The organism is Shewanella scandinavica (genome assembly GCF_031932065.1).
GTDB classification, from domain to species: domain Bacteria; phylum Pseudomonadota; class Gammaproteobacteria; order Enterobacterales; family Shewanellaceae; genus Shewanella; species Shewanella baltica.
Genome location: NZ_JAUOES010000004.1, coordinates 1 through 230,686 on the forward strand (window position 1 = coordinate 1; position 230,686 = coordinate 230,686).

At 46.9% G+C, this 230,686-nt stretch carries 197 protein-coding genes, 4 tRNA genes, 2 pseudogenes and 1 riboswitch (1 of these 204 cut by a window edge); of the genes and pseudogenes, 134 read left to right on the forward strand and 69 right to left on the reverse strand.

What is annotated here, in order from left to right:
- Window positions 1-196: 196 nt before the first annotated feature.
- Together Q4Q50_RS03940 and Q4Q50_RS03945 are read right to left on the reverse strand one after the other, a co-directional pair.
- Window positions 197-622, reverse strand: a complete 426-nt coding sequence (locus Q4Q50_RS03940; protein ID WP_311898497.1) for a GNAT family N-acetyltransferase — start codon at window positions 620-622, stop codon at window positions 197-199.
- Window positions 623-754: 132 nt separating this feature from the next.
- Window positions 755-1,633 (reverse strand): restriction endonuclease, encoded by an 879-nt coding sequence (locus Q4Q50_RS03945; protein ID WP_311898498.1) that lies wholly within the window; start codon window positions 1,631-1,633, stop codon window positions 755-757.
- Between the two features lie 720 nt (window positions 1,634-2,353).
- On the opposite strand from Q4Q50_RS03945, the gene uvrD reads away from it, so the two are divergent.
- Together uvrD and ubiA are read left to right on the forward strand one after the other, a co-directional pair.
- Window positions 2,354-4,522 (forward strand): DNA helicase II, encoded by a 2,169-nt coding sequence (gene uvrD, locus Q4Q50_RS03950; RefSeq protein WP_106648281.1) that lies wholly within the window; start codon window positions 2,354-2,356, stop codon window positions 4,520-4,522.
- A 138-nt stretch (window positions 4,523-4,660) separates the two neighbouring features.
- Window positions 4,661-5,521, forward strand: coding sequence for a 4-hydroxybenzoate octaprenyltransferase (gene ubiA, locus Q4Q50_RS03955; protein WP_012197690.1), 861 nt, complete (start codon window positions 4,661-4,663; stop codon window positions 5,519-5,521).
- Here the strand turns inward: ubiA and torT are convergent.
- On the reverse strand, window positions 5,518-6,600 hold the full coding sequence (gene torT / locus Q4Q50_RS03960) for a TMAO reductase system periplasmic protein TorT (RefSeq protein ID WP_311898501.1): 1,083 nt from the start codon (window positions 6,598-6,600) through the stop codon (window positions 5,518-5,520). The two genes, ubiA and torT, sit on opposite strands and share 4 nt — an antisense overlap.
- 332 nt (window positions 6,601-6,932) lie before the next feature.
- Here torT and Q4Q50_RS03965 point away from each other — a divergent pair, with 332 nt between their 5' ends.
- From Q4Q50_RS03965 to Q4Q50_RS03980, 4 genes are all read left to right on the forward strand, one after another.
- Window positions 6,933-7,328: a VOC family protein gene (locus Q4Q50_RS03965; protein ID WP_219234784.1), complete on the forward strand. Its 396-nt coding sequence runs from the start codon at window positions 6,933-6,935 to the stop codon at window positions 7,326-7,328.
- A gap of 34 nt (window positions 7,329-7,362) precedes the next feature.
- Window positions 7,363-8,412 carry an NAD(P)H-dependent flavin oxidoreductase gene (locus Q4Q50_RS03970; protein WP_311898503.1) on the forward strand — a complete coding sequence of 350 codons (1,050 nt, stop codon included), beginning with the start codon at window positions 7,363-7,365 and terminating at the stop codon, window positions 8,410-8,412.
- 132 nt (window positions 8,413-8,544) lie between these two features.
- A complete protein-coding gene (locus Q4Q50_RS03975) occupies window positions 8,545-9,723 on the forward strand; it encodes a hypothetical protein (protein WP_311898505.1) in 1,179 nt (392 codons plus the stop codon).
- 151 nt (window positions 9,724-9,874) lie between these two features.
- Window positions 9,875-10,963 (forward strand): AI-2E family transporter, encoded by a 1,089-nt coding sequence (locus Q4Q50_RS03980; protein WP_311898506.1) that lies wholly within the window; start codon window positions 9,875-9,877, stop codon window positions 10,961-10,963.
- On the opposite strand, the gene Q4Q50_RS03985 is transcribed toward Q4Q50_RS03980, so the two are convergent.
- The 5 genes from Q4Q50_RS03985 to Q4Q50_RS04005 all read right to left on the reverse strand — a co-directional run bounded on the left by Q4Q50_RS03985 (window position 10,960) and on the right by Q4Q50_RS04005 (window position 15,258).
- On the reverse strand, window positions 10,960-11,256 hold the full coding sequence (locus Q4Q50_RS03985) for a helix-hairpin-helix domain-containing protein (RefSeq protein WP_311898507.1): 297 nt from the start codon (window positions 11,254-11,256) through the stop codon (window positions 10,960-10,962). The genes Q4Q50_RS03980 and Q4Q50_RS03985 overlap by 4 nt on opposite strands.
- Window positions 11,257-11,379: 123 nt before the next feature.
- Complete coding sequence (locus tag Q4Q50_RS03990) at window positions 11,380-11,958, reverse strand: nucleoside triphosphate pyrophosphohydrolase family protein (protein ID WP_311898508.1); 579 nt, start codon at window positions 11,956-11,958, stop codon at window positions 11,380-11,382.
- 194 nt (window positions 11,959-12,152) lie between these two features.
- Window positions 12,153-12,737 carry a TlpA family protein disulfide reductase gene (locus tag Q4Q50_RS03995; protein ID WP_012090334.1) on the reverse strand — a complete coding sequence of 195 codons (585 nt, stop codon included), beginning with the start codon at window positions 12,735-12,737 and terminating at the stop codon, window positions 12,153-12,155.
- Window positions 12,738-12,772: 35 nt separating this feature from the next.
- Window positions 12,773-13,186, reverse strand: coding sequence for a cytochrome c-type biogenesis protein (locus Q4Q50_RS04000; protein ID WP_311898510.1), 414 nt, complete (start codon window positions 13,184-13,186; stop codon window positions 12,773-12,775).
- Window positions 13,186-15,258 carry a heme lyase CcmF/NrfE family subunit gene (locus Q4Q50_RS04005; protein ID WP_268649840.1) on the reverse strand — a complete coding sequence of 691 codons (2,073 nt, stop codon included), beginning with the start codon at window positions 15,256-15,258 and terminating at the stop codon, window positions 13,186-13,188. Before Q4Q50_RS04005 ends, Q4Q50_RS04000 begins: the two co-directional genes overlap by 1 nt.
- A 510-nt stretch (window positions 15,259-15,768) precedes the next feature.
- Here Q4Q50_RS04005 and sirA point away from each other — a divergent pair.
- From sirA to Q4Q50_RS04065, 12 genes are all read left to right on the forward strand, one after another.
- Window positions 15,769-17,898 carry a dissimilatory sulfite reductase SirA gene (sirA, locus tag Q4Q50_RS04010; protein ID WP_012090331.1) on the forward strand — a complete coding sequence of 710 codons (2,130 nt, stop codon included), beginning with the start codon at window positions 15,769-15,771 and terminating at the stop codon, window positions 17,896-17,898.
- A gap of 58 nt (window positions 17,899-17,956) precedes the next feature.
- Entirely contained in the window at window positions 17,957-18,400 is a 444-nt protein-coding gene (locus Q4Q50_RS04015) for a rhodanese-like domain-containing protein (protein WP_012090330.1), read from the forward strand.
- A 93-nt stretch (window positions 18,401-18,493) separates the two neighbouring features.
- A complete protein-coding gene (locus Q4Q50_RS04020; RefSeq protein WP_012090329.1) occupies window positions 18,494-19,273 on the forward strand; it encodes an FKBP-type peptidyl-prolyl cis-trans isomerase in 780 nt (259 codons plus the stop codon).
- A 77-nt stretch (window positions 19,274-19,350) separates the two neighbouring features.
- A complete protein-coding gene (locus Q4Q50_RS04025; RefSeq protein WP_311898511.1) occupies window positions 19,351-20,025 on the forward strand; it encodes a tetratricopeptide repeat protein in 675 nt (224 codons plus the stop codon).
- A gap of 86 nt (window positions 20,026-20,111) precedes the next feature.
- The gene (locus Q4Q50_RS04030; protein WP_311898512.1) at window positions 20,112-20,819 is read left to right on the forward strand and encodes a 4Fe-4S dicluster domain-containing protein; all 708 of its coding nucleotides are present in this window, start codon (window positions 20,112-20,114) and stop codon (window positions 20,817-20,819) included.
- A gap of 2 nt (window positions 20,820-20,821) precedes the next feature.
- Window positions 20,822-21,769 (forward strand): NrfD/PsrC family molybdoenzyme membrane anchor subunit, encoded by a 948-nt coding sequence (gene nrfD, locus Q4Q50_RS04035; RefSeq protein ID WP_063883673.1) that lies wholly within the window; start codon window positions 20,822-20,824, stop codon window positions 21,767-21,769.
- Window positions 21,770-21,885: 116 nt separating this feature from the next.
- Window positions 21,886-22,377 (forward strand): nitrous oxide reductase accessory protein NosL, encoded by a 492-nt coding sequence (locus Q4Q50_RS04040; RefSeq protein ID WP_063883672.1) that lies wholly within the window; start codon window positions 21,886-21,888, stop codon window positions 22,375-22,377.
- Between the two features lie 10 nt (window positions 22,378-22,387).
- Window positions 22,388-23,674: a nitrous oxide reductase family maturation protein NosD gene (gene nosD, locus Q4Q50_RS04045; RefSeq protein WP_063883671.1), complete on the forward strand. Its 1,287-nt coding sequence runs from the start codon at window positions 22,388-22,390 to the stop codon at window positions 23,672-23,674.
- Complete coding sequence (locus tag Q4Q50_RS04050; protein WP_311898514.1) at window positions 23,671-24,708, forward strand: ABC transporter ATP-binding protein; 1,038 nt, start codon at window positions 23,671-23,673, stop codon at window positions 24,706-24,708. Before nosD ends, Q4Q50_RS04050 begins: the two co-directional genes overlap by 4 nt.
- Complete coding sequence (locus tag Q4Q50_RS04055) at window positions 24,705-25,580, forward strand: ABC transporter permease subunit (protein WP_261271767.1); 876 nt, start codon at window positions 24,705-24,707, stop codon at window positions 25,578-25,580. The genes Q4Q50_RS04050 and Q4Q50_RS04055 overlap by 4 nt, the downstream gene beginning before the upstream one ends.
- Before the next feature lie 219 nt (window positions 25,581-25,799).
- A complete protein-coding gene (locus tag Q4Q50_RS04060; RefSeq protein ID WP_115333792.1) occupies window positions 25,800-27,083 on the forward strand; it encodes a winged helix-turn-helix domain-containing protein in 1,284 nt (427 codons plus the stop codon).
- Window positions 27,084-27,307: 224 nt separating this feature from the next.
- On the forward strand, window positions 27,308-29,422 hold the full coding sequence (locus Q4Q50_RS04065; RefSeq protein ID WP_311898515.1) for a M13 family metallopeptidase: 2,115 nt from the start codon (window positions 27,308-27,310) through the stop codon (window positions 29,420-29,422).
- Between the two features lie 51 nt (window positions 29,423-29,473).
- Here Q4Q50_RS04065 and Q4Q50_RS04070 read toward each other — a convergent pair whose 3' ends face one another.
- The gene (locus Q4Q50_RS04070; RefSeq protein ID WP_311898516.1) at window positions 29,474-31,867 is read right to left on the reverse strand and encodes a fatty acid cis/trans isomerase; all 2,394 of its coding nucleotides are present in this window, start codon (window positions 31,865-31,867) and stop codon (window positions 29,474-29,476) included.
- Between the two features lie 274 nt (window positions 31,868-32,141).
- Between Q4Q50_RS04070 and Q4Q50_RS04075 the strand changes: the two genes are divergently transcribed.
- Complete coding sequence (locus Q4Q50_RS04075; protein WP_261271770.1) at window positions 32,142-32,771, forward strand: flavin reductase family protein; 630 nt, start codon at window positions 32,142-32,144, stop codon at window positions 32,769-32,771.
- Between the two features lie 222 nt (window positions 32,772-32,993).
- Window positions 32,994-33,875 (forward strand): LysR family transcriptional regulator, encoded by an 882-nt coding sequence (locus Q4Q50_RS04080; protein ID WP_286991364.1) that lies wholly within the window; start codon window positions 32,994-32,996, stop codon window positions 33,873-33,875.
- Window positions 33,876-33,894: 19 nt separating this feature from the next.
- On the opposite strand, the gene Q4Q50_RS04085 is transcribed toward Q4Q50_RS04080, so the two are convergent.
- The 3 genes from Q4Q50_RS04085 to ubiD form a co-directional block, all read right to left on the reverse strand.
- Window positions 33,895-35,586 carry an amidohydrolase gene (locus tag Q4Q50_RS04085; RefSeq protein ID WP_311898518.1) on the reverse strand — a complete coding sequence of 564 codons (1,692 nt, stop codon included), beginning with the start codon at window positions 35,584-35,586 and terminating at the stop codon, window positions 33,895-33,897.
- A gap of 696 nt (window positions 35,587-36,282) precedes the next feature.
- Window positions 36,283-36,993 (reverse strand): NAD(P)H-flavin reductase, encoded by a 711-nt coding sequence (fre, locus tag Q4Q50_RS04090; protein ID WP_311898519.1) that lies wholly within the window; start codon window positions 36,991-36,993, stop codon window positions 36,283-36,285.
- A 114-nt stretch (window positions 36,994-37,107) separates the two neighbouring features.
- The gene (gene ubiD / locus Q4Q50_RS04095) at window positions 37,108-38,589 is read right to left on the reverse strand and encodes a 4-hydroxy-3-polyprenylbenzoate decarboxylase (protein ID WP_107949400.1); all 1,482 of its coding nucleotides are present in this window, start codon (window positions 38,587-38,589) and stop codon (window positions 37,108-37,110) included.
- Between the two features lie 159 nt (window positions 38,590-38,748).
- Here ubiD and Q4Q50_RS04100 point away from each other — a divergent pair, with 159 nt between their 5' ends.
- Both Q4Q50_RS04100 and Q4Q50_RS04105 read left to right on the forward strand, forming a co-directional pair.
- The gene (locus tag Q4Q50_RS04100; RefSeq protein ID WP_311898520.1) at window positions 38,749-39,570 is read left to right on the forward strand and encodes a hypothetical protein; all 822 of its coding nucleotides are present in this window, start codon (window positions 38,749-38,751) and stop codon (window positions 39,568-39,570) included.
- A 119-nt stretch (window positions 39,571-39,689) separates the two neighbouring features.
- Window positions 39,690-40,925, forward strand: a complete 1,236-nt coding sequence (locus Q4Q50_RS04105; protein ID WP_311898521.1) for an MFS transporter — start codon at window positions 39,690-39,692, stop codon at window positions 40,923-40,925.
- 88 nt (window positions 40,926-41,013) lie between these two features.
- Here the strand turns inward: Q4Q50_RS04105 and Q4Q50_RS04110 are convergent, their stop codons facing one another.
- From Q4Q50_RS04110 to arfB, 4 genes are all read right to left on the reverse strand, one after another.
- A complete protein-coding gene (locus Q4Q50_RS04110; protein WP_311898522.1) occupies window positions 41,014-41,691 on the reverse strand; it encodes an SDR family NAD(P)-dependent oxidoreductase in 678 nt (225 codons plus the stop codon).
- An 81-nt stretch (window positions 41,692-41,772) separates the two neighbouring features.
- On the reverse strand, window positions 41,773-42,222 hold the full coding sequence (accB, locus tag Q4Q50_RS04115) for an acetyl-CoA carboxylase biotin carboxyl carrier protein (RefSeq protein ID WP_259482840.1): 450 nt from the start codon (window positions 42,220-42,222) through the stop codon (window positions 41,773-41,775).
- Between the two features lie 35 nt (window positions 42,223-42,257).
- Window positions 42,258-42,698 carry a type II 3-dehydroquinate dehydratase gene (aroQ, locus tag Q4Q50_RS04120; RefSeq protein WP_028759381.1) on the reverse strand — a complete coding sequence of 147 codons (441 nt, stop codon included), beginning with the start codon at window positions 42,696-42,698 and terminating at the stop codon, window positions 42,258-42,260.
- 208 nt (window positions 42,699-42,906) lie between these two features.
- Window positions 42,907-43,338, reverse strand: a complete 432-nt coding sequence (arfB, locus tag Q4Q50_RS04125) for an alternative ribosome rescue aminoacyl-tRNA hydrolase ArfB (RefSeq protein ID WP_311898526.1) — start codon at window positions 43,336-43,338, stop codon at window positions 42,907-42,909.
- A gap of 136 nt (window positions 43,339-43,474) precedes the next feature.
- On the opposite strand from arfB, the gene Q4Q50_RS04130 reads away from it, so the two are divergent.
- The 7 genes from Q4Q50_RS04130 (at window position 43,475) to Q4Q50_RS04160 (ending at window position 51,569) form a co-directional block, all read left to right on the forward strand.
- Window positions 43,475-43,840, forward strand: coding sequence for a SpoIIAA family protein (locus Q4Q50_RS04130; RefSeq protein WP_011845671.1), 366 nt, complete (start codon window positions 43,475-43,477; stop codon window positions 43,838-43,840).
- Window positions 43,841-43,876: 36 nt separating this feature from the next.
- Entirely contained in the window at window positions 43,877-44,086 is a 210-nt protein-coding gene (locus Q4Q50_RS04135; RefSeq protein WP_006079957.1) for a DUF3012 domain-containing protein, read from the forward strand.
- A gap of 223 nt (window positions 44,087-44,309) precedes the next feature.
- On the forward strand, window positions 44,310-44,753 hold the full coding sequence (locus Q4Q50_RS04140) for a hypothetical protein (RefSeq protein WP_198555653.1): 444 nt from the start codon (window positions 44,310-44,312) through the stop codon (window positions 44,751-44,753).
- 369 nt (window positions 44,754-45,122) lie between these two features.
- Window positions 45,123-46,610, forward strand: a complete 1,488-nt coding sequence (locus Q4Q50_RS04145; RefSeq protein WP_311898527.1) for a TolC family protein — start codon at window positions 45,123-45,125, stop codon at window positions 46,608-46,610.
- Between the two features lie 10 nt (window positions 46,611-46,620).
- Window positions 46,621-47,892 (forward strand): efflux RND transporter periplasmic adaptor subunit, encoded by a 1,272-nt coding sequence (locus Q4Q50_RS04150; protein ID WP_311898528.1) that lies wholly within the window; start codon window positions 46,621-46,623, stop codon window positions 47,890-47,892.
- Between the two features lie 30 nt (window positions 47,893-47,922).
- On the forward strand, window positions 47,923-51,126 hold the full coding sequence (locus tag Q4Q50_RS04155) for an efflux RND transporter permease subunit (RefSeq protein WP_311898530.1): 3,204 nt from the start codon (window positions 47,923-47,925) through the stop codon (window positions 51,124-51,126).
- Window positions 51,127-51,245: 119 nt separating this feature from the next.
- Window positions 51,246-51,569 carry an antibiotic biosynthesis monooxygenase family protein gene (locus tag Q4Q50_RS04160; RefSeq protein WP_220591221.1) on the forward strand — a complete coding sequence of 108 codons (324 nt, stop codon included), beginning with the start codon at window positions 51,246-51,248 and terminating at the stop codon, window positions 51,567-51,569.
- A 93-nt stretch (window positions 51,570-51,662) separates the two neighbouring features.
- Here Q4Q50_RS04160 and mscL read toward each other — a convergent pair whose 3' ends face one another.
- A complete protein-coding gene (mscL, locus tag Q4Q50_RS04165) occupies window positions 51,663-52,073 on the reverse strand; it encodes a large-conductance mechanosensitive channel protein MscL (protein WP_220591220.1) in 411 nt (136 codons plus the stop codon).
- 204 nt (window positions 52,074-52,277) lie between these two features.
- Window positions 52,278-53,219 carry a LysR family transcriptional regulator gene (locus Q4Q50_RS04170; RefSeq protein ID WP_006079964.1) on the reverse strand — a complete coding sequence of 314 codons (942 nt, stop codon included), beginning with the start codon at window positions 53,217-53,219 and terminating at the stop codon, window positions 52,278-52,280.
- A gap of 97 nt (window positions 53,220-53,316) precedes the next feature.
- Between Q4Q50_RS04170 and Q4Q50_RS04175 the strand changes: the two genes are divergently transcribed.
- The 5 genes from Q4Q50_RS04175 (at window position 53,317) to Q4Q50_RS04195 (ending at window position 57,927) form a co-directional block, all read left to right on the forward strand.
- A complete protein-coding gene (locus Q4Q50_RS04175) occupies window positions 53,317-54,375 on the forward strand; it encodes an HlyD family secretion protein (RefSeq protein ID WP_300480306.1) in 1,059 nt (352 codons plus the stop codon).
- Between the two features lies 1 nt (window position 54,376).
- Window positions 54,377-56,005: a DHA2 family efflux MFS transporter permease subunit gene (locus tag Q4Q50_RS04180; protein ID WP_311898534.1), complete on the forward strand. Its 1,629-nt coding sequence runs from the start codon at window positions 54,377-54,379 to the stop codon at window positions 56,003-56,005.
- Window positions 56,006-56,168: 163 nt separating this feature from the next.
- Window positions 56,169-56,624: a GNAT family N-acetyltransferase gene (locus Q4Q50_RS04185; protein WP_311898678.1), complete on the forward strand. Its 456-nt coding sequence runs from the start codon at window positions 56,169-56,171 to the stop codon at window positions 56,622-56,624.
- Between the two features lie 60 nt (window positions 56,625-56,684).
- A complete protein-coding gene (locus Q4Q50_RS04190) occupies window positions 56,685-57,011 on the forward strand; it encodes a putative quinol monooxygenase (RefSeq protein WP_311898536.1) in 327 nt (108 codons plus the stop codon).
- A gap of 28 nt (window positions 57,012-57,039) precedes the next feature.
- Window positions 57,040-57,927, forward strand: a complete 888-nt coding sequence (locus Q4Q50_RS04195) for a radical SAM protein (RefSeq protein WP_261271781.1) — start codon at window positions 57,040-57,042, stop codon at window positions 57,925-57,927.
- A gap of 75 nt (window positions 57,928-58,002) precedes the next feature.
- Here Q4Q50_RS04195 and Q4Q50_RS04200 read toward each other — a convergent pair whose 3' ends face one another.
- Complete coding sequence (locus Q4Q50_RS04200; RefSeq protein WP_261271782.1) at window positions 58,003-58,869, reverse strand: LysR family transcriptional regulator; 867 nt, start codon at window positions 58,867-58,869, stop codon at window positions 58,003-58,005.
- Window positions 58,870-58,968: 99 nt separating this feature from the next.
- On the opposite strand from Q4Q50_RS04200, the gene Q4Q50_RS04205 reads away from it, so the two are divergent.
- The 10 genes and pseudogenes from Q4Q50_RS04205 to Q4Q50_RS04250 all read left to right on the forward strand — a co-directional run bounded on the left by Q4Q50_RS04205 (window position 58,969) and on the right by Q4Q50_RS04250 (window position 69,153).
- Window positions 58,969-59,580: a LysE family translocator gene (locus Q4Q50_RS04205; RefSeq protein WP_261271783.1), complete on the forward strand. Its 612-nt coding sequence runs from the start codon at window positions 58,969-58,971 to the stop codon at window positions 59,578-59,580.
- A gap of 484 nt (window positions 59,581-60,064) precedes the next feature.
- Window positions 60,065-60,409, forward strand: coding sequence for a metalloregulator ArsR/SmtB family transcription factor (locus Q4Q50_RS04210; RefSeq protein ID WP_012090298.1), 345 nt, complete (start codon window positions 60,065-60,067; stop codon window positions 60,407-60,409).
- Between the two features lie 55 nt (window positions 60,410-60,464).
- A pseudogene (locus Q4Q50_RS04215) lies at window positions 60,465-61,273 on the forward strand (arsenic resistance protein).
- Window positions 61,274-61,320: 47 nt separating this feature from the next.
- The gene (locus Q4Q50_RS04220; protein ID WP_311898539.1) at window positions 61,321-62,316 is read left to right on the forward strand and encodes a permease; all 996 of its coding nucleotides are present in this window, start codon (window positions 61,321-61,323) and stop codon (window positions 62,314-62,316) included.
- Window positions 62,317-62,325: 9 nt separating this feature from the next.
- Entirely contained in the window at window positions 62,326-62,562 is a 237-nt protein-coding gene (locus tag Q4Q50_RS04225) for a thioredoxin family protein (protein ID WP_311898540.1), read from the forward strand.
- A gap of 189 nt (window positions 62,563-62,751) precedes the next feature.
- The gene (locus Q4Q50_RS04230; protein WP_107403531.1) at window positions 62,752-63,765 is read left to right on the forward strand and encodes an ArsJ-associated glyceraldehyde-3-phosphate dehydrogenase; all 1,014 of its coding nucleotides are present in this window, start codon (window positions 62,752-62,754) and stop codon (window positions 63,763-63,765) included.
- Between the two features lie 10 nt (window positions 63,766-63,775).
- Window positions 63,776-65,044 carry an organoarsenical effux MFS transporter ArsJ gene (gene arsJ, locus Q4Q50_RS04235; protein ID WP_311898542.1) on the forward strand — a complete coding sequence of 423 codons (1,269 nt, stop codon included), beginning with the start codon at window positions 63,776-63,778 and terminating at the stop codon, window positions 65,042-65,044.
- 6 nt (window positions 65,045-65,050) lie between these two features.
- A complete protein-coding gene (locus tag Q4Q50_RS04240) occupies window positions 65,051-65,926 on the forward strand; it encodes a DUF2927 domain-containing protein (protein ID WP_311898543.1) in 876 nt (291 codons plus the stop codon).
- Between the two features lie 117 nt (window positions 65,927-66,043).
- Window positions 66,044-67,486: an MBL fold metallo-hydrolase RNA specificity domain-containing protein gene (locus Q4Q50_RS04245; protein ID WP_311898544.1), complete on the forward strand. Its 1,443-nt coding sequence runs from the start codon at window positions 66,044-66,046 to the stop codon at window positions 67,484-67,486.
- 290 nt (window positions 67,487-67,776) lie between these two features.
- A complete protein-coding gene (locus Q4Q50_RS04250; protein WP_006079981.1) occupies window positions 67,777-69,153 on the forward strand; it encodes an alanine/glycine:cation symporter family protein in 1,377 nt (458 codons plus the stop codon).
- An 86-nt stretch (window positions 69,154-69,239) separates the two neighbouring features.
- Here the strand turns inward: Q4Q50_RS04250 and Q4Q50_RS04255 are convergent, their stop codons facing one another.
- Window positions 69,240-70,595, reverse strand: a complete 1,356-nt coding sequence (locus Q4Q50_RS04255; protein ID WP_106648241.1) for a flavohemoglobin expression-modulating QEGLA motif protein — start codon at window positions 70,593-70,595, stop codon at window positions 69,240-69,242.
- 278 nt (window positions 70,596-70,873) lie between these two features.
- On the opposite strand from Q4Q50_RS04255, the gene Q4Q50_RS04260 reads away from it, so the two are divergent.
- A complete protein-coding gene (locus tag Q4Q50_RS04260) occupies window positions 70,874-71,836 on the forward strand; it encodes a PDC sensor domain-containing protein (RefSeq protein WP_006084247.1) in 963 nt (320 codons plus the stop codon).
- A 182-nt stretch (window positions 71,837-72,018) separates the two neighbouring features.
- On the opposite strand, the gene Q4Q50_RS04265 is transcribed toward Q4Q50_RS04260, so the two are convergent.
- Window positions 72,019-72,195 (reverse strand): PA3496 family putative envelope integrity protein, encoded by a 177-nt coding sequence (locus Q4Q50_RS04265; protein WP_311898546.1) that lies wholly within the window; start codon window positions 72,193-72,195, stop codon window positions 72,019-72,021.
- A 324-nt stretch (window positions 72,196-72,519) separates the two neighbouring features.
- Between Q4Q50_RS04265 and Q4Q50_RS04270 the strand changes: the two genes are divergently transcribed.
- The 4 genes from Q4Q50_RS04270 (at window position 72,520) to rimK (ending at window position 77,914) form a co-directional block, all read left to right on the forward strand.
- Window positions 72,520-74,673, forward strand: coding sequence for a CHASE domain-containing sensor histidine kinase (locus Q4Q50_RS04270; protein ID WP_311898548.1), 2,154 nt, complete (start codon window positions 72,520-72,522; stop codon window positions 74,671-74,673).
- Complete coding sequence (locus Q4Q50_RS04275; RefSeq protein ID WP_006079986.1) at window positions 74,670-75,104, forward strand: response regulator; 435 nt, start codon at window positions 74,670-74,672, stop codon at window positions 75,102-75,104. Before Q4Q50_RS04270 ends, Q4Q50_RS04275 begins: the two co-directional genes overlap by 4 nt.
- Before the next feature lie 9 nt (window positions 75,105-75,113).
- The gene (locus Q4Q50_RS04280; protein WP_261271790.1) at window positions 75,114-76,847 is read left to right on the forward strand and encodes a putative bifunctional diguanylate cyclase/phosphodiesterase; all 1,734 of its coding nucleotides are present in this window, start codon (window positions 75,114-75,116) and stop codon (window positions 76,845-76,847) included.
- A gap of 161 nt (window positions 76,848-77,008) precedes the next feature.
- Complete coding sequence (gene rimK / locus Q4Q50_RS04285) at window positions 77,009-77,914, forward strand: 30S ribosomal protein S6--L-glutamate ligase (RefSeq protein ID WP_006079988.1); 906 nt, start codon at window positions 77,009-77,011, stop codon at window positions 77,912-77,914.
- Window positions 77,915-78,000: 86 nt separating this feature from the next.
- On the opposite strand, the gene Q4Q50_RS04290 is transcribed toward rimK, so the two are convergent.
- The 4 genes from Q4Q50_RS04290 to Q4Q50_RS04305 form a co-directional block, all read right to left on the reverse strand.
- Window positions 78,001-78,693 (reverse strand): TorF family putative porin, encoded by a 693-nt coding sequence (locus Q4Q50_RS04290; protein WP_261271791.1) that lies wholly within the window; start codon window positions 78,691-78,693, stop codon window positions 78,001-78,003.
- Between the two features lie 291 nt (window positions 78,694-78,984).
- Window positions 78,985-79,257, reverse strand: a complete 273-nt coding sequence (locus Q4Q50_RS04295; RefSeq protein WP_006079990.1) for an HU family DNA-binding protein — start codon at window positions 79,255-79,257, stop codon at window positions 78,985-78,987.
- 159 nt (window positions 79,258-79,416) lie between these two features.
- Window positions 79,417-80,214: a response regulator gene (locus Q4Q50_RS04300; protein WP_259504366.1), complete on the reverse strand. Its 798-nt coding sequence runs from the start codon at window positions 80,212-80,214 to the stop codon at window positions 79,417-79,419.
- Between the two features lie 83 nt (window positions 80,215-80,297).
- Entirely contained in the window at window positions 80,298-80,678 is a 381-nt protein-coding gene (locus Q4Q50_RS04305; protein WP_115333816.1) for a hypothetical protein, read from the reverse strand.
- 130 nt (window positions 80,679-80,808) lie between these two features.
- Here Q4Q50_RS04305 and Q4Q50_RS04310 point away from each other — a divergent pair, with 130 nt between their 5' ends.
- Window positions 80,809-81,318 (forward strand): DUF4240 domain-containing protein, encoded by a 510-nt coding sequence (locus tag Q4Q50_RS04310; RefSeq protein ID WP_311898550.1) that lies wholly within the window; start codon window positions 80,809-80,811, stop codon window positions 81,316-81,318.
- Between the two features lie 12 nt (window positions 81,319-81,330).
- Here Q4Q50_RS04310 and Q4Q50_RS04315 read toward each other — a convergent pair whose 3' ends face one another.
- Together Q4Q50_RS04315 and Q4Q50_RS04320 are read right to left on the reverse strand one after the other, a co-directional pair.
- Complete coding sequence (locus tag Q4Q50_RS04315) at window positions 81,331-81,645, reverse strand: hypothetical protein (protein WP_311898551.1); 315 nt, start codon at window positions 81,643-81,645, stop codon at window positions 81,331-81,333.
- 135 nt (window positions 81,646-81,780) lie between these two features.
- On the reverse strand, window positions 81,781-82,089 hold the full coding sequence (locus Q4Q50_RS04320) for a hypothetical protein (RefSeq protein ID WP_012090285.1): 309 nt from the start codon (window positions 82,087-82,089) through the stop codon (window positions 81,781-81,783).
- A gap of 277 nt (window positions 82,090-82,366) precedes the next feature.
- Here Q4Q50_RS04320 and Q4Q50_RS04325 point away from each other — a divergent pair, with 277 nt between their 5' ends.
- Entirely contained in the window at window positions 82,367-82,891 is a 525-nt protein-coding gene (locus Q4Q50_RS04325) for a DUF3016 domain-containing protein (RefSeq protein WP_259511051.1), read from the forward strand.
- Between the two features lie 31 nt (window positions 82,892-82,922).
- On the opposite strand, the gene Q4Q50_RS04330 is transcribed toward Q4Q50_RS04325, so the two are convergent.
- Together Q4Q50_RS04330 and Q4Q50_RS04335 are read right to left on the reverse strand one after the other, a co-directional pair.
- Entirely contained in the window at window positions 82,923-84,680 is a 1,758-nt protein-coding gene (locus Q4Q50_RS04330; RefSeq protein ID WP_311898553.1) for a GGDEF domain-containing protein, read from the reverse strand.
- 160 nt (window positions 84,681-84,840) lie between these two features.
- Window positions 84,841-85,149 (reverse strand): hypothetical protein, encoded by a 309-nt coding sequence (locus Q4Q50_RS04335; RefSeq protein WP_006079998.1) that lies wholly within the window; start codon window positions 85,147-85,149, stop codon window positions 84,841-84,843.
- Between the two features lie 48 nt (window positions 85,150-85,197).
- On the opposite strand from Q4Q50_RS04335, the gene Q4Q50_RS04340 reads away from it, so the two are divergent.
- Window positions 85,198-86,100, forward strand: a complete 903-nt coding sequence (locus Q4Q50_RS04340; RefSeq protein ID WP_311898554.1) for a TraB/GumN family protein — start codon at window positions 85,198-85,200, stop codon at window positions 86,098-86,100.
- Between the two features lie 34 nt (window positions 86,101-86,134).
- Here Q4Q50_RS04340 and Q4Q50_RS04345 read toward each other — a convergent pair whose 3' ends face one another.
- On the reverse strand, window positions 86,135-86,908 hold the full coding sequence (locus Q4Q50_RS04345; RefSeq protein ID WP_311898555.1) for a methyltransferase domain-containing protein: 774 nt from the start codon (window positions 86,906-86,908) through the stop codon (window positions 86,135-86,137).
- Window positions 86,909-87,323: 415 nt separating this feature from the next.
- On the opposite strand from Q4Q50_RS04345, the gene Q4Q50_RS04350 reads away from it, so the two are divergent.
- On the forward strand, window positions 87,324-88,154 hold the full coding sequence (locus tag Q4Q50_RS04350) for a MaoC/PaaZ C-terminal domain-containing protein (protein WP_311898679.1): 831 nt from the start codon (window positions 87,324-87,326) through the stop codon (window positions 88,152-88,154).
- 80 nt (window positions 88,155-88,234) lie between these two features.
- Here the strand turns inward: Q4Q50_RS04350 and Q4Q50_RS04355 are convergent, their stop codons facing one another.
- Window positions 88,235-89,125 (reverse strand): aldo/keto reductase, encoded by an 891-nt coding sequence (locus tag Q4Q50_RS04355; RefSeq protein ID WP_311898556.1) that lies wholly within the window; start codon window positions 89,123-89,125, stop codon window positions 88,235-88,237.
- A 204-nt stretch (window positions 89,126-89,329) separates the two neighbouring features.
- Between Q4Q50_RS04355 and Q4Q50_RS04360 the strand changes: the two genes are divergently transcribed.
- A complete protein-coding gene (locus Q4Q50_RS04360; RefSeq protein ID WP_311898558.1) occupies window positions 89,330-91,087 on the forward strand; it encodes a formate--tetrahydrofolate ligase in 1,758 nt (585 codons plus the stop codon).
- A 168-nt stretch (window positions 91,088-91,255) separates the two neighbouring features.
- On the opposite strand, the gene Q4Q50_RS04365 is transcribed toward Q4Q50_RS04360, so the two are convergent.
- On the reverse strand, window positions 91,256-92,905 hold the full coding sequence (locus Q4Q50_RS04365) for a mechanosensitive ion channel domain-containing protein (protein ID WP_311898559.1): 1,650 nt from the start codon (window positions 92,903-92,905) through the stop codon (window positions 91,256-91,258).
- Window positions 92,906-93,151: 246 nt separating this feature from the next.
- Here Q4Q50_RS04365 and Q4Q50_RS04370 point away from each other — a divergent pair, with 246 nt between their 5' ends.
- Complete coding sequence (locus Q4Q50_RS04370) at window positions 93,152-93,481, forward strand: hypothetical protein (RefSeq protein ID WP_006084232.1); 330 nt, start codon at window positions 93,152-93,154, stop codon at window positions 93,479-93,481.
- Window positions 93,482-93,601: 120 nt separating this feature from the next.
- On the opposite strand, the gene Q4Q50_RS04375 is transcribed toward Q4Q50_RS04370, so the two are convergent.
- Window positions 93,602-93,727: a hypothetical protein gene (locus Q4Q50_RS04375; RefSeq protein ID WP_086010635.1), complete on the reverse strand. Its 126-nt coding sequence runs from the start codon at window positions 93,725-93,727 to the stop codon at window positions 93,602-93,604.
- Window positions 93,728-94,017: 290 nt separating this feature from the next.
- On the opposite strand from Q4Q50_RS04375, the gene Q4Q50_RS04380 reads away from it, so the two are divergent.
- From Q4Q50_RS04380 to rraB, 6 genes are all read left to right on the forward strand, one after another.
- Window positions 94,018-94,308 (forward strand): ABC-type zinc uptake system zinc chaperone, encoded by a 291-nt coding sequence (locus Q4Q50_RS04380; protein WP_106648225.1) that lies wholly within the window; start codon window positions 94,018-94,020, stop codon window positions 94,306-94,308.
- Window positions 94,309-94,390: 82 nt separating this feature from the next.
- Window positions 94,391-95,575 carry a membrane protein gene (locus tag Q4Q50_RS04385; protein WP_006084229.1) on the forward strand — a complete coding sequence of 395 codons (1,185 nt, stop codon included), beginning with the start codon at window positions 94,391-94,393 and terminating at the stop codon, window positions 95,573-95,575.
- Complete coding sequence (locus Q4Q50_RS04390) at window positions 95,559-96,467, forward strand: metal ABC transporter solute-binding protein, Zn/Mn family (RefSeq protein WP_006080012.1); 909 nt, start codon at window positions 95,559-95,561, stop codon at window positions 96,465-96,467. The genes Q4Q50_RS04385 and Q4Q50_RS04390 overlap by 17 nt, the downstream gene beginning before the upstream one ends.
- Before the next feature lie 4 nt (window positions 96,468-96,471).
- Window positions 96,472-97,272 carry a metal ABC transporter permease gene (locus tag Q4Q50_RS04395; RefSeq protein WP_311898560.1) on the forward strand — a complete coding sequence of 267 codons (801 nt, stop codon included), beginning with the start codon at window positions 96,472-96,474 and terminating at the stop codon, window positions 97,270-97,272.
- Window positions 97,273-97,433: 161 nt separating this feature from the next.
- Entirely contained in the window at window positions 97,434-98,177 is a 744-nt protein-coding gene (locus Q4Q50_RS04400) for a 1-acylglycerol-3-phosphate O-acyltransferase (protein WP_012090274.1), read from the forward strand.
- Window positions 98,178-98,217: 40 nt separating this feature from the next.
- A complete protein-coding gene (gene rraB, locus Q4Q50_RS04405) occupies window positions 98,218-98,628 on the forward strand; it encodes a ribonuclease E inhibitor RraB (protein WP_107403569.1) in 411 nt (136 codons plus the stop codon).
- 80 nt (window positions 98,629-98,708) lie between these two features.
- Here rraB and Q4Q50_RS04410 read toward each other — a convergent pair whose 3' ends face one another.
- Entirely contained in the window at window positions 98,709-99,695 is a 987-nt protein-coding gene (locus Q4Q50_RS04410; protein ID WP_311898561.1) for a sensor domain-containing diguanylate cyclase, read from the reverse strand.
- Between the two features lie 18 nt (window positions 99,696-99,713).
- Window positions 99,714-100,709: a response regulator gene (locus Q4Q50_RS04415; RefSeq protein WP_006080020.1), complete on the reverse strand. Its 996-nt coding sequence runs from the start codon at window positions 100,707-100,709 to the stop codon at window positions 99,714-99,716.
- Window positions 100,710-101,250: 541 nt separating this feature from the next.
- Between Q4Q50_RS04415 and Q4Q50_RS04420 the strand changes: the two genes are divergently transcribed.
- Window positions 101,251-102,057 (forward strand): crotonase/enoyl-CoA hydratase family protein, encoded by an 807-nt coding sequence (locus Q4Q50_RS04420; RefSeq protein WP_311898563.1) that lies wholly within the window; start codon window positions 101,251-101,253, stop codon window positions 102,055-102,057.
- A 35-nt stretch (window positions 102,058-102,092) separates the two neighbouring features.
- Here the strand turns inward: Q4Q50_RS04420 and Q4Q50_RS04425 are convergent, their stop codons facing one another.
- Both Q4Q50_RS04425 and rapA read right to left on the reverse strand, forming a co-directional pair.
- A complete protein-coding gene (locus Q4Q50_RS04425; protein ID WP_311898565.1) occupies window positions 102,093-102,989 on the reverse strand; it encodes a DUF3530 family protein in 897 nt (298 codons plus the stop codon).
- Window positions 102,990-103,246: 257 nt separating this feature from the next.
- Window positions 103,247-106,153 carry an RNA polymerase-associated protein RapA gene (gene rapA, locus Q4Q50_RS04430; protein WP_311898566.1) on the reverse strand — a complete coding sequence of 969 codons (2,907 nt, stop codon included), beginning with the start codon at window positions 106,151-106,153 and terminating at the stop codon, window positions 103,247-103,249.
- Window positions 106,154-106,558: 405 nt separating this feature from the next.
- On the opposite strand from rapA, the gene Q4Q50_RS04435 reads away from it, so the two are divergent.
- From Q4Q50_RS04435 to Q4Q50_RS04445, 3 genes are all read left to right on the forward strand, one after another.
- Window positions 106,559-107,953 (forward strand): PhoH family protein, encoded by a 1,395-nt coding sequence (locus Q4Q50_RS04435; protein ID WP_259582640.1) that lies wholly within the window; start codon window positions 106,559-106,561, stop codon window positions 107,951-107,953.
- Between the two features lie 215 nt (window positions 107,954-108,168).
- Window positions 108,169-111,885: a response regulator gene (locus tag Q4Q50_RS04440; RefSeq protein WP_311898568.1), complete on the forward strand. Its 3,717-nt coding sequence runs from the start codon at window positions 108,169-108,171 to the stop codon at window positions 111,883-111,885.
- Between the two features lie 129 nt (window positions 111,886-112,014).
- A complete protein-coding gene (locus tag Q4Q50_RS04445) occupies window positions 112,015-114,423 on the forward strand; it encodes a zinc-dependent metalloprotease (protein WP_311898570.1) in 2,409 nt (802 codons plus the stop codon).
- Between the two features lie 20 nt (window positions 114,424-114,443).
- On the opposite strand, the gene Q4Q50_RS04450 is transcribed toward Q4Q50_RS04445, so the two are convergent.
- Window positions 114,444-116,252 carry a protein kinase domain-containing protein gene (locus Q4Q50_RS04450; protein WP_011845712.1) on the reverse strand — a complete coding sequence of 603 codons (1,809 nt, stop codon included), beginning with the start codon at window positions 116,250-116,252 and terminating at the stop codon, window positions 114,444-114,446.
- Window positions 116,253-116,500: 248 nt separating this feature from the next.
- Between Q4Q50_RS04450 and Q4Q50_RS04455 the strand changes: the two genes are divergently transcribed.
- Complete coding sequence (locus tag Q4Q50_RS04455) at window positions 116,501-116,842, forward strand: hypothetical protein (RefSeq protein ID WP_006080029.1); 342 nt, start codon at window positions 116,501-116,503, stop codon at window positions 116,840-116,842.
- A 102-nt stretch (window positions 116,843-116,944) separates the two neighbouring features.
- Window positions 116,945-117,601, forward strand: coding sequence for a thiopurine S-methyltransferase (locus Q4Q50_RS04460; RefSeq protein WP_006080030.1), 657 nt, complete (start codon window positions 116,945-116,947; stop codon window positions 117,599-117,601).
- A gap of 270 nt (window positions 117,602-117,871) precedes the next feature.
- Here the strand turns inward: Q4Q50_RS04460 and Q4Q50_RS04465 are convergent, their stop codons facing one another.
- On the reverse strand, window positions 117,872-118,063 hold the full coding sequence (locus Q4Q50_RS04465; protein WP_006080031.1) for a bacterioferritin-associated ferredoxin: 192 nt from the start codon (window positions 118,061-118,063) through the stop codon (window positions 117,872-117,874).
- A 261-nt stretch (window positions 118,064-118,324) separates the two neighbouring features.
- Between Q4Q50_RS04465 and Q4Q50_RS04470 the strand changes: the two genes are divergently transcribed.
- Entirely contained in the window at window positions 118,325-119,899 is a 1,575-nt protein-coding gene (locus Q4Q50_RS04470) for a methyl-accepting chemotaxis protein (RefSeq protein ID WP_311898572.1), read from the forward strand.
- Window positions 119,900-120,004: 105 nt separating this feature from the next.
- Here the strand turns inward: Q4Q50_RS04470 and Q4Q50_RS04475 are convergent, their stop codons facing one another.
- The gene (locus Q4Q50_RS04475) at window positions 120,005-120,940 is read right to left on the reverse strand and encodes a D-2-hydroxyacid dehydrogenase (protein ID WP_311898573.1); all 936 of its coding nucleotides are present in this window, start codon (window positions 120,938-120,940) and stop codon (window positions 120,005-120,007) included.
- A 94-nt stretch (window positions 120,941-121,034) separates the two neighbouring features.
- On the opposite strand from Q4Q50_RS04475, the gene Q4Q50_RS04480 reads away from it, so the two are divergent.
- Window positions 121,035-121,367, forward strand: coding sequence for a DUF3392 domain-containing protein (locus Q4Q50_RS04480; protein WP_311898574.1), 333 nt, complete (start codon window positions 121,035-121,037; stop codon window positions 121,365-121,367).
- A gap of 20 nt (window positions 121,368-121,387) precedes the next feature.
- On the opposite strand, the gene Q4Q50_RS04485 is transcribed toward Q4Q50_RS04480, so the two are convergent.
- From Q4Q50_RS04485 to rsgA, 5 genes are all read right to left on the reverse strand, one after another.
- The gene (locus tag Q4Q50_RS04485; protein ID WP_311898575.1) at window positions 121,388-122,110 is read right to left on the reverse strand and encodes a glycerophosphodiester phosphodiesterase; all 723 of its coding nucleotides are present in this window, start codon (window positions 122,108-122,110) and stop codon (window positions 121,388-121,390) included.
- Window positions 122,111-122,124: 14 nt separating this feature from the next.
- Window positions 122,125-125,328 (reverse strand): mechanosensitive ion channel domain-containing protein, encoded by a 3,204-nt coding sequence (locus tag Q4Q50_RS04490; protein ID WP_311898681.1) that lies wholly within the window; start codon window positions 125,326-125,328, stop codon window positions 122,125-122,127.
- A 68-nt stretch (window positions 125,329-125,396) separates the two neighbouring features.
- A complete protein-coding gene (locus Q4Q50_RS04495; RefSeq protein ID WP_311898577.1) occupies window positions 125,397-126,278 on the reverse strand; it encodes a DMT family transporter in 882 nt (293 codons plus the stop codon).
- Window positions 126,279-126,284: 6 nt separating this feature from the next.
- Complete coding sequence (gene asd / locus Q4Q50_RS04500; protein ID WP_011845719.1) at window positions 126,285-127,163, reverse strand: archaetidylserine decarboxylase; 879 nt, start codon at window positions 127,161-127,163, stop codon at window positions 126,285-126,287.
- Between the two features lie 62 nt (window positions 127,164-127,225).
- The gene (gene rsgA, locus Q4Q50_RS04505; RefSeq protein WP_006080042.1) at window positions 127,226-128,290 is read right to left on the reverse strand and encodes a small ribosomal subunit biogenesis GTPase RsgA; all 1,065 of its coding nucleotides are present in this window, start codon (window positions 128,288-128,290) and stop codon (window positions 127,226-127,228) included.
- A 112-nt stretch (window positions 128,291-128,402) separates the two neighbouring features.
- On the opposite strand from rsgA, the gene orn reads away from it, so the two are divergent.
- The 28 genes from orn to Q4Q50_RS04645 all read left to right on the forward strand — a co-directional run bounded on the left by orn (window position 128,403) and on the right by Q4Q50_RS04645 (window position 156,065).
- A complete protein-coding gene (gene orn, locus Q4Q50_RS04510) occupies window positions 128,403-128,948 on the forward strand; it encodes an oligoribonuclease (RefSeq protein WP_006080044.1) in 546 nt (181 codons plus the stop codon).
- A gap of 281 nt (window positions 128,949-129,229) precedes the next feature.
- Window positions 129,230-129,305 (forward strand) — tRNA-Gly (locus Q4Q50_RS04515).
- 121 nt (window positions 129,306-129,426) lie between these two features.
- Window positions 129,427-129,502, forward strand: a tRNA-Gly gene (locus Q4Q50_RS04520).
- A gap of 114 nt (window positions 129,503-129,616) precedes the next feature.
- Window positions 129,617-129,692, forward strand: a tRNA-Gly gene (locus tag Q4Q50_RS04525).
- Between the two features lie 121 nt (window positions 129,693-129,813).
- A tRNA-Gly gene (locus Q4Q50_RS04530) sits at window positions 129,814-129,889 on the forward strand.
- A gap of 412 nt (window positions 129,890-130,301) precedes the next feature.
- Window positions 130,302-130,757: a hypothetical protein gene (locus Q4Q50_RS04535; protein WP_311898579.1), complete on the forward strand. Its 456-nt coding sequence runs from the start codon at window positions 130,302-130,304 to the stop codon at window positions 130,755-130,757.
- Between the two features lie 270 nt (window positions 130,758-131,027).
- A complete protein-coding gene (locus tag Q4Q50_RS04540; protein ID WP_311898580.1) occupies window positions 131,028-132,512 on the forward strand; it encodes an NAD(P)H-hydrate dehydratase in 1,485 nt (494 codons plus the stop codon).
- A gap of 102 nt (window positions 132,513-132,614) precedes the next feature.
- Window positions 132,615-133,073 (forward strand): tRNA (adenosine(37)-N6)-threonylcarbamoyltransferase complex ATPase subunit type 1 TsaE, encoded by a 459-nt coding sequence (gene tsaE / locus Q4Q50_RS04545; RefSeq protein WP_106651688.1) that lies wholly within the window; start codon window positions 132,615-132,617, stop codon window positions 133,071-133,073.
- A gap of 8 nt (window positions 133,074-133,081) precedes the next feature.
- On the forward strand, window positions 133,082-134,503 hold the full coding sequence (locus tag Q4Q50_RS04550) for an N-acetylmuramoyl-L-alanine amidase (RefSeq protein ID WP_311898582.1): 1,422 nt from the start codon (window positions 133,082-133,084) through the stop codon (window positions 134,501-134,503).
- Window positions 134,504-134,516: 13 nt separating this feature from the next.
- A complete protein-coding gene (gene mutL / locus Q4Q50_RS04555; protein WP_371824968.1) occupies window positions 134,517-136,403 on the forward strand; it encodes a DNA mismatch repair endonuclease MutL in 1,887 nt (628 codons plus the stop codon).
- The gene (gene miaA, locus Q4Q50_RS04560; protein ID WP_311898586.1) at window positions 136,396-137,322 is read left to right on the forward strand and encodes a tRNA (adenosine(37)-N6)-dimethylallyltransferase MiaA; all 927 of its coding nucleotides are present in this window, start codon (window positions 136,396-136,398) and stop codon (window positions 137,320-137,322) included. The genes mutL and miaA overlap by 8 nt, the downstream gene beginning before the upstream one ends.
- A gap of 92 nt (window positions 137,323-137,414) precedes the next feature.
- On the forward strand, window positions 137,415-137,687 hold the full coding sequence (gene hfq / locus Q4Q50_RS04565; protein WP_006084207.1) for an RNA chaperone Hfq: 273 nt from the start codon (window positions 137,415-137,417) through the stop codon (window positions 137,685-137,687).
- 23 nt (window positions 137,688-137,710) lie between these two features.
- The gene (hflX, locus tag Q4Q50_RS04570) at window positions 137,711-139,018 is read left to right on the forward strand and encodes a ribosome rescue GTPase HflX (RefSeq protein ID WP_106651684.1); all 1,308 of its coding nucleotides are present in this window, start codon (window positions 137,711-137,713) and stop codon (window positions 139,016-139,018) included.
- A 36-nt stretch (window positions 139,019-139,054) separates the two neighbouring features.
- The gene (gene hflK / locus Q4Q50_RS04575; RefSeq protein WP_106651683.1) at window positions 139,055-140,194 is read left to right on the forward strand and encodes an FtsH protease activity modulator HflK; all 1,140 of its coding nucleotides are present in this window, start codon (window positions 139,055-139,057) and stop codon (window positions 140,192-140,194) included.
- Between the two features lie 3 nt (window positions 140,195-140,197).
- Entirely contained in the window at window positions 140,198-141,091 is an 894-nt protein-coding gene (gene hflC / locus Q4Q50_RS04580) for a protease modulator HflC (RefSeq protein ID WP_311890132.1), read from the forward strand.
- 370 nt (window positions 141,092-141,461) lie between these two features.
- Window positions 141,462-142,052: a ubiquinol-cytochrome c reductase iron-sulfur subunit gene (gene petA / locus Q4Q50_RS04585; RefSeq protein ID WP_106651681.1), complete on the forward strand. Its 591-nt coding sequence runs from the start codon at window positions 141,462-141,464 to the stop codon at window positions 142,050-142,052.
- Window positions 142,052-143,266 carry a cytochrome b gene (locus Q4Q50_RS04590; protein ID WP_006080061.1) on the forward strand — a complete coding sequence of 405 codons (1,215 nt, stop codon included), beginning with the start codon at window positions 142,052-142,054 and terminating at the stop codon, window positions 143,264-143,266. Before petA ends, Q4Q50_RS04590 begins: the two co-directional genes overlap by 1 nt.
- Window positions 143,266-143,964: a cytochrome c1 gene (locus Q4Q50_RS04595; protein WP_063881808.1), complete on the forward strand. Its 699-nt coding sequence runs from the start codon at window positions 143,266-143,268 to the stop codon at window positions 143,962-143,964. Before Q4Q50_RS04590 ends, Q4Q50_RS04595 begins: the two co-directional genes overlap by 1 nt.
- A 96-nt stretch (window positions 143,965-144,060) precedes the next feature.
- Entirely contained in the window at window positions 144,061-144,690 is a 630-nt protein-coding gene (sspA, locus tag Q4Q50_RS04600; protein ID WP_006080065.1) for a stringent starvation protein SspA, read from the forward strand.
- A complete protein-coding gene (locus Q4Q50_RS04605; protein ID WP_006080066.1) occupies window positions 144,690-145,127 on the forward strand; it encodes a ClpXP protease specificity-enhancing factor in 438 nt (145 codons plus the stop codon). The genes sspA and Q4Q50_RS04605 overlap by 1 nt, the downstream gene beginning before the upstream one ends.
- Window positions 145,128-145,319: 192 nt before the next feature.
- Entirely contained in the window at window positions 145,320-145,904 is a 585-nt protein-coding gene (locus Q4Q50_RS04610) for an anthranilate synthase component II (RefSeq protein WP_012090253.1), read from the forward strand.
- Between the two features lie 207 nt (window positions 145,905-146,111).
- A complete protein-coding gene (locus tag Q4Q50_RS04615; protein WP_311898590.1) occupies window positions 146,112-148,592 on the forward strand; it encodes a S9 family peptidase in 2,481 nt (826 codons plus the stop codon).
- Between the two features lie 204 nt (window positions 148,593-148,796).
- Window positions 148,797-149,942 (forward strand): HDOD domain-containing protein, encoded by a 1,146-nt coding sequence (locus Q4Q50_RS04620; protein ID WP_006080071.1) that lies wholly within the window; start codon window positions 148,797-148,799, stop codon window positions 149,940-149,942.
- Between the two features lie 55 nt (window positions 149,943-149,997).
- Entirely contained in the window at window positions 149,998-150,909 is a 912-nt protein-coding gene (locus Q4Q50_RS04625) for an alpha/beta hydrolase (RefSeq protein WP_311898592.1), read from the forward strand.
- 308 nt (window positions 150,910-151,217) lie between these two features.
- Window positions 151,218-152,435 (forward strand): aspartate aminotransferase family protein, encoded by a 1,218-nt coding sequence (locus Q4Q50_RS04630; protein ID WP_006080073.1) that lies wholly within the window; start codon window positions 151,218-151,220, stop codon window positions 152,433-152,435.
- 127 nt (window positions 152,436-152,562) lie between these two features.
- Complete coding sequence (astA, locus tag Q4Q50_RS04635; RefSeq protein WP_115333845.1) at window positions 152,563-153,582, forward strand: arginine N-succinyltransferase; 1,020 nt, start codon at window positions 152,563-152,565, stop codon at window positions 153,580-153,582.
- Between the two features lie 9 nt (window positions 153,583-153,591).
- Window positions 153,592-155,052: a succinylglutamate-semialdehyde dehydrogenase gene (gene astD, locus Q4Q50_RS04640; protein ID WP_063881798.1), complete on the forward strand. Its 1,461-nt coding sequence runs from the start codon at window positions 153,592-153,594 to the stop codon at window positions 155,050-155,052.
- Window positions 155,053-155,261: 209 nt separating this feature from the next.
- Entirely contained in the window at window positions 155,262-156,065 is an 804-nt protein-coding gene (locus Q4Q50_RS04645; protein WP_006084198.1) for a DUF1338 domain-containing protein, read from the forward strand.
- Window positions 156,066-156,164: 99 nt separating this feature from the next.
- On the opposite strand, the gene Q4Q50_RS04650 is transcribed toward Q4Q50_RS04645, so the two are convergent.
- From Q4Q50_RS04650 to crp, 4 genes are all read right to left on the reverse strand, one after another.
- Window positions 156,165-157,493 (reverse strand): ATP-binding protein, encoded by a 1,329-nt coding sequence (locus tag Q4Q50_RS04650; RefSeq protein WP_012090248.1) that lies wholly within the window; start codon window positions 157,491-157,493, stop codon window positions 156,165-156,167.
- Window positions 157,490-158,164 carry a response regulator transcription factor gene (locus Q4Q50_RS04655; protein ID WP_006080080.1) on the reverse strand — a complete coding sequence of 225 codons (675 nt, stop codon included), beginning with the start codon at window positions 158,162-158,164 and terminating at the stop codon, window positions 157,490-157,492. Before Q4Q50_RS04655 ends, Q4Q50_RS04650 begins: the two co-directional genes overlap by 4 nt.
- Window positions 158,145-158,492, reverse strand: a complete 348-nt coding sequence (locus tag Q4Q50_RS04660; RefSeq protein ID WP_006080081.1) for a PepSY domain-containing protein — start codon at window positions 158,490-158,492, stop codon at window positions 158,145-158,147. Before Q4Q50_RS04660 ends, Q4Q50_RS04655 begins: the two co-directional genes overlap by 20 nt.
- A gap of 82 nt (window positions 158,493-158,574) precedes the next feature.
- Window positions 158,575-159,210 carry a cAMP-activated global transcriptional regulator CRP gene (crp, locus tag Q4Q50_RS04665; RefSeq protein ID WP_006080082.1) on the reverse strand — a complete coding sequence of 212 codons (636 nt, stop codon included), beginning with the start codon at window positions 159,208-159,210 and terminating at the stop codon, window positions 158,575-158,577.
- Between the two features lie 430 nt (window positions 159,211-159,640).
- Between crp and Q4Q50_RS04670 the strand changes: the two genes are divergently transcribed.
- The gene (locus Q4Q50_RS04670; RefSeq protein ID WP_011845736.1) at window positions 159,641-160,420 is read left to right on the forward strand and encodes a tetratricopeptide repeat protein; all 780 of its coding nucleotides are present in this window, start codon (window positions 159,641-159,643) and stop codon (window positions 160,418-160,420) included.
- A 125-nt stretch (window positions 160,421-160,545) separates the two neighbouring features.
- Here the strand turns inward: Q4Q50_RS04670 and thpR are convergent, their stop codons facing one another.
- On the reverse strand, window positions 160,546-161,091 hold the full coding sequence (gene thpR, locus Q4Q50_RS04675; RefSeq protein ID WP_311898595.1) for an RNA 2',3'-cyclic phosphodiesterase: 546 nt from the start codon (window positions 161,089-161,091) through the stop codon (window positions 160,546-160,548).
- Between the two features lie 199 nt (window positions 161,092-161,290).
- On the opposite strand from thpR, the gene Q4Q50_RS04680 reads away from it, so the two are divergent.
- The 7 genes from Q4Q50_RS04680 (at window position 161,291) to Q4Q50_RS04710 (ending at window position 170,770) form a co-directional block, all read left to right on the forward strand.
- Window positions 161,291-163,510, forward strand: coding sequence for a putative bifunctional diguanylate cyclase/phosphodiesterase (locus tag Q4Q50_RS04680; protein WP_311898597.1), 2,220 nt, complete (start codon window positions 161,291-161,293; stop codon window positions 163,508-163,510).
- Between the two features lie 82 nt (window positions 163,511-163,592).
- Window positions 163,593-166,142 (forward strand): ATP-dependent helicase HrpB, encoded by a 2,550-nt coding sequence (gene hrpB, locus Q4Q50_RS04685; RefSeq protein ID WP_311898599.1) that lies wholly within the window; start codon window positions 163,593-163,595, stop codon window positions 166,140-166,142.
- Window positions 166,143-166,230: 88 nt separating this feature from the next.
- Window positions 166,231-168,555, forward strand: coding sequence for a penicillin-binding protein 1B (gene mrcB, locus Q4Q50_RS04690; protein WP_311898600.1), 2,325 nt, complete (start codon window positions 166,231-166,233; stop codon window positions 168,553-168,555).
- A 148-nt stretch (window positions 168,556-168,703) separates the two neighbouring features.
- On the forward strand, window positions 168,704-168,982 hold the full coding sequence (locus tag Q4Q50_RS04695; protein ID WP_006084190.1) for a peptidylprolyl isomerase: 279 nt from the start codon (window positions 168,704-168,706) through the stop codon (window positions 168,980-168,982).
- 90 nt (window positions 168,983-169,072) lie between these two features.
- Window positions 169,073-169,468 carry a DUF2391 family protein gene (locus Q4Q50_RS04700; RefSeq protein WP_006080091.1) on the forward strand — a complete coding sequence of 132 codons (396 nt, stop codon included), beginning with the start codon at window positions 169,073-169,075 and terminating at the stop codon, window positions 169,466-169,468.
- 158 nt (window positions 169,469-169,626) lie between these two features.
- Window positions 169,627-169,857, forward strand: a complete 231-nt coding sequence (locus tag Q4Q50_RS04705; RefSeq protein ID WP_107403628.1) for a hypothetical protein — start codon at window positions 169,627-169,629, stop codon at window positions 169,855-169,857.
- Between the two features lie 211 nt (window positions 169,858-170,068).
- Entirely contained in the window at window positions 170,069-170,770 is a 702-nt protein-coding gene (locus tag Q4Q50_RS04710; RefSeq protein ID WP_006084189.1) for a DUF3581 domain-containing protein, read from the forward strand.
- Window positions 170,771-170,846: 76 nt separating this feature from the next.
- Here Q4Q50_RS04710 and Q4Q50_RS04715 read toward each other — a convergent pair whose 3' ends face one another.
- The 4 genes from Q4Q50_RS04715 to dsrO form a co-directional block, all read right to left on the reverse strand.
- The gene (locus tag Q4Q50_RS04715; protein ID WP_311898601.1) at window positions 170,847-172,151 is read right to left on the reverse strand and encodes a methyl-accepting chemotaxis protein; all 1,305 of its coding nucleotides are present in this window, start codon (window positions 172,149-172,151) and stop codon (window positions 170,847-170,849) included.
- 335 nt (window positions 172,152-172,486) lie between these two features.
- Window positions 172,487-175,594 (reverse strand): tetrathionate reductase subunit A, encoded by a 3,108-nt coding sequence (locus tag Q4Q50_RS04720; protein WP_311898602.1) that lies wholly within the window; start codon window positions 175,592-175,594, stop codon window positions 172,487-172,489.
- A 35-nt stretch (window positions 175,595-175,629) separates the two neighbouring features.
- Complete coding sequence (nrfD, locus tag Q4Q50_RS04725; RefSeq protein ID WP_311898603.1) at window positions 175,630-176,712, reverse strand: NrfD/PsrC family molybdoenzyme membrane anchor subunit; 1,083 nt, start codon at window positions 176,710-176,712, stop codon at window positions 175,630-175,632.
- Complete coding sequence (gene dsrO, locus Q4Q50_RS04730) at window positions 176,702-177,613, reverse strand: sulfate reduction electron transfer complex DsrMKJOP subunit DsrO (RefSeq protein WP_371830295.1); 912 nt, start codon at window positions 177,611-177,613, stop codon at window positions 176,702-176,704. The genes nrfD (Q4Q50_RS04725) and dsrO overlap by 11 nt, the downstream gene beginning before the upstream one ends.
- 394 nt (window positions 177,614-178,007) lie before the next feature.
- Between dsrO and Q4Q50_RS04735 the strand changes: the two genes are divergently transcribed.
- From Q4Q50_RS04735 to Q4Q50_RS04765, 7 genes are all read left to right on the forward strand, one after another.
- Window positions 178,008-179,945 (forward strand): sensor histidine kinase, encoded by a 1,938-nt coding sequence (locus tag Q4Q50_RS04735; RefSeq protein WP_311898604.1) that lies wholly within the window; start codon window positions 178,008-178,010, stop codon window positions 179,943-179,945.
- Complete coding sequence (locus Q4Q50_RS04740; protein WP_311898606.1) at window positions 179,945-180,565, forward strand: response regulator transcription factor; 621 nt, start codon at window positions 179,945-179,947, stop codon at window positions 180,563-180,565. Before Q4Q50_RS04735 ends, Q4Q50_RS04740 begins: the two co-directional genes overlap by 1 nt.
- Window positions 180,566-180,923: 358 nt before the next feature.
- Window positions 180,924-184,598 carry an ATP-binding protein gene (locus tag Q4Q50_RS04745; protein WP_311898607.1) on the forward strand — a complete coding sequence of 1,225 codons (3,675 nt, stop codon included), beginning with the start codon at window positions 180,924-180,926 and terminating at the stop codon, window positions 184,596-184,598.
- Window positions 184,598-185,251: a condensin complex protein MksE gene (locus tag Q4Q50_RS04750; protein ID WP_311898608.1), complete on the forward strand. Its 654-nt coding sequence runs from the start codon at window positions 184,598-184,600 to the stop codon at window positions 185,249-185,251. The genes Q4Q50_RS04745 and Q4Q50_RS04750 overlap by 1 nt, the downstream gene beginning before the upstream one ends.
- A gap of 48 nt (window positions 185,252-185,299) precedes the next feature.
- Window positions 185,300-186,520 (forward strand): phosphoenolpyruvate carboxylase, encoded by a 1,221-nt coding sequence (locus Q4Q50_RS04755; RefSeq protein ID WP_268649798.1) that lies wholly within the window; start codon window positions 185,300-185,302, stop codon window positions 186,518-186,520.
- On the forward strand, window positions 186,508-187,380 hold the full coding sequence (locus Q4Q50_RS04760) for a DUF7281 domain-containing protein (RefSeq protein WP_311898609.1): 873 nt from the start codon (window positions 186,508-186,510) through the stop codon (window positions 187,378-187,380). Before Q4Q50_RS04755 ends, Q4Q50_RS04760 begins: the two co-directional genes overlap by 13 nt.
- A gap of 402 nt (window positions 187,381-187,782) precedes the next feature.
- A complete protein-coding gene (locus Q4Q50_RS04765; RefSeq protein WP_012588595.1) occupies window positions 187,783-189,027 on the forward strand; it encodes a dicarboxylate/amino acid:cation symporter in 1,245 nt (414 codons plus the stop codon).
- A gap of 97 nt (window positions 189,028-189,124) precedes the next feature.
- On the opposite strand, the gene Q4Q50_RS04770 is transcribed toward Q4Q50_RS04765, so the two are convergent.
- Window positions 189,125-189,619: a TIGR00645 family protein gene (locus Q4Q50_RS04770; protein ID WP_311898610.1), complete on the reverse strand. Its 495-nt coding sequence runs from the start codon at window positions 189,617-189,619 to the stop codon at window positions 189,125-189,127.
- A 397-nt stretch (window positions 189,620-190,016) separates the two neighbouring features.
- On the opposite strand from Q4Q50_RS04770, the gene Q4Q50_RS04775 reads away from it, so the two are divergent.
- The gene (locus tag Q4Q50_RS04775; RefSeq protein ID WP_311898611.1) at window positions 190,017-190,586 is read left to right on the forward strand and encodes a DUF7010 family protein; all 570 of its coding nucleotides are present in this window, start codon (window positions 190,017-190,019) and stop codon (window positions 190,584-190,586) included.
- Between the two features lie 574 nt (window positions 190,587-191,160).
- On the opposite strand, the gene Q4Q50_RS04780 is transcribed toward Q4Q50_RS04775, so the two are convergent.
- From Q4Q50_RS04780 to Q4Q50_RS04795, 4 genes are all read right to left on the reverse strand, one after another.
- Window positions 191,161-192,996, reverse strand: coding sequence for an ATP-dependent nuclease (locus Q4Q50_RS04780; protein ID WP_311898613.1), 1,836 nt, complete (start codon window positions 192,994-192,996; stop codon window positions 191,161-191,163).
- Window positions 192,993-194,645, reverse strand: coding sequence for an ATP-binding protein (locus Q4Q50_RS04785; protein WP_311898614.1), 1,653 nt, complete (start codon window positions 194,643-194,645; stop codon window positions 192,993-192,995). The genes Q4Q50_RS04780 and Q4Q50_RS04785 overlap by 4 nt, the downstream gene beginning before the upstream one ends.
- Window positions 194,646-194,866: 221 nt before the next feature.
- A complete protein-coding gene (locus Q4Q50_RS04790) occupies window positions 194,867-195,844 on the reverse strand; it encodes a nuclease-related domain-containing protein (RefSeq protein ID WP_311898616.1) in 978 nt (325 codons plus the stop codon).
- Between the two features lie 654 nt (window positions 195,845-196,498).
- The gene (locus tag Q4Q50_RS04795) at window positions 196,499-197,491 is read right to left on the reverse strand and encodes a class 1 fructose-bisphosphatase (protein ID WP_283627790.1); all 993 of its coding nucleotides are present in this window, start codon (window positions 197,489-197,491) and stop codon (window positions 196,499-196,501) included.
- A gap of 266 nt (window positions 197,492-197,757) precedes the next feature.
- On the opposite strand from Q4Q50_RS04795, the gene Q4Q50_RS04800 reads away from it, so the two are divergent.
- Window positions 197,758-200,073 carry a S9 family peptidase gene (locus Q4Q50_RS04800; RefSeq protein ID WP_311898618.1) on the forward strand — a complete coding sequence of 772 codons (2,316 nt, stop codon included), beginning with the start codon at window positions 197,758-197,760 and terminating at the stop codon, window positions 200,071-200,073.
- A gap of 335 nt (window positions 200,074-200,408) precedes the next feature.
- On the opposite strand, the gene arcA is transcribed toward Q4Q50_RS04800, so the two are convergent.
- Window positions 200,409-201,125 carry a two-component system response regulator ArcA gene (gene arcA / locus Q4Q50_RS04805; RefSeq protein ID WP_006080127.1) on the reverse strand — a complete coding sequence of 239 codons (717 nt, stop codon included), beginning with the start codon at window positions 201,123-201,125 and terminating at the stop codon, window positions 200,409-200,411.
- 587 nt (window positions 201,126-201,712) lie between these two features.
- Between arcA and Q4Q50_RS04810 the strand changes: the two genes are divergently transcribed.
- The 3 genes from Q4Q50_RS04810 (at window position 201,713) to Q4Q50_RS04820 (ending at window position 205,052) form a co-directional block, all read left to right on the forward strand.
- The gene (locus Q4Q50_RS04810; protein ID WP_006080129.1) at window positions 201,713-202,147 is read left to right on the forward strand and encodes a DUF3293 domain-containing protein; all 435 of its coding nucleotides are present in this window, start codon (window positions 201,713-201,715) and stop codon (window positions 202,145-202,147) included.
- 101 nt (window positions 202,148-202,248) lie between these two features.
- A riboswitch (Lysine riboswitch) is annotated at window positions 202,249-202,423 on the forward strand.
- Window positions 202,424-202,573: 150 nt separating this feature from the next.
- Entirely contained in the window at window positions 202,574-203,929 is a 1,356-nt protein-coding gene (gene lysC, locus Q4Q50_RS04815) for a lysine-sensitive aspartokinase 3 (RefSeq protein ID WP_311898619.1), read from the forward strand.
- A 1-nt stretch (window position 203,930) separates the two neighbouring features.
- A complete protein-coding gene (locus Q4Q50_RS04820; RefSeq protein ID WP_311898621.1) occupies window positions 203,931-205,052 on the forward strand; it encodes a succinylglutamate desuccinylase/aspartoacylase family protein in 1,122 nt (373 codons plus the stop codon).
- 131 nt (window positions 205,053-205,183) lie between these two features.
- Here Q4Q50_RS04820 and Q4Q50_RS04825 read toward each other — a convergent pair whose 3' ends face one another.
- Window positions 205,184-206,149: a zinc transporter ZntB gene (locus Q4Q50_RS04825; protein ID WP_012588585.1), complete on the reverse strand. Its 966-nt coding sequence runs from the start codon at window positions 206,147-206,149 to the stop codon at window positions 205,184-205,186.
- Between the two features lie 254 nt (window positions 206,150-206,403).
- Between Q4Q50_RS04825 and Q4Q50_RS22420 the strand changes: the two are divergent.
- Both Q4Q50_RS22420 and Q4Q50_RS04830 read left to right on the forward strand, forming a co-directional pair.
- A pseudogene (locus Q4Q50_RS22420) lies at window positions 206,404-206,529 on the forward strand (YacL family protein); the annotation flags it as partial.
- Window positions 206,530-206,616: 87 nt separating this feature from the next.
- Window positions 206,617-206,991, forward strand: coding sequence for a YacL family protein (locus Q4Q50_RS04830; RefSeq protein ID WP_107404904.1), 375 nt, complete (start codon window positions 206,617-206,619; stop codon window positions 206,989-206,991).
- Between the two features lie 89 nt (window positions 206,992-207,080).
- Here the strand turns inward: Q4Q50_RS04830 and Q4Q50_RS04835 are convergent, their stop codons facing one another.
- Window positions 207,081-207,710 (reverse strand): response regulator, encoded by a 630-nt coding sequence (locus Q4Q50_RS04835; RefSeq protein ID WP_006084162.1) that lies wholly within the window; start codon window positions 207,708-207,710, stop codon window positions 207,081-207,083.
- Window positions 207,703-209,538 carry a nitrate/nitrite two-component system sensor histidine kinase NarQ gene (gene narQ / locus Q4Q50_RS04840; RefSeq protein ID WP_311898623.1) on the reverse strand — a complete coding sequence of 612 codons (1,836 nt, stop codon included), beginning with the start codon at window positions 209,536-209,538 and terminating at the stop codon, window positions 207,703-207,705. Before narQ ends, Q4Q50_RS04835 begins: the two co-directional genes overlap by 8 nt.
- Window positions 209,539-209,763: 225 nt before the next feature.
- Here narQ and nrfA point away from each other — a divergent pair, with 225 nt between their 5' ends.
- Window positions 209,764-211,167 carry an ammonia-forming nitrite reductase cytochrome c552 subunit gene (gene nrfA / locus Q4Q50_RS04845; RefSeq protein WP_012090224.1) on the forward strand — a complete coding sequence of 468 codons (1,404 nt, stop codon included), beginning with the start codon at window positions 209,764-209,766 and terminating at the stop codon, window positions 211,165-211,167.
- 148 nt (window positions 211,168-211,315) lie between these two features.
- On the opposite strand, the gene Q4Q50_RS04850 is transcribed toward nrfA, so the two are convergent.
- On the reverse strand, window positions 211,316-211,858 hold the full coding sequence (locus Q4Q50_RS04850; RefSeq protein ID WP_311898626.1) for a hydrolase: 543 nt from the start codon (window positions 211,856-211,858) through the stop codon (window positions 211,316-211,318).
- Window positions 211,859-212,202: 344 nt separating this feature from the next.
- Between Q4Q50_RS04850 and Q4Q50_RS04855 the strand changes: the two genes are divergently transcribed.
- The 5 genes from Q4Q50_RS04855 (at window position 212,203) to aroG (ending at window position 217,110) form a co-directional block, all read left to right on the forward strand.
- A complete protein-coding gene (locus tag Q4Q50_RS04855) occupies window positions 212,203-212,541 on the forward strand; it encodes a P-II family nitrogen regulator (protein WP_006080143.1) in 339 nt (112 codons plus the stop codon).
- Window positions 212,542-212,551: 10 nt separating this feature from the next.
- Window positions 212,552-213,802 carry an ammonium transporter AmtB gene (locus Q4Q50_RS04860; RefSeq protein WP_259574983.1) on the forward strand — a complete coding sequence of 417 codons (1,251 nt, stop codon included), beginning with the start codon at window positions 212,552-212,554 and terminating at the stop codon, window positions 213,800-213,802.
- Between the two features lie 219 nt (window positions 213,803-214,021).
- Window positions 214,022-214,360, forward strand: a complete 339-nt coding sequence (locus tag Q4Q50_RS04865; RefSeq protein ID WP_311898629.1) for a hypothetical protein — start codon at window positions 214,022-214,024, stop codon at window positions 214,358-214,360.
- Window positions 214,361-214,487: 127 nt separating this feature from the next.
- A complete protein-coding gene (locus tag Q4Q50_RS04870) occupies window positions 214,488-215,681 on the forward strand; it encodes a tetratricopeptide repeat protein (protein ID WP_311898631.1) in 1,194 nt (397 codons plus the stop codon).
- 373 nt (window positions 215,682-216,054) lie between these two features.
- On the forward strand, window positions 216,055-217,110 hold the full coding sequence (gene aroG, locus Q4Q50_RS04875; protein ID WP_259528976.1) for a 3-deoxy-7-phosphoheptulonate synthase AroG: 1,056 nt from the start codon (window positions 216,055-216,057) through the stop codon (window positions 217,108-217,110).
- 103 nt (window positions 217,111-217,213) lie between these two features.
- Here the strand turns inward: aroG and Q4Q50_RS04880 are convergent, their stop codons facing one another.
- Window positions 217,214-217,390 carry a hypothetical protein gene (locus Q4Q50_RS04880; RefSeq protein WP_105250227.1) on the reverse strand — a complete coding sequence of 59 codons (177 nt, stop codon included), beginning with the start codon at window positions 217,388-217,390 and terminating at the stop codon, window positions 217,214-217,216.
- Between the two features lie 483 nt (window positions 217,391-217,873).
- Here Q4Q50_RS04880 and Q4Q50_RS04885 point away from each other — a divergent pair, with 483 nt between their 5' ends.
- Window positions 217,874-219,673 carry an ABCB family ABC transporter ATP-binding protein/permease gene (locus tag Q4Q50_RS04885; protein WP_311898632.1) on the forward strand — a complete coding sequence of 600 codons (1,800 nt, stop codon included), beginning with the start codon at window positions 217,874-217,876 and terminating at the stop codon, window positions 219,671-219,673.
- Window positions 219,674-219,750: 77 nt separating this feature from the next.
- Complete coding sequence (locus Q4Q50_RS04890; RefSeq protein WP_106651643.1) at window positions 219,751-220,011, forward strand: hypothetical protein; 261 nt, start codon at window positions 219,751-219,753, stop codon at window positions 220,009-220,011.
- Between the two features lie 152 nt (window positions 220,012-220,163).
- Here the strand turns inward: Q4Q50_RS04890 and Q4Q50_RS04895 are convergent, their stop codons facing one another.
- The 3 genes from Q4Q50_RS04895 to Q4Q50_RS04905 form a co-directional block, all read right to left on the reverse strand.
- Entirely contained in the window at window positions 220,164-220,373 is a 210-nt protein-coding gene (locus Q4Q50_RS04895; RefSeq protein ID WP_006084154.1) for a hypothetical protein, read from the reverse strand.
- A 151-nt stretch (window positions 220,374-220,524) separates the two neighbouring features.
- Window positions 220,525-222,015: an FMN-binding glutamate synthase family protein gene (locus tag Q4Q50_RS04900; RefSeq protein WP_311898634.1), complete on the reverse strand. Its 1,491-nt coding sequence runs from the start codon at window positions 222,013-222,015 to the stop codon at window positions 220,525-220,527.
- Window positions 222,016-222,026: 11 nt separating this feature from the next.
- Complete coding sequence (locus Q4Q50_RS04905) at window positions 222,027-222,644, reverse strand: histidine phosphatase family protein (RefSeq protein WP_311898636.1); 618 nt, start codon at window positions 222,642-222,644, stop codon at window positions 222,027-222,029.
- A 225-nt stretch (window positions 222,645-222,869) separates the two neighbouring features.
- On the opposite strand from Q4Q50_RS04905, the gene Q4Q50_RS04910 reads away from it, so the two are divergent.
- From Q4Q50_RS04910 to Q4Q50_RS04920, 3 genes are all read left to right on the forward strand, one after another.
- Entirely contained in the window at window positions 222,870-223,496 is a 627-nt protein-coding gene (locus tag Q4Q50_RS04910; protein ID WP_311898637.1) for a DUF5610 domain-containing protein, read from the forward strand.
- Window positions 223,497-223,609: 113 nt separating this feature from the next.
- Window positions 223,610-224,359, forward strand: coding sequence for a ferredoxin--NADP reductase (locus tag Q4Q50_RS04915; protein WP_311898639.1), 750 nt, complete (start codon window positions 223,610-223,612; stop codon window positions 224,357-224,359).
- 81 nt (window positions 224,360-224,440) lie between these two features.
- On the forward strand, window positions 224,441-225,037 hold the full coding sequence (locus Q4Q50_RS04920) for a glutathione S-transferase N-terminal domain-containing protein (RefSeq protein ID WP_106651638.1): 597 nt from the start codon (window positions 224,441-224,443) through the stop codon (window positions 225,035-225,037).
- 14 nt (window positions 225,038-225,051) lie between these two features.
- Here Q4Q50_RS04920 and Q4Q50_RS04925 read toward each other — a convergent pair whose 3' ends face one another.
- Window positions 225,052-225,462: a hypothetical protein gene (locus tag Q4Q50_RS04925; protein ID WP_311898641.1), complete on the reverse strand. Its 411-nt coding sequence runs from the start codon at window positions 225,460-225,462 to the stop codon at window positions 225,052-225,054.
- A 219-nt stretch (window positions 225,463-225,681) separates the two neighbouring features.
- Between Q4Q50_RS04925 and Q4Q50_RS04930 the strand changes: the two genes are divergently transcribed.
- The 4 genes from Q4Q50_RS04930 to ggt all read left to right on the forward strand — a co-directional run.
- The gene (locus Q4Q50_RS04930; protein WP_107949207.1) at window positions 225,682-226,689 is read left to right on the forward strand and encodes a Fe(3+) ABC transporter substrate-binding protein; all 1,008 of its coding nucleotides are present in this window, start codon (window positions 225,682-225,684) and stop codon (window positions 226,687-226,689) included.
- Between the two features lie 84 nt (window positions 226,690-226,773).
- Entirely contained in the window at window positions 226,774-228,405 is a 1,632-nt protein-coding gene (locus Q4Q50_RS04935; protein ID WP_311898644.1) for an ABC transporter permease, read from the forward strand.
- Complete coding sequence (locus Q4Q50_RS04940) at window positions 228,405-229,454, forward strand: ABC transporter ATP-binding protein (RefSeq protein ID WP_311898645.1); 1,050 nt, start codon at window positions 228,405-228,407, stop codon at window positions 229,452-229,454. The genes Q4Q50_RS04935 and Q4Q50_RS04940 overlap by 1 nt, the downstream gene beginning before the upstream one ends.
- A 177-nt stretch (window positions 229,455-229,631) precedes the next feature.
- Window positions 229,632-230,686: the 5' portion of a gamma-glutamyltransferase gene (gene ggt / locus Q4Q50_RS04945; protein WP_311898646.1), read on the forward strand. Its footprint extends 658 nt past the window's final position; only the first 1,055 of its 1,713 coding nucleotides appear in the window; its start codon is at window positions 229,632-229,634; its stop codon lies beyond the right edge, outside the window.

Sequence of the window (230,686 nt, forward strand, 5' to 3'; positions counted from 1 at the left end):
CTTGATAAACTGGTTTCCGAAAAAGTAACCAAGAAAAACAGGGTGAGTATTCTAACCGCGATCCGCCGCTACCTAAAGTTATTCTCATCGATAAGGGGTTTGGGGCAGAGCTCCGCTGCTGATCTATCTGTTGAAGGTAGCAGTGATTAAGCATAGTCATTCCAGTGTCACACTCTATTAATACTACAGCGACTTGTTAGTGCTCTGTACACATAAAATATTCAAATTGGTCTTCGTCAAAAATTTTAAAGTCGAGCCTTTTGTATAAATTAAGCGCCCGATTTTCTTTTAAAACTGTTAGTTCAAGATACTTGGGTTTTGAAGTTTCTAAAACTTGCTTTAACACTAGACTACCTAAACCTTTTCCTTGGTTATTAGGGTGAATTTGAAGCTGCATAATTTCTACCTTATCTTCAAATTCGCGGAACTGTAATGTACCAACAACGCTCTTGTCGTAAATAATTAAGTGCGAGTATTCGTAGGCGTTTTTTAATCTAAACTGGTGTTCCTCTTCAGAAAGGAATTGCCCAGACTTTTCAAGGTGCTCAACCATTGTCATTTTTCTCAGGTCAAACAAATAGTCCCAATCTTGGGCTGTTGCTTTGATAAATTTAAATTGCATGTGAACCTTATTTAGCACTAACGCCCGCATAAGCTGCGGAACATGTTGGACGTTTTTTGCGTCTTGTTCTTTGCAAAAAATTGGACAATTTGAAATGTCAGGTTTAATGCGCTTGTTAAGTATTTTACTTTACTAAATAAGATCGCGTAGCCGTACAAATGGTTTGCCTGTTTCAGCTGCACGACGGACTTTCTTTGATAGAACGCTCTTAAATCCGATTTTTCTCATTAACATTTCACTCAAATCTAGGCCATCCATGCAAACTAGACTGTTTCCCCGACCAAACGCATGTAATCCTTCTTCAGTAAAACCACTATTACTCACGAATAAGCCTCTTGACCAAGCTGCTTTATCTTGAACTTTAGCGTTAAAGGAACGTAAATCAGCAGCGTTTACCGGCAAATTGGTCCATTTTGCCTCAAGAAGATATGTTTCCCCATCAAACTCAAAGCTCCCGTCAATTTGCTCGCCGAGCAAACGGAAAGATGCTCTACCAGACATCCCGCTTACATCAAAAAGATTTTTAAGGAAAGATTCAAACGCGTAACCTCTAGGATGAGGATCCATTGCTGCCAGTTGCATCAGAGCTTCCAGTAATTCTTTGGCTGTACTTTCATCAATTGCTTCATCATACGGAACGAATGATGATTTACTATTATTCACTGGGGCTTTCCCGCCAAGGCGAACCAAGAGTTCATTAAACTCTGATACTAACTCTGGTTTTTTCTCGTCGATGCTCGCTCGTTTCCGTTTAGTCTCTCGATACTCCCACAACGAAGCTAGCACTCTCAAAACTTCTTCTGTTTCAGATTTTTTTAAATAACTGCGCAGCCTCTTCCCTTTACTTGTACCTGTATCGCAGAACCTATCATCGTCGATGTTTATTCCTAGCTCATCATTAAAAAACTCAGAGTACGTTTGATTAGAGAAATCTAAAACATACCCGCCTCCCATTTCAAAGATGTAATCTAGCAAATCGAAATCTAGCCTTTTAAGTGAATATGTAGTCATAAATAATCCTTATTTTTTCTTAGTATATAAGCATCGATTTCGATACCTGCCTAACGTCTTAGTATTTATGCGCTGCGCTGTTTGCAGTGGATAAATCGCTTGTTGGACTTGTCCGCTGCCACATCCATGTAAATGGGTAAGAATGATGCCGATAAATCTGAACGCTCAATATAAAACAATAACTTAATTCACTTTTGTTCAGTGTTCAAGTAACGAAAAGTCACTTAGCAACAAAAAGGCTTACAAGGTAGGGTTCCAAGAAATTAACTAGCTACCATCTTTAAATTTACAGAGTGTATGCTCGTAAGAAAGGGTTCAGATTACTATCGGGGTTGGTAAGATTAAGCACTGTCATGTAAGTGACCGTTGACGGCATGGATGCCGTCGTCGAGCCCTCAGGGATGAGTTAATGGCGTGTCACTGGAATGACAGTGCTTAATCGTTGAAACAGAATGATGAACACCCTCTCTATGAGTCATTAATACAGCCTTGTATTTGTTCAATTCCTACCCTAAAAACAAAGTTCTGTTACCGAAAAGCTGGATTCCCGCCCACAAGTATTGCGTGAATGACAGTGCTTAATCAATGTCGTCATTACAACACAAGCGCAAAGCAAGATGCGGCAACTTGTCATTCGTCTTGTGGCTCTTGTCTTGAGGATCAAGCGCGCAGTCGAGTTTTCTTCTGTTATAATGCCTCCTCGATTTTTTGGAGGCGAGAATGGACGTATCTTCTTTACTAGACGGCCTGAATGATAAGCAGCGCGAGGCTGTCGCGGCACCGCAATCTAGCATGTTAGTGTTGGCGGGCGCGGGCAGTGGTAAAACTCGGGTGTTGACCCACCGCATTGCGTGGCTGATGCAGGTTGAACAGCAGAGTCCTTACTCGATTCTCGCGGTGACATTTACCAATAAAGCTGCGGCTGAGATGCGCGAGCGAGTTGAAAAAGTCGCTGGCACTAATATGGGCCGCATGTGGATTGGCACTTTCCACGGCTTGGCGCATCGCTTGTTGCGCACTCACTTCCAAGATGCGGGTTTACCGCAAAGCTTCCAAATCCTCGATTCTGACGATCAAGTGCGTTTGATCAAACGTATTCTTAAAAGCTTGAATTTGGATGAGAAACAATATCCTCCACGCCAAGCTCAGGGTTATATCAATGGTAAAAAAGACCAAGGATTACGCCCTAAACATATCGATGCGGGCGGTTTTCCGCTTGAGCAAAATCTGTTAAAAATCTATCAGGTTTACCAAGAGTCTTGTGATCGCGCTGGTTTAGTCGATTTTGCCGAAATTCTATTACGCGCCCATGAGTTATGGCTCAATAAGCCGCACTTGTTGGCCCATTATCAGGACAGATTTAAGCATATTTTGGTGGACGAGTTTCAAGATACCAACGCGATCCAATATGCGTGGATCCGTGTGCTCGCCGGTCAAACTGCCAATGTGATGATAGTCGGTGATGACGACCAATCGATTTACGGCTGGCGCGGCGCTCAGGTTGAAAACTTACATAGATTCTTAAAAGATTTCCCGAGTGCGACTACGATTCGTCTCGAGCAAAACTATCGCTCTAAGGGCAATATTCTTAAAGCTTCCAACGCCTTAATCGCTAATAACCCAGAACGTATGGGCAAAGAGTTGTGGACGGATGAAGCCGATGGCGATCCAATTTCGCTCTATTGCGCCTTTAATGAAATGGACGAGGCGCGCTTTATTGTCGGTCGAATTAATGATTGGCACGAAAAGGGTGGCAATCTCAGCGATTGTGCGATTTTATATCGTTCTAACGCTCAGTCGCGGGTATTGGAAGAAGCCTTATTACACAAAGGCTTAGCTTATCGAATCTACGGCGGTTTACGCTTCTTCGAACGCCAAGAAATTAAAGATGCCATGGGTTACCTGCGGCTGATAAATAACAAAGACGACGATGCGGCTTTTGAGCGTGTGGTTAACACACCGCCCCGTGGCATTGGCGATCGCACTTTGGATATTTTGCGCTCAACTGCGCGTCAGCATGAATTAACCTTGTGGCAGGCAAGTGTGCGTTTGCTCGACGAGAAAGTGCTCGCGGGCCGCGCAGCAAATTCTGTGCGTGGTTTCATGGACTTAATCATGACCATGCGTGAAGACACTCAAGATATGGTGCTGTATCGCATGGCCGATACTGTGATCCAAGCTTCGGGTCTTAAGGCCATGTATGAAGCCGAAAAGGGTGAAAAAGCCCACGCTAGAATCGAAAACTTAGAAGAATTAGTCACAGCGGCGCGTACTTTTGAGCTGCCAGAAGAGCTGGAGGACATGGGCGAACTTAATGGTTTTCTCTCCCACGCGGCGCTCGAAGCAGGCGAAGGCCAAGCCGATGCCTTTACCGATGCGGTGCAGCTAATGACGCTGCATTCTGCCAAAGGGCTAGAGTTCACTATGGTGTTCATGGCGGGTGTCGAAGAAGGGATCTTCCCGAGTAAAATGGCACTCGAAGAGGGCGATAGACTCGATGAAGAACGCCGCCTCTGCTATGTGGGCATGACCCGCGCGATGGAAAAACTCTACATTACCTATGCGGAATCGCGCCGTATTTATGGCCGAGAAGATTATGCCCGGCCATCGCGTTTTATCAAAGAGATCCCACCGCAATATGTGGATGAAATCCGCCTCAAGGCGCAGGTTTCAACCCCAATGGCGAATAATCGTTTTAGCACCCAAAAGTCAGCTGCCACAAACGATACCGGTTTTAACGTCGGCCAACGAGTCAATCACCCTAAATTTGGTGAAGGCAAGGTGACCAACTTTGAGGGCAGCGGTGCCCAAGGGCGCGTGCAAGTCAGCTTTACTGACTTTGGCAGCAAGTGGTTAGTCGTGGCTTACGCTCGTTTAGAAGCGCTGTGATTACTGCCATCATCGCGATAAATGTCAGCTTTTTGTGACACGCTTTTAGGGGATGAATTCGCATCGGGAGAAGCATGGGTATATGATGCTAAGCCTGAAAACGAGTGGAAACTTGAGGGTATTGGGAGTACCTAGTTAATGAATTTAAAGCAAAAGTGGGATGTGTATTCCCGTCTTACTCGAATCGACCGCCCCATAGGTACGCTATTATTGCTGTGGCCATGTTTGATGGCGCTAATGTTAGCTGCGGGTGGCATGCCGGATCTTAAGGTCTTGGTTATCTTCATTATTGGCGTAGTGATCATGCGTGCCTGTGGCTGCATTATTAACGACTATGCCGATCGCGATCTCGATTCTTTTGTTGAACGCACTCGATCACGCCCGCTAGCCAGTGGCGAAATCAGCACCAAAGAAGCGCTGATACTGTTCGTCATTTTAGGTTTATCCGCTTTTGGTTTAGTCTTATTACTCAATGGATTAGTCGTTAAACTATCCGTTGTTGGCATTATCCTCACGATTATTTACCCCTTCACTAAACGTATCACCAACATGCCGCAGATGTTTTTAGGCATAGTGTGGAGTTGGTCTATCCCTATGGCTTACGCCGCACAAACGGGTGAAGTGCCGATGGAGGCTTGGTGGTTATTTGCCGCCAATTGGTGTTGGACTGTCGCCTACGACACTATGTATGCCATGGTCGATAGGGACGATGATCTAAAAGTGGGTATTAAATCTACTGCGATTTTGTTTGGTAAATATGATCGCCAAATCATAGGGTTATTTCAGCTTGCCGCCTTGGCTTGTTTTATCGCCGCCGGTTGGAGCGCTGACCGTGGTTTGCTGTATGGTTTAGGCATACTGACTTTTGTCGGTTTTAGTACTTACCAGCAAATGCTGATTTTTGATCGTGAACGAGCCCCTTGTTTTAAAGCCTTCCTCAATAATAACTGGGCAGGTTTAGCCTTATTTGTTGGGCTGGGTGCGGACTATTTGATTTAACGAGTACCGTTTACGCTGGGCAGATCTTGATGGATCATCCATTGATTTTCCGGCGCTAATATTTGTTCTAAATCGATTTGGTGGATGTTGTCTTGGGAGATGACCTTGATAACAGGGCTCACTCTGCGGGGATAAGGCGCACCTTCGAGTGCGCGCACCGCCAGATCGATAGCAATGCGAGCCTGCAATACCGGTGAGTCACTGACTGTCGCGAGTAGCTGCTTTTTCTGCACTAATTCTATAGTTTGCGCATTAGAGTAAAATGCGATGACTTTGCCGGTTTGATTCCGGCGTCCATCTAAAAAGCGCGCCGCGAACGTGGCCGCCACCGCATTGGCAATTACATAATCTACGCTTTGTTTTGCAAGTACTTTTCGCACCAAATCCGCTTGAACAAATAACTCCGTCGTACCGTAACCGCCTTCAATTGTGTCGAACTCTTGTTTAGCTGCCGCCCGTCTAAATCCTTGTTCCGCCGCCATCACCCAAGATGCACCCTTAGGCCCAGGAAACCACGCCACCTTAAGCTTAGGTGACTCCTGATTGATAGCTTCTCGCTGCTGCGCCGCAATATATTCTGTCGCCGCAACGGACATATCTTCAAAGCTGACTAAGGAGCGACTCGTGAGTTTGTCGGTCGCGATACCATTGACTAAATCGATAACCGGAATGCCCGCAGCGCTGAGTTGTTCAATATCCGCAATCAGTCCGTCAGCGGTATTGGCGGCAATAATATAAGCTTGAGCCTTGAGTGCATAACAATCATGAAGTTGCTGTTTTTGCTGCTCAATCTTGTCATATCCACCAGCATCATAAATGCCGAGCGTTACGCCTTGGCGCTCGGCTTCTTGTGATAATCCAAAGGCAACGCCCCACCAATATTGATCTTTACCATGGGGAAGTAAGGCGCAGATCCGCCATGCTTGATTGGCCTTAGCGAGTGGCGTGTAGAGGGTCTTTTGACCGTCGGCAATCACATCGGCGGGATACCAAGCTGCCTGCACTGCAAAGGCGAAACTATAGAGGATTAAGGTGAGGCAAATCCTGAGGGAGTAAGCGAAGAATGCAGTAAAGTGCATAGGATCATCATGTTAAGTTAACAATAGATTAAGCATAGATGAATGATCCATAGTTGCTAAGTCGATGCTAAATAAAGCTGATTTATTCTTAATAACCAGTGCCATGAAGTGTTATGGCACTTTTATGATGGGCTGCAGAGTGGTTGAAATTGTAGGGCCCTCTTACATTAGCAGGCTTTACGCTTTGACTTGTTCACTGAATGCTTAAGTTTACATTTCACGCTTAAGGCTTAATTGCCACAGCTGGTTTTTGCCATAGTGCTTAGTCTATAGTCATTGGCTTATAGTGGTTTTTTATGATCAATTTCATGCTTAGGTAACAAGGAATCGTTATGTTTATTCCGTCAGGATTTGCACGGGTTAGCCCGTATATGATGATCGCTGATGCCGATAGTTTAGTGGTTTTTTTACAGCAAGCCTTTGATGCTAAAGCGCTACATATTTCCCGTCGGGCTGATGGCAAAATAGCTAATGCACAGATGCAAATCGGCGACTGTTTATTTATGTTGAGTGAGGCGAGTGAAGCTTTTCCGCCTATGCCCGCATCTTATTATTTATATGTGGAAAATGCCGATAAAATGGTGGCTCAGGCACTCGCCGCTGCGGGTGAATTAGTGATGGAAGTGGCGAATATGCCCTATGGCGATCGCCAAGGTGGAGTGCGTGATCCCGTGGGTAATTTGTGGTGGATCTCCCAGCGTTTAGCCGCAGGGCCATATCAGGATTGATCGTCAAGTGATAACCAGTCAAAGGAGGTGATGTATGCCGTGCCAGTTAACCCGATTATTTGGAATCGAATTGCCAATTATTCAAGCGCCGATGGCGGGTGTTCAGGGCAGTGCCTTAGCGATAGCTGTGTCGCAAGCGGGTGCGTTGGGATCTTTGCCCTGCGCCATGTTATCCCTCGAAGCCTTAGATGCCGCGTTGACACAGATCCGCGCCCAGACGACTAAGCCCATCAATGTAAACTTCTTTTGTCATCACGAGCCCGAACCGCAAGCGGCGAAACAAGCTGCATGGCTCAAGCAACTCGCGCCTTATTTTGCTGAGCTAAGTATCCATCCTGATACCCAAACTGCGGGAGCACAACGCGCGCCCTACACGAGTGCTCAGGCTGAAGTGTTAGCTAAATTTAAACCTGAGGTGGTGAGTTTTCACTTTGGTTTACCGAATGAAGATTTGCTGCTGGAGATAAAGTCTTGGGGTTCTAAGATCATCTCGACGGCGACCACAGTGGAAGAAGCGCTCTGGTTAGAAGCGCGCGGCGTAGATGCCATTATTGCGCAGGGTTTAGCAGCGGGCGGCCATAGGGGACATTTTTTATCCGATGATTTAACCGAGCAGCTCGGCACTTTTAGTTTATTGCCGCAAATCATCGCCGCCGTGGATATTCCTGTTATTGCAGCGGGTGGCATAGTCGATGCCAAAACCGTGCGTGCCGCTATGGCGATGGGCGCTTCGGCGGTGCAAGTGGGGACGGCCTATTTACTTTGTCCTGAATGCACCACCAGTGATATTCACCGTGCCGCCCTGCAGAGTGAGGCGGCGCAACATACGGCTCTGACTAACTTATTTTCCGGTCGCCCCGCCCGTGGCATAGTGAACCGTTTTATGGCCGAGATGGGGCCGATAAATGAGGCTGTGCCAGATTTCCCCTTGGCATCCTCGGCAGTTGCAGGCTTAAGAGCTGCGGCGGAGCGACAAGGATTTGGTGATTTTAGCCCACTTTGGTGTGGCCAAAATGTAACAGGCTGTCAGGCTATTCCCGCCGCAGAGCTGACGAGGCAATTGGCGTTAGGTTTGATGGTCTAATGATCAGTTTGAGCGTTTTTAAGCCAGCATTGTATTCATGGTTTTATCCATCATGTTATTGATAAGCCAAGCTACTTTTTTGGGTTTTTACTATCGCATAGGCTTGGCTAGATCAACTGACAAGGATGTTAAATGCTAAAAATTCGACTAAGACGCCCAGCTAAATATCGAATTTATTTTCTCATTTTGATGATTATTGTGTATTGGCTTGGGTTTAATTTACTGCCAGAACAGTTAACGCAAACAAGTGAGCAGTTGTCTTTGGCTGTCGTCAGTGCACTATATTTTGTGTTGTTACCTCTGCTTTATTGGTATTGGATTATCAAAATTGGTGCGCAAAAAAGCTGGAAAATATTAGTCATTCTCAGTTTGAGCAGCCTCATGGCTCGCCTCAGCTACCCTCCTCAAATTGCAGAGTATTTCGAGTTTATCGCTTGGCTGCGTTTCCCTATTATCGCGGTATTACTGCTCATCGAATTGTACTTGATGGTGAGTATTATTAAGGGATTGTGGCAGGCGAGGAAGGCTTCAGGCGATCCAAGATTAGCGATCATTGCTCAATATGCTGCCACTGTGGAGCAAGAGCTGGGTAATGGGGCAAATGAACTTAGAACGCTTAATATTGAGGGCGCATCAAACACTGATATGCCAAAGAATCAAATGCCTGACGATAAGAAGCTGACCTTAGGTTTAATACTCGCTACTGAACCCGCGAGTTGGTATTACGCTATCCCTTATTTTTCCCGTCGCCACCCAGCATCGATCACACCGCTTAAGCTACTGAGTGCCCAACCTTGGCATGCTTTAGTCATCATAATGTGTTTAATCGCGGCCTCCACACTGAGTTACATACTACTCGATGATGTGAGTCATATTGCTGCCGTATTCGTTTCTGGTTTGATCTTATATTCAGTGGTATTAATCGCAGCCAATTACCGAATCAGTCGTTATTACTCCCTGTATCAAAGGGAAGGTAAGCTCATTATCAATAATGGTATCTGGGGTTTTATGGCGATTGATTTAACCCAGATAAGTGAACTGAAATTTGGGGCATTTGTGACTCATGTACAGCCACAGCAAATGGGGGGGAAATCGGTAGGTGATTCAACTGCAATCAATGCAACAGAAATATTGACGATAGGCCGCGGTGATACCGCGAATGTGCAGCTGATTTTTAAGCGGCCCCAAACTTATTATGGCGGCATGGGACAATTGCCTGAGCCGTTAACTGTGATCAATTTAGTAGTGGATGAACCCCAAGTGTTAGCTGATGCATTGGGCATACTCCAAAATTACAAAAAAGTTTCTTAGAATAGATTTATAACCATGAAATCACATGCTAATTAGATGATTTATCGACCAATCTGAGTTAGTCTGCTTAGCGTTTATAAGAGTGTATTTGCGCGCTCAATGTCGTATAGCCTATTGTTTAATTATCTAAGTTTTTGGGAGCTGTACCACTATGACGCCGATTTTCAGTAATGCCGCTATTGGTCGTAGTTTGTTGGTTTTGCTCTTGTGTGCTGGCGTATTCTTTTTTATCGATTTTTTAGTGCCCGCCTTAGCTGCATTGATTGTGTGTTTTTCGAGTTGGCCTCTTTATCAAAAACTATTGGCAAAATGCGGTGGTCGTTCGGCGTTGGCGGCAACCATTGCCCTATGTTGTATTGTGCTCGGGCTGATTATCCCGCTGGTGTTTGTATTTTCCTATGCGTTACAAGAAATTAGAACTTGGGTTGATTGGTTGGTGTTTACTAACCAACATGGTTCGCCCGTGCCCTTGTGGATCAAAGATTTACCTTGGATGGGTGAATGGTTAACCCTGCAATGGCAGCAATTTATCGGTGAACCCCACGAGCTAGGCAAAATTATCAGTGCCATCAGTGGTCAGAACCTGAGTGGCATTTCCCGTTGGGTGCTGCAATTGGGCTGGAACACACTAGGCCTGCTACTGACCTTACTTTTTATGTTGATCACGTTGTTTTTCCTCTATAAAGATGGCGAGCAAGTGGCCAAACAGTTAGATATTGTCGGCGAGCGAGTATTGCCCGCCCGCTGGCATAGCTTCTCCCGTGTGGTGCCAGCTACGGTCAGTTCGACGGTGATCGGCATGACGCTTATCGCGATTGGTGAGGGCATAGTGCTGGGGATTGCCTATTGGATTGCGGGTGTGCCATCGGCCGTGGCTTTTGGGGTGTTAACCGCCTTTATGGCCTTGATTCCCGGCGGCGCGCCAACCATGTTTACCTTGATTTCACTCTATCTTGTTGGCACTGGCGATATGACGGCGGGCGTCGGCTTGTTCCTTTGGGGCAGCATAGAGCTGTTTATTGTCGATAAAACCTTAAGGCCTAATCTTGTCGGTGGGCCGATTAAATTGCCTTTCTTACCGACTTTTTTCGGGTTGATCGGCGGCGTGAAAACCATGGGATTTGTCGGTTTGTTTGTCGGCCCCGTGTTGATGGCGCTGTTAGTTGCTATCTGGCGTGAGTGGTTAAGGGAAGAACCTGAAATAATACAAAGTGATAAACAGGCGGGAGCTAAAAGTTAAGGTTTAGTCTGCCCTAAGGCATTTTTGCGCTCATCGGTGTAAAACCACCAAGGTTTAGCATCTTCGCCCGCCATAAAACGGGTGATGGAGATAAACACATCGATCATGCATGGGTCGTGTCGCTGGCCCGTTTTGTTACACAGGGTTTGATACAGCTCGTAGGGGTTTCTATCTAACAGCTGCTCAGGCTTATCTATGCCAAGCAAACGTAAATCCGCCGCACAGGCTTTGCCAATATTGGGTAAATCAGTTAATTGCTTAACCTCGGCACGCACGACTTTCGCAGGATTCATACGGATTGCCTCGTTAAAACACACGCTGAAAAGTCATTACTGCTGGATAATCGCTCTGGCGAGATAATTACCTTGGCGAAATAAGAGCCTGTAAATAACAGGCTCTAAACAAAGCTATCAAATCTAGGCTTTAACCAGTGTAGTCAGATCTGCAGGGCGGTAGTAAACCGATTTTAGTACCTTACCTTGGCGAACCACTTTACCTGCCATTTCCACATCTTTAGCGCATTTGGCTATGATGAAATCACCTTGCTGACTACCGACAATTTCAACACCTTGTTTGGCATAGAAGGCAATGGTCTCGGCCAGTTCTTGCTCGTTACGGCACACTTTACTCATATTGCTCGAGTGGACTTCATCCCAGCAGCTAATAAAGTCGATTTCACGGTTTTGAGCCACGCAAAGCAACAAGTCAATCAGGTAACTGATTTCGAGTCTATCCGTCATTGCTTGCGCGCCTAAGTGCACTAGACGGCCCATTAATACGTATACAGAATCGACTATGGCATCGGCCTGTTCGATACGGCTATCGGCTTCGGCAAGTTCAGTTAACTCTTCAATAATCAACGAAGTATGTAAGGTGTCGGCCTTATCATCCAATGAGCTGGCATCGTTGACGGCTAGGTCGAAGGTGCTACGAAACTCACTAATATCACGGTACAAGTGGTCATAAATAGGTTGAGTTAAGCGGGTGAGTTTCATCTGGATAGCCTTGGGATCAATAAACAATAAGTAGTTGGCGGCAATTTTAAAGAAATGCGCCGTAGAATACAAAGTTCAGGTATTTGCTCTTAAGTGTAAAAAATACCCGCTGCAAATTCGGGTGCAGCGGGTTTCGGCAAATGTAGGGTGGGCTACCGAACGGAGATGTAAACTGGCTTTTTAGTACAAAATGATTACTGGCCGTATTTTGTGATTAATTTATCAAGATAAGGGATGACGTCTTTATCGCCCCAATCGAGATATCCGCGTACGAAACCAACAAGATTACCTTTAGCATCAAAAAAATACGTCGCAGGAACGACGTTTGCAGGAATGATCTGTTCTATGTTTTGTGTTGGATCGAACCAAGTTTGGTAGTCGCTAAAATTATGTTGAGTGAGGAAAGGTCGCACATCCTTAGGTTCCTCATCGATGGAGATTGGGACTATGGCGATATTTTTCCCTTGATATTCTTGTTTAAGATGTTGAAGCTCTGGGATTTCACGCAGGCAGGGGGCGCACCAAGTTGCCCAAAGATTAACGAGAACCAGTTTACCTTGATGTTGTTTTAGGGTTTGAGTTTTTCCCGCTTCATCAATGAAAGGCACATCCGGTACGCCGCGTGCGTGCTGCATTTCAACGAAGCCTGTCATTACCCTAGGTTTAGGAATCGCTTCGCCAGTGTCGTAAAGCTTATTCTGTAATGAATGGGCTTGGACTGAGTTGTTTAACAGGACAAAACTGCATAGCAGAATGAGTCGCATAGAGCATAGTTTCATGGTGAATCCTTAATTTGAGATAGGGAACTCAGTGCTCAGCGCTTAATGAGTCCAAGGCAAATACCTACACCGAGTAATAGCAAGAGTAGCGGGCCAAACCAAAGTGCGACCGTAGAGCCTTTCAGTTCGGGTTGATAACGAATTTTTTCACCATAGCGCTGTACCATAAAAAAAATGATTTCATCTTGGCTATCTCCTTGTTCTAACATGGAAAAAATTTGAGCTTTAAGCTCATGTGCGATAGGGGCTTGTGATTCAAACAAGCTTAGATTTGTTGCCATAGGACAGCGAAGCAGTTTACTGATATCCATAGCTTGTTGTTGATGAGCAGTGTTAGAGACAGGTTGCTCTTGCGCCATAGCGAGGAATGCAGTCCCGCCTAGAAACAGCGTGGTAAAAAGCAACCAGATAAAAGCACTGAGGTAAGGTGAGCGAAATAATGGATTCATTAGGCAAGCATTTCCCTTTGCAATGAATGGGATGAGTTAGGTAAGGCTGCTGGTTTCGGGTAATAACTCAGGCTGCGAGTAGGCCAAGCGGCGACAGTTCCACCTAACATCATTAGCAGTGCCCCAAGCCAGATCCAACTGGCAAGGGGTTTATAGCTGATGCGGATCAGGTATTCGTTATCACTAAGTTGCAATCCCATCGAGACATAAATATCCCGCCATAGGCCGTGATCAATACCAGCATGGGACATTTCCATGGCATTGCTTTTGAAGGTTTGTCGTTGTGGGGTGATATAACCTAGTACCAGCTCATCTTGGGCTGCATCACGGATACTGATATTGGCTTGAATCGCAGTAAAACTCTTGGTCTCGATATTCTCGGTACTTTCATAAACTAAGACATAACCCGCTAACGGCTTACCTTGGCCTGGGCCCATTCTTAGCAGGGCTTCTTGTTCAAAGAAAGAGACGGCCGTCGCACCTATTATAGTTACAGCCACGCCTAAATGAGCAAGCAGCATGGCCATGAGGCGTCGTTTAGGGAGAGGCTTAGCTGTATTTATATTTTCTTTAACAGGCTGTTTATTTTGGTGATTTTTATTTTTTAATCCTAATGCTGCTATCAATGTTAATAATAAGCAAACGAGTAACCAAAGCGCTGCTGCAGTGCCAAGTAATAGAAATAAATTGTTGCCAGTTGCTGCTTGTAAGCTTATCCACAGAGCTGCAGTTAAGATCAGTGCACCGGGTATGATCAAAGGCTTAACTTGAGCTTTGGATGCTTTTTGCCAACCAGCTAAAGGGGCGACGCCCATCAAGAGTACGAGTAAGAATGTCAGAGGCACAAAGATCGCATTAAAATAAGGGGCACCGACAGAGAGTGTACCTAAACCAAGTAATTCATAGAGCAAGGGATAGAAGGTACCGAGTAGAACGGAAAATGCCGCTACGACTAATATTACAATACCGAGTAGCAACAGCGTTTCTTTACTGAAAATGCTATGCCGAACTGAGTGTCTGAAGTTATTGGCTTTAAGTGCAAAGGTGAGCAGAGCTGCGCTAACAAAAAGTATTAATAAACAGAGGATTGACATACCACGGGTAGGATCAGCGGCAAAGGCATGCACCGATTGCACTATGCCGGAACGTACCAAAAAGCTGCCCAGCAAACTGAGTGAGAAAGCTAATAGGCACAGCAGCAATGTTGTGATTTGAAAGCCATTAGTGCGTTTCGTCAGAACAATGGAATGGACTAATGCTGTAGCGACAAGCCAAGGGATAAATGAGGCGTTTTCTACAGGGTCCCAAAACCACCATCCGCCCCAGCCCAGTTCGTTATAGGCCCACCAAGAACCAAAGGCATTGCCACCTGTAAGGAAAATCCACGCCAGTAACACCCAAGGGCGAAGGTAATCGAGGTGGCGAGCAGGTAATTTGCCCCCAATGAGTGATGCCAGTGCTGCGGCAAAGCAAACCGTTAGCCCGACATAACCTAAAAACAGCATTGGTGGATGCAGTATTAAGCCAATGTCCTGCAATATGGGGTTAAGGTCGCGTCCTTCGACTGGAATGTTTGGGAGTAAGCGGGCAAAGGGATTGGAGGTAAAGAGTAAAAACAAATTAAAGCCGAGGATCACTAAGGCCAAAATAGCGAGAACTCTGCCAAAGTAAGCCCTATCAGCCTGTAAACTGGCACTATCGAGATTAACCTTATTCGTTGCTTGACGCCAATTGATCACCGCACCCCACAGGGCAATGGCGAACACCCAAAATAACATTGAGCCTTCGTGGCTGCCCCACACCGCCGCGATTTTATAACCGAGGGCGAGCTGACTATTAGAATGATTGGCAACATAGGCGACTGAAAAGTTATCGGTAATAAAGCTAAAAATTAAGCTAAATAATGCTGCCAGTAAGGTAAAAAAGAGAGCGTAGAATAATTTATTGCCAAAGCTGATTAGGTAAAAGTTATTCCGGTAGCTACCGATTAAATGATGACTAGCCGACAATAATGCCAACACAGTACTCATGATCAGCAATATGTGCCCTAGCTCTGGAATCATATTTGTCATAGATATTTCCTGCATAGCATTGGTTGTCGAATCGCATTAATTCTGGAATTAATAATGGGTTAACTTTTTTAGCGGTTAATCGCTACTAACTTATTTATTTTTATTGTTGCCTGGCTAAATTGGATATTGAGTCTTTAACCATTTAACGATTGACTCGCAGGGTAGCTGAGTTTTTGTGGAAGGAATGTGATCTGTCTCGGCATTAAAATGGTCATTTATGACTTTGTTTATTTTTGAAAAATCAAAGCCATTTTTAGATTTTTTTAGAGTTCAAAAAACATCTTTTAGATCTAATTAACTACTGTTTTTCATTGTTTAAGGTGTTGATTTGTTATGGTTTAATTATTTTGGCTCCTCTTGATTTCTGAATTAAAATTTAATGTGCTCTAGCGCAGATTTTTTGTTTTTCCACTCCGTCATCATGCAGCCACTGGTCAATTGTTTATGTCGTTCAGTGAACAGTTAGGTTCAGTGGAGAATATAAAACTAATGATAAATTAGGAGTGAATGATGAAGCGATGGAAAATCAAAACAGCCTTAGGCGTGCTGTTTTGTTTAGGTTCTGCCGTAAGCGCTACCACAATCGCCTCCGATGCTAAATCGGATGGTAAAGTGGTCCCTGGAGTGGGTAATAAACAGCAATCCCACTATACTCAAGATATTTTGGCTAATCCCAATTTAAATGACAATTTAATGGAAAAATCCCGTGGTGTTAAAACACTGCAGGATTATATTGTTCAAGAGCAAGAATTATTTGATTTTTTATTTGAAAATCACCCCGTTTTTAAATATGACGCGGAAGGTCGATTAAAGGGCACTTATAAAGTCAGTGACCGCGGTGAAGAATATTTACACGGTGGTGACAGTGTTGCTTACAGTAAACACAGTAAAGAAGTGAACTCAACTGATGGCACCGCTGTACGTTATAGTGCCTATAACGATGGTCAACGTCCAAAAGCACTGCAATATCGTTTAGGGGCAAAATCGATTTTAGATTTCCCTAACAAGTTTGTTGGCCCCGAAAAATGCGGTGAGTGTCATGGTCCGCAATACGAAAAATGGAGACGTTCACGTCACTCTAAGACGATTCGCTTCCCTGGCGAACATCCAGAAGTCGATAACGACCTGAAAAAAACCATGTATACCACCAAAGATACCTCGATTCTGCCATCGGGTATTACGCCAGACGCTATCTATGCAACTGTGGGGACGCCACGTACCAAATATGGTTTTATCGACGCCTATCTGGTGCGCGGTACTTACCACGTGAAAGACGGTCTGCTGAAAGATGGCACTGGTACTATGGTCGCCGGTGGTAACCAATTCTCCCGCGGTTGGGCTGAGTGGTTAACCCCTGAAATGGCTGCAAAAATTAACAAAGCTATCCCAAGTTTCCCTGTCAAAATGGAAGATTTTGGTACCAGCGGTTCACACCAATGGGGCATGAGCTCATACGGTGCTAAGTACGAGAAGGAATTCCTATTCCAACCAGCTAGCTCCTATTGCGAAATGTGCCACAGCTTTAAGTTTGACTTCCAAACTAAAGATGAATTCTTCGCTGCCTTAGGTAACCCAAAAGAGCTGCAAAAACACACGATTTCTAAAGGGATTACCTGTGAAGAGTGTCATGGCGCAGGCGGCCACTTAGACGGCGGTATTGGTGGCGGTATGCCATCTAACTGTGAACGTTGTCACCAACGCTTCAATTTTGTTGAAGAGCTAGCTGAAACGCCACAGGGTAAAGAGAAACTGGAATATGCCTTCAACGTGAAGATGAAATCTTCTTGCCCATCTTGCGGTACTGAAGGTTCGCAAATGTTTGCCTCTGCACACTATGACAAAGGCATGCGTTGTTCAACCTGTCACGATCCACACGAAGTGACTGATGGTGATTGGAAATCTGGTACTACCAAGCCAAAAATCATCAAAGAGTGTACTGACTGTCATACGGCTCAAGCCGAGATCGCCAAGAACACCAACACCCACAGCAACCAAACTTGCCAAAGCTGTCACATGCCAAACATGGGAAGCTGTGAAAACTTCACTGCGATCCAATTCCCAGATATGGCGGGCTTCGACAACGTGCGTAAGTCACACATGTGGAAGATTGATGTCGACCCACTGCGTAAGACCCTCAACCCACCTGAAGGTAAGTCGCGCGATGCGACGACTAAGGGCTGGACTGTGGCGAAAGATGAAAACGGCTACAACTACCTCGACTTGATGTGGACCTGCGCCCGTACTTCAGCTTCAGACCACGATGTGACCGAAAACAAAGGTTGTCATAGCCAGTTCCAATCTGAACTTGAAGTGGGTCTGCACTTTGAAGACCAGATGGAAATCTATGGCGAAGTTCAAAAGTGGCAAAAACCAGTTAAAGAAACTTTTGCCCTAGTAGAACAAGCCCTTGCCCGTATCGACAAGCTGTTAGAAGTCACCAAGCTGTCGGTTGAAGACAAGACGCAAGTGTTGATGTTGACCGACAAAGCCCAAGATGTTGTTCGCCTGATTAAGGCTGACGGTTCATGGGGTGCGCACGGCCCAAGTTACTCACTGAAACGTCTTGATGCTGCCTTAACCTATGTGACTCAAGCCCAAGCCATTATCGATGGTAAAGGTCTGAGCGCACAGAAAATGTAGTTCGACTCGAGTCTAACTTGTCCCCGACACACCCGTGCCGGGGAATATACGAGGCCAAATGATGAATAACGTGATCCGACAAAGCCTTATCGGCGGCTTAATGGCTCTGAGCTTAGGGGGCATTAGCCTACCCGCCATCGCAGGGGGAGGTTCTGATATCTCTGAAGCGCCCTATAACGAAATTCAGTTAAATCCTATTTCCATGCGGGAAGCTGAAACCTTAGTCGGCAAGCAAGAGGTTTATTTTTTCGACGTAAACACGCTGGAAATCTGGGCGGAAGGTTTTGTCCCCGGAGCGGTTTTTTTCAATGTTCAAAATTGGAGAGAGTTACTTCCAAAGAATAAAGATGCGGTGATGGTGTTCTATTGCGCTAATCGCCTTTGTACCGCTAGCAACATGGCCGCTCGGGAGACCATGAAGCTAGGTTACACCGGAGTTCGCCATATGGCCGATGGTATTTTCGGTTGGCGTATGTCCGGAAGAGCAACAGAAAAACCATAGTAATCAAATAAATATTTTAATCGGTTATGGGTAATGCCCATACGTTTTCGGCTAACGCACTAAGCCCAAGGGCTAAATAGAAGAGAATATAAAATGAAAACATCTATGCCAACGTCTTTTATCCCAAAAACCATCACAGTGGCGACCTGCGCCGCACTGTTTGTATCTATGGCGAGCTTTGCCGCCCCAAGCCTTAAAACCGATGCAGAAAAAGCGTCTTACAGTATCGGTGCATCCGTTGGTAACTACATTTCTGGCCAGGTTTATAACCAAGTAGAACTGGGCGCAGAAGTGAATGTGGACTTAGTTGTTCAAGGTTTTGTGGACGCGCTGAAAAAACAACAGCAATTAACCGATGAAGAAGTACTGACATACCTCAATCAACGCGCCGAAGAATTAAATCAAGTGAGAAAAGCCAACGCTGAAAAATTAGCTGCTGAAAATATCAAAGCGGGTGAAGCCTTTCTTGCTGAAAACAAAAAGAAGTCTGGCGTCAAAGTGACTGATTCTGGTCTGCAATATGAAGTGCTGGTTACGGGCGAAGGCAAAAAGCCTAATCCAGAAGATGTGGTGACCGTTGAATACGTCGGCAAGCTTATCGATGGTACTGAATTTGAAAACACCGTTGGCCGCAAAGACCCTACGCGTTTTGCCTTAATGACGGTAATCCCTGGTTGGGAAGAGGGCTTAAAACTGATGCCAATGGGCTCTAAATACCGCTTTGTTATCCCAGCAAACTTAGCCTATGGCAATGAATTTGTGGGTGAAATTCCACCGCAATCTACCTTGATCTTTGAAATTGAACTAAAAAATATCGAAAAGCCAAGTGAGAAAAAAGAAGCCCGCATGATGGGCATGATGCCTGCTCACTAAGAGCAAACATCGGGGACTGAGCGTTCGGTTTTGTTCGCTCAGTCATAAGCTTGGAGCGGCAAGCAAAGAGGTTAGGTATGGCAAGTTTAGGGTTCACCATCGCACTCCTATTAAGCGGATTTATTGCTTGGATTTTTTGGCAACACGCACGCTTAAACCAACTGCAAACCGTGGCGAGCTTGCCTCTAGCCTCCCATGGGTTGCCAGTGCTGTGCAGTGGTGTATTGCTTGTCATGACGCTCGCCATCTACAGCCAAACGGGGCGTTATCAGGATTGGGATAAGGGCATAGTCAATGAGCATATTGACTACTTAGTCGCTGCCGACATCACCAAAGCCCAGCGTCTCGTGGATGAACAACCACAAAACCCGTTGGCATTACAGGCGCTTGCCCAGGCTTACAGCGCGGGTGGTTTATATAGCGATGCGGTGCAGACCTTAGACAAGTTGCTTGCGCTAGTGGGTGAGGACGCCGAGGTGCTCGGCGCTAAGGCCAATGCCCTGTATTACCGCGATGCGCGCCAAATGACGCCGCAAACCCAAGCGCTGATTGCACAGATCTTGGCGTTTGCGCCCTTTGAGCCACAAACCCGCATGTTACAGGCCACCGATGCGTATCTGCATGGGCGTTACCAAGAGGCGATAGACCATTGGCAGGCACTACTGTCACAGCCAACGGCAGAGATTAATCGTGAGGCCATTTTAAATGCCATTGGCAAGGCCCAAAGCAAATTGAATGAAAGTGGATATTAATCAAGTCGCTAGCCATTTTCAGGCATGTAGGAACGATAACGATATAAATAAAAACGTCGGTATAAAACCGATAGATGGAGGATGTTGTGAGTGAAAATATAGAGAGACGGAGGTTCCTTAAAAGCGCTGGCATGTGCTCTTTGATGTTAACGCCTTTAGCCGGGTGTTCGGTCAAAGAAGATGCTGACAGCGCCCATAAGCCCCATTACGTCATGGTCTTTGACCAAAATAAATGTGTCGGTTGTGGTGATTGTAAAACCGCCTGTAACCAAGCAAACAACTTACCCGCGGGTGTTTCTCGGGTGATCCTTGAGCAGCAAAGTGGTCGTGTTGAAGGTCAAGCCTGCCCTCACTGTGGCAAGATGAGTTGCGACTGTGAGCGTAAGTTTGTGCGGGTTTCCTGCCAGCAGTGTAAAAACGCCCCCTGTGTCACTGTTTGCCCAACGGGCGCCGCGCACCGCGACGCCAAAACCGGCATTGTGACTATGGATGCAAGTAAATGCGCGGGCTGCAAATATTGTATTGGCGCATGTCCTTACAATGCACGTTACATCAACAAAGAGACGGATGTGGCGGATAACTGTGACTTCTGTTTGCATAGCAAGCTGTCTAAGGGCGAGCTACCCGCCTGCGTACAGAGCTGTAAGTACGACGCGCTGATCTTTGGTGATGCCAATGATCCTCAGTCCTATGTGAGTAAGTTATTGGCGGTAAAAGACTCAGTGCGGATTAAGCCGCAGTTTGGTACTGAGCCGAGCTTACGTTACATACCAATCGTCAAACTGGGAGTGTAAATATGGATACCAGTATGGAATTTACCCTCGGCTTATCCCAAGGCGTTGCTTGGCCTTGGCCGATTGCAGTGTATTTATTTTTCGCGGGGATTTCGGGCGGGGCGTTAACCATTGCGCTGGCGCTGCGTTTTTACCTAGGCCAGGTTGAAAACACCGCCTTCTTAAAAGCCGCGACCTTGCTGTCCTTTGTCACCATTAGCTTAGGGATGTTATGTCTGGTACTCGACTTGACTAACCCCTTATTCTTTTGGCGAATTTTGGTGTTCTATAACTTAAATTCTGTGATGTCGATTGGTGTTATTGCGCTGTCGGTGTATATCCCGTTAGTGGCAGTGGTAGCGCTTTTAGCCCTCGAAAAAGAGCTGATGGTCATCCCACAATTGAAGTTTTTAGCGCCAATTATTGCCAAGTTAAAAGGCTTTAGACGCCCAATGGAAGCGCTCGTTTTAATACTGGCGTTATCAGTATGTGCTTACACAGGCTTCTTGATTTCTGCGCTGATCCGCTTCCCACTGATCAACACCTCGGTACTCCCAGCACTGTTTATTGCCTCGGGTTTATCCGCGGGTGGCGCCTCGGCCAAAATGCTGGCGGTGTGGTTATTTAAAGAACCCCTGCACAGCGGCGAAATGAAGATCCTACACGGCGCCGAGTGGCCGATTATGTTCGCCGAAGCCATGTTTATTTTCATGATCGCGACAGCACTATTAACGGGTAATGCCGGTGGTCAATTTGCTTTTGCCGCTTTCCATGAAGGTGTGTGGGCGAGCGTATTCTGGATTGGTGTTGTGGGTATCGGCTTTGGTGCGCCACTGCTACTGAACTTTGCGACGGGTAAACATTTTAGCCATTCGGCCAAAGCGTTTTATATGTCGGGAATGTCTGCGGTGGTGGGCATGATGTGTCTACGACTCTTCATCCTGTTAGCGGGTCAAAACTACGCGATTTAACTATGTACTAAGGCCTCGGCCTTTGATGAACCATTTTTTATCAACCCTCGTCGCAAGAGGTCTGTCCCTGCAAGGTGCCTTGGCGAGGCGTTGATATTTTTCAAAGGATTAACAGCATGAAAAAGTTCTTTGGGTTGTTACTACTCGCTCCTTTGTTATTAGGCTGCAATAAGAGTGAAGCGACCGATCACCAACATAAAGCCGAGATGATCCACGAGCACGATCGTTGCCATCTGTGCGGTATGGTGATCACTAAATATCCTGGACCAAAGGGGCAAGTACATCTTAAGGCCGAGAAGATGGTACCTAAGTTTTGCTCTAGCCGCGATATGTTTAACTTTGCCTTACAGCCTGAAAATAAAAGACAAATTGCTTACATGATGGTGCATGACGCCGCGATAACCGATTGGGAACAGCCTGATGATGGCGCCTTTATCGATGCCGCCAGCGCATTTTATGTTTACGGCACCAGTAAAAAGGCCGTGATGGGGCCAGCAGTCGCACCTTTTAGCACTAAAGCCGCCGCCGAAGCCTTTGCAAAGGAATACGGTGGACGCGTATTAACCTTTAACGATATCACCCTCGAATTGCTCGCTGGCGATAAGTAGGCGATTGCTCATGCTGCGTTTATTGCTTATCTGTTGGCTCTGCACCTTATCCTTTATCGGGGTAGCGCAGGAGCTAAGGGTTAAAGATACCGTCTCTTTAACCCAAGCATTAGCGCAGGCGCAGGATGGTGACACGCTCGTACTTGATACCGCCGTGTTTGAAGGCAATTTTAATGTTACCCGTTCCATTCATATCAAGGGCGAAGCGGGCGCGGCCCTCGATGCCCTGCGCCAAGGTAGCGCCCTCACCATTACTGCACCCAAGGTGATTGTTGAAGGGCTTAATATCCGCCATTGGGGACGGGATCTTTATTACCATGATGCGGGGATCCTGCTATTACCGGGGGCAGACGAGGTGCTTATCAAGGGCAATCGTCTTGTCGGGGATGGCTTTGGGATTTATGGCGAGCAACTTGCTGCGCCGCGCATCATTGAAAACAATATCAGCGGCAATGGCGCCATTTATGTGTTGGATCGGGGTGACGGTGTCTTTCTCAAGCATGTGAGTGCGCCCCAAGTGCAAGATAACCATTTTATTTTTGTCCGCGATGGCGTGTATCTCGAGTCGGTGACGGACAGCCAAATTCACCATAATCAATTCGCTAAGTTGCAATACGCCATCCATTACATGTACACCCGAGGCGATGAAGCCGCGCACAATCAAGCTATCAACGTCGATGGCGGTTATGCCCTGATGAGCTCAAAGCAAATCTACCTGCACCATAATCACGTTAGCCAAGCGCGGGACTTTGGTATTCTGCTCAATATCACCAACGAGTCCCATATTCAGGCCAATACCGCCACAGACGTTAAGCATCCCCAAGGTTCGGTGGAGCTGGGTAACGAAGGCAAAGGCATTTTTATTTACGCTGCTCAAAATAACCGTATTCAAGATAACGAGTTTAGTCATAGCGATACTGGGATCAGTATGGCCATGGGCGGAGAGGAAAACCGTCTTTGGCATAATCGAATCATTGCGAATCAAAACCAAGTGAAATATGTCGGCGACACACAGTTAGAGTGGAGTTATCAAGGACAAGGCAATTATTGGTCAGAATACCAAGGCTGGGATCTGGATCTAGATGGGATAGGTGATTTGGCCCATAGGCCCAATGACAGCTTAGACAAACTATTTTGGCTTTATCCTGAGGCAAAACTGTTAATGGAAAGTCCAGTTGTTTTACTGCTGCGTTGGGTTGAACGCCAATTTCAGCCCCGAATGACGACGGGAATTAGCGATAGTTTTCCCTTAATGCAATCGGTCTCGCCCGCACTTATTGATGGAGGTACGCAATGAATCAGACTTTCACATTCTCGACGAATAAGCCTGTGGCCAGTGCTGATATTGCCGTTAAAGCGATAAATGTCAGTAAATTTTATAACAACTTTAAGGCATTGGAAGATGTGAATTTTGAGGTTCTAAAGGGCCAAGTTGTTGCTCTCCTTGGTCATAATGGAGCAGGTAAGTCTACGTTACTTAAGCTTATTTTAGGATTGCTAACTCCTACACGTGGCCAGATCCAAGTTCAAGGGCACAATGTGGGATCTATGAATGTCAGGTTGAGCTTATCTTTAGGTTATTTACCTGAAAATGTGAGCTTTTATGACAACATGACCGCTCTCGAATTACTCGGCTATTTCGCTAAACTTAAAGGCGTCGCTCTTGCAAAAGTACATGAATTACTTGCCGAATTTGGTTTAGAAGCCGCTAAAGATAAACGTCTGAGTACATTTTCCAAGGGAATGCGGCAGCGCCTTGGGCTCGCTCAGGCAATATTGGCTGATCCTCAGATATTGTTACTTGATGAGCCGACTGTCGGTCTAGATCCCTTAGCATCGGCTTTTCTGTATCAAAAAATAGCCCAACTTAAGGCGAAAGGCTGCGCAATTATCATCAGTACCCATGAGTTAGGATTAGTTCAAGACCAAATGGATCGGGCTTTGATTTTAGGCCGAGGACGAATGTTAGCTTCGGGAACTTTAACCGCCCTTAGATCAGCAACTCGGTTGCCAAACCAGTTTTTTTTGCATTCCTTGTCTCACACTCAAAGGCTAGAGGTGCTCGCAGATCCTATTTTAGCCAGCTGTGTTGAGATGAGTTCGCCGCAGGGATTAAAACTGACTGTACCGCAGGGGCAAAAGTCAGGCGTTTTACATCATCTATTGCAAAAAGTGCCGGCAGGGGATTTTTCTGTTGAGCCTCCGAGTTTGCAGTCTGTGTTTCATCACTATATGGAAACCGTTTGTCATTCTCTGTCCCAGGTTGTATCTGCAGATACCACTCAAGTAACAGATATGGCTCAAGGCGTTAAGTGGGAGGCCGCCGTATGAGTCAATCAGAGGTTTTGCAGTGTGGTCATTTAAGTGCTCTAAATATAGTGAGTACCATAGCTGCCAAGGAGTTTAAGGACAATTTGCGCAATCGATGGCTATGGATGATGGCGGGTGTATTGTTGCTGCTCTCCCTTAGTGTGAGTTTTATGGGGAGCGTAATATCGGGCAGCTTAGTAGTATTTGAGCCTGCGCAGATCCTTTCTGGTCTTGTGACTTTATCGGTATTTATGCTGCCATTAGGCGCGATTTTGTTGAGCTATGACAGCTTTGTCGGTGAGAAAGAATCTGGCACCTTATTGTTATTACTGACCTATCCATTGGAGCGTTGGCATCTTGTCTGCGGCAAGTTTTTGGGCCATGCGTGCGTAATGACTATCGCCTGTATCTTAGGTTTTGGTGTGACAGGATTATTACTGCTACTCGTTGGCGATGCTCAGGCTCAACTCGCGATAATTATCGGATTTACCCATTTGATAATAAGCAGTATTTTGTTGTCATTAGTGTTTGTTCTATTGGGCTATTGGGTTAGCCTGTGTGTGCGAGAAAAAGCCAAGGCACTGGGAACATTACTTATTTTATGGTTTGTGCTTGTGCTGGTTTATGACCTTATTTTGCTCAGTGTTTTGGTTGGAATGAGTGAAATGCTTAATCGCAATCTATTTAATCTACTCATTTTACTGAATCCTACCGACTTGTTCCGTGCCTTAAATTTGCTTGCCGCACCTTCGGATACACTAGCCGCTAAAAGTAGCCTTTCCTTAATCGCGCAAACGGGATTGGGATTACCCATGATGTATGGTTTGTTAGGCGGCTGGATTATTGTTCTATTATTGGGGTGCTCTTGGGTCTTCAAACGTCAAGAAATTTAGTTTAGCAAACCCTGTATTAGTCTAATTTTGTGCTTATTAAACAATAACTAAACTGAGCATGCAGTCACAGTATTTTATGTTGTTAAAAAGTAAAATAAACCATCTTAGATAGGTGGCTGCAAGTCACAGTGCTTTTGGGAAAACATGGTCCCAATCTGCTTGCCCGCCGTTAGCGCAATCATACCTTATCTGCTTTTGCTGAGTTTTCGGGCGTTTAACATGCATAAAATCACTTCATATTTATTTTTAGATGAACAGGCTAAAAAACTAGTTGATCAAGTGCATGGCACATCCATAGACCTGACTTTTTCTGAAGCGGCTATATTGGTACGCTTGTTATCTTCCCCCAACGCCATATTGACGAAAGAAGCCTTGTTGCAGGTGGGTTGGCCAGATCGCGTCGTGGCACCGACTTCACTAACACAGTGCATCAGCACCCTAAGAAAAAAACTCGAGCCTTATACTGAAGTACAGCTCAAAACCGTGGCGCGCCGCGGTTATCAATTGCATATCGCTGAGCAATCCCATGTAAAGATGCTGGCTATAAACGATGCAGATGCAATCCGTGATGCTTTAGTTGGGGTATCGGCTTGGACCAAATTTGCAGGTATTGCTTTCTTGGGCCTGATCTTGGCGATCTTCTGGTATATGAGTGATCACCATGCAGTGGTTAAACAAGTGGCTAAGTGGCATGCAGATAAATACATCAGCCTCAATATCGGTGGGACTCTGGGAACGGCGCAAACTTTCTATATTGGCGATGAGGAGCATTTACATCCCTCTTGGTGGCAAAAACATTTGGCGCCAGAGGGAAATCATATCAGCAGTATTAAGCACTTCAGTGCTTTTGCAGCCACGGATGGTAAAAACTATTCCATGGCAATTTGTCCAGAGCTAGATGCAGAGGCTTGTAATGGTCGCGGTATGATTAATATCACCGCAATAGATGCGAAACCTGCAGGCTTAAATATGACGGAATTTATTCCGCTGAGTCAAAAGATGGAGCAGCGGATTCGTTATAACCGCATTGTTCTCCCAGCGGATGACAAGGGTAAGGGGGAGTTAGTTGAGCATAATTACCATGCGGATATCTATTTTCCTGTCGCGGGTGAACTCTTAGTTCGGAACGATCTCAGCATGTCTCTGGTGTATGAAGGGGAGAATCGGGGAAATTTCTATTCAACCTCTTGTATAACAGATCAAGATTGCTTAACGACACCGATTAAGTACACGATCCGCGGTGAGTTTGAACAGTACCAAACTGAGATTAATGATCTTAAAGTCGATGTTTTCTACGTTAAAGTGTTACAAAAAGAGCTGACAAAACCGGATGAAGTGAGCAATTCTGCCATGCAGTTTTATCGTGAAATTCGTAAGCATGATATCCGCGATGAAGAGTTATTCTATTATCGTGTTTATCAAAATGAGCATACGGCGGTATGGATTATTCCTCAAATGGGACAAGTGCTTGCATGGACTCAGTACAATCAGCTCAAGTTATAGTAACCTTAAACCACACTTGATTAAGCCGACATAAAGTCGGCTTTTTTGTGTCTGCAATGAGGGAATTTTTGATGGCATTAAGTGATTGGTTGAGACGCTGCGGCTCAAAATGTTTGCATTAACTTTTTATCATAAAAAGTGGCTTTGTTTTACTTCTTCATTCAGTGCCAGTTACACTGCCAAACTTAGGATAAATACAATAATAAAAGAAAGAGGAGTCATTCATGTCGGACCGTCTAATTCCCGTGCTGTTACTGTCTACTTCAGTACTGACGGGGCTCACTGCTTGCAGTGATAACACCACAGAAAACACCGTTAAAACCAGCGAAAGTGCATCTAAAAGCCAAGACGTTGCCGCTCAAATGCCGGTAGGTATTAATGTCGCGGCTATGTCGCCAACCGTAAAACCTGGGGATGATTTTTATACCTACGCCAATGGCGAGTGGATGAAAACGACTATGATCCCAGCCGATCGCTCCAGCACTGGCGCTTTCCTCGTTGCCTTTGAAGCGACCGAAAAGCATAAAACCAGTTTGATTGCTGAACTGGTAAAAGCGCAGCATACGGCGGGTAGCGACGAAGCGCGTATCGCCGATTTTTACAAGGCTTACACAGATACTGCCGCCATTGATGCCGCAGGAATGAAACCTGCCGAGGCGGATATCGCCCGTTATGAGGCCATTGCGAGCAAGCAAGATTTATCCGCAGCATTAGGTGAAAACCTGCGCGCCGATGTTGATCCACTTAACGCGACCGATTTCCATACCGAAAACCTGTTTGGGATCTTCGTCACCCAAGGTTTAGCCACGCCGGGCGAAGTTTTGCCTTACTTTTTGCAGGGCGGTTTAGGCTTACCTGAGCGCGAATATTACCTGTCTGCCGATCCTAAAATGGCCGACATTCGCATTGCTTACCGTGCTTACATTGAAACCTTGCTCAAAGATGCGGGCGTGAGCGATGCCGCTGCCCGTGCCGATCGTATTTTTGCCCTTGAGAGCAAGATCGCTGCCGCCCACGCTAGCCGTGAAGATAGCGAAGATTTCGCTAAGTCTTCGGGCGTGTGGAGCCGTGCTGACTTTGATGCCAAAGCACCGGGAATCGATTGGACTGCTTTCCTAGCGGCGGCGCAATTGGGCAATCAGCCTAAATTTGCGGCTTACCATGCGACGGCGATTACGGGACTTTCTGCGCTGGTGGCCTCTGAGCCTTTAGAAGCTTGGAAAGATTGGCTCGTGTTCCACCAGATCAACAGTCATGCCGATGTGTTGCCATCGGCTATCGACAACGCTTCGTTTGCCTTTAATGGCACTAAGCTTTCTGGTACGCCAGAACAGCGCGGCCGCGATAAACGTGCTTTAGCGGCACTCGATCAATACCTAGGTGATGCCGTAGGTCATGCTTATGCCGAGCAATATTTCCCTGCTTCGGCCAAGGCTGAAGTCAGCACTATGGTCGATAACATAGTGGCTGCTTTTGGTCAGCGAGTGGAAAAACTCGATTGGATGGACCCTTCCACTAAGAAAGAAGCCCTAGCAAAAGTGGCGACTATGGCAGTGGGCGTGGGTTATCCCGACAAATGGCGCAACTACGATAGCTATACTGTAACGGCGACCAATGCCTACGCGAATGCCATCAATGGTGAAAAAGTAGAGTACAGCCATCAGCTAGCCAAGATTGGCAAACCAATGGATAAAGGCGAGTGGTGGATGACACCGCAAGTGGTGAATGCGGTGAACTTGCCCGTGCAAAATGCGCTTAACTTCCCTGCGGGTATTTTACAGCCACCATTCTTCGATGCTAAGGCCGATGCCGCTTACAACTATGGTGCGATTGGCGCTGTGATTGGCCATGAAATCAGCCATAGCTTTGATAACAATGGTGCGGCATTTGACTCGACTGGCGCTATGCGTAACTGGTGGACGCCGGCTGACTTTGCGCAGTTTGCTAAGCAAGGCGATGCGTTAGCAGGGCAGTTTGATACCTATGCACCTTTCCCTGATTTGCACGTCAATGGCAAGCTGACCTTAGGTGAAAACATTGCCGATGTGGCGGGTTTAGCCGCGGCACTTGATGCGTACCATGCCTCGCTTAAGGGTAAAGAAGCCCCAGTGATTGAAGGCTTTACGGGCGATCAACGCTTCTTTATCGGCTTTGCGCAAACCTGGGCTACTAAGATGCGTGATGAAGCGCTGCGGGCTCGCGTCGCTACCGATGGCCATGCACCCGGCATGTACCGCGCGCTGACAGTGCGTAACTTAGATGCTTGGTATAGCGCATTCGATGTTAAGCCTGGCGACAAGCTGTATTTAGCCCCTGAAGATCGCGTTAAGATCTGGTAAGTTTACTGGGTGGATTTGAAAGCAAGGGGAACGCTAGCGTTCCCCTTTTTATTAACGATTTTGCAGGCGGTTGTAATCCAGCCAACCGCTTTCTATCGGGTGATTGTCGAAAAATATCTGATTGAGTTTGTCACTAAAGGCCCAAAATGTGGGATCGCTACGGCGTACAGCCGCAACATCGAGCAGTGCCTCATAGTCTTTCTCGGTTTGCATTTGCTCTACCGCCGCCACGATTTTAGGCAAGTCCTGTTCTTTCACCAGCCAAAAGGCTTCTGGGTAACTGCCTAATAAACCATGTACTAAGGTGACATCATCCTTTGCGGGCTCGCGGTTGCTGGCCTCATTAAACAGGCTCGAAATATTACGATGAGCACTATTGCGAACTAAGGTAAAGACCTCAGCTTTACCCGCTTTTTCGGGCTCGACCATGATCATGGTTAGTTCAGGTAACAGGGTCGCTTGGGTGCCTTTTAATCGACCTAATGCCTGCAACAGTGCCTTGCTGTTGGCTTGCAAGCGACTGTTTTCTATTTGATATCTATTCGGCTGTACCTTAGCGACCTTCTGCCCGAGTTTTTGATACAGCTCGCCCTTGAGGTCATCGCTATAGTAGAGCACGCCCGTGGGCTGATTAAAGGTGTTGATATCCCCCGCGATAAACGCCGTGAGCTGAGTACCAGCCCCTTGATACCAATCACTAAATTGTTTGCGCCTTTCCTCCTGCGGTAACAAAGTTAGGAAATTTGATTCCCCTTCCATACGTAAAAAATCCATGTATAAGCGAGTTAAAAGCTGGTGGCCGTAGTTACCATACACATCGAAACCTGCGACTAGCAAATAGTGAATACGCTCCAGTAAGGCATAATCGATAATCCAAGCGGTTTTGGGCGGCTCGCCAACTAAACCTTTGACTACAGTGGCATTATCAAAGTGGCGAAACACTGTCAGGCTAGCATTATCATTGTTGTCGTCGCCATCCCAGAGCCCGTCTATGGTGAGGTGTTGGCCGTTTTTGAATTTCTCGTTCAAGAACTGATTACGCGCCCGCATGTACTTGCCTTGCTTGGCGGCATATTTCACCCAAGTTACGGCGAGTGTAGTGCTTTCTTCCTCCGCAGGCATACGTAGGTTTTCAATCTGGGACTGATAGAAGGTCCTAAAATCCGTGTCGTCCATATAATCTGGGGTAACAAAGTACACCCAGAATCTGTCGTTAATCACATTGAGCGCCACCTGACCACGGCACACTGGGCCTTTAATAAAGCCCATAATGGTGTCTTGGGCGCGGGTCAGCATAAAGCGATAGCGCGCACCGGCAGGAATTTGAATAAAGGCTTCGAAGGGATTGGCCGCAATGCTCGGCTGGTAGCTCGGCAGCTGAGTCACTGAGTAATCTGCATCGATAAACCATTGCTGCCAGTCGTGCAGCAAGCCGGTATTCAAGGCGTAGGGGATATGAGTTTTATCGACTATGGTCGCCCGATAAGGTCGAAAACGGTAATAGACACGTTCCACCTTAGGATCGTCGAAGGGACGACGGGAGGCGATAATATCCAGTGCTTGCCCCGGCGGCGTCCTCGAACGCACTAACTCGAAAAACAGAGGCTGGGCGTTCGGCTGATTTAAAGATTCAAAATATAAGTGGAAGGCAAACAAATGCTCGTAGATGTAGCGTGCGCTTAATTGGCTTTTTAAGCTGTCGCCGTTTAAGAATTGCTCCCAATGAGTGATTTCCGTTATAAATTCAGGGGCTAGCGATGGCGCGAACGGCAATGGCGCACCTTGTTCGAGCCAATGCATCAACACTTGATGTTCATTCGCATTCAACGCTGGTAAGCCATAGGGCATACCGGCAAACGGTTGGCTTTGCTCGTATTTGTCCATTTCCTCTAGGCTAGCGCATTGCTGAACTCTGTCGAGACTGAAATCAAAACGCTTATCTAAAATCTTGTCTTCGGGCAGGGGATGCATTTGCTTAAGCGTGAGCATTCTGGCCAATACTGAGGCTTGGGTATTGGCTTCTGGGGTTTGATTGCGCTCGTTCAACATGGGATAAAACCCACGTTGACGCCAAGTTTCTGGGGTAAAGGCATCGACAAATAAGCGATTAGGTGTGGCGGCAACTAAGCGTGTGCCTTGGTAAACTTTTTCCTTACTCGCCCCGCGTTCTATGCCTTCGCTTGAGGTCATTTTGAGCTGGCAGGGAGCATCGTAGCAGGCATGGCACACCACACAGCGGCTATTAAGGATTGGCTCAACTTCTTTGTGCACAAATTCGGCCTGTTGAACAAATTGGTCGTTAAGCAGTGCATTCTCTACGCGTTTTTGCGGTGAGCTAGTGCCAAACAGAGCATTGAAATCGATTTGCGCCACACTGGCACAACCTGTTGCTAACAGCACTGTGGCCAATAACAGCCTCTTCCATACTCTTTTTATCGCGTCCATTCACCACTCCTTTATTTGCCACCCAGCAGAGTTAGCCATTTAGCCCACTGATCTGCATCACTTTAACAGAAGAGTATATTGGATTTGAAATTTGCAGCCTGATTTTATCCTAGGACGTGCCTAACTTATGCCGCCGAGTTTTGCTGTCGGCCACAGAACTTAGGTAAGATAGCGACCATAAAAGTGCCTGTGCTAGCAGTGTTAATCGCTCAAGTCATGGTTGTGGTAATACCCATTTGGCAATCACAATGTGGCAATAACAAAAGGATCAAGTATGACCGCTGATAACCGCTATTTTTACGAACCGAGCAAAGGCCATGGCCTTGCACACGATCCTTTAAATGCAATTGTGGGGCCTCGACCGATCGGCTGGATTTCATCACGCAATGCCGAGGGGCAACGCAATCTCGCCCCTTACAGCTTTTTCAATTGTTTCAACTACAAACCGCCCATCATCGGCTTTGCCAGCACGGGCTGGAAAGACAGTGTGGCCAATATTGTCGAAACCGGCGAATTTGTGTGGAACCTCACCACACGCGGCTTAGCCGAGCAGATGAATCAAACCTCCGCCATGCTGCCACGCGGTCAAGATGAGTTTAGCTTTGCCGGACTCACGGCTAAAGCAGGCACCATTGTTAAGGCCGATTTAGTGGCTGAAAGCCCAGTGAATTTTGAATGTAAGTTGTCCCAATGTATTCAACTCACCGCCGCCAATGGCGACAAGATTGATACTTGGTTGGTGTTAGGTGAAGTGGTGGCCGTGCATATTGCTAAGCATTTACTCAATGCCGAGGGGATTTATCAAACCGCCCTCGCCGAACCCGTATTACGTGCCGGCGGCCCATCGGCCTATTATGGGATCACCGAAGCGTTACGTTTCGATCTACATAGACCACAAGTGTAAGGGGTTGCTCATTCGCCGCAGGGCTGTGGGTGTTCAAACTTCGTTTGAGTTTTGGGCATTAGTTTAACTTTTAACTTTTTAAATCAAAATCTAAATCTAAGTCGTGGGGCTTCACATCTGATTTTTAACAAAGTGTCTTGCATAGGTAAGTTAACATTGTGATTCCGTCTGACGGGTATTAAAGTCAAGCGCACAACGCGTTTATAAAATAGTAGAGCACATTTGAATATTCAACGAGTTAAAGCATTTGTATTGACGACTCAACTAGGCTCTGTCTCAGCCGCCGCTCGCGCACTGGGCAAACGTCAGCCGCAAGTGAGTCAGTGGATTGCCGAGTTAGAAGTCGACATAGGTGTGGATTTATTTGAGCGTAGTGCAAATCAAGTGGCACTCACTGCGGGAGGCGAGCATTTACTACCTAAGGCTATTTTAGCCTTGGCCCAATGGGAACAATTTACTCAATCGGCGACCCATTATGCCGAGCTTGGTAAAGGTCGGTTAGTGTTGGGGGTTGAAAATTACATTCCTTTAGAAGTCTTACGTTCGACAATTCAGCGCTATTTAATGCAGTTTCCAACGCTGGATTTTGTCTTAAAAGTGGATACTTTCGATGCATTACACAGTGCATTTCTATCCGATAATATCGACCTTTTACTGTTACATGAAACGGTTGAATTACATCAATCTCAATCGGGTTACTGCCGCCTTGGCGAATATCAAGAGGTAATGTTGATATCTGGACAGCATACATTAGCTTCACAGCAGGTAATCGACCCCGCACAATTAGCGCCCTATCGTGAATATATTTGGGCAGGAGGGCAGACTGAAAGTGATGATCTCGAAGTCGGCTTTAGTGGCCATTATTGCCAAATCCCCGATCTTGCTTTGTTAAAGTCCTTACTTGCCGAAGGGGATGGATATAGTTTTTTGCCGTTATCTTTAGCGCAGACAGAAATCGACAGTGGAAGATTAAAAGTTGTCCAATTGAGTAGTGAATTTGCGCCTATGAAGCGGCGGCTCGAAATGCGCTGGCATCATGGGTTTGAGGCCAGCACCTTAGGGTCTTCTTTGCTGACGTTAATAAAAGAGCAACTCAGCAAATAATTAGATTGATACGGGATTGCTATTGATCATTGAGATCGAACACTAGCTCCCCCTCTAACCACGTCATTAAAATTTGAGTGTCAGCAATTTGTTTTGCTGTGGCTTGGGTAATGTCTCGCTCTAATACAACAAAATCGGCAGATTTCCCTAGCGCGATAGAACCAGTAATGTCACTTATGCCCAAGGCGTTAGCGGGATTTATTGTATAGGCTGCAATAGCACTGTGAATATCGGTGATGCCTGCATTTTGCAGATAGACTGCGTTAGCAATACCAACGAGTGGATTGATATCATTCACATTCCAGTCACTACTTAAAGTTACATTCGCGCCAGTCTTGAAAATAGGGTTAATAGGTAATAAAGCATTAGCTCGTTGCTTACCGATAAAAGGGATCGCCCACTCATGATCCTGCGCGGCAATGTAATCGCTACCCAATTGGAAATCGGCATCGACTTTGAGTGAGGCAAAGCGCTTGATATCTTGGGGAGATACCATTTCTAAATGCGTCATGGCATAAGGGCGAGTAGCTCCCTGAGATCGTAAAGTTTCAATGGCATCTAAGGTGTTGCGTACCCCTGCATCACCTATTGCATGAATATGTGCCCCGTATCCAATTTTGTTGAGTTCAGTAAGCCACCACGCCATTTTACTGGCAGGAACATACTCGAGTCCCCTAGGAAGGTCGGGGGTGTAGCTCCAATCATAGGGGGCTAATGTACTGGCAGTACCGTTTATGATGATGCCATCACTGTAGATTTTGACCTGATTGATGAGCAGCAGACGTTGTTTATCATCAGAATGAATTTTTTTAAAGAAATCAAGCTGTGCTTGGGGTTCATCGGCAGGATAAATCCAAGGGCGTAGACTGACTCTGGCGGTTAATTCATCATGACTTTCGACGGCTAGCCATGTTTCTAACCAGTCACGTTTCCAATAGAGTCGTCCATCACCGATAGTCGTTATCCCGTGCTCGGCAGCAGCTGCCAGACCATTTAATAAACCTTGATAATTGGCTTGTAGTAGATTGGGTTGTGATTTCCATGCTTGTTCCATCACAAGATCGCCAGCATTATCGAATAAAATACCGAGAAGTTTACCGCTCTCTTCATCTTTGAGGATCTTGCCGCCTTGCGGATCGGCTGTATGAGCGCTTATCTTAGCTTTGGCTAATGCGAGGGAGTTGACCCACATAGAATGGGATGTTTGCTCCATAATAACGACAGGATTATCGGGGAAGATTTTGTCTAATATTGCCAAAGGAGTGGGGCCACTCTCTTGCATTACTACACTGAGTTGATGGCCATAGCCGAGTAACCACTCTCCCGTTTCCAACTGATTTTTACAGGAGGTTAATGTGCGGATATAGCCGTTGAGATTAGTTTCATCATCCAGTAAACAGTCGCTACCTATTTCACTCGCGGCTTCAAACACATGATTATGGTTATCAATGAAACCAGGTAATAAGTAATGACCTTTTAAATCGATGACTTTGGTTTGATTGCTCACGTGATCCATGGCGTTAATGCTATTCCCAATGTAGACAATTTTGCCATCCTTAATGGCTAAACTAGTCGCTTGATCATGGCCATAGACGTGGGTATTGGTGAGTAAAGTATCTGCAAGTTCGTCGTTTGCACAGGCAGATAGGGTGAATAATCCCGTTAAGGCTAAGCATTTAACGAGTTTGTGTGGCGTCTTAGTCTGTTTCATTTGTACTTGAATCCCATGTTGCGTCAGCTATTGACTCATTATGGGATAATTCCACAATAGTGAAAGTTAGTGACTATCAAGAAAATGAGATACCCATGGGAAAAGACTGATAAGCCATATTTTTGTTGGTACATTGTGACTGGTTACTATGGTTTTTTGCGAAAAAGAAAGAGCGGACAGGCATACATTTTATGCTAAAGGTTACGCCAATTTCCCTGCGAAAGTAAAAAGATAGGACAGGCAAAACTCTTTTTGGATAAACAGCCGACACCGAGATTACAGTAGTTCACCTCCCACTGCGAAGTTGCTGAAGGGCGTTGAAGAAAATAGCGTGACGCAGACAGGACGTCTGCGTAGCTTTCGGGGGGAAGGGACGCCCCATCGGAAGCGTTAGCTATTTTCGAGTAAGCACGAAGCCAGTCACTAATGCATGTAACTTCGCTAGGGGCGTCTTGGAGAATCCAAGGAGGATAGGACGAGCAGTCCTCCTTGGTCGGGTGTGGGTTGAAGACCCACGACTTTAATCTTTTGCTTAAGCAGCAAATAATCTTTGGATAAGCAGGTTTACTGAGTGGATGTATCCACAAAAAGTGAAATACGGCGTGACGTATAAAACAAAACCCCAGTAAAAACTGGGGTTTATTATTTAAGCCTATGCTGGCAAAGGTTAGCCAGCCAAGCATACAAATTATCGCGTTATTTGATAAACGCGAACGCATCACCGTAGAGATGTGCTTCTTCTACACCAATCTCACGGAAGATTTCCCGTGCTGCACCCACCATGTCGAAACGTCCGGCGATATAGATATCGTAGCCATTTAAGCTGACAAAATCTTGTTTGATTTGCGCTAACAGATTGGCAGTTTTACCTTGCCAATTGGCTGGGGCTTCTTCGATGACTGGGACGAAGTGTAACCAAGGGTGAGCGTTGTGCCACTCGCGGGCTATGGTTTCAAAATACATGGCATCTTGGGTGCGACAACCCCAATACAGGGTGGTTTTAACCTGTTGGCCGAGGGCGATTTGGTGCTCGACGATACTCTTAGTGTATGAGAAACCTGTGCCGCCGGCTATTAACAGGCGAGGGCGAATGCTTTCGTGACGCAGGTGGGCTTCGCCGCCTGGGGCTTCGATGTCGATAGTGCTGCCATCAAGGGCGCAGGCTTTCAGGCGCTCGACTACTTGCATTGGGTAGCTTTCACTCACAGCGGCGCCAATGTGTAATTCGATCAGCTCGGCGTTTGGCGCTGATGCGATAGAGAAGGGGCGTTTATCTTTTTCTCCCATGACAACACATAAGTATTGCCCCGCTTGGAAATCGAAGGCGGTTTCAGGCCTTAACAATACTTGATATACGGCATCGTTAAATGGGTTAACTCTCTCTATCTTACAACGTATGGTTTTCATCAAACTTCCTTTGCACCTTTCTTCAACAGTATGTGTCTAGGTGTCGCTTTAGAGGCCTGTTATTGGCCTATTCTCTTGGCTTAAGCCGATACTTGAGTAATGGCTTAAGCTGAATTATAGGGTTGGGCTGTCGTCTATGCCTAACTCATCCCAGATTGAGTCGATCTTTTGTTTTACTTTTGGATCCATCACGATTGGCGTGCCCCATTCGCGGTTGGTTTCACCTTCCCACTTATTGGTGGCATCGAGTCCCATTTTTGAGCCTAAGCCCGCAACGGGTGAAGCAAAATCGAGGTAGTCGATCGGGGTGTTTTCGATCATCACAGTATCGCGTTTAGGGTCCATGCGGGTGGTGATCGCCCAGATCACATCCTGCCAGTCACGGCAGTTCACATCTTCATCCACTATGACAATAAACTTAGTGTACATAAATTGGCGCAGGAAAGACCAAGCGCCCATCATCACTCGTTTGGCATGTCCCGGATATTGTTTGCGAATTGAGATCACTGCCATGCGGTACGAACAACCCTCTGGTGGCAGATAAAAATCAACGATCTCAGGATATTGCTTACGCAAAATCGGCACAAACACTTCGTTTAATGCAACCCCCAGCATGGCAGGCTCATCCGGTGGACGGCCAGTGTAAGTGCTGTGGTAGATGGCATCTTTACGCTGAGTGATGTGGGTAACGGTAAATACTGGAAACTTATCGGTTTCGTTGTAGTAACCCGTGTGATCGCCGTAGGGCCCTTCTTCCGCCAGTTCCTCAGGATCGATATAACCTTCGAGGATGATTTCACTGGTGGCGGGCACTTCTAAGTCACAGCTTAATGCCTTGCAGACTTCGGTACGTTCACCGCGCAGTAAACCGGCAAAAGCGTATTCGCTCATGGAATCGGGGACTGGGGTGACGGCACCTAAAATGGTCACAGGATCGGCACCAAGCGCGACCACAACAGGATAACGCTCACCGGGGAATTGTTGTTTAAAATCAGCAAAATCTAACGCGCCGCCACGGTGGGATAACCAACGCATGATCAGCTTGTTTTTACCCAGTAACTGTTGGCGATAAATGCCTAAATTCTGACGACTCTTGCGCGGGCCTTTGGTGATGGTTAAGCCCCATGTCACCAGTGGTGCGACATCGCCCGGCCAGCAATGCTGAATAGGTAATTGGGTCAAATCGACTTCATCGCCAGTTTTGATCACTTGTTGGCAAGGGGGATTGCGCACTGTCTTTGGCGGCATATTCAAGGCTTGCTTGAACATAGGGATCTTAGCGATCGCGTCTTTAAAGCCCCGTGGTGGTTCGGGTTCTTTTAAAAAGGCTAACAGTTCGCCCACTTCTCGCAACGCTAAGGGATCGTCTTTACCGAGCGCCATGGCCACACGTTTTGGCGTACCGAACAGGTTTACCAACACGGGCATGTGATGATCTTTGGGATTTTCAAATAATAGCGCAGGGCCCTTAGCGCGTAATACGCGATCGGCGATCTCTGTCATTTCTAAATGAGGATCAACTGGGTAGCTAATGCGTTTGAGTTCGCCATTGGCTTCCAGATGATCAATAAAGCTGCGTAAATCCTTAAAACTCATGTGGAAATAGCCTCTGCAATGAAAATCCGTGTGGCGCGCACTATAGCATTTTTCTGTTTTAGGGTTAACCAATTCAGTGATCTTCAAGCTTAGGAAGCGTAAAATGGATGCCAGTAAGTCACGATTGATCTCGCTTACGCCCTTTATTTCGAGGTTTATATGAATATCCCAGTAACGTTTATTCAAGGAAAGTGTGTTCAAAGTCAATCACATGGCGTGCATAAGCGGCCGCTAAAGTGTTTGGTTTTATCACTGGCTGTGGGGATATCGCTCTTGGGCGCGCTCAGTGTGTCAACTGCGGCGGTTGCCGGAAATCGAGGCTATTCGGAGCAAGGCGAGCGCCAAGGTCATAGTGATAGCCACAGCCGTGGCGACAGTCATTACAACAATCGTCATGACAACCATTACGACAACCGCCATGTGCGCAACGATAATCGCCACTATCGTCCCTATTATCGACCTTATTACCGTCCCTATTACCCTTGGGGTTTAGGATTGGGTTTAGGTCTCGCTACGGGGTGGGGATCGGGTTGGAATGTCGGTTATGGTGTGAACACCCATTGGAATAATGATTGGGGTTGGAATACGTCGCGTGACGCCTACGCTCGAAATTACTGGAACTCGCCCTATTCGGGCATAGGTTTGTCGATTCCTATGCGCTACGACGATGAACCTGTGGCGATTTCTGCGCCTGTACGGGTAACAACCAGTATGCAATATTCTGCGAGTGAAGGCCGTATGGTGTCGAGTATGCCTGTAAATATGGCCGGACAATCGACTGGGCAACTGGTGTCGCAAACTAGTAACGTCACAGGCAAAACAGCTGCGACTCCCCGTCCACGGGCAGCGCACAGTGTGTCTAGCTTGCCGAGTAATGCCAGAATTGTGCAGCAAGATGGCCGTACACTTTACGAGTGGCAAGGCACGCTTTACGCTTACGACTGGAACAGTCAAACCTATCAAGAACAGTTAGTCAGATAGATTTACATTACGTAAATGACTGAGAAATTGGAGCCCCTTAGTGGGCTCCAATTTATTTATCATCTTTTATTATTTAGTTATCAGCTAGTTGTCGTTTTATAGCATAGCGGAGAAAACGTTTGAAAACCGTTCAACATCAGGTTCAAAATCCATCTGTCCAAAATCAGCATAAGGGCGCCAGTACATTATGGGTGTTACTTGCCTTAGCACTCGGAACATTCGCTTTAGGCACCACAGAATTTGCTTCCATGACCTTAGTGCCTTATATCGCGAGCGATTTAGGCGTAGAGGTTGCCCATGTGAGTTATGCCATTAGTGCCTATGCGTTGGGGGTTATGGTCGGTTCGCCGATTATCATGGTGCTGGCCGTTAGGGTCAGACGGCGAACACTCTTGATTGCCTTAGCCGGGTTAATGGCGGTGGCCAATGGCTTAAGTGCGTTAGCGCCATCATTGAATTGGTTAATCTTTTTTCGCTTTCTCAGCGGCTTGCCCCACGGAGCTTATTTTGGTGTGGCTATGTTGCTCGCCGCTTCTTTAGTGCCGCCAGAAATGAAAGCCCGCGCCGTATCGCGGGTGATTATTGGCCTTACACTGGCGACGATTATCGGTGTGCCGTTTGCCACTTGGATGGGGCAAACTGTGGGCTGGCGCTCAGGGATTGGCATAGTGGCGATTCTGGCGACCATTACGGCTGTGATGGTGTATTTTTTAGCGCCCAATCAAGCCGTGGCCGCTGATGCGAGCCCCAAAAAAGAGCTACAAACCCTGAAGAATCGTGAAGTCTGGTTGACGCTTGGCATTGCGGCGATTGGCTTTGGCGGTATCTTCTGCGTGTATACCTATCTGGCTGAAACCTTAATCCAAGTGACACAAGTCGAGCCGTTTAAGATCCCGATCATGATGGCGGTGTTTGGTATTGGCGCAACATTGGGGACCTTAGTGTGTGGCTGGGCGGCGGATAAGTCGGCCTTAGCGGCGGCGTTTTGGTCGTTAGTGTTAAGCACTCTGGTATTAGCGATTTATCCGAGTTTGACCGGACATTATTGGGCGCTGATGCCCGTAGTATTCTTTGTCGGTTGTGGATTAGGGCTTGCCACTATTGTGCAAGCCAGATTGATGGATGTGGCACCCAATGGACAGGCCATGACAGGGGCGTTAGTGCAATGCGCCTTTAATCTTGCCAATGCAATTGGCCCTTGGGTGGGCAGTTTAGTGATCCTGTCTGGACAAGGGATTGCCGCAACGGGTTATGCGGCGTCTTTGTTGTCATTAGGAGGACTTGTGATGTGGTGGCTGACCCACAGGGAGAGTCGCCGCGCGGTGAGCTTAAACACAGCCAACTGCGCCGACTAGCAAGTGGAACACTCAGGTTCGAGGTACAGTTATCCTGCTTCTCGAACCTGTTTTGTGCGCAATCTGCTAGCCTCCGTTTTGGCTAGAGCTAGGCTCTTTGTATGGTGATATCGGCGATATAACCATGCTCTGTGGCAACTAAGGCTTGTTTGAGCATGCCAGCCGCTTCATCGGCGGACATAAAGCTTGAGGTATCTAAAGCCTTACCGCTACTGGGCCAAAAGCCTGTGTCCATGCCGCCGGGATACACGGCAATCAACTTCATTGGGCTTTGTTTAAGCTCTAATCGCACCGACTCGATAAATCCCCGCACCGCCCATTTTGCCGCGCAGTAAGTGGATTCTCCCGCTTTGGCAGCCAGAGCTGCGGTGGACATGACCACAACCACAGTGATCGCTTGATCTTTATAGCGTTTCACTAATTCCCGCACTAACAAAATCGTCGAGGTGACATTGTTATTGAGCAGGCTGTGGATATCGCTGGCAGTTTGGGTTTCAATCGCCCCAAAGTAGCCGCTGCCCGCACAGTGGATCACGGTTTTAGGGGCTTGCGTCAGGCCATCGAACAGGGCTTCTAGACTCGATTCACTGGCGAGATCGGCGGTGATCGCGGCGATAGGCTTGTTGGAGAAGGGCGTTAATGCATTGGCGACGGTTTGTAGACGCTCGGCATTGCGGCCTGTGAGTGTTAGCGGTTCATTTTCTTTGGCGTAGAGCGATGCTAGCGCCGCGCCTAAACCACTGCTGGCGCCGGTAATTAATATCATAGTGACCTCGGTTAATGCTGCCTTTGCTTGAAAACCGCAGCTTAAACTCAAGTGCGCTTCAATTCATGATAAGGCGAGCGGTTAGATTAAGGTAAATAGCGGTTGATCGAATGCCACTTCATCGCCGTCTTTGGCCCAAATAGCGCTGATCACGCCATCGCGCTCGGCTTGGATGGGATTCATCATTCTCATCGCTTCGATAATGCAGACAACTTCACCTTGGCTCACCTTTTGGCCGACTTTAACCAGCGGCACATCATCGAGTTCTGCCGCCGCGTAAAAAGTGCCGACCATAGGCGAGACTTGCACAAAACCTTCCACACTTGGCGAAACGGCGGTTTGCTTTGCCTGTGTATTTAAAGGTGCCACGCGTGCTGTGGTTGGCGTTTGCGATGACTGCACATTGGCTGGCATAGGGCTGTAGCGGGTGATGCGAATCGACTCTTCACCTTCGGTGATCGCCAGTTCTGCTATGTCAGACTCTTGCACTAACTCAATGAGTTTTTTGATTTTACGAAGATCCATTGCCATTTATCTGCCCTTGCGAAGCACGCTATTGAATGGGATTACTGTGGCTGGTTGAGCCGCTTAATGGCTGCCGCCAGTGCAAACTCATAACCCTGTGAACCGAAACCGCAAATCACGCCTATCGCCTTATCGGAAAAATAGGAATGGTGGCGAAAGGCTTCACGGGCGTGCACATTGGATAAATGCACTTCAAAGAACGGAATTGCGACGCCAAGCAAGGCATCACGCAGGGCGACGCTAGTATGGGTAAAGGCGGCGGGGTTGATAATGATCATCTGTGCATCGGTCGCATGAATCGCGTTGATTAGCTCAAATTCGGCGTTGGACTGAATATGCTCAAGCTCAACTCCCGCCAACTTTGCCTGCTGGTTTAACTCCGCCACTATGTCGGCCAAGGTTTGATGACCGTAAACGCTGGGCTCGCGGCGACCTAAGAGGTTGAGATTGGGGCCATTGACGAGCAAAATTTTGTGACTCATTGCGCTTTCCTTTACGACATGCCTTGGAATTAAAGCTGGGAGGCATTTGTTAGTTTTGTAGATAGGTCACTAACTTAACCTGTTCAAGTCGATTTTGCATTATCCGTTAGTCAATTGTGTGTGAGCTGAGCATGTGCGAGCCGACTATACCATTGAAATCCAGCGCCATTGTCGGCCAGTTTCAACTGCGGCCTAATGCTGATTAACGCTAATAATCAGTCTTTTGCTGACGCATGGCTTTAGTGGCGGCTTTTTGTTTCTTGGACTCTAATCGCCGCGTTTGGCTGCCTTTGGTGGCGCGGGTAGGAATGCGTTTTTTCTGCACTTCACCGACGCTGGCGACTAAGGCGATAAATAGCTCCAACGCCGTTTGGCGGTTGGCATCTTGGCTACGGCTCGCTTGGCATTTAATGATGATTTTGCCGCTTTTAGTGATGCGGTGATCGGCCTTGTTGAGCAAGCGTTCTTGGTAATACTCGGGTAATGATGAGCTTTTAATATCGAAAATTAGCTGCGCAGCGGTGGACACTTTATTTAAGTGCTGACCGCCTGCGCCACTCGAACGGATAAATTGCCACTCGATTTCATTTTCCTGAAGTTCCACACGGTTTGAGATTTTTATCATGGCAAACTTAGGCATTTTTCAGCATGGATTGAGAAGCCATCAATAATCACTTATGGCTTTTCAATAGATTTGTTATCATCGGGCGCATTCTTTGCCATTGCATTGGTCAAGGCCATTGCTTGCAAAAGTGTTCTCGATTCGGAGTGCCTCTATGTTATGCCAAATCCCCGATATTGCTAAGGGTGTTATCAGTCTTTTTGCCAGTGGCCGACTATCCTCCACCGATTATCGGACCCGTTTACAGCCGGCGATTAAGAGTTATCGTAAGGATTGGGGCCAAGTTTGCCTGTATATTGAGGCAGATGTGTTACTCGAGGGCTGGGAATTTGAGTCACTCACAGGTAGTGGTGAAGTCCAATTACCTAATTTTGAAGCCTTAGTATTTGTGGGCGGACCTGATTGGGTGGGAAATGCGGTGCGCTTACTTGGTCCTTTTATGCAGGGCGAAGTGGCATGGTTTCCCCTAGAGCAGAAAACCAAAGCGATTGCTTGGATCACTAAGCGTTCGAATATCTAATGGTCTAATGTAGACCGTATTTACAAGGAATGAAGTATGTCTTTATTTAAATCGCGCGCTTTTTCTAAGCAAAATGTTTCAAAAATCAGTGCTATTGCGTTGGTGCTGGCGTTTACCGCTGGTCTGAGTGCCTGCGCGCCAGAAGTGGGTAGCGATGCTTGGTGTAAGCAGATGAAAGATAAGCCGTCTGGCGATTGGACTGCTAATGAAGCCGCAGATTACGCTAAACACTGCGTGTTTAAATAAGTGTTGCGTGTTTAAATAAGCACTGAGTATTTAAGTCAGCGTTAGCCTTTAGAGATCACAGCTTGAAAGACTTTGCTTGCGAGCTGTGAACTTATGTTTATCATACGGGTCAGATGTTCCGTTATCCGTTATCCGTTATCCGTTATCCGTTATCCGTTATCCGTTATCCGTTATTTGCTATAGGTGATATTTGAATTCTACCGCTAAGCCATTTTTTACTCGAATGGTGACCTTACTGATAGCCATTATCGTGCTGCAATTTGCTGGCGCGAATTTAGGTGCGCATCAGTTACATGCGGGCAATGGCGCGGAAGAAGCCGATAATCATCCCCATCTGCAATTTAGCGCCCAAGTGACCACTTTGGCCCAATGTGTCGATTGCGTTTGTCCAAGCGAGCAAGCCCTAGGTTTTGCTGACTATACGGGTGTCACCAGTCATCATGCGGGTGAAAACCAAAGCAACGAATTGCATTCCCACTTAGTGAAAACCACAGAATTACAGGATTTTGACCTGTGCCTCGATTGCCAATGCCATGGCGGTCATGTGGCGCTGTTATCTCCTGGGCTAAGCCAACCTGTGCAAGCCTTAGAAAGCGTTTTCCTCGCTGCTAATTTAGCCTATTTCCCGCCTGATAATTTACCTAAGTACCGTCCTCCAATAGCTTAATCCCCCACTATCCAGCTTATTCCTCGGTCTAAGGATCTTGATTCATTCTATTGAATCTCAATCTATTTCGCCGCGCGATAAGCCATGTATTTTCATCCCCAAAAATGCGCGTTAACTGATGCTCGGCAGCCTTGGTTGTTGTATCAGCCATTGGCCTTTAGCCATGTGGTGTGTTGGTTATGCATAGCTTAAGTTACGCATAGTGTTAGCTATGTTTACTTAGCGGGATGATTCGAACGGCGCTTATTTGCCATGCCCAAACGATAGGATTGCTTTGTATTGAGCTATTTCAAATGAAGCTCAAATCTAGCTGTCTCACATTGGGCGCAAAAGTCAGCCGATCCACATTCGATATTGTTAGGATTTGCGATGAACAAAACGACTCTCGCCCTTACCTTGGCTTGCCTGTTTCGATCGGGCTTGCTGAGCTGCGGATTAGTATTGGCTGCCGGATTGCTAGCCTTTGCCCTCGCGGCAGAAAATGACACTCTTGAAGTATTCCTTAAAACCAAAGCCCTTGAAACCAATCCCTTGGAAACCAATGCGCTTGAAACCAAAGCCTCAGAAGCCGAGGTGTTTAAGGCTAAATCACTGGGTTTGCCCGCCAAAGAAACCGACACGCCATATGTCGCTTTAGGCCAATGGTTGCCCGCGTTACTCACACAGTTCAATCAGTTGTCTGAAGTGCAGGCGCAGCTTACACGACAGCAACAAGCAGAGCTTGCCATTCAGGCGGCGGATCGCGCCGTGTATAACCCTGAGCTTGGGCTTAACTATCAAAATGCCGACACAGATTCCTACAGTTTAGGTCTGAGTCAAACCCTCGATTGGGCTGATAAGCGCGGCGTGGCGACAAAACGTGCCGAGCTTGAAGCCCAAATCCTGTTAGCGGACATAGGTTTAGAGCGTAACCAAATGTTGGCCGAACGCTTACTAGCATTGGCAGAACAGGCGCAAAGCCGTAAGGCGCTGATCTTTGCCGAGCAGCAATTAAGGTTCACTAAGGCGCAGCTCAGTATTGCCAAGCAGCGGTTGGCGGCGGGGGATTTGTCTAACGTTGAGTTGCAATTGATGCAACTCGAGTTAGCAACTAACACCGCCGATTACGCCTTAGCTGAGCAGGCGGCCTTAGTGGCCGACGGCAAAGTGATTGAGTTACTTGGAAATAATAATTTTGCCTTTAGCGAGTTTATTAAGGAGATCCATGTATTCGTGACTCAGGCTAAGCAAGCGCCAGCAACCGAGTTGAGCCCCTTAACATCCACTTTGCCGGCTCTGGCGAGTGCCTATCAGCAAGTGCTGCTGGCACGAGTCAATGCCATGCAAGTCAAGGCCGATACGTCAGCAGACCCGACCATTAGTCTAGCCGCCGAAAAGGAAGGTACGGACAATAAACTTGGGGTTGGTGTGTCGATTCCCCTGCAAGTTCGCAATAACTACAGTGAGTTACAAGCTGTAGCCGATAAGGGTATTGCGATCGCCGAGCAAGGCTATCTTGCCCGTGAGCGAGTACTTACCACTAAGCAGAAACAATTCCTCTATGCGTTACCGCGTTTGCTTGAGCGTTACCAAGACTGGCGCGAGTTAGTGCAAGTGTCAGGTGCTAAAGCGGCTAAATCCTTAAGCCAACAATGGCAGGCGGGGGATGTGAGTACCAGCGAGTACTTACAGAGTCGTCGGCAGTTAGCCGCCAGTTATTTGGTGGGCTTAAACCTAGAAACGGCTATCTATCAGAGCTGGTTAACTTGGATGGGCGAAAGCGGCCAGCTTATGCCTTTTTTGGATGGTAGCGCTGAACAGATCAGCCAAGCACCTTCACACATGCCCAATGCCGCCGCGCGCACAGTAAACCCATGAGGTCACAATAATGAATTCACATACTCACCACAAAAATGTCCTTCAACTGGATGCTGTAACAACGCCTGAAAAGCGTCGGTTTAACCTATCAAAAATCGCTCTCGCATTATTCGTGCTGAGCACGTGGGTATTTAGCGCTCAGCCTGTATTGGCTGGCGGTGATCACGCACCCGCGGCTAAGGAAAGCAGTGATTCAGTAACGCAAACGGCGCCGACGGATGAACATGGCGAACAGGCGCTGAAATTGACCGAAACGCAGCAAGCCTTGGCGGGGATTAGCTTATTACCTTTGTCGAGCGGTAGCTTGAATATCACCAATTTGAATTTGGATATCAGGGCGACGGCGACCTTAGTGGTGGATCGCGATAGAACTGCCACCCTTGCGCCGCAGCTCGATGTGCGCGTGTTGGCGCGTCATGTGGTGCCGGGGCAAGAAGTCAAAAAAGGTGAGCCTTTACTGACCTTGGGCGGCTCAGCCGTTGCGCAGGCACAGGCGGATTACATCAATGCCGCTGCCGAATGGAGCCGAGTCAAACGCATGAGCGAAGGCGCCGTGAGTGTCAGCCGCCGTATGCAGGCGCAGGTGGATGCCGAACTTAAACGGGCGATTTTAGAGGCGATTAAGATGACGCCCGCGCAAATTCGCGCTCTGGAATCGACGCCCGAAGCCATCGGCAGTTATCAACTTTTAGCGCCGATTGACGGACGAGTGCAGCAAGATATCGCCATGTTAGGCCAAGTAATTAGTGCGGGCACGCCGTTAATGCAGCTGACCGACGAGTCCTATCTGTGGGTTGAGGCGCAGTTAACGCCTACCCAAACCGCGCATATCACTGTCGGCAGTGCAGCCTTAGTGCAAGTGGGGGATAAGACGCTGGCGGGCAAGATCATAGGTCGCTCCCATGAGCTCGATAGCGTGACGCGCACCGAACAAGTGCTGGTGAGTATGCCCAATCTTGACCATGTGCTACACGCGGGGCAATTTGCCGAACTCTACTTTGCCAATACTGTCGCCAACTCTGCTGATAAGGCTGGTGGAATCGTGCTGCCCGATGCGGCGCTCACCCGCAGCGGCGATGGCGACTGGCAGATTTTTATTCAAGATGAAGATGGCTTCGAGTCCATTGAGGTAGAAGTGGTGCAGCGTCAGCGCGGCTTGAGTTTAGTGCGCGGCGCTGAGCTTGAAAAAGCCCAGCAGGCAAAGCTTAAGGTCGTGGTGGCTGGTGCATTTTTCTTGGCGTCCGAGCAGGCGAAAGCAGGCTTTGATATCCATAACCATTAATGTCGCCACTGAACGCTTGAGGAATTTTCTATGTTGCAAAAATTAATCGAAGCCGCGATTAAAAATCGGCTGTTAGTGGTGTTGGCCTTGCTCGCCATGATAATGGCAAGCGTGGTGATGCTGCCTAAATTGAATCTCGATGCCTTTCCCGATGTGACTAACGTGCAAGTGACCATCAATACTGCGGCCGAAGGGTTAGCCGCAGAAGAGGTGGAAAAGCTCATTAGTTATCCGGTGGAATCGGCCATGTACGCCTTGCCGGCGGTGACTGAGGTACGTTCCTTGTCGCGTACCGGCTTGTCGATTGTGACTGTGGTATTTGCCGAAGGGACGGATATTTACTTCGCCCGTCAGCAAGTGTTTGAACAGTTGCAAGCGGCGCGGGAGATGATCCCAAGCGGCGTCGGTGTGCCAGAAATCGGCCCGAATACTTCGGGATTAGGGCAGATTTATCAGTACATTCTGCGCGCCGAACCTAGCTCAGGTATCGATGCCGCCGAGCTGCGCAGTTTGAACGATTATCTTGTGAAACTCATCATGATGCCCGTTGGCGGCGTGACTGAAGTCTTGTCTTTTGGTGGTGATGTGCGCCAATACCAAGTGCAGGTAGACCCGAATAAATTGCGCGCCTATGGCTTGTCGATGGCGCAAGTTACCGAGGCATTAGAGAGCAATAACCGCAACGCTGGCGGTTGGTTTATGGACCAAGGCCAAGAGCAACTTGTGGTGCGCGGCTACGGCATGTTGCCCGCAGGAGAAGAAGGCTTAGCGGCGATCGCACAGATCCCGCTTACGGAGGATAAAGGCACGCCCGTGCGGGTGGGCGATATCGCTCTGGTTGATTTTGGCAGTGAAATCCGTGTTGGCGCTGTGACTATGACGCGCCGCGATGAGGCTGGCAAAGTACAAAACCTCGGCGAAGTGGTGGCGGGGGTCGTGCTTAAACGCATGGGCGCCAACACCAAAGCGACTATCGATGATATCGGCGCGCGGGTGAGTCTTATCGAGCAGGCCTTGCCCGATGGCGTGTCTTTTGAAGTGTTTTACGATCAAGCCGAACTGGTCGATAAGGCCGTGACGACAGTGCGCGATGCGCTGTTAATGGCCTTTGTGTTTATCGTGGTGATCTTGGCGCTGTTCCTCGTCAATATCCGCGCGACCTTGCTGGTACTCTTGTCTATTCCTGTGTCTATCGGGCTCGCGCTCATGGTGATGTCCTACTATGGATTGTCGGCAAACTTGATGTCGCTGGGTGGTCTAGCCGTGGCGATTGGTATGTTAGTCGATGGTTCCGTGGTGATGGTAGAGAACATTTTCAAACACTTAACTCAGCCCGATCGTCGACATTTGCAAGAGGCAAGAACTCGGGCGGACGGTGAGGCAGACCCATATCATAGCGATGAGGACGGTGGTCAGCAGGCCAATATGGCTGTGCGTATCATGCTCGCGGCGAAAGAGGTTTGCAGCCCAATCTTCTTCGCGACCGCCATTATCATAGTGGTGTTTGCGCCGCTATTTGCGCTGGAAGGGGTTGAGGGCAAGCTGTTCCAGCCGATGGCGGTCAGTATCATTCTGGCAATGATATCAGCGCTGCTGGTGGCCTTGATTGCCGTGCCAGCCCTTGCTGTGTATCTGTTCAAGCGTGGTGTGGTACTCAAACAAAGCGTGGTCTTAGCGCCGCTGGATGCCGCTTATCGCAAGCTACTGGCGGCAACGCTTGCTAGGCCAAAGGTTGTGATGCTCAGTGCCTTATTGATGTTTGCTTTGAGCCTCTTATTGCTACCAAGGCTGGGTACCGAATTTGTGCCTGAGCTGGAGGAAGGCACGATTAACCTCAGGGTCACGCTGGCACCAACCGCGAGTTTGGGCACGTCTTTGGCGGTCGCGCCCAAGCTTGAAGCTATCTTGCTGGAGTTTCCCGAGGTGGAATATGCCCTGAGCCGCATTGGGGCGCCTGAGCTTGGCGGCGATCCTGAGCCTGTGAGTAATATCGAGGTTTATATTGGGCTTAAGCCAATATCTGAATGGCAATCAGCAAGTTCGCGCTTAGATCTGCAACGCCTGATGGAGGAAAAACTCAGTGTGTTCCCCGGACTCTTGCTGACTTTCTCGCAGCCTATTGCGACTCGGGTAGATGAATTGCTCTCGGGGGTAAAAGCCCAGTTAGCGATCAAAATCTTCGGCCCAGATTTAGCGGTATTGTCACAGAAAGGCCAAGCGCTCAGCGATCTCGTCGCGAAAATCCCCGGCGCCGTGGATGTATCGCTTGAGCAAGTGAGCGGCGAGGCGCAATTGGTCGTGCGGCCCAAACGCGAGTTATTGGCGCGTTACGGCATTAGTGTCGATCAAGTGATGAGCCTTGTCAGCCAAGGCATTGGCGGCGCGAGTGCAGGGCAAGTGATCGATGGCAATGCCAGATACGACATCAATGTGCGCCTCGCGGCCGAGTTTCGCCAAAGCCCTGATGCGATTAAAGACTTGTTACTCAGCGGCACGAATGGCGCCACTGTGCGCTTAGGCGAAGTCGCCAGCGTCGAAGTGGAAATGGCGCCGCCGAATATTCGCCGTGACGATGTGCAGCGCCGAGTGGTAGTACAGGCCAACGTGGCGGGACGCGATATGGGTTCGGTTGTAAAAGACATTTATGCTTTAGTGCCACAGGCCGATTTACCCGCGGGATATACAGTGATCATTGGCGGACAATATGAGAATCAGCAGCGAGCGCAGCAAAAGTTGATGCTAGTGGTGCCGATTTCTATCGCTTTGATTGCCTTATTGTTGTACTTCTCCTTTGGTTCATTCAAGCAAGTGTTGCTCATCATGGCGAACGTGCCCTTAGCCTTGATTGGCGGCATAGTGGCTCTGTATGTCAGTGGTACTTATTTGTCAGTGCCTAGCTCAATTGGTTTTATCACCTTATTTGGTGTGGCTGTGCTCAACGGCGTGGTGCTAGTGGATTCGATTAATCAGCGCAGGCAAAGCGGCGAAGCACTCTATGATTGTGTTTATGAGGGCACGGTTGGGCGTTTGCGACCCGTATTGATGACTGCACTGACCTCGGCCTTAGGCTTGATCCCGATTTTATTATCATCGGGGGTTGGCAGTGAGATCCAAAAGCCGCTGGCAGTGGTGATTATCGGTGGCTTGTTTAGCTCCACTGCGCTGACCTTGCTAGTGTTGCCGACCTTGTATCGCTGGCTGTATCGCGGCGATAAGCAACAGATACTCGAATAGCTTTAAATGGCGTTTTGTGGCGCGGCTCAATGTTAAAGCCTAAAAATCAGCGAGCTATAGCGTTCGATATAGTCTAGGCTTAGCACTTGGATTAAGGATTAATATCTCCGGAGTACATTATGATCGCGGTAATTTTTGAAGTCATCCCGACAAAGGAAGGGAAGGAAGAGTATCTGCATGTGGCAGCCGAGATGCGCCAGTATTTAGAAGGGCGCAAGGGACTGATCTCGATCGAACGTTTTCAGAGCTTAACCGACGATGGCAAAGTGCTGAGCCTGTCGTTTTGGGAAGACCAAGCTTCTATCACCCAATGGCGCAATCAGATGGCCCACAGTATTGCCGAGCAAACGGGCATAGTGCCGTGTTTGTTTAACTCTTACCGCATTCGAGTGGCAGAAGTGGTGCAAGATTACAGTGAAACTGTGCACATTGAAGTTGAGTAATCGTTTATCTGCTTGATGTAAAACATCGCCGATATAAAAAACAAAACCCATCGAGTTCGATGGGTTTTTTATGATCTGCGCTTAAGATTTGGCTTATTTTTCTTGCTGAGCTTTCAGTAGATCGCGGATCTCAGACAGCAGTTCTTGATCTTTAGTCGGTGCAGCTGGTGCTTTAGGTGCTTCTTCTTCCTTGCGTTTTAGGGTGTTGATGGCTTTTAGACCCATAAAAATGGCGAAGGCGATAATCGTAAAGTCGATAATAGTCTGAATGAATTTACCATAGGCAATCACCACAGAAGGCGCGTCGCCTTGAGCAGCCTGCAGCACTATGCTCAAATCACTAAAATTCACTCCGCCTAAGATGATACCAATCGGTGGCATTATGATATCGGCCACGAAGGACGAGACTATCTTGCCGAATGCGGCACCTATGATGATACCAACGGCCATGTCGATCACATTGCCACGGGACGCAAAAGCCTTGAACTCTTTAATTAAGCTCATTAGGTTTCCTCCAAAATTGAGATTAAATGTTAAATTTTATTATGCAAACTGTATCAGGAAAACCTAAGGTCTTTTGCTGCCTGTTACCTTGCCAAGCTTATAGAGGCTTAAGGATTAAGGCAATTATGACATAGCGGATTTATCTCTATGGCAGCGATTTAAGCTTTACAAAGTTATAGTTGTTACTGCTTTGATCTATTTTGTTTATTCGCCCTGATCGGCTTGGCCGATAAAATCGGGCACTTCCAATACTTGCGATCCCCAACGTTTAAATAATGCGGAATAGATGAATTCGATAAAGACGCGATATTTTCGGGGTAAGTAGGCCCGCTGTGGATAGCTAAGCACGACCTTAGTTTGGACCATAGGATAGTCATCAAGCAGCGGGATTAAGTAGCCTTTTTCTAATGCCACTTGGGCAATGATGGAGGGCACCGCTGTGATCCCTAGCCCCGCAATGGCGGCCTCGCGGGCTAAAGTGACATTGTTTACTGTCAGTTGAGTCATGGGCTCGGCGACAATCCAAGTTTTGCCATCGAATAACTTCCATGCTCCTTCAATATGCGCCGACTGTAAGCGGATCGCTTTATGTTTGGCTAAATCCTGTGGCACTTTTGGGGTGCCGTGCTCGGCCAAATAAGCAGGGCTTGCCATTAACGATTTATGGGCGTTGACTAAGGCATAGCTTTGCAAGCGAGTGTCGCCAGAATCGGCAATTTGAAATAACAGATCGATACCTTCTTCTATGACATCAACCTTACGATTGGTGAGTTCGGCCTCTATGGTGATATCGGGGTAAAGCGTTAAAAACTGAGCAAAAATTGGCCCTAAAAACAATTGGCCTAATTCAATCGGGCAGACAATTTTTAGATTGCCTTTGATCAATTGCTGTTGGGCGCTGAGCTGATTTTCGGCGCTCTGTAGATCGGTGAGGATCTTATTGATCCTGTTGTAATAACTCGATCCCGCCTCGGTGAGTTTTAGGGCTCTGGTGGTGCGAAATAACAGTTGTGTACCGGTATCAGCTTCGAGTTCGGCTATCTTGCGACTGACCGTTGCCTTAGTGATCCCAAGGGCTTTGGCGGCACCCGTAAAGCTGCCTTGCTCGACCACTTGAGCGAAAATTTGCACGCGATTGAGATCCATCATTGTTACACCTGTGAAACAGTGGGTTGATTTTTTACTGGCTAATAAACTTAGTGAGACAGTAGTACACTAGATATCACTAATCAAGGAGTCATTCATGTCCAAAAGTAAACTCATTATCGCCGTTCCACTGTTACTCGCTGCGGTTGCGGGAGGCGGTTATTACTGGTGGACACAGGTACGTTTTATTGAAACCACTGATAACGCTTATGTTGAGGCCGATATTTCCCATATCAGCGTTAAAGTGCCCGGTTACGTTGTGTTAAGCGATGTGACCGATAACCAGCATGTGCAAAAGGGTGAGCTATTAGCTCAGCTCGAAGATAACCAATTTAGCGCCAAAGTGAGCCAAGCCGAAGCCTCACTGGCAAGTTCGAAGGCGGACTTGCAAACCTTAGCCGCTAAGGTTGAGTTACAACGGGCGTTAATCACCCAAGCCAGTGCCGGTGTCGTGGCGGCTGAGTCAGATAAAATACGTGCACAGCAACAATTGAGCCGCTCGAAAAAGCTTAAAGTCAGTAATTACAGCTCTCAAGATGATGTCGATCAACTGCAAGCGGGATTCGATTCTGCCGCCGCCCGTCTCGATGAAGCCAAAGCCGTGTTAGTGGCAAAGCAACGCGAGTTAGCGGTGTTTAATGCCCAATTAGATCAGGCGGGTTCTGTGGTAGAACAGGCTGATGCGACCTTAGAATTAGCGAAAATTCAATTAAATGATACCCGTGTGACCGCACCTTTTTCTGGGGTGATTGGTAAACGTGGCGCTATGGTGGGGCAGTACGTGCAACCCGGCCAAGCACTCTACAGTTTGGTTCCGGATGGGGCAGTGTGGATCACGGCGAACTTTAAAGAGACCCAGATCCAACACATGCAACCAGGACAGTCGGTGCAGGTCAGTCTCGATGCGTTTCCCGACAAAACCTTTATAGGTGTTATCGATAGTCTGTCACCGGCGTCCGGAGCCAAATTCAGTTTACTGCCGGCGGAAAACGCCACAGGTAACTTCACTAAAATCGTGCAACGTATTCCCGTGCGTATTCGCTTAGATTTGTCTGAGGAAGAAGCACACATGCTACCGGGCTTAAGTGCGGTCGTGAAAGTGGATACGGCGTCGGGTCCTGTAACATCGGCAATCGCTGCAAATACAGGTCGTTAGTATGAGCGCAACTGGCTCTATCACTGCGTCTGCCGATATGGAGGCGCAGGGCATCAGTGTCCCTAACAAGCCTACTGATTATGAGCGTGGCAGTCGCCGCTCATGGATCGCGGTATTTGGTGGGTTGATCGGCGCCTTTATGGCGATCCTCGATATCCAAATCACCAATGCATCGATGAAGGAGATTCAAGGCAGTCTTGGGGCTACGCTCGAAGAAGGCAGTTGGATTTCGACCGCGTATCTGGTGGCTGAGATGATCGCTATTCCACTCTCTGGTTGGCTCAGCACGGGATTGTCGGTCAGGCGTTATCTGTTATGGACTACAGCAGCCTTTATCTTTGCTTCTGTGCTTTGCTCAATCGCGTGGAATTTAGAGGCCATGATCGCCTTTCGGGCGCTACAGGGCTTCTTTGGCGGCGCGCTGATCCCGCTGGCCTTTAGGCTTATTCTTGAGTTTTTACCCGATAACAAACGTGCCGTCGGCATGGCGTTATTTGGCGTGACAGCCACCTTTGCGCCTTCAATCGGCCCAACATTAGGCGGTTGGTTGACCGAGCAATTTAGCTGGCATTATCTGTTTTATATCAATGTGCCACCGGGCTTGTTGGTGATGGCTATGTTGGCCTACGGTTTAGAAAAACAGTCGGTCGTTTGGGATAAGCTGAAGAATGTCGATCTGGCGGGCATAGTCACTATGGCGCTGGGCATGGGTTGCCTTGAAGTGGTGCTTGAAGAAGGTAACCGCAAGGATTGGTTTGGCTCGGAACTCATTCGTAATCTGGCCATTATTGCCGCCGTGAATTTGGTGTTGTTTGTTTGGATCCAGCTAAGGCGTAAAGAGCCGTTAGTGAATTTGCGCCTGCTCGGTAAGCGTGATTTTGTGCTCTCAACAGTTGCGTACTTTTTACTGGGGATGGCACTATTCGGCGCGATTTATTTGATCCCGCTTTATCTATCGCAAGTCCATGATTACACACCGTTAGAAATTGGCGGCGTGATTATGTGGATGGGGTTTCCGCAGCTATTAGTCTTGCCTTTAGTACCAAAATTAATGGAGCGCTTCGATAGTCGTTATCTCGCTGCCTTTGGCTTTTTAATGTTTGCCATTAGCTATTACATGAATAGCCAGATGACCGCAGATTATGCCGGACCGCAGATGATCGCCTCGCAGGTAGTGCGGGCCTTAGGTCAGCCGTTTATTTTGGTGCCTATTGGTATGCTTGCGACCATGCATTTAAAACCCCATGAAAATGCTTCGGCGTCGACGGTATTAAACGTGATGCGTAACTTAGGCGGCGCCTTTGGTATTGCACTGGTTGCGACCCTGACTGACACTTTGGCGCGCGGGCATTTGGCCCATATTAAGGAATCCTTACCCGCAGTGAGCACGCAGGCACAGGACTATTTAGCCCAAAGCGCAAGCATGTTGCAGGCGGGTGGTTCAGATCCCTATACCGCGGCCGCGCAGGCGAAAGCCTTGCTGGGCAAAACCATGAGTCAGCAAGCCTATATTCAGGCCTATAACGATGTGTTTTACATCATGGGTGCTCTGCTACTTATCGCTGTGTTCGCCGTGCTGTTGATCCGAAAACCGATTGGGCCTGTGGCCCACGATGCCATGGTTGAGTAATAACGTTTTTCGTTATCCTGTTGTCGCCATAGATTTCCCCAGATCTATTGGTTTACGCAACAGCTTTGCGCCTTAGTCCTCGCGGATTAAGGCGCTTTTTTATGGTCTTTATGCTGTGGTAGACTCAAAGCTCTTTTTCGATGATTTACAGAGGGATAATCGTTTGCAGTGGCAAAATCTTACATTTAATCAATTAAATGCCAATACCCTATATGACATATTGAAGTTAAGAGTCGATGTGTTTGTGGTCGAGCAGGCCTGCGCTTATCCTGAGCTTGATGAGAAGGATAGACACCCAGAAACCCTGCATTTAATGGGCTTATCGCCAGACGGGGAACTGCTTGCCTACGCGCGTATTTTGCCGCCGGGCTTAAGTTATCTAGAGGCGAGTATTGGCCGCGTGGTGGTATCGCCTGCGGGACGAGGCAAAGGGCTAGCCATGCCTTTAATGCAGCATACCATCGAATCGGCACTGACGACTTGGCCCGATGCGGGGATCCAAATTGGCGCCCAAGATTACCTTAAAGCCTTCTATCAAAAGCTCGGTTTTGTCGCCTGCTCTGAGATGTATTTAGAAGATGGAATTCCCCATTTAGATATGCGCTATCAGCCAGCGTAAGCGGCTATCAATATAAGCAATGCGTGTAAGCATCCAAATTAAGCCAATTAAGGAACCGAAATGCCGACTTCAACGGACTATAAAATCAATCAACAACAAATTGCCTGCGTGGCGAGTTTTCTGGCTAAAGAGGGCAAAACTGAAGCGCTCATCGCCGCGCTCGCGAGCCTTATTCCCGATACTCGCCGCGAAGCGGGTTGTATTCGTTACGAGCTCAATGTGAGCCGTGATGAACCACGCCGCGTGACGTTTGTAGAGAAGTTTGTCGATATTGCCGCCTTCGATGAGCACTGTGCTAAAGATGCCATTCAACATTATTTCCACCAAGTGATGCCCGAATTGGTTGAGTCGTTCCATGTGGAAACCTATCACCAAATCATTGTTTAACCGTGAGACCAATTATTAGGAGCTTGCAGTGTTAATTAACTATATCGAGCCAGTATTTAGACCGCCATCCGAATGGAAGTCATTGATACTGCAAGTGACTAATGGTTGCAGTTGGAACCAGTGCAGCTTTTGCGACATGTATACTCAGCCGCAAAAAGCCTTTCGGGCACAAAAGCTCGACAAGGTTGAGCAGGATATTCTGGCCGTTGCTCAGTCTGGCGCCCCCGTTTCTCGGGTATTTTTGGCCGATGGCGATGCCATGAGTTTGCCCTTTGCGCGCCTCGAAGCGATTTGTGAGCTGATCAGCCGCCACTTGCCGCAGGTGACTCGCATCAGCAGTTATTGTTTGCCGCGCAATCTGAATAATAAAACCCCAGAGCAACTCGCACGTCTGCGCGAACTCGGGTTGTCTTTACTCTATGTGGGTTGCGAAAGTGGTGATGACGAAGTGCTCGCCAAAATCCAAAAGGGCGAAACCTTCGAATCATCCTTAGCGGCACTGCTTAAAATCCGCGCGGCGGGGATGAAGTCATCTGTGATGATCCTTAATGGTTTAGGCGGTGTCGCGCTATCCCATCAACATGCGGTTAATTCGGCCAAGTTAATGAATGCCGCCCAGCCCGATTATTTATCCACATTGGTAGTCACTTTACCGCTAGGCACGGAGCGAATGGACGCGGTATTTGGCGGGCAATTTCAGTTGCCGGATCAAATGGGCTTGTTCCAAGAAATGCACACCTTATTGGATCATTTGGAATTAGAGCAAACGATATTTAGATCCGATCATGCCTCTAATTACCTTGTGCTAAAAGGAGTATTAGGTAAGGACAAGGCCAAATTGCTGGCACAGGTTGCACTCGCCATCAATGCGCCGCGAAGCATTCCCTTAAGGCAAGAATGGCAGCGCGGACTCTGATTGTGTCATGCGTGAGTGATGAGTCGTTAAGCTTCCACTCGGAATTGTAAGCTCATTTTATTCGGGCTTCGTGGCTTAGGTGGTTTCGGGTTGGCATAAGGAGAGGGCCTCTTCTAACCAGTTGAAGAACGCCAATTCATTGTTGCCAAGCCTTTCCGTATGACTCAACAACACATAATGATGCCCTGATGGGATAAAGCCAAATGGCGCGATGAGCCTGCCGCTTGTTAGGTCGTCAACAATCAGGGGATACGAGCCTATGGCGCCTCCGAGTCCATCAACCGCTGCCTGCAGGCAGAAATAGAAATGTTCGAAGGATTTCGACTTGTTGGTTGAGAAGTTGTGCCCCGAACGCTGTGACCAATCCGACCATGCAGAGGGCCGAGAGTCGCTATGCAGCAGGACAATATCGTCCCAGTTTTGCTGAATTTGCCGCCAATATTCAGGCGAAAACACCGGTCCAACCCACTCATTAACTAAATTGTGCTTGCTGTATTCAGGGGGGATATGAAAATCGTCTCGCCGAATGGCTAAAGATAATCCGGATTCTGCCAGTTTGACTGGCCCGCCAGCCGTCGATAACCGAACGTCTATGCCTGTTAGTTGGAAAAAACTAGCTAGCCGCGGCATTAACCAGCGCATGGTGAGTGTGGGTTCACAGGAGACCTCAAGATAATGATGGCTCTCCCGAGTCAGCTGCTTTACCCCACTATCTAAGGTGTTAAAGGCTATATCTGTGTAGCGCTTGAGCAATTCTCCTTCTTGAGTGAGACACATCCCTCGGCCTTGCTTATAAAACAATATTTGCGATAAGTGGTTTTCCAAGAGTTTTATTTGCTTACTGACCGCGCCGTGAGTGATATGCAATTTCTCTGCGGCCTGGCTGTAACTCGAGGACTCGGCCGTAATGTGAAATACATAGAATGCTTTTAAATGTCTCATATGTGACTTTTTCTCACGGTTTTAGTGCCTTCTTTTCGATTATAACTTACCAGCGACTCGATACAATTACCGCTTGCTAATAAACCCTTAGGAGCGGAAATGGAGTTATTGAGTATTGTGATATTTGGGCTGCTGATTGTGGTTAGCCCAGGTGCCGATTTTGTGTTGGTCTTTAAAAATAGTGCCATGTATGGCAGAAAAGCGGGGATGTTGACGGCCCTTGGAATTGGCGCGGGAGTTTGTGTCCATATTAGCTATTCAATCATTGGGATCAGTCAGTTAATTGCCAACAATGCCGGATTATTTAGCCTAGTGAAATATGTGGGAGCAGCGTATTTAATCTATCTTGGGATCACAGGTTTATTGACTGCCAAGCTCACCTTAGATTATGGGACTCAGCTTGTTAAACCGGTAGAAAATCGAAAGTACATTATGCAAGGATTTTTATGTAATGTACTGAATCCTAAAACGATGATTTTCTTTTTAAGTGTATTTAGCCAGCTGATTTCATCCCATAGTGACGGCTTAGGATTCGTCATCAGCTATGGTGTTTATATCGCAGTGTTACACGGGATCTGGTTCTGCATCGTTGCATATTTAGTGACATCAGCCAAAGCCACTCGAGTATTGAAACGTTTTGGTCATAGGATTAATCAGGCCTGTGGTGTGGGTCTTATAACCTTTGGTGCGATATTATCAACTAACGCTTGAAGCTGATTTCTTCCCCCCTGAGGTGATAGGTTTTAGTCCAGTTTTTAACTCGGTCTAAAGTTGACTTAAACTCACAGTTAATTCGAATGGCCTCAGTGGAGGAAGATATATTCGTTAGGGTTCCCTTAAGCCAGCATCACATGTCTATTATGGATTGCTCAGAATGTTGAGCCAATTCATGCCACTGTGCTGGCTATCTCAAGGTTAATGGAAAGGTTAAGGAAAAAACCTAGCCAACCAATGGACGGCAAAATAAGGGCTAGCGAAACAGTGGGGCTAAAAAGGAGGGGGGATTGAGATAAGAGTGCTGTTGCTCCAAGCACTATAAGTGATATCTCCAATTTTTTATCAGGCTACAAAGTTTCACTTCAAGATCTGCTCAATCGGTCCTCTCCATCTAAATACTGCAAAAAATCACTTAACATATATGTTTTTTCATATATGCTTTATTCCATATGTAATCTGATCATTTTGGGAGCACTCGATGCAACCTGTCGCATTTTTTAAGGCACTTGCCGATGAGACTCGGCTTAAATGCCTACTGCTAATCCAGCGTGAAGGTGAATTATGTGTGTGTGAGCTGATGGCTGCGCTGTCTGAGAGTCAGCCTAAGGTCTCGCGCCACTTGGCTCAGTTGAAAAAGGCTGGGTTGTTGGTCGATAGACGCCAAGGTCAATGGGTGTTTTATCGGATCAATGCTGAGATCGCGCCTTGGTGCCAGCAGGTGCTTGGCCAAACCTGTGATGATAACGACAGCTTTTTGCAGGAGAACGTGCGTAATCTTTGTCAGATGGGCGGTCGACCCGATCGCCTTAAGGCTTGCTGCTAAGTTGAAAATAGGTGTGTGATATTTTCTATTAGGATAAGAGTTATTTGAGGCAGTTATGGGAATTTTTGAGCGTTATTTAAGTGTTTGGGTAGGGCTGAGTATTCTTGCTGGAGTTGTATTAGGGAATGTTGCACCTAGCGTATTTGCGGCCGTTGCTGCGCTAGAATTTGCTCATGTTAACTTAGTGATAGCCCTGTTTATCTGGATCATGATTTATCCCATGATGGTGCAAATTGATTTTTCCGCAGTGAAAAATGTCGGTAAGGCACCGAAAGGACTGGTGGTAACACTCATCATCAACTGGTTAGTCAAACCTTTTACTATGGCATTGTTAGGCTGGTTATTTTTCAAGTTAGTATTTGTCGATTTAGTTGACCCTCAAACTGCCAGTGAATATATCGCGGGAATGATACTGCTTGGAGTAGCTCCTTGTACTGCTATGGTGTTTGTGTGGAGCCAATTGACTAAAGGTGATCCTAATTACACGTTAGTGCAAGTCTCTGTAAACGATATCATTATGGTGTTTCTATTCGCGCCACTCTCTGCATTATTGTTAGGTGTGCGTGATATCCAAGTGCCGTGGGAAACCCTACTACTTTCCGTTGTACTTTATGTGTTATTGCCTTTGATTGCGGGTGTCGCGACTCGCAAGCGACTAGAGGCTCGCCATGATGCGAGTGCTGTGCCGCACCTGCGAGCATGATAGGTTCTTCAAACTTTTTTGAGCTGGCGGTCGCCGTAGCCATTTCATTATTTGGTCTGCACTCTGGAGCTGCCTTAGCGACTGTGGTTGGGGTGTTGGTTGAAGTGCCTGTGATGTTGTCGCTGGTGTATTTTGCTAATCGTACGCGGCACTGGTTTTAATCTTAAGTAATAGCATGATGTAAGTCGATATTTCATTAAGGATCAATATGTTCCAAATATTTACTGATTTTTCGACTTGGCTAGTGTATGGCGTATTTGGCCTAGAGGCGGGTTCGGCCTTGGGCGGAGCTGTGCATTTTTTTGTTGAAGATGTCAGTAAAATTTTCGTATTGCTGGTGGTGATGATTTATTTCATCGCCTTGCTGCGGGCTTCCTTAGATGTTGAGCGAGTTCGAGATTATTTAGCGGGTAAGAATAAGGGAGTAGGTTACTTACTGGGGTCGATTTTTGGCGCCATTACGCCTTTTTGTTCTTGCTCGAGTATCCCTGTCTTTTTAGGTTTTACCTCGGCGGGGATCCCCCTTGGGATCACTATGGCCTTTTTGATCACTTCACCTTTGATCAATGAAGTCGCCGTCCTGCTGCTCATGAGTTTACTCGGCTGGAAATTTACCTTGCTATATGTGGCTGTGGGCATGACAGTGGGTATGCTCGGTGGATTATTACTCGATGCGATTAAGGCCGAGCGTTGGTTGCAGTCCTTCGCCGCCGAAGCCCTCGTTCGTGGACGCCAGATGGCGGTATCTGATACCGTTTCTACCGCTGCGCGGGTCTTATCTTTTTCTGAACGGCATCAATTTGCCAAAGCTGAGGCGGTTGAGATTTTTGGCCGAGTCTGGAAGTGGGTCATTATCGGCGTGGGTCTTGGCGCTGCCTTGCACGGTTTTGTGCCTGAGGGTTGGGTTGAAACCCATTTAGGCCAAGGTCAATGGTGGTCTGTGCCTGCGGCAGTGTTAGTCGGTATTCCTCTATATTCGAACGCGACGGGCATCATTCCTGTGATGGAAAGTTTGCTGGCGAACGGTCTGCCAATTGGCACTACGCTAGCGTTTTGTATGAGCACAGTGGCTGCCAGTTTCCCCGAATTTATTTTACTGAAACAAGTGATGCAGTGGCGCCTGTTGGCGCTGCTGTTGGTTGTGCTATTGACGGCATTTACGTTAGTAGGTTGGATTTTTAATTTTGCAGCACCGTATCTTTAAGGAAATAACATGAAACAAGTCAAAGTATTAGGTAGTGGTTGCGCTAAATGTAGTAAAACTGCCGAGATGATTGCGGACATATCAGAAGAAATGGGCGTGGATGCGATTGTGAAAAAGGACACAGATCCTCAAACCCTGTTGAAATTTAAAGTGATGAAAACGCCTGCGGTCGTGATCGATGGTGAGTTAATCCACAGCGGCTCAGTACCGACCCGAGATGAAGTTGAAGGATGGCTAAGGGAGTAAATTAGCCGCCATTATCGTTGAGCAAGACTTGCTTTTGGCCTAGCAATAATCGTCGTTAACAAGATGCGCCATTGTCATCCACTAGGGTTGGCAATGGCGATGTTATCACTTAAGTAAAAAGTCCGTCTTATTTATAACATATTAAAAATTAACAATATAAATTTAAAATCAACATATTGGAATATCATCATGGCAATCAAAATCGGCATTAATGGCTTCGGCCGTATGGGGCGTTTAGCACTGCGCGCGGCATGGGACTGGGATGAGGTGGAGTTTGTGCAGATCAACGATCCCGCTGGCGACGCCCATACATTGGCACATTTACTCGAGTTTGATTCTGTCCATGGTCGCTGGCGTTATCCCGTGACGGCGAATGCCGATGAGATCCAGATCCAAGATAAAATCATTCGCACCACTCGCAATAAAGCCATCGCCGATACCGATTGGTCCGGTTGTGATGTGGTGATTGAAGCCTCCGGCGTAATGAAAACCAAAGCATTACTGCAAGCTTATTTAGATCAAGGTGTTAAGCGGGTGGTTGTCACCGCTCCCGTGAAAGAAGAAGGCGTGCTAAACGTAGTGATCGGGGTTAATCATCAGTTATACGATCCTGCCATTCATCCCATAGTGACCGCCGCATCTTGCACCACTAACTGCCTTGCGCCTGTGGTGAAAGTGATCCACGAGCAGATCGGCATCAAGCACGGATCTATGACTACGATCCACGATATTACTAACACTCAAACTATTCTTGATGCGCCGCATAAGGATTTACGCCGTGCCCGCGCCTGTGGTTTGAGTTTAATCCCAACGACTACGGGCAGCGCGACTGCGATTACCCATATTTTCCCTGAGCTTAAGGGCAAGCTTAATGGTCACGCCGTGCGGGTGCCACTGGCTAATGCTTCGCTGACCGATTGTGTGTTCGAGCTTGAGCGCGCCGTTACCGAAGCAGAAGTGAATGCGCTACTTAAAACCGCCGCCGAAGGTGAGCTTAAGGGCATTTTAGGTTATGAAGAGCGGCCGCTGGTGTCGGTGGATTACAAGACAGATCCGCGCTCAAGCATCATAGATGCGCTCTCGACCATGGTGATTAATGGCACTCAACTTAAACTCTATGTGTGGTACGACAATGAATGGGGCTACGCCAATCGCACCGCTGAACTTGCCCGTTTAGTCGGCCAGCTTGATTTGCCGCGCTAGGAGAGCTCAATTGTTTGCCACCAAGCCATTTGAACTACTGCTGCAATTGTCCGCTGCCGTGCGGCAATATTTGCTGATCACCTTCAATTATTGGAGTTTTACCTTAACCGACGGCGCACTGCGGATGTTAGTGGTGCTGCATTTTCACGATCTTGGCTACAGTCCGCTGGCGATCGCTATGCTGTTTTTGTTCTACGAGATTTTTGGCGTAGTGACCAATCTGATTGGCGGCTGGCTAGGGGCGCGTTTAGGGTTAAATCGCACCATGAACTTGGGCCTTGGCATGCAAGTGTTTGCCTTAGTCATGTTGTTAGTGCCGGCGGCGAGTTTACCTTTGTGGCTTGCTGGCGTGCCTTGGGTGATGGCGGCGCAAGCTTTATCTGGGATCGCTAAAGATCTCAATAAGATGAGTGCCAAAAGCGCGATAAAACTACTGGTGCCAAAAGGCGAGCAGGGCAAACTTTACCACTGGGTTGCCCTATTAACGGGGTCTAAAAATGCCCTCAAGGGTGCGGGGTTTTTCCTCGGCGGCGCCTTGCTTGCCTTGCTCGGGTTTGAGCTGGCGATCGCCGCTATGGCGCTCATGCTTGGACTCGTCTGGTTACTCAGTTTAGTGAAGCTGAAAAAGGATTTAGGTAAAGCCAAGAATAAGCCTAAATTTACGGAGATTTTCTCTAAGAGTCGCAGCGTAAACATTCTCTCGGCGGCGCGATTATTCCTGTTTGCTGCCAGAGATGTGTGGTTTGTGGTGGCGCTACCCGTGTATTTGGCCAGCCAATTAGGCTGGGATCATTGGGCAGTGGGCGGCTTTTTAGCTGTGTGGGTTATCGGTTACGGCATAGTGCAAACCTTAGCACCTAAGATCACGGGTAATCGCCAAGCCCAAAGTCAGTTAACTGATACAGCCCCCGATGGTCGCAGCGCGTTAATTTGGGCCAGTATGTTGGCCTTTGTGCCCGCGCTGATTGCCAGCGCGATACAGTTCAGTTTTTATCCTGAAGCAAGTCTGCTACTGGGTCTCATGTTGTTTGGCGCCCTGTTTGCGGTGAACTCATCGCTGCACAGTTACTTGATTGTGAGTTACGCCAGTGAAGATGCGGTGTCGCTAGATGTGGGTTTCTACTATATGGCCAATGCTATGGGGCGTTTAGTCGGCACTGTGCTGTCTGGCTTAGTGTATCAAGCCTATGGTTTAGCTGCCTGTTTGTGGATTTCGACCGCTTTTATCGGCATCACTGCTATGATTTCGATTAAGTTACCTCGGCAAGCTGTGGAATAAGTGCTAATGCAAAAGCGGCCTAAGACATCAAAACATAACTCTAAAGGTGCGTGTCTGCGGCGTTTTTGGCGCAGCCTGTGTATGAGTTTAGGCTTGTGCTTGAGTTTGTTAGCCTTACCTCTTTACGCCGCTCAAACGCAGCCCGCGTTAATTCCGGCATTAACACCCGTAGCGGATTGGAAAAACTTAACTTACATCACCCAAGCTTTTAGTGAAATCGCCCTTAAAAATGAGTATGACGTGGCGAAACATAGGGTGCGTAAGTGGCGCATTCCGGTACGAGTGTTTGTCGAACATCAAGTGGGCGACAGGGCGCTGCACACTCAATTAGTACGGATGCACTTAGCGCACTTAGCCGAGATTACGGGTCATGATATTCAGCTGGTGGATACGCTCTTGGATGCAAATCTGCACTTAGTGTTTACCCGTCAATCCCAATGGGAGAGCGAGGTTACCCGCTTAATGGGGCCAAGTTCGGCGAAGAATGTCCATGGCTCAGTGTGTATGGCCAAGTTTGCCCTTAATGCTAAGAGTGAAATTGAACGCGCATGGGTGATCATTCCCGTCGATCAGGCGCAAATGCACGGTAAGTTAGTGGCTTGCGTAGTTGAGGAAATTACTCAAGTGCTCGGGCTGCCCAATGATTCTGAAAAAGTATTCCCCTCCATTTTTAACGATAAAACCCCGCAGGATTTACTTACAGGGCTCGATTTCATTCTGCTCAAACTGCTCTATAACCCGAGTATTCGCGCTGGTATGACGGCCGCTGAGGTCAAAGCGCCATTGCAGATATTGCTCGAACAATGGCAGCGTGATGACACCCTAATCCATGCCGATAAAACCGTGCGCCAAGGCCAGTTATACCCTTTATTAGGTTATTGATGCTTGAGTGTTACTGCGAAAGTTGACATTGCTAGCATGCGACCAATTAATCCTTTTTCTTTGAGGAATAAGGGCATAGTCTAGCTTTATACAAGGTAAAAACGTTGGAGGGACACCATGCGAATGACACTGCAGTTTTTAGGGGCGACAGAGGAAGTGACCGGCTCGTGCCATTTACTCTCGGTCGATCATGAACACTTATTACTCGATTGTGGTTTGATCCAAGGTGGTAAAGCGGATGAACTGCGTAATCATGATCCCTTCGCCTTCGACCCTGAGTCTATTTCCGCTGTTGTGCTCAGCCATGCCCATATCGACCATTCAGGGCGTTTACCACTCTTAGTCAAAGCGGGTTTTGATGGGCCAATCTACACCCATAAAGCCACGGCAGAACTGTGCGCCATCATGCTCAAAGATGCGGCCATGCTGCAGAACCGCGACACCGAAAGGGTCAATAAAAAGCGCGCTAAACATGATCTTGAACCCTTAGAACCGCTATTCACCGTCGAAGATGCTGAACAGGCCATCACCCAATTTGTGCAGCTGGAATACGGCCAAGTAACTCGGGTCATTCCCCATGTGGATATTTGCCTCTCAGATGCGGGACATATTTTAGGTTCGGCCTTAGTCGAGCTGTGTTTAGGCGAGGGCAAGTCCCAGAAGAAAGTCGTCTTCAGTGGCGATCTTGGCCGGGCGGGTATGCCGATTTTACGCAATCCGACCTTAGTGGATACGGCGGATTTAGTGTTAATGGAAAGCACCTACGGCAACCGTTTTCACCGCAGTTGGACTGAAACCTTAGCCGAGTTGAAAGACATTTTTGCTAAGACAGTCAACGAGAGCCAAGGCAATATATTGCTGCCAGCTTTCTCGGTTGGACGGGCGCAGGAATTATTATATCTCTTTCATTTATATGCTAAAGAATGGGATCTCGGTCGCTGGAAAATCTGCCTAGATAGCCCCATGGCGATTGAGGCGACTCGCGTCTACGTCAATAATTATCCGCTGATGGATGAGGACTTTAAACGCTTTACCCGCCAACATCCTGGGCAGCATCCGCTGCTGTCGAATGTCGAGTTTATCCAGACGACCGAAGAGTCGATGGCGCTGAACGAAGTGCATAAGGGATTGATCATTATCGCGGGGAGCGGCATGTGTAACGGTGGCCGTATTCGTAGCCACTTAGAGCACAATTTATGGCGTCCTGAATGCGATGTGATTATCTGTGGTTATCAAGCACTCGGCACACCGGGACGTGCCTTGGTCGACGGTGTTGAGGAGCTGACTATCCACGGAAACAGCATTAAAGTCGCGGCAAAATTACACACAGTTGGCGGGCTTTCTGCCCATGCGGATCAAGCTGAGTTATTGCGTTGGTATCGCCACTTTGAAGGTCAACCGCCGCTGATTTTAGTCCACGGAGAACCCGATGCGCAGCATGGATTGGTCGATGTGGTTAATCAAGATCCTAAGACTAAACCTCAGGCCACCGCGATTGCGACCCATGGCGACAGGTTAGATTTAACCGCGCTGCCACAGTTAGTGTGGAAACCAGCTTAAGTTAATTATCCTACATAGCGGCGTATTGCTCGAGATACTCCCTGCATACTCAATGCGGGGATTTTTTATTTATGTTACAAATCAATATCTCACCGCTCGGCAACGACTCTGCGTGCCAATCCATTTCAGATAAATTCGCAGATGATTTAGATTTCCAATTGTTAACTATTCGTTGTAATCTGAGGTGCAACTGTTAGATTGGCTCCTTGATATGTCGTGTTCGTTAGGCCAAGTCCTAATCCGACGGCGTCAGTCAAACTATAACAATAACAAGCAATCACGAGGTTTGAATGGAAGCGATTACGGAGTTTGTTGGCCTGATTAATGGCTTTGTCTGGGGCACACCTATGTTGGTGATGATCTTAGGCGTTGGTTTGTTTCTTTCCCTCGGGCTGAGATTAATGCCCATTCTGAAGTTAGGCACAGGCTTTAAGTTACTCTGGTCTGGCCGTATTCCCGATAAAGATAAAAATGTGAAAGGGGATGTGAGTCCGTTTAATGCGTTGATGACTTCCCTTTCAGCCACCATTGGTACGGGTAATATTGCAGGTGTGGCGACGGCAATTTTTGTCGGTGGCCCAGGCGCGTTATTCTGGATGTGGTGCACCGCATTAGTTGGCATGGCGACTAAGTATTCTGAGGCTGTGCTGGCGGTTAAATTTCGCGAAGTAGACGATCAGGGTAACCATGTCGGTGGCCCTATGTATTACATTAAAAATGGTCTTGGCAAAAAGTGGGCTTGGTTGGGCACTCTATTTGCGATTTTTGGATCACTCGCTGGCTTTGGTATTGGCAACACGGTACAAGCCAACTCAGTCGCCGCAGCATTAAGCAGTAACTTCGGCGTTCCGGCTTGGGTGTCTGGCGTGGTGATGATGCTGCTGGTCGGCGCGGTATTGATGGGGGGTATTAAGCGTATCGCTGAAGTTGCCGGTAAGTTAGTGCCATTTATGACGATTTTTTATATCACTGCTGGCCTAGGTGTGTTGGTGGTGCATATTCAAGACGTACCAGCTGCATTCGCCCTAATTATTCACAGCGCTTTTAATCCAGTGGCAGCCCAAGGTGGTTTTGCGGGCGCAGCTGTGTGGGCGGCGATTCGTTTTGGTGTGGCGCGCGGCGTATTCTCCAACGAAGCGGGTTTAGGTAGTGCGCCGATAGCCCATGCTGCGGCACAAACCAATAATCCCGTGGCGCAGGGGCTGGTGGCTATGCTCGGCACTTTTATCGATACTATCGTGGTTTGTTCGATTACAGGTTTGGCGATTGTGGTTTCTGGTTCTTGGACCTCGGGTGAAAATGGCGCCGCGCTGACGTCATACGCTTTCTCCCATGCCTTGCCTCTGGGTAATTATATCGTGGCTATCGCCTTGTCTATCTTTGCCTTCACCACCATTATTGGCTGGAGTTTCTACAGCGAAAAATGTGTGCAGTATCTCTTTGGTATTAAAGCGGTAAAACCTTTTAGGTTGCTATGGACCATAGCCGTGCCACTAGGCGCCGTTAGCTCGTTAGATTTTATTTGGTTATTGGCTGATACCTTAAACGCCATGATGGCCATTCCTAACTTAATCGCCTTGGCACTGTTAAGCCCTGTGGTCTTTGGGTTAACACGGGAATACTTCATTAAAAAGCGTGCCGATGAAGCAGCAAAAGCCCAATCTTAATCTGATGAATAAAGTTGAGTCACGTTAGAATAAAAGAAGCTCACATGATTGTGAGCTTTTTTATTTAAATCAATAATATTGCCGTATTAATCTGAGTTGTTGTCGAACTCAGTATCATCGAGTAACTCAAAGGCTGGAGCGACGTTAGGTACATCTTTAAACAGGCGTGTGAAGTGACGTTGTACGCCTTTCAAATCGATTCCTGCTAAGCCTGAGGCGAAGCCAAACCAAGCATAAAGACCGCTAAAGTTATCGAACATGGGCGGTAAATATTTCGGTGTCGTCAGTATGCCCTCTTGGCAAGCTTGGTATAACACTGGGATATCTTCGATCGCCAATTTACCGAGGAACAACATAGGGATAAGTTCGGGAAGGCCCGAGGTGATAGCGCTGCGGATAAAGTTAATGTTTTCCACATAACCGCGCACATAGGAAATATCCTTAGTGAAGAAGCTGCCGCCTTCCACCATACCTCCACGGAAAACCCTTTGGGTGACGCGGTAACTGTCGGTCGCGCTCAGGTTTAATCCTCTGAAATAATTGAATACTTCAATAAAGTCGGCGCCATTTTCCGCCATGTCGACCGCGGCGACACGGTCGCTGATGCGTCGAGCTCGCCCTGGATTTGAACTGAGGGTTAGCATTTCCAGTAAAACAGCTAAACCCTCTTGAGTCGCGGCTACCCGCGGCGAACCGACACTGAGCCAAGTGGCGTGGGGTTGGGCTCGGCCATTAAGCGTAGTGCCGACATGTACCCAACCTTCGTGAACTTCGTATACATTGAGATCGGATTCGCTAAACATGGCTCTGCTATTGAGCTTAACGGTATCGCCACCCACAGCAGCGTCAGAAACGATACCGTCACTGAGGCGCACGCGCATATCATCGCTATGGAAGTACTTTTCTAAACGTTGACTAAGCACGTGGACCGCTTCGGGTGCGCTAATAATTTTAGGATGATGTTTATTCATGTGTCTCGCCGCAGGCAGCGAGAAAATGTAGCTGAGCTTATCGCCTAACTGGCGCAGCGTATGGCGATCGCCATGCAGTTTATGGCTAGCACTACCGTATAATTCTTGGCTTAATTTACCAAAGGTTGGCGTACCTCTATTTCCTAACATATCAACTACAAGGCGATATTGATCGACGTTGGCTACTAATATCTTGCCGAGTTTATCCCGTTTACCTAAACGTCTATGGATATCCTGTTTGAGGGAGGCGAGTTCTGCTTGGGTTTTGACTGGGTCAAAAGGTAAGGCAATGTTTTGATAGAACTCTTGCTTGATAGCCGGTAGTACAGTGCCCTTATTTGAGAGAAAACGCTCCTCCATTTCCCGCGGCCATTTGATGGCATCTAAGATTTTTATTGGCGTTTGGATGCGAATTAATTCATCGGAAAAACGGCGTAGATCTTGTTGATATTGGGCTAACGACTCAGACATTCCCGTATATCCTGCAGGTAATTTCAGCGAGAGAGATGTGGCTAATCATAGCCTTAAACCTCATTTATTCATATTGATTCGCAGACTAGCTGAGGAAATATACCGATTACATAAATTAACTGTTATCGGTTTTGTGAATCATTTTGGTGCACCTGTGACTATTTTAGCGCTGTGTGCATTGGATATAAATTAATAACTATCTGTTTCATATTGTTTTATTGATATGGCATTAAAGCTGCTTTGTTTTGGACTTAGAAATCGGTTGATTGGAGCAAAACATGGCAGCGATGAGTTATTTGAGTGTGATCGAGCGGTATCACGAATACGAAGCCACAGTGCATGAACTGATGGAGTCCATTTTAACTGGGATTGCCGATGCCGAGTTATTTAAACAACCTAAGGTCGATGTCAAAGCGATGAAAGGAATCGCGAAGAGCTATCCCTTTGTCGAGCTGATGTATTTACTCGATAGCCAAGGCTTGCAGATAAGTCAGAATATCGCTGTAGTAGACCACCAAATTGAGTTAATTCCGTTAGGTGGCAATCGTGATCGCAGCCAACGACCCTATTTCATTAATCGTGATGAGTCCGATGGCGTCAACATTACACGTCCCTATTTATCCAATGCCAGTGGTAATTTATGCCTCTCCGCCTCTTTAGCGATTTATCAACAGGAGCAAAAACTGGGTTATTTAGTGGTGGATGTGGACTTGACCCGTTTGATTGAATTTATGATGGGCGACAGTGCACGGCGGCGCGTAACGCCAGCATTTAAAGCGGTTTATGGCGTGATAGTGGCAGGGTTGTTTGTGCTGGTTACTGTATTGCTCTGGACCGCATTGCGGGATATTTACGGACTCTTTACGGTCGAGCGAATTGGCCAAGATCCGCTGCAACCTTTTGGGATCATTATTTTTATGACGTTAGCTTTAGCGATTTTTGATCTCGGAAAAACTATTCTCGAAGAAGAAGTGCTAATGCATAAGGATATCTTTCGCCACAGCTCAACGCGGCGAACCATTACACGGTTTGTGTCTACCATCCTTATTGCCATTTCCATTGAGGCGTTATTGACTATGTTCAAGGCGTCACTCGGCGAGAAACAATATATTGAACCCGCGATTTGGATGATGTTAGCCGTAGTTGGTTTACTCGTAGGATTAGGTGCTTACGTTTATTTAGGTGCTAAGGCCGAATGGTTGCTGATTAAAACGCAAGCCTATAAAAGCGGTAAAAAGTGACAAGGATGATGTAGCTTTGAAGGTGGTGATTAAGAGGGCTAAACAAGGTCACACCCAGCACTGAGAGCTGGGTGAGATATTAGGTCTGAGTGGACACGAACTGTGAGAGTCCTAGATGAATAATCTGCTATTTAACGCAGCATCACCCTAATTTTGCCCACTAGATACTGAGATCAAATAGGCTAGAAAAAATCGTCATCTCCTAATGCACGCTTTAACTCCGCCCGTTCGAGGTAGTCTTCTAAACGCTTTTTGACTTCACGTCTATGTTGCATTGCCTCGGCAGCTTTGCTGTTTTTCGGTGTGGTCATTGCCTCAAGTTCAGTATCGTTGGGCACGACTTCAGTAATATGAGCCATAACGAATTCCTCTTGTTGTTCCTAACGACTTTCTAACTAAAAAGAGTAGGGTAGAAAAGCAAATAATTTTGTGAGTCAGGGTGAAAAATTCTTCCCGTGTGCCGGATGATTCAGCTTGCCGCTGTTTGGCTTAAGCCTGAGGCTACAATTGGATATTTGATTAATTCAGTTCTTGCTTATTTTGTGATTGAGAGCACAACAGTGTCATCGATATATTCGGGTTAATTCCGAGTTAAATAGTAGGATAAACTTGAATTTAGACATATTTACAACAACACTTGTAACTAGGTTTATTGCTGATAGTTTGCTAGGGAATTGGCTCAAATGGACAAGGATGAGTTTTCTAAACTGCATAGCCCATCAAATAATATCTATTTTAGCGTGCTGAGCTCTAGCTGGCTGATGATTATCGCTGCTTTACTTTTCATGGGCATTTCCTGGTATGTACTGGAGCAATATCTTAGGGATAGGGGTGAAGAGCGTTTCGAAAACAGTGTGCAAGAGTTAACCGAAGCGGTGAATCGCAGAATGCTTGCCTATGAGCAAGTCTTACGCGGTGGTGTTGGCTTGTTATTATCTTCAAATGATGTGACCCGAAAGGAGTGGCAAACCTATGTTGTCAATGCGCATTTATCTGAGTATTACCCAGGTTTTCAAGGCTTTGGCTATGCTCAGTTACTTAAACCTGACACATTAGATAACCATGTCCAACACGTTCAAGCCGAAGGCTTTAAAGACTATAAAATTTACCCTGAAGGAGTTCGTGATCAGTATTGCGTAATCTTGTATTTAGAGCCTTTTGATTGGCGCAATCAAAGAGCCTTTGGTTATGACATGTGTTCCGAGGCTAATCGGCGTAAAGCCATAGATCACGCCATTAGCACTGGCCAGCCAACTATCTCAGGCAAGGTGGCCTTAGTTCAAGATACGCCCGAAGATGCTCAAGCGGGTTTCTTGATGTATTTACCCATTTATCAAGGAACGGTGGCAACGGAGGCTGAACGGAAACAACAGGCGATTGGACTCGTGTATGCGGCGTTTAGGATGGACGACCTCATGCAAGGGATTATGGGAGATCGATTCTCTGGTTTGAAACTTGCTATTTATGAAAGCCCGCAGGCAAATGCCGACAGTTTAATGTTTACTAGTAGTAAAGTACTTCCAAATCAAAAAGATGTGTTTTATCAGTCACAGACCGACTTGATTGGCGGTAGGCAGTGGCGCTTAGACATTTCGTCACAATCGCGTTTTATTTCAAGATCAGAAGAAACCCAGGGTATCTGGCTACAATTTATCGGTAGCGCTTTTATTTTGGCGCTGTTTTATTCAGTGCTAATCATGGCGCGCAATCGATATAAAGAGTCATTACTTACCTCCGAGCTCATCGCGAATGAAAAACGCTTTAGACTCGTCATTGAAGCCTCTCCAAGCGCACTGTTTATGGTGGATAAGGCTGGAATTATTACATTGGTAAACACCCATGCGGAACGTTTATTTGGTTATGCCAGAGACGAGTTACTCGGCCGCTCTATCAATATGTTATTGCCAGACGTGCTGAGAGATGCGCATCAGCAGCACATGAATCATTATTTAGTGCAGCCGATTGCGAAAAATATGTCGATGCGGGATGACTTATTTGGCTGTTGTAAAGATGGTAGTCGACTCGCGATAGAGGTGGGGCTGACGCCTATTCATTTCAGTAATGGCATTTTCATTCTCGCGACGATTAACAATGTGTCTGAACGTAAGCGCATTGAAGTTCAGCGTGCAGAACACATGCAAGAGCTTGAGCGCATCAATCAAGAACTCGACCGCTTTGCCTATATCGCCTCCCATGATTTGAAATCCCCACTACGGGGTATCGAGCAGTTAACTTCTTGGTTAGCAGAGGATTTATCCGATAACACCAATGAAAATGTGCAGAAATATCTCGGGCTGATCCAAAGTCGTATTCATCGCATGGTGTTATTGCTCGATGGGCTATTGATGTTTTCCCGTATTGGCCGTGTCGATACTGAAACCACAGAGGTCAACAGTCGGCAACTGGCTGAAGACATGTTTGCGCTCGTCGCGCCGCCACAGGGGTTTGAATTAGTTCTAAAAGGGGAGTTTCCAAATTTCCATACTGTACGCGCACTGTTGGAATTGGTGATACGAAATTTAATCAGCAATGCCATTAAACACCATGACTTAGGCACAGGTGTCATTACCGTTTTATGTGAGGCCGCGGATAAACATTATCTATTCAGTGTGATAGACGATGGCCCTGGTATCTCAAGTGCCTATCAGAATAAAGTCTTCGAAATGTTTCAAACACTTAAACCTAGGGATGAAGTCGAGGGCAGTGGTTTAGGGTTATCACTTGTGAAGAAAACAGTTGAAAGTTTAGGTGGGAATATTCAACTCAAATCGCAGGGCAGAGGCTGTTGTTTTTACTTTACTTGGCCTAAGACAATAGTGAAAAAGGAGCTTCTATGAGAGCAGCAGATCAATATCAACAGGTCACCATTTTATTAGTTGATGACGATGATGTGGATTACATGGCCGTGCAGCGGGCGATGAGACAGCTTAGGTTACTCAATCCTTTAGTGCGCGCACGGGATGGCATTGAGGCACTCGCAATTCTCACCAGCTTAGACACAATTAAAGGCCCGTATCTAATTTTACTCGACCTTAATATGCCAAGAATGAATGGCTTTGAGTTTCTTGAGCGGATACGTTCAGATCCTTCACTTTCATCATCTGTCGTTTTTATGCTCACGACGTCGAGTACCGATGAAGATAGAATGAAAGCCTATAGCCATCATGTGGCTGGCTACATGGTTAAAACTGACATAAAAGACGGTTTTAACAATATTTTTAACATGCTTGAAGGTTACTGGCGAATAGTCGAGCTCCCATCCGCATAAGGTGAGTATATGGATTTACTACTGATCGATGATGATGAAGTCGATAGAACGGCAATTATCCGAGCACTTAGACAGTCGAAATTGACGTTTAATGTGATCGAAGCAAATTGTGCATTTGATGGGTTAAATCTTGCTTTAGAACGCCATTTCGATGGCATTCTATTGGATTATTTATTGCCCGATGCCAATGGGTTAGAAGTGTTGATTAAGCTCAATGCCATGACGCAAGACCAGACTGTGGTCGTGATGCTGAGTCGCTATGAAGATGAGAAACTGGCCCAGCGCTGTATTGAATTAGGTGCGCAGGATTTTCTGCTCAAGGATGAGGTTAATTCGCGGATACTAACCCGTGCGATTCGCTACGCAAAACAAAGATCTTCAATGGCATTGGCGTTACGTAATAGCCATCAAAAACTCAAAGAGCTGGCCGAGCACGACTCGCTCACTAAGTTGGTTAATCGTTATGGCTTTGAACTGTGTCTGAATCGAGCGATCGCAAGGGCGAAACGTTGCCACGATTATTTAGCCGTTATCTTACTCGATCTCGATGATTTTAAAGCGATCAATGACACTTTAGGCCACCAAACTGGTGATGTGCTGTTAGTTCAAGTGGCGGCCAGATTAAGTGAAGTGCTGCGCGATGGCGATATTATTGCCCGCTTAGGCGGGGACGAATTTGTCGTACTGGTGACGGATAACGATTATAAATATTTCCCCATGATAGTGGCCAATCGACTGCTAAAAGTCTTTGAGGACGTGTTTTGTCTCGGTGATAACGACGTGCTTATTGGTGCCAGTATCGGTGTGGCTTTTTATAATGAAGCGGCTTCGAATAGTTCTGAATTGATGAAATGCGCCGATATCGCCATGTATCGCGCTAAAAAGATGGGCCGAAATCAGATACAGTTTTATTCGGAAGCCTTAGATAAAGAGGTGCGCTACCGTAATCATATCGAGTCAAGTTTGCGTATGGCCTTAAAAAGACATGAGTTTAAGGTCCATTATCAGGCACAGGTTAATGCGAAAACCCATCAGTTGGTGGGGATGGAAGCCCTTATCCGATGGCAGCATCCAGTGGATGGCATTATCGCCCCCGATCAATTTTTACCTATTGCTGACGAAATTGGCTTAATGGATGACATTGATGATTGGGTGCTTGAACAAGCCTGCACCCAAGCTCAGATTTGGTTATCCCAGTTACAGCCTTTAGGCCAAGAATTTACTATTGCAGTTAACCTCTCCGCCTCTCAAATAGGCAATGAGAACCTGTTCGATAAAATAGTGCATATATTGACTAAGACAGGCTTGCCTGCTGGAGCATTAGAGCTTGAAATTACAGAGAATTGCCTTATTGAAGATCCCCATGCACATGCCAAAGTGCTCGATAGAATCGCCGGATTAGGGGTGCGTTTTGCCCTCGATGATTTCGGGACGGGTTTTTCGTCATTAGAACACATTAAACTGTTTCCGATCAGCGTGCTGAAAATCGATAAAAGCTTTGTCGCTTCCTACGATAAAGATGAAAAAGACACCCGATTGCTCGCCGCTTTACTCAACTTTGCCTATGGTTTTAATGTTATTTCTGTGGCGGAGGGAGTGGAAACCGTTGAGCAAGCAGAGTTTTGTACTGCGCGCCATTGCACGGTTTTACAAGGGTATTTATTTTCACGTCCCTTAGATACCGCGGCGTTTGAGGCCAAGTATATTCTGCCACTATTAACCCAAACTCAGCTCCCTGTGTGAGAGGTCTCGAACTATTTCAATAGCATAGTGATTTCGTCTGGTGAGGAATATTTTCTTGCTTTACACTGAGCAATAGACAAATATCAGCCCCTTTTTCTGTCGCTGTGCTTTTAGTGCTGCAGAACGGTTTATTCACTCATGCTTAAGTTGGTCACTCAGCAATGAAAATAGGTATTTTATCCCAATTCCCCCAGTTGTATTCGACGCAACGTTTAGTGGAGGCTTGTCAAAGCCGTGGACATGAAGCGGTCGTGATCAATACACTGAACTGCTACATGAATATTAATTCCATTAAGCCTAGCATTCATTATGAAGGCACTGAATTAGTTGGCTTTGATGCCATCATTCCGCGTATTCATGCCAGCGTGACTTTTTATGGTTGTGCCGTTGTTCGTCAGTTCGAGATGATGGGCGTGTATGCGGCGAATGATTCAATCTCTATTGCGCGTTCTCGGGACAAATTACGGGCGCTGCAATTGCTCTCCCGTAAAGGGATTGGCATGCCAGTGACAGGCTTTGCCAATAAGCCAAATGATATCCCCGACCTCATCAATATGGTGGGCGGCGCTCCGTTAGTTATTAAGTTACTCGAAGGTACTCAAGGGATTGGCGTGGTATTAGCTGAGACGAAAACGGCTGCTGAGAGCGTGATAGAAGCATTCTTGGGGCTGAAAGCGAATATCTTAGTACAGGAATACATTAAAGAATCCAATGGCAGTGATATTCGTTGTTTTGTTGTCGGTGACAAGGTCATCGCCTCTATGAAGCGCCAAGGTCCCGAGGGGGATTTTCGCTCTAATCTGCATTTGGGTGGCTGTGGTGAGGTGGTTAAAATCACTGCAGTGGAACGTAAGATGGCGATTGCGGCGGTGAAAGCGATGGGATTGGTGGTCGCTGGGGTGGATATTTTACGCTCTAATCGTGGTCCTTTGATCCTTGAGGTGAATTCGGCGCCAGGCATTGAAGGGATTGAACAAACCACAGGGATTTCAGTGACTGAGCCTATTGTTGAATATATCGAGAAAATGGTCGCTGCCCGTAAAACCAATAGACCTATTATTGCCTAATAGTTGATTACGCTAAAAAAACGCTACCGTTTAAGGTGGCGTTTTTTATGCTTAGAGCTTAGACGTAAGATCCTAAATGTTAGATCTTAGAGATCAAAGCTGTAGGAATAGCCGAGTACCAGTTTGGCATCATCATCGGTGAGATCGGTATCAGAAACCATGAACGACACTGTGCCCATGCTGGTATCTGCACTTAGTGTGACGTTATAGTCGGCATAGTTATCTTCGCCAAACCAAGATTGCACAACATCACCGCTTGAGTAGCCATAGTGCACTGATAAGCTAAGTTTTTCAGTGAGAGGCACAGAGACAGTCGCGGCAAGATAGCTGAGATCTTTATTATCTAACGGATCGGCGGCGACATCGTCACCGGCATTGATGACATGGGAGTAACCCAGTTCAAGCCACTTCCAAGTTACTGCAGCATGGAGTTCACCAAAATCAATGCTGCCAGGAGCGTCTGGGTAGGCGTAGTAGAGGTAGCCAAAGTCGTAACTGATGTCTTCGGTAATATTGCCACCATAACCCGCGTAGAGATCTAGCTCGTAGCTCGTATCATCACCAAAATCTACATTCGATGCCCAAGTGCCTGCATAGAAGCCAGAATCATGGCTATAGTCAATCCCACCTTGGATTGCGACCGCATCTTTAGTTTGAGTCGCGCCGCGCCATAGGTAATTAGAGGTACCACCAATGTTGCCTGATACGGCTGCAAAGGCATTGCCAGCCAGTAACATTCCCGTCGATAAGGCCAAAACGCTGTACAGTGATTTCTTCATGCTCATCCCCTCGATTGACTTATTTATCGATTCACCAGTGGCACACTTAAGTAAGCAGTGGTCATTAGTGCATCTTGGTTTTTTTCTAAGAAGGGATTTGCTAATCACATGCCACTATTACAATTCTATGTAATACAAGATATTAGAATATCAAGTGTTAATAAAATGTTTTTATTTGCCAGTTTATGGGGCAGAGGCGCACTCTTGTTGTGCAAAAAATATTCAGGGTTTCACTGGAAGAAAGCAAAAAAAAACGCCTCACAATGGAGGCGTTGTTTTGAATTTTCTCGCTTAGTTTACGCTGTCGCGTAGGGTTTTACCCGCTTTAAACTTAGGCACAGTCGCTTCAGCGATTTGAATTTCTTTACCTGTTTGTGGGTTACGGCCGGTGCGAGCAGCACGAGTCGCAGTTTCAAACGAACCGAAGCCTACGATGGAGATTTTGTCACCATTTTTCATTGATTCGGTAATGGCTGCTTCAAAAGACTTCAATGCGCGTGCGGCTTCTACTTTCGTTAGATCGGCATTTTCTGCAATTTTGGCGATAAGTTCAGTTTTGTTCATTTTTATTGTCTCTTCTTTCCGTAGATTTATTTGAAATAAGCGTGCCTAACATGCCATAAGGTTCAGCGCTTGGAAAGCCTTTTGCGTCTAAGCTGCCGCAGGATGTTCGGTAAAGCGCAGAATATTTACTCAGTTCGTGACTTAAGTTTTATTCTGGTTTCATTCTTCTAACAGTTGATAGAGTAATTTTTTAACCAATTTGGGTTCAAAGGGCTTGTCGCATAAGGCATTCACCCCCGCTTGGGACACATTGCTGAGGTGGGTATCGTTGGCTTCGGAAGATACCATCAAGATGGGAATGTGCGATTGCTGGCTTTCATTGCGGATATATTGAGTCAGCGCAAGGCCATCTACGCTGGGCATATTGTAGTCAGTGATGACTAAGTCGAACATATTGTTTTTCATCAACGCTATGGCCTGTGCACCATCTTCGGCCTCGGTAATCAGTTTCATCCCTAAGTTACCGATAGTGCGTTTAATGACATTTCTTGCCATACGGCTATCATCGACCACTAATACGCGCACATCCTGCACATCGAAATTACTGAGGTCGAGTTCATCGTGGCTGAGCAGATCGATTGTGGCATTTAAGGCTGTGGCTAAATGCTCGGCACTGAAGGGCTTAGGCAGGATAGCGACCACACCCGATTGGCGGAATATCTCAAGTTGCTCACGGCGACACTCGCTCGAGACCAGCATAAATTGAATATCTTTGCAGTCAGCGCTAGCCCTTAAGTAGCCTAAGAGATCGATGGCGGTGCCATCATCAAAATGCATGGCGCTGGCGATAAGATCGGGTTTGTGGCGAGCAATAATATCTTTAGCCGCTTCGATATTTTCTGCGGTTTGAATGCTGAGAATACCTTCTTGTTGCAAGCGCTGAATAATTATTCGACGCTGGATATCTGAAGGTTCTACCAAAAGAATGGATAGTTCACTGGGCGATAAATGGCTCATAGTCTACTTCAAGTTAAGAGTCGCAAGTATTTTATTGGGTCGCTAAGCTACGCTATTAGCAACAGCTTAGCAACAAATGTCCATTACCGTGTTTGACGGGTTAAATAATGACTCGTGACCTTAGAAAATGCGATCCAATACTGCAAGAGTAAAATGACAATAATGCTTATTGTCAGCGGTAACATAGGAATATTGTGGCCAGAAACAACCACTTTTACATCTTCAGGGGTAATACGGTAGGCAATAATCGCTGTCATGCCTAGGGCTGAAAATCCTAAGGTTTGCATGCCGATATAAATCTTCAAGACTAAGCTCGACCACGGCGTGCGCATCATTATGCCAACGAGCACGGGGAGGACGCCTAGGGTGAATACATCAAAGGATTGCGTTGTCACAGCCCGTAAAAGTGCGGCAATGCTGAAGAGGCAATATAAAGAGATCAGTAGCATAAGACGTTTAGGCATAGATGGATATGTAGACAGGTAGCGAAGAAGATGAGCAAGTGTAGGAAATGCCCTAATCCGAGTCCAGCATAACCTTAATATCGTGTAGAATAAGCCTTTTGCGAAAGGCTTATTCTATTAGGTGAAGTTTATGACAGAAGTTGAGTTTTGGGGTTTAGTCACGCGTACGGAAGCGGCGCAATCTCAGGAGTCTTTGGCTCAAGCACTGAAGCAGAAACTCGCCGAACTGAGTAATGAAGAGTTAAAAGCCTTCGATAAAATCTTTGGTCAGCAGATGCGCCGGAGTTATTTGTGGTCGGTTTGGGGCGCGGCTTACATTATTACGGGCTGTGATTCTGAATATGCCTTTGCCGAATTCAGGTGTTTTTTGATTTCACTCGGCCAAGAAATCTACGATGGTGTGGTTAATCAGCCTGACACTTTAGCGCGTTTAGCCGCTTGGCCAGAGCGAGATGCCTATGCTTATCCCTTTGTGGATGAATACGATCTTATTGCAGGGCAATTATACGAAGATAGAACCGGTGATGAGTTGCCCTTTATGCCATCGGGCAAGGCGACGCCCGCGGGGAAAAAATTTAGCACTAAGCCCAAGGATTTAAAGCTGCAATATCCTGAGCTCAGCGCCCGTTTTCCATTTTAATCTTGCAATCGCTTATGAGCGTAAACAGGCATTGGTTGTCACATCGAATGTCATGCCGTATTTAGGGCAGATATCATTCATAAACTCATGTTCCTGTGCGGTTAATTGCTGAGAAAAATCTTGCTTAAGCTGCTCAGTCATTTGGGTTTCAGCCGCATATTGCGCCTGAGCCAATTTGCTAAAATGAGCGTTAACCGCCTGTTGTTGGCTGATGGTCAATGGCGCCGCATGGCTTGAAAGACTAATGCTAGTTCCGAATGTTAGCAGAGCCAATAAAGCGATTTTATGTGAGTAAGATTTTGATAAATTAGCTGTTTTTAGGTTCATAGGTAAGCTCCAAATTAAAAATTACGTTTAACACGTCAGTTCTAAATCGTGCATCCTTAGACGGTAAAGAAAACGAGTTGTGCTTTGAGGGGCTTAGCTTATTGTATAAATATTGAACCTATGCTGAACGGTTAGTTAGCGCTCATTTTTCATTTCTTTGCATTGAAACCCTTGCTTGCGAGTATCGAACTGGCACATAGAACCACATTCCCAAGGTACATCGTCGTAGAAGGCTGATTGTTCGCGTGCAAAATCGCGGCAGGTCTCATAGCTGTCAAAGTTATCGGTTTTTTTATACTTCCCCGAGTCATAGCCATGGTTATAGATAAAGGCTGACCATGTTTTAGGGCCGGTATTTTTATCACTCGGGGAGATAAACCAAATCGCACTAACTACGCAGGTAAACAGGATAAGAATGAACACAGGTACAACGGGGAATTTCATTTTTATTAAGTGAGCCATGTAAACAATAGCGGAAGGATAACGTTTTTTTTGTGGTTATGCGCGTAAAATGTTCACAAATTGATAACCATGCACTTACTTAGTGCAGTCTCGATACAAAAAGATACGTGTCAATTGTGGTTGTTCTATAAAATTTACTCATTTATACAAAAGCTTACACTGCGTTAGCTGTACTTATATCAGTTTTGCGTTAAGCTCTAGTTCAGGTTAGATTTTGTACTGTGGTTTCCAGAAAGTTATCTAGGCCTTGGAGGCAAATATGAAAATTCAGTCCCTTTTACTCGCAGGTGTATTAAGTTGCAGTGCGGCTTGGGCAGCCGACGAAGCGCCTGTGAATCCCGTCACTGAAGATGGCGTGGTTAAAATTGTTTGGCAAAGTCCTAAGGATTTTCGCGATATCAAATCATCCGGGGAAATCCAATCCCGCTATGAGAAGCGCTTATTTGAGACGTTAACAGAAAATATTAACAAAGAAGCCGCGAAGATTTTAAAGCCGAATCAAAAGCTTGAAATGACCATTACCGATGTTGATCTGGCGGGTGATATGCGCCCAACCTTTGGTGCGACCGCTAATGATTTGCGGATTATTAAAGACATTTATCCACCGCGTATAACTTTTTCCTATCAAGTGTTAGAAAACGACAAAGTGATTATTGCGGGTGATGAAAAACTGTCGGATATGGGCTTTATGGATGGAATTAAATCTTTAACCGATAAACCTTTTATCTACGAAACCAAAATGTTGACTGATTGGTTAAAGAAGACGATTGCCCCACAACTTTAATCCTTCAATCGTTAAATTGGTCACTTAAGACTCAAGCACTGAGCGCTTGGGTTTCGATAGCAAGGTGATTTTCTAACAGGTAAAATCCGTTATTCGCGGATTTTGCCTGTTTTTTTGCCTTAGCACTTAAGGTCGACAGGCTGTGTTCATTGGCATTAAAAGTCAGTGCTGGTGGCAAGATACCCACGCACAGGCTGATCAATTGATGGTAGCAGGCTTCGCCTTGTCTATCGTCGGCGAGCATCTCTTGGGCTTGCCAATGCTCGGCGCTGTAAAACAAATGCTTATGGGTTTCAAAGTCCGCAAGGATTCGTTGGCAACGGCTGATCATATGTTCACAGGTGCTGATAATCACAAAGTCATCGCCGCCGACATGGCCGACAAAACAATTGTCGCTTTTATACTTCAGTAACAGATTCGCCACTTCACAAATCACTTCATCGCCGCGACAAAAGCCATAAATATCGTTATAGGGCTTAAAGTTACACAAATCAAAATAGGCCAGATAAAAGTGTTTCTTTTGGAACTTAAGGCGTTTTAATTCCTCTTGAATGGGCACATTGCCCGGCAAGTCTGTCAGAGGATTCGCATGGCGGGCCATCTTAATTCTGTGCTCTGTGATCCTTTGCAGTAAATCCTTAGTGTGGCCTATGCCGAGAAGTTTGCCACGGCGAAGGATAATGAACTGCTGAGCAACTGTATTGGCCGTCTCTGAGGTCAGCAATTGGCTCACTGTAGATAAGGGTTCGTTGGCTTCAATTTGGATAACCTGCGGGTCCATCACTTCACTTACGGCATGATTCTCATGCAAGGCACGACCATAGGGCGTACTGAAAAGTTCGAGTAAGGTCGCGCGGCTGATAATCCCCAGCGGCAACTGATTATCGACTACCACAACCGCTTGCAGTGCGGGTTGCGAGCTAAAGGTGTCACTTAAAAATTTGAGTTTGAGTGTGGGCGCCACTGTGATGGCATTCGTGCACAGGCTTTCGGCCGATTCGCTGTATCTAGGTTGAATCTGAGTATTGTTTGGCACTAAGGTCGCTTTCATCGCGCGGCAGGGGAGCACTTCTGGGCGACCAAGCAAATAGCCTTGGCAATAGACGATACCCAGTTGTTTGAGTACGGCTAATTCTTCTTGCGTTTCAATCCCTTCTGCTATCACTTTGCAGGTTAAGCTTTGGCATAACTCCACAATCGAGCGGACAAACTCTTGTTTGACGGGGGTCGAATCAATTTCATGGATAAAGTGGCGGTCGATTTTGACATAGTCGGGCGACAATTCTGACCAGAGCCTTAAACCTGAATAACCTGCGCCTAAGTCATCAATGGCCGTTAAAAAACCTTGGCTGCGATAATGATTCAAGCAAGATTTAAGTAAGTCGATATCATCGGCGGGATATTGCTCTGACAGCTCAATCACCACCTGCGATGGCGCTATGCCGAGTTGTTGCAACAGCTGTAAGGTCATGCCCTTGGGGTGCGCTGGATCTAATAATGCCTTGGGTGAGATATTGATAAACAGCTTGCCTTGGAACTGACGCAGCTTAAATTGCTCGAGTGAAATGCGCCGACAAAGGGTTTCTAACTCGCTTAACTTGCCTTCATGCTCTGCTGTCTGAAATAGCGGCACTGGGGAGTATAACGGGCTGTGTTCAGGGCCGCGACTTAGGGCTTCAAAACCGTGGATCTTATGTTCTAATATATTGAAAATTGGCTGAAATAAGGGATTAATTGCCGATTTAGAAATTATCTTATCGAGCTCTTTAGCCAGATCTAAACTTGTCATTACGTCAGCCCTTTCGTCTATGTGAGCGGAGTCTATGACTTAGAAATGACAAAATGATGACAATTTTGAGGGAGCTTAACGTCAGCTATGCGGGGGTTTTGAGTGGATAGCTGATGAAAAGAGCTGAATGCTACTGGCGAGTTTCAGCTCTTCATCTAGGTTAGCTTTGTGTCTTAAAAGCCTGCAGCGTTTGCAGTAAAGCACCGAGCTGGCGCACATAGGTTTCAAGTTCTTTAGGATCGAGCGCCTCATATTCTTCCATGCGAGTTAAGTCATCGACCAACTCTTGTACATAGGGCAGAAAACGATTACTCGAAGCGATAAAACCTTGTTCTGCCGTGAATATGCTGGTGAAGTTTCCATGGCCAGCTTTCTTCAGCTCATCTAACTTAGCGTCGGCGTCTATGGCTTGGCGATAGGCGATTTGAAGATTCTCTTTCAGTTGCTCTATAACCTTGGTATGTGGCATAACAGCGTCTCATTGCAAAATTTGCAGGAATTATAAGGGGCAAAGGATATGGCAACAAGCCAATGGCGATTAATTGCATCAATCTGTTTTCTGGCGTTGACGGGTTGGAGCACCAAAGCGGTGAGTGCCGAAACCGATAAGCCGCCATTTTATCAAGTGCAATGGCAAGGAAAGAGCGCGTATCTACTGGGTTCGATTCATATTGGACGTGCCGATTTTTATCCTTTACCCACCCAAATTGAAACCGCGCTTGGCAAAGCTAAGGGCTTAGTCGTGGAAGTCGATATGAATAAAGCTAATAGCAATGCCTTGCTGCGCCAATACGGCCGCGCCGATAAAACCAAAGGTTTAGATTGGCAGAGCCGAGATAAACAAACGGTTGAGAGCATGACGCCCTACTGCGCTGCCACGGCCAATGTTTGTCAGTCGATTCAATCCTTTGCGCCTTGGCTGCAAGCCACGCAAGTTAACTTAATACGTTATAACAACTTAGGTTACAGCACGGATTATGGCGTTGATATGCAGTTGATGGCCCGTCATGCGGCTTTACCTGTGTATCAGTTAGAAACCGCCGAGTCGCAATTTCAGTTATTAGCGTCCTTTGATAGCCAAGCGCAGTGGTCTATGGTGCGTGAGGCGATTAGTACGTCGGATGCAGATCTTTTATCGTTAATTGCGGCTTGGCGCTCAGGTAATGAAGCTGAGCTTGATAGCATAATGCAGGAGCAAATGGGCGGCGAGGGCGACACTGAGATGTTAGAGAAAATCCTCTGGCGGCGAAACCATGTGATGGCTGACGGCATTATAAAGTTAATGGGCTCGACTGAAATAACTTCACCATTATTTGTAGTGGTTGGCGCGGGTCATGTTGTGGGTGATAAAAGTGTGGTGCAACTGCTAGAACAAGCAGGCGCCAAAGTGAGCGCCTGCTGGAAACAGACTTGCCAGTAATTGTTTAGGGCGTCGCGTTTATAACTAAGCGGGTTCAAACTGCGGGGCTTTGCCCTAAAAAGTGTACATATCGGCCTAGGGAAATGTAGGGCTCGCGTTGTGAATACTCGAGCTCCATTTGCAGCAGTTTTTGATAATCGAAATCGGCGGGCTGACTCTTTTTCAAATAGTCGTGGATCACCCGCACACCAGACTGGCTGATAAGTGACATTTGCCAGTCGCTAAACCACTCTTTAACCTCTTGAATATAAAGTGGGTGCGTGGGTGTTAGCCGCACTTTCTTTTTCACTTTTAAATCTGCGGCGACGTAATCGAAATTGCCCGACACTAAGGCATGAAAGCGCATGGCTTCTTTGTTGTAAAACATCAAAGAGAATAATCCCGCCGGTTTGAGCATAGTGAGTAGGCCCGCCATCGTGGGTTTCGCATCTGTTAACCATTCGACGACCGCATGGCACAATATGATATCGAAATAGCCATGGTGCTCAACTGACAGAGCTTGAATAGGCGCATGGATAAGCTGGATAGCTAATGGTTCAGGCGAGGCATCTATCTGTTCTTGCGCTTGCGCCAACATCTCCGCTGAGATATCGCACAGCACCACTTCGTGGCCGAGGCGGGCTAATTTTTGGCTAAAGTAACCAAAACCGCCGCCCGCATCTAATACCCTGAGTTTTCTATCCCCCAGTTTTGCTAGCGCAGGTGCGAGGTCGCGCCACAGTACGGCGGCACGAATGTCGCCTTTAGGCGTACCATAAATGTTTTTCGCAAATTTTTGCGCGAGCTTGTCAAAATTCTTATCTTGCACGTGATAACTAGGTTAAAGAGAGTGGAACGATAGTGTGGCACAGACGTAAATTTTTCGCACTCAGGAGATGTTATCGCCGAGTCGAGATGGACAGATTTACATCGTGATATTTTAATCTATTGATTTGATTGGTAGTAATTATTCCTACTAAACTTAGGGATACACAGAACTCTGTCCTCTGGGTTATAATCACGCCGTTTTCGACAAACCTGACTCTATAGTTGTCCATTCGGTGAGTCAGCATCAGCCCTCATTAAGACGCAGCGCTGCCTGTTTTACACTCGTTATCAACTTGATTGAGCAGACGTTACTCGTCTGTGCGGGGTAATTTATGGCAATGCATTTATGTGCCAAGGGATAGTTAATTAAAAGGTACTCAGACTTGAATAATGCATATTGTGTTGAATTGAACGCGATGCCGTCGCTGTTTTCTCTTTATCGCAAGATCTTCTTTGGCCGTAAGCCGGGTTGGGATCAGCAACCGCTGCCCCATATTAAGGTGACTGCGCCACATGTGACTGTGTCTGAAACTAAAGTAAGCCAATACGCGCAGGTGTGTGGTTTTCAATTTGACGGTAAAGTGCTGCCGCCAACCTATCTCTATGTGATGGCATTTCGCCTGCATGCGGTGATTTTTACCCACGATGGCATCACTTTCCCGCTGCTTGGGATGATCCACCTAAAGAACCGCATTCAAGTATATCGCCCTGTGACGGTTGACGAGACTTTCTCCCTCGAGTGTGCCTTGACGACGAGCCGTGAGACTGATTCTGGCTTAGAGTTTGAATTTGTGTCTAAGGCGTTTGTGGGTGAAGAACTCGTTTGGGAATCGCTTTCCACCTATTTATATCGTATCGATGTTGCTGGACGTCGGGTTCGTCCACCTAAAGCCATTGATATGGCGTGGGAAACGCCGCAAAGCTGGCGCTTGAGTGAAGATTTAGGCCGTCGTTATGCTAAGGCGTCTGGCGACTATAACCTGATCCACTTGCATCCTGTGCTCTCAAAGCGTTTTGGTTTTGATCGCGTGCTCGCCCATGGTATGTGGTCTAAGGCCCGTTGTTTGGCGGAGTTGATGCCAAGCATTGGCGATCGTCCATTTACTGTGGATGTGACCTTTAAACTGCCACTGTTGATGCCTGCCGATGTTGGATTTGGCTATGAGCAGAATGCTAATAATATGGTATTTGAGTTACGTGACAGCAAAGGTCGTCGCCCGCATTTAAGTGGCGATGTGCAGTTTTAAGTCGCATTCAATAATACATACAACAACGGCGCCTTCTGGCGCCGTTGTTGTTTATGGTTGTTGCGTTTGGGAGGTAAAAATTAAGGTACGCTGTGACCCATAGATGCCTGCCAAATACTGAACCATTGCTGGCGATCGAGCTGGATCTCATTGGAGGCAACGGCGCGCTTTATCCGCTCGATATTGCCACTGCCGATAAGCGGCACAGGTCTGCTTGGTAGCATACGAACCCAGGCATAAATCACTTGGCTGATATCTTGGGCTCCCACTTGCTCGGCGATGAGCTTGAGGGTTTGATGCAAGCGAACTGCCTGTGGATTAGTGGTTTCAAAAATCTTTCCGCCCGCTAAGCACGACCAAGCCATAGGCCGAATACGACGTTGCTGGCACAAATCGAGCGTACCGTCGTGTAGGGTGCTCATCGCTAGTGGCGAGAGTTCCACTTGATTAGTGACTAAAGGAGCATCCAAGCGCGATTGCAGCAAGGAAAACTGTGCATTGGTGAAGTTCGATACGCCAAAATGCTGCACTTTACCTGCTTGCTTGAGGATCTTAAATGCCTCGGCGACCGCATCAGCGTCCATTAGGGGATCGGGTCTGTGGATCAGCAGCAGATCTAAATAGTCAGTATTGAGCTGTTTAAGGGAATGCTCGACACTGGCAATAATATGCTCACAGGAGGTGTCGTAGTGATTAACGTAGCGCTCAGGGCGGCACGCAAACGCGGGTTTAATGCCGCATTTACTGACAATTTGCATCTGTTGGCGCAGTGCTGGCTTTAAGGCTAATGCCTCGCCAAACAAGGTTTCGCATTGATATTCGCCATAAATATCAGCGTGATCCATAGTGGTCACGCCTAGTTCTAGATATTGCTCAATCAGGTTAAGGCGCTGCATGGGCGTCATGTCCCAGCTTTCCATTCGCCAGAAACCGGCAACAAATTCAGAAAAAGTGAAATGGGACTCGCTCATGCTGTTCCTCTTTGGGACTGTGTGCTTTTGATTTATAGGGCACAGGGCAAAATATTTGATGCAGATTAAGGAATCGCTCATTAACCCTTTCGATGGCTATATATCTTAAAGCCAATCACCTAATATCCGCCCTATTCAATGAGTGTTGTGCTTAGCAACCCCTCATACTAAACCAAAGCGTATCTGAAAGGGAGAAATCGACGCATGCTGACAGATATGGATATTTCGAGTCGCGCAAGCCTTAAAAACATCACCGAACTGGGCACCGACTTAGGCCTGTTACCCGAAGAGATGATGCTATTTGGTCACACTAAAGCCAAGGTGGAGCTTAGTGTGTTGCAGCGTTTAGCGGGGCAACGCAAAGGTAAATTGATTATCGTCACCGCAGTTACGCCTACACCCCACGGCGAAGGTAAAACGGTGACGAGCATTGGCTTAACGCAATCGTTAAATGCCATAGGCCAAAAGGCCTGTGCTTGTATTCGCCAGCCCAGCATGGGACCTGTGTTTGGGGTGAAAGGCGGTGCTGCGGGTGGCGGTTATGCTCAAGTGGTGCCCATGCAGGAGATGAACTTACATCTCACGGGTGACATTCATGCCGTCAGCAGTGCCCACAATTTAGGGGCCGCGGCGATTGCGGCGCGGCTATTCCACGAGACGCGCTTAGGTAAAACAGAATTTGAAGCGCAATCTGAACAAGCGTTTTTGGATATAGCTCCCAACGAGATCCGCTGGCACCGAGTGGTCGATCATAATGATCGCTGCCTTAGACAAATTCATGTGGGCTTAGGTGATAATAACGGCCCAGAGTACGAATCTAGTTTTGATATTACTGCCGCCTCTGAGTTGATGGCGATTTTAGCCTTAAGTCATGATTTGGCTGACATGCGGGCGCGGATCGGTCGTCTAGTGTTGGCCTTAAATACCCAAGGGCAAGTGATTACCGCCGAAGATTTAGGTGCCGCTGGGGCGATGACGGCCATCATGGCCGATGCGATAAAACCGACGTTAATGCAGACCTTAAATGGCTCGCCTTGTCTGATCCACTCAGGACCCTTTGCCAATATTGCCCACGGAAACTCGTCGATCATTGCCGATGATATCGCCCTCAGGCTGGCGGACTTTGTGGTGACTGAAGGCGGTTTCGGCTCGGATATGGGCTTTGAAAAGTTCTGTAATATCAAAGTACGTCAATCGGGTCAGGCGCCAGCCGCCGCGGTGTTGGTGACGACTTTAAAAGCGCTGAAGGCCAATAGTGGCTTGGCAACTGAGGTGGATAGCAATGTATCAAATATCCATGTGCCAAACATCAGTGCGACAAATATCAATGCCCCAGATCAGGCTCGACTCGAAGCGGGCTTTGCAAATTTAAACTGGCATATCAACAATGTGGCGCGTTATGGCATTCCTGTGGTGGTTGCTATTAACCGTTTCGCCACTGATTCCGATGCTGAGTTGCAATGGCTAATGGAAGCCGTCAACGCGAGTGCCGCCTTTGGCTGTGAAATTAGCGATGCCTTCAGCCAAGGGGAGGCGGGCGCTATTGCCTTAGCGCAAACTGTGGTTCGCGCCGCTGAAACTGAGAGTCAGTTCAGACTGTTATATCCAGATGAAGCGTCATTGGAGGCTAAGTTGTCCACCTTAGCCGAAGTGGGTTATGGTGCTTCAGGCGTGAGTCTGTCTATCGAGGCGAAACAGCAGGCGCAGCAACTGACTGCCCTTGGCTATGGACATTTGCCCCTGTGTATGGCCAAAACGCCGTTATCCATTAGCCACGATCCTAGCTTAAAGGGCGTTCCTAAGGATTTTGTGGTGCCAGTGCGAGAGTTAGTGTTACATGCGGGGGCGGGATTTATAACTGCCTTGGTGGGTAATGTGATGACTATGCCAGGACTTGGGCTTAAGCCGGGTTACTTGAAAATCGATATTGATGCCAAAGGTGAGATAGTCGGTTTAGGCTAACGTTTAGATTCGAAACTAATATTTCAATGAAAACTCACGCTTAGATGCAAAAGCGCTGCAGAGTCAAAGGGCGGGCTTGCTGCTACGCCCTTTGACTCTGGTTTAACGTGCTAATGCTGGTTTAACGCTTTAGCTGGTTTTAACGTTTTAGCGCTAGTTTTAGAAAGGTTACTTCGTGGTTTGATAGATATGCACATCGCGCTGCGGGAACGGAATGCTGATCCCTTCGGCGTCGAAACGCATTTTCACTTCACGGGTAATGTCCCAATACACTTCCCAATAATCTTCCGGTTTCGCCCAAGGGCGCACGATAAAGTCCACCGAAGATTCTCCTAGCAGATGCAGTTTAATCGTCGGCTCTGGCAATGGCTGTACTTTAGGATGGGCTTCGACGATGGATTTGAGAATCGCTTCAGCATGTTCTATGTTGTCGCTGTAACCAATACCAAATGTCATATCCACCCGGCGTTGGTGTTCGACCGTGATGTTGTTAATAGTGTCGCCCCAAATCTTATTGTTAGGAATAATAAGACGTTGGTTATCCATGGTTTTAATTGTGGTTGAGACCAAACTCATGTGGCTCACTCGACCAGTGACACCGGCGGCGTTGATCAAGTCTCCCACATCGTAGGGACGATAAATTAAGATCATCATCCCAGAGGCAAAGTTCGACAGGGTATCTTGCAAGGCAAAACCAATAATCACACCCGCGATACCAAAGCCTGCGAGCAGCGGTCCAAGTTCGATCCCAAGTTGAGATAGGGCGATCAAGAGTCCGATAGTAAAGACGGCTTTGCCTGATAGCGAAGTAAAGAAGTCTTGTAATAACTTGCTCAAATTCAATTTAGAATTGCTAACAGTATTCTTCACTATCTGTTTGGCTAACTTGCCGGCGAGACCCGCGATAAATAAGATCAAGCAGAATACAAATAACTTAAACACGACCGTAGGGCCATGATTTATCGCTTGTTCCTGCGCCGTGTTCAGCCATTGCTCGATTAAGCTTGAGGCTACATCAAAGCTCAACACATCCTGAGTAATATCGCCTGACACACTGAACAAGGTCTTTTTCAGTGCGGCAGTATCTTGGCCTAAAGCATCGAGTAAGTTGATATCGATATTTAAGCTTTGGCTATTTTGGGCCAAGCGTTCCTTTAGCATCATCACATGGCTAGTTTGCGCCGACGTGACATCTTTACCGGCATTGGTTGCGGTATCGACCGCAGCTTGCAGTTGTTGCTGAGTGTAAGTCACTAAGCTTTCAAGCATATCTGCACGCGCAATCAAAATTTGCAGCAGGGACTTTTGTGCTTCGCTAACATCTTGGCCAACCTGTTCGAGCCAATTGAGTGTCTCGAGTTGCTGTTTGTAATAGGTGTCTTTGTCTAATTCGCGCTTAGAGATATCGAGCAGAATCGCATCATCTGTACCCGAGCCTAGCTGCTGCTCCAATTTATCAATGTTGTCATCGATATAGGTATCAATCTGTTGGATGTAGTTCAATTGCCCTTGGATCAATGGTTGCAGAAAAGCACTGTCGATCGGCGTTGCTTCGAGCAAATCTTTAATCTTATTACGTAACTGTAAGGTTTTGTTTTGAATGCGATATTCGACAATCGTTTTCAACTCACCTTTGGCATGTTTCAGCTTATGGATATCGGTATCGATAGCCTGTTGCAACATAGCCAGTTCGGCTTTGACCGCCACAGCTGTGGTTGATGTGCTTTCGGTTGCCGCGACAGGTTCGGCTTGCGCTGGGGATGAGAGACTTAATAATGGGATAAACAGGGCAAACACTAGAGCGAGGTAGCGATGCATAGGTGTGATCTTAAATAGAAATATGTCTGAGTATGATAGTGGCTGCCGGATTGACTGTAAAATGTCGTCGAGTGAAATTTGCTTCCGAGCTAAGTTTTTTTTGCCGCAGGGGTTTACTTGGTTTGCATTAGGGCTCTTGGTTTTATCCGCATTTTCGACAAGATTAGCCTTTTATCAGCATTTGCTGGCCGTACTCTGGTAGGGATCTGGTAAACTTGCGCATCGCTATTTAGGAATCGTGTTTTCATGTTGTGTTCCCATTGTAATCAGTACATCAAGGTCAGTGACATCACCCAACAAAGAGGCAAAGGCTTCGACGCCCAAGTGCGTTGTCCCCACTGCACCGCTTGGTTAGGCCGTAGCCCAACATTGGCTAAGCTTAAGTTATTGGGCTTTTATTTGAGTGTGTTTACAGCGGGATACAGTTATTTCGATGCCTCAGTGCGGCACTTTGCGATCCCTGTGATGATTTTTTCGCTGATGTTGTTGTTCGTGAGTCACTTTATGGACCAAGTGATCACCATTGAAGCGCCGGAACCCGTCGATGATAGTGACCAAAGACAGAAGTACCGATAACAAAGCAATAAGACAATCTGCTGAGGCAGAAATGATTTGAGCGCCTATAGTGGGCGCTCAAGGTATAGCGAAGAAGGAGTTTACCCAGGCGAATTACCGCCGCAGTGAGTGAGCTCTAGTTTACTGAACGACTTGTTCTTGTGCGGCTAAGGAATGCTCAACGTAATAAATTCCACCAAATATCACCACGCTGAAAATCACTATCCCTAAGATAAGCCCTAAGTTTTCACGAAAAAATGCTAGCATGAGAGTTGCCTTTTGGTGGTTAAAAACGGACGCCATATCGAGCTCAATTTCGCCGTTGTGCTCGCTGACATAAAAACTAAATACACTATAGTTACACTCACTTAAGCTAATCTTAAATACACTCTTTTACCAGCACTCCCGTAAGGTTTCGCCGTTATGGACGAGGCAAGTTGCTGCTAAGATTGCCCTGCTCAAATATCTTGTAACCTTTTGCAAAGTAATTACCTTATTGCAACTTGCTATGGCCCTGACATAGACTTATGCAACTTTTTAACTATGGGGACGACTGAGTGAGACTTAAACGTCACATTAGACGCACGATTTCGATATGGCTTTCGGCCATCTTGATATTGCTGTCTTTTGCCGCCTCAGCTCATAGTGTGACCCATCTTGACGATGGGGCTAAGACCCACTGTACCCTGTGCTTCCATCAGCACCAGCTCAACAAGATTCTATTGACCCAACCGCTGACGCTTAATTTAGGCGTACAGCATTTCGATGTGGTCGAATTTGTTTTACCCCCCTCCATTTCTGAACACGTCAGTGTTTATCGCAGTCGTGCGCCTCCTGTCACGCTCTAAATCAACTCAAACATTTTAACTTATTGTATTTCTTGATGACTTTATATTAGTCGTCGAGTGCTAGTTGTATTTTGGAGATATCATGACTGTTTTAAATACCCGAATTTCTTTGGTGGCTTTGGCGTGTGCGTTTGTTTCGCCTAGCCTATTGGCTGAAGATTCGAGCCTCACGAACCCAGCGATCAGTGCCGTATTAAATGGTTACTATCAAACGGGTGAGCGTCCATTAGCCGAGAGCCCGGATGGCTTTGGTTTAGGTGAGACCGAGCTGGCCCTGAGCGCCAATATCGATGATATGTTTTACGGTAAAGTCACAGCTGTGGTTGAGATGCATGACGGTGACACTGAGCTGAATCTTGAAGAAGCCTTCATTCAAACCATGGCGATGCCTGCGGGCTTTTCTATCCGCGGCGGTCGTTTCCTATCGGACATTGGTTACCTCAATAACCAACATTTACACACAGATTCTTTCACCGACCGTCCTGTGGTTTACCGTGCATTTTTAGGCGGCCATTATTTTGATGATGGTATACGTTTCAACTACGTAGCACCGACTGACTTGTATTGGACTATGGGCGTTGAAGCCTTTAAGGGCGACAGTTTACGTGCCGCCGATGAGCATGGTGAGCGTGAGTTTAAGAAGGTCGGCGTTTATACCTTGTACTCAAAAATCGGTGGCGACATCGGCGATAACAGCTCATGGCAAGCGGGTTTAAGTTACCTGCGTAACGAGAATGGCCAAGTGACCGCCCATGAAGAAGGCGAACATGAAGATGAGCATGACCATGGTGATGAGCACGCAGGCCATAGCCACGCCGCATCTTACACAGGTAAAAATACCTATGGTGCTGATTTTGTTTATAAGTGGGCGCCTAACGGTAACTACAAATATCAGAATCTTACTGTGAGCGGCGAGTATTATCGGGTGAGCGATTTTACCCCTGTCGATCTGCATCCAGAGGATGCGCCAAGCCAAGATTACCACCAAGGTTGGTATCTGAGCAGTGTGTACCAATTCACGCCTAGCTGGTCAGCGGGTGTACGTTATGGTGAAGCGGATACCCAAGAACTCCATGGCGATCATTTCCATGGGCAGAAGTTGAAAGAATCTGAGGTGAGTTTGGCTTGGCATTCTAGCCATTTCTCGACGGTTCGTTTCCAGTATACCAATCAAAAGGGTACTAACTTCGACGGAATTGAAGACGACAACATCTTCACTATTCAATACATTATGTCTCTGGGGGCTCACGGTGCGCATCAATTCTAATTTAGCTAAATTGGCCGCAGTGGCCTTATCTGTCACTTATACCGGTTTGGCCCACGCCGAACTAAACGTGTTTGCCTGTGAACCTGAATATGCAGCATTAGCGAAGGAGCTGGCTCCTACGGCGAGCATCTATTCGGCAACAACGGCATTACAGGACCCGCACCAAGTGCAGGCGCGTCCGAGTTTGATCGCCAAAATGCGTCAGGCGGATCTTGTGGTCTGCGCTGGTGCCGATCTTGAAGTGGGTTGGTTGCCTATGCTGCAAATGAAGTCGGCAAACGCGAATGTGCGCTCGACCGATCAAGGCTTATTTTTCGCCGCCGATCAAATCGAGACTTTAGATAAGCTGGCCAGCGTCGATCGCAGCATGGGTGATGTGCATGCCCAAGGTAATCCACATATCCATTTTGACCCGACGCGGCTGTTAAAAGTCGCCACGGCACTGAGTGCTAAGCTGACTCAGTTAGATCCTGCTGGCGCGGCCGATTATCAAAAGTCACTGGCAGATTTTACTACTCGCTGGCAAGCAGCAGTCCCGCGTTGGGAAGAGCAAGCTAAGGGATTACAAGGTAAAAAAGTGATCGCTTACCACTCAAGCTTCAGATACTTATTCAACTGGATTGGTATCGAGCAAGTGGCAGATTTAGAGCCTAAACCGGGTTTAGCTCCGACTAGCGGCCACTTAGCGAGTCTGCTGACGCGCGCTGAGCAAGGGGATATTCTGGCGGTGGTCGTGGCCTCTTATCAGGACGAGCGCGGTGCAAAATGGCTGGGTGAAAAAGCGAACTTGCCCGTGGTGATGTTACCTATGTCTGTGGGTGGCAACGATAAGAGCCAAGATTTATTTAGCCTTTATGACAGCGTGATTTCCCTCTTAAATGGAGTGAAATAAACCTATGTTTGATCTTGAACTGATGTCGATTCTGTTGCCTGCATTGGCAGCGGGGATCTTAGTGTTGTCGACGCATATTGTACTTGGGAGACAAGTACTTAAGCGTGGCATCATCTTTATCGATTTAGCGATAGCGCAAGTTGCCGCCTTAGGCGCGATTGTCGCTCACATGGACCACAGGTTAGAAGACATGCCGTTTGCTAATGTGTGGATGCCAGCGCTGTTTGCCCTCGCGGGCGCAGGGTTTATTGCTTGGTTATCTAAGCGGATGGCGGGTGAGTTGGAGGCAATGATCGGCTGCTTTTATGTGTTGTCTGCGGTAGCGGCTATGTTGCTGCTGGCGAACGACCCACACGGCGCCGAGCTGTTAAAGCAATTGATGTCAGGTCAGATCCTGTGGGTGAGTTGGTCACAACTGATTTTGCCGGCAGTAGTGTATTCACTGGTGTTATTAGCGATATACCTGCGTCCCCAGATGTTGGATGGTGCAGGGTTCTATCTGCTATTTGCGTTGGTCATTACCTTGTCGGTTGAATTGGTGGGCGTTTATCTGGTGTTCAGTACCTTGATATTGCCCGCTTTAGCACTGAACAAGTACCGCGGTAAAGGTCGGTTATTTTACGCTTACCTCGTCGGTTTGTTGGGCTATGTTCTAGGATTAGTCCTGTCGGCGACGTTAGATCTACCCAGCGGTGCGGCGATTGTCGCGACTTTGGCCGTGAGCGCCTTAGTGATCCGTTTTGTGTTAGCTAAAGCTGCGCCTCAGGCAACGGGATCTGAAATCCTGCCAAAGCACCACGCTTAGATAAATATTGATATAAAAGCCCATCGATACACTGGATTTTCAGTATATCGATGGGCTTTTTTGCTTGCTTGTTAGCAAGTCAGCTTACAGATGTAAACAATATATTGAGTCCCAAAGCCATGGTGGATATACTGTCGCCACTTTTATAGTCGGAGTAAATCGTGCTTTTAATCGTCAGATCAATGCTGTTGGCGGTGTCATTGTTGCTTGCCTTTATTTTTGGTGGCTTAGTGTGTTTATTAAGACCTCGGCACCGCGACAATGTACATATGTTCGCCAAGATCTTCTCATCGGTCGCTCCGATCCTTGGGATCAAAGTGATTGTACGTCGACATAAAGATGTGCAGGATGGCCCCTATATTTTCCTCGCAAATCATCAGAATAACTTCGATCTTTTCACTCACACGACAGCGGTACCTAAAGGCACTGTGAGTTTGGGCAAGAAGAGTTTGGCGTGGATGCCATTATTCGGTCAAATCTATTGGTTGTCAGGAAATATTCTGATCGACCGTAAAAACCGTCATAGTGCCTTTGATACTATGGCGAAAACCGTGGAAAAAATTAAACAGAAGAATTTGTCTGTGTGGATTTTCCCTGAAGGTACACGTTCACGTGGGCGCGGTTTGTTACCTTTTAAAGCGGGCGCTTTCCATACTGCGATTGCGGCGGGAGTACCTGTTGTGCCGGTATTGGCCTCGTGCCAAAGCCACATTAAGCTCAATCGCTGGAATAACGGTGTAGTCATTATCGATATGATGGCACCTGTGCCGACCGCAGGTTTAGATAAAGCCGATGTGAAAAACTTCTCTGCGCAAATTCATGCCAGCATGTCGGCGAGATTTGCTGAGATAAATCAAGAGGCGGCAGCACTTATGGGTAAAACTCTCGCGAGTGATGACGTATAATGCCAATTTGAGCCAGATTTACCTTAACGGAGACAAATCCATGTCTATTGAAAGTCAGTTAAAAGCCCAACTTGCAGAGAATCGTGACATAGTGCAAGCCCTGCTTGACGATGGCTCAGAGCCTGATGCGGAATATATTATTGAGCATCACTTTTCATCGACCAATTTCGATCGTCTCGAAAAAGCCGCAGTAGATGCCTTTAAATTAGGTTTTGAGGTAAACGACGCTGAAGAAATGGAACTGGAAGATGGTTCAATTATTTTCTGTTTTGATGCTGTCGCGCACCACAAACTAGAAGTTGAATTACTGGATAAAGCCGCAGAACAACTGCTGCAATTAGCGGTAAAACAAAAAGTGGAATATGACGGTTGGGGCACCTATTTTGTCGGTGATGAAATGGATGACGAAGAAGATGAAGACGACGAAGAAGATGATGGTTTCCCTCATTAATTCGCGCGTGAATATCTAATCTATACCCGCTTTAAATAAAAATGCCCATCTATGATGGGCATTTTTATTAGGTGGATATTTTAAGTTTGGCTGATTTTTTTCGCAGTTGTACTGGTATGCAGAACGCTGCAATTACGGCCTTTTTGCTTGGCTTCGTACAGCGCTTTATCGGAGCAAGAAATCCAGCTTGAGCTGCTGGTGATGTGGGAACCAATTTCGCACACACCTAAACTCACAGTCACTGATATCTTCAGGCTTTCATACAGAATGACGGATGCGGCGATTTTTTCCCTGAGTCGCTCGGTGAAATACATGGCATCGGCGCCGCTGGTTTTGGGTAATACAACCGCAAATTCTTCACCGCCATAACGTCCGGCGCAATCGGTCTCACGCAGGGATTGGCTGAGTAAGTGGGCGATATGCTGGATCACTTTATCACCCGCCACATGACCATAGCTGTCGTTGATATGTTTAAAGTTATCAATATCTATCATCACTAAACTTGCCATGCCTGAGTAGCGGGCATATATGTCGTACTCATGGTCTAAACATTCTTGCCAATGGCGACGGTTATGCAGCTGAGTCAGGCCATCGGTTTGGCTTAGGCGCTCGAGTTGCTCGTTCGCGGCTTTAAGTTGTAACTTGTTGATGGCGATATCAGTCACGTCATAAATAATCACGCTGATATGGGTCACTTGTCCCGTGAGCGATGCCAGTGGCAACAAGGTCACGTTTTGGTACATGTAGTCAGCACGGCCAGTGATCGGGCGGTAGTTTTTAAATTGGAAAACGTACGGCCTTTGTTCCCAGCTGATAAAAGCACGGTTTTTAAGCATAAAAACCGATTCCATTTTCTGCTTTAACCAAGTGGCGGGCAGATCGGGGAAGCGGGTAAACAGGTTTTGACCTTTGATCGAATTTGGGGAAACACCGCTGTGATTCTCCATAAAACCGTTCCACAGCTGGATATTGTAATGGCGATCTAATACCACTAATCCCACCTCTATGGTTTGCACCATATCGATGAGCCAGTGTAGTTCGTTCATTGCGCTTTGGTCATTTGACATAGGATAAAATCCAACTGGTTAATCGAGTAAATAGCCGAGTTTATAGCTAAGTGTGGGGATAGAATCCTCGGTGAAGAGCAGTAACAAATCGCATTGAATATTATGATCTTCAATCCGATAGTTGATCTCCATAGCCAAAGTTCGCTGCCATTTCTCTGAATTATCATGGATCAGATCGTTAACCGTGCAGTGCCGTCCTAGCACGACAGGGTGAGCCTGACTAAATTTCATGTCGAGCTGTTCAGAAATGCCGTTAAGGAAGGCACCGATCAGCACGTTTCCGGTATCGATAAGCACTTCTATCTCAGTATTTTTATCTTCAGGATTGGCTAATCCCATCAGCTTGGCCATGTCCTTAAAGCTGGAATCATGGAACAAGAGCAGGGCTTCACCCGCAATCCCCGCCCCAATAAAACCTTGGCAAAGAGCCGATACGGTCGAGCTTTCTTCCGTGGCCTTAAGTGCCATGGTCAACTCACTCACCTCAAGCACGTTCACATTGGGGATGGGCAGTAACACGAATACATCGAGTAACTTAGCTAACAGATCGGCGGCGCGGCCCATGGCGACGTTGGCAATTTCTTGGCAAGCGTCACGCATGTCGACTTTGATCATCGGGACTTCGTCGGCGATATCTTTCTGCGTCAGGGTTAAGATGCCGTAATCTTGCAAAATGTTACTGATGGCATCGGCACTGACGGGTTTTTGAATAAAATCTAATGCGCCTAAGGCTTTGACTCGCTCGTGAGCTTTGATTTGAATGTCGCCAGAGACCACAATGATCAGCGCGGGGAGATCCTGCTGCTGCACGGTTTGCAGTACTTCATAACCGTCCATCACTGGCATGTTGAGATCGAGAAACACCACTTCGCCCTTTCCAGCGCGGATAGCATCAAGGCCTTCGGCACCATTGGTCGCATAAGTAATTTCCACATCCCACTCTTTTGGGAGCGTGCGGGCCATTTGCTTACGTGCCATGGCGGAATCGTCACAGATGAGTACAGATATTGACATGCTGACTAGTGATCCTTATTTGCCCATTAATTGAAGATAACACTTATTTTTCAGGTCCGACTGACGAATTGCATTCTTCGGGCAAGTCTGATTTATATCTTCTAGATGTAACTTATAGATATTATTGATTAATTTATTTTTTTCGCTGACATTAAAATTTGGCTCATTATTGAATCACATGATGCAAAATTTTAAATCGAGCTGGCTAATTTTTAGCAAATAACAAGGATGTAACGAATAAAAAGGACGACTGAGTCCATCTGTTTGCGGCGTTATCCTTAGCGGCAAGTACAGTGTTATATAAGCGTCGATGTTGGCGGCGAGGTAACTTCATTGCCGAGTTCGATAAGTCTATCTCATCGAAAGATACATTAGGATTACCGCACGTAGTGGCGACAGCCTAACATAAGTTGCCTTCAGTCCATGTTTGAATTGGCAATATTTTGACTCAAGTCAAAAAACAGGCTTATGTTATATCTTTTAGTGAATTATTCCAAACGTGTTAACATTTATTCTGGACTGACCAGTAACGGAATATTTCATGAGTGGCCAAAGTGTACAAGTCAAAATCGATGATGGCATCGCCTATGTGTTGCTTAATCGTCCTGAAAAAATGAATGCGATTAACTATTTGATGTTTAGTGATCTCGACCGTGCGATTAAAAAGATCAAATCTAATCGTGGGGTACGAGCCGTGATCCTCTCGGGGGCGGGTGGCCATTTTAGCTCTGGGCTCGATGTCAAAAGCGTGATGTCGGCACCCATGCAGGCGGTTAAGTTACTGTTTAAGGGCTTACCTGGGAATGCTAACTTGGCACAGCGGGTGTCATTAGGTTGGCAAAACTTGCCTGTACCTGTGATTGCCGTGCTTGAGGGCTGTTGCTATGGCGGCGGTATGCAAATAGCCTTGGGCGCAGATGTGCGCATCGCTAGCCATGACTGTAAGTTATCGATCATGGAGGCGAAATGGGGACTCGTGCCCGATATGGCGGGGTTGGTCGCGTTAAGGCAAATCATGCCTAAGGATCAAGCTATGCTGCTGAGCCTGACGGCAAAAGTGCTTGAGAGTCATGAAGCGCTAGCCTTAGGACTCGTGACCCAAGTGAGCGAGACGCCGATGGAAGCGGCGCAACAATTGGCGCAGCAACTGATGCAAACCTCACCGGATGCAGCAGCGGCCATCAAACTCAGCATTAACCGTAGTTGGACGGCTTCGGTGCGTAGCCTGCTTTGCCGTGAGTCGATTAGTCAGATTCGCTTGTTGTTAGGCAAAAATTGCAAGATAGCGGCGGCGCGTCAACTGAAAAATCCGCAGAAACCTTATCAAGATCGTCAGTCGGGTTGGTAATGTTATTTTGTCTAAATTAGCTTAAATCGCCGTTGTTACTGCGCGCCGCTCATGCGGGCGGAAAAGCCTTTAATCGCATTTAAGCAATTCTGCCATGCGCTCTCGTTATCTAAATTGAGCGCTAAGCTGGTTTGGCGGTAGTTAGGACTTTTTAAGGTCACGGCTAAAATCTTACGATTCGCGGCCGTTTCTAATGAGGCGGGGTGACCGTCTGGCGATTGGATATCTAAAATCGGTAAGGTGAGTTTCGCCAGTTGCTCCGCGAGTGCTTGATTGAGCTTTTCGTCCTCACGATAGGGATTGATGACGATTAGCACATCGGGATCGGCAATTTTCTTCTGACTTAATAAGCTAATCAATAATCCAGCGCTTTGGTCGGCGGTGATCAAAATGCGTTTGCCCGCATAGTCTGCGCCGACCGCATCTAACTGCGACATGCTTTGGACCAGAAAGTCTTCCTGCTCTTGCAGATGTTTGCTGTTATCTTCGGGCTTGATTTTAGGGCTAGGTTTGTTGGAAGGTGAGCTTAATTGCGCAGCGCCGGGTGAGGTGACTTCAGTGGCGGCGGTGGCAAAATTGGCCGCAGGCAGCTCTGTTGGCGGGGTTAAACTTAAACTTGCCCAACCGGCAGGATTAATATTACGGCGCACAAACGCCATCAGCCCCGGCGCGTCTGCCGTGCCGTTGGTGGCGGGCAGAATGATCGCCGCACCGAGTTTCTTTTTACCTTCCCATGCTCTCACCAACAAATCGTAGGGCTGATTGTCTATGGTGATTTGTTTGACTTCATTCTCGGGTAAATAGCGGTTATTTAATTTTTTGGTACTGACTTCAGCTGGCGTTGGCGCAGCTGTTGCTGGGTCTGCCGCGCGGGTAGAGATGGCTGTGAAACCAAGCATAAGGCAAAAGAGAAGCGAAATAATGCGTGCCATAGAATTGATAACCACCTGTGTAGTCTCATAAATTCATCAGTGCTTGAGTATAACCTGAACAATTACCAAAAAGTGAACTTTCCTCGCCAAAGAGTGACGCCTCATCATTTGGGATAATCACGTTAATTGGGAAGACGCTGCTGAACATCAAAAGCCGCTTATTATAGAAAACTACTTTGAATCGAAAGCCACAGGGCATAAAAAAGCCCAGCGCTTTGGCTGGGCTAATTGATGGAAACCTGTGGTTTAGCTCGGGCCTATACGTGGCTGACGAGCACCATACGGATCGCATCGAGTTGTAACTGGCTGGCATCCAGATAAGTGTTTAACTCTTGCATCTGATTGCGCAGGTACTCCAATTCTTCCTCACGGATATTGGGGTTCACCGCCTTAAGTGACTCTAAACGATCAAGCTCTGTGCTCAGTTGTTGAGTCATTTTCTCTCTGGCTTGGGCAACCATTTCATCGACAACCACTTGAGCATATTCCTCACCCTTAGCAAATAACGGATGCAGAATTGGCTGAGATGCGGTGACTAACTTGCCGCCAATGTGGCGATTCACCGCGCTCAGTTGTTTATCGAAACTGGCGTAATCCACTTTAGCCGACAGATCGTTCCCGTTTTTATCCAGCAACACGCGAATGGGTGTTGGTGGTAAATAACGGTACAACTGGCTCGACTTAGGTGCAGAAGCATCGGCCATGTAGATGAGTTCTAAGAATAAGGTGCCAGCTGGCAGGGCTTTATTCTTCAGAATGGCAACGCTGGTGGTGCCGGTTTCAGAACCTGTGATCAGATCGAGCCCCGTTTGCACCAGTGGATGCTCTTGGGTGATCAGCGCAATATCATCGCGTGATAACGCTGTGTCACGATCAAAGGTTACAGTCACGCCATCTTCAGGCAAGCCAGGGTAAGTTGGGAACATCATGTGCTCACTCGGGCGTAGAATAATCGAGTTTTCACCTTTATCTTCTTGATCGACGCCGATAATATCCCACAGACGGATCACTGAACCGATCAAATGGGTATCACCATCATTCTGGGCGAGGCGCTGAACTATGGCCAATGCCTTCTCGCCGCCGTGTGAGTTGATTTCCAGCAGCTTGTCGCGGCCTTGCTCCATGGCGTGCTTGAGTTCTTTATAACGGCTCTGGGTGTGATTGAGCAGGTTTGTCAGCTCGTCGCTGTCATCAACCACAAGCACGTTTAACAGATCTTCGGCAAATTCACTGTAAAGCACGTGGCCACTCGGACAAGTCAGTTCGAAGGCATTCAGCCCTTGGTGATACCACTGCATCAGACGTTCTTGGGCGGTGTCTTCAAGGTACGGTAAGTGAATTTGGATATCATTTTTCTGGCCGATACGGTCTAAACGACCGATGCGCTGTTCCAATAGGTCTGGGTTTAGCGGCAGATCGAACAATACTAAGTGACTGGCAAACTGGAAGTTACGCCCTTCAGAACCAATTTCAGAACAGATCAACGCCTGTGCGCCGCCTTCCTCTTGAGCAAAGTAAGCGCCGGCTTTATCGCGCTCGATAATCGACATACCTTCGTGGAATACCGTCGCTTGAATCCCTTCGCGAGTGCGTAGGGCTTCTTCTAAGCTCAGGGCGGTTTCCGCTTGGCTGGCGATGATCAGCACTTTTTTGCTGCGGTGGGATTTTAAAAACTCGATTAACCAATCCACACGGGGATCGAACTTCCACCAACTGGCGCTGTTATCTTCAAATTCTTGATACAGTTTTTCAGGGCTTAGGGCTTGCGCCGCTTTTGCCTCTAATGACTTGTGTCCGCCCATCATGCCGCTGACGCGTGCGGCTGTTTGATATTGATCTGGCATGGCGTGTGGGTAAGCGTTAAAGAAACGCTTTGGAAAGCCTTTTACTGAGGCGCGGCTGTTTCGGTATAACACGCGGCCAGTACCGTGACGGTCAAGTAATTCTTGCAGTAATTCGCTGCGGGCGGCCTGTTGTACTTCGGCATCAATACCCTCGGCTTGGATTAAACGAATACTTGGGCTGATATCTTTCTCGCCCAGTAATTCGGTCAAGCTGTTGATGGCTGCATCGGGTAATTTAGCGTTACCAGCTAAGGCTTCGGCGGCAATGGCGACGTCTTTATAACTGTCTTCTTCAGCTAAGAAAGCATCGTAATCGTAGAAACGATCCGGATCGAGCAGGCGTAAACGGGCGAAGTGACTCTCATGGCCAAGTTGATCCGGCGTTGCGGTTAACAGTAACACGCCTGGGATCACTTCGCTTAATGCTTCAACCACTTGATAGGCGCGGCTTGGCGCTTCTTCGGTCCATTCTAAGTGGTGCGCTTCGTCAACCACTAACAGATCCCAATCGGCATCTAGGGCTTGATCAAGACGTTTTTTCTTACGCAGTAATTCGAGTGAACAAATCACTAACTGTTCTGTGTAGAAAGGATTGTCGTTATCGGCATAGGCTTCTACACAACGATCTTCATCAAATACCGAAAAGCGCAGATTAAAGCGGCGCAGCATTTCCACTAACCACTGATGGCGCAGAGTATCGGGCACGATAATCAGAATGCGTTCGGCGCGGCCGGTCAGCAGTTGTTGGTGAATAATCAGACCCGCTTCAATGGTTTTACCTAAACCCACTTCATCCGCTAACAGTACACGCGGCGCATAGCGACGGCCGACTTCATGGGCAATCCACATTTGATGCGGAATAAGTCCAACGCGTGGACCTTGCAAACCAAGCAGATCCGATGAGGCCAGTTTATGGCGCAACATTTGGCACTGATAACGCACACCAAAACGGTCGAGGCGATCGATTTGGCCGGCGAATAAACGGTCTTGGGGTTTATTGAAACGAATATTATGGTTCAGCAGGGTTTCACGCAGTGTAGCTTGCTCGCCTGTCTCACTGTGAATGCCGTGATAGATCACTATCCCGTCTTTCTCGGTCAATTCACTGACCGCAAGGCTCCAGCCTTCATGGCTTTCAACCGAATCGCCGGGATTGTATATAACGCGTGTCAGAGGGGCTTCTGCTCGGGAGAACATGCGGTTCTCACCCGTGGCAGGGAATAATACAGTGACCATACGGCCTTCTACTTGAACCACAGTTCCTAAACCAAGCTCTGACTCGGTATCACTTATCCAACGTTGACCTAAGGCGAACGGCATCTTAAATTCTCATTTCTAGGCGGACTCTAACAAAGGGCGCGTATGTTATACCAATACTCGTGATATTTAAATCGCCCTCTCACCCGTTAGAGCCTAATTCCCAGAGTGCTAGATTACAAATTGTACAAGCGACAAAATTGTCGTGCCAACACATGAAATTGTCACGCTAATGTCACATCCGCGGTTATACACTGCCTCGAGTCTGTATGGTAAACAATGGTTGCTGTATTGTTATCTCGTAAGTTTGGTGCCAATATCAATTTAAGGTTTAAGTGTGAGTAAGTGCTATCAACTTGAACCTTATGATCATTCTTTGCCATAAGCTTTGCCAGTAATAGGAGCCGTGTAACTTTTATTGAGACTCAAAAGTGTGTTTAAACTTTTATGAAGCACTCTGGAGGCGCCATGGAACAAGACGACAGAAAGTTGTTTGTACTGGATACCAATGTGTTACTACATGAACCTTTGGCGATCTATTCGTTTAAAGAGCACGATGTGGTCATTCCGATGACAGTGCTAGAAGAGTTGGACCAGATTAAAGATCGAAAGAGTGACGTGAGTCGGGATGCTAGAGTTGCCATTAGGGCATTGGAAGATACCCTAGGCGGTGAAACTACCCCAGAACAGATTATCAATGGTGTCCCTTTGCCCAGCCGAGAGGGTCATGCCGATGCCGTCGGTTCGCTCTCAATCTTCCCCGACCACCTTGTTGATTTTACCTTAGGCGCACTGCCGGGAGATGGAAACGACAATCGCATTATCAACACCGCCCTACATCTGCAAAACCTGCATCATCCCCGTACCGTTGTCTTAGTCACCAAAGATATCAATATGCGTCTCAAGGCCAAAGGCGCAGGCATTCAATTGGTTGAAGATTATCGAACTGACCAGTTGATCGATGACATTCGCTTTCTCAGCAAAGGTTTTTACCAGTTCGAAGGTAATTTTTGGGAGCACTTGAACAAGGTCTCCACCGAGCGCCACGGTAGACACACAGTGCATGAAGTGCCGCTCAAAGATCTCGAAAATGATAAGTTTTACATCAACCAATACCTTATCGACACTGAGTCTGATTTTTGCGGTCGCGTTACCGAGCGCACTGACACCCATCTACACATTTTAGATCTTGGCCGTGAGCGGGTGAAAAACCTCGAGGCATGGGGTGTTAAACCTAAAAACGTTTATCAAGGTATGGCGCTACAGGCATTGCTCGATCCCGATATCGATCTGGTGATCTTAACTGGCCCCGCCGGTTGCGGTAAAACCTTGCTCGCCATGGCCGCGGCGTTGGAACTGGTGGTTGAGCGTAATCGCTACGACAAAGTGATTGTCACCCGTAACACCCCTGAAATCGCCGAATCTATCGGCTTCTTGCCCGGCACGGAAGAGGAGAAGATGATGCCTTGGCTGGCCGCCATTACCGATACGCTCGAAGTACTACATAAGAATGATGTGAATCCCACCGGCAGCATGAACTACATCATGGAGAAGGCTAACATTCAGTTTAAATCGATTAACTTTATGCGCGGGCGTTCGATCCAAAACTCCATCGTGCTACTGGATGAATGTCAAAACCTCACCGCCTCGCAGATCAAAACCATGATCACCCGTATGGGCGAGGGCACAAAGCTGATTTGCTGCGGTAACTTAGCGCAAATCGACTCTAACTACTTAACCGCAGTGACATCAGGTTTAACCTATATTGTCGAACGTTTTAAAGACTTTGAAGGCAGTGCCAACGTGTATCTGAATGGCGTGGTGCGTTCACGCTTAGCGGAATACGCTGAAGAGCATCTGTAAAGCAGGTCGGTTTAATTTAGGGTAATGACTAAGGCCTCTGATATGGAGGCCTTAATTTTATGGAGTAGTAGATTTTTAATCGACTTATCAGTGGTATGAGTAGCCTTTATCCAGCAATTATTTTATGTGATTGGTAGTTTCTTCCTGCTACTATATGGAGCTCATAGCTTTTGCCGCCGTTGGCTGAAATCAAGCGCTGCAATCAAGGGTAGTGGATGAAATCGAGTGAGCCGGATCTGCAACTAAAATCGCCGATCCAGAAGAACTACAACCGTGCCGTTTTTTATACGTACATCGGCGTTATCGTCATGTCTTTGTTGACCGCATGGATGTTTTTCGACCGCCAAAAAGCACAGCAGATGGAGCAGCGTGAAGAGCAGGTTCAGCGCCATGTATTGCAAATCGATCTGCTACTTGAGTCGAGCATTAGAGCGGTAAAAAGCTTACGTGACGTTGCCGTGGATCATTTGCGCTTAGGCGAACTCGTGCGTAAAGAACGCTTACCCCAATACGGTAAATTCAACGAAAGCGGCCAGTATTTTACCTTAGAACCTAGCTACGCCCAGAGCGGTGAGCCTTTTACTAACATGGGTAGGATTACTGGTGCGGGTTCCCTCGATGGCCGCAGTGACAAGTTCTATCAAGAGCTTGAGATGTTGTTTGAGCTGTCACTGTCATTCCCCGTCGCCAAAGAAGCCGCCCCGAAAGCCTCGGCGATTTATTACCTGTCGAAACGTAGGATTATGTCCTACTTCCCTTGGTCGAATGACGATCAACGTTTTAGGGACGAATTACTCAACAAGAAACAGTTTCAATACGCCACCCCGGCAATGAACCCGCAGCGCAGTGTGTTTTGGAGCGAAGCCTATGTCGACTCCACGGGCAAAGGCTTGTTGACCACTTTAGGCGTGCCCGTTTATTTGGATGATGAGTTCATTGGCTCAATTAACTTAGACATGACGCTTGCCTCGTTAGCACGGCAAATTCGGGTCTACTTTAAGATGCCGGGCACTGTGATTTTGCTCGACCAACAGAACAATATTTTATCCCACAGCGATTTTGATAGCTCAGACATCAATCGGGTTTATCACATCAGCCAACGTATTCCCTCTGAGCTGCATTCTTTGCCTGAGTCGGAATTGTTCGATGCCCACGACGGCATCATCCGTAACGGCTATTACATTCACTCGGTTGCCCTGCATAACGCGCCTTGGCGTTTACTGTATTTGCAGGATGAGGACGACCTATTCCAAGACTCGTGGGAAAAACTGCAACTGACCTTTATTTTAGTGGTTATCGCCCTGTCTGTGTTGGTGACCATAGTGCATTGGCAGACGCGTCGATCTTTTGTGAGCCCTGCCTCGCGACTACTGTCGCACCTTGAGGGCTGCTCGCAAGAGCCGCGTAAGCCACCGGAGAAAATCACCCGCGGCTGGGAACCTTGGTTCTTGCTGGTGAGTCGGATTTTTGAGGAAAACAAACAATATACCCACCATTTGGCGGAGCAGAATAAGCGGCTCGATAAGCTAGTGGCGCGGCGTACTGAACGCTTAAAAGACACCACAGAGCGGCGTGAGCGCGAATATGCGCTGCTGCGATCTTTACTTGACTCGATCCCAGAAGCCATTGTCTTTAAAGACAAAGAAGGCAACTACTTAGGTTGTAACAAGGCGGCTGAGCGCATGCTGGGTTACACAGAGAGCGAGATGATAGGTTTGTCATCTGAGGATCTGACCTCGCCAGAAATGGGCATTCGTATCCGTGCCGAAGACGAACAAGTCTTAAAAGATCGCACGCCGCTGCGCTACCAAGAAAAGGTCGAACTAGCGGGCAAACCTGTGCTGCTCGATACCCTTAAACTGCCTTTTTATAATCGCCGCGGTGAACTGCAGGGCTTGATTGCTGTGTGGCGTGATGTGACGCGGGAATACGAATCCGCAGAACAATTGCGCCTGTCCGAAGAGCGTTATCACTTAGCCATGGATGCGGTGGAAGATGGTCTGTGGGACTGGTATTTAGACTCTGAACAGATCATTTGTAACCCTGCGTATTATTCTATGCTGGGTTATAAAACCAATGAGTTCCCAGCTCTTGTGTCGACGATTGATGAATTATCCCACCCCGACGATCGGATTCGCGTTGAGGAATACCGTGCTCAGTATCTCGCGGACCCTGTCGGCGCTTACGAAATCGAATTCCGTATGTTAGGTAAAAATGGCGGCTATCACTGGGTGTTATCCCGTGGCCGTGTGGTGGAGTTCACCGCCGAAGGTCAGCCTAAGCGTATGCTCGGTACCCATAAGGATATTACCCGCCATAAGAGTAACGAAGTGGCGCTTTTGGAAGCCAAGCAAGACGCCGAATTAGCTAACCTCTACAAGAGTGAATTCTTGGCTAACATGAGCCATGAGATCCGCACGCCGATGAACGCCATTATCGGTATGTTGCAGTTGGCGCAGCGCACCTCGTTAACGGCGCAGCAGAAAGATTACCTCGAAAAAGCCGGTTTCTCGGCGCAATCGCTGCTGAGGATCATCAACGATATTCTCGACTTCTCTAAAATTGAGGCGGGTAAGTTGGAGCTTGAGCGGGTGCCATTCCCGCTGGATAAAGTGCTCGATCACGCCCTTGATCTCAATGCGCTCAAAGCACAGGAGCAGGGCGTTGAGTTACTCTTGTATGCCCCAGTGACGGCGGGACTCATTCTTAAGGGCGATCCACTGCGTTTAGGCCAAGTGCTGATTAACCTGTTATCGAATGCGGTGAAATTTACCCAATCTGGCGAAATTGAGCTGGGTTGTGAAGATGTCGGCGAGCGTGATCATCGGATTACCTTGAAGTTCTGGGTGCGCGATACTGGTATCGGCATAGGTAAAGATCAGCAGGATAAGTTGTTCGATGCCTTCGCCCAAGCCGACGGTTCGACCACCCGCAAATACGGTGGCACTGGCTTAGGTTTATCGATCAGCAAGCATCTGGTGTCTATGATGGGCGGTAAGATGCAGGTGCAGAGTGAGCTTGGGGTCGGCAGTACCTTTAGCTTTACCATCAGTTTTGAGATTGCCGAAGCCGCTAAGATTGAGCCTTTGGTCGTGCCGGAAAAACTCAATAGCCTACGCACCTTAGTCGTTGACGATAACCCGACGGCACTGCAAATTTATTCGACCTTGATGCGAGATTTCCACTTCGAAGTCGATACCGCCGCCAGTGGCGCCGAAGCGCTGTATAAACTGTCGCGGGCGCCAATCGATCTGCTATTGCTCGACTGGATGATGCCAGAAATGGACGGCAGCGATGTGGTCAGCGCCATAGATACTATGGTCGCCGAAGGCCGCTTAGCGAAACGGCCGGTGATTATCATGATGACGGCCTATGCGGCAGAGCCTTTGCAGCATGAAGTCGATAGTGCCAATGTGTTCGCCGTACTGCAAAAACCCTTCAAGGCATCGAGTCTGTTCGATGAGATCATTGCCGCCTTTGCCGATGAGCCGAGATTGAATGTGGTTCAGCCTATGGTTGAAGTCCAAGTTGAAGACGGAGAACACACAGGTTTAGTGCTGCTGGTGGAAGATAATTTTATCAATCAGCAAGTGGCGACTGAACTCCTTAAAAGTGCAGGCTATGAAGTGGTGCTGGCCGGCAATGGTCAAGTGGCGCTGGATACCATCGACTCGCGGCCATTTGATGCCGTGTTAATGGATATTCAAATGCCAGTGATGGACGGGTTAACCGCTGCAAAGGCACTGCGTGAGCGTTTTAGTGCCGATGAACTGCCTATTATTGCCATGACTGCCCATGCCATGTCGGGCGATAGGGAAAAGAGTTTAGCGGCGGGGATGAATGCCCACATCACTAAACCCATAGTACTCAACGAATTATTTGAAACATTAAATCACTGGATCAAACATAAGAATCAGCATCAGAATCGTTAATTTATTTGCTCGGGGCCAGTGATGGCCTCGCATTATTTACTTTAAATCAATTGCTTGAGATAAGCAGTCATCAAAGATGCCAATGACTTATTAAGGTAAATAACGCAGCCAGCCGTATCAGGAGGAAAGATGAAACCCCAAAGTCTAGCCTTAGCCTTATCCATAGTGCTGTTAGGATTTCCCACCGTTACCGTCGCAGCAGCCGCGCCTAGCGCCAAGATCATTAAGCAAAGCCAAGAGGCGAAAGGGTTTCTTAATCTCTATTACGAGGAGTCTCAGGGAGAGTTATACCTTGAGGTCAATCGCTTAAATCAGCCTTTTCTATTGGTCACTAGTTTGCCGCAGGGCGTAGGTTCGAACGACATTGGTCTCGATCGCGGCCAACTGGGTCAGACCCGCATGGTGCAGTTTGAACGCCAAGGCCCCTATATTTTACTCAAGCAACTCAATACCCAATATCGTGCTAATACCACTGACGCCGCCGAGCAAAGAGCGGTTGCAGAAGCCTTTGCCGATTCTGTGTTATGGCAGGGTAAAGTGATAGAAGGCAAGCCCGATCTGGTGGCGATCAACGATCTGGTGCTCAATGATTTACACGGTGTATCTTCCGTATTGCAACAAACAGAGCAGGGCAATTATCGGCTGGATCTGAGCCGTTCTGTCATCCTACCCAAAGGGATAAAATCCTTTGAGAAAAATGCTGATGTAGATGTGCAACTCACCTTTAAAGGCGATGTCGCAGGCGCGCAGGTCGCACAGGTAACACCCGATGGCACCTTAATGTCGGTGCGGATGCGTTATTCCTTTGTTGAGCTGCCCGATACCGATTATCAGCCGCGGGCTTATCATCCGATGAGCGGTTATTTGTCCGATGAGTATCAAGACTATGCGACGCCCTTTGACCAACCGTTAGCTCAGCGTTTTATCCTGCGCCACCGTTTACAGAAAGTGCATCCTGGCCCAGCGCCAAGCGAAGTCGTTAAACCTATTACTTATTATCTTGATCCTGGCGTGCCAGAGCCGATACGGTCTGCCTTGTTCGATGGCGCGCGCTGGTGGGAGACGGCTTTTACTCGCGCCGGATTTATCAACGGCTTTAAAGTTGAGTTATTGCCGGTAAATGCCGATCCGCAGGATATTCGCTACAACATGATCCAATGGGTGCACAGGGCGACGCGGGGTTGGTCCTATGGCGCCGCACTGACCGATCCTCGCACTGGTGAAATCATTAAGGGTCAAGTCACGCTCGGTAGTTTGCGTGTGCGGCAGGATTACTTGATTGCCAAAGGCTTAACCGCAGGCTGGCAGGATAGAGTGGCGGCCGAGAAAGCGGCGACAGCCTTGTCGCTGGCGCGTATTCGCCAACTGGCCGCCCATGAAGTCGGCCACACCTTAGGGCTAGATCATAACTTTGCCGCTTCGACCAATCAGGATGCCTCTGTGATGGATTATCCCCATCCGAAAATCCAGCTAAAGGGCAATGATATTGATATTTCAGCACCTTACACTACAGGTGTTGGCCCTTGGGATGATTTTACTATCGCCTATGGTTATAGCGATCAAGGCGATGCCCGTACCCAACAAGCACTGCAAGTCGACTTATTGGCCGATGTGGCGAAACGTGGCTTACGTTATATCGGTGAGGCCGATTCTCGCCAAAAGGATGCGAGTCAGGCCTATGCCAGTTTGTGGGATAGTGGTGACGATCCGATCGACCAGTTGGGTAAGCTCGACAAAATTCGCACTAAGGCGATTGCGGGATTCTCCAGTGCGGCCTTGTTACCCAATGAGCCACTGGGCGAGCTAGCCGATGCCTTTGCGCCAATTTATTTGCTGACGCGTTATCAAATCGATGCGGTTGCTAAGTTTATTGGCGGCACTGACTATAACTATCAATCCATAGGTGAAGGCAGCCGCTGGAGCTATATTGCGCCGCAGTTGCAGTTAACGGGTTTAGACGTACTGCTTAAAACCTTAGATGCGGCGAGTTTAACTGTGCCGCAATCCTTGCTCGACAGTTTAGTGCCAAAGGCGGGGAATTATCATTCCACGCGGGAATCCTTCGACTCAGGTTTAGGCGCAATTAACGATCCTCTCGGCATGGCTGAAGTATTTAGCCGTCATACCGTGAGCTTGCTATTGATGCCTAAACGTTTGAACCGTGTCAGCCAAGCATCCATGGCAGATAGCGAGCAGTTATCGGTGACGACATTACTGGATAAGTTGTTCGCGGCGACCTTGTATCAAGAGGACAAGCTTGGGCTGGTCGAAGGCGTGTGGATGCGAGTGAACGCTGTGGTAATTGATGAAGTGCTGGCAACGCTGCACAATCCTCAAACCTCACCAGAGGTGAGGGCTGCGATCAACGATCGCGCTCAGTTTGTGATTAAGCAATTGAAAGCGAAGTCGAATCGAGCGAATGCAAGTCTTGCAGCCCATTATACTTGGTTGCAACAGGGTCTGGCTGCGGGCTTAACCGATGCTAAGGTTAAGCTGATCCCTAAGCCATTGACCTTACCGCCGGGATCACCGATTTAATCTGATGAATATAGGCGCCATTAGGCGCCTATTTCTTTTGGATTTTTCGGATAAAAGTGATCGGCTTTACGCTCTAGATGGGTAAAGCGGCGGGTGTTTTTGTAGGGCAGTTTCATAAAGCCCGACACGCCGTGGCCTTGGATTTTGCCGACATGATGCAAGATGCGATCGAGACTGGCGCGAAATGCCGCCTGCTTACGGGGGTTGAGCAGCTTCAAGTAACTGTGGATCTTTAAGTGATTTGGCAGCGCCTCAAAAATGATGCAGCCTGTGTGGTGAATTTGGTTGATGCGGGCTAATTCTTCCATGATCTCCACCGGCAATTCGAGGTTTTCGTCGGGATCTTTACCGTCTTCGAAGTAAGAGTGTAATCGCGACTTATCTTCTAAGGTGGGCACATCACCGACTTCAAAGGGTAATTGCAGATCGGCGCTGGCGACAAACGGCTCGCTGATATCTGTTCGCTCGATATGCAGCGTGTCTTTGGCGTTAAAGAAACAGGCTTTAAACACCCCAATACGTTTAATTCCCCGCGCCAGATCCACCATATTGTTGACCGCAATGATCAAGGCACTTTTTTGCTTTGCATCGTAAATAGCAAGATTGGAGTCGATAAACACGCCGGTTTCTTGCCAGTGGATCGCGAGACCGCCCACGATCGGATATTGCGCTAACCGACCCACGGCGGCGATAAAACCTTTTTCGGTATCGCCCATGCCCGCGAGGAAGTTGCGGTAATATTTTTCGAGCTGAATATCATCCATCTTAGCGATAGGATCTTGGGCGTTATGTTCCTTCAAAAAGGACTTACGCGAGCTGTAGCTGACGGTTTCAACATCTTTGTCGCGGGATTGCACCCACACAGGAATTTCACCCTGTAACTCAGCTTTGGGCAGTTCTGGTAAATGCAGTCTGTGGCTGTGGCGCATACTTTTCAAAAAGTAATCGCCGGCAATGTTGCGCTGCTTAGGATCTGTGCTGAGCATGCCCTCTAAGGTACGGGCTAATTCCATTGGTAAGCCAATGCTGGTGGGCGAGATAACTTGTGCGCCGAAGCGGCTTGCTTGGCCTGAGGCAAGAGCATACAGAGTTGCAGCAACGCCTTGTTCGTCAAAGCGCGGGCTGGAGAGTGCCCCATTGAGTTGCTCTTCGCCGATAAAGTACACATCGCCCATGCGGGCGTTGGTATGTTGTTGATCGCTCGACATTAACGCCATCACATTGTCTTCGACCGGCTTGTTATATTCATCTCGCTGGGCAAACACCGCCGATCCCCAATCGATCAACGATAAGTGTTGCTGTTCAATGTCGTAAACCAGATTAGAAGGTTTGATATCGCCGTGCACTAAGGGCTTGCCCGTGCGCAGGTAATACAAGATATCGGCGAGTTGGCGGGCGATGCTCATGACCATAGCTGTGGGCAGGGCGCCCATACGGCGGCAAAGTTGGTCGAGATCTTCGCCTTTTGCCCGCTCCATCACAAGTATGCCTTGCTTGCCGACTCGCTCAAATTTGATCGCGCCCGGCACATTGGGATGCTTGAGTAAGGACAGCATAAAGGCTTCTTCTTCGAGCCTATCTTGAATATGTTGTGGCAGATTAATCCGCGAGAACTTAAACACATGGGCATCGCCCGCTTGATTGATACCCGCAAACACGAAACCGTAGGCACCTTTGCCGACCAATTCGATATCGGTATAACCTAACTTGCTCAGCTGCTGTTTACAGAGACGGATCCACGCCTTGTGTTTACGGGCATCATTGGCTTTGAGCAAGTAAATGGATTGCTCTTCAGAAATATAAAAATGCTGCAGCTGAGGTGTTTGCAAATTGTGCTCCTTGTTTTGTCCATTTAACCAGTAAGCGGGGGCGATAATCAAATAGCGGCTGGCTTTATTTTAGGATTCAGAGCGGCATTAGTGATCAGCGTCAGGCGCGGCTTACCTAACCGATCATTTCGTCACTGACTTTGACTTACATCAAGTTAAATCCTCGCGACTATAGGTAATCTTTGGACATGAGATGGAATCAGTTTTTGTTAATTAACCCACAGACAAAGTGCAGCTAAGGAGGGCATATGCCCACCCAATATAAAGCCTTGTTGATCGAGCTATTGGAATATCCGCGTAAGCGAATTTTGCAGTCAATGGAAGTGACCCATTGCCCACATGCGGTATTTTTTAATGATAGCGACGAGCAATGTTTAACTTGTCATCAGGGCATGGAATGTATCTGGATGAATCAGAACGACGAGCTGGTGGCCGTGAACGAAAAATCGATTGCCGAGTTAAAACAGCAGTTGTTGATCGCCGTGGATTTTGTTGACTCATCGTTAAGCCCGCACCATTTATCACGCCGTCAATGTCAGTGTGATAACTGTGTTTGGCTGCGTAAAGTGCAAGCCACGTTAGATCAGTAAGTGAGTCTTTACATTGCTGATTTTGTCGAATGGCAGGGAGCTTTGCATCCGCTTTAAAATGTCATTAGAGTAAGGACAACTTTAGCGAATAGAGATAAACCCATGGAACCCGGTTTTTGGCATGAAAAGTGGCACCAGCAGCAAATAGGTTTTCATCAGCAAGACATCAATCCTTTCCTCGTTAAGTATTGGCAGAAGCTTGGATTACCCGCAGATACACAGGTTTTTGTGCCCTTATGCGGCAAGTCGCTAGACATGTGTTTCTTGGCCGAACAAGGGCATCAGGTCATAGGTTGTGAGTTGAATGAATTGGCGGTTCAGCAATTTTTCAGCGATAACCAACTCGAGATGACGCAAACGACCGTGGGTGAACATCAGCATTATCACACTGAGCAGATCAGTTTGTATCAAGGTGATATCTTCACTTTACCTAAGGCTATCACTCAAGAAGTGACAGCTTTTTATGATCGCGCCGCGTTGATCGCATGGCCAGAGAGCATGCGTGCACAATATGCCAAGCAGCTCGCGAGCTTGTTACCTAGCGGCAGTGTCGGCTTATTAGTGACTTTAGATTATCCGCAGGAAGCCTTAATTGGCCCACCTTTCGCCGTATCCCCAACCTGGGTTGAACAGCATCTGAGTGATGACTTTGACATTGAAGTATTAGCCTCCCAAGATGTGTTGGCCGACAATCCCCGCTTTATTAAAAAAGCCGTGCCTTGGCTTAATGAAGCCGCCTATTTGTTGAAACGTAAGTAGGGTTGAAACGTAAGTAGAATTGGCTCGAAAATGGATCTGTAACCCCATTGAATGATCAGCAGTATTGGAGCTTAGAGTTCAGTGGGGGCTTGTCATTAAAACATCATATCTAAAGTTTAAACTGGCAAATTATTTAAGACGAAGTGACGAATAGAAAGCTTTGTTGTCGCGGGACTTTTTGGATTGAGTTTGCTTGAGTCAGCGTGGTTTTAGCTTGTCGGAAGTGTGTTCGTTAGCGAGTTCCCCTTACCACCCTATTCGCGATTGAATTTACGCGACTTCGTAATAATTAGGCTCACGCTCTAATTGATTCTGGATGATCTGTACCGCCATTCTTGCACACTTGCCACATTGATCGGCAACACCTAAGCGCTTTTTCACGTCAGCAAGCGAGCTATCGCCCTGGCTTACGGCATTTTTAATTTGCGTATCGGTGATCGCATGGCAAAGACAAACGTACATATATTAGTCTCCAAAAGAATTGCGCTAATTCTAAATGAAAACGCTTATCAAATGCAATCATGATTTTTGAGTGATTTTCATACATTAACGTTTTTGTTACATGGCGCACGTTTTATCGTCTATGCTAGATGTGTTTTAGCATTACACTGCTAGGCAGTTTTAGAAGTAGGTTCAGGAATATAGAGTCAGGGTGATGATGCCTCACGGATGGATAACTCATGGATGAATAACGAAGAATTAATCAAAGATCCATAAGGTTTCATGAGAACTAATCTACCAGTTACACAGCGAGAATATGATTATCCAGCGGATTGGATTTTATTGTCGACCACGGATACTCAAAGTCATATTACCTACGCCAACCAATCCTTTTGTACCGTTGCCGGTTTTGAACTCGATGCCATGCTAGGCAAGCCCCACAACATGGTGCGTCATCCAGATATGCCTCCCCATGCGTTTGAAGATATGTGGCGCTGCATCAAAAAAGGCGAGCCTTGGAAAGGGATAGTGAAAAATCGCTGCGCCAATGGCGATCACTATTGGGTTGATGCCTATGTTTCACCGATTTCAGTTAATGGCAAAGTCGTCGAGTTTCAATCTGTACGCACTAAACCTACCCGCGAGCAGGTTAAGCGTGCAGAAACGGCTTATGCAGAGTTGAACAAAAAGGGCAGTGTCAGTGCGTTAAAACGTACAGTGAGCATGCCCGCCAAATTGCTATTACTAGCCCTACTTGCCATGCTGCCGATGCTTTACCTTGCTCTGCAAATTGGCTTAATGGGCTTTATTGCCCTAGCGATAAGCATCTTAGTGTTGCTGGTGGGCGGTAATCTGGTGCTGAGTCGTTATTACGCGATAGTGGCTAAGGCAAAGCATATCTACGATAACCCCTTGATGGCGCATATTTACAGTGGAAGCAGTGATGATCTTGGCGCGATTGATCTGGCGCTCCAAATGCAGACCTCTGAGCTTAAGTCGATTCTGGGGCGTGCATCGGATTCCTGTTATAACGTGTCTGAACAAGCCAAAATATCTGCCGCCAAGGGCAAACAAATCCAGAGCACCAGTCAGGCTCAATTGTCTGAAATAGAGCAAGTTGCTACGGCGATGCAGGAGATGACCGCCACATTAGGCGATATGTCTTCCAATTGTGCCGATGCCGCCAGTGCCACGCAAATGGCATCCGCTGAAACCATCAATGGCGATAAAACCGTGTCGAGCACCATTAGCTCGATTCAAGCTATGGCGGAGCAACTTCAACAAACGTCGAAGGTTATTACTGAGTTAGAAGCCCACAGTAAAGATATCGGCACTGTGCTAGATGTCATTCAGAGTATTGCGGGTCAGACGAATCTACTGGCATTAAATGCCGCGATTGAAGCGGCGCGTGCGGGTGAGCAAGGCCGTGGCTTTGCCGTTGTTGCTGACGAGGTTAGGGCATTGGCGCAACGTACCCACGATGCCACCAAGGAAATCCAAAGCATGATTAACCTGTTGCAGCAGGGGACCAATAAAGCTGTAGTCAGTATGCAACAAGGCGTGGTTGCCGCTTCCCAATGCATTTCAACGGCGGATTTAGCGGGTACGGCATTGCGTACGATTCGTGAGGCCATTTCGACCATTACCGATATGACGCACCATATTGCCAGCGCGGTTGAAGAACAATCGAGTGTGGCAAATGAGATGAATCGCAGCGTGGTGAATGTGTCGCAATTTACCCATTCTAGCCATCAACTTGGCAGTGAAATGGTCGGCTTGAACGATGAAGTGACTCACGAAATGGATTCACACTCGGTATTGGTTGATCAATTCTTAAAGCGCAGCTTTAGGGTGTAATCACCTAAAACTTAAGATAACAAAGGCAATAGTCTGACTATTGCCTTTGCTTTTTCTGATCCCTGACTCAATTTCAATTCTCTAACTTAATTCCTGAGCGCTCACTCAGTAGCCCTTACTAAAGTCGATTCGATTCTGCAGTGGCTCACCGCTAATGTAGCGGCGATAGTTTTGGCTAAAAATCTCGACGATTTGTGCGGGATGGCTTGGCGCAGAAATATGCGGCGTAATGATGGCATTTTCCCGCTCCCAAATGGGATGGCTATTGGGCAAAGGTTCTTGAGCAAAAACATCGAGAATCGCTTGTTGGGCAGGTTTAGCGATAAGCTGGATATTGAGCGCATCGAGATCGAGTGCATCACCGCGGCCGACGTTAAACAGCACTGCATCATCTTTTAGCTTGCCTAAGGTATCAGCGTTAAGCAGGCTCTGGGTTGCCGGAGTGCTGGGCAGTAAATTCACCACCACATCGGCTTGCGTTAACGTCTGGGCTAAATTGGCCATCGCTTCAATGGCATCAAAACCTTCTACGGCATTACCGCTGCTATTAATGCCTGTGACATGCATGCCAAAGTGCTTTGCCGTCTTCGCGAGATGCTGGGCAATTGAGCCAGTACCGAGCAAGAGCAATCGCATTTCTTGTAAACTTGTGTGACGTATGTGGGGTTGAACTTGCCACTGTTTTTGCTGTTGCTGCTGGCGATAAAAACCATGACCACGGATATGTGCCAGTAAATAACCGAACACAAACTCACTCATCAGCGGGCCAAAAATGCCTTTAATATTGGTGAGTTGATAGTCTTTTCTGCCCCTTGGGCTCATCAGAGCATCTATGCCTGCAAAGCTTGATTGTAACCATTGCAGATTTCTAGCATGGGGTAATAGGGGCGCGGCGAGTTTAGGTTCGGCTAACCAAATATCAGCATCAATTATGCCCGCTGGATTATCGTCGAGTATCTCTAAATCAGGGAGTTCCTGCGCCTCAATCAAATCGCGATACTGTTGATTTGCCTTCGTTAGCAAGAGTAACTTGTGCCCCATGGCGTCTCCCTTTATGCTTGGTTATTGTTATTTTTCAATGTGCTGTCGTGGCCACTTCGAGGGATTACGCAGCATCTTTTTAGGTTGAGTCATTATGGATCAGTTAGTCGCCCTTATTGCCCAGTTGGGTAACATGCTTCGCCCTTGGGCTTTTGATATTGCTACCGCTATGGTGGTGTGTCTTATTTTGGTTTTTTCAGCGGATGTCAATCGTCTCTTAAGGCGTCATTTGTTGGGGCATTCTTTTGTGCTACGGACATTTGTTTTTATTATTGTGAATGCCTTCGGTTATGGCTTATTGATTGTAAAAACCACGCCTTGGGTGGCAAGACATATAGTGGCTATGCCATCCCATTGGATGTTTTTACTGATAGTGGCCGTGTTCATTTTTATCGGCTATTGGGCTCAGCGAAATAACCAAGTCTAATATCGATATCAAGCTTGTCGTTATTCGAAGTAACCAGAGTAATCGGCCGTTGTCATTTGAGTTAAGGCTTGCATGGCGCGGTCGGGATAATTGCTAAACACGCCATCGACGCCCATTTGCTTAAGTGCATGAATATCGTCGCTATGATCGACCGTATAAACATAAACCTTAGCGCCTCTGTTGTGGGCGTCATCCACTAAGGCTTGGCTGATAAAGCTGAGATCTAAGTGCAGCGAGTAAGCATTTAGCTCACTGACAACCGCGGCATTATCAAGTGGAATACTGGCAAGCAGCGGTGCGACTAAAGCATCTGGCAACGCCTGTTTAAGTTCGCGCAGATACGGGTGATTAAAAGAAGAGATCAGTAACTGCTCCTTGGTAAACCCAAGCTGACTCATAGCCTTTGGATATAAATCGATTAACGGCGTGACGGTATTAATGCCTTTTAATTCAATATTGACTGTGCAGCGCCCCGCAATCAGCTCAAGTACTTGCCATAGCGTTGGTATGGGCTCGCCTTTCACATTGATACTCGCCAGATAATCCTTACTCACTAAATGGATCACGCCCGCGCCCGAGCTTTTGTTATCAAGCCTTCGGTCATGGAACACGACTAACTCACCTTCGACATTATGCACATCGAGTTCGACGGCTTGTGCACCCAATTCTAACGCTTTAGCCATGGCGGCTAAGGTATTTTCGGCCTGATAACCGCTAGCGCCGCGGTGAGCAAAAATAAGCATGGTCTGCGATCCTATTAGCTTCTAATAATGCCTTGTTGCTCGCGATTTTGACCATTCTTAATATGGATTTCCATCTGCGGGTAGGCGAGTTCGAGATTGTTTTCTTTGAGTTTTTTAGTCACTCGTTTATGTAAATCATGGCGCAGTGGCCAGCGTGCCGACATATCTTTGGCATAGGCGCGCACTTCATAATCTTGGGTATGTTTACCAAAGCCGGCAAACCAGACTTCAGGTTCTGGGCTGGCAAGTGCATCTTCACACTCTTGCACTGCTTGATACAGGGTCGCTTCAACTTTGGCAGGGTCTGAATCCCGCGCCACCGACACATAAACAATGACCCGAGTAATAGGATCTGACAAGGACCAGTTGATCAGCTGCTCTGTGATAAAGGCCTTGTTTGGAATGATAATTTCCTTTCTATCCCAGTCAATAATGGTGGTCGCCCGAATTTGGATTTTACTGACTGTCCCTGTTAAATCACGAATTGTCACTGTGTCGCCAATTCGCACGGGTTTCTCAAACAAAATGATCAAACCTGAGATAAAGTTGGCGAAAATCTCTTGTAAACCAAAACCTAAACCGAGCGACAGTGCGGCAATCAGCCATTGAAGCTTAGACCATTCCATCCCGAGATTAGAAAAGCCGATTAATAGTCCGAGGAAAACCACCAGATAACGACTGACGGTGGTGATCGCAAACCCCGTTCCGGGCGAGAGATCAAGCCTTTGCAGGATCATTAGCTCAAGTAGGCCGGGTAAATTGGTGGCAATCATCAACGAGAAACCCACCACTATCAGCCCAAACATCAAGGACTTCATGGTAATTGGCAGTTGTTGTTCTAGGCCATTGACGCTGGTATTGGTCGTCCACAGGGTAATGCCGTCGAGGAAGGAAAATAGCGCCGTGTGGGTTTGAGTCCACAGACCAATCAAGCTGGCTAAGAAGGCCAATAACAACAACGAACGCACTAGACCGAGGGATTGGCTCGAAATAGTTTCGAGATCGACCACGGGTTCTTCGTAGGTGTCGAGCCCATCGGTAGAAAGATGATGGGTTTCACCTTTTTCCCTTTGTGCTAAGCGCTCTGCACGTTTTGCCTTGGCGCGATCGAAAGCGATACGCCGGCGTTCAATTAACATCCAGCGTTTGATCAACTGGTATAAGAGTAAGAAACCCAGACCAAGCACGATCGATAATTGCAGTTGTAACAACATTTGGAAGGCGGTGAAGTAGTAACCCCTAAAGGCTAATCCGGCACTCAACAGTGGCACCGAAATTAGCAAAGCCCAGAGGATTTTCTGAATGAGTTTTTTGTTTTTACCGTCTTTCTTCGCATCCGAGTTTTTACGGCTGAGGATTAAGATGTCTTTGTATAACAAGAATAAAACGATACAGAAAACAATAAAGGCACCGCGGCCTATGCTGTTGCGCACCAGTGACGTGTCGAGCACTTCGGTAAAGCCCATTAAGCCCAATAATGGACTGGCGACCAGCACAAAGTGTCTAAGCCGTGATTGTCCCGCTTGGATGAGTTTCGAGGGGCGTTTGAAATGGCCTACGAGCACGCCTTTGTCGAGCGTGAGAATAAAGATGAAGCGATACAAGAGGTAGACTAAACCAATCGCCAGTATGCCCATGCCCACAGCTTGCACAAAGTTGCGATCGGATTGATAAAAAATTAATCCCGCCATGATCACAGGGAAAGGTTTTATCAAGGCATAGCAGATACTGCAAACGAGCGCTTTGAGGGTGTAAATAAATTTATCTTGGGTCACATTGCCCACATAAGTGGTGTAATGATTTAGCAAGCGATTGAATTTAGGCGTGATTAAGTCCTGTACGACTAAACACAGTACCAGCAATATGATCCACCAAGACCAATAATCGTTTTGCTCTTCCCACGCTTTACCCAGTTCATCCCACTGCGCTTGCTGTACTAACCAAACCGCGCTGCGCTCAAGGTCGGTCAGCCATAATCTACTGATACTGGCAGCATTAGGCACCCAGAATAAATGCTCGTTTAGGGTATTTTTAAGAGTGAGATGTTGCTGGCTCAGTTGTTGATAGTTGACCTTCAACTTGCCTAATTCACTCAAGTATTGGTCATAGCTTTGCATCAGCTGCGAGATCAAACTTTGCTGCGAGTGCAGTAGTTTAATCTGTTGCTCATTGTATAAGCCGGGCTGTTCTAACTCTTGATCATTAAGGGCTTGTTGCTGCTCTAAATGGTATCTGTCTAAGCGTGCATCGGCGATCAGGGTTTGCAGTTTTTCGTGGTTTGGCGGCTTAGGCAGCGATTGCAACATTTGCAAAAAGCGCTCACCAAAGGCGGAGTTCATTTTGACCCAAGTGATCTGTTCTTGGATGTTCGCCAACTGTTTGGCTTGGGATTGATATTGGGTTTCCGACTGCTCTTGTTGCTCGACCACATTGTTGATCTGCAAGGTTAAGGTTTGCAGTTTTTGGCCATAAATCTGGTTAGTGTCGGCAATGTTGCGGGTAATAGGATCGACGACTTTGCCCGTGTTGACTAAGTTTTTGGCTAAGGTGGCGTCGGTTTGTTGCTGACGTTGTTTATTGATCGCCTTGTTGATGGTTTCAATCAAGGCTTCTTGCTGCACCAGTTGTTGCCGTACTAGCTGTAATTGCAACTGCGTCAGTTCAATGCGTTTTTGGCTGCTGGCGAGCTCAGCCTCATTGGTCGCAAGGCTTTGTTCAAAGAAGAGTCGTTGAGTTTGTTGTAACTCACCCGTTGGGGTATCAAGTGGGGCGAGTTCAGCCTTTTTGTTTTGGGCGACACTCTGCCTCGCGCTGGCGATCACTGTGGGTAAGTCGTTGTGGCGCTGTAATAAATCGTTTACTTGTCGGCCAAGGGTAGATTCGCTTTCTTTAAGCTCAGACAAACGAATATAGGCCATCGAAGCTTGCTGGCTGAGATCTGTGCCTTTTTCCAGTGAGAGAGGTTTATAGGCTTCTTTCAGTGCTTGGTTGGTGCGCTTCTTGTGTTGTTCAAAATCGATTTGCGCCTGTTGGAAACTGGTCGCACTGGCGGCGAGCTTCTCTATGTTAATTTTTAGGTCGTTAATTTGTTCGTCAATGCTGAGATTTTGTTGCTGATCTTGCTTGTTCATGCCAAGACGTTTGTCCAACTGCAAAGGCGAATTGGCTAGGACGGAAAATGAGAAAAAAGCAATAACGAACAATAAAATACGTGGCATATGGGCTAAAGACATTTAGGGGCGAAAGACGCTCCATATTAGCCAAATTGCGTTGAGATTGGTATGTTTCAGGCGTTCTTTTTTTGCCGCTGTGACTGGTGCGATTGATGGGTTTCGAAGATGGCGGTCGCGACTATGATAGTGCCGCCGATTAAGGTATTGATATTGAGCTCTTCACCCAAAATAATCAGCGCTAACATGGCGCCATAGAAGGGCTGTAAGCAAGAGACTAGCCCAACCGTTTTGGCGCTGAGTTGCCTCAGTGCGGAAGTAAATAGTGCGTGGGGCGCGGCGGTAAAGACAACGCCGAGTAAAATAATTAATCCCCACACTTCGAGTGAGATGCTGTTCAATTCCGTTTGGTGCCACGGCATCAGGAACACCACGGCGACCAAGGTTTGGTAAAACATGGCATGTGGGCCGCTGTACTGGGAAAAGTAGCGTTTGTGCAATAAGTTACGGGCGGTGAACAAGATGGCGGACACTATGCCGATGGCAATGCCCTGCGTAGTGTCATTACCTAAATTGGCCTCTGGGATGAGTAATATCACCCCAATCAGCACTAACACGCCGCTGATCATATCGAGTAATTTTATTCTACTGCCGGTCAGCAACGGCTCGGCAATCACTGTCATCACCGGATAGGTGAAAAATGCAATCATGCCAATGGCGACCGACGAGAGCTGCATGGCGGCAAAATACGTGACCCAATGCAGGCTTACGATAACCCCAAGCCCGATGGCGACCAGATAATCTTGTTTGCTGGCCAGCGTTAGCCGTCTACGGCTGAGTTTGACCAGCAAACCTAGCACAGTGGCGGCGACGATACAGCGTAGGAAGGTGATGTCGAGGGCACTGAGTGGGATTAATTTAGAAAACAAAGCCGTGCCGCCAAATAGCAGCACAGCCAAATGTAATTCAATTAATCCCGAAGGTTTCGCAGAACTCAAGAAGGGTTAATCCGCTTGCTTAACGTCTTTCAGGTTAGCGAAGGCTTGTCCCATACGCGTTACAGCTTCGGCTTCGACACCTTCAGCAAAGGTCGCGATAGCATCTTTAGCAAACAACATCACCACAGTACTGCCTAACTTGAAGCGACCCATTTCTTCACCTTTGTCTAAGGTGATGGCATCGGGGCCTTGGGTTGGATATTCCCAAGTGAAGACTTGCTTACCTGTCGGCGGCGTGACTGTGCCTGCCCAGACGGTTTCGATACTGGCAACAATCGTTGCGCCAACCAATACCATGGCCAATGGACCTAATTCGGTTTCGAAAATCGCCACCACACGTTCGTTACGGGCAAAGAGACCGGGTACGTTTCTCGCCGTTAACGGATTTACCGAAAACAGTTCGCCAGGTACGTAAGTCATTTTTGATAACGTGCCTTTAATCGGCATGTGGATACGGTGATAGTCTTTAGGCGCCAGATAGATAGTCGCAAAATCACCGCCTTCGAAGCGTTTAGCATCTTCCGCTTGATCGCCAAGCAGGGTTAAGGATGAATAGTGGTGACCCTTAGCTTGGAAGATGCGGCCGTTTTTAATCGGGCCTAATTGGCTTACGGCGCCATCGACGGGATGCACCATGATATCGGCGTCCATGTCTAACGGACGAATACCGGGTTTAAGGGCGCGGGTAAAAAAGGCATTAAAGCTTTTATAGGCTTCAGGCTCACTCTGCGCCGCTTCGCTCATATCAATTTTATATTGCTTGATAAACCACTTGATAGCGGCCGTGGTTAACGCGCCCGCTTCGGCGGCGGCGAGTTTACCCACTAAACGAGATAATAAGTGTTTCGGCAGCATGTACTGCAGCGCAATTTTGACTTTATCCAATTTTAATTCCTTTTCTTACTGCTCAATCTTTGCTGAGACTGTTGTTATTTATCAATAAGTCGCTATTCGTCAGTGGCCGCACGGAAATGGCGGGCATGACGTTGTTCATCTAAGCTGGCGATAATTTTATGGTAATTATGAAAGCGATCTGCGCTGATTTTACCTTGGCTCAGGGCTTCTTGCAGTGCACAGCCGGGATCGTCACCGTGTTTACAATCGCGGAACTTACACGCGCCAAGATACTCGCGAAACTCGATAAAACACCAGCCCACACGTTGTGCTGGAAGATGCCATAGGGCGAATTCGCGCACGCCTGGGGAGTCGATTAAATCGCCGCCACTAGGTAAGTGCAACAGTTTGGCTGTGGTGGTGGTGTGCTGACCTAAACCTGAGTTATCGGAAACATCACCAATCACCAGTTCGGCATCGGGTAATAGGGCATTGATGATCGATGACTTACCCACACCAGATTGGCCGGCAAATACGCTGACTTTATCTTTGAGTATGTCTTTGATGGTATCGATACCATCACCTAACTTACTGCTGACCTTATAAACCGGATAGCCAATATCTTTATAGCGCTGCAGCGCTTCATCGATTGCCTGCGCTTCATCGGGGTTGAGCAGGTCAATTTTATTCAAAATGATGATAGGCGGAATATCGGTATCTTCGGCAGCCACTAAATAACGATCGATGATCTGGGTGGTAAAGCTGGGTAATACCGAGGACACAATCAAAATTTGGTCGATATTCGAGGCGATGATTTTCACGCCATCGTATAAATCTGGGCGTGTAAGTGATGAGCGACGTGGGTGAACGGCTTCAACAATACCTGCGATGCCGCTATTGGCTTGGCTCTCAATGGCTAAGCGTACGATCACTTTATCGCCAGTGACTAAACTGGTGACGGCACGGCGAATATTACAGCGCACAACTTGGCCGCTTTCGGTTTCTATGTCGGCATGTTGGCCAAAACGAGAAATCACAGTACCGGGCTGTTCTTGCCCCAGTGAACTATCCTGTAACTCTGGCGTATTTTTTTCGCCACTGTCACGATTGAGTCGCTTCTCGTGATTAGCACGCATACGGCGTAATTGACCTTGGCTTAGGGGTTTCTTTTTACTCACTGATTCGTCTTCGTCAATTAGGTGATTTTTTGTGTCGGAAAAAAGCAGTATGATACACGCTCTTGAATAAAAAAGCCTGAATTTAGGCTAACTGACATGATAAGGCTGATTTATGACGGCAGATGTAAATAATCTCATTTGGATCGATTTGGAAATGACAGGGTTAGAGCCCGACGTCGACAGGATCATTGAAATTGCCACTTTAGTGACAGATCAAGAACTCAATATTATCGGTCAAGGTCCGGTTATCGCGATTCATCAATCGGATGACGTGCTGGCCGCTATGGATGATTGGAATCAAAAACACCATGGTGAGTCAGGGTTGATTGACCGCGTTCGTGCTAGTCAAGAAACCGAAGCGCAAGCCGTGGCTAAGACGATTGCCTTCTTAGAACAGTATGTTCCTAAGGGCGCTTCTCCAATGTGTGGTAACAGTATTGGCCAAGATAGACGCTTCTTAAATCGTTATATGCGCGAGCTGGAAGATTATTTCCACTACCGCAATGTGGATGTCAGTACGATTAAAGAGCTAGTGAAGCGTTGGAGCCCAGAAACTATGGCGGGCTTTAAGAAGCAAAACACTCACCAAGCACTGCAGGATATCCAAGAGTCGATCGCTGAATTGCAGTATTATCGCAGCAAAGTATTTAAAATTTGACCGATCAGTAGATAAATATGCAAGAAGGGGTTGCAGCCGCATGAATTTTTCATATAATGCGGCCTCAACTTTTTGATGCGAACAGAGATGTACAGAGATGTACGGTCATTTAGATTGAATGCGAGATTAGCTCAGTTGATAAAGGTTGATAGGCGATACCTTTGTTAATGTTGAAGGCAAATAGTAGCAGCGATGCAAAAGGCGACATTAGCTCAGTTGATAAAGGTTGATAGACGATACCTTTGTCAATGTTGAAGGAAAATGTAGCAGCGATACAAAAGGCGACATTAGCTCAGTTGGTAGAGCGATACCTTGCCAAGGTATAGGTCATCGGTTCGAACCCGATATGTCGCTCCAAATTAAAATTTAGTGATTTGCCAAATCATTAATACAGATTATGCGACATTAGCTCAGTTGACAAAGGTAGATAGACGATACCTTTTTGAATGTTGAAGGCTGATGTGACAGCGATAATTATGCGACATTAGCTCAGTTGGTAGAGCGATACCTTGCCAAGGTATAGGTCATCGGTTCGAACCCGATATGTCGCTCCAAATTCTAGACTGTCACAGTCTTAAAATGTGAAATGCGACATTAGCTCAGTTGATAAAGGTAGATAGACGATACCTTTGTTAATGTTGAAGGCAAATGTGGCAGCGATACAAAAAGCGACATTAGCTCAGTTGGTAGAGCGATACCTTGCCAAGGTATAGGTCATCGGTTCGAACCCGATATGTCGCTCCAAATTAAAACTTAGTGATTTACCAAATCATTAATACAGATTATGCGACATTAGCTCAGTTGATAAAGGTTGATAGACGATACCTTTTTGAATGTTGAAGGCTGATGTGACAGCGATAATTATGCGACATTAGCTCAGTTGGTAGAGCGATACCTTGCCAAGGTATAGGTCATCGGTTCGAACCCGATATGTCGCTCCAATTTCCTAAATATTCCACTATCACATGACTAAGTTGACATTAGCTCAGTTGTGATTCTGATATGGCGATACCTTTCTTTTTCAAGGTATAGCTCATCTATTCCTTTCTTGATTAACTACTATCCACTGCAAACCCTCTATCTTTGATTCATCATGCACAACCAAAGACTTACTCCAACCTTTTAGGCTAAGTGTTTTGAGATCTCTTTTGGCTTTTCTCTCTTATACAAAACAGTTTGATAGGATTTAGATGCGTGATCTGTAGCGTGTTTCTTCAAGTTTTCCTAAATTAGATAGCTTCGCGAAAGTTAAATTATGACCTTGTTCAAATATTCGTAACGCTTTTACTCACATAATGAAGCTAGACAAAATTAATAGCGCCAAGTAGTTGGCCTGACAGTGGAGTGCATTATATGCGTATTCAACAATTACGTGATCTACTTGAGTATGTGGCACATTGCCGCTTAGATATGGCGCAACTCTATGGCCGACTCAACAATCAAGCTGACTCGGCTCGTGTGAAAATGATGCTGGATTATTTTGAGTCACATCAAAAAACCATGGCAGAGAAACTGCGCGATTATATAGAAGAAGCACCACATCGTATTCTTGATACTTGGTACAAAGACTTCACCTTTGAAGACTTTACCAAGCGTTGCCAAGATACTATGTTGCCCGCGAACATGAATGAAGACGATGTGCTCAACTTGCACTTAGACTTAGAAAATCGTCTGATTGGTTTGTTAGAAAAAACGGTTAACTCAACCACTGCCGAAGATGCGCGTAATGCACTAGCCAACTTGATCCGAGTAGAGAAAACTCAGCAACAACGTTTGGTCCACAGCACGATTCGGATGGACGATATCTAAACCGTCATCGCTTCTCAATTCCCAAAGCCAGCCTAGTGCTGGCTTTTGTCTTTGTGTCATCGGTGTATCGACGACTTTTGCGCTACTTTGCTCCATTTGGGCGGGTATCTGCGCTTGAACTGATTTACGTCATGATTTCCCGATCCGATTCTTGCTACTTTCTTGATCTATTAGCTGATTTTTTTATCGGCCTTGCTCAATGCTGCCAAGACTCCTATGGTGAGGTAACTCATTGTGGAATGAAGTCGTTGGCGTCTAAGGAGATCCTTCATGGCACAAGATCTATCGCAATTTCCCAAGGCCTTATTTACCCAAGCACAAGTTCGCCAAGCTGAACTGAGTGCTGTGTCGCAGGGAGCCTCTAGCCTCTATGAATTGGTCGAGCGTGCTGGCGCGGCGGCTTTTGAATGTTTAACAAAACATAACCCCAATGCCTCTTCTGTATTTATCCTCGCTGGCAGCGGTAACAATGGTGCCGATGCCTTAGTGTGCGCTCGTTTAGCCCTTGCCAGTGATATGGCCGTTTCAGTGATGATGACGTCAGCGGCAGGCACGCCTGAGTGTCAGCAAGCATTGGCCCATTATCTTAAAGACGGTGGAGAGTTACTGCCGAAAGCCGTTGCGCCCATTCTTGCGGCCAAAATCATCGTCGATGGTTTACTCGGCACAGGTGTGCGAGATGCGGTGCGCGACGATATGGCTGAGTATATTTGCGCCATCAATGACAATGCAGCTTGGGTATTGAGCCTTGATTTACCGTCTGGAGTGATTGCCGATACCGGCGCTGTGGCGGGTGTTGCTGTGATGGCGGATGTCACCTTGTGTTTTGGTGGCTGGAAGCAAGGTTTGTTAACGGGTAAGGCGCGGCATTACAGCGGCGAACTTGAATTTGCCGCTTTAGGATTAACACCTTTCTTCGCTGAAGCGAGTGCACAAAGAGTCGGAAAAGAGACGCTTAAAGATTACTTTGCCGCCAGAGCGCGCGATAGCCATAAAGGCCAGTCGGGTAAGGTCACTGTTATCGGTGGTGATATGGGCATGGCTGGCGCCGTGCGACTGGCCAGTGAGGCATGTTTGCGTGCCGGTGCTGGGTTAGTCACAGTGATCAGTCGACCTGAGCATCAATTGACTGTGAATGTTTCCCGTCCTGAATTGATGTTCTGGGGTTGTGACTTAGTCGATATGGAAGTGTATCTGCGTCTTGGTTGGGCGCAGGTTATCGTGCTTGGCCCTGGTTTAGGTAAGCATGACTGGGGCTATAACTTGTTTAAAGCCGTGGGCTTAAGCGATAAACCCTGTGTTTTGGATGCCGATGCCTTAAATCTATTGAGCAATGAACCGCGCCAGCAAACCAATTGGGTGCTAACACCGCATCCGGGTGAGGCGGCGCGTTTACTCGGTTGCTCTGTGGCAGAAATTGAGCAGGATAGGTTTGCGGCAGTGCGGGCTATACAGCAAAAGTACGGCGGTGTTGTGTTGCTAAAAGGCGCTGGAACCGTCATTTTTGATGGCAAACAAATGGTTGTTACGCCTGTTGGTAATCCTGGGCTTGCCAGTGGTGGGTGTGGTGATGTGTTATCTGGTATTATAGGCGCGCTCATGGCTCAAGGAATGGATAACATGCAAGCGACTGTGCTGGGTGTTGTTGTACATGGTTGCGCCGCCGATCTTGCGGCAATACAGGGAGAACGTGGCATGTTAGCGAGCGATTTAATGCCTTTTATTCGCCAATTAGTGAATAGTGATTTACTCTAGGCGGTATGTGAGACTCAAGCGGGGCTGGACTTTGTTCTGTGCCCTGTGCCTTTTTAGGCTTGAGTCGCTTCTCCATCAATAACAGCAGTGATATAAGCGGATATGACAGAGTTAACTTTTTTCTTAGACAACGAAGACGACACTATTGCGGTTGGGCAAAAATTAGCCCGCCATGTCCAAGCGCCTTTGACTCTGTATCTTACGGGTGATTTAGGTGCCGGTAAAACGACGCTGAGTCGCGGCTTAATTCAAGGTTTAGGTCATAAAGGAGCCGTTAAAAGCCCGACTTACACTTTAGTTGAACCATATGAGCTGGATGGTGTCGAAGTTTATCATTTTGATTTGTATCGTTTAAACGATCCAGAAGAACTCGAGTTTATGGGTATTCGTGATTATTTCACGGATAAGAGTCTGTGCATTGTTGAATGGCCAGATAAGGGAGAGGGTTTATTGCCCGATGCCGATGTCCATATGCATTTAAGTTATCAAAATAGTGGGCGTGAAATACGCATAGAGGCCTTGTCAGAGCTAGGTGAAAAGTTATTAAAAGCGATAAAATAAAAACTAAAATGATAAAAAATAACCCCTTTTTTCAAATTATTATTCTTTCTTTATGTTCTTTTTTATCTGTGACGGCCCATGCGGCTAATCAGTTAGAAAGCGTACGTATTTGGGCTGCGCCTGAGTCAACTCGAATCGTGTTTGATTTAAGTGAAGCGCCAGATTACACCTATTTCTCTTTAGATGGCCCTAATCGCTTAGTGGTGGATTTAAAAAAGTCCGCCACTAAAGTTGCGCTTAAAAATCTTGAAAACAATAGTAAGTTAGTCAAGGGCGTGCGAGTCAGTAAGTCGCCGACTAAGGGCGATTTGCGCTTAGTCATAGATTTGGTGAAGCCACTGAATGCGAGCTTGTTTTCGTTGCCCGTAACTGCGCCCTATGGCAATCGTCTCGTGGTTGATTTAGAAGATAAAACCTTAACAACCGCCACCGCAGTTGTGTCATCTACCCCTGTTAAAACGGTTACTCAAGCGGCAAAGTCATCCCGTGACATTGTGATTGCTATCGATGCGGGCCATGGTGGCGACGATCCCGGCTCCATTGGCCCTTCGGGCGTTTATGAAAAAAAGGTGGCCCTGGAAATCGCCAGACGTGTTTCGAGTAAAATCAATGACACGCCCGGCATGCGCGCTGTGATGATCCGTACCGGCGATTATTTTGTGAATCTGAATAAGCGCTCTGAGTTGGCCCGTAACAGTAAGGCCGATCTGCTCATTTCTATCCATGCCGATGCTTTTACATCACCCAATCCGCGCGGGGCCTCTGTGTGGGTATTATCTATGCGTCGTGCTAACAGTGAAATTGGCCGTTGGTTAGAGCAAAAAGAAAAACATTCTGAGTTGCTGGGCGGCGCGGGTGAGATTATCCAAAATACGGATAATGAACAGTATCTTGCAATGACCTTGCTCGATATGTCGATGAACAGTTCGATGGCCATTGGTCATTCAGTTGCGGGCGATATTCTTAAGGATTTAGGCAGCGTGACTGAATTGCATAAGAGTCGCCCAGAATCGGCGAGTTTAGCTGTGCTGAAATCACCGGATATTCCTTCTATCTTGGTGGAAACGGGCTTTATTTCGAATCCGAAAGAAGAGCGTTTGCTGTCGAGTAGCCGCCATCAAGAAAACATCGCTAATGCTATCTACAAGGGTGTGAGTCGTTACTATCACAATAATCCGCCGGCGGATACCTTGCTTGCCCAGCGAGGCGGCGCAAGCTCTAGCAGTACTAAATCGACAAAAGAGAGAACGCCAACCGCTTATGTGGGAAGTTCAACGGCATCGAATGTCAAACATAAAGTCAGTCGTGGTGAGTCTTTATCAGCCATTGCGCAGCGTTACCGTGTGCCTATGTCTAGCATCAAACAAGCGAATGGGATGAAGTCCGATGTGGTGCAGTTAGGACAAACGTTAGTCATACCCCAGAGTTAAATAGGAAAGCATGATGGGCATTCAGATCCTGCCACCGCAATTAGCCAACCAAATTGCGGCGGGGGAAGTGGTTGAGAGACCCGCTTCCGTAGTCAAAGAATTGGTCGAGAATAGCCTCGACGCAGGAGCGAGCCGAGTCGATATTGAAATCGATAAAGGCGGCAGCAAGCTGATTAAAATTCGCGATAACGGCTCTGGCATACCCAAAGATGAACTCGCATTGGCCTTATCGCGCCATGCGACTTCAAAGTTGCACACCTTAGACGATCTTGAAGCTATCCTCAGTTTTGGTTTCCGTGGTGAAGCGTTAGCCAGTATCAGCTCAGTCTCACGCTTAACGTTGACGTCGCGAACTGCAGATCAAACCGAAGCATGGCAAGCCCATGCCGAAGGTGCCGACATGGCGGTTAAAGTCATGCCCGCCGCGCATCCTGTTGGTTCGACGATTGAAGTGGTGGATTTATTCTTTAATACGCCGGCTCGCAGACGCTTTTTAAAGAGCGATAAAACCGAATTTACCCATATTGATGAATGGTTAAAGCGCATTGCATTAGTGCGCGGCGATATCCATTTTACACTGACCCATAACGGCAAGACGGTACGCAATTATCGTCCCGCCATGAATGAAGCCCAGTATTTACAACGTTTGACGCAAGTAAGTGGTCGCCCATTTGCTGAGCAAGCGCTTAAGATTGAATGTCAACACGATGATTTGCGCCTCAGTGGTTATTTACAGTCACCTTGGTCGCCGGTGATTACTGATACCCATTATTTTTATGTCAACGGACGGCTTATCCGTGACCGCTTAGTCAATCATGCTGTGCGCCAAGCCTTTGCCCAAAAAGCAGAACTGGAGCAACCCGGTTATGTGTTGATGTTGGATATCGATCCCCATCAAGTGGATGTAAACGTGCATCCTGCTAAACATGAGGTACGATTCCATCAGAGTCGCTATGTGCATGATTATATTTTGCAGGCACTGCAATCGGCGCTGGAAGAAGCAGGGGAACTCAATGTCGTTCACTCTAGTTCCTTGGATGAAGTTGAAGATGTGTTTGTGGATGCTCCAACAAGCGCAGTTGGAATAGCTGCCCCTTTTGCACTTGGTGCTGATTCATTTGAGTCTGCTCAAGATGCAGTTTCCACTGCCGTTCAAGTAAAATCGGTCGGCGCAGGACGAGAAGGCGCCAGTTTTGGCACTCAAACCAATGCCTTTGGCAGCATGGCCACGCCAAGGGACAGTAGTCGCAGCAGTTATTCTGCAAGTGAATCTCGGCAACGTACTGAATTACCGTCAAAAGCGGCAATTGCAAGTTATGGTGCTTTATTGCAAACACCTTCTTACAGTGTAAAAGATCAAGATTATCAGCCATCTTTACCTATGCCTGCTATTTTAGATGGCCAATATTGGGTAATGGCGACGGCGGATAAACTGAGTCTATTGCCAATAAAATCAGTAGCATTGGCGACGCGTTGCCAAGAGATTGAGGCTAAGCTAGCGACCGGATTAATTGGTCAGCCTTTATTGATGCCAGTGTCTGTCGCGGCCGATGCGGATTGGCAGGCTGTGCTCGATGAACATGACACGCTAATCCGCCAGTTAGGTTTAGAACTAACAATTCGTTACCAGCAGTTGATTATTAAAAAAGTGCCCCCATATATCAGAGAGAGCCAGTTAGCCAAAGTGATCCCTGAGTGGTTACAATCGCTGCGTTTTGAAACACCTGCGCCAAGCGCATTGGCATTTTGGTTGGCAAAACACAGTTTAACGGGATTCGTTTCGGCGCCAGAAATTTGGGCAGCATTTTCGCAGTTAGCTGACGAGAAAAAACAGCTTATTGCCAACAAAGCAATATCATTACCTTGGCAATCGTGGCTAGAAGAGCAAGCAAGTGAATAAAGAATTACAGCCTAATGTGATATTTTTGATGGGGCCAACGGCCTCAGGCAAAACTGCTTTAGCATTAGAATTGGCCGAAAAGCATAACTGCGAAATCATTTCGGTCGATTCAGCATTAATTTATCGCGGTATGGACATTGGCAGCGCCAAGCCTTCAGCCGACGAATTGGCCCGTGGGCCACATAGATTGATCGACATTCGCGATCCTAGCGAAAGTTATTCGGCAGCCGACTTTAGAGCCGATGCGATAGCCGAGATAGAACAGATTGTCAGCATGGGTAAAACGCCAGTATTAGTTGGCGGAACCATGATGTATTTCAAAGCGTTACTCGAAGGTTTATCACCTTTGCCGAGTGCGGACGAGGCCATTAGAGCCGAGATCCAAGCTGAGGCGGATGAAAAGGGATGGGAAGCACTGCATGACCAATTAAGGGAGATAGATCCCGTGTCGGCAGAAAGAATTCATCCTAATGATCCACAAAGACTTTCAAGAGCGCTGGAAGTCTATAGAATAAGCGGCAAGAGTATGACTGAGCTTACTCAGACCAAATCTGCTCCCTTGCCCTATGATGTAGTGCAGTTTGCTATTGCACCGCGTGAGCGCAAAGTGTTACATGACTTAATTGCGCAACGTTTTGCGATTATGCTCAAACAGGGCTTCCTTGAGGAAGTCACGGAGCTGAAAGCCCGTGGAGACCTGCATTTAGACTTGCCTTCAATGCGTTGTGTGGGTTATCGACAGTGCTGGCAATATCTCGATGGTGAGTTTGACTATGATACTATGGTCGAAAAAGCGGTTGCTGCTACTAGGCAATTGGCTAAGCGTCAATTAACATGGTTGCGCAGTTGGCCAGAGTTGAATTGGCTCGAAAGTGGTGCTGAGGGGAATTTAGTTACACTTATGCGTCAATGCCGCTAGCTTATTAGCCCTTGCTGTATAATACTAAAACTAAACAAAAAACTATCACTGATATCGATTTATTTTATATAAATTAAAAAGGAAATAATAAAATGGCTAAGGGGCAATCTTTACAAGACCCATTTTTGAACGCATTGCGTCGCGAGCGCGTTCCTGTATCAATTTACTTGGTGAACGGCATTAAACTCCAAGGACAGGTAGAGTCTTTTGATCAATTTGTCATTCTGTTGAAAAACACAGTGAGCCAAATGGTTTATAAACACGCTATTTCTACTGTCGTGCCAGCACGCCCATTCAACGTTACTGGTCACCAAAATGCCCAAGGCGGATATGGTGCTCAAGATGATGCGCCTAGTGGCGAATAAGTTTTATCTAAGGAGTTTACTTCTTGTTTGATCGTTATGAGGCGGGAGAAACTGCGGTTCTTGTCCATATCGACTTTTCCGATGAGGAACGCCGAGAAGATTTAGTCGAGCTGCAGCTATTAGTAGAATCAGCTGGAGCCCGATCAGTCGGGGTGATTACTGGAAGTCGACGTTCGCCGGATCGCAAATTTTTTGTGGGTTCTGGTAAAGCTGAAGAGTTAGCCGCATTAGTGGCGGCGACCGAAGCCAATGTGGTGATTTTTAATCATGCATTGAGTCCAGCCCAAGAGCGTAATCTTGAGCAAGTGTGTCAATGTCGAGTACTCGACCGTACGACGCTTATTCTCGATATTTTTGCTCAAAGAGCGCGAACTCACGAAGGTAAGTTGCAGGTGGAGCTAGCGCAATTGCGCCATATGTCGACTCGCCTGATCCGTGGTTGGACGCATCTTGAAAGGCAAAAAGGTGGTATTGGTTTACGTGGTCCAGGGGAAACCCAGCTCGAAACCGATAGACGTTTGCTCAGAGGACGGATTAAAAATATCAACAAACGCTTAGAGCGAGTTGATAAACAACGTGAACAGAGTAGACGTGCACGTAAGCGCAGTGATTTGTCGACAGTATCATTAGTCGGCTACACCAACGCCGGTAAATCAACGCTGTTTAATGCCTTAACATCTTCCGATGTTTATGCAGCAGATCAGCTGTTTGCCACACTCGATCCCACGTTAAGAAAGTTAGATTTACCCGATGGTGCCGTGATACTCGCGGATACAGTAGGGTTTATTCGTCATTTGCCCCATGATCTCGTTGCTGCATTTAAGGCGACTTTACAAGAGACAAGGCAAGCTGAGTTACTACTGCACATTGTTGATTGTGCAGATGAAAACATGGCGGATAATTTTGATCAGGTTCAATCTGTACTGAAAGACATCGAAGCCGATGAAGTCATGCAACTCGTGGTATGTAACAAAATCGATTTACTCGAGGATGTAACCCCAAGAATTGAATATAACGACATAGGCAAACCCGTTCGAGTTTGGGTTTCAGCACAGAAGCGTTTGGGATTTGATTTGCTATTGAAAGCCATCACTGAGCTTATCGGTGAGGTGATTAAAGAGCTAACACTAAGAATTCCGGCAACTGCTGGACATTATCTTGGCCAGTTTTATCGACTGGATGCGATACAGCAGAAAGAGTACGACGATCTGGGGAACTGTATTTTGTCTGTTCGTTTATCGGACGCCGATTGGCGCCGATTAGCTAAACAGAGTCAGGGTGAGTTAGAAACCTTCATCTACGAAGATTCGATAGATGAGGCTGTTTGTTAATAATCTAATTTATTTCATCCACTTATGGAGTGCTAAATGGCTTGGAACGAGCCCGGTAACAAGGGTAATGATCCTTGGGGAAATAAAGGTGGTAACGACAAAGGACCACCGGACCTTGACGAGGTTTTTCGTAATCTTTCAAAGCGCTTTGGCGGCAAAGGAAATGGCTCAGGCCAATCTTTTAGTTCGTTTAGCCTAATCATCATTCTTGCTGTTGCTTTGGTTGTTTGGGGACTTTCGGGTTTTTATACAATTAAAGAAGCGGAGCGTGGTGTGGCACTGCGATTTGGTCAACATAATGGCGAAATAGGACCAGGTCTTCATTGGAAAGCGACTTTCATTGACCAAATTTATCCCGTTGACATTCAATCGGTTCGCTCTATTCCTGCGTCTGGTAGCATGCTGACATCCGATGAAAACGTCGTGAAAGTTGAGCTTGATGTGCAGTATCGTATTTTAGATGCTTACTCATATCTGTTCAGTGCCGTCGATGCGAACGCCAGTTTGCGTGAAGCGACCGACAGTGCATTGCGTTATGTCATCGGACATAACAAGATGGATGATATTCTGACTACTGGCCGTGATGCTATCCGTCGCGATACGTGGAAAGAGTTAGAGCGCATTCTTGAGCCCTATAAATTGGGTCTGGCGATTGTCGATGTTAACTTCTTGCCGGCACGTCCGCCTGAAGAAGTGAAAGATGCCTTCGATGATGCGATTTCTGCCCAAGAAGATGAACAACGTTTTATTCGTGAAGCTGAAGCCTATGCCCGTGAGATTGAACCTAAAGCTCGTGGTGAAGTTGAACGTATGGCACAACAAGCGAATGCTTATAAAGAGCGTGAAGTCTTAGAGGCTCGCGGTAAAGTGGCTCGATTTGAGCTGTTATTACCTGAGTATCAAGCTGCGCCTGAAGTGACTCGCAAGCGTTTGTATCTCGATACAATGCAGCAAGTGATGACTGATACGAATAAAGTGCTGATTGATGCCAAAAACAACGGCAACTTAATGTACCTACCGCTAGATAAGTTAATTCAGCAGAAGCCTGCGACAATTGAGCTGGAAGCTAAGCCACAGCAAAATGTCAATTCTTCATCTGTATCAACGACTCGCGCGAATGAGCCTTTGAGTGGACGTCCATCCCGCGATGATCGTACTCGCCAAGGGAGGGAGTAATCCATGGGTAGATTAAGCGTTATTCTTATCGCCGTACTTTTAGGTATTGGTTTGTCATCTTTAATGGTGGTGAATGAAGGCGAGCGCGCAATTGTGGCGCGTTTCGGTGAAATTTTAAAAGACAATGTGGATGGCAAGCAAGTCACTCGCGTCTATGGTCCAGGTTTACACGTTAAAGTACCTGTGATCGATAAAGTAAAATTACTCGATGCCCGTATTCAAACACTTGATGGTGCTGCGGATCGTTTTGTAACTTCAGAGAAGAAAGACCTTATGGTCGATTCTTATGTGAAGTGGCGTATTTTGGATTTCGAAAAATATTACCTGTCTACAAATGGTGGTATTAAATCGAATGCTGAATCGCTTTTACAACGTAAGATCAACAACGATTTACGAACTGAGTTTGGTCGCCGCACAATCAAAGAGATTGTCTCTGGTAAGCGTGATGAGTTACAGAATGATGCATTGGAAAATGCTTCAGAAAGCGCTAAAGACTTAGGTATTGAAGTTGTCGATGTGCGTGTAAAGCAAATCAATTTACCCGCTAACGTCAGTAACAGTATTTACCAACGTATGCGTGCTGAGCGTCAAGCTGTGGCAAAAGAGCATAGAGCACAAGGTAAAGAGCAATCTGAAATTATCCGTGCAACGATCGATGCTAATGTAACAGTGAAGATTGCTGAAGCTGAGCGTAAAGCCTTAACCATTCGTGGTGAAGGTGATGCATTAGCGGCTAAGATATATTCTGATGCTTATAGCAAAGATGCTGAATTTTTTAGCTTTGTTCGTAGCTTAGAAGCCTATCGTGCTAGTTTCTCAGGCAAGTCAGATATCATGGTATTAGAGCCTGATAGCGAGTTCTTCAAGTATATGAAGAGCACTTCACCCAAGAAGTAATACGTTAAAAGTGTTGATCTAATAGGCCCTGTTACCCAGGGCCTATTTTTTTATCTGGCGATTGTTAACTTAGATAGAAAAGTTAAGGCTAATTTATATTAGCGATGCATGCTTTATGCCGATGTCACAGACAAGATGCTCAAAAAACCTTCCAAATTGATTAAAACGGCTTAATAGTTGGGGCTTTTTTCGACTTTTTTCAAAAAACACGCAATCTCCCTAACTTACTTGCGTGTTTTCACTATGATCTGCTTCTAATTTTTAGCTATAATGAGCCCCGCTTCAAACTTCGATTTTTGACCCTAGTGATGACTAAGGGCAGAAAGTCTTTGAAATATAAAAATTCCAACACCCTCTGGGAGATAAGTGGATGAGCAATGCGCCAGTCGATACCGGACGTCGCAGATTCCTGACAGCCGCAACCGCCGTAGTAGGTGGTGCTGGTGCCGTCGCTGTAGCGGTTCCTTTCATCAAGTCATGGAATCCGAGTGCCAAAGCGAAAGCTGCAGGTGCACCGGTCGAAGTAAATATCAGTAAAGTAGAGCCAGGTCAGCTGATCCGTGTTGAGTGGCGTGGAAAACCTGTATGGGTTGTCCGTCGCACAGATGCTGTGATCAATGAACTGCCAACACATGATGATAAGTTAAGAGATCCTGCTTCTGCTGAAATGCAGCAGCCTGAATATGCAACAAATCCTTTGCGCTCAATTAAGCCAGAGTATTTTATTGCTGTCGGTATTTGTACCCACCTCGGATGTTCACCTACTTATTTACCAGATTCATTTGGTGAGCAAGTTGAAGGTGTCACTTCTGGTTTCTTCTGTCCATGTCATGGCTCTAAGTTCGATATGGCTGGCCGCGTCTTCCAAGGCGTACCTGCTCCATTGAACCTAGTTATTCCTCCACATCAATACGTTGATGATGGCACCGTGATTATCGGTGTAGATAAAGGAGTGGCGTAATGGTTAAGAATTTAATTAATTGGATTGATGCGCGTATCCCTATGACGGCGACTTATAACCGTCACGTGGGTCAGTATGCGACGCCAACTAACTTTAACTTTTGGTACTTTTTCGGTTCGCTAGCGATGTTGGTATTGGTTAACCAATTACTGACGGGTATCTGGTTGACGATGAACTATGTACCAACAGCAGAAGGCGCATTCGCTTCTGTTGAGTACATAATGCGTGACGTTGAATACGGTTGGTTGCTGCGTTACATGCACTCAACGGGTGCATCAGCCTTCTTCGTAGTGATCTATCTGCACATGTTCCGTGGTCTGATTTACGGTTCATATCAGAAGCCTAGAGAACTACTGTGGTTGTTCGGTATGCTGATTTTCCTCGTGCTGATGGCTGAAGCCTTTATGGGTTATTTGCTGCCATGGGGACAAATGTCGTACTGGGGCGCGCAGGTAATTATTTCTCTGTTTGGTGCTATCCCTGTTATTGGTGACGATTTAACCCTGTGGATCCGTGGCGATTACGTGATCTCTGGTGCAACATTGAACCGATTCTTCGCACTGCACGTGATTGCGCTGCCGTTAGTATTAGTGGTACTCGTGTTCTTACACTTAATTGCGCTACACGAAGTGGGTTCAAACAACCCTGACGGTATCGAGATTAAGAAGAACAAAGACGAGAATGGCTGGCCAGTCGATGGTATTCCATTCCACCCATACTACACAGTTAAAGACATCATGGGCGTTGCAGGCTTCCTGATTGTGTTTTGTTATGTGTTGTTCTTCATTCCTGAAGGCGGCGGTTACTTCCTTGAAAAGCCAAACTTTGAAGCGGCTAACCCGATGAAGACACCTGAACACATTGCACCTGTATGGTACTTCACACCTTTCTACGCCATTTTACGTGCCATTCCTGATAAATTAGCAGGCGTAATAATGATGGGGCTATCGATTGCTGTACTGTTCGTATTGCCTTGGTTAGATCGTTGTAAAGTTAAATCAGTTCGCTACCGTAGCACACTGCACAAGTTGAACATTGCTCAATTCGCAATTTCTTTCATAGTGTTAGGTTACTTAGGTGTAGTTCCTGCTACGCCGACGCTGACGATAGTTGCACAGGTGTTTACTTTTACTTACTTTGGTTTCTTTGTGGCGCTGTGGGTATACAGCAAGAATGAAAAAACTAAACCTGTTCCAGCGAGGTTGACACACTAATGAAAAAATTACTGATTGCATTAGTCACCTTGTTGCCGACGCTGGCTATGGCCGCAAGCGGGCATAAAATACATTTAGAAGACGCTAATGTTGACCTGCATGATAAAGCTTCTTTAGAGCGTGGTGTGGACCTGTTCCAACATTATTGTTCTGGTTGCCATAGCACTCAGTATCAGCGTTATGAACGTGTCGCTACTGATCTCGGTATCTCTATTGATGACATGCGTAACAAGTATATGTTCACCGATGCCAAAATTGGTGAGCTTATGCAAAACGCGATTCCGCATAAAGATGCTGCTAAATGGTTTGGTGCTACACCGCCTGATTTAACATTAGTTGCACGCGTTCGTGGCGAAGATTGGGTTTATTCCTATCTAAAAGGCTTCTATAAAGATCCTAGTCGCCCATTTGGTGTGAATAACACAGTGTTCCCATCTGTTGGTATGCCACATGTACTCGAAGAGTTGCAAGGCACACCAGTTAAACAAGAAGATGGCACTATTGTGGTGACTGGCGGTAAATTAAATGCGGAAGAATATGATCAAGCGGTTCGTGATATCACGGGTTTCTTAGTCTATTCGGCTGAACCTGTTAAGCTAGAGCGTCAAGCTATGGGTTGGTGGGTACTCGGATTCCTGTTTATATTCTTTATTGTGGCCTACCTCTTGAAGAAAGAGTATTGGAAAGATGTACACTAGGCACCAATAACGGGTAAAATGTAATATCCGCATAGTGTAAACGGGGGGCTTAGCCCCTCGTTTACTTTTGTTTTATTTCGATTCTGGAGGGTATCAATGGCTGTTGCTGCCAACAAACGCTCTATCATGACACTGTTTTCAGGTGCTGATGATCTGTATAGCCATCAAGTACGTATCGTGTTAGCTGAGAAAGGGGTTACTGTTGATGTTTTACAGGTCGACCCTAACGAAATGCCTGAGGATTTGCTCGAAGTAAATCCATATAACTCAGTGCCAACTTTGGTAGACCGTGAACTCGTATTATACGAATCACGCATTATCATGGAATATTTGGATGAGCGTTTTCCTCATCCGCCTTTGATGCCAGTTTATCCAGTGTCTCGCGGCCAAAGCCGTTTGATGATGCACCGCATAGATACAGACTGGTATTCGCTCGTTGACCGTATCCGTAAAGGTGATCGTGTTGAAGCCGCTCGTAAAGAGTTGACTGAAAGCCTGATTGCAATTGCGCCAATCTTCGGTGAAGTGCCTTACTTCATGAGCGAAGAATTTGGTCTCGCGGATTGCTACCTTGGCCCACTGTTATGGCGCTTACCTGTATTAGGTATTGAGCTAGATAGCCGTGTAGCTAAAGATATCAAAGCGTACATGACACGTATTTTTGAGCGTGAATCGTTTAAAGCTTCTTTGACTGAAGCTGAACGCGAAATGCGCATGGGTATGTAATGAAGCCTTTGACTCCAAATCGTCCTTATTTACTAAGGGCTTACTATGATTGGTTGATGGATAACCAATTGACTCCTCACGTTGTGGTGGATGCCTTTGTTGAAGGCACTCAAGTACCGCAGCAATACGTGAAGGATGGCCAGATAGTGTTGAATATCGCTGCTGGCGCAGTGGGCAATTTGCAAATTAGCAATGAGTTTGTGGAGTTCAATGCGCGTTTCGGTGGTGTTCCCCAGCAGGTGATGTTGCCAATGGCGTCGATTGTCGCTATTTATGCCCGTGAAAACGGTGCTGGCACTGTCTTCGATATTGAAGATGCTTACCTAGTGGATGATGAAGTCGATTCATCTTTATCGGTTGTTGAAACAAACGATAAAGCACCTGAGCCGACTGATGAACCACCTAAGCGTCGCAGCCATTTAACCGTCGTAAAATAACGACCGCTAAATAGCTGTGGTGAAATGCCCAAGTTGTTTTAAAACTAAGCCAGTCCTATGACTGGCTTTTTTGTCGCTGTATTTTATCGCCGTAATTGGCTAAACCTTGAGGATAAGGTGTGGTAGCATTTGCGCCCGCATTCATCCGTCGGATATGCGTTACCTTTACCCATTTAGGCCAATGGATCTTGTATGTTGCTAATGATCGATAATTACGACTCTTTTACCTTTAACTTAGTGCAGTATTTTCAGCAGCTAGGGCAAGAGATAGTGGTCAAACGTAATGACGAAATTAGCATCGCCGAAATCGAGGCGCTTGCGCCTACTCATCTGGTGATTTCGCCCGGCCCTTGCACTCCCAATGAGGCGGGCATCTCCCTCGCGGCGATTGAACATTTTGCCACGCGCATGCCGATCCTAGGTGTGTGTTTAGGGCATCAGGCGATGGCGCAGGTTTTTGGTGCCAATGTGGTGCGTGCCGAGCGGGTAATGCACGGCAAGGTCAGCGCCATTGCGCACACTGGGCAGCGGTTATTTGAGGGATTAAATCAGCCCTTAACCGTCACACGTTATCACTCGTTATTGGTGGATGCTGTGCCTGAAGGTTTTGTCCTCGATGCTTGGTTTGATGATCCGCTCCATGGCCGAGAAATCATGGCCATGAGCCATCAAGACTTACCGCTGTATGGGGTGCAATTTCATCCCGAATCCATTCTTACTGAACAAGGTCTAGAACTATTAGCCAATTTTTTAGCGCAATCGGCTGTGCCTGTATAATTTCCTCGCCCTAAAAACTCCTCACCCCAAAAACTCCCTGCACTATATTCGTACTATCAATTTCTGTTACAAGATTTATCCTTCTTTTAAGCAAGTTTAGCGATTAAATATGCTATAACTTCGGCAAAACTACGCGAATAGGCAAAACCAGCAGGTAAACTCGACTGGATCATTTAGCCGTTGCGATAACAATAAAAGGAAGGACAAATGAGAAGCGTAATGCGAAATTTGGGTTTAAGTGCGTTAGCGGTTGCCGTGTTGGCAGGTTGCGCAGCGACATCGACTGAAACAGCAGCTCCTGCATCATCCCCGCAAGCATTCCAAGTTCCCTTAGCCCAACCGCCACAGGTTTCACAGGCGCTTACGCTTAATCAAATTATGGCAAATCCCGATTGGATGGGGGTTTTCGCCAAAGAGGCTTACTGGAGCGACGATAGCCAAAGCGTGCTGTTTGCCCGCCAAGCGAGTGCTTCACCTCTGCGCAGTTATTATCAGCAAGGCATCAATGACAGTCGCGCCGTCGAGCTAGCGCTTGATAAATTACACGCGGCAGATCAGCAGTTTGGTGTGTTTGATCGCACTAAGTCACACAAGGCTTATTTGTATCAGGGCAACATTTTTGTTAAGCAATTAAGCACAGGTAAAATCAGCCAACTGACTCGCCAGCGCAGTGCCATCGATGGCGTGCGTTATCTCAATAATGGCGATATCGCCTATTGGCAGGGCGACAACGTTTTCCAAATTCATCAAGACTCAGGCTTAGTCGAGCAGCTTGCCGAAATTAAAATGGCGAAAGCCCCAGAAGGTGTTAAAGAGCCAACGTCTTATATTGCTAAGCAACAGCACAGATTGATTAAGTATGTGGCGCTGCAGCAAGAGAATGCTAAAGCCAAAGCACAGTACAAAGATGAATTGCAAAAAAGCGACCCGACGCTCGCCGCCAGCACTTGGTATTTAGGTGATAGCGAAGTGGTGTCTGAGCTTAGTCTGTCACCGGATGGCCGCTATATTTTACTTGCTCTGACCGATAAGAATTACACCGGCAGCAGCGAACACGACATCATGCCTAACTACTTAGGCAGCGACGGTTATATCGACCCAGTGCCAGTACGTGCACGTGTGGCTGAAGATACGCCACCAGGACAACGCTTTGTCGTGCTTGATTTAAATCAGCATAAACAAGTCGATATCACTATCGAGGGCCTGACTGGTTTTGATGAAGATGTGCTTGCCAAAGTGAAAGCTGAGAATGCTAAAGCGAAAGGCGAAACTTACCAAAGCACTAAAGCGCCACGCAAAATTCAGCTGATGCAAGATTGGGGCTGGACCCAGAGCGCGATTCAGTGGCATGAATCGGAAGATAAATTAGCCCTGATGCTAGAAGCCACCGATAACAAAGATCGCTGGATCGCCAGTGTCGATTTAACTAAGGGTAAATTCACCACCGAACATCGTTTGCATGACGACGCTTGGGTGAATTACGACTATAACCAATTCGGTTGGTTGCCGGGGACGGATTCTCTGTACTATTTGTCAGAAGAATCAGGTTATTCACAGCTCTATGTGAAAGGACTCGGTGAAAAGCCGCGCGCCTTAACCCAAGGTAAGTTTGTAGTGAGCGACATTACGCTGTCACCGGACGCGAATTACATCTACTACAAAGCTAACCAAACTCACCCTGGCATTTATAACGTTCACCGGGTGAACTTAGCCACAGGCAAAAATGAGCAATTAACGCAGTGGGATGGCAACTTAGATTACAGCCTAAGTCCTGATGGCACTCAGCTATTACTTAATGCTTCACGCCGCACACAGCCTAATGAACTCTATGTTCAACCCATTGGCGGTGAGTTAAAGCAGCTGACGTCTTACACCAGTGATGCCTTCAAAAATTACCCATGGCAAGCGCCAGAAGTGGTCGCTGTACCTTCAAGCCATGGCGCCAGCAAGGTGTACGCCCGCGTTTATTTGCCACAAGGCTATGATAAATCCCGCGCCGAGAAATACCCTGCGGTGATTTTCAACCACGGTGCAGGTTATTTGCAAAATGCTGACTATGGCTTTAGCGGTTACTTCCGAGAGTTTATGTTCCACAACCTGCTGACTCAGCAAGGTTATGTGGTGATGGACATGGATTACCGTGGCTCTAAAGGTTATGGCCGAGATTGGCGCACCGCGATTTATCGCAATATGGGTCATCCAGAAGTGGAAGACTTAAAGGATGGCGTTAGCTGGATGGGAACCAATACGAATGTTGATACGGAGCGTGTCGGAACTTATGGTGGTTCCTACGGCGGATTCTTAACCTTTATGTCATTGTTCACTGCACCTGACTTGTTCCAAGCTGGAGCCGCACTGCGTCCTGTGGCGGACTGGGCACATTATAATGCGCCTTATACCTCCAACATCTTAAATACGCCTGATGTCGATCCTATCGCCTATGAGCGCAGCTCTCCGATTGAGCATGCCCAAGGATTAACGAAACCACTGCTTATTATGAGTGGTGTTATGGACGACAACGTTTTCTTCCAAGACAGCGTGCGTATGGTGCAGCATTTGATCGAACTGGAAAAACCGACCTTTGAAACGGCGATTTATCCTGTCGAGCCCCATGGTTTTCGTCAGCCTTCTAGCTGGTTAGACGAATACCGCCGTATCTATAAGCTATTCGAACAAGAACTCAAATAACTTAGCTCTATTTCCTGTAAAGGCCTCTACGTGAGGCCTTTTTATTGGCCAACTGAGTAGGAAATATCCGATATAACACTATGTTTGTGTTCTGCGACTTTGCGTTATTGCTAAGATTAAGTGTATGTGCTGAAATTGTAATGATTTTGAGAGTTTGATTGTTTTGACGTCACTCGGGCATTAGCGATATAGGAAAGATTTATAGTGGCGATTTCGGTTGCGGGCGGTGTAAGACCCGGCAAAATTATAGAGATAGAGCACAGACTCTATCAGCAATTGATCCTCGGAAAGCATAAAGCGAGCCCGACTCTTTTGGATGACCTTGACCTTGAATTAGAGGCCGATGCGAATAAGTTAGATGTTGAGCGCGAAGCGATTTTAGCGCGTTTGATGAAACAAATTAAAGCCAAAGAAGTGTTCGAAGCCGTGTCGAGCCAGCTGCATGAAACGGTCAATAACGCCATCGAGCATCAACTCGCGTCCCCCGAACTGGTTCTGGCTAAGTCAGAGATCAATGAATCGCAAATTCTGTTGCTGGAATTACTGCTGGCAAAAAATCTTGATGCGACGCGATTAAGACCGCTGATCAGTAACTTAAGTTGGTTGTGCCGCGACTTAACCAATATGGTCAACAGCCCGTCTTTTCGTGCCCGCCGGCCTCAGAGCTCAGATGTGCGAGTCACTGATATTAAATTGGTGATGAATTACATCGGCATCGAAAACCTGCGAACGATTATTCCTTACTTTTGCCTGCGTAATTGGCTGCCGAGCGCCAATGCTAAGTTGTTGTGGACTACCCGTAAATTGTGGCGCTACAGTATAGTCAGTGGTATCGCGGCCAATGCGTTGGCTCAGCTTCATAATACTGACTCAGCCTTAGTTTATAGTAGTGCCTTACTCAATCAATTAGGCACCTCGGTTGTGCTGAGTTTGAGCGCGCGCTTATTCGATCAAACCTGGGGAGCGTGGATAAGGGAAGCCAGCAGCAGCCGTGACAAGGAAGTGTATGATGCTGTGATTGCCACTGAGTTTCCGGCCAAAGCTGTGTTTGAACAAGTGTTAAGTCATGGTCATAAACTTAACTGGCAGCTATTAGAATTACTTAAGTTTGAAGCAAGCCCTTTGACTGGGTTATTGAAGGAGTTAGACCTGACCTTAAGCTATCGAGAATTGTCACCGCAGGCGGCATTAGTCGCGCGGGCAAACTGTTATGCTAAGGTGGTGTTACTCGAAGAGATGCGTCAAATCGATCCCCAAGAAAAGCGTTTAATGTTCGATTATTACGAGTTAACTGAGCAAGAAGTGCTGCGCTTAAAAGCACAGAATTATAGGAAGTTAGATCTGCTGTAGTCCACGACCTGCGACTTGAGCGTCGGGATGGCGGCGTTTAAGTAGAGGAAGGGATATGCCAAGCTGGCAAGCATCTGTACTGAATACTATTTTATCTTATGTCGCTAGGCCATCCATCAGTCGCGGCAAGGCTAAAGTCCCCCTAGCGCAAGTGCGTAAAAAGTTGCTTGATCTCGATAAACGTTGGCTTCCTTGGCCGGATAAGTTAGTCAGTGCCACCATCCCTTTGCAACACTCTAGCTTGCTGCATTATGTGCTTCTTAATCAACAAACTCGCCTTGGCAATCTGTTTTATATCCGTGGCGGAGGCTTTTGTTTTAAAACGCCCCACGCCCACGCAAGATTGATCGCGGATATCAGCCAACGTTGTCAATTGGATGCCTATATTCCTGATTATCGTCTCGCACCTGAGCATCCTTTTCCTGCGCCATTTGATGATGTGCTTGAAGCCTATAAGCGATTAATCGCGCTTAAGGGCGCTGAGAATGTGATCCTTATGGGCGACTCTGCTGGCGGCAATTTAGCCCTGAGTTTGTTGCTGGAATTAAAGCGTTTAGCCCTGCCATTACCGACGGCCTGCATCTTGTTATCGCCTGCGTTGGATTTAGCACTAACCGGGGATACTGAGCTGATACTCGCGGCTGACGATCCCTTCTTCACCATCGAAGCTTTGCTGCGTTTACGTGGCGCTTATCTTGCGGGGGCCGACCCCATGTCTGCAAAAGTTTCACCCTTGCAGGGGGACTTGGCAGATCTGCCGCCCATCTTAGTGATTGCGGGTACGCGGGAGCTGTTATTGCAGGATTCTGAGCGCTTAGTCGCTCAAGTCAAAGCCAGCGGTGGCGAGATAACGGGCTGTTTTTACCCTAACATGTCCCATGTGTTTCCCTTGTTCAATTTATTGCCTGAAGCCCTTGAAGTGAGGTCGAAAATTAGCCATTTTGTGCTTTCACACTTGATTCGTTAAAATGGTGTAGTTATTCACATTCAGTGAATAGCTAGCAAAATGAGGGGTAAATAACTTTTTTTCTGACTAATTATGCTAAAAGCCACGGGCATAACCGCTTGTATAGTTCTTAAACTGCAATCTTTATGCACTTTGGGTGGAAGTGCGAGGATTGATGTTTGTGAAAAACTGGTATTTTGATCACATTTTCGCTAATAATGGTTATTAATAGACACAAGCAATCCCAGTATCACTAACTCTAGATAAAGATACCTATGGGACTCTGACGGTGCAAGGCGCCGTTAAACAAACACAAAGGACGAAGAAGAATGAGCGTTGATATGAAGTTAGACCGTGCCCAGTTTGACGCAGTGATGGTGCCTAATTATGCGCCTGCTGCTGTGATCCCTGTTCGTGGCGAAGGAAGCCGAGTCTGGGACCAAGAGGGTAATGAGTTTATCGATTTTGCTGGCGGTATTGCGGTAAATTGCTTAGGTCACTGTCATCCTGCTCTTGTGAATGCCCTTAAAACACAAGGCGAAAAATTATGGCATCTGTCAAACGTAATGACGAATGAGCCTGCCTTAGAATTAGCGACTAAATTAGTTAACAGCACGTTTGCCGACAAAGTGTATTTTGCCAACTCTGGCGCCGAAGCCAACGAAGCCGCATTGAAACTTGCCCGTCGTTACGCCTTAGAAAAACACGGCGTTGAAAAAGACGAAATCATAGCGTTTGATAAAGCCTTCCACGGCCGTACATTCTTCACCGTGAGCGTTGGTGGACAAGCTGCCTATTCCGATGGTTTTGGTCCTAAGCCGCAGAGCATTACTCACCTGCCATTTAACGATGTTGCCGCATTAGAAGCTGCAGTAACGGACAGAACCTGTGCCATCATGCTTGAGCCGCTGCAGGGCGAGGGCGGTATTATTGATGCCGATCCTGCATTCCTAAAAGCTGTGCGTGAACTGGCTAACAAGCACAATGCGCTAGTGATTTTTGATGAAGTGCAAACGGGTGTGGGTCGTACTGGCGAACTGTACGCTTACATGGGTACTGAAATCGTGCCTGACATTTTAACCACAGCTAAAGCACTCGGCGGTGGTTTCCCTATCGCAGCTATGCTGACAACGGCTGAGATTGCTGAACATCTAAAAGTGGGCACTCACGGTTCTACCTATGGCGGTAACCCATTAGCCTGCGCTATCGGTAATGCTGTGTTAGACGTAGTGAATACGCCTGAAGTGTTAGACGGCGTAAAACATCGCGAGCAGTTATTGCGCGATGGTTTGAACAAAATTAATGAAAAATATCATGTATTTTCAGAAGTACGCGGTAAAGGTTTGCTGTTAGGGGCAGTTCTTAATGAACAATACCAAGGCCGTTCACGCGACTTCTTGGTGGCCTCTGTCGCTGAAGGCTTAATGAGCCTGATGGCGGGTGCTAACGTGGTACGTTTTGCTCCTTCTCTGGTGATCCCTGAGGCAGATATTGCTGAAGGTCTAGCTCGTTTTGAACGTGCTGTGGCGAGCATAGCTGCCGCCTAAATGACCAAAGGAGTGTTGAATTTATTCGCACTCCTTTTTTGTCAGGGAATACTTACGTGCATCATTACCTGTCTTTTTGAAGAGAGGCGCCTTGATGCACGGCAAGCCAAAGTGAGGAGACACTAAGATGTTAATCATACGTCCTATTCAGGCTGGCGATTTTGAAGCCTTATATCAAATTGCCGAAGAGTCTGGTCATGGTTTTACGTCATTACCCGTGAATGCCGATTTGCTCAGACATAAAATTGCGCGAGCAGAAGCCTCATTCGTCAAAACCGTCGATGCGCCCTTCGATGAAGGTTATCTGATGGTGCTGGAAGATACCGACACCCGAGAAGTGGTGGGAACGTGCGCTATCGAAGCAGCCGTGGGAATGGAAGATGCGTTTTACCATTATCGACTCGGTACCGAAGTCTATCATTCCGAACAAATTGACGTGCGTAACGAGGTCGAAACCCTCACCCTTTGCCATGACTACACTGGCGCCGCCGAGATGTGCACCCTGTTTTTGCGTGAAGCGTATCGCAAGGGCAACAATGGCCGCATGTTATCCCGCAGTCGCTTTTTGTTTTTAGCGCAACATGCGAAGCGTTTTGGTGAAACTGTGATTGCCGAAATGCGCGGTGTGAGCGATGCCGATGGTCATTCACCTTTCTACGGCTGGCTGCAAAAACACTTTTTAGGCATTGATTTTATTCAGGCAGATTATCTTTCTGGTTTGGGCAAAAAGGCATTTATGGCCGAGATGATGCCACGAAACCCTGTCTATGTTTGTCTGTTGCCGGAAGAGGCGCAGAAAGTGATTGGCGAAGTGCATACCAATACCCGTCCCGCATTAAGTCTGCTGCAGGCCGAAGGCTTTCGATGCCGCGGTTATGTGGATATTTTTGATGGTGGTCCAACGGTTGAGTGTCGTTTATCGGACATTCGCGGCGTGCGTGAAAGCCGTTTATTAACCGTCGATATTGGTGACATGGTCGAAGCCGACACTCAATTTATTATCTCAAATACTCAATTAGCCAATTATCGAGCGACGTCTGCCGCACTGGCTGTGGACGACAAATCCGAAAACATCATTATCAGCCCTGAGCTGGCAGCGGGTTTATTGCTCGCAAAAGGCGATCAAATCCGTATTTTGGCAATGTAGGAATAACAAATGACACATTATATTCAAGGTCAGTGGCATGCTGGCAAAGGTCATGACGTGGCCTCAATTAACCCAGCCAATGCTCAAACTATTTGGACAGGTAAAACTGCCACCGCAGAACAAGTTAACGCCGCCGTTGATGCCGCGCGCGCCGCGCAGTTTGATTGGTTTATGTTAGGTTTCGATGCACGCTTAGCCATAGTCGAAGCGTATCGCAGCCAACTTGAAGCCAACAAAGCGGAATTGGCTGAAACGATTGCCCAAGAAACGGGTAAACCTCAGTGGGAAACGGCGACCGAAGTCGGCGCTATGATAGGCAAAATTGCGCTATCAGCCGCGGCTTACAACAAACGTACGGGCACTGAAGCCAACGATACGCCAGCGGGACGCGCGGTTATCCGCCATAAGCCCCACGGCGTTGTGGCGGTGTTCGGTCCTTACAACTTCCCTGGTCATTTGCCGAACGGTCACATAGTACCTGCGCTGCTGGCTGGGAATACGGTGATTTTCAAACCTTCCGAATTGACGCCTAAAGTTGCTGAGCTGATGGTTAGCCTATGGGATAAAGCGGGTCTGCCTGCTGGCGTGCTCAACTTAGTCCAAGGTGAAGTGGATACGGGTAAAGCACTGGCTTCTCACCCGCAGCTCGATGGTCTGTTCTTTACCGGCAGCTCACGCACGGGGCATTTTTTACATCAACAATATGCCGGTCATCCGGGCAAGATTTTAGCACTTGAGATGGGTGGCAATAACCCACTGATCATTAAAGGTGTGCAGGATATCAAAGCTGCCGTGCACGATATTTTGCAGTCGGCTTATATCTCCTCTGGCCAACGTTGTACTTGTGCGCGCCGTCTATATGTCGAGCAAGGCGAGCAGGGCGATGCCTTGATTGCCATGTTAGCTGATGCGGTCAAGCAGATTAAAGTCGGTCCTTGGAACGCGCAGCCACAACCTTTTATGGGCTCAATGATTTCTGAAACTGCTGCTAAAGGTATGGTTGCGGCGCAGACGAATCTGCAGAACTTAGGCGGCGTATCGTTAGTCGAGTTGACCCATCTAGAAGCAGGTACGGGCTTAGTCTCTCCTGGCCTTATCGATGTGACGGCTATCGATGTCTTGCCGGATGAAGAATACTTCGGACCTCTGCTACAGCTAGTGCGTTATAGCGATTTCGATCAAGCGATTAAACTGGCTAACCAAACGCGTTATGGTTTGTCAGCGGGTTTACTGGCCGATAGCCGTGAAGATTATGACTATTTCCTCGCGCGCATTCGTGCAGGGATTGTTAACTGGAACAAACAAATCACTGGCGCATCGGGCGCGGCACCTTTTGGTGGCGTAGGTGCATCGGGTAACCACAGGGCGAGCGCTTTCTATGCCGCCGATTACTGTGCTTATCCCGTCGCTTCGGTCGAGGCCGATGCAGTGAGCTTACCTGCGACATTAAGCCCAGGTTTGAGCTTGTAAGCGGGTAGATATTTGACTTTTATCTGGTAAAGAGTACGTGGTAAAGAGGAGGAAGGACGAATGTTCTTCCTTTTTAATAACAAGCAGTAACGTAACTTGAGCTTCTACTGTGGGTATGTGTGACGCTGCAACAGTGGCATTTAGGTCGTTACATTTAGTGTTCGCGGCAAAATAACAGCAATAACCGCAGCACAATAAAAGGAGTTTTTATGCATACCGACATCAACGCGTTATTTGCCGCCCTGTGGCAAGACTATATTCAAATGACCCCTTCGGCGGCAAAAGTGCACGAGCTGCTGGGCCATGGTAAGCCAATCATCAACGATCATATTGCCCTGCGCACTTTCAACATCGCTAAGGTGAATTTGGACGTGCTTGCTAAGCATTTCACTTCGTTAGGTTATGTTGCTTGCGGTGATTATAAGTTTGAACAGAAAAAGCTGATCGCTAAGCATTTTGAACACCCTGACTTGACTCAGCCTAAAGTGTTTATCTCTGAGCTATTAGTTGAAGAATTTAGCCCAGCGCTACAAGAGACCATTCAAGGCTTAATCGCCCAAGTGGATGTAGCGGCGACAACGGCGGACAACTTTATTTACTCGGGTCGCCATTGGTCTTTAGATTCTAAAACCTATCAGGATTTATTAACTGAGAGCGAATATGCGGCTTGGGTAGCGGCTTTTGGCTATCGCGCTAACCATTTCACTGTGTCTATCAATCATCTCGACGGTTTTGAAACCTTAGAGTCAGTGAATGATGCCCTGAAGCAAGCGGGCTTTGTGCTCAATGGCTCAGGCGGCGAGATCAAAGGTTCGCCAGAAGTGTTATTAGAGCAATCGTCGACTATGGCCGATAAGATTGGCCTTGAATTCACCGATGCGACAGTGGAAATTCCAAGTTGTTTCTATGAGTTTGCGCTGCGTTATCCTATGGCCAATGGTGAGCTGTATACTGGTTTTGTGGCTGCGTCTGCCGACAAGATTTTTGAAAGTACGAACGTGAATAAAGCCTAACGTCATCAGACATTAAGCATAAAAAACGCCATCAATTTGATGGCGTTTTTTTATGAGTATTTTAAAGAGAGCATTTAACGCTGAGCATGTTAAGCGAGACTAACTGAAGGTCAGTTCGATCCTCAGTCCACCTAAGCGAGTGCTGTGGCTAAACTTAAGCCCAATCTCATACTGTTCGGCAATTTCCTTCACTATCGACAAGCCTAAGCCGTGACCCATGACAGACTCATCTAATCGAGTGCCTCTTTGGGTGAGTTTATCGAGTTCATCATCGGCAACCCCAGGACCATTATCATCGATACAAAGGCAGAGACGTTCCTGTTGGCGTGATAGCTGAATACTGACTCGGCTCTGGGCCCATTTAAAGGCGTTGTCCAGCAGATTGCCTAGGAGCTCCATGCCATCTTCCCTGTGGATCGGCAGCCTGAGAATATTAGGGTCGAGTTCGAAATCACATTCGATGGTTTTATTGCGGTGAACCTTGTTTAAGGTGTTGGCTAGGCTGTGTAAATCCCTTGGGATAACCAATTGCGCCGCAGGAAGCATATCGCCTGTGATCCTTGCCGCCGCCAGTTTGCGCTCGACCATCTTGTGGATAGAATCCAGCTGTTGCTGCAAGGCAATGGCGGTTTCAGGATCTTTAAGACCAAGGGCTTCGACCTGTTGCTGCATCACGGCCAGCGGGGTTTTAAGCCCATGGCTTAAGTTACCTAAGTTATTGCGGCTACGCTCAATTTGCTTGGCGGTGTACTCGAGTAACTCGTTGTAAGTCTTAGCGAGTGGCTGCACTTCGGGGGGGATATTATTTAGCTCCAGCGCGTTAATCTCGCCTTCTCTTAGTCGCGAAAGCGCGTGCTGAATATGTTTAACTGGCTTAAAGGATTGGCGCAGGATGAGGAAGATCCCCGCGATCATAGCAACCAACATCGCCAGATTGATCCCAAGCTTAGTGCCATAGACTTCGCTAAACACGCGTCTGCCGATACTCAAATCTTGGGCAACGGTTAAGGTGGCACTGACATTGGCGCTACTGGAATTTAATCCCAGTGATAACAGCTGCATATCGTTATTTTTTGGCCCTTTAGCTTGCCAGACACGGGTTTTATTAGGCGCGAGTGGCTCGATATCTAACTGCATATCCCACAGGGAGCGCGAGCGAATGACTTCATTGGGCAGGTTAAGTTGGAAATAGCGGCCTGAATAGGCGGGCTTGTAGAAACTGGAAAGCTGACTTTGATCTATGCTGATGTCCCCATCGTGAATATGGGTTGCCAGCATAATATGTTCGAGATCTTCTTCTAAGCGATTGATAATAGAATCATGAAACGCCTGACGCAGCATGGACTCAAATAATATGAGCCCAATGACTGTGCCTATTACCAGTAAGCCCGTTAACCATAAACTGAGCTTAGTGCGGATCGAGATCATTCAATAATGCCGTGGAAGATATAACCTTGGCCGCGACGGGTTTCGATAGCGGTTTTACCTAATTTCTTACGTAAGTGGGTCACATAAACTTCGACCACATTACTCTCTTTTTCATCGTCAAACTGATACAGCTTATCGGTGAGCTGTGTCTTAGATAACAGCTTCTTAGGCGACATCAGGAAGATTTTTAACAATCTGAATTCCATCGCCGTCAGTTCAAACAATTGGTCTGCCACTTTCACCGTTTGCTCGGCTTCGTCTAAGATCACGCCGCCATAGCTTAATTGCTTGCTAGAGGTGTTTAAACGGCCATGGGCACGGTGGATAAGAGCTTGAATACGGGCCAATAATTCCTGTGCATGGAAAGGTTTACCTAAGTAATCGTCGGCGCCAGCATTAAAGCCTTCGACTTTTTCATGCCATTGGCTGCGTGCGGTCAGCATGATGACTGGAGTGCTGATCCCTTGATTACGCCAGCCTTCGAGTAGTTCGAGGCCGTTGCCATCGGGCAAGCCGATATCTAAGATCACGCAATCATATTGGGTTTCTTTGATCAGATAATCGGCTTCAAGCGCTTTGTCTGTAATATCGGTCACATAGCCAGCGAGTTTGAGTTGTTTCTCCAGCTCGGTGACTAGCATTGGGTTATCTTCAACGAGTAACAGTTTCATGTTTTCGACATTCGCTCGGTAATGCTATTGAGTGATCGGCTTGGCCATTGGTTGCATCAATACTGAGATTGACGATTTGGCCACGCTGAACTTTGATTTGCAAATCATAGCGCCATTTATGATCTTCTTGATAGAGATGAGCATCAATTAGTTCACCTTGGCAAAACTGATTAACTACGGCGAGTGTACCGTTTAAGGACAGTATTTGCCCAGAGTTGACGAGTGCCTTGGCTTGATAGTGTTCTAATTCAATAGGTTCGGCATTCAATTGCATTGGATGCGCCAGCGTGAACAGGCTGAAAAAACAGATTAAAAACAGCCGTTTCATTTGAGCTCTCCAATAAAAAATGGCCTAGAATTTATTCTAGGCCACTTTAATAAGGCAGGCTTAAATCAAGCTGAAGACTAACTTAACGGGTACCGTATACCACGATGGTCTTACCATGAGCTTGGATCAAATTCTGTTCTTCTAACATCTTCAAGATACGACCCACAGTTTCCCGTGAACAGCCAACTATTTGGCCTATCTCTTGACGAGTGATCTTAATCTGCATGCCATCAGGATGCGTCATAGCATCAGGCTGTTTCGCCAGATGTAACAGCGTTTGGGCAATGCGGCCAGCCACGTCTAAGAATGCGAGGTTACCCACTTTCTGGCTGGTGCTTTGAAGGCGATAGGCCATTTGCGCAGACAGCTTCATCAGAATTTCAGGGTTAACTTGAATTAACTGTCTGAATTTCTTATATGAAATCTCAGCGATTTCACAAGCTTGCTTAGCACGAACCCATGCAGTACGTTCGGCTTGTTCTTCAAACAAACCTAGTTCACCGATAAAGTCACCTTGATTCAGATAAGAAAGGATCATCTCCTTACCTTCTTCATCTTTAATCAATACCGCTACAGAACCTTTTACTATGTAATAAAGAGTATCTGAATCTTCACCAGCATGAATAAGAGTGCTCTTTGCAGGGTACTTATGAATGTGACAGTGTGATAAAAACCATTCCAAAGTTGGATCAGGTTTTGGCTTACCAATCAGAGCCATGTTGGTGTTCCTCGATTGATTAAAACGAAAGTAAGAGTATTCTAAATAAGCATTTTACGTCAATTAAACTAACAAAAACTTGATGGAAGTCTTACTTTAGAATAAGTGAATAAATGCAATTAACCATCTAAAATTAGAGCTTATTTTGCTACTTTAGTGATTTAAGTCAACTAAATCGGCGTGAAACTCGCTGGATTCACTTAACTCTGTCGAGTTAATCACATCTTACCAATCTAATTAAGCCGTTTTATTATAGATTATGGATAAAACAGGCCCCTAAATTACAGTATAAGATGTTTCACTTTTTAAATTCGGCGTTTATTTGCTTCAACTTCCCCCATTATCCTGAGGTTTGTGTGTATTTAGGCTCGACTTATGGGGTTAATTCTGGCTAACTTTGTGGGCAGTCGCTTTTAAGAGAGGTAAGCAAGTGAAATACAGATTATGGGTTTTAGGTGCAGGTTTAAGCTTAACGATCGGGCTGAGCTCTGCGGCGCACGCATTTTCTATCCCGCAGCCTGCTGCCGAACTCGCGGCCAGTAAGTTTGTGCACATTCAGGTGACGGCAGAGCAAGGTGACGCCGATGCCCAATTTTTACTGGGATTAATGTACCTTTCTGGCCGTTTTGTGGCGCAAGAAGTGCCCTCTGGTTTGCACTGGATATCTCTTGCCGCCGAGCAGCAACATGAGAAAGCCCAGCAAACCTTAGCCGACCTGTCTTTTGAAGGCCAATTGATCAAGCGTGACTTATCCGTGGCCGAGCATTGGTATCGAGCCTTGAGTGAGCAGGGCAGTCGTTGGGCACAATTCCGTTTAGGCTTTATTTATGCTTCTGGCGGCGATGGCGTGCAACGTAACTGTGGTAAAGCGGTCGAGCAATTTTCCCAAGTGGGTGATGATGTTGCCTTAGGTAATGTGGCGTGGATTTTAGCGACTTGCCCCGAAGCTGAGTATCGCGATGGCAATAAAGCGGTCGAGTTATCCTTAAAGTTACTCAAAGTGAATGAAAACGACCCGACAAATTTAGATAATCTGGCGGCGGCTTATGCCGAAGTCGGCGATTTTGGTGCGGCAATTTCGACGCAGCAAAAAGCAATTGAAGCGTTAAAGATGAGCGCCGAAATGACCAAGACAGATGAATTTATGCAGCGCTTACAAACCTACGAGCAAAAGCGTGCGTATCGCGAAACCTTACGTTTACTCGAATAAGGCATTGGTTATTGGATGGTTTAATTAAGCTCTATTGGTTTATTCACGTGTTAATTGATGCATAGATTTATAAGTTGAAAATAAAGCCTGAGTTAATACTCGGGCTTTTTTATTTTTAACTCACGCTAACCGAGCGTCCAAGAATGTAGGATGTGATATTCCACACCCGTGCTTGTGTTTTTTGAATGGTATAAATGCAAATGTTCGGGCGTTAACGTTAGCGTATTCATGTCCTTGAGTTGCAATAAAGCCGCTTCATCTAGCGTCCATTGTTTTGCTTTTCTAAATAAACTGATGTGCTGGCAAAAGTGGTGTTCACTGCTATGCAATTGCAGGCGGCCTGCGATTGCTTGCGTCTGCTTAGCTAATTGCGCTAATGGCGGCTCAACGTCATCGCCTTTCAAGCAACAAACTTGGGCATTGGGCCATAAGTCGAGCTGGTTAAGTTGAACGCTGAATCTAGGCTTAGCTAAGCAGTCAATCGCATCAAGGAGGGCGATGCGTTGCTCGTCGTCAACTTGCCCTAAAAAGCAGAGCGTTAAATGCATATTACTGACGCTAACCGCTTTCGCCTCAGGATTAAGGTGGCAGAACAGTCGCTGTTGTAAATCACTCAGCCTTGCCCTTTGTGCAGCGGTAGGCGCGAAGCCGAGAAATAGCCTTTGTTGCATCTGATTATTGTCCTTTGTGGCGTTCAACACGGATTATCTCTGGGAACACTTTGACGTTTAGCGTCTTTGAGCGTTAATCTAGTTGTTGAATTTATCGGCTAATTTGCGACTCAAGCAGACGTTTAATTTACTGTGAGCCTATACTCAATATACGTCGATAATACCTTAAATGGATTTTTAGGTAAGGAAGTCACTTTTCATGTTAGTAGGTTTAGCAAATCCACTCCAACAGGCCTTGGTGAGTATTTTTAGTGAGTCTCCGCTAGAAACCTTAGAGCAAAATGTTGACCGAGCACTTGAGACCATCACATTGCAGCTGCATTGTGACGGGGTATTTGTATTAACCGGCAGCCAGTCTCTGGATCGTTTACGCACGCGTAATTTGTATCTAAAACCCCAATTTGCCAAAGGCCAACAAACGCGAGTCTGGCCCTTGGCACGCATGCCATTTTTTCGCTCCCTTGTCCGCACCCCGCGACTATTAAATCTGCCCGATGTGAATACCTTGCCCGCCGATGCGCAGGCCGAGCGTGCCCTATTAAGGGACTGGGACGTGAAGAGTCTATTGGTATTGCCACCTGTGGTATTTGGCGAAACGCGTATTGCGCTGGGCGCAGTCAATTGCTCCGAGTGTTGCGAATGGAGCGAAGAGTTTATAAGTGAGTTTAACCATGCCGCTGTGATGATTGGCTCGGCGATGGAACTGACGCGTATCGCCCTGAGCATGCTCGCCAGTGAGCATAAATACTGTGAAGTCTTCAATCAGTTACCCTTAGCCTGCGCCTTGTTAGATAAATATAATCAATTGACTATGCTCAATAAAGTCGCCCTGCAAACGCTGCCAATCCAACATGGTTATGATTTATTCGACATGGTACGTGAGGAAGAACACGCCATGTTAACTGATACCTTGCATGTGGTACGTGAAGGCGTACTTGGTCAGGCTTGGTGTGAATTACCGTTGAAATCTATCCATCAACTGGCTTGGTTGAAACTCAGTTTTAGCCAGATCTGTGGCGATAAAGATACCTTAGTCATGATTGCCGAAGATGTCAGTGAAAAGTATCGCCTAGCCGATGAGCTGTCGTTCCATGCCAATTATGATGCGCTCACAGGATTGCCCAATCGGTTACATTTCGAAGCCCTATTAGAAAACCTGCTGCACGCCCACGACGATATGCCTATTTGTGTGGCGTTTCTCGATTTAGACCAATTCCAAGTCATCAACAATATCAGTGGCCATCAGGCGGGCGATAAGCTGCTTTGCCAAGTGGCCTTACGCTTAAAACAGCTCGTGCGTAAGGGCGATATCGTCGCCCGTTTAGGGGGTGATGAGTTTGGTATCTTGATGCATTACTGCAATGTGGACTCGGCAAAACAAATAGCTAAACGTATCTGTACCCAATTGGCGAATCATGAATTTATTTGGGAAGGTCGCAGCCACAATGTCAGTGTCAGCATGGGGATTGCTAAACTCGATAAAAAAGCCGCCGACATTTATACCGTGATGAGTCAGGCCGATGCTGCTTGTCGCTTGGCGAAGGATCAAGGCCGTAATGGCTGGCATTTATACAGTGCGAGCGATCCTAAAATGAACCGTCTTTATACCGAGATGATGGCGTCGGTGGACATAGTCGGCGCACTGGCGTTAAACCAATTTGAGCTTTATTTTCAAAGCATAGTGCCATTAAACCGTGAGGAGTCAGGTCTGCATTTAGAGATCTTACTGCGCATGGTGCAGGCCAACGGCACTATCGTGTCTCCAGCCATCTTCTTGCCCGCCGCCGAGCGATATAACTTAGCTTCTAAGGTCGACTTGTGGGTGATCGATAACTTGCTCAAGTGGGGCGGTTGCCATTTAGATATCTGGCAGCAGTTGGACCTAGTGTCGGTGAATTTGTCGGCGACGTCTTTGGGCGACCATGAGTTTATGAACTGGCTAGAAATGCGTTTAATGGCCGAACCTGAGCTGGTGGACAAGCTTTGCATCGAAATCACTGAAACCGCAGCCGTGAGTCAGCTCGATCAAGCGACAAAGTTACTCGATATATTGCGCCCGCTCAATTGCAAGTTAGCCCTCGATGACTTTGGGGCTGGTTTTTCTAGCTTTGCCTACCTTAAGCGCCTCAATGTGGACATTGTGAAGGTAGATGGTCAATTTGTAGTGAACATCTGCGAAGACAGTGCGGATCAGGCGATTGTTAAGTCGATTTGCCAACTCGGCCAAGATATGGGCTTTGATGTGGTTGCCGAATTTGTCGAATCCCAAGATATTGGCCGGAAACTGCAAGCTTTAGGCGTCGACTATGCCCAAGGTTACGCCATCAATAAACCGATGCGGTTAGCTGAATTGCAGTCTGGACTCAGTCAGCCTTGGCTCGAAAAACGTGAGACCTTTGCGGCCTATCCCCAACTATAGTGTTTGGTACACTTATCTACTGAGCCGGATTATGTTGCAGTGAAATGGTACTCACCGTCGATTGTTAGTACACTGACGGCCTGTGTTGGCCGCTGATGTCTTTTTCTTGAACTCTCTACCTATTCATAGCTTATTAGCACCGCTGCGTGCGGCTTTTTCTCGTCACGCTCAAGTGATCCTCGAGGCACCGACAGGTGCGGGTAAATCTACCGCATTACCTTTGGCTATGTTGGATTGGCCCGAAATCAGTGGACGCATTTTAATGCTCGAACCGCGGCGTGTTGCGGCGCGTAGTGTGGCGCACTATATTGCCCGTTGTCGCCAGCAAAAGGTGGGGCAAGAAGTGGGTTATCGCGTGCGCGGTGAAGCTAAAGTCAGCGCCAATACTCGCTTAGAAATCGTTACCGAAGGCATACTCACGCGGATGATCCAGCAAGATCCCGAGTTAACTGGGATTGAGATGATCATCTTCGATGAGATCCATGAACGCCACCTCACTACCGATTTAGGCCTCGCCTTAGCGCTCGAAGTGCAAGCTTCACTGCGGGACGATTTAAAAATATTGGCCATGTCGGCAACCTTATCAGGCCTTGCCTTGGGCGAACTGATGCCAGAGGCAGTGACCTTACACAGTGAAGGCCGCAGTTTTCCCGTTGAGGTTGAATATCGCCCTGTGCCGACGCAGCAGCATTGGATCGATCATCTTGGCCGCTGCGTACTCGATCTGGTCTCGGCCAGTAGTGTCAGTGTTGATAAAACGGCTAGCAATAACGCCGTGCTCGTTTTCTTACCTGGAAAAGGCGAAATCTCACGACTGCAGCAGTTTCTGCGTGAGCGCTTAGCCCAAGATGCCTTTCTGATTTGCCCCCTTTATGGTGAGCTTTCGGGTGCTGACCAAGATAGCGCGATTGCGGCAACTACAGATGGCAGGCGCAAAATCGTGCTAGCGACTAACGTGGCGGAATCGAGCTTAACTATTGAAGGTATAGGTTTTGTCATCGACAGCGGCTATAAACGTCAGGCCAGTTTTAACCCTAAAACCGGCGTCACCCGCTTAGGCTTAAAACGCATTAGCCAAGCTTCGGCAACTCAGCGCAGTGGCCGCGCCGGACGTTTATCTGCGGGTGTGTGCGTGCGTTTGTGGAGCCAAGAAGAGCATGGCCGCATGCTCAGAGCCGATGAACCTGAGATCAGCCAAGCGGATCTGGTGGCTATGGCCCACGATTGTGCTTATTGGGGCGCAAAATCCTTCAGTGACTTGATGTTGTTAACGCCGCCACCGAGTGTGAATGAGACGCTGGCGTGGCAATTACTGCAGCGCTTAGGCATGGTCGATGGCCAAAATAAACTGACTCCCCACGGTAAAGCGGCCTACGAGCTAGGGTGTCACCCAAGGCTTGCCCATATGTTATTGGGCGCGAAAAGCTTAGGCGCTGATTATGAGCAAACTGCGCAATTGGGCAGTTTGGCCTGTTTGCTGTCGGGGATTTTAGAAGCGCGCGGTTTGCCTAAAAAGGGCGCCGATATCATGAATTACTTGCACTTTGCCTGTCAGGGGCAAGCGGGACAGCAGGCAAAACAGTGGCAGAAAAAGCTCGGTTTAACTGCTGACTTAGTGAAAGTCGCGACCCATGCTCACCACAGTGATGTGGGATTATTGCTGGCACTGGCGTATCCAGATCGCATCGCCAAAGCCCGAGGCGTTGAGGGTTATCAATTAGCCAATGGGACTGGCGTGGTGTTAGCAGCCGAAGATGCCTTGTCGCAAACGCCTTGGATGGTGGTGGCGGATTTCCAAGAAACTGAAGGCCGAAACGCCGGACGGATTTATTTGGCGAGTCAGTTTCAGCCGAGCTTGTTCGATAGCGAGCTAAAAGACTTGCTGGAAATCCACGAGATCTGTGGTTGGGATGAAGGCAAAGGCCGAGTCATTGCCGAGCGCCAATATAAGGTCGGACAAATTTTAGTGAAAACCGAGACGATTGCTAAGCCTGAGCGCAAGCAAATTGTCGCGGCCTTACTGGGTTATATTCGCCAGCAAGGATTACAAATTCTCAATTGGAACGATAACTTAGAGCAGTTTCAATACAGGCTTAAACTCGCGACTGAGTTCGATGCGGGCAGTGACTGGCCCAAGGTCGATGATGGGGCGTTATTAGCGAGCCTAGAAACTTGGCTGGCGCCTTACCTCGAAAATGTGAATAATCTGCCGCAATTAGTTAAGCTCGATTGCTTTGGTTTTGTGGCAAACTGTTTGAGCTGGCAGCAGAAACAGCGGCTGGAGGAGTTATTGCCAACCTCTTGGCCGTTAGTTACCGGTACCTCTGCGCCAATCGTATATGATGAGTCTGGGCGTGCGCTGCTGCGGGTGCGTCTGCAAGAAACCTTTGGCATGGCGCAGAGCCCTATGCTGGCGCAGGGCAAGCTAAAGGTGACGATGGAATTACTTTCTCCCGCTCAACGTCCATTGGCTTTAACGGCGGATTTAGCCAGTTTCTGGCAGGGACCTTATGTGGAAGTGAAAAAGGAAATGCGTGGCCGATATCCAAAACATCTGTGGCCGGACGATCCTGTGAATACACTACCAACAAAATTTACCAAGAAGAAAACCTTGGGTTTAGCTCAGCCATAGCAGTGACACTGTTTTTTTAATCGCGTGAAAACACGCCTTGATTTGCACCACGCTCACTGTTGTGCCTGTGGCTGATGTCTTTAAATGCATGAATGATGAAGTAGATATGACGACTAAGACGACAAAAAAAACACCCGCTTCCCGTAGGGCCAACAATGGCCGCGGTTTATTTCGACGAATGTGGTCAATCACTTGGAAATTAGCCTTAGCCGGACTAGCTGTAGTGACGTTCTACAGCATTTATCTCGATCAAATTATTGCGCAAAAATTTGAAGGCCAAAAATGGCACTTGCCCGCGCAGGTGTTTAGCCGCTCTATGGCGCTGTATCCCGGCGCGGCGGTCAGTCATCCGCAAATGATGGCTGAGCTTAAGTTGCTCGGCTATCGCAAAGTCGCGAATCCACGCCAAGTGGGAGAGTTTTCGGCATCGAGCACCCGTATCGAATTGTGGCGTCGACCATTTTTACATCCAGAAGGCGATCAAGTCGAACAAAGAGTCATGATCAGCTTCGACAGCAATGGCGTCAGTTCAGTCTCCCGAGTGTCGGACAAACGCCAGCTTGCCGTATTCCATCTTGAGCCTGTGTTGCTCGATCGCATTATTACTGGCGACGGTGAAGACAGGCTGTTTGTGCCGACTGAAGAAATGCCTAAGTCGATTGTGCAGGCGTTATTGCTGGTGGAAGACCGTAGCTTTTACGAACATCATGGGGTGAATCCCTTCGCGATTGCGCGCGCCGCGTTTGTGAACATTAGCGCCGGTCGCACAGTGCAAGGTGGCTCGACGTTAACCCAGCAGTTAGCGAAAAACTTTTTCCTATCCAGTGAGCGTTCTTTGCTGCGTAAGGTGCGCGAAGCCTTGATGGCAGTGATTATCGATTTTCGTTACAGCAAGGACGAAATCCTCGAAGCCTATCTTAACGAAGTGTATATGGGACAGGATAAATCCCGCGCCGTTCATGGTATGGGTTTGGCCTCGCGTTTCTATTTCGGCCGTCCTATCAGTGAGTTGACTATCGCCCAGCAGGCATTTTTAGTGGCTGCGATTAAGGGACCGTCTTACTACAATCCATGGCGATATCCGGATCGCATTCAAGAGCGTCGCGATCTGGTATTGCGTTTACTCATGGATGCGGGCGATTTAACCACGGCCGAGTACAAGGCGGCGGTGGAGTCACCTCTGGCGATCCGTAATCTGAATAAACCCGCACACCAGAAATTACCTTCCTTCTTCGCCCTGGTAAAACAGGAAGTGAACGAGCGTTATGGCGATGCGTTACTGAAGCAATCTGGGGTAAAAATCTATACCACGCTCGATCCTATGGCCCAAGAAGCCGCCGAAATTGCGGTGACTCAAACCCTTAAGAGCTTAGATAAGAGCAACAAGTCATTGCAGGTAGGCATGGTGGTGACCGACAAATACACGGGCGGTATCGCGGCAATGGTCGGCGATAAAACCCCTGGATTTGATGGCTTTAACCGTGCGGTTGAAATTCGTCGTCCGATTGGCTCGTTAATTAAGCCCTTTGTGTACGCTACGGCACTGGCACCCAATAGCCAATTTACCTTAGCGACTCCCCTTAAAGATCAGCCTATTACCTTAAAGAGTGAGCAAGGTAAGACATGGTCACCGCAAAACTTCGATAAGAAGTTTAGCGGTCAAGTGCCTTTGTTAACGGCGCTGAAAAAGTCGATGAACGTCCCGACAGTAAATCTTGGGATTGCGGTGGGCGTGGATGCAGTCGCGACAACTTTGGCTAAGTCGGGCTGGCAGGAGCCGTTAAACGAGTATCCTTCTATGTTACTTGGCGCCGTCAATGGCTCGCCATTAATGGTGGCGCAGGTGTACCAAACCTTAGCCGATAGCGGGGTTTACCGTAAATTAACCACAGTGACGGCTGTATTGGATGCAGATAAAAATCCATTGCCCGTGACGCGATTGCCTAAAGAGCAGGCCATCTCACCCGATACTGACTTTTTGATCCAGTACGCTATGCAGCAAGTGGTGAATACGGGCACAGCGACGCGCTTAGGCAATGCCTTCCCAGGCGTTGGGCTGGCGGGGAAAACAGGTACAAGTAACGATAGCCGCGACTCTTGGTTTGCGGGCTTTGATGAGCGTAACGTCGCCGCTATTTGGGTGGGGCGTGATGATAACGGCAAAACCAGCTTGTATGGCAGCAGTGGCGCCATGGCCGTGTATCTTGCCTTCTTGAAAGAACGTCCACCTATTAGTCTGCGCTCTATCCCAGTGAATGGCGTCGTGAAGGGCTTTTTTGACCGAGATACCGGAGTGGCCAAAGAATCGGATTGCAGCAATGTTGATGCGCTTCCGGCATTAACCGCAACTTATCGTCCGGTGAATAATTGCGGCGAGCCTTTGCAATGGTGGCAGAAAATACTCGGCCAATAGGCTCGAGAATCGACCAATCACGCATTTGTGCGTTGAATATAAAATCTTAAGTAGTAGAACCTATGCGAATGGAAATGGCGTTATCGAGAGTACACGCGTGACGCCATCTTCCCTTAGCCTAGGTCGTTAACCCAAAGTGAGAAATAACATGTTTAAAACCGCTGCCGCCGTGCATATTTTAGTGAAACACAAAGAGCAGGCTGAGGATATCGTTAAGCAGCTGAATAATGGCGCTAATTTTGCGGTACTCGCCAAGCGTTTTTCATCTTGCCCTTCGGCCAAAAAAGGCGGTGATTTAGGCGAGTTTAAAAAAGGCCAAATGGTGCCACAGTTTGATAAAGTGGCATTTTCGGGCGAGTTATTAGTGCCGCACATAGTCAAAACTAAGTTTGGCTGGCATGTGGTTAAAGTGCTGTATCGCACTTAATACTGCAGGAATAAGCCCCAATGTAGCGCGTCTTAGCCGCACGTCATTTGCGGCTAATCAAATGGATTGGAATATTAAGGAGCGATGAGCATGACCTTTAGTTTTAATACCGAAGATGCGAGCCAAGTTTGCGTGGGGGCATTTGCGCTGGCGGTGCCCGTGGCGTTTTCAGAGGAAGCCTGGCATCTCGGCGAAACCTTGCCTGTGCTCAATCTCGCCATGCTCTTTAGTTTATCGTTGTTATTTCTAGGGGTTTTTACTTATCACAGTGTGTTCCAGCAAAATATTAGTGCCCGAGTCCCTGTGTTTATTTTCCGCATTGTGGTGGCGTATTTGCTCACCGCGCTGGTGGTTTTCCTCGTCCTGCTGTGTCTCGATAAAGTGCCATTTTTTGAAGACCCGCTAACCTCTATAAAACGGATCATCGTCATCACTATGCCTGCCTCCATGGGCGCTATTGTTGTGGATAGCTTCGATAAGGAATGATGCGCCTTAGCTAAACTTCATGACTTTTGTCACTGGTGGATAAGCGTTATTTTGCGCATACTCATTCCCATACTCTGACTTTGATTAATGTCTAGAGTCGAAATAAGCCTGAGTTTTTAGCCTGATAACAATAACGCCACTAGATAAAGGAAATGACTATGAATACTGGAGCCCTCGCTTTACTTATCCCGATACTCGCCATTGTTGGCGGATATGTGGTGGCGATTATGAAAATCCGCGACAAGCAAGGTGTGTCGAGCCGTGAGCAAGAGGCCGAAAATCAAGCCTTGCGGTCCGAGTTAGCTACCTTGCGTCAGCGTGTCGAAGTGCTAGAACAGCTGGTCACTGACGATAGTTTTCAATTGAAGCGAGAATTTAAACAAGTCTAACTATTTGTTCCTTGTCCAATGGAAGGCGCTAGCCTGTTAACCTAAGTTAATACCCTTGTAATTTGTTTGGCTTTACAAATGTGGGCATGGTGTTACTTTGTACATCTTCCGTGGGATCAAGTCATCGGGTGAGTTAAATACCTAATTTAAGGTAGACTCGTGATAATTTTGTTATCCATCCCTGTATTGAGTTATTACAAATAGAGTTTATATGTTTCTAGCGCCTTATTTTTCCGAGCAAAATCAAGCCATTTCCGTATCCGCACAACAAGCCAGCGACTTCGCGAAGAAAATTGCGCAGGACTTTAATCCCATACACAATGTGGGCGCAAAACGCTTTTGCGTGCCGGGAGATTTACTGTTTGCCATAGTATTGACTCAATATGGTCTGAGTCAGAGCATGAAATTTAGCTTTGCGGGTATGGTGGGCGCGAGTGTCGAACTGCAATTCCCGGAACAAGTGAGCGAGAGTTTTTCAATTCGCGATGGCCGCGAAAAAACCTATCTTAATGTGAGCCGTCAAGGCGATGTAAGTTGTTGCGATGCGCAGACAGAATCCTTTATTCGTCAATATGTTGCTTTCTCTGGGCATAATTTTATCGATATCCTGATCCCTTTGATGAAACAACATCAAGTGATGATCAACCCAGACCGACCTTTAGTGATTTACGAAAGCATGTCGTTTGACTTAACCACCCTCGATTTTGTGCAAGTGACCTTATCACTCGTTGACCAAGATTTAAAAATCGATGGTAAACGTGGCGATGTGACACTGCACTTTGAATTACACAGTGGCGATACTTTAGTCGGCACAGGTATCAAAACCTTAGTCATGAGTGGATTACGTCCTTATGACGAGGCGCTGGCGCAGCAAATGTGCGCCACCTATGAAGGTAGTAAAACTGATTATTGATTGACGGAACAGTCACATGGCGTTTTGTCTGCAGATAAAACGCCATGCAATCCTTGCGTGATGAAATGCGAGGGGATTAATGACCGTTGATTGAAAGTTGAGAGACGATTTGTGAGACGTTTTCTGCCCCGTTGCGTATTTCTCCCATCACCAAAGTTACCTCGGCTAACTGTTGTTTCCCTTCCTGTGCGATACCTTCAACTTCGTTCATCATGTCTGTTGCACTTGTGGTGAGCTGGGTATTTTTAGTGACTACGGCGGCAATTTCACTGGTTGATTTACTGGTTCTGGAAGCGAGCTGCCTCACTTCATCGGCGACAACCGCAAAACCTCGGCCTTGTTCACCCGCACGCGCGGCCTCAATTGCGGCATTTAATGCCAGCAAATTGGTTTGATCGGCAATCGAGCTAATGGTCGCGACTATGGCTTGAATACTTTGGGATTGCTCATTCAGTTGAGTAATCGCCTGAGTCGTTTTATGGGTTTGCTCAGCAATGGCATTGGAGGTATTCACGGTCGCATTAAGCAACTTAACGCCTTGTTCCGCTTGTTCAACGGTACGTTGCGATGTGGTGAGCGCAATATTTGCTGCTTCACGCACAGCGTGGCTTTGCTCGATCCGCTTGCTGATATCACTGGCGAACTTAACAACTTTAACGACCTTTCCATGTTCATCCATAATGGGATTGTAAGCCGCCTCCAGCCAAATTGAGTCGCCATAGGCATTTTTGCGCTCAAATAGCCCTTTGCTATAGCGACCTTGCTTAAGCTCGTCCCAAAAGTGAGGATTTTGTCGATAAAATTCATCGAAACAGAAAATTCTATGATGCTTACCTAGGATCTGTTCTTTGCTGTATCCCATTGTTTTTAAAAAGTTGGCATTTGCCTTCAGGATAGTGCCATCTGGGGTAAATTCAATAATAGCTTGGGAGCGATTTAGGGCATCAAAGATGGCAGGTTGATCGTCAAGCTGTTGCTTATCTTGGGTAATTTCAGAAGCTGTTTTCATTATCTTCACGACTTTACCCGCCTGTTTTACAGGAAAGTAAGTCGCCCTCAGCCAGATTTCTTGGCCATTTTTATTCACTCGCGCGAAATTCCCCTCCTGCGGATGACCGGCTTTTAAATTACTCCAAAATTGTGGGTAGGCAGGAGAATTAGCATAGGCCGCTGAGCAAAACAGCTTATGGTTTTGACCAACAACTTCATTAAGTGAATAACCGACTACTTTTAAAAACAAGGCATTCGCATCGAGAATCTTCCCATCAGGCGTAAATTCTACTGTGGCAATACTTTGCTTAATGGCGTCGATGACCGACTCCGCTTCTTGGCGCTTGTTTTCGCTCACTTCTAGGCTTTTACGTAATGAAGAATTGAACACTGGGATACTCCTGATGAGCTTAACTGACTCAGAAACCGCTGGTCTTTATTGAAAGCTCGATATAACGAGCTGGATACACAGATAAATATAGCTGTGATTTTAATGTGTGGTTTATTTCTATTAAACACGTGATCGGGATCTATATACCTAAATTGAGCAAAAGAAGATAACTTTTCTTTGGTTGTTGCTCGACTTGACTTTGGTTTTAGCCCGACCAGACGTAGCGGCAGAACGGATAGCTAAATTTTAGCATGCTACTTGGGTCAGTTAGCTTGAATTCACGCTATTAAAAAGCTGCCAATGGCAGCTTCTTAAGTGTTATTTATGCTCGGCGGTTAGCTTAGTTTTTCAATTTTAGCGGGTAGACCTTGTCTTGCCGAGGCGCCACTTGCCCAGTCTACCAGCGGATAGCGGCCATGACGACTGGGATCGAATAGATTTAAGTCGTTCATGTTGATCCCGACTCGGATCAGCGGATTGGCGACGATTTTAATCTCGTCAATCACAGTGTCCCGCGCGCCGAGTTCTTTATGGCCATAACCGTGTTCGATAGCGATGCAGTCTGGGTGCACTCCGGCAACACATTCCACTAAGGCAATCACGCTGCCGTTGGGCGTGCTGATTTTTACCGTGTCGCCCGTGCTGATGCCAAGGCGAGTAGCGGTTTTCTCGTTCAGTCGCACCGGATTATTAGGGTGTACTTGGCGTAAACGATCCGAGCCAATACTCATAGAACTCATGGTATGGGACTTGTAACTGCTGATCAGCAAAGGCCACTGTGACTTATCAAACGCCTTATCGAGCGGCGTACCATCGGCCAAGGAGGGTTGATATAAGCGCGGACAACCACTCATAAATTCCCCTGTGAGACTGTTGCGACGACTGCCGACGTCGGGATTCCACAGCATCATAGGTTTAGGCCAGACTTTACTCGGATTCCCCGCGTCATCGCGTGCGCCGCGCATTTCTTCAAAACGGCCGCCGCGGGCAAATAAGTAACTGACTTTTTTGACTTCATCAGGCGTGAGTCTGGTATTGAGTTCACTTTGAATGCGGCTTACACCGCTAAGATACATGTCCTCGGCGTTGATATCGGCGACGGCTTTACCTAAATAGGCCACGTTGGCGGCGCCGTAAAGTGAGTAATCCGCTGCGCGCGTTAACGGGTGTAAGCTGCCATCGGCGGCCTTAACGGCATTTTCGCCAAAGCCGGGTAGTTGCAACTTCATCGCCACTTGGCTCAAGAAAGACTCCATGCACACCACATCACCACTGGCCATTTTCGCGACTCTTGGCTCGACAATCGGCCAACGACCTGTGGCAACTTTGGTTAATGTGCCTTGCCATACTGAGGTCCAGCCCCAAGACTCGTACGTTAAGGTGTCGGGAACAATGTAGTCCGACAGCGCCGAGGTTTCGTTAATAAAGCTGTCGATGCTGATAAACAGCGGTAGCACCTTAGGATCTTTCAGTTGTTCACCAATAGCTTCCCCTAAACCCGCTTGACCATAAATCGGATTACCAATGTGGTTAATCCATGCTTTGAGTCGATAGGGATAACCGTGCACCGCCGCGGTTAAATGTTCGCCCAATAAGGGCGATGAAATCGGAAACCAAGGCTCTTTAGCGGGATAAGGCGATTCGCCGGCTTCGACTTTACGGCGATACTCTGAGGTTTTCTCGTAGGGGAATTTAGAGCGCGATAGGAATACGCCCTTAGGTTCGACCATGCCGTCAAACTCCTGCAGATTATACCTTGGGCCTTTACCAAAGGCGGGGAAGGAACCGCCGGAGGCTAATGCACCGCCCTTTAAATTGATGTTACCTATCATGGCGTTGAGCATCATGATCGCCCACGCGCTATAGAAACCATTGGCGCTCATTGTGCCGCCGTGGGAGATTACTGCGGCCTTAGTGCCATGGCTGGTAAATTTATCCGCGAGGGCAATAATCTGCGCCTCGCTGATATCGCACTCCTTGGCATAGTGTGCCATTTCGAAGCTGTGCGCCGCTTCACTTAACAGCTGGAAGCTAGATTTAACCGCAATCACTCCCTTAGGTGTGTCGACGCTTTGGTCTACTTCGAGCTTGGCTTTCTGGCTTTGGGTAGCCAAAACTACCTCGCCACTCGTTGCATCGACAACCAACTGCGAGTCCTGCTCGCCGTAGGCTTTGCCGTCGAAAGGTAAGCCAAGATCGCTGGCAAAGAGATATTGGCCATATCTTGGATGGGTGGGCTCGCTGATTATCAAGAAGCCTGCATTACTAAAGCCACGGTAACCTGATGCTTTTGCAGCATCGACATTGGGCGCACTCAAAAAATCGGCGGCATAGCGCTGTTTATCGATAATCCAGCGCAACATGCCCATGGCGAGGGCCGAGTCGGTGGCGGGGCGGATCGGCAGCCAAGTGTTGTTGCCCGCACAAGGTTGATTCGAGGTATTGGGCAGCATGGGCGACACCACCACATAACTGAAATTGCTGTTATTCACCCGCGCGTTTGCCAGTTGTCTCGCTTGGCGTTTAAAGGGATTGCCCGATTGCTGCGGCGAGGTGCCGATAAAGAGTAAAAATTCGCTATGGTCCCAATCGGGCTTCAAGTGGGCGTATTTTTTCAAATCATCCAATAAAGCGCCTGCACCAGCGCGGTAGGTAAACCCGCAATAGGCACCATGGTTGGCAAAGTTTCGGGTGCCAAAGCTGTTGAAGGTAAAACGTTTGATAATGGCATCGCGTCCTTCATCTGAGGCGTTCGAGACCAGTAACTGGTTGGCCTTAGGGCCGTATTCCGGATTATTGGCATCGAGCGGCGTGGCGATATCTCGAATCGCTCTTAAGCCTTCAACTTGGCCTTCGCCAAATAAATTACCGCCTTCGATGACTTCATTCAGCAACTGCTCAAAGCTAATGCTCTGCCATTGGCCACTGCCGCGCTTACCTACGCGCTTAAGACATTGGGTAACACGATGCGGGCTATCCAATTGTTCTAGCATGGCATTACCACGAGCGCAGGCGGTGGAACGCCCCTGTAGACCCTGTTCTTGAAAGGCGCTTAGCCCGACAAATGCAGTTTTGATTGGCGTATCGAAATCGATATGTTCCCGCGATGACAACGGATGATAAGGATTACCGCTGATGCGGATGATCTTATCGGTTTTTTGATCGATACGAGCGCGCACGCCGCATTTGGTCCAGCAACCTAAGCACATAGTATTGGCGACGCGCTGATCGTCATTGCTGATTAGCTGACCTGACTGTAAATCGACTTTGTATTCAGGCGCTAAGGAATTGCCATGCAGCGGATCTTGGGTCGGTTTTCCTGAGGTGCCATTGACGACACCTTTGCCCATTTGCGCTAACGTATGACTATAACCCGCGGCAAATAATCCCACACCACCCGTGACAGCGGCCCCTTTGATAAAACGACGTTTACTCTTATCCATGATGGACTCCTTAATTCTGTAAACTAATTGGGTGCTCAGCGAGCAAGCTTTGCCGCAGGCGTGTGGCGAATAAGTTCGGAGACCAGCGCCATTAATGCCAGCCAGAGACCGAAGGTGCCGGCTATGCCTAATAGTCCTTCGGGTCCCCAAGGCAGTTGATAGAGGTAAGTCCCTGCGCCGTATTTAGGATCGGTTTGCGCTTGGATGAGCACTATCCAGCGAAATCCCCACGCGAGATGAATGGCCGTGAGGCTGACGACGATCATAGCCACATTGGGTAAGTGACGAATGGCGAGCATCAGTGCCAGCATGGCGAGTGTGACTAGCACCCAAATCGCGGCCAGTTGCCAACTTGGACTAGTTTCAAGCAATAACGCGGCTTCAGGGGCCGAGCCCTTATCGAATAATGCCCAGCCGATAATGCACAGGGCGAACAGACCAAAGCTGGCCCTTACCCAGAGTAATAGCTTGTCTTGGGTACTTTGTTGGTAGCCTTTTAATAATCGATTCAATACCGCCAAAGTGCCGCAGGCGGCGAGCAGGGCGCTCATCGCCATTAAAGGTGGTAGCCAATAGGTATGCCACAGTGGCCGCGCCTTAATGGCCATGGTTTCCATGCCAGTGTAGAGGGCGATACTGCAGGCACTCAGGGCCGTGATCAGTGCGATCGGCTTGATGAATTTGTCACTGTTCCAATCACCGAATCTCAATAATTGGCCTATTTTATTCAGCCAATCTGAGTCTTGATGCGCGGTGTGCTTAGGCAGATATTGACGCAGTAATAGCCAAGCAAATAGCGCGCTGGTGCCCGAGAATACCGGCAGTAAAAAGGCGCCATACCACATCCAAGATTCAGGGCGAACTTGCGCATAAAAATGCCAAGCCCGCAGCGGTTGGTGTAAATCGGCGAGCAAGGCAATAGGCGCGACTATGCCTGCGGTCAGCATTAAACAGGCGCAGAGTTTCAGCAGTCTGTCATCGGGTTTCGCGTGACTAAACAAGTGTATTGTCGCGACCCACACACAGGCATAGGCCAGACCCATCATAAAAAAGTATTGCACCGCCCAAGGTAGCCAAGTAATGGCGATATCTGGGGTAAAGATTTCTTTAATGACCATGGTGGATCTCCTCGCCAGTATCGGTAAGTAAGGTTCTAACGGGGGCTTGGCCGCTAATCTTGTGCTCAAAAGCGCTGCTCATGCCGATGTAGAACACGCGCGGTGAAGTGTTGGCCGTGGGTTTGAGTACCTTTATATCGGTTTTATTGTTGGCGAGCAGTTGGCTTATCTGGCTGTGGGGATCGTTAAGATCGCCAATCACACGGGCTTCTCCCACGCAGGTTTCGACGCAGGCGGGCAGTAATCCCGCATCCAACCTATGGGCGCAGAAGGTACATTTGTCGGCGGTATTAGTATCGTGGTTGATAAAGCGGGCATCGTAGGGACAGGCTTGCACGCAATAGCCACAGCCAACGCACCATTCATTATTGACGACTACTATGCCGTCCTTACGCTGGAAGGTCGCGCCCGTAGGACAAACGGGAATACAGGGCGGGTTTTCGCAGTGATTACAAAGTCTTGGCAGCATTAAAAACGCAGGCGGCGTGGTATCTTCCTGCTGCGAGACTTCATACTGCTGCACTGTGGTGCGAAATTGCCCTAGGGGCGGTTGATTCTCGATAGTGCAAGCGACGGTACAGGCTTGGCAGCCCACGCAGCGGCGTAGATCGATCACCATGCCGTAACGTTTACCCACTTGGCCTTCGCTGGCACTGTGCACTTGAGGGCTGCGCTTATCATCTTGTGCATACACTTGCACCACAGGGATCAGTGCGGCGCCAACACTGACGCTGGCCATTTTGCCGAGAAACTGACGTTTACCCACTTGGCCTTCGCTGGCACTGTGCACTTGAGGGCTGCGCTTATCATCTTGTGCATACACTTGCACCACAGGGATCAGTGCGGCGCCAACACTGACGCTGGCCATTTTGCCGAGAAACTGACGTTTACTCTTGTCCATACAGATTTCCTTCACTCTTGCAGATGGCGAATAAACTGGCTCATAGACCTAGCGTTAAGGTTTATGGCGAGGTTTAGAGGCATTCTGTAAAAGGCGAGGCGGCATAACTATAGTGGTTTTCCACATATCAGGCGTGGGTTTGATCTAGCGCAACAAATATCCGTTAGAATAGCCTTCAAAATGATAGGGTTTTATTTTTTACGGCTTTTAAACTTAAGTTTGGCCTGCTTCCAATTTGAATTGGACCTACTTTTAACTGAATTTGAGCTTGAGTTGAATTTGAGTGATTGGGGATAAAGGATTGCACTTCACGTTATTTAGGATGATGAAAACAGTGTTTAGCTCAGCGATGTCGCTCAAGCGGCCGTTACCGATTCAAGGAACAGTGCCTAAGATGGCACCTCGAATGATTTTAAGGATGACACTAGCCGTGGCGTTAGCGTGCTTGCTCGCTTCGGCAAACGTGTTTGCCGCCGAGCCGCAGAATCAAAGCGCGCCTTCGGATGGAATGGACGCAGAGGCTATAGCTCAAGTCGCTACCGAAGAGCCCGGTTATCAAGTGGTCGATGTGGGTGTGTTAGCCATCCGCGGTTATAAGGCGACCATCAACCGCTGGCAGCCGTTAATGGGTTGGCTCGAAACCCAAATTCCCAACAGTTACTTTAGGTTACATCCTCTCTCCCTCGATGAGTTAGCCAAGGGCGTTGAAACCCAAGGGCTCGATTTTGTGATCACCAACCCAGGGCAATCCGTGTTGCTGGCGCGGCAATATTCTCTCACTTGGTTGGCGACCCTGCGCAGCCCGTTAAATAATGGCGCGGCGATGCAAGTGGGTTCGGCGCTGGTGGTGCGCGCCGATTCACCCTATCAGACTTTAACGGATCTCAAGGGGCGTCGACTCGGGATTGTGTCGAAAAATGCCTTCGGCGGTTACTTGACCTTAGTGTACGAAGCGCAGCTAAAGGGCATAGATTTGCCTCGCTTTGTGGGTGAGATTATTCCGCTGGGGTTCCCGCTAGATAATCTGTTGTATCAGTTAGATGATCAAAAAAGTGGTAATGATGCGGCGAAAGACAGTCGACTGGATGCGGCTGTGGTGCCTGTGTGTCAGCTTGAGCAGATGCAGGCAGAAGGGCTGATTAATATCGGCCATTATCGGGTGCTCGATAACCAAACTCCGGTGGGATTTCATTGCCAAGTCTCGACTCGTCTCTATCCCAACTGGTCCATGGCGAAGACCAATCGCGCCTCGCAATCTCTAGCTAAAAGCGTGACCCAAGCGCTGTTGGCGCTGCCCGAAGATCACCTCGCCGCTAAGTCTTCCGATTCTGCGGGTTGGACCACGGCAGTGAGTCAGCTGGCGATCGATCAACTGCTCAAAGATCTCGACATGCATCCCTTACAAACACCTTGGTGGCAAAGGGCGTGGCAGTGGGTCAAGTTACATCAACAATGGGCTTGGTTTGTGCTGGCGATTCTGGTGCTGCTCAATGCGTACCATTTCTGGTTGGAGTATCGCTTTAGTCGTCGCGGTCGGGAGTTAATTAACACTCAGCGCCAGCTCAATGAAAACCGCGCGCTACTGGAACATGCCCAGCGCATTGCGATTGCTGGCGAACTTGGCGCGAGTCTCTCCCACGAACTGAATCAACCTTTGGCGGCGATTGGCCATTATTGTCATGGCGCCGAAGTGCGATTACAGCGGGGTACTAGCCCTGAGGAACTGCAATCGGTATTGACGCTGATCCAGCAGGAAGTCACGCGAGCCGACAGCATTATCAGCCGCTTACGCAACCTGTTGAAGAAACGGCCTGTATCGAAACAACCTTTGTATTTGCATGAGCTGGTCAATGATACTGTGCCGCTGCTCGCCTATGAGTTTGAACAACATCAAATTAATCTTGCCGTAAACGTGAGCGGCGAGCCCTATTTACAGTCCCTCGATGAAGTCGGCATGCAGCAGTTGTTGCTTAACCTGCTGAAAAACGCCGCCGATGCCTGTGTTCAGCGGCTAGAGCTTGAATCCAGTGGCACCGAACAGATCATCACGCAAAAACCATACACGCCGACGATCGATATCGATCTTCGCTATCAAGAACGCACACTCTTGCTGACAGTCACGGATAATGGCACGGGTTTAACCGAAGCCGCCAGCCTGCTGATGCAAGCCTTTTATTCCACTAAATCAGAGGGATTAGGTTTAGGCTTAGTGATTTGCCGCGATATTGCCGAGAGCCATGGCGGGACGTTTAGCCTAGAAAGCGCTATGGGTGGCGGTTGCCAAGCGCAGGTGGCTATACCGCGTAAACCTGAACCTAATGGAGCACTTTAATGAGTCTTGAGTTACCTGTGTATTTAATCGATGACGATGACTCAGTGCGTCGTTCTTTGCGTTTTATGCTCGAAAGCTATGGCCTCAAGATCACCGACTTTGATAGCGCCGAAGCCTTTTTTACCGCCGTAGACTTAACCCTGCCGGGTTGTGCGCTGGTTGATGTGCGTATGCCGGGTTTGAGCGGCTCGCAGTTACATCTTGAATTAGTCGCCAAAAACAGTCCGTTAGCTCTGATTTATCTCACCGGCCATGGCGATGTGCCTATGGCAGTAGAAGCGCTCAAACTCGGTGCGGTGGATTTTTTCCAAAAGCCCGCCGATGGCGCTAAGTTAGCCGAAGCGGTCGTCAAAGCGTTGGAACATACCAAGGCACATCATCAAGACAATCAGTATCTTGAGACCTATCAAGCGCTCACACCAAGGGAGCGGGAGATACTCAACCTGATTGCCCAAGGCCTGAAGAACCAAGAGATTGCCGATAGCCTCTGTATTGCCATGCGTACGGTCGAGATCCACCGCGCCAATTTGATGAAAGGCATGCAAGTGGGATCGCTGGCGGAAATGATACTGATTTATAGCCGGATCGCTGATCGCCTGCGCCTTGAAGATAACCGCTAAAATTTACCTTTTACTGCGCTAATTGCCGCTTTGTTAGCCGCCTATTTGGGCTAAGTTGTCGTATCATTGGCGGTTAGTATTGGCTTTGCTAGTAGCTTAGTTTTGGGCGTAAAGAAGAGCTTAGTTCTGGGCCCAATTCTGGGCGTAAAGATTGTGAGCCATGGCATTAGTGCAGCGCCGCTTAATTGCCAATACACCGCGATTGCCTTATTTTAGGGGCACTATTTTTAGGTCATGATTTTAAAATCACTTTTTACAGTGCATTTTAAGGTCTGTGGCCCTCTTGGATTGTTTTGCTTTGTCCTGTAGAAGGCTTCTGCAGCTTAGATAAGACGCTCCCGTTTGCATAAGGAATGAAATGGCAAGCTTGATTCGTATTGTGCTGATTGATACGCACCTTCCGGGCGTTGTGGAACTCGCCCTCAATGGCCATACCAATATTTGTGGTACTAACGCTTCGGGTAAGACGACATTGCAACGTCTAGTCCCTGTTTTTTATGGCGAATACCCAAGCCGCGTGGTGCCTTCGACCCGCGACAGTTTCGAGCGTTGGTACTTGCCACACGATTCAAGCTACATCATTTACGAATATCAAAAGGCCGATGGGTTACTGTACCAAGCCGTGCTGGCTTCGGCGGGCGATGGCAAGGGCGTTAACTATCGCTTTATCGCCAAAGGTTTTGAGCTAAGTGATTATATTAAATCGCAAAACGGCGACACTATTCTGTGCCACACCATGGCGGAATTAGGCCGTGATTTAAAACGTGCCGGCATCGCCACCACTAACTTGCTCAACACCCGCGAATATCGCGCCATTATTCAAAACGATCGCACCCTATTAAGCACGGGCAGCAACCGCAGCGAACTACGCGGCTATGCCCGTCAGTTTGCCCTGTGTGAGGGCGAGCATTCCCTACGCCACATCGAAAAGCTCGCCAAAGCGGTGCACTCCAAAGAAGGTAAGATGGAGACGGTCAAATCCATGATCGCCGCCATTTTAGAGGAAGACGGGGTTAATCCGCCCAGCTCACGCTTAAACCCACAGCGCGTTGAGGCGTGGATCCGTGAAAGCCAACTTATCCAAGGGTTTGAAGTCATTCGCCCCGAGTTTGAAAAACTCGAGCAAGAATTTAACCAACTGCTCAGCGCCGAACTGCGCTTATCAAGCTTGTCCCGTGGTTATCGTAACGATGAAACCTTAGAAGCCGATCGCCAAGATATTCAGCAAACCTTATCTAAAGAGCTGAATTTAAAACTCAGATTGCTCGATGACGAATGGAAAGAGCAGCGCGATGAGCTCAACCTCGACTTATCCGCAGCCAAGGGCGATGTGGCCAAGTGCGAGTACGAACTCGATGCCATTGAAGATCAGCACAGCGCCTTTTTAGATGCCAACATAGAGCAAGCTAAGGCCGATCTTGAGATGCTGCCGAATTGGCGCACCGATGTTGAAAACTTAAGTGAACGCCATAAGCTGCAAACCGAGAAGCACCAAGATATCGAGGCGGCCTACAATGCCCGTCGCAGTAAGATTGGCGAGCAGTTAAACCGCGAGCTTGAAGGCCTGCATAGCGACCAAGACAAGCAGCGTGAAGCCCGCGATAAGCAACGCGAAGTCGCGCGCACCGATATTGACGCCTTAGAGCTGCAATGGCGCAACCAAATGGATGCGGGCAAGGCCAGCTTTAGCGAGCAGGAATACCAATTTAAACTCACTGCCGCCGAACTTAAATTACGTGTCGATGGTGTGACTTACACCGAAGAAGAAAAGTTAAGCCTAGCAATTTTCGACGAACGTATTCACCGTGCCGACGAAGAGCAAGAAAGCTGCAATGCCAAGGTCGAACGCTTAAGCAGTGATGAGCGCAAGCTTAGAGCCAAACGTGACCAAGCCAACGAAGCCTTGCGTATCGCCACCTTAAGGGTGAACGAGCGTCAAACTGCGCTGGATGAACTGCACCACATGCTGTTCCCGCAATCCCACACCCTATTGGAGTTTCTGCGTAAGGAAGCCCAAGGTTGGGAGCAAAGTTTAGGTAAAGTGATCGCGCCTGAACTACTGCATCGCACTGATTTACATCCCAGTTTAGTTAGCGAGTCGAGCGAAGCTTTCTTTGGCGTACATTTAGATCTTAAAGCGATCGATGTGCCTGAATATGCCGCCTCTGAGCAAGAGCTGCGGATTCGGTTAAGCAAAGCCGAAGAAGCCCACACTAGCGCGGAGGAAATGCAGGCCGAGGCCGAATCTCAGCTAGTGGCCATTAATGGCGAGCTGGATAATCTCAGCCGTGAACTTACTTTTGCCCGCACAGCGTATAAAAATAGCCGTGACGATCTGCGTCGCCTGTTCGATGAAAAACGCAGTGAGCAAGATAAAATCAACAAAGCATTGAGCGAGCGCAAAGCCCAAGCGGGACAAAGACTGACACAGCTGGATGGCGAGCTAAAACAGCTTAAACATCAGCACGAACTCTGGCTCGAAGAGCAAAAAGAGCAAGCGCTCGAAGCGCGCATGGAAAAACAAGCCTATTGGCAGGAAGTGATCGGCGCGCTCGACAATCAACTCGGCCAAATTAAAGCGACCATTGAAGGCCGCCGCGAAAGTGCCAAAATTGAGCAGAAAGCCTGCGAGACTTGGTACAAAAACGAGCTTAAATCCCGCGGTGTGGATGAGGAGAATATCCTCAAACTCAAGCAACAAATTCGCGAGTTAGAAACCAAAATTAGCCGCGCTGAGCAGCGTCGCAGTGACGTACTGCGTTTCGATGATTGGTATCAACACACTTGGCTTGTGCGTAAACCTAAACTGCAAACTCAGCTTAGCGATGTGAAGCGCGCGGTATCGGAAATCGATCAACAGCTTAAGGCCAAAACTCAAGATGTTAAGGCTCGCCGTCAACAACTCGAAACCGAACGTAAAGCGTCCGATGCGGCGCAGGTTGAAGCCTCCGAAAACTTAACGAAGTTACGTGCCGTAATGCGTAAACTCGCCGAGCTTAAGTTGCCGACCAATAATGAAGAAGCCCAAGGTAGCCTAGGCGAGCGTCTGCGCCAAGGTGAAGATTTGCTGCTGAAACGCGATTACTTGATGGGTTCGGTGAAGCAATATGTGGAGCATTTTGACTCAGTGATCGCCAGCAAGTCAGGTTCGGGCCTTGCGGAAACCTGGGAGCGTGCCCGCGAAGAATCGAGCTTTATCAACGACAAAGGCATTCGTCTGCTAGATTACCGTAAGTTAGTGCCACAGCTTGAGCAATTGCTGAACGTGATAGTGCCGCAATCGATTACCGCGCTGCGTGAACAAGGACGGATTTTCGGTGTCGACTTAACCGCCTTCTACGATGTATTAGCCGATATCGACCGTCGCATCGCGTCCCAAAGTGCGCGTATTACCCGCGAAGTGGGCGAAGAGTTATTCCTCGAAGGCGTGTCTGAATCGGCGGTACGTATTCGTTCGCGCATCAGCGAGTTAGAGTTCTGGCCTGAACTTGAACAGTTCGTCAAAGCCTTTAAACATTGGAAAGCCGATGGCTTTAATGGCTTGCCTGATGAGGATTACACCAACAGCATGCGCCGCGCCTTAGACATTATCGGCCGCGCCGCGTTAACGGGAGGCATCTCTAAGTTGCTGGAAATCGAGCTGCGCCTCAAAGAAGGTAACAGCGATTTGATCATCCGCACCGACAGACAGCTTAACGAATCCTCAAGCCACGGTATGGCGTATCTGATTTTGTGTAAGTTCTTGCTGGCATTCACGCGCTTGCTGCGTGGCCGCGCCGATGTGACCATTCACTGGCCAATCGATGAGTTGGGCACTTTGCACCATACCAACGTGAAGAAGATTTTCGATGCCTGCGAAAACAACAATATTTGTGTGCTGGGGGCCTTCCCGAACCCAGAGTCCGAGGTGCTGAACTTGTTCGCTAACCGTTACATTATCAACAAACAAACCAAGAAGTTGCAGGTGGTAAAACCTAAGGTCAACCCGATTGCCGATATGTTGAGTAAACGCCTGAGCAAGGAGGCCATCTAATGAGCGATGCAACTCAAACCGTATTAGTCGGTACTGGCGCGTTAATTGAGCTGTTACTCAAGGGCGAGTTTATTTGCCGCACCACCAATGAAGAAGGCTGGCGCGCCCTTAAAAATAACAGCACCCGCGAGCGGGTCGAGGCCTATCTCAATCAAATCAACCGTACCGTGGCGTCTGCCGCCGAAGGTGATGTGTTCTTCTGCGGTTATTTGCAGCTTGGCGATAGCGAACGCAAAGTGATTTCATCGCAGTTTAAAGATATCTGTCAGGCATTGATCCCGCTGGTGGAATGGTTGGTATTAGTGCAAGAGGCCAGTGGCCAAGATGCGCCGCTGAGCGAAGGCGCGCCCGTGCGTTTAACTGAGCTGCAAAGCCGTATCGAAGACACACCGGCGTTTCGTGAGCAGTTAGCCAAACTCAGTCAATATCGTTTATTTGGCTCGACCAGCACTAACAGCGACGCGCAAATCAAATTAGTCTTCAAACGTTTAGTCGAACTCGGCTATTTAGTGCGACCCAATGCGGAGAAGCAAATCTATATCGCCACGGGCAAGCTGGATTATCTGTATGAAGTCATTCGGTTTATCGACGAAACCGAAGGCCTAAGCCTAGAAGCGCAGGCGGAAACGGCGACTCAGCGGGACTTAATCTAATGTTGGCACGATTAAACCTAGGTAAAAGCTGCGACCAAGGAGGCCGTGATGAGCAGTAACTTACATCAGGCGGGGGTTAAGCTGCTCAAGCAGTTAGGTCGCCATGCTGACATCATTATGGACGCCTATTTAGCGGGTTCCTTAAACGAGGATGCCCACGATCCAAGCGTGGTCGAAAAGCTTAAACAGGCCGGCATTTTGTGGCGGCCAGAGCCAGATCAAGAGTTGCGTCTTAAGCGTTCTGTGCGTGCCTTGCTCGAAGAAGGCTTAAGTGACGAGCGTAATCGCCAAATCGACTCTAACGTCGGCTCGGCTCTCGCGACCATTAAAACCTTGGCCGACCACTACAAAGAAGCCCGTCACAGCTCAGATTACAGCGCTGCCGAAGCCTATTTGTCGGATTTGAGCGAGCATGTTTATAGCTTTGCCGACAGTCTGCGTTATTCGATTCGTGTGCTCTGGGGCCGGATCAATAACGAGTTCGGCTACGTCGGTACGATCAACGCTAAGATCCGCGAAAACGAATTAGCCCAAAGCCAAGTCTCTGAATTGCTTAATGGCTTAGAGATGTTCCAGTTTAGTGAGCTCGGCGAAATCGCTGGCGATATCCGAGAGCTGCGAAAACTCTTAGTGACGACTTTACAAGAAACCATGAGCGACTGCGCTCAGGAATTGAGCGTAGTGCAGGGGCGTTTACTCGAACTCTTAGGCCGCTTCAGACAAATCCGTGGCCGTACCCGTTTGCTCAAGGGCTGGTTACTCTACACTGACTTGCATCCGGATTATCGGCCTGCGGACCATGTGTCCCACAAGGAAATTCCGAGCCTATTCAATCGCGCCGAAATCTTGCTCGCGCCTGCTTCAGTAGACGTGCACAACGCCAGCCAAGAGTTAGAGTTGATGGGCATAGTCGCGCACATTAAAGCCATTAGTCGTCATCCCGTGATTGAAGCGGTGCGTGAGCGAGATGCGTCCGTGTCCCTCACCCAAAGTGAAGACTTCGATGTGCCGGATAATCCGCTCAAACAGGCGGTGGATGAGTATTTTGTCGATGTTATTGAGTCTGGCCTGCGTCAATCCGCGCTGGAATATCTGGTGGATAAGGCATTGCCTTGGGAAGCCGAAAGCTGGATTTATCAAGTCATTGGCGGTTATGAAGGCCTACCCGATGAACACAAGGCTTATTTTGAGCTTGAGCCCTTGGGCGAACCGCATCCCATCTATAGCGGCAACTTTATTATTCGCGATGTTGAGTTATGGCTCGCCTAGGCCAGCAACAATTACAACTGTTGGAGAAGGCTTTTATTAAGCGTTCTCCCAAGGTTAAGCTCACGGCTAACTGGCGCGCGATTTACCGCGAGTTAGAAGTGGGCGAGTTAGATGAGTCTGAAAAATATTTGTGCTTCGCACCCATAGACTTTGATCTGTTAAGGCAAGGCGTGTTGGCGCTAATGGGACTTGATCTCAGGGATCTGGATTTCAATGTCGATCGCATGGCGATGTCCGCCAAAAGTCATAATGAGAAGCTCGCTAAGATCCGCCCAGAAGCCGAATACGTTTTGATGAAGTATCTAGGTTTCGGATCTTCACCAACTGCGATTTCAACTCGCACATCGCTGCGTATTCCTTTGGAGGAAGCACAAAAGCATTGCCGTGAACTTCATGTCGCAGCCATCTTAGTGGTTGAAAACTTGGATGTGTTTGATGTTATCCATCAAGCGCGTTTACCTGAGGATCTAACGAACCTCATGGTTATTTACCGCGGTAGCGGTCATCATTCACCGATTGGTATGCGGCATTTTTTGCAAGCTATGGCAGGCGAGCTGCCGATTATCGCCTTTACCGACTTAGATCCCGCAGGGCTGCAAATCGCACACACTCTTACAGGCGTGACCCATTGCCTTGTGCCGCAACTTGCGCTGACGGCTGCTGCCGAGTTGTTGGGCATTGGGCAAATTAATTCAACCAATGATTTCGACAAGCAAGCAAAACAGACCAAATATCTTCAGCATGCCGATTTAAAGCGTTGGCAAAAATTAGCTTTTTGGTTAACTCAACACAGTATTAGCATCAAACAGCAACACCTGCTAGCTCACGGGCTTGAACTAGTGTTAGTGCCATATATTTAGCCATCACGCATTCCATCTCTCTGCGTTAGTGCAATTGTCTAGTTTTAAATTCTTTTATAATTTGAATTTCAGTCATTAAGACTGAGGTTGATTTTCTAATTGTTTTTAATATGTTTACATTGTTATTTATTGGTTTTCATTCTGTTTAAATATGCAGTTTTAAATAAGTCTTTAGCCTGCTCATTGATTGAGCATAATTATTATTTGTCATTTAAAATCAATTTATTACTAATTTTCCGTGATGCAGTTAGCTTAATTTAAGATGAAAAAGTGAAATTTATTCATTGAATTAACGGCTAGCATGTTTCACTATCCCCTGCCTAAGCCAAAAATGGATTGGCAATTGTGCTCATCATGGAAGATGAATAACAAAAAAACTACATTTCTGGGGAAACCACAAGCATGATGAAATCACTTTCGACGCGGATCTTTATAGGTCTGTTTGCGGGTCTTATTTTCGGCACAATAGTGCAGTACTTCTTAAACGATATCGGCTTCTTCTCGGACAATTTGGTCGAGCTTGCCGGCGGTGTTGGCACTATGTTCGTCAATATGATCATGATGCTGGTTGTGCCACTCGTGTTTGTGAGTATTGTTTGTGGTGTCTGTGAGCTGCAAGATCTTAAAAGCTTTGGCCGTTTAGGCGGTAAGACCTTTGGTTTTTACATCATCAATACCTTTGTCGCGATCGCGACGGCATTATTAGTCGTGCTGTTACTCGACCCTGGTAAAGGTGTCGATATGAGCAGTACAGACGGCGTGGCGATTACTGCGACTGAGCTGCCAAGTTTGATGGCACTGGTGATCGACATAGTCCCACGTAACCCTGTAGCGGCCTTTATGTCGGGCAATATGCTGCAAGTGATCTTTATGGCTTTAATGCTTGGCGGCGTGATCAAGTCACTCGGTGAGCATGTCGCTGGCGCAGTGCAAGGTTTTCAAACCGCGAATAAAATCATGATGAAGCTGATTTCTGTGGTCATGAGCCTAGCGCCCTACGGTGTGTTTGCCTTGATGTTCAAGCTCGGCGCGACTTTAGATGCTGGCGTGTTTATGAGCGTAGTTGAGTACATGGTGCTGATCCTCGCGCTGCTACTGCTGTGGATTTTTGTGGTTTACCCAATGGCTGTGGGCATATTTACCCCAATTTCGGCCAAAACTTTCCGCGAGAAGACCCAAGAGCAAGTACTATTTTCACTGTCGACCGCAAGCTCGAATGCGACTATCCCTGTGACTATGCGCACCTTAACCGAAAAGTTAGGTGTGAATCGCGCGGTAGCAGGCTTTGGTGTGCCACTCGGCGCGACCATGAATATGGGCGGTGTGGCGATTTACATCACTATCGCAATTTTCTTTGTCGCTAACGCCTTTGGTATGCCTATCACCTCTGATCAATTGCCTTCGCTGCTATTTAGTATATTCCTGCTCTCTGTCGGTGCCGGCGGTGTGCCTGGCGGCGGCATGGTGATGATAGGTGTGTTAATCCATCAAATGGGTTTACCGATAGAAGCCTTCGCCATTGTCGCGGCGTTAGACCGCATTATCGATATGGTGCTGACCTCTTGTAACGTGGTAGGTGATGCTGCGGTATTGACCATAGTGGACCAAACCGAGAAAGTGCATCAGGTTGAACTAGCGAAGAGCTAATCTGGACGTTAAGTCATATGCTATAAATGCAAAAGCCACTGTCATCAGTGGCTTTTTTGTTTTTACGATATCATAAGATATACAGCTTGCGATTCTGCTACTTACCAGCGCGGGTCATTTTATCTAAATAGCCCATGGCAAAGGCTGACAACACGAAGGTGATGTGGATTAACAGATACCACATGATTTTGTCGTTATCGATATTCTTCACATCCATAAAGATTTTTAGTAGATGAATGGATGAAATCGCCACGATAGAAGCGGCGACTTTGTTTTTCAGTGAGCCAGAATCCAGTTTGCCAAGCCAGCTTAGCTTCTCACTGTCTTCGCCCACATCCAGCTGCGAGACAAAATTCTCGTAGCCAGAAAACATCACCATCACAATCAGGCCGCCGACTAGGGTGATATCAATCAAGGACAGGGTCACCAGCACTAAATCCACTTCCGTCATCTCAAAAATGATCGGCAGAATATGGAAGATCTCTTGGAAGAATTTAATGCCTAAGCCCAATAAAACAAAGCTGAGTCCCAAATAAATTGGCGCCATAATCCAGCGCGATGCATACATTAATTTTTCAAATATTTGTTCCATAATCCATTAAACCCTTTATCTAAAATGCGGTAAAAAAATCGAGTCACTAATGACTAAAACAGTAACATAATGCACTTTATGCGCGCTATTACCCAATCACAATGGCGTGAGTTATATGCTGTTATTGTGTTTTTTTGTAACCTCTGTGGTTATTTAAACCCTATGTTAGGTGTTAGTAGCGCCACATCGTTTAATTTGCACTGCCTTTGATATGTCTGATCGTCGCTTTTTTCAACCTAATACCAAGCAAATTCAGCCATGGATAATCATTTTTCTTGGCATTTTAGGGCTTTGATGAAGGAAGTGACATTTGTCATCCTAGATTGCTGACAACTCACACTGCCGTGATGGACATTTTACGCAGATACTTAAGTCATCTAAACAAGGAGGCTTAATCATGCAACATAAATCACTGGACCAACAATTAATCGAATACCGTCAACAACGTGCTTTAGCTATGCCCTTATCCGGCATGATTGTGTGGAGCCTACTGTTTGTATTGAGCTTTGTATTACCTCCTTCGCAGTTGGTGATGGCGGTCTTTATCGGTACAGGTTCTATTATCTACCTTGCCATGGGGATTTCGCGGCTGACAGGCGAGAATATCTCGTTTAAGAAAAGCGCTGAGCGTAATTGGTTTGAGACTGTGTTTCTCGCTGCGATGGGGATGAGTTTTTTAACCTTTAGTATCAGTATTCCCTTTTTTATGGAAAATTATCTGGCCTTGCCTTTCGCCCTTGCGGTGCAAACAGGTTTAATGTGGTTAGTCCACGGTGTTTTAGCTGCGCAAAAGGTGGCCATAGTGCATGCGATAGTGCGCACTGTGGCTTGCGCGGCTGCTTTTATGTTGTGGCCTGAGTTGAGTTTTCAGCTTCAACCTTTGATTGTGGTGATATGTTATGGGTTTTCGATTCCTGTGATGCAGCGCCGTTGGAAGATTCAGCAAAATCTTTGTGTTGCGAGTTAGTGGTTTCGTTCTCACTGACGTGTAGAAGAGCAATACGGCCTTACGGCCGAGGTAGATTAAAGTCGTGGGTCTTCAACCCACACCCGCTAATGATGCTGATTTGCTTGGTGTTTGAATTGGCAAGGTTATCGCCATGACTATGTGAGTAATTGCGACCTTACGGCCGAGGTAAGTCAAAGTCGTGGGCTTCATCCCACACTTGTTTATGTAGATGTATAGTCATTGCGGCCTGACGGCCGAGGTAAGTCAAAGTCGTGGGGCTTCACCCCACACCCGACCAAGGAGGACTGCTCGTCCTATCCTCCTTGGATGCTCCATGACGCCCCCAACGGAGTTGAAAGCCTCTTGTGCTCATCGACAAATTTGCTATCGCTTCCGAAGGATGCATCCCTGCACCTGCGAAAGCTAGCTCGCCATCCATGGCGAGACTCACGCAATTTGTCTATTCGCCCTGCGGCAACTCCGAGGGGAGGGTGAACTTCTGTGGTCCCAGTGTTGGCTGTTTATTCTCCCAAACCGGTATATCAGCCCATCTTTCATAAAGTAAAGTGTTAAATGCTTTACTTATGTTGGGTTATTTTCTAATAAACTCAATCAAGTCTTTTATTCTATCTTCTAAGTCAAAAACAGAACAGTTTGACTTATGGAATTTGCCTGATATTGACTTTGCAATCTGCACTTTTTTATTTGCATAACTCAAGGCAATATTATCAGAAGTTAGTCTATCAATCGGATCTCCATTTTGATATTGGTAAAAATCGGCAATAGCTTTGTCAAATGCATCAAACTTTCCAAAATTAAAATCTGATGTATTTCCAGATTTTAATTCCAGCATTTTTCGATTATTCCCCTTACCAATTGACTCCCGCTTGAATCCTTTGCTTGTTAAGGTGTCAAAAAATAGTTCCTTACAAATGTAGTTCTCTATTTCACGGCCTTTGGTAATCCATACTTTAACATAGTCTTTTATTGATGAATCTAATCCTTCTATATTGGTATCAACTACTTTAAGTCTATCTAACATGGACGTCAGATAAGATTTTAAAGTATCATTATTTCTGTATTCTTGTGAAGAACAGTCTGAATCGGCTATCAAGTATGCTTTTCTACTTGTGCTTAAGATATTAATCAGATTATTATCAATATCATCTAATACTGTGAAAGAAGATAGGTTTGTACCACCAAAGTATAAAAATGAATAGTCTTTTCCTTCTTTTAGTTCTGCATCTGAATAAATATCAATCCATTTTTTTAAGTAAATTCTATCACTAGGTCCTTCGACCCATAAGACTGTATTAGCTTGGAGTATTTGAGATGCTTTTACACCAAGTGAGTCTAAAGTTTCATAATACTTGATTATATTGTCATTTTTGCTTATTGAACTTGCGCCATTTTGTGATTTTATAGTTCTGTATACGGCCCAGTTTTCATTTAGACAGTCGATAAGAGATGGCGAATGAGTTGTTATGAAAAATCTATGGTTAGTTAGCTGTTTTTCGAATATATTAACAAGTTTAACTACAGCTTCTGGATGTAAATTGGCTTCGGGTTCCTCTAGGAAAACATTTAAAATAACATCTTTGTTGATCCAAAGATGTGATAGCAACATAACTATTTGAGAGACTCCAGTGCCTTGCTGATCTAAAGAGAAAGATAGTCCAGATTCAAATTCGATACTTAAATCTTTTTCTAAAATATCAATGTTAGTTACTTCCTCTGATAAAATTTCTGTCAACCAAATCTTAATTTGTTTTTTATATCCAGCCCAGTTTGATGGAGTTGCCCTATCAACTCTTAACTTGTCAAGTTCTTCAATGATTTTTGCGCCATCAAAATAGTAGCTTTGCTTGTTATTTGAATTGCGAGAGTGATGTCGAATAGGATCAACAAAAACTAGTGAACTTAAAAATTTTGTCCAATATAATTTATTGTCATGAAACCCATTAACATCATCAATCGGATCTACGAATATATCATTTTTAAAATCAGTACAAATTAAATTTTCATCATTGAAAATAGGCTTGTCATTCACCTTTAAATTTAAAATTGACCTGTTAGAGTTTATATCATGATGACAATTTAGAGATACTTTATACTTATCTGCCTTATAAAACACTTTGTCATTTTCTATGAATATATTATCATTTGAAAGTGAAATTTCGCAGCTTATTTTGTTTTTTTTCCAGCACCAAGTCTGACTTTCATCAAGTTCAGTCGCAACCGAAATTACAGTGCCACTATACAGATCTTTGCTAGCGATGCCTTTTAAGTAATTGAAGTATCTTGATAAATTAGACTTCCCTGAATTATTTGGTCCAATTAGGAGGTTAATTGACTTTAAACCACTTATACAGACTCCATTTAAATCATATGAACGCCAACCACAAAGTTTTATTGAGTCAATTTTCATTTGGATTTATCCTGCTTGTACCAAGAGTCCATTAATGAACTTAAAGAGTATTCTGAAGGTTTACCCAACTTCCAAGAACGATGATACTTAACATCATTACTCCTAGGCATTGGGTTTGGCACTTTGAATTGTACTTTTCTTGGTAAATTTATTGAATCTCCAGAAACAAAAGCTTCGCCATCTCTTAGGCTAGGCAAAAAGTTAACTTGGCCAGCCAATGTGTCAGGTAGCAACCTTTTTATCTTGTTTTGATCTAGGTCGTTAGTAAGCCTTAGAGCTATGTATGTACCACATTGTGATAAAACAGTTGTAGAGACATTTGAGGGGCGTTGAGTAACAATTGTTAACCCAACTCCATATTTTCTACCTTCTTTAGCAATTCTTTCAACTCGTTCTTTTGCTATATTGTACTTTGAGTCACTTTCTTCTGGAATATAGGTGTGAGCTTCTTCGAGTACTAAGTTAAGTGGAATGTTTTCAGGGTCTAAATCCCAATATTTAAAGTCAAAGCATAGTCTTGATATAACACCTACACATACGGCTCTTACTTCTGCGGGTAAACCACTTAAGTCTAATATGTTTAGGTATTTTTCATTTTCTCCCAAACCTAAAATGAATTCAAAGTATTCTACTATCGAGGTTTTATCATCAATTTTTCGATGAAGAAAAGAGTAACGTGTATCATGCCGAACAGCTTGGATCTTTAGAATGATGCTCTCATATGGCTTTTTATCTGTAGCATTTTTATGTGAATCTTTTTCGTCATTCAAGTTTTCTAAAAGAGTATCAATATCAAAAAATATTGGAGTGTCAGCTGACACAATAATGTTATCAATTTCTTGAGTTTTAGCTTCTTTTTCTTTTAGTTTAGTTATTAGTCTTTTTATTATCGCTTTCTGATTAGAGCCAGGTTCAAGATTGTAAACACCAAAGAACTCCTCCAAATCTAAAAACCAATATGGAAGCGAAAATTCACTCCAAGTAATTGAATTTGTCCTACTTTTAAAGCTTTCATGTGGCGAGTCAGGGTTATGACCAAATGCTGAAGGGTACTCGTTGTGAATATCAAAAAATAAAATTCTTGGGCACTCATAGTTAGATAATATTGATTGCACAATAGAGGCAACGGTACAGCTTTTTCCACTGCCTGTTGTCCCTAATATAGCTGTATGTCTTCCCATTAGTTTATCAAGGTTTAAGTAAGTTTGATTATCATCACTTATATCCGTAACGCAAAAGTGTTCTTTATTTTCTTCTAAGTCAATTCCTATTAATTGATTAACTTGGGTACTACTAAGAAAGTATGTGTCGCAATTTATTGTAGGTAGCCGTTTAGTACCTCTGCTAAACTTACCATGTATAGCACAACCTAATATTGTAAGTGTTACTACTTTTCTTTCTTCTCTAACAATTTCAATCCCATCTTCTGTTCTTTTTGTCTTCTCTACCTCAGTGATCTGAACCTTGTTTATAGTACATATTGTATTACCGTGTGATCCACCACAGTTAACATAAGCACCAACCTCTGCACATAGCTTTGTACCGCTAAATTCGCGCTCTAGAACATCTGCATGTAGTATAATTTCGGCACCATCAACCTCTTTAATTTTTCCGAACTTTAAAGCCTCTTCTCTTAGCGTTGTTGTCATTTTATAACTTCCTTATTTGTAGTTGCTTTTTGCAACAGTTTTATACTGAGGTTAGATAATATTATCTAAAATTTATAGATGCATATGTGTATTACATCATTAGGCCAGTGAAAACGTTCACTGTTAATAAGCTAAGATGGGACGGTACTCTGTTTATTCTATTTTTCATGAACCCACCTTTATTTGAAATAATGCAATTTAGAGCGAAATTTCGCCAAGCTTTAAATCACCTGTGAGCTATGGCTGCAATCTTGGCAGGTGAGGGTATAGCTCTGGCTGCGTTTTTGTATTTTGATATTTTTGCTTTGGCACTGTGGGCAGGCTTGTTTCATTGGCGTGTTTTTAGTGCATTGGTTGCATTTGATGTAGTAACCAAACTTACCGTACATTGGGGTGTAGTTTTTTGATTCTCCGCAATGTTTACAGCTGAGAATGCTGTGTGTGGCTGCTTGGGTTTTAGCTTCAACTGCTTTGTTAACTTCAAAGTGTGCAACAGGCTCTCTTATTTGTTGTGACTGTGCGGGCGGTATTTCAGTCGTTGCTTGATATGGATCTATATGCCGATCGATTAAGAACTTGGCAATGGAATTGAGTTCTTGTTGATTAAAGTCGGGGCGGGTGTCGCTTACATTTATAATGCGCATGAACTTACTTTTAAAATTCATGATTTTTTCAAGTTTATCGACTAAAAACTCTGTTTTAACTAACAACTCAGAAATGGTCGTTGGCATAGTATCTCTGTTGATTACCGCATCACTTGAGACCGCGCACACATGGTTCCAGCAACGCATACCAAAACTTTGTTGTCTTATACCAAGTAATTTTCCTAGAATTTCACTTCTATGCTGTTTTAGCATTTCTTTAAGCAGTGCTTGTTGTAGTTCAACTTGCTTGATAGGAGATGGCATACCAAACCATTTACTTCCGTGACTACGCGTCCATTCACCCTGTTGGTTGACTTCTACATGGCCTTTTATGCTTTTAGATTCAATTAATACAAAACCGTAGGTGTAGATAATTAAGTGATCAATTTGCGCGGTTTCGTCATTAAAGGTGAATCGAAAATCATTGATGACCAACACTTCTGGATGATCTTTGAAGGCGCGGCGTAAATAGAAGGCAACATCCTGTTCTTGTTTTTGACCCGCAATCGTTTGTGGTGTTTGGGTATTTTGAAGTGATTTGGTTTTTAGAATCATTTATCAACAGCGTCCATTCATAACTTGATAATAATCAGCCTCATAATACCCACTTTGCCATTGAAAGATAAAGACAAAAATCGCTAAACGTTAACGTAGCTCAAAGATGGGAAAGTACAAATCTTTGGGGAGTTACAGCCAACACAGAAGTTACAGAAGTTCACCTTTCCCTGCGAAGTTGCTGAAGGGCGTTGAAGACTCTTTATTGAAAGAATGGCGCGTGACGCAGACAGGATGTCTGCGTAGCTTTCGGGGTACAGGATGTACCATCGGAAGCGTTAGCTATTTTCGAATAAGCACGAAGCCAGTATTCAATGCATGTAACTTCGCTAGGGGCGTCTTGGAGAATCCAAGGAGGACAGGACGAGCAGTCCTCCTTGGTCGGGTGTGGGTTGAAGAACCACGACTTTGATTCACCTCGGCCGTAAGGCCGCAATTATTAATCGCGATTCACAGCGATAACTTTGTTCTTGAGACACCAAACAAATCATCACAATTGATTGAGGGTGAAGCCCCACGAATTTCTCGGCCGTAAGGCCGCAATTACTCCGGCGGTAAAGCCGTATAAAACTCAAATGTCGCATTACGCGACAGCAAAAAAGCCACTATGTTCAGTGGCTTTTATCCTAAAAATCAGAAGCTAAGCGATTCGGCTTACTCTATATTTGGCTCTTCACTGTAATCAATACCGTGATAGCTCAGGCAAGCGTCGACTTCATTGCTGCTGCCTAGGATAACGGCAACACGCTGGTGAATATGCGTTGGGGTAATGTCTAAAATAGTTTCATAACCCGTTGAAGCCTTACCGCCGGCTTGTTCGACTAAGAAGGCCATTGGATTGGCTTCGTACATCAGGCGCAGTTTGTACGGTTTTTTAGGATCTTTATTGTCGGTTGGGTAGGTGAAAATACCGCCACGTGATAGCACGCGGTGTACGTCGCCGACCATGGCCGCAATCCAGCGCATGTTGAATGATTTTTCGCGTGGACCAATTTTACCGAGCAGTAAATCGGCAATATAGGTTTGCATTGGCGCTTCCCAAAAACGTTGGTTCGACATGTTAATGGCAAACTCTTGGGTCTCTGGGCTAATGCTCATGGCGGCGTTAGTCAGTAAAAACTCATTGGTTTCTGGGTGCAAAGTAAAGAGTTGCACACCTTGGCCAGTGGTTAATGCCAGCATGGTCGATGGGCCATAAAGTACATAACCTGCGGCTAATTGCGCACGGCCAGATTGTAAAAAGCTGGTTTCAGTCAACTCGCCAGCAGGGGCGGGCAGGATAGAGAAAATCGTGCCGACTAACGAGTTGATATCAATATTAGATGAGCCGTCTAGTGGATCGAAACACACCAGATATTGGCCATTTTGGCTGACTTCAACCACATGATCTTCTTCTTCCGACGCTAAACCGCGCACTGTACCGTCAGCTTTTAATGCATCTTTGAGCATGTCGTTGGTGATGATATCCAGTTTTTTCTGGGTTTCACCTTGGACGTTTTCTTGCTCAGTCGCGCCTAACACGCCTGCAAGCGCACCGTGGCGAACGGCATGGCTAATGGCTTTTGAGGTGTCGGCTAAGGTTAAAATGAGGTGGGAGAGGGAGTCGTTCACTGCCTGTGAGGTCAGGTGCTGGGCCAGAGTCTGCATGTTATGTCCTTTAGAGGTTCAACAATGAGGTCAATTTCGTTATTTGCCGCGAATGATAACTCAGTTAGTCGACAATTTCAGCGATGTTGCTGATGCTTTTAGCGAATATTAGGGCTTTTAGGGATTATTTGGACTGAGCCTATGAGATGATCCTAATTTGTATCTGTATATTGCATGCTATTTCTATTTGGGGTTTGCCTCTGGCACAATGTCGGCTTGTTTTTAATCGCTGACATCTTAGGCGATTATACTTCCAAGGAATAATAATGATTAAAAATAGGTTAACTTGGTTCCCTGCGTGCTCACTTAAGGTGCGCGCCGTTCCCCTACTGATAGCGAGCCAAATGGCCATGATTTCGACAGCTATGATTTCAGCAACGACCCCTGCTTTGGCAATGGAAGGTGGCAAACAGCCACTGACGATTGAGCGAATGAATGCCTCGCCTGCCTTAGCGGGCACCAGTCCTCGTGGTTTGAAATTGTCCCCCGATGGGCAGCGAGTTACCTATCTTGCTGGCCGTAATGATAATCAAAGTTTTTATGATCTCTGGCAGATGGATGTCAAAACTGGTGAGTCGAGCCTGCTATTAAATGCCGATAAACTCGCGACCAATGAATTATCCGATGAAGAAAAAGCGCGCCGCGAACGCCAACGTATTTATGGCGAAGGCATTATGGAGTACTTCTGGGCCGATGATAGCCAAGCGCTATTAATCCCCGCTGCTGGGAATCTGTATTACTTTTCCCTGGCCGACAAGAGCGTGACTCAATTGCCGATTGGTGAAGGGTTCGCTACAGATGCACGTCTATCGCCTAAGGGCAATTTTGTGTCTTTCGTTCGGGATCAAAATCTGTATGTGTTAGATCTGGCGAGCAAAAAACTTGAGGCTATGACCACAGATGGCGGCGGGGCGATTAAAAATGCCATGGCGGAATTTGTCGCTCAAGAAGAAATGGATCGCATGACTGGCTACTGGTGGGCGCCCGATGAATCGGCCATCGCCTTTACCCGTATCGATGAGTCTGCGGTCGAGCAAGTGACCCGTAACGAGATCTATGCCGATGGCATTAAACTTACCGAGCAGCGTTACCCAGCCGCAGGTAAAAACAACGTCGACATCGCATTAGGTGTGGTCACGCTAAAAGATAAGGCCATCAATTGGGTGAGCCTGCGCGAAGAGAATCGCAAAGAAAAGAGCAAAGATATTTACCTGCCGCGTGTCGATTGGTTGCCCGATAGCAAACACTTGTCGTTCCAGTGGCAGAGCCGCGATCAACATCAGCTCGATTTGCAGTTAGTTGCGTTAGATGCGCTGACTAAGCCAAAAACCTTAGTGAAAGAACGCAGTGATGCTTGGGTAAACCTCAATAACGATCTGCACTTCTTAAAACAGCAGTCTGCCTTTATTTGGGCGTCTGAGCGTGACGGCTTTAATCATCTGTATCTTTTTGACTTAAAAGGTAAACTCAAAACGCAATTGACTAAGGGCGAGTGGGCTGTCGATGAGTTGGAATACATAGATGAAACCGCAGGCTGGGTGTATTTCACCGGCCGTAAAGACACGCCAATTGAAAAACAGCTTTATCGCGTGCCTTTAGCGGGCGGCAAGGTTGAGCGCGTGAGCAAGCAAGCGGGGGTACACAATCCTGTTTTCGCCGATAATCAGAGCGTATATCTGGATTATTTCAACAGCTTATCTCAGCCACCGCAAATCAGTTTACACGGTGATAAGGGCCAGCAACTGGCTTGGGTCGAGCAAAATGCGGTTAAGCAAGGTCATCCTTTATATGATTATGCAGGGCTGTGGCAAATCCCTGAATTTGGTGAACTGAAAGCCGAAGATGGCCAAGTGCTGCAAACCCGTTTATTCAAACCCGTTCCCTTCGATGCAAGCAAGAAATACCCTGTCGTAGTGCGAGTTTACGGTGGGCCGCACGCCCAGTTAGTGACTAATAGCTGGAGTGAGCAGGACTACTTTACCCAGTATCTGGTGCAACAAGGGTATGTGGTATTCCAATTAGATAACCGCGGCAGCGCCCACAGAGGCACTCGGTTTGAGCAGGTGATTTACCGTCATTTGGGCGAAGCTGAAGTGAATGATCAAAAAGTGGGGGTGGAGTATTTACGCAGTTTGCCCTTTGTCGATGCCGATAATGTGGCGATTTACGGCCACAGCTACGGCGGTTATATGGCTTTGATGAGTTTATTTAAGGCGCCAGATTACTTTAAAGCCGCGATTTCGGGCGCACCTGTGACCGACTGGCGCTTGTATGACACCCATTATACTGAGCGTTACTTAGGTCACCCCGAAGCTAATGAAAAGGGTTATGAAGCCAGCAGCGTGTTTCCTTACGTGAAAAACTATCAAGCAGGTCTATTGATGTATCACGGCATGGCTGACGATAACGTCTTGTTTGAAAACAGCACTCGGGTTTATAAAGCGCTGCAGGATGAAGGCAAATTATTCCAGATGATCGATTATCCGGGATCTAAACATTCGATGCGTGGCGAGAAAGTGCGTAATCACTTATACCGCTCATTAGCGGATTTCCTCGATAGACAGCTGAAAAGCGCTAAGTAGCGCGAGATAGAGAGTGGGTCTGCTTGCGTATGCTGCTATGCCTTACGTATACGTTGTAGGCTCGCTCCTTGTTTAGCGCTTACATCACTCGCTCTCATTAGCGCTGATTGGTTGAGCTTATTTTATAATTATGCTGCTGTTTTATAAATATTTTTGTTTCTATTTTGGACATCGGCTTTGCCATCAACCTGACTCTTAACTCTGTAAGCGTCGCCTATTAATCTGATTCGCTAAATTTTAGGCATAAAAAAACCAGATCCTAGGATCTGGTTTTTTGTGAATCGATTCTTATCGAATCAATCCTGTTGCTAATGCGATTGTCGCTTAGCGGGCAATTAGCCTTCTAAGTTACCGCAAAAGCGATAGCCTTCACCGTGAATAGTCGCGATGATTTCTGGCGTATCTGGCAAGCTTTCGAAATGCTTACGGATACGACGGATAGTCACGTCTACAGTACGATCGTGTGGCTTAAGTTCACGGCCAGTCATTTTCATCAGTAGATCGGCACGAGTCAAAATTTTGCCTGGGTTTTCAACAAAGTGCAGCATAGCGCGGAATTCGCTACGTGGCAGTTTGTAAGATTCACCCTGTGGGCTCACTAATGAACGGCTGTTGATCTCTAAGCTCCAATCGTTGAAGCGATAGTATTCTACTGAGCTCTTTTCTTCGACTTCGGCACCAGCGCTGTTGACGCGAGTCAGAAGGTTACGAGCACGAATCGTCAATTCACGTGGGTTGAACGGCTTGGTAATATAATCGTCCGCGCCAATTTCAAGTCCAAGGATTTTGTCGACTTCGTTGTCACGACCTGTCAGGAAGATCAGACCTATGTTGTTGATTTCACGTAGTTCACGTGCCAACAACAGGCCATTCTTGCCTGGCAAGTTAATGTCCATAACGACCAAGTTAATTTTGTTTTCCTGCATAGCCTTATGCATTTCTGCGCCATCATTGGCCTCAGTTACCACATACCCTTCTGCCTCGAAAATACTTCTCAGCGTGTTACGGGTAACGGCTTCATCTTCAACGATCAGAATGTGCGGATTTTGCATATTATTTACCTAAATTTTAATCAGTTTATACTAACCAATAAGAGCAACTTACTTCGGGCTCTTATATTCATAAAAGCGTTGATACTTCCTTGAACTGCTTTGTGCTCAAAAGGAAAATCTTTACGGTGACATCTATATCTGGATGTAGATTAAGTGCACGTTTAAGTGTAATACGAGAAAACGTAATCAGTACCAACTTCGATAAGCAATAGTTAGAATAAGTTCCTTAACTATTGTTTTTTTAAATGTTTAAAAGACAAATCAAATGTAGAACACATTTTAAACAGATGCCCGGTCAGTTCACGTTACTTAAAGCGATATATGTAACAAACTGTATTGAACGATAAGCATCTTGCTCAATCTGTTTCAACTCACCAGTACGCACATTGTACTCGTTTTAGTCATTTGTTAACAAATGAAATGTTAACAAATTTTAGGTGAGTCGGGGTTTTTACCATGATATTTACTTTAGCTATTGATTAGTATAACTAATGTATTTGCCATTCCTGTGAGCCAGTTCACGCCTCTTTGGATTTTACAATCACTCTGCTACACTAGCTTGGGTTCATTTTTCGATTAGACTACCAATGGACAATACGACTCAAGATTTGTGGCAATGTTACCAAGCGCCGTTATTTTTGCTGACTCAAGCATTATCCTGTGATTTTTCCTTTGCTGTTATTACCGCTCATAATCCTGCTTCAAAGCTGCTTTCTCCCAGTCAAAACCGTTTACTCGATCGCCAACTTCTCCGTGAAATTGAATTACTCGGCAGTCCCTATCGTGCTTTAGTGGGCGCGGCGCCGGATTTATCCCACATGGAAAAAAGCTGGGCCGTGTTTATCGATAGAACGATGGCGCTGCAATTGGGGAAGAAATTTAATCAATACGCGATTTATGTAGTCGAACAAGGGGAGGTGAGCTTAGTGCCATGCACTTTGGCCGGACATGATGAAGTGTGTTTAGGCAAATTTAGTGATTATGTGCAGCTGGTATACGAGTTACCCGATTTAAGCACTTAATTGTTTTCAAAAGATTTTAGTTAAATTATTCATTTGTTATGAAATTAGCATTGACTTCATTAGGGGTTTATTGCTACTTTTTTCGTCCCTTTCCCTAGGAAAGGAACAGAAGAGGAGCGTTAACTAGGTAGTCGGTCAGAGGAGCACAAACTCCAGCGATGACTGATGAGGGAGATTAACGCCGAGGCATAGATATGGTTGCTGCATATTTATGTCGGTCGCTCAGGCTGAATCCTGACGATTGTCACCTGTAATTGGTGGAGAGCTTCTGGTGACGATTGCTGTTTCCCTTCTTTTGGGGTGCGTTATCATTGAGCACCAGGCTCTTCGAACGAAGTTAGTTCGGAGTGTGATCATGTTAGTTAATCAATATTTTATTCAATCTGCGTTTATTTCTTGGCCTACGTGTTTCACGGAGGTGCGCTAATGTCCCTCGTTGTCGCAAAATTTGGTGGCACCTCAGTCGCCGACTATAACGCTATGAATCGCTGTGCCGACATAGTGTTAGCTAATCCTCATTGTCGTTTAGTCGTGGTCAGCGCATCGAGTGGCGTAACCAATCTGTTAGTGGAATTGACCCAAGAATCGATTAACGACGATGGTCGATTACAGCGATTAAAACAAATTGCCCAAATTCAATATGCGATTTTAGATAAGCTCGGTCGCCCTAACGATGTGGCCGCCGCATTAGATAAATTATTGAGTCGCATGTCAGTATTGAGTGACGCGCTCGCATCACAACGCAGCAAAGCGACCATGGATGAGTTGTTGTCCCTCGGTGAGCAATGTTCTTCGGCGTTGTTTTCGGCGGTGATCCGCGAGAAAGGTGTTAACTCTAGTGCCTTCGATGTGCGTCGAGTATTACGTACCGACAGCCATTTTGGCCGCGCGGAACCCCAGGTTGACCAGATTGCGATTTTAGCTCGTGATTATCTACAGCCACTGTTAGCGGAACAAGTGATTGTCACACAAGGCTTTATCGGTGCCGATGAAGCAGGTCAAACGACCACATTAGGCCGCGGTGGTAGTGATTATTCTGCTGCGTTGTTAGCCGAAGCGTTACGCGCCTCAGCGGTCGAGATTTGGACCGATGTAGCGGGGATTTATACAACCGATCCGCGTCTTGCGCCCAATGCTTTTCCGATTGCCGAGATCAGCTTTAATGAAGCCGCCGAGATGGCGACCTTTGGTGCCAAGGTATTGCATCCTGCGACCATTCTTCCTGCCGTTCGTCAGCAAATTCAAGTGTTTGTGGGTTCAAGTAAAGAGCCTGAAAAGGGCGGGACTTGGATCCGCCATCAAGTGGAAGATGCACCCGTATTTCGCGCTGTGGCTTTGCGCCGCGACCAAACCCTGTTAAATCTTCACAGTTTGCAGATGTTGCATGCACAGGGCTTTTTAGCGGAAACCTTTGCGACATTAGCGCGACATAAGATCAGTGTGGATTTAATTACCACCTCAGAAGTGAACGTGTCTCTAACCCTCGATAAAACCGGTTCAGATTCTAGCGGTCAAGGTCTGTTGAGTGAGGCACTGTTGCAAGAATTATCACAGCATTGCCGAGTGCGCGTCGAAGATGGATTAGCCTTAGTGGCGATTATCGGTAACCGTATTGCGACCACGCCGGGTATTTGTCGCCGTGTGTTTGAAGTGCTTGAGCCACACAATGTGCGGATGATTTGCCAAGGCGCCAGCCCACATAACCTGTGTGTGTTAGTGACAGAATCGGAAGCGGCACAAGTGGTGAAATCGCTGCATCAAAATCTGTTCGAAGGCGCTTAATATGCTGCCGATAACATCGTCTCTGCAAATTGGCGAGCTTGCCGCAGGGCAAGCGCTCACCTTGCCTATTTACCATTTTAAGCCGAGCGACGATAAGGCGACTGGCCCCAAAGTGTATATTCAGGCCAATGTCCACGGCGCTGAAGTGCAAGGTAATGCGGTGATTTATCAGTTGATGAAGCAGCTTGAACTCTGTGACATCCGCGGTGAAATCACCTTAGTGCCATTAGCCAATCCCCTTGGGATCAACCAAAAAAGTGGTGAGTTTACCCTCGGCCGATTTGACCCTATTACGGGGGCGAACTGGAATCGTGAGTATTTGAATCATGCTATCGATTTGCCGACTTGGTATAGCGAACATGCCAAGCTGAGTGATAGCGAGCTGATCCAAGCTTATCGCAGTACTTTGGTTGAAGCTTGTCAGCAAAAGTTGCGTCACGAATGGGGCATTACTACTGGCCATAGGCTTGCGGTTAATCTGCAGATTATGGCCCACGGCGCGGATATAGTGCTCGATCTACACACGGGGCCTAAATCCTGTAAGCATTTGTATTGTCCGGAATATGACTTAGCTGCTGCGCTGTATTTGTCGATCCCTTATACGCTAGTTATCCCCAATACCTTTGGTGGCGCCATGGATGAAGCAGCGTTTTGTCCTTGGTGGCAATTAAGTGATTTTGCAAAAGCGCAGGGGCGCGATCTAGCCGTTGCTGTGTCGGCGTTAACCTTAGAATTGGCGAGCCAAGAGCGCGTCTGTCTTGAGGATGCACTGCTTGATGCCCAAGGGATTTTGGCGTATTTAAGCCACCGCGGCGTGATCGCTGAAACCGTTGACCCCGCTAAAATGCAGCGCTTTGGTTGTTACCTTAAAGACTATAAAAAGTATCACGCACCAAGTTCAGGGTTAGTGGAATACCGCGCGCCTGTGGGTGAACCACTGGCTGCGGGACAGCCCTTAGTAAATTTACTGCGTATGGATTTATACGGTACGGCGGATGAACTAAAGACGGTCAGTTTACCCCAAGACTGCGTGCCGATTTTGCACTTTGCTTCGGCGTCTGTACACCAAGGGACCGAGCTTTATAAAGTCATGACTCATGTGTTTGAGTTGCCGATGTCATAATAGCTAGCCTAGATCATAAGGCTTAGCGTATAAGCATTGGATCAAAACAATTCGCTTATATCACTTAGCTTATAAGAATGAGCGAAAACAACGCCAATCCTAATCGATTGGCGTTGTTGTTTTTAAGGAGGCTATAACCACTTAAATCGATAAAACAGTGCCATCTGTAGGGCGACGAGTGAGATTAATATGCCGCAGAAGGTGGCGAAGGCCCAAGTGTTGTCGGCGCCCGGTATGCCGCCAATATTGACCCCGAGTAAGCCGGTTAAAAAGCCTAATGGTAAGAAAATTGCCGACACTAAGGATAAGAAATATAAGCGTTTATTGAGCTGTTCCGATTGTTGGCTGAGTAATTCTTCCTGAGTCACATTTGCCCTGTCGCGCAGGGCATCGAGATCTTCAATGGTGCGGATAAGCTTATCGTTTGTTTCCCTGAGTTTAAGTCGTTCTGAATCGTTAAACAGACTAACTTGCTCGGAAATCATTTTTGAAAAGGCTTCACGCTGGGGCGCTAAATAGCGGCGAATGGCGACAGTTTGGCGGCGTAGTTCGGCGATATCTGTGCGTAAGTCTTTTACATTGCCCGAGACAACGAGCTCTTCTAAATCAGAGAGTTGTTCTTCTAACTTATCGATGAACTCGACTTTACGGTTAGTGAGTCGCTCGCAGACAGCGACGATAAAGTCGCCCGTAGTTGCAGGCCCATTGCCCTCAAGGATCAGCTCGGCGACATCTTTGACCGACTGTAACTCGCGATCGCAGGTGGATATGATTCGCTGTTTATCGGCATAAATACGCACGGCCACCATGTCTTCGGGAGCTGAATTGGGGTTGAGGTTGACGCCGCGTAACGCGAGCAATATGCCTTCGCCGGCGATAACGGCGCGGGGGCGAGTATCTTGGGCGAGTAGGGCATCACTCTCGACCTTCGGCAGGCCGCTATTGAGTATCCAGTGGCGCGCCTTTTTATTGCGATAGCGAAGGTGCAACCAGAGTAGACCATCCTGCGGATCCCATTTTTCGATCTGTTCCAAGCTTAAGGTGGAACCCGCTTGGGCGCCGCTTAGCACTAAACTGTAGATAAATCCTTCGTGCATATCGCATTCCATATAACTTTCAAAATCATACAAACAAGCTAACTGATTTTGCCATGAAAATGAAGTCAGTACTTGTGCTTAACGGATATGAGACCAACGCCAATAGAGTTATACCAATCACATTAAATATCTAATCAGTTCAGAGCCTCACAGGTATTTCAATCCAAGGCAGGAATGGTTATTCCCTTTTAAGCCAATGCAACACGGGAGTGGGATGCCTGTGAGGCTCCCGAAGGGCGGCTGATGTTAACGGCATGGCAACGCGCTTTATACTGCGTTTAAGGCTTTCGACAGAGCACCACTATGCCTTCAAGCCTTCGCCTTGGCTAAAGAGCCTTGAACTCCGGCTGAATGAACAGATATTTTGTACGATTGGTATTAAATCGGCTGTGCTGCGTGGGGCGAGCAACTTCGGCAAGGATAGGTTAAAATTAGCATTAGTAGGCTTAGAGCAAAGAGACAATAAAATGGAATACGAATTTCGGCGTAACAGTTTAACCGGCACTTTTCTGGCCAGCTTTAGCATGGATCATGAAGTGCTGGGGCAATGGTTTACAGAAGAATTGGGGCCTGAGTTAGCCAAAATTCAGCAAGTGTTAGACATGATTAAAGAAATTCAAACCGATAAACGAGGTGCATGGCGTCTCGTCGGTAATGATTTCACCTTAGAGTTAGAGCGTGAGCAGGCGCGGGTGTTTGCGAATACGTTAGGTTTCGAGCAAGAGTATGAATTAGAAGAGGCGATGTCACTCTATGATGCTGAATCTGAAGCCTATTGTGGCTTAGAGGATTTTGAGCTGGCGTTACTGAGTTGGCAGACATTTATCGAGAAAGGTCTGTAATCGTCCATTCAAATTCTGTTCGATAAAAACATAAAGGCAATCATATGATTGCCTTTATTGTTTGCGCTATACCTCGCTAAACTCAGGTATTACTGATTAAGGTAGCGCACCGCCATTTCGGTTCTCGACTTGGCATTGGCTTTACGCAGTAGGTTTTTCACATGCACTTTGACAGTGCCTTCACTAATGTGTAAATGCTCTGAAATCATCCGATTACTTAAGCCTTCCGCCAGTTGCTCTAGAATTTGCAACTCCCTTGGCGTCAGGCTCGAAATCCATTCTTGCTCATCGGTCGCATCTTTTAGCTCGTAGAGGTATTCCTCCACTTCATCGCTGATAACTCTGTGGCCAAGCATGGCATTTTTGAGTTTTTCGAGCAGTAAATCGGGCTCAGTATCTTTGAGCAAATAGCCGTCGGCACCGGCGCGTAGTAAGCGGATCACATCTTGTTTGGCATCGGAAACTGTGAGTATCACTATGCGCGAGGTGACGCCCTCTTGGCGCATGGCATTGAGCGTATCTAGGCCTGTCATGCCTTTCATATTCAGATCGAGCAAGATGATGTCGGGCTCATCGGTGGCGACGGCGGTTAATGCATCTAAACCGCCTCCGGCTTCGCCAAAAAGGCTGAAGTCTGGATCTGAGGCAATGAGCTGGCAGATGCCTTTGCGTAAGAGGGGATGGTCGTCGACCACAAGTACGGAATAAGGTTTACCCATTTGAAGGCTCCTGTTGAGAGGGGAAAATAAGCGTCACTCGAGTGCCACTTGAACCTTTGCTGTGCTGCGCAAGGTTGAATGAATGGTTAGGCTTGAGTGTATCGTCTTGTTCGTTGCATCCTTGCTCAATCGTGGTTGCCGTAGCAGGTTTAAATCTGCTTATCTCGTTGTCGCTAAATATGACTTTACCTGAAAGTTTGCTGGCTCGCTCATGCATAATCCCTATGCCAAAGTGTTGATCTCGTTCTTTTAAATGTCCAATACCTATGCCGTTATCGCAAACATTGATATTGACCATGCCCTCGTCATCCTTATAACAATGGATATTGATGAGGCTGGCCTCAGCATGTTTGATGGCGTTTAAGGTCGCTTCCCGAGTGATCTGCAGTATGTGAATATGCTGCTTTGCCTCTAGCCATTGTGGTGCAAGTTTATAGTCTAAGGTGATCTTGATACTCGTCTTGGTTCTGAGCTGCTCGAGCATAGTCTCTAAGGCACTTTTTAGATCGGGTTCTTTAATCGTGAGTCTAAAGGTCGACAGCAATTCCCTGAGCTGCACATAGGCAGTGCTCACGCCTTCATTGATTTCGGTTAATTGAGCCTCAACGAGCGGGCTGCGGCAACTGCAATCTAAGTTTTTGCGTAATAAGCTAATTTGGATTTTAAGGAAGGACAGCACTTGACCTAAGGAGTCGTGTAATTCCCGTGCGATCACGCCGCGTTCCTCCATCAGCGCCAGTTGCTGCCTTTGCTCAGTGGCGTTGTGGATCACAATTGAGCGAGTCAGCATAATCGCGAAATTATTAAATAGCGCGATATTCGGTGTTTGGTCGGCAATTAACTCTAAATAGCCTAAATTAGCCTGCTCAAATTGCAGTGGGAAACGGGTACTCTCTTGAGTCATATCTGGCCAGCCGCCATCGGCCTCAATCACTTCAAGCTCTTGCTCTGGATACTGGATAATGAGCCTAAGGTAGTCGAGTGACTCATAGCCTTTTAACTGATTTAGTGCCGCTTTGAGCGCTTTGTAATCGAGCTTATTTGCGTTTAATGTCAGTAAGTTATCGTATAAAAATGCCAGCTCATTGTTGGCCCGAGTGAGTGCTAAGGTTTTCTCTGCCACCTGCGACTCTAAATCGCCATAAAGCATAGCGAGTTCCTTGGCGGTTTTTTGCAGGGCATGGGTGAGCGCTGTGAGTTCGATATATTCGGTTTCGGGCATTTCGATTTCAAAATTGCCTTTAGAAATAGTATTCGCCGATTCCATAAGCTTTTGCAGTGGGATTACCACTTTCTTCTTAGTAAAACGCACCGCCACAAAGGCGATAATGAGCATGACGCTTAAGCCTAATATTTGGCTGGCGGCGAGGAGCCTGAGTTTAAAGGCGGCGTGGTGCTCCATCTCCAATACCAGTAAATCTATGGTGTCGACAAAGTCCTTAAGTGACGCCACATAGTCGCGGGAGTTTTCTTGCTCTATGTAGTATTTCATCACCAGCCATTTATCGATCACGAGCTGATATTGATCGGCAATCTTACGTGGACTAAACCAACTATCTGAAGGCTTTAAGGTATCGGAATAGAGGGTGTTTTCGAATTCGATGATTTTATCGAGCGCAGCATCACTGCCAGAGTTGGCGTAAAACATCAATCGATAGCTTTGCATCCGCAAAGAACCCGAGGCGTTAATCGCCTTAGCGTCGCCCAAGCTGTAAGACAAATTGATGATAGCAAAGGTCGATAAACTGCTAGAAAGCAGAATGAGTACTAACATTAATCCTAAGATTTTTGAGGTTAGACTGCCTCGTTTCATTAATCCGCTATTCATTTTAATGGCCGCTGTTATGGCACTTTGCAGTGGTTTTTACATTAGAAAATAATGTAATACATTAACAAAAGTATAGAAGTGTGAACAACAACACCTTTACATTTTGATCTAGCGCAAACTTCGACCTAGATACCCCCTAAGAGGTATATGTTTAGCGGGATTAAGTCACTAAGTTTGACCATGGAGATGTCGTGATTTACAACAATAATGCAACACGGAGATGAGATGATGAAGAAGATGACAGGTAAGTCCTTTGCACTAAGTGCACTGGTTGCCGCCAGCTTCATGGCGGCGGGCGCAATGGCGAGTGATAAAACTGAGCCTCGCAACGAAGTTTATAAAGACAAATTTGCTAATCAATACGCTAGCTGGCATGACACAGATAAAAGCACTGAGAATACCGATGTGTTAGCCTCGGACCCGAGCTTAGTCGTGCTGTGGGCAGGTTATGGTTTTGCGAAAGATTACAACGCACCACGTGGCCACATGTATGCCATTACGGATGTGCGTAACACTCTGCGAACTGGCGCACCAGCCAACGCGGAAGATGGTCCAATGCCTATGGCTTGTTGGAGCTGTAAGAGCCCTGATGTACCTCGCTTAATTGAAGAGCAAGGCGAAGATGGTTACTTTAAAGGTAAATGGGCCAAGGGCGGCCCAGAAGTCGTCAATACTATAGGCTGCGGCGACTGCCATGAGAAAGGCACGCCTAAACTGCGTATCTCTCGCCCCTTTGCTGAACGTGGTATGGAAGCATTAGGTACACCGTTTGCCAAAGCGTCTAAAAAAGACAAGCAATCTATGGTCTGCGGTCAGTGTCACGTTGAATACTATTTCGAGAAAAAAGAAGGCAGAAAAGGTTTCGTTAAATTCCCTTGGGATATGGGCACAACCGTTGAGCAAATGGAAACCTATTACGACGGTATTGAGTTCTCCGACTGGACGCATGCGCTGTCTAAAACCCCTATGTTAAAAGCGCAGCACCCTGGTTATGAAACTTGGAAACTCGGTGTTCATGGTAAGAATGATGTGAGCTGTGTTGATTGTCACATGCCAAAAGTGACCAACGACAAGGGCCGTAAGTACACAGATCATAAGGTGGGTAACCCATTTGATCGTTTTGAAGAAACCTGCGCGACGTGCCACAGCCAAAGTAAAGAGTTCTTAGTCGGCTTGACCAACGAACGTAAAGCTAAAGTGAAAGAGCTAAAAGGCCGCGCCGAAGCGCAACTAGTGAAAGCGCACTTTGAAGCCGCAGCCGCTTGGAAAGCCGGTGCAACTGAAGCGGAAATGAAGCCAATTCTAACCGATATCCGTCATTCACAATGGCGTTGGGACTATGCGATTGCTTCACACGGCGCTGCTGCGCATGCCCCTGAAGAAGTCTTACGTATCCTAGGCACAGCGGTAGATAAAGCGGCAGATGCGCGGGTTAAATTAGCGCAATTGTTAGCGAAAAAAGGCATCACAGATCCTGTCGCGATCCCAGATATTTCTACTAAAGCCAAGGCACAAGCCGCTTTAGGTATGGACATGGAAAAAATGAATGCAGAGAAAGAAGCATTTAAGAAAGACATGTTACCTAAGTGGGATGAAGAAGCGAAAAAACGCGAAGCCACTTATAAATAGTGTTTAACAAATTGTTTTTAACCTGAGCTAACCCCTCATGTAAGCAAAAGCCCTCGCTGACTCAGCGAGGGCTTTTTTATGGGAGTGAATGTCAACGTCATGCCTGAACCAAGGGCTGTTTACTTCATTAGAGCCAAGGAGTGAATTGCTATTTTATCAGTTTTAATAATGCCCTAAAGCGCTCGCCTTGGGCTTGATGTTGTAATTCAAATAATAGCGATTCCACGTTAGTTAATAAGGCGCCTCTGGCCGTCATCATCTGAATACCCAGTTGTTTATTATCGGCACTGCGTGACGAGACGCCATCTGCGACGAGATGCACTAAATATTGCTGTTCTATAAGGTCACAACAGGTTTGATAAACACACACATGGGTCTCAATGCCCGCCAGTATGACGTGTTTGCGATCCGTCTTAGTGAGTGCCTGCGCAAAATCTTCACAGTGCCAGCCGCTAAAATGTTGCTTTGCAATAGGGGAGCCGGTTTTCTCCAGCAAGGTTTGAAGCTCAGGACTGGTTGCTCCGAGTTTATCGGGTAGCTGTTCTAACCACAGTATGGGTATTTCAAATAATTGTGCACCTTGGATTAAGGTCTGTAGTTGTTGGTGCAGCTTGTCACTGTTATCCATGATTTGTGCAAGTTTTCCCTGCACATCGACGATAACGAGAACACATTCTTCGGGTTTTAACATCGGGCCTTCCTTCTGCGCTTGATGATTGTCTTAGTGATGATCTTCGCTTTTGTCTAAGAGCTTGTGCTGTGATGCTCAGATTTCATCTCGATTTACGCTTCACCCAGTAGACCCCAATTTAACCTTGTTACCAATAGGCCTAAGGTCGAATAGCTGCTGCACTTAAACTGCTCACTAAAAGAGTGCGTTGCACCAGTTAGTGCTCGATTATGGTGCATTTTTAACCTTTGAAAATAACCTTTTTTAGTTAAAGTTTAAAATAATCAGTAGGTTAAATTATTGGCCTAATGATTGAATTACCTTTGATACAAGTTAATAACAATCGCGTTTTTTTGGAGGTCAGGATGAAACTAGTCAGCGCTATCATCAAGCCATTTAAGTTGGATGATGTCCGTGAAGCTATCGCCGGAATAGGTATTGAAGGCATGACGGTGACCGAAGTTAAAGGTTTTGGCCGTCAAAAAGGGCACACAGAGTTGTATCGTGGCGCCGAGTATCAGGTGGATTTTTTGCCAAAAGTAAAACTAGAAATTGCCACTAAGGCTGAAAATCTCGACATGTTGATTGAGGCCATTACCACTGCGGCCCATACGGGGAAAATTGGCGACGGTAAGATCTTCGTCGTCGACTTAGAACAAGCTATCCGTATCCGTACGGGTGAACTCGATACAGAAGCGCTATAAGGGGCTGACAATGGAAGAATTAACAAAATTAGGCGGCACAGTCACTGAACTACGCTTTGCACTCGATACCTTTTACTTTTTGATTTCTGGTGCGTTAGTTATGTGGATGGCGGCGGGATTCGCCATGTTAGAAGCAGGTTTAGTTCGCTCTAAAAATACCACTGAAATTTTAACGAAGAACGTGGTGTTGTACGCGATTGCCTGTGTGATGTATCTGCTGGTTGGCTACAACATTATGTATGTGGATAACACTGAAGGGGGTTGGTTGCCATCGATTGGTACCTTAATCGGTTCTCAATCATCAGATGCGAGCCATGCATTAGAATCTGACTTCTTCTTCCAAGTGGTGTTTGTGGCAACGGCGATGTCAATTGTCTCTGGCGCTGTGGCGGAACGGATGAAGTTATGGGCTTTCCTGTTCTTCTCTGTGGTGATGACAGCGGTTATCTATCCGGTAGAAGGGTATTGGACTTGGGGCCAAGGTTTTATCTCTAAACTGGGCTTTGTGGACTTTGCGGGTAGCGGTATTGTGCACATGACTGGTGCGACTGCAGCGATTGCGGGGGTATTATTGCTCGGTGCACGTAAGGGAAAATATGGCCCTAACGGTCAAGTGAATCCTATCCCAGGATCTAACTTGCCAATGGCAACCTTAGGTATGTTTATTCTGTGGATGGGCTGGTTTGGCTTCAACGGTGGCTCGCAATTAATGGTGTCGGATGCGGCGAATGCGAGCTCAGTGGCAAAAGTGTTCGTTAATACTAATACTGCGGCTGCATTTGGTGCTATCTCTGCGCTTATCGTATGTAAGATGATTTGGGGTAAAGCGGATTTAACCATGATACTCAACGGTATTCTGGCGGGTTTAGTGGCGATTACGGCAGATCCGCTATCACCTTCACTGTTAATGGCGGGCGTGATAGGTGTGGTTGCTGGTGGTTTAGTGGTGTTCTCTATTGTGGGCTTAGATCGCATTAAGATCGACGATCCTGTGGGCGCGATTTCAGTACACGGCGTGGCGGGTTTCCTTGGGTTAATGTGTGTGCCATTATCCAACGCTGATGCGACCATTACTGGGCAGTTGACCGGTGCAGCCTTCATCTTTACTTGGGTATTCTGTTCATCCTTTGTGGTTTGGTATGCGATTAAGAAAACCATGGGGATCCGTGTGACTGAGGAAGAAGAATACAATGGTATGGATGCGTCTGATTGTGGTATCGATGCTTACCCAGAGTTTGTTACGGTTAAAAATGCTGGTTAAGTAAACTGGCGAATGAATGGTGATTCAACTTGATGCCTAGCGTGGATCGAGGGATAGTAAAGCAGAGCTTAGGCTCTGCTTTTTTATGGGGCTTGGTCATGGGTTAAGCTCAAGGCGGTTTAGAGTGGGGCTTAAGCAGGCTGCCGTGCATTACCTTACAGCATGATTTACCTACACTATTTACCTACAGTATTTACTGCACGAACAGAGGGGTGAACTATGAGCTTACATGCCACAGCTGTCGGTCAATTTACGCGACTCAGCCTTATCGTTATTGCTGGCTTGATATCAGTATCTGCCTTAGCAGGGGAAATCATAGTTAACCGCTCGAGTGAGCCTGTCGATGCCTTTGCTGTGCGTGATCAAGTGCTCAAGGATTTTGAGTGGCAGGAGTCGCTTCGTCGTCAACAGCAGATCCAAATTCTGCAGGCTTTACCCTTAGGTTGTATTACTGTGATGAAGCCCTATCGCTATTTTACCTGTGGGGAGCATAACTATCGGCCATACCATTACCAGCAGCGTGAGCTATACATAGAGGTTGATCAACCTTCGCAGTAACTAACGTGTTAAATCACTTATAGTTATTTTTTAACGATAGCGATTGTCATTTTTTGTAACCATTTTATGTCGTCTTTTTCGCCATTTGTAATAAGCTCAAATAGGAGCTAATGGTGTGGGAGGACATATGTCAAAACTATTCCGAGCCGTATACCTGAGTGCCATAATGGGCACTGTACTCAGTCAGTTGGTTGCCTGTAGCTCGACGACCATCGCGCCTGATCCGTCTGATCTTGAGTCGCTACTTGCCGATTCATTGTTTACCCCTGTCGCCGATATTCCTTCCGTTGCGGATATTTTTTATCTGCCGCCTGAGGTGGTAACAGATGTAAAGCGTAGCTATGACAAATATACTTTTTCCCATAATAACGCCATGTTAGCCAACGAATGGTTAGCCAGTTATATCAATGCCAGCCAAACCAATAGCGCTAAAATTGATTTTCGCTACCAAGATAACCTGACCCAAATTGCCCGTGAAACCTACGCCCAAAGGGCAGGGAATTGCATGTCCTTAGTGGTCATGACTTCTGCGTTGGCGGATATATTGAATGTGGGCGCTGAGTATCAAGATATCGCTATTGAACCCATATGGGACAAGCAAGGGGATTTCTATTTAATCAATGGTCATGTGAACTTACGCTTACTTCCGCCCGAGAATTTACATTCAGTCTATGTGTCATCCGCAGCAATCTTAGTGGACTTCATGCCCGAGCGCGCCCTACGAGGGTATGGTAAGACCCGAGTGAATAAGCAAACCTTGATCAGCATGTTTTACAATAACATGGCGGCAGAGTCTTTAGTGAATGGCGATTTAGATAGGGCCTATGCCCTCATCAAAGCGGGTTTAAATGTCGGCCAGTTTGTCCCCTCACTCAATACGCTCGCCATTATTTATCGGCATAAAGGGGATGAGAAACGGGCCGAAAAAGTGTATCGCTATGCGCTTAAGTTTGAGGCGAAAAATTTAACCACGCTTTATAACTTAGCTTTGATTTTAGGGGATCAGGGCAGGCTTGATGAATGGGCTGAAATCAATAAAGTGCTTGAATTAGCAAGGATACGTAATCCTTATTATTACTATGATATGGCGCAGCAAGCCTTCGATGAACATCAATACGACGAGGCTTTAGCATGGTATCAAAGGGCGTTGGCCAAAGCTGATTATCGGCATGAATTCTTCTTCGGTTTATCAAAAACCTATTGGGCGCTGGGGGATGAAAAGCGTGCCAAACTGAATATGGAAAAAGCGCTGGCTTTGAGCCGTGATGATTCAGAGCGTCATCGCTATCAAAACAAGTTACAAGTCATGATGCACCATTAGTATTGGCCTGCTCTAGCATCCAGTTCTCTTGCATAGAGAGCTGGATCAATTGCACTCATTCAAGCGTTTAGTCGTTAATATCTTAGCTGACAGGCATGGATAGCTCACTCGTACTTGCCGCAATCATTCCCCGCTTGCTTTTTATCCGCCATATTCGATTTTGTTCATTAAGGCTGTGAGTTAGCTGGCATATTTGAATTTTGATTTTTTTAAAATATATTAAAACAATAAGTTATATTTGATTTTTTGAAATGGAGACAACTTGGTTGCATTGGCGCTTGAGACTCGATAAATTGAACTCAGTATTGCAGTTGAGATCCCTTATCGCAGCGATAGAAATAGCCTAAAACACCAGAGTTGGAGCAGTAAAATTATGTATTACCAAAATGATGACGTTCGCATTAAAGAAGTAAAAGAGTTACTTCCTCCTATCGCGATTCTAGAACGATTTCCTGCTTCCGAAAAAGCCTCTGCGACTGTGTTTAATGCGCGAAATAGTATCCACAATATTCTGGCTAAGTCTGATGATCGCCTGTTAGTGGTAATTGGACCTTGTTCTATCCACGATCCCAAAGCGGCGTTGGAATATGGTCAGCGTCTGGTTACGCTGCGTGAGCAGTATAAAGATCAACTCGAAATCGTGATGCGAGTGTATTTTGAAAAGCCAAGAACCACAGTAGGTTGGAAGGGGCTGATTAACGATCCTTACATGGATAACAGCTTTAAACTCAATGATGGTTTACGTACTGCGCGTAAGTTGTTAGTGGACTTGAACGACAGCGGTATGCCAACCGCGGGTGAGTTTCTTGACATGATCACCCCGCAATATATGGCAGATTTAATGTGCTGGGGAGCCATTGGCGCCCGAACAACTGAGTCACAAGTGCACAGAGAATTAGCCTCGGGTCTTTCTTGTCCGGTCGGTTTTAAAAATGGGACCGATGGCACCATTAAAGTCGCTATCGATGCGATAGGTGCTGCCAATGCACCGCACCATTTTTTATCTGTGACTAAGTTAGGCCATTCGGCGATCGTTTCGACCAAAGGGAATCCTGATTGCCACATTATTTTACGTGGCGGCCGCGAGCCTAATTACAGTGCGCCGCATGTCGCTGAAATTAGCCAACAGTTATTAAAAGCTCAGCTTGCTGACAACATTATGATCGACTTTAGCCATGCCAATAGTAGTAAAGAGTATCAACGTCAGTTAGTGGTGGCCGAAGATGTGGCAGGTCAAGTGGCGGCGGGGAATACTGCTATTTTTGGCGTTATGGTCGAAAGCCATTTAGTGGAAGGTCGTCAGGATTTAATTGAAGGCCAAGAGCTGTGTTATGGTCAGAGCATTACCGATGCGTGTATCGGTTGGGATGATACCGAGCGCCTGTTGGCCATTTTGAATCAGAGTATTATCGAACGCCGTCAGGTTTAATTATCTGTTCGTGAGAACATAAACCGCAACGATACCTGAATTAGTCGTTAACGATTGCGGGTAAAGTAAAAACAAAGGCGCTATCCCGGCGCCTTTGTTTTATCTATTTATTGCTTATTTCAACAATGTATTCATTTGCTTTGGCTAAGCTACCAAAGGCGGCAATAAGGTTGTTTCTACCTTTATCTTGTATCTCTGGATTGCCTGATTCGATCATCATCCACACCCAAGTTTGGATCAGTGGTAATGGCGGGTATTGAACTTTAGCGGAATCCAACATAAAGCTTCCTTTGATCTTATTTAATTTGTTTGTCTTAATGTTCTCGCTAGAGCTTGGGCGTATGAATCGCAAAATCTAGCGCGTAGAGGTTAACAAATTCTATCGATTTGTATAACCGCCTCCATGGCATTTTGGGCAAAACTGCAAAAATAATCAACAGCAGTAAGGTTGAGCTAAGCCTTTCCCCATAGCAAACTTGTCTTCTGTCATACGGCGCAGAGGTCAAGTCAAACGCAAGCTATCGGTATTTATACCAGCACAGAAATCAGTATAAATTCATTTATTATGAATATGCCAGTGTAATACGTAAGTATGACAGCTTGGCTTTTCATCGGATCAGAATAGCTGTGCATTGTGTCGTGAATAAGTCTATTTGTCTGTCAGAAAAATCTGATTGATTTTATTCAAGCTTTGCTCGTTTCGTTTAGCTTAAGTCTGGTTTGTACTGTTACAATTGACATAACTCATTCAAGGTTATGTCCTATGCGCCCAACGTTATATTTTGAAGGTCCAGTCGATAAATTAAACTGGCACGTCATGAAGCTGCTTTGGCCTTACTTATTGGAATACAAAGGCCGTATTGCGCTGGCGATGTCATGCCTCATCATCGCTAAGCTGACCAGCGTGGCTTTGCCTTTTATTTTGAAGCATTTGGTCGACACCTTAGATGCCGATAAAACCGCGCAAGCCCTCAGTGTGCCCGTGGGATTGGTGTTGGCCTATGGTGCGATTCGTTTACTGACGGCGATTACGGGGGAGATCCGCGATACCTTGTTTGGTCGGGTGACTGAGCGGGCGATCCGCCGTTTAGGCTTAGCGGTATTCGAGCATTTACACCGACTTGATCTCGATTTTCATCTAGAGCGCAAAACCGGCGGTTTATCCCGTGATATTGAGCGCGGCACCAGTGGCGTGAGTTTCCTCATGCGGTTTATGGTGTTCAACATAGTGCCGACCTTGCTCGAAATTGTCATGGTGATTGGCATTTTCTTCTATAACTACGGGATTGCGTTTGCGGCAATCACCTTTATTGCTGTGTTGGCCTACATCATATTCTCTGTGGTCGCGACCGAATGGCGCACTGAGTATGTACGTGATGCCGCCAAGGCTGACTCTTTATCAAATACGCGGGCGATTGATAGTTTGCTGAACTACGAAACCGTTAAGTATTTCAATAATGAGAAGTATGAGTCGCAGCGCTACGATCAAGCGCTAGAACAGTGGGAAGTCGCTAAACGTAAAAACCGCTTATCTTTGTTTGCGCTTAATGGCGGACAAGCTGTGATTATCGCTCTGGCGATGACAGCAATGATGGCGCTGGCGGCATACAGAGTTACCTATGGCGATATGACCTTAGGTGATTTTGTGTTGATTAATGCGTTTATGATGCAGCTCTTTTTACCCCTTAACTTTTTAGGTTTCGTGTATCGCGAAATTCGCGGCGCCTTAGCCAATATTGAACGTATGTTTAGCCTGCTCGATAAACATCCCATGATAGTCGATTCACCCCAAGCACTCGATTTTCAGCCCACCAAGGGCGAGCTGGTATTTGAAAATGTGAATTTCAGCTACGACGAGCGGCAAATTCTGCGGGACGTGAGTTTTAAGGTTGCTGCGGGGAAAAAGGTGGCCGTAGTTGGTGATAGTGGTGCTGGTAAGTCGACGCTGATTAAACTGCTATTTCGATTTTACGATGTGGACCAAGGCGCGATTAAAATCGATGGACAAGATATCCGTCATTTGACGCAAGATGCGCTGCGACGGGCCATCGCTATCGTGCCGCAGGATACTGTGCTGTTTAACGATTCATTAGTTGAGAACATACGCTATGGCCGCCCAAGCGCGACGGATGAAGAGGTGCGCAACGCAATTAAATTAGCGCACTTAGAGCAATTTATTACATCACTTGCCCTTGGGTGGGATACAAAGGTGGGTGAACGCGGCTTAAAGCTCTCTGGCGGAGAAAAACAGCGGGTTGCGATAGCCAGAGCCATTTTAAAGGGCTCGCCCGTGCTAGTGTTTGATGAGGCAACATCCTCACTCGATAGCCGCTCCGAGCAAGCGATTTTGTCGGCACTGCGGGAAGTCGCTAAAGGGCATACCAGCCTTGTGGTGGCACATCGATTATCTACGATTGTCGATGCTGACCAAATCGTTGTATTGAGCCAAGGTGAAATTGTTGAGCAGGGTAATCACCAGACTTTGTTAGTGGCAAATGGTCTATATGCCAAATTATGGCGTATACAAAATGAGCAGCAACATACTCATCTGAGCAGTGAATAGCGTAATACAGTTCAGTCTTTATTCAGCTTCGGCTCTCTATACTCAAATGCCAACACATCAATCGGAAGAGATCTGGCATGGAAAATATTGCACTGAGAGTGAACATTGAAGGCAAAGAAGAAAAAGTCGCCACTGATTGGTTTGCCATCATGGCGACATTGAAAAAACGTGGTGTTGATTATGATTCGCTGCAACGTATTCATGCTGAATTGAATGCGGGTCTACTGGTGACGACTCGGTGTCTTACTTTGGCTAAGGTCAATCCAGAGATGGTACTTGCGGGCGTGATCCGCGATATGCATGTGCCGACAAGTGACTATATGATGAGCATGCGCTAAACATCATAGAAAATGCGTTAGAAAGTCAGCGTTTGATGAGAATGTGGGAGGGTAGTGGTGAGCAACTATTCTCGATGCTCAAGGAAGAGTCATTTTGCTCTAACGTTTTATATTTTGTTTAAGACCAATTGTTTAAGACCAATAGTGCCGAATTAAGCTACGCCATTCAGCTTGCCAGCTTTCCAACCTTCACATAAAAGATTCAATTTAGGTGCTGACTCATCGATCAAGGTGAGTCGAATGATCTGTCCTTCACGAAAACACACAAGCTCGCCTTCGATCTCAGTCAGGCGATTACAGCTCTTACAGCTCGTGCTTACAGTTTTACTGGCGGGCAGTTGGCTTACGAAGCTAGATTTCAAAGTGTTTCCTTAAGTTCAATTGTGGGTAAGGTATTTGGATAACGCCTCACCTCACGGATCTTACCTCTTTTGTGATACGCATTCAAATATACCTTATGTAAAACTCATATAGACAAAAGTTGTACTGGCTAATAACCGCAAGGGTTTGCGGCTATTTATCCATGTGCGAATAGAATTTGTCGAGCGAGATAGATAAACCGCTATCGAGCACAATTCGTACATGTGAAGGCTTAAGTTGTCTTGGCTCTGTCACACCGCAAGAGTGCGCGATTAGCGCTAAGTCATGGTGTAAATTATGATTATAGTTAGCGACCCGCGTCGATTTATCCCTAGGATTTAGCCCTTGTTGTAGTTTTGGATTATGCGTAGTAATACCCGTTGGACAGGTATCTTTATTACATTGCAAGGCTTGAATACAGCCGAGGGCAAACATGTTGCCACGGGCCGATGCGATAAAGTCAGCACCTAATGCCAAAGCCCAAGCGACTCTAGATGGAACGATAAGTTTGCCTGAGGCAATGACTTTGATGCGTTTACGCAAGCCGCGTTGGATCAAGATATTGACTAGGATAGGTAAGCTTTCTTTCAGCGGTAATCCGACATAATCCATTAACGGTTGCGGCGCTGCGCCCGTGCCGCCATCGGCGCTGTCTAAGGTGAAAAAGTCGGGGGCAGAGTCTTCGCCGCGGCGTTCAATTTCATCACATAAATCTTCCAGCCACTGTACATCGCCGAGTACGGCTTTAATGCCGGTAGGTTTACCTGTGACTTCACGAACTCGCTCGACCATATCTAAAATATCGTTTACTGACTTAAATTCGATGTGGCCATTGGGGCTGATTGAGTCGTGCCCCTCTGGAATACCGCGAATATGGGCAATCTCAGCGGTCACTTTAATACCGGGTAAAATGCCACCCTTGCCAGGTTTTGCGCCTTGGCTCATTTTAATTTCGAACATTTTGACTTCAGGATGAATCGCTATCGCTTTCAGTTTTTCATCGTCTAAATGTCCTTGTTCATTTCGCACACCGTATTTGGCTGTTCCAATTTGAAAGACGAGATCGCAGCCACCTTTGAGATGATATGGGCTCAAACCGCCTTCACCCGTATTAAGCCAGCAACCCGCCTGCGCTGCGCCATGGGAAAGGGCGGTGATAGCTGGGCGCGATAGGGCGCCAAAACTCATGGCTGAAATATGGCAAATGGCTTGAGTGGTATAAGGTTGACGACAGTGAGTGCCAATCGTCAGCGGGTGAATAGGAGTAATATCTTCATCTTGGGTCGGGAAGGCGGTATTCATAAACATGATAGTACCGGCAGTATCCAAGGGGCGAGTCGAACCAAAGGCTATGGTTCTATCAACATTTTTAGCGGCGCGGTAAACCCAGCTGCGTTCAGCACGGTTGAAGGGCAATTCTTCCCTGTCTTGGGCGAAAAAGTATTGCCTGAAAAACTCACCTTGTTTTTCGAACAGATATCGAAAACGACCAATCACGGGATAGTTATGCCTTACTGCTTGTTTAGTCTGCATTTTATCTGCGATATACATGTAAATAACGGCGAGTACTGCGAAGCCGATGACGATCAAAAATAGTCCTGAAAACAGATCGAGTCCCCACATAAACCAATTGAGTTCACTCATGTTATTTATCCTTATTCTTGTCCGTAACGGGTGGCGATCAAGCTCGCGGGTTGGCCATCATTGAGAGAGAGCAAAAACAGCTGGCTGTAGTCCTCTTCGCCGATTTCTTGGACCTCAGGTCCACCAAGGGCTTTGATGATCAATGGCACTGTGTTTGAATGACCAGCGATGAGCGTATTACCTCGTACCGCATGCACTTGTTCGACAATCAGCTGAATATGTTCTTCGATAGGTTTGGCTGCCTCGACTATCGTCACGGGCAAATGGCGAGCCTCGGCGATAGGCGCGAGTGTTTGCTGGGTTCGCAGGTATTGAGTCGCGATGAGTTGCGACAATGGCGTGCGGTTCAAGGCGGTGATCAGTGACGTTGCGCGCATTTCCCCCTTGGGCGATAACTGTGGGTCATTGGCTGGCGTGTCGGCTTTTTCGGCATGTCTGACTAAAATAATCAGCCTGTTTTCAGCATGGGCTTGGCTAATCGGGGCGAGGCTGAGGCAAGTTAAGATAATAAGACCGGTGAGCAAACTAAGGCGTTTGATATTGATGCTCGTATAGTGCTCAATAGTGCACTTAAGCATTTGTGTAAACACGTGAAAGCGGAAATGACTCAAATTGCGGCCTGCTGCCATGGTGTAACATCCTTTTCTATTGGCTTATCTCTAAGCTCGACGATAGTAATGATCTGCATGCGGGTGGATGGCGCTTTATGCACTTTATACAGAATAAACCCACTCAATTTATGCGGGCCTTATCATGACCTTGTGGTCACGATGGTACTTCAATTCTAAAAATTACTAAAGCTGGTCAAATTTTGGTCGATAATAAAGTCGACCCGAATTGAATGGATAGTCATCATGGAAATCAATAAACCCTCTCAAGTGCAAAGTACCCCTTTGCCGCAGAAAAAATATGCTGAAAATACGGCGCCTAAGGGTACCGAAGTGAGTGATTCGAAGGACGCGAAAACCACCGAAGTGACCTCGAAACAAACCGCGCAGCAAACGAGTAAGCAGCTGATGAATCAAGCGATTTTATCGGCACAGCAAGATGTGAATATCAAGTCAGGCGATCAGTCTATGATCTTGCTTTATCGCGCTGCGATAGAGTCGATTAATAAAGAGTTAGCGCCTACTATGGGCGAGAACGCGATTCAAACTGCTTACGATAATGGCGTAGATACATCGCCAGAAGCGACTGCAGATCGTATCGTGAGTTTTGCGACGCAGTTTTTTAGCATTCACCAGCAACAAAATTCGGGTATGAGCTTAGATGAGCAACTCGATAGCTTTATGGGAATTATTGGTGGTGCAATTGATAACGGCTTTAAAGAAGCGAAAGACATTCTGTCTGGCCTTAGAGTCTTGCAGGGGGATATTGCCGATGGTGTCGATAAAACCTATGGTTTAGTGCAAGAGGGACTACAGGCCTTTAGAGATAGTTTTAATAAGAAGACAGATGAGACACAATCGAGTGCCAGTTAACGCTCTGTTGTTTTCGGTTCTATCGCCATAAGCCCCTTATCATAAGGGGTTTTTGTTATGCGGAAAAAAGTCTATGCTGGAAGCCTATTTAACGTTTCGCTTGAGGGTACGCTATGTGGACTAGGGGACAAGTTATAGAACGTATTGATTGGAGCGATAAGTTATTTTCATTGCGCATCGCCGCCGAGTTAGCCCCATTTATTCCTGGCCAGTTTATCAAGTTAAGTCAAATGCAAGATGATAAGCGTGTTGCCAGAGCATACTCCTTAGTCAATTCTCCCGATAAACCCTATGCCGAAGTGCTCGCAGTCGCGGTAGAGGACGGCCTGTTATCGCCGCAATTGCAAAACCTTGGCATAGGCGATGAAATTGAAATTACCTCAACCGCGACTGGTTTTATGACCTTAGTGGAAATTCCTAAGGGTGGACTTCAAGGCAAACACTTATGGTTTTTGGCTACAGGTACAGCGGTAGGGCCATTTTTGTCTATGCTCGACACCCATGAACCTTGGGAGCGTTTCGAAAAAGTCGTACTTGTGTATGGCGTGCGCGAGGCGCAGGATTTGGCGTATCTTGATAAGCTGCGTGAGTTAGAACGCACATACCCAGCACAGTTTACATTAGTCTTGAGTGTGACCCGTGAACCCTTTGCCGATGCGTTGCAGTGTCGTATACCCGAGGGCCTGGTCTCGGGTGAGATTGAAAAAAAGGCAGGAGTAACCTTAAGTGCTGCTGATTCCCAAGTTATGATTTGTGGCAATCCCGGAATGATCAATGGCGCGCAAAGCGCCTTACTCGATAAGGGATTAGTGAAGAATTTACGTCGTGCTCCCGGACAAATTACCGTAGAGAAATATTGGTGATCCCATTTTATATGGGTGGGAGCAAGCCGTTTTCGCTCCTAAATAGCCATAGCGTTTAATGCAAATATAAGGAAATTTTTGATGAAGTTGTTAAGTTCTCAAGCTTCACCCTACGCCCGTTGTGTTAGAGCCTTAATCCAGTATTTAGGAATTAACAATATTGAAGAGCAGCTAGTCAATCCCTTTGAAAACAGTGCCGAATTACTCGATGCTAACCCGCTAGGACAGATCCCGTGTCTCATCACTAACGATGGCGTGGCGTTATTCGATAGCGAAGTGATTATGCGCTACCTAGATGCTGAGCTTGGCGATCGTAAGATGTTTGGCATCTCAAGTCATAACTGGGTGTTGGAGTGTCAATATTCTTTGATAAAAGGCTTAATCGATAGCGCGGTGAAATTACGCCAAGAGCAGATGCGTGAAGATGAAGGCGTGAGATCGGCTTTTTGGACGGCTCGCTTTGAACAAGCATTGCTGCGTGGTCTTATGCAGGTTGAGCTGCAAACCGTCATCACCCAAACCACGATTCAGGCACCGCAATTAGCCTTGATTTGCTTGCTTGATTATGTGGACTTTAGACATCCAGAGTTAGATTGGCGCAAGGTTGCCCCTGCGACGGCACTTTGGTTTAGTGAGATGCGTAATCTCCCCGCGTTTATCCAAACCCGTCCCCAATAACTGGATGGAGATGCTCAGCCATCGGTTGCGCGTCTTCCCTTTGGTCTATCACGGCGGTTTTGTTCTCCAAAAGCGCCGAATAATTCCCGTGTAACCCCATATTCGACTCTACGGTCATTCCCTATTTGACGCCTATCTTCATGGTGTTGATAGCGACATTGGCACTGGGTCATAGTGCATTCTTCCATCGGGATTTCCGGTGCATCCTTTGATAAAAAACGTTTTCCAGACAGTGTTTCAGCCTGCTCACAGCAACTGCCGTCATTCACTATGCTTACACTGTGAAAATGATGATGCGGCTTAGTTCTATCCGCGTGTTGATTTACCGCTTTAGCATAGTGTCTATGCCGCTTGTGACCAGTATTGAGTTTAAATAGGCCAAATAGCGCTACTGCGACTATACATAGTAGCAAAACAGTTAACATGACGCCTCCTGAAAGCATTTTAAGCAAATTAAGGTTCAGTTTAGTTTGATTTGAGATAATCACCAGTTTTGAATTTAAATTCATTAAAAACAAAAAGTTAAATGGACTATTGCTCTCTGCATATCCATCTATTACTCTTGCGCTACTGATAAGCATTATCATTAATGCGGCCATGTTCACACTCGCTGAACATATCATCACTTTGGGGAGAAATGAGTAATGAAATGGGTAACTTGCGCGGCTATTGTTGGGTTAATGTCGGTTGGGCATTCAGCGAATGCAGATGATAAATTAACCGTTTATTCTTATCGTCAAGCCTTCTTGGTGGAGCCTATCTTGACGCGTTTCACCGAAGAAACCGGCATAGGCGTTAATTTGGTCTTTGCAAAAGATGGTATTGCTGAGCGTCTCGCCCGTGAAGGTCGTTTATCCCCAGCAGATTTGGTGCTGACCTCTGATTTCTCGCGTCTAGTTGAATTAGTCGATAAAGATCTGACTTCACCAGTTAAAAATATCCAACTCGAAAGCAACATTCCTGCTCAGTATCGTGACCCCGATGGCCAGTGGTATGCCCTGACCATGCGAGTACGAAATCTCTATACGGCGAAAGACCGTTTAGGGCCGCAGCAAATCACCTATGAAGAACTCGCCGATCCTAAATACAAAGGCAAAATCTGTACCCGCAGCGGTAAGCATCCATACAACATAGCATTAGTGGCATCTATGATTGCTCACCATGGTGAAGCTGAGGCTAAAACGTGGCTGACTGGCGTGAAGAGTAACTTAGCGCGCAAGCCACAGGGTAACGACAGAGCCCAAGTGAAAGCGGTAAAAGAAGGTTTATGTGATATCGCCATCGGTAACAGCTATTACTACGGCAACATGATGCAAGACCCTGAGCAAAAAAGCTGGGCCGAGGCCGTCACTATTAACTTCCCGAACCAAGCCGATCGCGGTGCTCATGTGAACGTTTCTGGCATGGTGTTAACTCGTCATGCGCCTAATAAAGCCAATGCGATCAAATTGATGGAATTTCTATCCGCCGATGTGGCTCAAAAGGCCTATGCTGAAGTGAATATGGAATACCCAGTAAAAGCCGATGTGGCACCTTCAACCTTAGTGGCTTCATGGGGGGAGTTTAAGTCGGATCAATTGCCGATTTTTAAATTGGCTGAATATCACCAAGCGGCAGTTAAGTTATTAGATGAAGTGCAGTTTGATCTCTAGCATTTGACGTTAAGCACTAGTGACAAATTGCAGAACTAGGTTATCAGCGCCATTGATTGGCGCTGTAACTTTTTAAGGATTGACATGATTTTAGGATTAGCCAGAAGCTGGTCGCTTGCTGGTTATGCGGTCGCCACCATACTGGTGTTGCCACTGGTTGCGCTGATATTGCAGGCTTTGCAGCCTGATGAAGCCGTGTTTGGCCACTTGATGGCAACGGTTCTGCCAACTTATATCATCAACAGTTTATTGCTGATCTTTTGGGTGAGTTTGGGCGCGTTATTACTCGCGTTACCTTGTGCTTGGTTGATGGCTCGCTGTGAATTTGTCGGTAGGCGTTATTTGCAATGGGCGCTATTACTGCCCCTCGCTATGCCGGGATATATTGTTGCCTACGTTTATACCGATTTGCTCGATTATGCGGGGCCAGTGCAGCGCAGCTTGAGATCAATATTTGGCTGGAGCTCACCGCAGGATTATTTCTTCCCCGATATTCGCACCTTAGGCGGCGCGGCGTGCATGTTGTCGCTGGTATTATTTCCCTATATTTATCTCTTGGCGCGTACCGCGTTTATGGAGCAATCCTTAAGTTTGGCCCATGCTTCGCGCATTATGGGCTGTTCGCCGTGGCAGAGTTTTTGGCGGCTTTCATTGCCTATGGCAAGGCCAGCACTCTCGGTTGGCGTGGCTTTGGTGGCGATGGAAACGGCCGCCGATTTTGCGACGGTTAACTATTTTGCCGTGCCAACCTTAACCACGGCCGTGTACGACACTTGGTTGGGTTATGGCAATCTGACCGCCGCCGCTAAGTTGTCGGCGATTATCTTGCTGGTGGTGTTTAGCCTGATTGGATTTGAGCGTTTCGCCCGCCGCAAACAGCAGTTATTCCAAAAGCAATCGCGCATCCAAGCCAGTGATTTGTATCGACTCTCGACAGTGCAAACCGCAGTTGCACTGAGCTTTTGTGCCACTCTGCTGCTATTAGCCTTTTTGCTGCCCTTTGGGATTCTATTATCCTATGCCATTGGTTATTTTGAACAAAGCTGGGATGAGAGTTTTTGGCAGTTAAGCCTTAACAGTCTCAGCCTTGCGCTGATCACTAGCTTAATTTGTTGCTTAATCGCTTTGCTGCTCATGTTTGTACGCCGGATAAGCCCAAGACCCAGTGATGCCTTGCCCTCACGTTTAGCCTCGACGGGTTATGCCTTGCCCGGCACTGTGCTCGCTATCGGCGTATTAGTGCCGCTCACTATGCTCGATTTTGCGATTAATGATCTGGCGGATCTGCTTGGTTTAGACGGCCCAGGACTTATCCTGACGGGCAGCGTAGTTGCGTTGATTTTTGCCTTTTGCGTACGTTTTGTGGCGATTGCTATCGGCAGCGTTGAAAGTAGCTATAAACGCATCTCGCCATCGCTGGACATGGTGAGCCTGACTATGGGCCAAGGCCCACGGCAGTTGCTGCAAAGAGTGCATTTACCTCTACTTGGCAAGGGATTGTTTGCGGGCGCGTTATTGGTGTTTATCGAAAGCATGAAGGAACTGCCCGCAGCATTATTACTGCGACCTATCGGTTTTGAAAACCTTGCAACCTATGTTTTCCAGTTTGTGTCCGATGAAAAACTCGAGCACGGTGCCTTAGCCGCGATTGTCATTGTACTGGTGGGCTTAGTGCCGCTGATTTATTTAAACCGTTCATTGGAGCAACACAGCTGATGGCAAACACGCTCAAGCTCATGCAAGTTCATAGCGATTATCAGGGCCAGCAAGTACTCAAAGGTTTGAGTTTGACCCTCGACCAAGGGGAAATCCTTGCACTGTTAGGTCCCAGCGGTTGCGGCAAGACCACACTGTTGCGGGCGGTTGCGGGCTTACAGGCGATTAGCCAAGGTGAAATCCAGATCAATGGCCGCGTTGTGAGTGGCGACAGCCAGTTTTTGCCCAGCGAGCAGCGCGGTATCGGCATGATTTTCCAAGACTATGCGCTTTTCCCCCATTTAACTGTGGCGGAGAATATCCTTTTTGGCGTGGCTAAATTGTTGGCCGGCGAGCGTCAGGCACGGTTGGATGACATGCTAACCTTAGTCAAACTCGAAGGCTTAGCTCAGCGTTATCCCCATGAGTTATCTGGCGGTCAGCAGCAGCGCGTCTCGATTGCGCGGGCACTTGCCTATGAGCCGCAGTTATTACTGCTCGATGAGCCTTTTTCTAATATCGATGCCCAAGTGCGCTACGAAATGATGGCGGAAATTCGCAGCATTTTGAAACAGCGTAATGTTAGCGCGGTGTTTGTCACCCACAGTAAGGATGAAGCCTTTGTATTTGCTGATACTTTGGCGATTTTTAAGCAAGGCATTATAGTGCAGCATGGTAGCGCCGAAGCCTTGTATGCCGCCCCAAACAGTCGTTATGTGGCGGACTTTTTAGGTAGCGGTAATTACTTACCCGCCGCAGTGCTCGATGGACACAGAGTTGCCACTCCTATCGGCCATTTAACCAGCCTCACGCCATTAGGGTTGCCGAGCGAGTTCAGCGGTACGGTATTTTTGCGCCCGCAGCAATTGACGCTCAGCGCCGATGAGCAAGGTGTGGGCACGATCACAGAGCGGCGTTTTTTAGGCGCTTTTTGTCATTACTGGGTCAAAATTGAAGCCGCTTCCCACGCTTATTATGTCGAAGTGCGAAGCCAAATGATGCAGCTCACTATCGGCCAAAAAGTCGGGGTAACGACAGAGCCGCACTCGCTGGTGCTATTTGAATCTTAGGCATATTAATATTGTGCAGAGCAAATCTAAGCGGTCAGGTATTAATGCCACGGCGATAAGCTATCACCAACTAAAGTATGACATTTTTGCTTACGTTTAACTTGGGTCTATGCGGTATTGGTTGGTGATATTTTAGACCATCCTTGTTACCTTAATTTCTCCAGAGTGGGAGGAATTATGATAAAAACAATAAAATCAATTTGTACCTTAGTGACAGTGGCGACGGCGATGTCGTCTTCAGGAGTGATGGCTATGGATAGGATCACGGGTAAAGCCTTTGCAACGCGCTCTGAAGTGTATGCCACCCATGGAATGGCGGCGACCAGTCAACCACTCGCCACCCAAGTCGCTATTGATATACTCAAGCAGGGCGGCAGCGCGGTTGATGCGGCCATTGCCGCCAATGCCATGCTAGGGTTAGTCGAACCAACGGGTTCGGGTGTCGGTGGTGACTTGTTTGCCATCGTCTGGAGCGCGAAAGATCAACGCCTCTATGGCCTTAACGCTTCGGGTCGCAGTCCAAAATCCTTAAGTTTAGAAAAGCTTAAATCCCTCGGCTTAGACTATTTGCCACCGCTTGGGCCTTTGCCTGTTTCTGTGCCCGGCGCGGTGGATGGTTGGTATGAACTGCATAATAAGTTCGGCAAATTAGCTATGGCCGATAATCTCGCGCCCGCAATCCACTATGCCCGTGATGGTTTTCCTGTCTCCGAATTGATTGCTTATTATCTTGAGGGTAGCGGTAAAAAACTCGCAAAATTCCCCGGTTTTAAAGAAACTTATATGCCTAATGGCAAGATGCCAGCGGTGGGCGAAATCTTTAAAAACCCAGCGCTTGCTAATACCTATGAGAAAGTTGCCAAAGGTGGCCGCGATGCTTTCTATAAAGGCGATATCGCCAAAAGTATCGATAAGTACATGAAATCCCAAGGTGGTTATTTAAGTTATGATGACTTAGCCAGCCATACTAGCGACTGGATAGAGCCGGTTTCGGTGAACTACCGTGGTTACGATGTATGGGAACTGCCGCCCAATGGTCAAGGTATTGCGGCGCTGCAAATCCTAAAAACCATGGAGCCCTTTAATATTGCCGCCATGGGCTTTAATAGCCCTGAATATGTGCATTTATTTGTCGAAGCGAAAAAACTCGCCTTTGCCGACAGGGCTAAGTTTTATGCCGACATGGCCTTTAATAAAGTGCCGGTTAACGAGTTGATTTCGCAGCAATACAA

What these genes read in the sequence shown, in the direction of transcription:
- Q4Q50_RS03940 (WP_311898497.1), bottom strand. Translation starts at nt 622, where the DNA reads ATGCAATTTAAATTTATCAAAGCAACAGCCCAAGATTGGGACTATTTG.
- Q4Q50_RS03945 (WP_311898498.1), bottom strand. Translation starts at nt 1,633, where the DNA reads ATGACTACATATTCACTTAAAAGGCTAGATTTCGATTTGCTAGATTAC.
- uvrD (WP_106648281.1), top strand. Translation starts at nt 2,354, where the DNA reads ATGGACGTATCTTCTTTACTAGACGGCCTGAATGATAAGCAGCGCGAG.
- ubiA (WP_012197690.1), top strand. Translation starts at nt 4,661, where the DNA reads ATGAATTTAAAGCAAAAGTGGGATGTGTATTCCCGTCTTACTCGAATC.
- torT (WP_311898501.1), bottom strand. Translation starts at nt 6,600, where the DNA reads ATGCACTTTACTGCATTCTTCGCTTACTCCCTCAGGATTTGCCTCACC.
- Q4Q50_RS03965 (WP_219234784.1), top strand. Translation starts at nt 6,933, where the DNA reads ATGTTTATTCCGTCAGGATTTGCACGGGTTAGCCCGTATATGATGATC.
- Q4Q50_RS03970 (WP_311898503.1), top strand. Translation starts at nt 7,363, where the DNA reads ATGCCGTGCCAGTTAACCCGATTATTTGGAATCGAATTGCCAATTATT.
- Q4Q50_RS03975 (WP_311898505.1), top strand. Translation starts at nt 8,545, where the DNA reads ATGCTAAAAATTCGACTAAGACGCCCAGCTAAATATCGAATTTATTTT.
- Q4Q50_RS03980 (WP_311898506.1), top strand. Translation starts at nt 9,875, where the DNA reads ATGACGCCGATTTTCAGTAATGCCGCTATTGGTCGTAGTTTGTTGGTT.
- Q4Q50_RS03985 (WP_311898507.1), bottom strand. Translation starts at nt 11,256, where the DNA reads ATGAATCCTGCGAAAGTCGTGCGTGCCGAGGTTAAGCAATTAACTGAT.
- Q4Q50_RS03990 (WP_311898508.1), bottom strand. Translation starts at nt 11,958, where the DNA reads ATGAAACTCACCCGCTTAACTCAACCTATTTATGACCACTTGTACCGT.
- Q4Q50_RS03995 (WP_012090334.1), bottom strand. Translation starts at nt 12,737, where the DNA reads ATGAAACTATGCTCTATGCGACTCATTCTGCTATGCAGTTTTGTCCTG.
- Q4Q50_RS04000 (WP_311898510.1), bottom strand. Translation starts at nt 13,186, where the DNA reads ATGAATCCATTATTTCGCTCACCTTACCTCAGTGCTTTTATCTGGTTG.
- Q4Q50_RS04005 (WP_268649840.1), bottom strand. Translation starts at nt 15,258, where the DNA reads ATGACAAATATGATTCCAGAGCTAGGGCACATATTGCTGATCATGAGT.
- sirA (WP_012090331.1), top strand. Translation starts at nt 15,769, where the DNA reads ATGAAGCGATGGAAAATCAAAACAGCCTTAGGCGTGCTGTTTTGTTTA.
- Q4Q50_RS04015 (WP_012090330.1), top strand. Translation starts at nt 17,957, where the DNA reads ATGATGAATAACGTGATCCGACAAAGCCTTATCGGCGGCTTAATGGCT.
- Q4Q50_RS04020 (WP_012090329.1), top strand. Translation starts at nt 18,494, where the DNA reads ATGAAAACATCTATGCCAACGTCTTTTATCCCAAAAACCATCACAGTG.
- Q4Q50_RS04025 (WP_311898511.1), top strand. Translation starts at nt 19,351, where the DNA reads ATGGCAAGTTTAGGGTTCACCATCGCACTCCTATTAAGCGGATTTATT.
- nrfD (WP_063883673.1), top strand. Translation starts at nt 20,822, where the DNA reads ATGGATACCAGTATGGAATTTACCCTCGGCTTATCCCAAGGCGTTGCT.
- Q4Q50_RS04040 (WP_063883672.1), top strand. Translation starts at nt 21,886, where the DNA reads ATGAAAAAGTTCTTTGGGTTGTTACTACTCGCTCCTTTGTTATTAGGC.
- nosD (WP_063883671.1), top strand. Translation starts at nt 22,388, where the DNA reads ATGCTGCGTTTATTGCTTATCTGTTGGCTCTGCACCTTATCCTTTATC.
- Q4Q50_RS04050 (WP_311898514.1), top strand. Translation starts at nt 23,671, where the DNA reads ATGAATCAGACTTTCACATTCTCGACGAATAAGCCTGTGGCCAGTGCT.
- Q4Q50_RS04055 (WP_261271767.1), top strand. Translation starts at nt 24,705, where the DNA reads ATGAGTCAATCAGAGGTTTTGCAGTGTGGTCATTTAAGTGCTCTAAAT.
- Q4Q50_RS04060 (WP_115333792.1), top strand. Translation starts at nt 25,800, where the DNA reads ATGCATAAAATCACTTCATATTTATTTTTAGATGAACAGGCTAAAAAA.
- Q4Q50_RS04065 (WP_311898515.1), top strand. Translation starts at nt 27,308, where the DNA reads ATGTCGGACCGTCTAATTCCCGTGCTGTTACTGTCTACTTCAGTACTG.
- Q4Q50_RS04070 (WP_311898516.1), bottom strand. Translation starts at nt 31,867, where the DNA reads ATGGACGCGATAAAAAGAGTATGGAAGAGGCTGTTATTGGCCACAGTG.
- Q4Q50_RS04075 (WP_261271770.1), top strand. Translation starts at nt 32,142, where the DNA reads ATGACCGCTGATAACCGCTATTTTTACGAACCGAGCAAAGGCCATGGC.
- Q4Q50_RS04085 (WP_311898518.1), bottom strand. Translation starts at nt 35,586, where the DNA reads ATGAAACAGACTAAGACGCCACACAAACTCGTTAAATGCTTAGCCTTA.
- fre (WP_311898519.1), bottom strand. Translation starts at nt 36,993, where the DNA reads ATGAAAACCATACGTTGTAAGATAGAGAGAGTTAACCCATTTAACGAT.
- ubiD (WP_107949400.1), bottom strand. Translation starts at nt 38,589, where the DNA reads ATGAGTTTTAAGGATTTACGCAGCTTTATTGATCATCTGGAAGCCAAT.
- Q4Q50_RS04100 (WP_311898520.1), top strand. Translation starts at nt 38,749, where the DNA reads ATGAATATCCCAGTAACGTTTATTCAAGGAAAGTGTGTTCAAAGTCAA.
- Q4Q50_RS04110 (WP_311898522.1), bottom strand. Translation starts at nt 41,691, where the DNA reads ATGATATTAATTACCGGCGCCAGCAGTGGTTTAGGCGCGGCGCTAGCA.
- accB (WP_259482840.1), bottom strand. Translation starts at nt 42,222, where the DNA reads ATGGCAATGGATCTTCGTAAAATCAAAAAACTCATTGAGTTAGTGCAA.
- aroQ (WP_028759381.1), bottom strand. Translation starts at nt 42,698, where the DNA reads ATGAGTCACAAAATTTTGCTCGTCAATGGCCCCAATCTCAACCTCTTA.
- arfB (WP_311898526.1), bottom strand. Translation starts at nt 43,338, where the DNA reads ATGCCTAAGTTTGCCATGATAAAAATCTCAAACCGTGTGGAACTTCAG.
- Q4Q50_RS04130 (WP_011845671.1), top strand. Translation starts at nt 43,475, where the DNA reads ATGTTATGCCAAATCCCCGATATTGCTAAGGGTGTTATCAGTCTTTTT.
- Q4Q50_RS04135 (WP_006079957.1), top strand. Translation starts at nt 43,877, where the DNA reads ATGTCTTTATTTAAATCGCGCGCTTTTTCTAAGCAAAATGTTTCAAAA.
- Q4Q50_RS04140 (WP_198555653.1), top strand. Translation starts at nt 44,310, where the DNA reads ATGGTGACCTTACTGATAGCCATTATCGTGCTGCAATTTGCTGGCGCG.
- Q4Q50_RS04145 (WP_311898527.1), top strand. Translation starts at nt 45,123, where the DNA reads ATGAACAAAACGACTCTCGCCCTTACCTTGGCTTGCCTGTTTCGATCG.
- Q4Q50_RS04150 (WP_311898528.1), top strand. Translation starts at nt 46,621, where the DNA reads ATGAATTCACATACTCACCACAAAAATGTCCTTCAACTGGATGCTGTA.
- Q4Q50_RS04155 (WP_311898530.1), top strand. Translation starts at nt 47,923, where the DNA reads ATGTTGCAAAAATTAATCGAAGCCGCGATTAAAAATCGGCTGTTAGTG.
- Q4Q50_RS04160 (WP_220591221.1), top strand. Translation starts at nt 51,246, where the DNA reads ATGATCGCGGTAATTTTTGAAGTCATCCCGACAAAGGAAGGGAAGGAA.
- mscL (WP_220591220.1), bottom strand. Translation starts at nt 52,073, where the DNA reads ATGAGCTTAATTAAAGAGTTCAAGGCTTTTGCGTCCCGTGGCAATGTG.
- Q4Q50_RS04170 (WP_006079964.1), bottom strand. Translation starts at nt 53,219, where the DNA reads ATGGATCTCAATCGCGTGCAAATTTTCGCTCAAGTGGTCGAGCAAGGC.
- Q4Q50_RS04175 (WP_300480306.1), top strand. Translation starts at nt 53,317, where the DNA reads ATGTCCAAAAGTAAACTCATTATCGCCGTTCCACTGTTACTCGCTGCG.
- Q4Q50_RS04180 (WP_311898534.1), top strand. Translation starts at nt 54,377, where the DNA reads ATGAGCGCAACTGGCTCTATCACTGCGTCTGCCGATATGGAGGCGCAG.
- Q4Q50_RS04190 (WP_311898536.1), top strand. Translation starts at nt 56,685, where the DNA reads ATGCCGACTTCAACGGACTATAAAATCAATCAACAACAAATTGCCTGC.
- Q4Q50_RS04200 (WP_261271782.1), bottom strand. Translation starts at nt 58,869, where the DNA reads ATGAGACATTTAAAAGCATTCTATGTATTTCACATTACGGCCGAGTCC.
- Q4Q50_RS04205 (WP_261271783.1), top strand. Translation starts at nt 58,969, where the DNA reads ATGGAGTTATTGAGTATTGTGATATTTGGGCTGCTGATTGTGGTTAGC.
- Q4Q50_RS04210 (WP_012090298.1), top strand. Translation starts at nt 60,065, where the DNA reads ATGCAACCTGTCGCATTTTTTAAGGCACTTGCCGATGAGACTCGGCTT.
- Q4Q50_RS04220 (WP_311898539.1), top strand. Translation starts at nt 61,321, where the DNA reads ATGTTCCAAATATTTACTGATTTTTCGACTTGGCTAGTGTATGGCGTA.
- Q4Q50_RS04225 (WP_311898540.1), top strand. Translation starts at nt 62,326, where the DNA reads ATGAAACAAGTCAAAGTATTAGGTAGTGGTTGCGCTAAATGTAGTAAA.
- Q4Q50_RS04230 (WP_107403531.1), top strand. Translation starts at nt 62,752, where the DNA reads ATGGCAATCAAAATCGGCATTAATGGCTTCGGCCGTATGGGGCGTTTA.
- Q4Q50_RS04240 (WP_311898543.1), top strand. Translation starts at nt 65,051, where the DNA reads ATGCAAAAGCGGCCTAAGACATCAAAACATAACTCTAAAGGTGCGTGT.
- Q4Q50_RS04245 (WP_311898544.1), top strand. Translation starts at nt 66,044, where the DNA reads ATGCGAATGACACTGCAGTTTTTAGGGGCGACAGAGGAAGTGACCGGC.
- Q4Q50_RS04250 (WP_006079981.1), top strand. Translation starts at nt 67,777, where the DNA reads ATGGAAGCGATTACGGAGTTTGTTGGCCTGATTAATGGCTTTGTCTGG.
- Q4Q50_RS04255 (WP_106648241.1), bottom strand. Translation starts at nt 70,595, where the DNA reads ATGTCTGAGTCGTTAGCCCAATATCAACAAGATCTACGCCGTTTTTCC.
- Q4Q50_RS04260 (WP_006084247.1), top strand. Translation starts at nt 70,874, where the DNA reads ATGGCAGCGATGAGTTATTTGAGTGTGATCGAGCGGTATCACGAATAC.
- Q4Q50_RS04265 (WP_311898546.1), bottom strand. Translation starts at nt 72,195, where the DNA reads ATGGCTCATATTACTGAAGTCGTGCCCAACGATACTGAACTTGAGGCA.
- Q4Q50_RS04270 (WP_311898548.1), top strand. Translation starts at nt 72,520, where the DNA reads ATGGACAAGGATGAGTTTTCTAAACTGCATAGCCCATCAAATAATATC.
- Q4Q50_RS04275 (WP_006079986.1), top strand. Translation starts at nt 74,670, where the DNA reads ATGAGAGCAGCAGATCAATATCAACAGGTCACCATTTTATTAGTTGAT.
- Q4Q50_RS04280 (WP_261271790.1), top strand. Translation starts at nt 75,114, where the DNA reads ATGGATTTACTACTGATCGATGATGATGAAGTCGATAGAACGGCAATT.
- rimK (WP_006079988.1), top strand. Translation starts at nt 77,009, where the DNA reads ATGAAAATAGGTATTTTATCCCAATTCCCCCAGTTGTATTCGACGCAA.
- Q4Q50_RS04290 (WP_261271791.1), bottom strand. Translation starts at nt 78,693, where the DNA reads ATGAAGAAATCACTGTACAGCGTTTTGGCCTTATCGACGGGAATGTTA.
- Q4Q50_RS04295 (WP_006079990.1), bottom strand. Translation starts at nt 79,257, where the DNA reads ATGAACAAAACTGAACTTATCGCCAAAATTGCAGAAAATGCCGATCTA.
- Q4Q50_RS04300 (WP_259504366.1), bottom strand. Translation starts at nt 80,214, where the DNA reads ATGAGCCATTTATCGCCCAGTGAACTATCCATTCTTTTGGTAGAACCT.
- Q4Q50_RS04305 (WP_115333816.1), bottom strand. Translation starts at nt 80,678, where the DNA reads ATGCCTAAACGTCTTATGCTACTGATCTCTTTATATTGCCTCTTCAGC.
- Q4Q50_RS04310 (WP_311898550.1), top strand. Translation starts at nt 80,809, where the DNA reads ATGACAGAAGTTGAGTTTTGGGGTTTAGTCACGCGTACGGAAGCGGCG.
- Q4Q50_RS04315 (WP_311898551.1), bottom strand. Translation starts at nt 81,645, where the DNA reads ATGAACCTAAAAACAGCTAATTTATCAAAATCTTACTCACATAAAATC.
- Q4Q50_RS04320 (WP_012090285.1), bottom strand. Translation starts at nt 82,089, where the DNA reads ATGAAATTCCCCGTTGTACCTGTGTTCATTCTTATCCTGTTTACCTGC.
- Q4Q50_RS04325 (WP_259511051.1), top strand. Translation starts at nt 82,367, where the DNA reads ATGAAAATTCAGTCCCTTTTACTCGCAGGTGTATTAAGTTGCAGTGCG.
- Q4Q50_RS04330 (WP_311898553.1), bottom strand. Translation starts at nt 84,680, where the DNA reads ATGACAAGTTTAGATCTGGCTAAAGAGCTCGATAAGATAATTTCTAAA.
- Q4Q50_RS04335 (WP_006079998.1), bottom strand. Translation starts at nt 85,149, where the DNA reads ATGCCACATACCAAGGTTATAGAGCAACTGAAAGAGAATCTTCAAATC.
- Q4Q50_RS04340 (WP_311898554.1), top strand. Translation starts at nt 85,198, where the DNA reads ATGGCAACAAGCCAATGGCGATTAATTGCATCAATCTGTTTTCTGGCG.
- Q4Q50_RS04350 (WP_311898679.1), top strand. Translation starts at nt 87,324, where the DNA reads ATGCCGTCGCTGTTTTCTCTTTATCGCAAGATCTTCTTTGGCCGTAAG.
- Q4Q50_RS04355 (WP_311898556.1), bottom strand. Translation starts at nt 89,125, where the DNA reads ATGAGCGAGTCCCATTTCACTTTTTCTGAATTTGTTGCCGGTTTCTGG.
- Q4Q50_RS04360 (WP_311898558.1), top strand. Translation starts at nt 89,330, where the DNA reads ATGCTGACAGATATGGATATTTCGAGTCGCGCAAGCCTTAAAAACATC.
- Q4Q50_RS04365 (WP_311898559.1), bottom strand. Translation starts at nt 92,905, where the DNA reads ATGCATCGCTACCTCGCTCTAGTGTTTGCCCTGTTTATCCCATTATTA.
- Q4Q50_RS04370 (WP_006084232.1), top strand. Translation starts at nt 93,152, where the DNA reads ATGTTGTGTTCCCATTGTAATCAGTACATCAAGGTCAGTGACATCACC.
- Q4Q50_RS04375 (WP_086010635.1), bottom strand. Translation starts at nt 93,727, where the DNA reads ATGCTAGCATTTTTTCGTGAAAACTTAGGGCTTATCTTAGGGATAGTG.
- Q4Q50_RS04385 (WP_006084229.1), top strand. Translation starts at nt 94,391, where the DNA reads ATGACTGTTTTAAATACCCGAATTTCTTTGGTGGCTTTGGCGTGTGCG.
- Q4Q50_RS04395 (WP_311898560.1), top strand. Translation starts at nt 96,472, where the DNA reads ATGTTTGATCTTGAACTGATGTCGATTCTGTTGCCTGCATTGGCAGCG.
- rraB (WP_107403569.1), top strand. Translation starts at nt 98,218, where the DNA reads ATGTCTATTGAAAGTCAGTTAAAAGCCCAACTTGCAGAGAATCGTGAC.
- Q4Q50_RS04410 (WP_311898561.1), bottom strand. Translation starts at nt 99,695, where the DNA reads ATGTCAAATGACCAAAGCGCAATGAACGAACTACACTGGCTCATCGAT.
- Q4Q50_RS04415 (WP_006080020.1), bottom strand. Translation starts at nt 100,709, where the DNA reads ATGTCAATATCTGTACTCATCTGTGACGATTCCGCCATGGCACGTAAG.
- Q4Q50_RS04420 (WP_311898563.1), top strand. Translation starts at nt 101,251, where the DNA reads ATGAGTGGCCAAAGTGTACAAGTCAAAATCGATGATGGCATCGCCTAT.
- Q4Q50_RS04425 (WP_311898565.1), bottom strand. Translation starts at nt 102,989, where the DNA reads ATGGCACGCATTATTTCGCTTCTCTTTTGCCTTATGCTTGGTTTCACA.
- rapA (WP_311898566.1), bottom strand. Translation starts at nt 106,153, where the DNA reads ATGCCGTTCGCCTTAGGTCAACGTTGGATAAGTGATACCGAGTCAGAG.
- Q4Q50_RS04435 (WP_259582640.1), top strand. Translation starts at nt 106,559, where the DNA reads ATGGAACAAGACGACAGAAAGTTGTTTGTACTGGATACCAATGTGTTA.
- Q4Q50_RS04440 (WP_311898568.1), top strand. Translation starts at nt 108,169, where the DNA reads ATGAAATCGAGTGAGCCGGATCTGCAACTAAAATCGCCGATCCAGAAG.
- Q4Q50_RS04445 (WP_311898570.1), top strand. Translation starts at nt 112,015, where the DNA reads ATGAAACCCCAAAGTCTAGCCTTAGCCTTATCCATAGTGCTGTTAGGA.
- Q4Q50_RS04455 (WP_006080029.1), top strand. Translation starts at nt 116,501, where the DNA reads ATGCCCACCCAATATAAAGCCTTGTTGATCGAGCTATTGGAATATCCG.
- Q4Q50_RS04460 (WP_006080030.1), top strand. Translation starts at nt 116,945, where the DNA reads ATGGAACCCGGTTTTTGGCATGAAAAGTGGCACCAGCAGCAAATAGGT.
- Q4Q50_RS04465 (WP_006080031.1), bottom strand. Translation starts at nt 118,063, where the DNA reads ATGTACGTTTGTCTTTGCCATGCGATCACCGATACGCAAATTAAAAAT.
- Q4Q50_RS04470 (WP_311898572.1), top strand. Translation starts at nt 118,325, where the DNA reads ATGAGAACTAATCTACCAGTTACACAGCGAGAATATGATTATCCAGCG.
- Q4Q50_RS04475 (WP_311898573.1), bottom strand. Translation starts at nt 120,940, where the DNA reads ATGGGGCACAAGTTACTCTTGCTAACGAAGGCAAATCAACAGTATCGC.
- Q4Q50_RS04480 (WP_311898574.1), top strand. Translation starts at nt 121,035, where the DNA reads ATGGATCAGTTAGTCGCCCTTATTGCCCAGTTGGGTAACATGCTTCGC.
- Q4Q50_RS04485 (WP_311898575.1), bottom strand. Translation starts at nt 122,110, where the DNA reads ATGCTTATTTTTGCTCACCGCGGCGCTAGCGGTTATCAGGCCGAAAAT.
- Q4Q50_RS04490 (WP_311898681.1), bottom strand. Translation starts at nt 125,328, where the DNA reads ATGCCACGTATTTTATTGTTCGTTATTGCTTTTTTCTCATTTTCCGTC.
- orn (WP_006080044.1), top strand. Translation starts at nt 128,403, where the DNA reads ATGACGGCAGATGTAAATAATCTCATTTGGATCGATTTGGAAATGACA.
- Q4Q50_RS04535 (WP_311898579.1), top strand. Translation starts at nt 130,302, where the DNA reads ATGCGTATTCAACAATTACGTGATCTACTTGAGTATGTGGCACATTGC.
- Q4Q50_RS04540 (WP_311898580.1), top strand. Translation starts at nt 131,028, where the DNA reads ATGGCACAAGATCTATCGCAATTTCCCAAGGCCTTATTTACCCAAGCA.
- tsaE (WP_106651688.1), top strand. Translation starts at nt 132,615, where the DNA reads ATGACAGAGTTAACTTTTTTCTTAGACAACGAAGACGACACTATTGCG.
- Q4Q50_RS04550 (WP_311898582.1), top strand. Translation starts at nt 133,082, where the DNA reads ATGATAAAAAATAACCCCTTTTTTCAAATTATTATTCTTTCTTTATGT.
- mutL (WP_371824968.1), top strand. Translation starts at nt 134,517, where the DNA reads ATGGGCATTCAGATCCTGCCACCGCAATTAGCCAACCAAATTGCGGCG.
- hfq (WP_006084207.1), top strand. Translation starts at nt 137,415, where the DNA reads ATGGCTAAGGGGCAATCTTTACAAGACCCATTTTTGAACGCATTGCGT.
- hflK (WP_106651683.1), top strand. Translation starts at nt 139,055, where the DNA reads ATGGCTTGGAACGAGCCCGGTAACAAGGGTAATGATCCTTGGGGAAAT.
- hflC (WP_311890132.1), top strand. Translation starts at nt 140,198, where the DNA reads ATGGGTAGATTAAGCGTTATTCTTATCGCCGTACTTTTAGGTATTGGT.
- petA (WP_106651681.1), top strand. Translation starts at nt 141,462, where the DNA reads ATGAGCAATGCGCCAGTCGATACCGGACGTCGCAGATTCCTGACAGCC.
- Q4Q50_RS04590 (WP_006080061.1), top strand. Translation starts at nt 142,052, where the DNA reads ATGGTTAAGAATTTAATTAATTGGATTGATGCGCGTATCCCTATGACG.
- Q4Q50_RS04595 (WP_063881808.1), top strand. Translation starts at nt 143,266, where the DNA reads ATGAAAAAATTACTGATTGCATTAGTCACCTTGTTGCCGACGCTGGCT.
- sspA (WP_006080065.1), top strand. Translation starts at nt 144,061, where the DNA reads ATGGCTGTTGCTGCCAACAAACGCTCTATCATGACACTGTTTTCAGGT.
- Q4Q50_RS04605 (WP_006080066.1), top strand. Translation starts at nt 144,690, where the DNA reads ATGAAGCCTTTGACTCCAAATCGTCCTTATTTACTAAGGGCTTACTAT.
- Q4Q50_RS04610 (WP_012090253.1), top strand. Translation starts at nt 145,320, where the DNA reads ATGTTGCTAATGATCGATAATTACGACTCTTTTACCTTTAACTTAGTG.
- Q4Q50_RS04615 (WP_311898590.1), top strand. Translation starts at nt 146,112, where the DNA reads ATGAGAAGCGTAATGCGAAATTTGGGTTTAAGTGCGTTAGCGGTTGCC.
- Q4Q50_RS04625 (WP_311898592.1), top strand. Translation starts at nt 149,998, where the DNA reads ATGCCAAGCTGGCAAGCATCTGTACTGAATACTATTTTATCTTATGTC.
- Q4Q50_RS04630 (WP_006080073.1), top strand. Translation starts at nt 151,218, where the DNA reads ATGAGCGTTGATATGAAGTTAGACCGTGCCCAGTTTGACGCAGTGATG.
- astA (WP_115333845.1), top strand. Translation starts at nt 152,563, where the DNA reads ATGTTAATCATACGTCCTATTCAGGCTGGCGATTTTGAAGCCTTATAT.
- astD (WP_063881798.1), top strand. Translation starts at nt 153,592, where the DNA reads ATGACACATTATATTCAAGGTCAGTGGCATGCTGGCAAAGGTCATGAC.
- Q4Q50_RS04645 (WP_006084198.1), top strand. Translation starts at nt 155,262, where the DNA reads ATGCATACCGACATCAACGCGTTATTTGCCGCCCTGTGGCAAGACTAT.
- Q4Q50_RS04650 (WP_012090248.1), bottom strand. Translation starts at nt 157,493, where the DNA reads ATGATCTCGATCCGCACTAAGCTCAGTTTATGGTTAACGGGCTTACTG.
- Q4Q50_RS04655 (WP_006080080.1), bottom strand. Translation starts at nt 158,164, where the DNA reads ATGAAACTGTTACTCGTTGAAGATAACCCAATGCTAGTCACCGAGCTG.
- Q4Q50_RS04660 (WP_006080081.1), bottom strand. Translation starts at nt 158,492, where the DNA reads ATGAAACGGCTGTTTTTAATCTGTTTTTTCAGCCTGTTCACGCTGGCG.
- crp (WP_006080082.1), bottom strand. Translation starts at nt 159,210, where the DNA reads ATGGCTCTGATTGGTAAGCCAAAACCTGATCCAACTTTGGAATGGTTT.
- thpR (WP_311898595.1), bottom strand. Translation starts at nt 161,091, where the DNA reads ATGCAACAAAGGCTATTTCTCGGCTTCGCGCCTACCGCTGCACAAAGG.
- Q4Q50_RS04680 (WP_311898597.1), top strand. Translation starts at nt 161,291, where the DNA reads ATGTTAGTAGGTTTAGCAAATCCACTCCAACAGGCCTTGGTGAGTATT.
- mrcB (WP_311898600.1), top strand. Translation starts at nt 166,231, where the DNA reads ATGAATGATGAAGTAGATATGACGACTAAGACGACAAAAAAAACACCC.
- Q4Q50_RS04695 (WP_006084190.1), top strand. Translation starts at nt 168,704, where the DNA reads ATGTTTAAAACCGCTGCCGCCGTGCATATTTTAGTGAAACACAAAGAG.
- Q4Q50_RS04700 (WP_006080091.1), top strand. Translation starts at nt 169,073, where the DNA reads ATGACCTTTAGTTTTAATACCGAAGATGCGAGCCAAGTTTGCGTGGGG.
- Q4Q50_RS04705 (WP_107403628.1), top strand. Translation starts at nt 169,627, where the DNA reads ATGAATACTGGAGCCCTCGCTTTACTTATCCCGATACTCGCCATTGTT.
- Q4Q50_RS04710 (WP_006084189.1), top strand. Translation starts at nt 170,069, where the DNA reads ATGTTTCTAGCGCCTTATTTTTCCGAGCAAAATCAAGCCATTTCCGTA.
- Q4Q50_RS04720 (WP_311898602.1), bottom strand. Translation starts at nt 175,594, where the DNA reads ATGGATAAGAGTAAACGTCGTTTTATCAAAGGGGCCGCTGTCACGGGT.
- nrfD (WP_311898603.1), bottom strand. Translation starts at nt 176,712, where the DNA reads ATGGTCATTAAAGAAATCTTTACCCCAGATATCGCCATTACTTGGCTA.
- dsrO (WP_371830295.1), bottom strand. Translation starts at nt 177,613, where the DNA reads ATGGACAAGAGTAAACGTCAGTTTCTCGGCAAAATGGCCAGCGTCAGT.
- Q4Q50_RS04735 (WP_311898604.1), top strand. Translation starts at nt 178,008, where the DNA reads ATGGCACCTCGAATGATTTTAAGGATGACACTAGCCGTGGCGTTAGCG.
- Q4Q50_RS04740 (WP_311898606.1), top strand. Translation starts at nt 179,945, where the DNA reads ATGAGTCTTGAGTTACCTGTGTATTTAATCGATGACGATGACTCAGTG.
- Q4Q50_RS04745 (WP_311898607.1), top strand. Translation starts at nt 180,924, where the DNA reads ATGGCAAGCTTGATTCGTATTGTGCTGATTGATACGCACCTTCCGGGC.
- Q4Q50_RS04750 (WP_311898608.1), top strand. Translation starts at nt 184,598, where the DNA reads ATGAGCGATGCAACTCAAACCGTATTAGTCGGTACTGGCGCGTTAATT.
- Q4Q50_RS04755 (WP_268649798.1), top strand. Translation starts at nt 185,300, where the DNA reads ATGAGCAGTAACTTACATCAGGCGGGGGTTAAGCTGCTCAAGCAGTTA.
- Q4Q50_RS04760 (WP_311898609.1), top strand. Translation starts at nt 186,508, where the DNA reads ATGGCTCGCCTAGGCCAGCAACAATTACAACTGTTGGAGAAGGCTTTT.
- Q4Q50_RS04765 (WP_012588595.1), top strand. Translation starts at nt 187,783, where the DNA reads ATGATGAAATCACTTTCGACGCGGATCTTTATAGGTCTGTTTGCGGGT.
- Q4Q50_RS04770 (WP_311898610.1), bottom strand. Translation starts at nt 189,619, where the DNA reads ATGGAACAAATATTTGAAAAATTAATGTATGCATCGCGCTGGATTATG.
- Q4Q50_RS04775 (WP_311898611.1), top strand. Translation starts at nt 190,017, where the DNA reads ATGCAACATAAATCACTGGACCAACAATTAATCGAATACCGTCAACAA.
- Q4Q50_RS04780 (WP_311898613.1), bottom strand. Translation starts at nt 192,996, where the DNA reads ATGAAAATTGACTCAATAAAACTTTGTGGTTGGCGTTCATATGATTTA.
- Q4Q50_RS04785 (WP_311898614.1), bottom strand. Translation starts at nt 194,645, where the DNA reads ATGACAACAACGCTAAGAGAAGAGGCTTTAAAGTTCGGAAAAATTAAA.
- Q4Q50_RS04790 (WP_311898616.1), bottom strand. Translation starts at nt 195,844, where the DNA reads ATGATTCTAAAAACCAAATCACTTCAAAATACCCAAACACCACAAACG.
- Q4Q50_RS04795 (WP_283627790.1), bottom strand. Translation starts at nt 197,491, where the DNA reads ATGCAGACTCTGGCCCAGCACCTGACCTCACAGGCAGTGAACGACTCC.
- Q4Q50_RS04800 (WP_311898618.1), top strand. Translation starts at nt 197,758, where the DNA reads ATGATTAAAAATAGGTTAACTTGGTTCCCTGCGTGCTCACTTAAGGTG.
- arcA (WP_006080127.1), bottom strand. Translation starts at nt 201,125, where the DNA reads ATGCAAAATCCGCACATTCTGATCGTTGAAGATGAAGCCGTTACCCGT.
- Q4Q50_RS04810 (WP_006080129.1), top strand. Translation starts at nt 201,713, where the DNA reads ATGGACAATACGACTCAAGATTTGTGGCAATGTTACCAAGCGCCGTTA.
- lysC (WP_311898619.1), top strand. Translation starts at nt 202,574, where the DNA reads ATGTCCCTCGTTGTCGCAAAATTTGGTGGCACCTCAGTCGCCGACTAT.
- Q4Q50_RS04820 (WP_311898621.1), top strand. Translation starts at nt 203,931, where the DNA reads ATGCTGCCGATAACATCGTCTCTGCAAATTGGCGAGCTTGCCGCAGGG.
- Q4Q50_RS04825 (WP_012588585.1), bottom strand. Translation starts at nt 206,149, where the DNA reads ATGCACGAAGGATTTATCTACAGTTTAGTGCTAAGCGGCGCCCAAGCG.
- Q4Q50_RS04830 (WP_107404904.1), top strand. Translation starts at nt 206,617, where the DNA reads ATGGAATACGAATTTCGGCGTAACAGTTTAACCGGCACTTTTCTGGCC.
- Q4Q50_RS04835 (WP_006084162.1), bottom strand. Translation starts at nt 207,710, where the DNA reads ATGGGTAAACCTTATTCCGTACTTGTGGTCGACGACCATCCCCTCTTA.
- narQ (WP_311898623.1), bottom strand. Translation starts at nt 209,538, where the DNA reads ATGAATAGCGGATTAATGAAACGAGGCAGTCTAACCTCAAAAATCTTA.
- nrfA (WP_012090224.1), top strand. Translation starts at nt 209,764, where the DNA reads ATGATGAAGAAGATGACAGGTAAGTCCTTTGCACTAAGTGCACTGGTT.
- Q4Q50_RS04850 (WP_311898626.1), bottom strand. Translation starts at nt 211,858, where the DNA reads ATGTTAAAACCCGAAGAATGTGTTCTCGTTATCGTCGATGTGCAGGGA.
- Q4Q50_RS04855 (WP_006080143.1), top strand. Translation starts at nt 212,203, where the DNA reads ATGAAACTAGTCAGCGCTATCATCAAGCCATTTAAGTTGGATGATGTC.
- Q4Q50_RS04860 (WP_259574983.1), top strand. Translation starts at nt 212,552, where the DNA reads ATGGAAGAATTAACAAAATTAGGCGGCACAGTCACTGAACTACGCTTT.
- Q4Q50_RS04865 (WP_311898629.1), top strand. Translation starts at nt 214,022, where the DNA reads ATGAGCTTACATGCCACAGCTGTCGGTCAATTTACGCGACTCAGCCTT.
- Q4Q50_RS04870 (WP_311898631.1), top strand. Translation starts at nt 214,488, where the DNA reads ATGTCAAAACTATTCCGAGCCGTATACCTGAGTGCCATAATGGGCACT.
- aroG (WP_259528976.1), top strand. Translation starts at nt 216,055, where the DNA reads ATGTATTACCAAAATGATGACGTTCGCATTAAAGAAGTAAAAGAGTTA.
- Q4Q50_RS04880 (WP_105250227.1), bottom strand. Translation starts at nt 217,390, where the DNA reads ATGTTGGATTCCGCTAAAGTTCAATACCCGCCATTACCACTGATCCAA.
- Q4Q50_RS04885 (WP_311898632.1), top strand. Translation starts at nt 217,874, where the DNA reads ATGCGCCCAACGTTATATTTTGAAGGTCCAGTCGATAAATTAAACTGG.
- Q4Q50_RS04890 (WP_106651643.1), top strand. Translation starts at nt 219,751, where the DNA reads ATGGAAAATATTGCACTGAGAGTGAACATTGAAGGCAAAGAAGAAAAA.
- Q4Q50_RS04900 (WP_311898634.1), bottom strand. Translation starts at nt 222,015, where the DNA reads ATGAGTGAACTCAATTGGTTTATGTGGGGACTCGATCTGTTTTCAGGA.
- Q4Q50_RS04905 (WP_311898636.1), bottom strand. Translation starts at nt 222,644, where the DNA reads ATGGCAGCAGGCCGCAATTTGAGTCATTTCCGCTTTCACGTGTTTACA.
- Q4Q50_RS04910 (WP_311898637.1), top strand. Translation starts at nt 222,870, where the DNA reads ATGGAAATCAATAAACCCTCTCAAGTGCAAAGTACCCCTTTGCCGCAG.
- Q4Q50_RS04915 (WP_311898639.1), top strand. Translation starts at nt 223,610, where the DNA reads ATGTGGACTAGGGGACAAGTTATAGAACGTATTGATTGGAGCGATAAG.
- Q4Q50_RS04920 (WP_106651638.1), top strand. Translation starts at nt 224,441, where the DNA reads ATGAAGTTGTTAAGTTCTCAAGCTTCACCCTACGCCCGTTGTGTTAGA.
- Q4Q50_RS04925 (WP_311898641.1), bottom strand. Translation starts at nt 225,462, where the DNA reads ATGTTAACTGTTTTGCTACTATGTATAGTCGCAGTAGCGCTATTTGGC.
- Q4Q50_RS04930 (WP_107949207.1), top strand. Translation starts at nt 225,682, where the DNA reads ATGAAATGGGTAACTTGCGCGGCTATTGTTGGGTTAATGTCGGTTGGG.
- Q4Q50_RS04935 (WP_311898644.1), top strand. Translation starts at nt 226,774, where the DNA reads ATGATTTTAGGATTAGCCAGAAGCTGGTCGCTTGCTGGTTATGCGGTC.
- Q4Q50_RS04940 (WP_311898645.1), top strand. Translation starts at nt 228,405, where the DNA reads ATGGCAAACACGCTCAAGCTCATGCAAGTTCATAGCGATTATCAGGGC.